The organism is Terrabacter ginsenosidimutans (assembly GCF_039539425.1).
GTDB classification, from domain to species: Bacteria; Actinomycetota; Actinomycetes; order Actinomycetales; family Dermatophilaceae; genus Terrabacter; species Terrabacter ginsenosidimutans.
The window spans coordinates 286459-516016 of sequence record NZ_BAABDC010000002.1; the positions used below are offsets into that span (position 1 = coordinate 286459).

General features: G+C 71.6%; 217 protein-coding genes, 2 tRNA genes and 1 pseudogene (2 of these 220 running past the window's edge). 158 read left to right on the plus strand and 62 right to left on the minus strand.

The window, feature by feature from the left end; genetic code table 11:
* On the minus strand, positions 1–310 hold the 5' portion of the coding sequence (gene glgX / locus ABD831_RS07295; RefSeq protein ID WP_344943727.1) for a glycogen debranching protein GlgX. The gene continues 1835 nt to the left of window position 1, outside the view; the window shows 310 of its 2145 coding nt (coding positions 1–310); the start codon lies at positions 308–310; the stop codon falls past the left edge of the window.
* 78 nt (positions 311–388) lie between these two features.
* Between glgX and ABD831_RS07300 the strand changes: the two genes are divergently transcribed.
* The 3 genes from ABD831_RS07300 to ABD831_RS07310 are packed head-to-tail and all read left to right on the plus strand — an operon-like array spanning position 389 to position 2021.
* Positions 389–913 (plus strand): YbjN domain-containing protein, encoded by a 525-nt coding sequence (locus ABD831_RS07300; protein WP_344943730.1) that lies wholly within the window; start codon positions 389–391, stop codon positions 911–913.
* Entirely contained in the window at positions 913–1692 is a 780-nt protein-coding gene (locus ABD831_RS07305; RefSeq protein WP_344943733.1) for an enoyl-CoA hydratase/isomerase family protein, read from the plus strand. Before ABD831_RS07300 ends, ABD831_RS07305 begins: the two co-directional genes overlap by 1 nt.
* The gene (locus ABD831_RS07310) at positions 1689–2021 is read left to right on the plus strand and encodes a YqfO family protein (RefSeq protein ID WP_344943735.1); all 333 of its coding nucleotides are present in this window, start codon (positions 1689–1691) and stop codon (positions 2019–2021) included. Before ABD831_RS07305 ends, ABD831_RS07310 begins: the two co-directional genes overlap by 4 nt.
* A gap of 35 nt (positions 2022–2056) precedes the next feature.
* On the opposite strand, the gene ABD831_RS07315 is transcribed toward ABD831_RS07310, so the two are convergent.
* Positions 2057–2851: an SDR family oxidoreductase gene (locus ABD831_RS07315; RefSeq protein ID WP_344943738.1), complete on the minus strand. Its 795-nt coding sequence runs from the start codon at positions 2849–2851 to the stop codon at positions 2057–2059.
* A gap of 247 nt (positions 2852–3098) precedes the next feature.
* Here ABD831_RS07315 and ABD831_RS07320 point away from each other — a divergent pair, with 247 nt between their 5' ends.
* Positions 3099–3881, plus strand: a complete 783-nt coding sequence (locus tag ABD831_RS07320) for an electron transfer flavoprotein subunit beta/FixA family protein (RefSeq protein WP_344943741.1) — start codon at positions 3099–3101, stop codon at positions 3879–3881.
* Between the two features lie 42 nt (positions 3882–3923).
* Positions 3924–4880 carry an electron transfer flavoprotein subunit alpha/FixB family protein gene (locus tag ABD831_RS07325; RefSeq protein WP_344943744.1) on the plus strand — a complete coding sequence of 319 codons (957 nt, stop codon included), beginning with the start codon at positions 3924–3926 and terminating at the stop codon, positions 4878–4880.
* Between the two features lie 92 nt (positions 4881–4972).
* On the opposite strand, the gene ABD831_RS07330 is transcribed toward ABD831_RS07325, so the two are convergent.
* Positions 4973–5449, minus strand: coding sequence for a hypothetical protein (locus ABD831_RS07330; RefSeq protein ID WP_344943747.1), 477 nt, complete (start codon positions 5447–5449; stop codon positions 4973–4975).
* A gap of 101 nt (positions 5450–5550) precedes the next feature.
* On the opposite strand from ABD831_RS07330, the gene ABD831_RS07335 reads away from it, so the two are divergent.
* A complete protein-coding gene (locus tag ABD831_RS07335) occupies positions 5551–6741 on the plus strand; it encodes a cysteine desulfurase family protein (RefSeq protein WP_344943750.1) in 1191 nt (396 codons plus the stop codon).
* A complete protein-coding gene (gene mnmA / locus ABD831_RS07340; RefSeq protein ID WP_344943753.1) occupies positions 6738–7862 on the plus strand; it encodes a tRNA 2-thiouridine(34) synthase MnmA in 1125 nt (374 codons plus the stop codon). Before ABD831_RS07335 ends, mnmA begins: the two co-directional genes overlap by 4 nt.
* On the opposite strand, the gene ABD831_RS07345 is transcribed toward mnmA, so the two are convergent.
* Positions 7855–8757, minus strand: a complete 903-nt coding sequence (locus ABD831_RS07345; RefSeq protein WP_344943756.1) for a GNAT family N-acetyltransferase — start codon at positions 8755–8757, stop codon at positions 7855–7857. The genes mnmA and ABD831_RS07345 overlap by 8 nt on opposite strands.
* A 118-nt stretch (positions 8758–8875) precedes the next feature.
* On the opposite strand from ABD831_RS07345, the gene ABD831_RS07350 reads away from it, so the two are divergent.
* Positions 8876–9856 (plus strand): uroporphyrinogen decarboxylase/cobalamine-independent methonine synthase family protein, encoded by a 981-nt coding sequence (locus ABD831_RS07350; protein ID WP_344943759.1) that lies wholly within the window; start codon positions 8876–8878, stop codon positions 9854–9856.
* Positions 9857–9927: 71 nt separating this feature from the next.
* Here the strand turns inward: ABD831_RS07350 and ABD831_RS07355 are convergent, their stop codons facing one another.
* Both ABD831_RS07355 and ABD831_RS07360 read right to left on the minus strand, forming a co-directional pair.
* Positions 9928–11163: a L,D-transpeptidase gene (locus tag ABD831_RS07355; RefSeq protein WP_344943762.1), complete on the minus strand. Its 1236-nt coding sequence runs from the start codon at positions 11161–11163 to the stop codon at positions 9928–9930.
* Between the two features lie 182 nt (positions 11164–11345).
* Positions 11346–12857, minus strand: a complete 1512-nt coding sequence (locus ABD831_RS07360) for a long-chain-fatty-acid--CoA ligase (protein WP_344943765.1) — start codon at positions 12855–12857, stop codon at positions 11346–11348.
* Between the two features lie 188 nt (positions 12858–13045).
* Between ABD831_RS07360 and ligA the strand changes: the two genes are divergently transcribed.
* From ligA to ABD831_RS07390, 6 genes are all read left to right on the plus strand, one after another.
* Complete coding sequence (gene ligA / locus ABD831_RS07365) at positions 13046–15193, plus strand: NAD-dependent DNA ligase LigA (protein WP_344943768.1); 2148 nt, start codon at positions 13046–13048, stop codon at positions 15191–15193.
* 298 nt (positions 15194–15491) lie between these two features.
* Positions 15492–16256, plus strand: coding sequence for an ABC transporter ATP-binding protein (locus ABD831_RS07370; protein ID WP_344943771.1), 765 nt, complete (start codon positions 15492–15494; stop codon positions 16254–16256).
* On the plus strand, positions 16249–17007 hold the full coding sequence (locus ABD831_RS07375) for an ABC transporter ATP-binding protein (RefSeq protein WP_344943773.1): 759 nt from the start codon (positions 16249–16251) through the stop codon (positions 17005–17007). Before ABD831_RS07370 ends, ABD831_RS07375 begins: the two co-directional genes overlap by 8 nt.
* 154 nt (positions 17008–17161) lie before the next feature.
* Entirely contained in the window at positions 17162–18406 is a 1245-nt protein-coding gene (locus ABD831_RS07380) for an ABC transporter substrate-binding protein (RefSeq protein WP_344943776.1), read from the plus strand.
* 140 nt (positions 18407–18546) lie between these two features.
* Positions 18547–19416, plus strand: a complete 870-nt coding sequence (locus ABD831_RS07385; RefSeq protein ID WP_344943778.1) for a branched-chain amino acid ABC transporter permease — start codon at positions 18547–18549, stop codon at positions 19414–19416.
* Positions 19413–20432: a branched-chain amino acid ABC transporter permease gene (locus ABD831_RS07390; protein ID WP_344943781.1), complete on the plus strand. Its 1020-nt coding sequence runs from the start codon at positions 19413–19415 to the stop codon at positions 20430–20432. The genes ABD831_RS07385 and ABD831_RS07390 overlap by 4 nt, the downstream gene beginning before the upstream one ends.
* Positions 20433–20499: 67 nt before the next feature.
* Here ABD831_RS07390 and ABD831_RS07395 read toward each other — a convergent pair whose 3' ends face one another.
* A complete protein-coding gene (locus tag ABD831_RS07395; RefSeq protein WP_344943784.1) occupies positions 20500–21036 on the minus strand; it encodes a hypothetical protein in 537 nt (178 codons plus the stop codon).
* Positions 21037–21183: 147 nt separating this feature from the next.
* Between ABD831_RS07395 and gatC the strand changes: the two genes are divergently transcribed.
* The 4 genes and pseudogenes from gatC to ABD831_RS22230 all read left to right on the plus strand — a co-directional run.
* Positions 21184–21480, plus strand: coding sequence for an Asp-tRNA(Asn)/Glu-tRNA(Gln) amidotransferase subunit GatC (gene gatC / locus ABD831_RS07400; RefSeq protein WP_030195091.1), 297 nt, complete (start codon positions 21184–21186; stop codon positions 21478–21480).
* A gap of 118 nt (positions 21481–21598) precedes the next feature.
* Entirely contained in the window at positions 21599–23128 is a 1530-nt protein-coding gene (gene gatA, locus ABD831_RS07405; protein WP_344945360.1) for an Asp-tRNA(Asn)/Glu-tRNA(Gln) amidotransferase subunit GatA, read from the plus strand.
* A gap of 1 nt (position 23129) precedes the next feature.
* A complete protein-coding gene (gene gatB, locus ABD831_RS07410; RefSeq protein ID WP_344943787.1) occupies positions 23130–24677 on the plus strand; it encodes an Asp-tRNA(Asn)/Glu-tRNA(Gln) amidotransferase subunit GatB in 1548 nt (515 codons plus the stop codon).
* Positions 24678–24925: 248 nt separating this feature from the next.
* Positions 24926–25021: pseudogene (locus ABD831_RS22230) on the plus strand (hypothetical protein); the annotation flags it as partial.
* A gap of 110 nt (positions 25022–25131) precedes the next feature.
* Here the strand turns inward: ABD831_RS22230 and ABD831_RS07420 are convergent.
* From ABD831_RS07420 to ABD831_RS07430, 3 genes are all read right to left on the minus strand, one after another.
* On the minus strand, positions 25132–25821 hold the full coding sequence (locus ABD831_RS07420) for a DUF937 domain-containing protein (protein ID WP_344943793.1): 690 nt from the start codon (positions 25819–25821) through the stop codon (positions 25132–25134).
* Between the two features lie 87 nt (positions 25822–25908).
* Complete coding sequence (locus ABD831_RS07425; RefSeq protein ID WP_344943795.1) at positions 25909–27150, minus strand: PQQ-dependent sugar dehydrogenase; 1242 nt, start codon at positions 27148–27150, stop codon at positions 25909–25911.
* Between the two features lie 40 nt (positions 27151–27190).
* A complete protein-coding gene (locus ABD831_RS07430; protein WP_344943797.1) occupies positions 27191–27853 on the minus strand; it encodes an MOSC domain-containing protein in 663 nt (220 codons plus the stop codon).
* Positions 27854–27923: 70 nt separating this feature from the next.
* Here ABD831_RS07430 and ABD831_RS07435 point away from each other — a divergent pair, with 70 nt between their 5' ends.
* Genes ABD831_RS07435 through ABD831_RS07445 form a run of 3 tightly spaced genes read left to right on the plus strand, consistent with a single transcriptional unit; the run spans position 27924 to position 30291 of the window.
* Positions 27924–28880, plus strand: coding sequence for a 2-hydroxyacid dehydrogenase (locus tag ABD831_RS07435; RefSeq protein ID WP_344943800.1), 957 nt, complete (start codon positions 27924–27926; stop codon positions 28878–28880).
* Between the two features lie 14 nt (positions 28881–28894).
* Positions 28895–29977: a WD40/YVTN/BNR-like repeat-containing protein gene (locus tag ABD831_RS07440; RefSeq protein ID WP_344943803.1), complete on the plus strand. Its 1083-nt coding sequence runs from the start codon at positions 28895–28897 to the stop codon at positions 29975–29977.
* 17 nt (positions 29978–29994) lie between these two features.
* Positions 29995–30291, plus strand: a complete 297-nt coding sequence (locus ABD831_RS07445; RefSeq protein WP_344943807.1) for a MoaD/ThiS family protein — start codon at positions 29995–29997, stop codon at positions 30289–30291.
* Between the two features lie 28 nt (positions 30292–30319).
* Here the strand turns inward: ABD831_RS07445 and ABD831_RS07450 are convergent, their stop codons facing one another.
* Positions 30320–30934 carry a TetR family transcriptional regulator gene (locus ABD831_RS07450; protein ID WP_185744634.1) on the minus strand — a complete coding sequence of 205 codons (615 nt, stop codon included), beginning with the start codon at positions 30932–30934 and terminating at the stop codon, positions 30320–30322.
* A gap of 58 nt (positions 30935–30992) precedes the next feature.
* On the opposite strand from ABD831_RS07450, the gene ABD831_RS07455 reads away from it, so the two are divergent.
* The 4 genes from ABD831_RS07455 (at position 30993) to ilvD (ending at position 36083) form a co-directional block, all read left to right on the plus strand.
* Positions 30993–31643 carry a hypothetical protein gene (locus ABD831_RS07455; RefSeq protein ID WP_344943811.1) on the plus strand — a complete coding sequence of 217 codons (651 nt, stop codon included), beginning with the start codon at positions 30993–30995 and terminating at the stop codon, positions 31641–31643.
* Positions 31640–33703 carry a YhgE/Pip family protein gene (locus ABD831_RS07460; protein WP_344943814.1) on the plus strand — a complete coding sequence of 688 codons (2064 nt, stop codon included), beginning with the start codon at positions 31640–31642 and terminating at the stop codon, positions 33701–33703. Before ABD831_RS07455 ends, ABD831_RS07460 begins: the two co-directional genes overlap by 4 nt.
* A 52-nt stretch (positions 33704–33755) precedes the next feature.
* The gene (locus tag ABD831_RS07465; RefSeq protein ID WP_344943817.1) at positions 33756–34289 is read left to right on the plus strand and encodes a SixA phosphatase family protein; all 534 of its coding nucleotides are present in this window, start codon (positions 33756–33758) and stop codon (positions 34287–34289) included.
* Between the two features lie 93 nt (positions 34290–34382).
* Complete coding sequence (ilvD, locus tag ABD831_RS07470; RefSeq protein WP_142177266.1) at positions 34383–36083, plus strand: dihydroxy-acid dehydratase; 1701 nt, start codon at positions 34383–34385, stop codon at positions 36081–36083.
* A gap of 40 nt (positions 36084–36123) precedes the next feature.
* Here ilvD and ABD831_RS07475 read toward each other — a convergent pair whose 3' ends face one another.
* Positions 36124–36948, minus strand: coding sequence for a helix-turn-helix domain-containing protein (locus ABD831_RS07475; protein ID WP_344943825.1), 825 nt, complete (start codon positions 36946–36948; stop codon positions 36124–36126).
* Positions 36949–37077: 129 nt separating this feature from the next.
* On the opposite strand from ABD831_RS07475, the gene ABD831_RS07480 reads away from it, so the two are divergent.
* Entirely contained in the window at positions 37078–37914 is an 837-nt protein-coding gene (locus ABD831_RS07480) for a phytanoyl-CoA dioxygenase family protein (RefSeq protein WP_344943830.1), read from the plus strand.
* Here ABD831_RS07480 and ABD831_RS07485 read toward each other — a convergent pair.
* Genes ABD831_RS07485 through ABD831_RS07495 form a run of 3 tightly spaced genes read right to left on the minus strand, consistent with a single transcriptional unit; the run spans position 37911 to position 40012 of the window.
* Positions 37911–38357, minus strand: coding sequence for an SRPBCC family protein (locus tag ABD831_RS07485; RefSeq protein ID WP_344943834.1), 447 nt, complete (start codon positions 38355–38357; stop codon positions 37911–37913). The two genes, ABD831_RS07480 and ABD831_RS07485, sit on opposite strands and share 4 nt — an antisense overlap.
* 9 nt (positions 38358–38366) lie before the next feature.
* Positions 38367–39323 carry a GNAT family N-acetyltransferase gene (locus tag ABD831_RS07490; protein ID WP_344943837.1) on the minus strand — a complete coding sequence of 319 codons (957 nt, stop codon included), beginning with the start codon at positions 39321–39323 and terminating at the stop codon, positions 38367–38369.
* Positions 39320–40012 (minus strand): GNAT family N-acetyltransferase, encoded by a 693-nt coding sequence (locus tag ABD831_RS07495; RefSeq protein ID WP_344943840.1) that lies wholly within the window; start codon positions 40010–40012, stop codon positions 39320–39322. Before ABD831_RS07495 ends, ABD831_RS07490 begins: the two co-directional genes overlap by 4 nt.
* Before the next feature lie 372 nt (positions 40013–40384).
* On the opposite strand from ABD831_RS07495, the gene ABD831_RS07500 reads away from it, so the two are divergent.
* The 3 genes from ABD831_RS07500 (at position 40385) to ilvC (ending at position 43879) form a co-directional block, all read left to right on the plus strand.
* Complete coding sequence (locus ABD831_RS07500; protein WP_425582804.1) at positions 40385–42211, plus strand: acetolactate synthase large subunit; 1827 nt, start codon at positions 40385–40387, stop codon at positions 42209–42211.
* 2 nt (positions 42212–42213) lie between these two features.
* The gene (gene ilvN / locus ABD831_RS07505) at positions 42214–42726 is read left to right on the plus strand and encodes an acetolactate synthase small subunit (protein WP_142177272.1); all 513 of its coding nucleotides are present in this window, start codon (positions 42214–42216) and stop codon (positions 42724–42726) included.
* Positions 42727–42850: 124 nt separating this feature from the next.
* Positions 42851–43879: a ketol-acid reductoisomerase gene (gene ilvC / locus ABD831_RS07510; RefSeq protein ID WP_142177273.1), complete on the plus strand. Its 1029-nt coding sequence runs from the start codon at positions 42851–42853 to the stop codon at positions 43877–43879.
* Between the two features lie 65 nt (positions 43880–43944).
* On the opposite strand, the gene ABD831_RS07515 is transcribed toward ilvC, so the two are convergent.
* Positions 43945–45042 carry an SRPBCC family protein gene (locus tag ABD831_RS07515; RefSeq protein ID WP_344943848.1) on the minus strand — a complete coding sequence of 366 codons (1098 nt, stop codon included), beginning with the start codon at positions 45040–45042 and terminating at the stop codon, positions 43945–43947.
* 87 nt (positions 45043–45129) lie between these two features.
* Positions 45130–45894, minus strand: a complete 765-nt coding sequence (locus ABD831_RS07520) for an SDR family oxidoreductase (RefSeq protein WP_344943851.1) — start codon at positions 45892–45894, stop codon at positions 45130–45132.
* Positions 45895–46083: 189 nt separating this feature from the next.
* Between ABD831_RS07520 and serA the strand changes: the two genes are divergently transcribed.
* The 3 genes from serA to ABD831_RS07535 all read left to right on the plus strand — a co-directional run bounded on the left by serA (position 46084) and on the right by ABD831_RS07535 (position 49456).
* Positions 46084–47667, plus strand: coding sequence for a phosphoglycerate dehydrogenase (gene serA, locus ABD831_RS07525; RefSeq protein WP_344943854.1), 1584 nt, complete (start codon positions 46084–46086; stop codon positions 47665–47667).
* An 87-nt stretch (positions 47668–47754) separates the two neighbouring features.
* Positions 47755–48666: an ABC transporter ATP-binding protein gene (locus ABD831_RS07530; protein ID WP_344943856.1), complete on the plus strand. Its 912-nt coding sequence runs from the start codon at positions 47755–47757 to the stop codon at positions 48664–48666.
* Entirely contained in the window at positions 48656–49456 is an 801-nt protein-coding gene (locus tag ABD831_RS07535) for an ABC transporter permease subunit (RefSeq protein WP_142177278.1), read from the plus strand. Before ABD831_RS07530 ends, ABD831_RS07535 begins: the two co-directional genes overlap by 11 nt.
* On the opposite strand, the gene ABD831_RS07540 is transcribed toward ABD831_RS07535, so the two are convergent.
* Positions 49446–50717 (minus strand): AI-2E family transporter, encoded by a 1272-nt coding sequence (locus ABD831_RS07540; RefSeq protein ID WP_344943860.1) that lies wholly within the window; start codon positions 50715–50717, stop codon positions 49446–49448. The two genes, ABD831_RS07535 and ABD831_RS07540, sit on opposite strands and share 11 nt — an antisense overlap.
* Positions 50718–51025: 308 nt before the next feature.
* Here ABD831_RS07540 and ABD831_RS07545 point away from each other — a divergent pair, with 308 nt between their 5' ends.
* The 11 genes from ABD831_RS07545 to cimA all read left to right on the plus strand — a co-directional run bounded on the left by ABD831_RS07545 (position 51026) and on the right by cimA (position 63111).
* Positions 51026–51106 carry a 3-isopropylmalate dehydrogenase gene (locus ABD831_RS07545; RefSeq protein WP_081633825.1) on the plus strand — a complete coding sequence of 27 codons (81 nt, stop codon included), beginning with the start codon at positions 51026–51028 and terminating at the stop codon, positions 51104–51106.
* A gap of 114 nt (positions 51107–51220) precedes the next feature.
* Positions 51221–52285, plus strand: coding sequence for a 3-isopropylmalate dehydrogenase (locus ABD831_RS07550; RefSeq protein WP_344943863.1), 1065 nt, complete (start codon positions 51221–51223; stop codon positions 52283–52285).
* 170 nt (positions 52286–52455) lie between these two features.
* The gene (locus ABD831_RS07555) at positions 52456–53553 is read left to right on the plus strand and encodes a branched-chain amino acid aminotransferase (RefSeq protein ID WP_344943866.1); all 1098 of its coding nucleotides are present in this window, start codon (positions 52456–52458) and stop codon (positions 53551–53553) included.
* 52 nt (positions 53554–53605) lie between these two features.
* Positions 53606–54421 carry an HAD family hydrolase gene (locus ABD831_RS07560; RefSeq protein ID WP_344943869.1) on the plus strand — a complete coding sequence of 272 codons (816 nt, stop codon included), beginning with the start codon at positions 53606–53608 and terminating at the stop codon, positions 54419–54421.
* 108 nt (positions 54422–54529) lie between these two features.
* Positions 54530–56107, plus strand: coding sequence for an amino acid permease (locus ABD831_RS07565; RefSeq protein WP_344943872.1), 1578 nt, complete (start codon positions 54530–54532; stop codon positions 56105–56107).
* A gap of 1 nt (position 56108) precedes the next feature.
* A complete protein-coding gene (locus ABD831_RS07570; RefSeq protein ID WP_344943875.1) occupies positions 56109–56861 on the plus strand; it encodes a FadR/GntR family transcriptional regulator in 753 nt (250 codons plus the stop codon).
* Positions 56862–56870: 9 nt separating this feature from the next.
* Complete coding sequence (locus tag ABD831_RS07575; protein WP_344943878.1) at positions 56871–58238, plus strand: glutamine synthetase family protein; 1368 nt, start codon at positions 56871–56873, stop codon at positions 58236–58238.
* Complete coding sequence (locus tag ABD831_RS07580) at positions 58235–59617, plus strand: aldehyde dehydrogenase family protein (protein ID WP_344943881.1); 1383 nt, start codon at positions 58235–58237, stop codon at positions 59615–59617. Before ABD831_RS07575 ends, ABD831_RS07580 begins: the two co-directional genes overlap by 4 nt.
* A 51-nt stretch (positions 59618–59668) precedes the next feature.
* Positions 59669–60436 carry a 3-oxoacyl-ACP reductase gene (locus ABD831_RS07585; RefSeq protein WP_344943883.1) on the plus strand — a complete coding sequence of 256 codons (768 nt, stop codon included), beginning with the start codon at positions 59669–59671 and terminating at the stop codon, positions 60434–60436.
* A 42-nt stretch (positions 60437–60478) separates the two neighbouring features.
* Complete coding sequence (locus tag ABD831_RS07590) at positions 60479–61216, plus strand: gamma-glutamyl-gamma-aminobutyrate hydrolase family protein (protein WP_344943887.1); 738 nt, start codon at positions 60479–60481, stop codon at positions 61214–61216.
* Positions 61217–61530: 314 nt separating this feature from the next.
* Entirely contained in the window at positions 61531–63111 is a 1581-nt protein-coding gene (cimA, locus tag ABD831_RS07595) for a citramalate synthase (RefSeq protein ID WP_142177289.1), read from the plus strand.
* Here the strand turns inward: cimA and bioD are convergent.
* Genes bioD through bioB form a run of 4 tightly spaced genes read right to left on the minus strand, consistent with a single transcriptional unit; the run spans position 63090 to position 67491 of the window.
* The gene (bioD, locus tag ABD831_RS07600) at positions 63090–63794 is read right to left on the minus strand and encodes a dethiobiotin synthase (RefSeq protein WP_344943891.1); all 705 of its coding nucleotides are present in this window, start codon (positions 63792–63794) and stop codon (positions 63090–63092) included. The genes cimA and bioD overlap by 22 nt on opposite strands.
* The gene (locus tag ABD831_RS07605) at positions 63787–65085 is read right to left on the minus strand and encodes an 8-amino-7-oxononanoate synthase (protein ID WP_344943894.1); all 1299 of its coding nucleotides are present in this window, start codon (positions 65083–65085) and stop codon (positions 63787–63789) included. The genes bioD and ABD831_RS07605 overlap by 8 nt, the downstream gene beginning before the upstream one ends.
* A complete protein-coding gene (bioA, locus tag ABD831_RS07610) occupies positions 65082–66422 on the minus strand; it encodes an adenosylmethionine--8-amino-7-oxononanoate transaminase (RefSeq protein ID WP_344943897.1) in 1341 nt (446 codons plus the stop codon). The genes ABD831_RS07605 and bioA overlap by 4 nt, the downstream gene beginning before the upstream one ends.
* Positions 66415–67491 carry a biotin synthase BioB gene (gene bioB / locus ABD831_RS07615; RefSeq protein WP_344943900.1) on the minus strand — a complete coding sequence of 359 codons (1077 nt, stop codon included), beginning with the start codon at positions 67489–67491 and terminating at the stop codon, positions 66415–66417. Before bioB ends, bioA begins: the two co-directional genes overlap by 8 nt.
* Before the next feature lie 122 nt (positions 67492–67613).
* Here bioB and ABD831_RS07620 point away from each other — a divergent pair, with 122 nt between their 5' ends.
* Both ABD831_RS07620 and ABD831_RS07625 read left to right on the plus strand, forming a co-directional pair.
* Positions 67614–68171 (plus strand): TetR family transcriptional regulator, encoded by a 558-nt coding sequence (locus ABD831_RS07620; protein WP_344943903.1) that lies wholly within the window; start codon positions 67614–67616, stop codon positions 68169–68171.
* A gap of 193 nt (positions 68172–68364) precedes the next feature.
* Positions 68365–68751 (plus strand): VOC family protein, encoded by a 387-nt coding sequence (locus ABD831_RS07625; protein ID WP_344943906.1) that lies wholly within the window; start codon positions 68365–68367, stop codon positions 68749–68751.
* On the opposite strand, the gene ABD831_RS07630 is transcribed toward ABD831_RS07625, so the two are convergent.
* The gene (locus tag ABD831_RS07630) at positions 68733–69674 is read right to left on the minus strand and encodes a 3-methyladenine DNA glycosylase (RefSeq protein WP_344943909.1); all 942 of its coding nucleotides are present in this window, start codon (positions 69672–69674) and stop codon (positions 68733–68735) included. The genes ABD831_RS07625 and ABD831_RS07630 overlap by 19 nt on opposite strands.
* Positions 69675–69765: 91 nt before the next feature.
* Between ABD831_RS07630 and ABD831_RS07635 the strand changes: the two genes are divergently transcribed.
* The 10 genes from ABD831_RS07635 (at position 69766) to ABD831_RS07680 (ending at position 79167) form a co-directional block, all read left to right on the plus strand.
* Positions 69766–71301 (plus strand): phospholipase D-like domain-containing protein, encoded by a 1536-nt coding sequence (locus ABD831_RS07635; RefSeq protein WP_344943912.1) that lies wholly within the window; start codon positions 69766–69768, stop codon positions 71299–71301.
* A 68-nt stretch (positions 71302–71369) separates the two neighbouring features.
* Positions 71370–72842: a nitroreductase family protein gene (locus tag ABD831_RS07640; RefSeq protein WP_344943915.1), complete on the plus strand. Its 1473-nt coding sequence runs from the start codon at positions 71370–71372 to the stop codon at positions 72840–72842.
* 42 nt (positions 72843–72884) lie between these two features.
* Positions 72885–73664 (plus strand): fumarylacetoacetate hydrolase family protein, encoded by a 780-nt coding sequence (locus ABD831_RS07645; protein ID WP_344943919.1) that lies wholly within the window; start codon positions 72885–72887, stop codon positions 73662–73664.
* A 23-nt stretch (positions 73665–73687) separates the two neighbouring features.
* Positions 73688–73867, plus strand: coding sequence for a hypothetical protein (locus tag ABD831_RS07650; protein WP_344943922.1), 180 nt, complete (start codon positions 73688–73690; stop codon positions 73865–73867).
* A 300-nt stretch (positions 73868–74167) separates the two neighbouring features.
* Entirely contained in the window at positions 74168–75607 is a 1440-nt protein-coding gene (gene gltX, locus ABD831_RS07655) for a glutamate--tRNA ligase (RefSeq protein WP_425582805.1), read from the plus strand.
* An 11-nt stretch (positions 75608–75618) separates the two neighbouring features.
* Positions 75619–76263 carry a GNAT family N-acetyltransferase gene (locus ABD831_RS07660; protein WP_344943929.1) on the plus strand — a complete coding sequence of 215 codons (645 nt, stop codon included), beginning with the start codon at positions 75619–75621 and terminating at the stop codon, positions 76261–76263.
* Complete coding sequence (locus tag ABD831_RS07665) at positions 76260–77012, plus strand: HAD family hydrolase (protein WP_344943932.1); 753 nt, start codon at positions 76260–76262, stop codon at positions 77010–77012. Before ABD831_RS07660 ends, ABD831_RS07665 begins: the two co-directional genes overlap by 4 nt.
* Before the next feature lie 57 nt (positions 77013–77069).
* Positions 77070–77141: transfer RNA gene (locus ABD831_RS07670), tRNA-Gln, on the plus strand.
* 91 nt (positions 77142–77232) lie between these two features.
* Positions 77233–77305, plus strand: a tRNA-Glu gene (locus tag ABD831_RS07675).
* Between the two features lie 134 nt (positions 77306–77439).
* A complete protein-coding gene (locus ABD831_RS07680; protein ID WP_344943934.1) occupies positions 77440–79167 on the plus strand; it encodes an alpha/beta hydrolase in 1728 nt (575 codons plus the stop codon).
* Here ABD831_RS07680 and ABD831_RS07685 read toward each other — a convergent pair.
* From ABD831_RS07685 to ABD831_RS07700, 4 genes are all read right to left on the minus strand, one after another.
* Positions 79152–81317: a bifunctional lysylphosphatidylglycerol flippase/synthetase MprF gene (locus tag ABD831_RS07685; protein WP_344943937.1), complete on the minus strand. Its 2166-nt coding sequence runs from the start codon at positions 81315–81317 to the stop codon at positions 79152–79154. The genes ABD831_RS07680 and ABD831_RS07685 overlap by 16 nt on opposite strands.
* 98 nt (positions 81318–81415) lie before the next feature.
* On the minus strand, positions 81416–82423 hold the full coding sequence (gene fgd / locus ABD831_RS07690; RefSeq protein WP_344943940.1) for a glucose-6-phosphate dehydrogenase (coenzyme-F420): 1008 nt from the start codon (positions 82421–82423) through the stop codon (positions 81416–81418).
* A gap of 64 nt (positions 82424–82487) precedes the next feature.
* Positions 82488–83474 (minus strand): L,D-transpeptidase family protein, encoded by a 987-nt coding sequence (locus tag ABD831_RS07695; RefSeq protein WP_344943943.1) that lies wholly within the window; start codon positions 83472–83474, stop codon positions 82488–82490.
* A 210-nt stretch (positions 83475–83684) separates the two neighbouring features.
* Positions 83685–84437, minus strand: coding sequence for an IclR family transcriptional regulator (locus ABD831_RS07700; RefSeq protein WP_020142814.1), 753 nt, complete (start codon positions 84435–84437; stop codon positions 83685–83687).
* A gap of 153 nt (positions 84438–84590) precedes the next feature.
* Here ABD831_RS07700 and leuC point away from each other — a divergent pair, with 153 nt between their 5' ends.
* The 3 genes from leuC to ABD831_RS07715 all read left to right on the plus strand — a co-directional run bounded on the left by leuC (position 84591) and on the right by ABD831_RS07715 (position 87692).
* On the plus strand, positions 84591–86036 hold the full coding sequence (gene leuC, locus ABD831_RS07705) for a 3-isopropylmalate dehydratase large subunit (protein ID WP_344943947.1): 1446 nt from the start codon (positions 84591–84593) through the stop codon (positions 86034–86036).
* 3 nt (positions 86037–86039) lie between these two features.
* Positions 86040–86633, plus strand: coding sequence for a 3-isopropylmalate dehydratase small subunit (gene leuD, locus ABD831_RS07710; protein ID WP_344943950.1), 594 nt, complete (start codon positions 86040–86042; stop codon positions 86631–86633).
* 285 nt (positions 86634–86918) lie between these two features.
* Complete coding sequence (locus ABD831_RS07715; RefSeq protein WP_344943953.1) at positions 86919–87692, plus strand: HU family DNA-binding protein; 774 nt, start codon at positions 86919–86921, stop codon at positions 87690–87692.
* Between the two features lie 88 nt (positions 87693–87780).
* Here the strand turns inward: ABD831_RS07715 and cofC are convergent, their stop codons facing one another.
* The gene (cofC, locus tag ABD831_RS07720) at positions 87781–88650 is read right to left on the minus strand and encodes a 2-phospho-L-lactate guanylyltransferase (RefSeq protein WP_344943956.1); all 870 of its coding nucleotides are present in this window, start codon (positions 88648–88650) and stop codon (positions 87781–87783) included.
* A 114-nt stretch (positions 88651–88764) separates the two neighbouring features.
* On the opposite strand from cofC, the gene ABD831_RS07725 reads away from it, so the two are divergent.
* Complete coding sequence (locus ABD831_RS07725; protein WP_344943959.1) at positions 88765–89565, plus strand: lysophospholipid acyltransferase family protein; 801 nt, start codon at positions 88765–88767, stop codon at positions 89563–89565.
* Positions 89562–90563 carry an NAD(P)H-dependent glycerol-3-phosphate dehydrogenase gene (locus ABD831_RS07730; RefSeq protein ID WP_344943962.1) on the plus strand — a complete coding sequence of 334 codons (1002 nt, stop codon included), beginning with the start codon at positions 89562–89564 and terminating at the stop codon, positions 90561–90563. Before ABD831_RS07725 ends, ABD831_RS07730 begins: the two co-directional genes overlap by 4 nt.
* Positions 90564–90623: 60 nt before the next feature.
* On the opposite strand, the gene ABD831_RS07735 is transcribed toward ABD831_RS07730, so the two are convergent.
* Positions 90624–91229 (minus strand): phosphatase PAP2 family protein, encoded by a 606-nt coding sequence (locus tag ABD831_RS07735; protein WP_344943965.1) that lies wholly within the window; start codon positions 91227–91229, stop codon positions 90624–90626.
* Positions 91230–91328: 99 nt separating this feature from the next.
* A complete protein-coding gene (locus ABD831_RS07740) occupies positions 91329–92387 on the minus strand; it encodes a trans-sulfuration enzyme family protein (protein ID WP_425582806.1) in 1059 nt (352 codons plus the stop codon).
* A gap of 76 nt (positions 92388–92463) precedes the next feature.
* Here ABD831_RS07740 and ABD831_RS07745 point away from each other — a divergent pair, with 76 nt between their 5' ends.
* Entirely contained in the window at positions 92464–93603 is a 1140-nt protein-coding gene (locus ABD831_RS07745) for a D-alanine--D-alanine ligase family protein (RefSeq protein WP_344943971.1), read from the plus strand.
* A gap of 30 nt (positions 93604–93633) precedes the next feature.
* Here ABD831_RS07745 and ABD831_RS07750 read toward each other — a convergent pair whose 3' ends face one another.
* Together ABD831_RS07750 and ABD831_RS07755 are read right to left on the minus strand one after the other, a co-directional pair.
* A complete protein-coding gene (locus tag ABD831_RS07750) occupies positions 93634–94029 on the minus strand; it encodes a hypothetical protein (RefSeq protein WP_344943974.1) in 396 nt (131 codons plus the stop codon).
* Positions 94030–94090: 61 nt separating this feature from the next.
* Complete coding sequence (locus tag ABD831_RS07755) at positions 94091–94324, minus strand: Lrp/AsnC ligand binding domain-containing protein (protein ID WP_142177321.1); 234 nt, start codon at positions 94322–94324, stop codon at positions 94091–94093.
* Positions 94325–94541: 217 nt separating this feature from the next.
* Between ABD831_RS07755 and thiL the strand changes: the two genes are divergently transcribed.
* Positions 94542–95510, plus strand: a complete 969-nt coding sequence (gene thiL, locus ABD831_RS07760; RefSeq protein ID WP_344945365.1) for a thiamine-phosphate kinase — start codon at positions 94542–94544, stop codon at positions 95508–95510.
* Positions 95511–95603: 93 nt separating this feature from the next.
* On the opposite strand, the gene rpmB is transcribed toward thiL, so the two are convergent.
* Both rpmB and ABD831_RS07770 read right to left on the minus strand, forming a co-directional pair.
* A complete protein-coding gene (rpmB, locus tag ABD831_RS07765; RefSeq protein WP_020142801.1) occupies positions 95604–95792 on the minus strand; it encodes a 50S ribosomal protein L28 in 189 nt (62 codons plus the stop codon).
* Between the two features lie 196 nt (positions 95793–95988).
* On the minus strand, positions 95989–96774 hold the full coding sequence (locus ABD831_RS07770) for a fructosamine kinase family protein (protein WP_344943978.1): 786 nt from the start codon (positions 96772–96774) through the stop codon (positions 95989–95991).
* Positions 96775–96918: 144 nt separating this feature from the next.
* Here ABD831_RS07770 and ABD831_RS07775 point away from each other — a divergent pair, with 144 nt between their 5' ends.
* The 8 genes from ABD831_RS07775 (at position 96919) to mutM (ending at position 104731) form a co-directional block, all read left to right on the plus strand.
* Positions 96919–98682 (plus strand): DAK2 domain-containing protein, encoded by a 1764-nt coding sequence (locus tag ABD831_RS07775; protein ID WP_344943980.1) that lies wholly within the window; start codon positions 96919–96921, stop codon positions 98680–98682.
* Between the two features lies 1 nt (position 98683).
* Entirely contained in the window at positions 98684–100945 is a 2262-nt protein-coding gene (locus tag ABD831_RS07780) for an ATP-dependent DNA helicase RecG (protein WP_344943982.1), read from the plus strand.
* A gap of 1 nt (position 100946) precedes the next feature.
* Positions 100947–101528 carry a 16S rRNA (guanine(966)-N(2))-methyltransferase RsmD gene (gene rsmD / locus ABD831_RS07785; protein WP_344943985.1) on the plus strand — a complete coding sequence of 194 codons (582 nt, stop codon included), beginning with the start codon at positions 100947–100949 and terminating at the stop codon, positions 101526–101528.
* Between the two features lie 94 nt (positions 101529–101622).
* A complete protein-coding gene (gene coaD / locus ABD831_RS07790; protein WP_142177326.1) occupies positions 101623–102123 on the plus strand; it encodes a pantetheine-phosphate adenylyltransferase in 501 nt (166 codons plus the stop codon).
* An 89-nt stretch (positions 102124–102212) separates the two neighbouring features.
* The gene (locus ABD831_RS07795) at positions 102213–102788 is read left to right on the plus strand and encodes a YceD family protein (RefSeq protein ID WP_142177327.1); all 576 of its coding nucleotides are present in this window, start codon (positions 102213–102215) and stop codon (positions 102786–102788) included.
* A gap of 1 nt (position 102789) precedes the next feature.
* Positions 102790–102984 carry a 50S ribosomal protein L32 gene (rpmF, locus tag ABD831_RS07800; protein WP_344943990.1) on the plus strand — a complete coding sequence of 65 codons (195 nt, stop codon included), beginning with the start codon at positions 102790–102792 and terminating at the stop codon, positions 102982–102984.
* A 19-nt stretch (positions 102985–103003) separates the two neighbouring features.
* Positions 103004–103831 carry a ribonuclease III gene (gene rnc, locus ABD831_RS07805; protein WP_344943993.1) on the plus strand — a complete coding sequence of 276 codons (828 nt, stop codon included), beginning with the start codon at positions 103004–103006 and terminating at the stop codon, positions 103829–103831.
* A 39-nt stretch (positions 103832–103870) separates the two neighbouring features.
* On the plus strand, positions 103871–104731 hold the full coding sequence (gene mutM / locus ABD831_RS07810; protein WP_344943996.1) for a bifunctional DNA-formamidopyrimidine glycosylase/DNA-(apurinic or apyrimidinic site) lyase: 861 nt from the start codon (positions 103871–103873) through the stop codon (positions 104729–104731).
* A 45-nt stretch (positions 104732–104776) separates the two neighbouring features.
* On the opposite strand, the gene ABD831_RS07815 is transcribed toward mutM, so the two are convergent.
* From ABD831_RS07815 to ABD831_RS07825, 3 genes are read right to left on the minus strand one after another with little or no spacing between them, the layout of a single operon-like run.
* Positions 104777–105109, minus strand: a complete 333-nt coding sequence (locus ABD831_RS07815; RefSeq protein ID WP_142177329.1) for a hypothetical protein — start codon at positions 105107–105109, stop codon at positions 104777–104779.
* A 13-nt stretch (positions 105110–105122) separates the two neighbouring features.
* A complete protein-coding gene (locus ABD831_RS07820; RefSeq protein ID WP_344944001.1) occupies positions 105123–106883 on the minus strand; it encodes a sodium:solute symporter family protein in 1761 nt (586 codons plus the stop codon).
* Positions 106884–106943: 60 nt separating this feature from the next.
* Positions 106944–108218 (minus strand): NAD(P)/FAD-dependent oxidoreductase, encoded by a 1275-nt coding sequence (locus ABD831_RS07825; protein ID WP_344944004.1) that lies wholly within the window; start codon positions 108216–108218, stop codon positions 106944–106946.
* Between the two features lie 24 nt (positions 108219–108242).
* On the opposite strand from ABD831_RS07825, the gene ABD831_RS07830 reads away from it, so the two are divergent.
* The 5 genes from ABD831_RS07830 (at position 108243) to ABD831_RS07850 (ending at position 114602) form a co-directional block, all read left to right on the plus strand.
* The gene (locus tag ABD831_RS07830; protein WP_344944007.1) at positions 108243–109538 is read left to right on the plus strand and encodes a hydroxyacid-oxoacid transhydrogenase; all 1296 of its coding nucleotides are present in this window, start codon (positions 108243–108245) and stop codon (positions 109536–109538) included.
* A 42-nt stretch (positions 109539–109580) separates the two neighbouring features.
* Complete coding sequence (locus tag ABD831_RS07835) at positions 109581–111506, plus strand: M3 family metallopeptidase (RefSeq protein WP_344944010.1); 1926 nt, start codon at positions 109581–109583, stop codon at positions 111504–111506.
* A 6-nt stretch (positions 111507–111512) separates the two neighbouring features.
* Positions 111513–112373: an MOSC domain-containing protein gene (locus ABD831_RS07840; RefSeq protein WP_344944013.1), complete on the plus strand. Its 861-nt coding sequence runs from the start codon at positions 111513–111515 to the stop codon at positions 112371–112373.
* Positions 112374–112438: 65 nt separating this feature from the next.
* Positions 112439–112897, plus strand: coding sequence for a hypothetical protein (locus tag ABD831_RS07845; protein WP_344944016.1), 459 nt, complete (start codon positions 112439–112441; stop codon positions 112895–112897).
* A gap of 1 nt (position 112898) precedes the next feature.
* Positions 112899–114602 (plus strand): DUF5671 domain-containing protein, encoded by a 1704-nt coding sequence (locus tag ABD831_RS07850; RefSeq protein ID WP_344944019.1) that lies wholly within the window; start codon positions 112899–112901, stop codon positions 114600–114602.
* 27 nt (positions 114603–114629) lie between these two features.
* Here the strand turns inward: ABD831_RS07850 and ABD831_RS07855 are convergent, their stop codons facing one another.
* The gene (locus tag ABD831_RS07855) at positions 114630–116639 is read right to left on the minus strand and encodes an acyltransferase family protein (protein WP_344944022.1); all 2010 of its coding nucleotides are present in this window, start codon (positions 116637–116639) and stop codon (positions 114630–114632) included.
* 108 nt (positions 116640–116747) lie between these two features.
* Between ABD831_RS07855 and ABD831_RS07860 the strand changes: the two genes are divergently transcribed.
* Positions 116748–117062, plus strand: a complete 315-nt coding sequence (locus tag ABD831_RS07860; protein WP_344945368.1) for an acylphosphatase — start codon at positions 116748–116750, stop codon at positions 117060–117062.
* 18 nt (positions 117063–117080) lie between these two features.
* Complete coding sequence (locus ABD831_RS07865) at positions 117081–117383, plus strand: chorismate mutase (RefSeq protein ID WP_344944024.1); 303 nt, start codon at positions 117081–117083, stop codon at positions 117381–117383.
* Between the two features lie 3 nt (positions 117384–117386).
* On the opposite strand, the gene ABD831_RS07870 is transcribed toward ABD831_RS07865, so the two are convergent.
* The gene (locus ABD831_RS07870) at positions 117387–118076 is read right to left on the minus strand and encodes an MSMEG_1061 family FMN-dependent PPOX-type flavoprotein (RefSeq protein ID WP_344944029.1); all 690 of its coding nucleotides are present in this window, start codon (positions 118074–118076) and stop codon (positions 117387–117389) included.
* A 128-nt stretch (positions 118077–118204) separates the two neighbouring features.
* On the opposite strand from ABD831_RS07870, the gene smc reads away from it, so the two are divergent.
* From smc to ABD831_RS07900, 6 genes are all read left to right on the plus strand, one after another.
* Positions 118205–121783: a chromosome segregation protein SMC gene (smc, locus tag ABD831_RS07875; RefSeq protein WP_344944032.1), complete on the plus strand. Its 3579-nt coding sequence runs from the start codon at positions 118205–118207 to the stop codon at positions 121781–121783.
* A 147-nt stretch (positions 121784–121930) separates the two neighbouring features.
* Positions 121931–122113, plus strand: coding sequence for a hypothetical protein (locus tag ABD831_RS07880; protein ID WP_142177340.1), 183 nt, complete (start codon positions 121931–121933; stop codon positions 122111–122113).
* Between the two features lie 115 nt (positions 122114–122228).
* Positions 122229–123431, plus strand: coding sequence for a signal recognition particle-docking protein FtsY (ftsY, locus tag ABD831_RS07885; RefSeq protein ID WP_344944037.1), 1203 nt, complete (start codon positions 122229–122231; stop codon positions 123429–123431).
* Positions 123432–123653: 222 nt separating this feature from the next.
* Positions 123654–125114 (plus strand): ammonium transporter, encoded by a 1461-nt coding sequence (locus ABD831_RS07890; protein ID WP_344944040.1) that lies wholly within the window; start codon positions 123654–123656, stop codon positions 125112–125114.
* Entirely contained in the window at positions 125111–125449 is a 339-nt protein-coding gene (locus ABD831_RS07895) for a P-II family nitrogen regulator (protein WP_141819194.1), read from the plus strand. Before ABD831_RS07890 ends, ABD831_RS07895 begins: the two co-directional genes overlap by 4 nt.
* A 72-nt stretch (positions 125450–125521) precedes the next feature.
* Positions 125522–127894, plus strand: coding sequence for a [protein-PII] uridylyltransferase (locus ABD831_RS07900; protein WP_344944045.1), 2373 nt, complete (start codon positions 125522–125524; stop codon positions 127892–127894).
* A gap of 52 nt (positions 127895–127946) precedes the next feature.
* On the opposite strand, the gene ABD831_RS07905 is transcribed toward ABD831_RS07900, so the two are convergent.
* Positions 127947–128348 (minus strand): NUDIX domain-containing protein, encoded by a 402-nt coding sequence (locus ABD831_RS07905; protein ID WP_142177343.1) that lies wholly within the window; start codon positions 128346–128348, stop codon positions 127947–127949.
* A gap of 94 nt (positions 128349–128442) precedes the next feature.
* Between ABD831_RS07905 and ffh the strand changes: the two genes are divergently transcribed.
* From ffh to trmD, 9 genes are all read left to right on the plus strand, one after another.
* On the plus strand, positions 128443–130074 hold the full coding sequence (gene ffh / locus ABD831_RS07910) for a signal recognition particle protein (protein ID WP_344944048.1): 1632 nt from the start codon (positions 128443–128445) through the stop codon (positions 130072–130074).
* Positions 130075–130217: 143 nt separating this feature from the next.
* Positions 130218–131192 carry a S1C family serine protease gene (locus ABD831_RS07915; protein WP_344944051.1) on the plus strand — a complete coding sequence of 325 codons (975 nt, stop codon included), beginning with the start codon at positions 130218–130220 and terminating at the stop codon, positions 131190–131192.
* Between the two features lie 89 nt (positions 131193–131281).
* Positions 131282–132127, plus strand: a complete 846-nt coding sequence (locus ABD831_RS07920) for an alpha/beta fold hydrolase (protein WP_344944054.1) — start codon at positions 131282–131284, stop codon at positions 132125–132127.
* 16 nt (positions 132128–132143) lie between these two features.
* Entirely contained in the window at positions 132144–133232 is a 1089-nt protein-coding gene (locus ABD831_RS07925) for an amidohydrolase family protein (protein ID WP_344944057.1), read from the plus strand.
* On the plus strand, positions 133222–134178 hold the full coding sequence (locus ABD831_RS07930; RefSeq protein WP_344944060.1) for a GNAT family N-acetyltransferase: 957 nt from the start codon (positions 133222–133224) through the stop codon (positions 134176–134178). The genes ABD831_RS07925 and ABD831_RS07930 overlap by 11 nt, the downstream gene beginning before the upstream one ends.
* Positions 134179–134374: 196 nt before the next feature.
* Entirely contained in the window at positions 134375–134830 is a 456-nt protein-coding gene (rpsP, locus tag ABD831_RS07935; RefSeq protein WP_344944063.1) for a 30S ribosomal protein S16, read from the plus strand.
* Between the two features lie 2 nt (positions 134831–134832).
* The gene (locus ABD831_RS07940; RefSeq protein WP_030146663.1) at positions 134833–135075 is read left to right on the plus strand and encodes an RNA-binding protein; all 243 of its coding nucleotides are present in this window, start codon (positions 134833–134835) and stop codon (positions 135073–135075) included.
* 181 nt (positions 135076–135256) lie between these two features.
* Positions 135257–135784 (plus strand): ribosome maturation factor RimM, encoded by a 528-nt coding sequence (gene rimM / locus ABD831_RS07945; RefSeq protein WP_142177349.1) that lies wholly within the window; start codon positions 135257–135259, stop codon positions 135782–135784.
* Positions 135785–135816: 32 nt separating this feature from the next.
* The gene (trmD, locus tag ABD831_RS07950; RefSeq protein WP_344945371.1) at positions 135817–137016 is read left to right on the plus strand and encodes a tRNA (guanosine(37)-N1)-methyltransferase TrmD; all 1200 of its coding nucleotides are present in this window, start codon (positions 135817–135819) and stop codon (positions 137014–137016) included.
* Between the two features lie 12 nt (positions 137017–137028).
* Here trmD and ABD831_RS07955 read toward each other — a convergent pair whose 3' ends face one another.
* Positions 137029–137787 carry an ABC transporter permease gene (locus ABD831_RS07955; protein WP_344944067.1) on the minus strand — a complete coding sequence of 253 codons (759 nt, stop codon included), beginning with the start codon at positions 137785–137787 and terminating at the stop codon, positions 137029–137031.
* 228 nt (positions 137788–138015) lie between these two features.
* Here ABD831_RS07955 and rplS point away from each other — a divergent pair, with 228 nt between their 5' ends.
* The 9 genes from rplS to ABD831_RS08000 all read left to right on the plus strand — a co-directional run bounded on the left by rplS (position 138016) and on the right by ABD831_RS08000 (position 145420).
* Positions 138016–138390, plus strand: coding sequence for a 50S ribosomal protein L19 (rplS, locus tag ABD831_RS07960; protein ID WP_344944069.1), 375 nt, complete (start codon positions 138016–138018; stop codon positions 138388–138390).
* Between the two features lie 42 nt (positions 138391–138432).
* The gene (gene lepB / locus ABD831_RS07965; RefSeq protein WP_344944072.1) at positions 138433–139212 is read left to right on the plus strand and encodes a signal peptidase I; all 780 of its coding nucleotides are present in this window, start codon (positions 138433–138435) and stop codon (positions 139210–139212) included.
* Positions 139212–140096 (plus strand): signal peptidase I, encoded by an 885-nt coding sequence (gene lepB / locus ABD831_RS07970; RefSeq protein ID WP_344944074.1) that lies wholly within the window; start codon positions 139212–139214, stop codon positions 140094–140096. The genes lepB (ABD831_RS07965) and lepB (ABD831_RS07970) overlap by 1 nt, the downstream gene beginning before the upstream one ends.
* A 17-nt stretch (positions 140097–140113) precedes the next feature.
* Entirely contained in the window at positions 140114–140884 is a 771-nt protein-coding gene (locus ABD831_RS07975) for a ribonuclease HII (protein WP_344944077.1), read from the plus strand.
* Entirely contained in the window at positions 140881–141201 is a 321-nt protein-coding gene (locus ABD831_RS07980; protein WP_030146655.1) for a DUF2469 domain-containing protein, read from the plus strand. The genes ABD831_RS07975 and ABD831_RS07980 overlap by 4 nt, the downstream gene beginning before the upstream one ends.
* Before the next feature lie 111 nt (positions 141202–141312).
* The gene (locus tag ABD831_RS07985; protein ID WP_344944080.1) at positions 141313–141678 is read left to right on the plus strand and encodes a YraN family protein; all 366 of its coding nucleotides are present in this window, start codon (positions 141313–141315) and stop codon (positions 141676–141678) included.
* Complete coding sequence (locus ABD831_RS07990) at positions 141678–143234, plus strand: YifB family Mg chelatase-like AAA ATPase (RefSeq protein ID WP_344944082.1); 1557 nt, start codon at positions 141678–141680, stop codon at positions 143232–143234. Before ABD831_RS07985 ends, ABD831_RS07990 begins: the two co-directional genes overlap by 1 nt.
* A gap of 66 nt (positions 143235–143300) precedes the next feature.
* Complete coding sequence (dprA, locus tag ABD831_RS07995; RefSeq protein ID WP_344944085.1) at positions 143301–144407, plus strand: DNA-processing protein DprA; 1107 nt, start codon at positions 143301–143303, stop codon at positions 144405–144407.
* Between the two features lie 86 nt (positions 144408–144493).
* Positions 144494–145420 carry a tyrosine recombinase XerC gene (locus tag ABD831_RS08000; protein ID WP_425582807.1) on the plus strand — a complete coding sequence of 309 codons (927 nt, stop codon included), beginning with the start codon at positions 144494–144496 and terminating at the stop codon, positions 145418–145420.
* Between the two features lie 63 nt (positions 145421–145483).
* Here ABD831_RS08000 and ABD831_RS08005 read toward each other — a convergent pair whose 3' ends face one another.
* The 3 genes from ABD831_RS08005 to ABD831_RS08015 all read right to left on the minus strand — a co-directional run bounded on the left by ABD831_RS08005 (position 145484) and on the right by ABD831_RS08015 (position 149539).
* The gene (locus ABD831_RS08005; protein ID WP_344944091.1) at positions 145484–146026 is read right to left on the minus strand and encodes a M23 family metallopeptidase; all 543 of its coding nucleotides are present in this window, start codon (positions 146024–146026) and stop codon (positions 145484–145486) included.
* Between the two features lie 195 nt (positions 146027–146221).
* The gene (locus tag ABD831_RS08010) at positions 146222–147400 is read right to left on the minus strand and encodes a pyridoxal phosphate-dependent aminotransferase (RefSeq protein ID WP_344944094.1); all 1179 of its coding nucleotides are present in this window, start codon (positions 147398–147400) and stop codon (positions 146222–146224) included.
* A gap of 222 nt (positions 147401–147622) precedes the next feature.
* The gene (locus ABD831_RS08015) at positions 147623–149539 is read right to left on the minus strand and encodes a DUF6541 family protein (protein ID WP_344944097.1); all 1917 of its coding nucleotides are present in this window, start codon (positions 149537–149539) and stop codon (positions 147623–147625) included.
* Positions 149540–149824: 285 nt separating this feature from the next.
* On the opposite strand from ABD831_RS08015, the gene rpsB reads away from it, so the two are divergent.
* The 15 genes from rpsB (at position 149825) to ABD831_RS08090 (ending at position 165266) form a co-directional block, all read left to right on the plus strand.
* Positions 149825–150805 (plus strand): 30S ribosomal protein S2, encoded by a 981-nt coding sequence (gene rpsB, locus ABD831_RS08020; RefSeq protein ID WP_344944100.1) that lies wholly within the window; start codon positions 149825–149827, stop codon positions 150803–150805.
* A 72-nt stretch (positions 150806–150877) separates the two neighbouring features.
* Positions 150878–151708: a translation elongation factor Ts gene (tsf, locus tag ABD831_RS08025; RefSeq protein ID WP_142177361.1), complete on the plus strand. Its 831-nt coding sequence runs from the start codon at positions 150878–150880 to the stop codon at positions 151706–151708.
* A 151-nt stretch (positions 151709–151859) separates the two neighbouring features.
* Positions 151860–152453 (plus strand): antibiotic biosynthesis monooxygenase, encoded by a 594-nt coding sequence (locus tag ABD831_RS08030; protein WP_344944105.1) that lies wholly within the window; start codon positions 151860–151862, stop codon positions 152451–152453.
* Between the two features lie 110 nt (positions 152454–152563).
* Positions 152564–153811: a type III sulfide quinone reductase, selenoprotein subtype gene (gene sqr / locus ABD831_RS08035; RefSeq protein ID WP_344944109.1), complete on the plus strand. Its 1248-nt coding sequence runs from the start codon at positions 152564–152566 to the stop codon at positions 153809–153811.
* Positions 153812–153841: 30 nt separating this feature from the next.
* Positions 153842–154156, plus strand: a complete 315-nt coding sequence (locus tag ABD831_RS08040) for a TusE/DsrC/DsvC family sulfur relay protein (RefSeq protein WP_142177363.1) — start codon at positions 153842–153844, stop codon at positions 154154–154156.
* A complete protein-coding gene (locus ABD831_RS08045; RefSeq protein WP_344944112.1) occupies positions 154156–154674 on the plus strand; it encodes a DsrE/DsrF/DrsH-like family protein in 519 nt (172 codons plus the stop codon). The genes ABD831_RS08040 and ABD831_RS08045 overlap by 1 nt, the downstream gene beginning before the upstream one ends.
* Positions 154675–154785: 111 nt before the next feature.
* The gene (locus tag ABD831_RS08050) at positions 154786–155547 is read left to right on the plus strand and encodes a response regulator (protein WP_344944114.1); all 762 of its coding nucleotides are present in this window, start codon (positions 154786–154788) and stop codon (positions 155545–155547) included.
* Positions 155544–158306, plus strand: coding sequence for a DUF4153 domain-containing protein (locus tag ABD831_RS08055; RefSeq protein WP_344944117.1), 2763 nt, complete (start codon positions 155544–155546; stop codon positions 158304–158306). Before ABD831_RS08050 ends, ABD831_RS08055 begins: the two co-directional genes overlap by 4 nt.
* A gap of 14 nt (positions 158307–158320) precedes the next feature.
* Positions 158321–159448: an aminotransferase class V-fold PLP-dependent enzyme gene (locus tag ABD831_RS08060; RefSeq protein ID WP_344944119.1), complete on the plus strand. Its 1128-nt coding sequence runs from the start codon at positions 158321–158323 to the stop codon at positions 159446–159448.
* An 80-nt stretch (positions 159449–159528) separates the two neighbouring features.
* Positions 159529–160257 (plus strand): UMP kinase, encoded by a 729-nt coding sequence (pyrH, locus tag ABD831_RS08065; RefSeq protein WP_142177368.1) that lies wholly within the window; start codon positions 159529–159531, stop codon positions 160255–160257.
* Positions 160258–160354: 97 nt separating this feature from the next.
* Entirely contained in the window at positions 160355–160912 is a 558-nt protein-coding gene (frr, locus tag ABD831_RS08070; protein WP_142177369.1) for a ribosome recycling factor, read from the plus strand.
* A 17-nt stretch (positions 160913–160929) separates the two neighbouring features.
* Positions 160930–161898 (plus strand): phosphatidate cytidylyltransferase, encoded by a 969-nt coding sequence (locus ABD831_RS08075; RefSeq protein ID WP_344944124.1) that lies wholly within the window; start codon positions 160930–160932, stop codon positions 161896–161898.
* Positions 161899–161941: 43 nt separating this feature from the next.
* A complete protein-coding gene (locus ABD831_RS08080) occupies positions 161942–162736 on the plus strand; it encodes an SDR family NAD(P)-dependent oxidoreductase (protein WP_344944126.1) in 795 nt (264 codons plus the stop codon).
* Between the two features lie 89 nt (positions 162737–162825).
* Entirely contained in the window at positions 162826–164025 is a 1200-nt protein-coding gene (rlmN, locus tag ABD831_RS08085; protein ID WP_344944129.1) for a dual-specificity RNA methyltransferase RlmN, read from the plus strand.
* 92 nt (positions 164026–164117) lie between these two features.
* Positions 164118–165266, plus strand: a complete 1149-nt coding sequence (locus ABD831_RS08090) for a N(5)-(carboxyethyl)ornithine synthase (RefSeq protein ID WP_344944133.1) — start codon at positions 164118–164120, stop codon at positions 165264–165266.
* A 16-nt stretch (positions 165267–165282) separates the two neighbouring features.
* Here the strand turns inward: ABD831_RS08090 and ABD831_RS08095 are convergent, their stop codons facing one another.
* Positions 165283–166287 carry a GlxA family transcriptional regulator gene (locus tag ABD831_RS08095; RefSeq protein ID WP_344944135.1) on the minus strand — a complete coding sequence of 335 codons (1005 nt, stop codon included), beginning with the start codon at positions 166285–166287 and terminating at the stop codon, positions 165283–165285.
* A gap of 71 nt (positions 166288–166358) precedes the next feature.
* Here ABD831_RS08095 and ABD831_RS08100 point away from each other — a divergent pair, with 71 nt between their 5' ends.
* Together ABD831_RS08100 and ABD831_RS08105 are read left to right on the plus strand one after the other, a co-directional pair.
* Positions 166359–167726 (plus strand): MFS transporter, encoded by a 1368-nt coding sequence (locus ABD831_RS08100; protein ID WP_344944138.1) that lies wholly within the window; start codon positions 166359–166361, stop codon positions 167724–167726.
* Positions 167727–167730: 4 nt separating this feature from the next.
* On the plus strand, positions 167731–169644 hold the full coding sequence (locus ABD831_RS08105; protein WP_344944141.1) for a propionyl-CoA synthetase: 1914 nt from the start codon (positions 167731–167733) through the stop codon (positions 169642–169644).
* A 9-nt stretch (positions 169645–169653) separates the two neighbouring features.
* Here ABD831_RS08105 and ABD831_RS08110 read toward each other — a convergent pair whose 3' ends face one another.
* Positions 169654–170766: an LOG family protein gene (locus ABD831_RS08110; protein ID WP_344944143.1), complete on the minus strand. Its 1113-nt coding sequence runs from the start codon at positions 170764–170766 to the stop codon at positions 169654–169656.
* An 82-nt stretch (positions 170767–170848) separates the two neighbouring features.
* Here ABD831_RS08110 and ABD831_RS08115 point away from each other — a divergent pair, with 82 nt between their 5' ends.
* Positions 170849–171787 carry an AEC family transporter gene (locus tag ABD831_RS08115; RefSeq protein ID WP_344944146.1) on the plus strand — a complete coding sequence of 313 codons (939 nt, stop codon included), beginning with the start codon at positions 170849–170851 and terminating at the stop codon, positions 171785–171787.
* A 17-nt stretch (positions 171788–171804) separates the two neighbouring features.
* Here ABD831_RS08115 and ABD831_RS08120 read toward each other — a convergent pair whose 3' ends face one another.
* The 4 genes from ABD831_RS08120 to ABD831_RS08135 form a co-directional block, all read right to left on the minus strand.
* Positions 171805–172176, minus strand: a complete 372-nt coding sequence (locus ABD831_RS08120) for a VOC family protein (RefSeq protein WP_344944149.1) — start codon at positions 172174–172176, stop codon at positions 171805–171807.
* A 185-nt stretch (positions 172177–172361) separates the two neighbouring features.
* Positions 172362–173060 carry a hypothetical protein gene (locus ABD831_RS08125; RefSeq protein ID WP_344944152.1) on the minus strand — a complete coding sequence of 233 codons (699 nt, stop codon included), beginning with the start codon at positions 173058–173060 and terminating at the stop codon, positions 172362–172364.
* Between the two features lie 189 nt (positions 173061–173249).
* On the minus strand, positions 173250–174689 hold the full coding sequence (locus ABD831_RS08130) for an aspartate aminotransferase family protein (protein ID WP_344944155.1): 1440 nt from the start codon (positions 174687–174689) through the stop codon (positions 173250–173252).
* Complete coding sequence (locus tag ABD831_RS08135) at positions 174686–175198, minus strand: Lrp/AsnC ligand binding domain-containing protein (RefSeq protein ID WP_142177381.1); 513 nt, start codon at positions 175196–175198, stop codon at positions 174686–174688. Before ABD831_RS08135 ends, ABD831_RS08130 begins: the two co-directional genes overlap by 4 nt.
* A 113-nt stretch (positions 175199–175311) precedes the next feature.
* Here ABD831_RS08135 and ABD831_RS08140 point away from each other — a divergent pair, with 113 nt between their 5' ends.
* The 8 genes from ABD831_RS08140 to ABD831_RS08175 all read left to right on the plus strand — a co-directional run bounded on the left by ABD831_RS08140 (position 175312) and on the right by ABD831_RS08175 (position 184781).
* Positions 175312–176760, plus strand: a complete 1449-nt coding sequence (locus ABD831_RS08140; RefSeq protein ID WP_344944160.1) for a gamma-aminobutyraldehyde dehydrogenase — start codon at positions 175312–175314, stop codon at positions 176758–176760.
* An 87-nt stretch (positions 176761–176847) separates the two neighbouring features.
* Entirely contained in the window at positions 176848–178095 is a 1248-nt protein-coding gene (locus ABD831_RS08145; RefSeq protein ID WP_344944163.1) for a polyamine ABC transporter substrate-binding protein, read from the plus strand.
* On the plus strand, positions 178095–179213 hold the full coding sequence (locus ABD831_RS08150; RefSeq protein ID WP_344944166.1) for an ABC transporter ATP-binding protein: 1119 nt from the start codon (positions 178095–178097) through the stop codon (positions 179211–179213). The genes ABD831_RS08145 and ABD831_RS08150 overlap by 1 nt, the downstream gene beginning before the upstream one ends.
* Positions 179206–180120 (plus strand): ABC transporter permease, encoded by a 915-nt coding sequence (locus ABD831_RS08155; RefSeq protein ID WP_344944169.1) that lies wholly within the window; start codon positions 179206–179208, stop codon positions 180118–180120. Before ABD831_RS08150 ends, ABD831_RS08155 begins: the two co-directional genes overlap by 8 nt.
* Positions 180120–180914: an ABC transporter permease gene (locus ABD831_RS08160; RefSeq protein ID WP_425582808.1), complete on the plus strand. Its 795-nt coding sequence runs from the start codon at positions 180120–180122 to the stop codon at positions 180912–180914. Before ABD831_RS08155 ends, ABD831_RS08160 begins: the two co-directional genes overlap by 1 nt.
* A gap of 5 nt (positions 180915–180919) precedes the next feature.
* Positions 180920–182167: a saccharopine dehydrogenase family protein gene (locus ABD831_RS08165; protein ID WP_344944175.1), complete on the plus strand. Its 1248-nt coding sequence runs from the start codon at positions 180920–180922 to the stop codon at positions 182165–182167.
* A gap of 69 nt (positions 182168–182236) precedes the next feature.
* Entirely contained in the window at positions 182237–183706 is a 1470-nt protein-coding gene (locus ABD831_RS08170; protein WP_344944178.1) for an NAD-dependent succinate-semialdehyde dehydrogenase, read from the plus strand.
* Positions 183707–183764: 58 nt separating this feature from the next.
* Positions 183765–184781, plus strand: coding sequence for a DnaB-like helicase C-terminal domain-containing protein (locus ABD831_RS08175; protein ID WP_344944185.1), 1017 nt, complete (start codon positions 183765–183767; stop codon positions 184779–184781).
* An 87-nt stretch (positions 184782–184868) separates the two neighbouring features.
* Here ABD831_RS08175 and ABD831_RS08180 read toward each other — a convergent pair whose 3' ends face one another.
* Together ABD831_RS08180 and ABD831_RS08185 are read right to left on the minus strand one after the other, a co-directional pair.
* The gene (locus tag ABD831_RS08180) at positions 184869–185216 is read right to left on the minus strand and encodes a barstar family protein (RefSeq protein ID WP_344944188.1); all 348 of its coding nucleotides are present in this window, start codon (positions 185214–185216) and stop codon (positions 184869–184871) included.
* The gene (locus ABD831_RS08185; RefSeq protein WP_344944193.1) at positions 185213–185677 is read right to left on the minus strand and encodes a guanyl-specific ribonuclease; all 465 of its coding nucleotides are present in this window, start codon (positions 185675–185677) and stop codon (positions 185213–185215) included. Before ABD831_RS08185 ends, ABD831_RS08180 begins: the two co-directional genes overlap by 4 nt.
* A 74-nt stretch (positions 185678–185751) precedes the next feature.
* Between ABD831_RS08185 and ABD831_RS08190 the strand changes: the two genes are divergently transcribed.
* From ABD831_RS08190 to ABD831_RS08225, 8 genes are all read left to right on the plus strand, one after another.
* On the plus strand, positions 185752–187041 hold the full coding sequence (locus tag ABD831_RS08190) for an SRPBCC family protein (protein ID WP_344944197.1): 1290 nt from the start codon (positions 185752–185754) through the stop codon (positions 187039–187041).
* A gap of 65 nt (positions 187042–187106) precedes the next feature.
* Entirely contained in the window at positions 187107–187628 is a 522-nt protein-coding gene (locus tag ABD831_RS08195) for a pyridoxamine 5'-phosphate oxidase family protein (protein WP_344944200.1), read from the plus strand.
* 25 nt (positions 187629–187653) lie between these two features.
* Positions 187654–188868: a 1-deoxy-D-xylulose-5-phosphate reductoisomerase gene (gene dxr, locus ABD831_RS08200; RefSeq protein ID WP_344944203.1), complete on the plus strand. Its 1215-nt coding sequence runs from the start codon at positions 187654–187656 to the stop codon at positions 188866–188868.
* Positions 188869–188944: 76 nt separating this feature from the next.
* Positions 188945–190291: a M50 family metallopeptidase gene (locus ABD831_RS08205; RefSeq protein ID WP_344944206.1), complete on the plus strand. Its 1347-nt coding sequence runs from the start codon at positions 188945–188947 to the stop codon at positions 190289–190291.
* Between the two features lie 78 nt (positions 190292–190369).
* Positions 190370–191530, plus strand: coding sequence for a flavodoxin-dependent (E)-4-hydroxy-3-methylbut-2-enyl-diphosphate synthase (ispG, locus tag ABD831_RS08210; protein ID WP_344944209.1), 1161 nt, complete (start codon positions 190370–190372; stop codon positions 191528–191530).
* Position 191531: 1 nt separating this feature from the next.
* Positions 191532–192209, plus strand: a complete 678-nt coding sequence (locus tag ABD831_RS08215) for a nucleoside/nucleotide kinase family protein (protein WP_344944212.1) — start codon at positions 191532–191534, stop codon at positions 192207–192209.
* A gap of 74 nt (positions 192210–192283) precedes the next feature.
* The gene (locus ABD831_RS08220) at positions 192284–193129 is read left to right on the plus strand and encodes a GNAT family N-acetyltransferase (RefSeq protein WP_344944215.1); all 846 of its coding nucleotides are present in this window, start codon (positions 192284–192286) and stop codon (positions 193127–193129) included.
* A 25-nt stretch (positions 193130–193154) separates the two neighbouring features.
* Complete coding sequence (locus tag ABD831_RS08225) at positions 193155–193565, plus strand: DoxX family protein (protein WP_142177397.1); 411 nt, start codon at positions 193155–193157, stop codon at positions 193563–193565.
* On the opposite strand, the gene ABD831_RS08230 is transcribed toward ABD831_RS08225, so the two are convergent.
* Entirely contained in the window at positions 193555–194403 is an 849-nt protein-coding gene (locus tag ABD831_RS08230; RefSeq protein WP_344944219.1) for a GNAT family N-acetyltransferase, read from the minus strand. The two genes, ABD831_RS08225 and ABD831_RS08230, sit on opposite strands and share 11 nt — an antisense overlap.
* Positions 194404–194542: 139 nt before the next feature.
* On the opposite strand from ABD831_RS08230, the gene ABD831_RS08235 reads away from it, so the two are divergent.
* Positions 194543–195433 carry a DUF4184 family protein gene (locus ABD831_RS08235; RefSeq protein WP_344944222.1) on the plus strand — a complete coding sequence of 297 codons (891 nt, stop codon included), beginning with the start codon at positions 194543–194545 and terminating at the stop codon, positions 195431–195433.
* Here the strand turns inward: ABD831_RS08235 and ABD831_RS08240 are convergent.
* The 4 genes from ABD831_RS08240 to mmsA all read right to left on the minus strand — a co-directional run bounded on the left by ABD831_RS08240 (position 195417) and on the right by mmsA (position 200492).
* Complete coding sequence (locus ABD831_RS08240; protein ID WP_344944225.1) at positions 195417–196220, minus strand: methyltransferase domain-containing protein; 804 nt, start codon at positions 196218–196220, stop codon at positions 195417–195419. The two genes, ABD831_RS08235 and ABD831_RS08240, sit on opposite strands and share 17 nt — an antisense overlap.
* Before the next feature lie 132 nt (positions 196221–196352).
* Entirely contained in the window at positions 196353–197456 is a 1104-nt protein-coding gene (locus tag ABD831_RS08245; protein WP_344944228.1) for a substrate-binding domain-containing protein, read from the minus strand.
* Positions 197457–197586: 130 nt separating this feature from the next.
* Complete coding sequence (gene mmsB, locus ABD831_RS08250; protein WP_344944231.1) at positions 197587–198885, minus strand: multiple monosaccharide ABC transporter permease; 1299 nt, start codon at positions 198883–198885, stop codon at positions 197587–197589.
* A 59-nt stretch (positions 198886–198944) separates the two neighbouring features.
* Positions 198945–200492: a multiple monosaccharide ABC transporter ATP-binding protein gene (gene mmsA, locus ABD831_RS08255; RefSeq protein WP_344945374.1), complete on the minus strand. Its 1548-nt coding sequence runs from the start codon at positions 200490–200492 to the stop codon at positions 198945–198947.
* Positions 200493–200952: 460 nt separating this feature from the next.
* Between mmsA and ABD831_RS08260 the strand changes: the two genes are divergently transcribed.
* The 13 genes from ABD831_RS08260 to ABD831_RS08320 all read left to right on the plus strand — a co-directional run bounded on the left by ABD831_RS08260 (position 200953) and on the right by ABD831_RS08320 (position 213873).
* Positions 200953–202731: a proline--tRNA ligase gene (locus ABD831_RS08260; protein ID WP_344944234.1), complete on the plus strand. Its 1779-nt coding sequence runs from the start codon at positions 200953–200955 to the stop codon at positions 202729–202731.
* Positions 202728–203516 carry an HAD family hydrolase gene (locus tag ABD831_RS08265; protein ID WP_344944237.1) on the plus strand — a complete coding sequence of 263 codons (789 nt, stop codon included), beginning with the start codon at positions 202728–202730 and terminating at the stop codon, positions 203514–203516. The genes ABD831_RS08260 and ABD831_RS08265 overlap by 4 nt, the downstream gene beginning before the upstream one ends.
* Positions 203513–204295 (plus strand): TSUP family transporter, encoded by a 783-nt coding sequence (locus tag ABD831_RS08270; protein ID WP_344944240.1) that lies wholly within the window; start codon positions 203513–203515, stop codon positions 204293–204295. The genes ABD831_RS08265 and ABD831_RS08270 overlap by 4 nt, the downstream gene beginning before the upstream one ends.
* Positions 204296–204455: 160 nt before the next feature.
* Positions 204456–205466 carry a 3-oxoacyl-ACP synthase III family protein gene (locus ABD831_RS08275; RefSeq protein WP_344944243.1) on the plus strand — a complete coding sequence of 337 codons (1011 nt, stop codon included), beginning with the start codon at positions 204456–204458 and terminating at the stop codon, positions 205464–205466.
* Positions 205463–206254 carry a glycosyltransferase family 2 protein gene (locus ABD831_RS08280; protein ID WP_344944246.1) on the plus strand — a complete coding sequence of 264 codons (792 nt, stop codon included), beginning with the start codon at positions 205463–205465 and terminating at the stop codon, positions 206252–206254. The genes ABD831_RS08275 and ABD831_RS08280 overlap by 4 nt, the downstream gene beginning before the upstream one ends.
* Positions 206251–207486 (plus strand): cytochrome P450, encoded by a 1236-nt coding sequence (locus tag ABD831_RS08285; protein WP_344944250.1) that lies wholly within the window; start codon positions 206251–206253, stop codon positions 207484–207486. The genes ABD831_RS08280 and ABD831_RS08285 overlap by 4 nt, the downstream gene beginning before the upstream one ends.
* Positions 207483–209051, plus strand: a complete 1569-nt coding sequence (locus tag ABD831_RS08290) for a class I adenylate-forming enzyme family protein (protein WP_344944256.1) — start codon at positions 207483–207485, stop codon at positions 209049–209051. The genes ABD831_RS08285 and ABD831_RS08290 overlap by 4 nt, the downstream gene beginning before the upstream one ends.
* Positions 209048–210010, plus strand: a complete 963-nt coding sequence (locus tag ABD831_RS08295; protein WP_344944259.1) for an NAD-dependent epimerase/dehydratase family protein — start codon at positions 209048–209050, stop codon at positions 210008–210010. The genes ABD831_RS08290 and ABD831_RS08295 overlap by 4 nt, the downstream gene beginning before the upstream one ends.
* A 50-nt stretch (positions 210011–210060) precedes the next feature.
* Positions 210061–211473: a ferredoxin reductase family protein gene (locus ABD831_RS08300; protein WP_344944262.1), complete on the plus strand. Its 1413-nt coding sequence runs from the start codon at positions 210061–210063 to the stop codon at positions 211471–211473.
* A 57-nt stretch (positions 211474–211530) separates the two neighbouring features.
* Positions 211531–212082 carry an FMN-binding protein gene (locus ABD831_RS08305; RefSeq protein WP_344944266.1) on the plus strand — a complete coding sequence of 184 codons (552 nt, stop codon included), beginning with the start codon at positions 211531–211533 and terminating at the stop codon, positions 212080–212082.
* A gap of 34 nt (positions 212083–212116) precedes the next feature.
* Positions 212117–212968, plus strand: coding sequence for an FAD:protein FMN transferase (locus ABD831_RS08310; protein WP_344944269.1), 852 nt, complete (start codon positions 212117–212119; stop codon positions 212966–212968).
* 220 nt (positions 212969–213188) lie between these two features.
* Complete coding sequence (locus ABD831_RS08315) at positions 213189–213413, plus strand: hypothetical protein (RefSeq protein WP_344944272.1); 225 nt, start codon at positions 213189–213191, stop codon at positions 213411–213413.
* Positions 213414–213429: 16 nt separating this feature from the next.
* Positions 213430–213873 (plus strand): hypothetical protein, encoded by a 444-nt coding sequence (locus ABD831_RS08320; RefSeq protein ID WP_344944275.1) that lies wholly within the window; start codon positions 213430–213432, stop codon positions 213871–213873.
* 40 nt (positions 213874–213913) lie between these two features.
* Here ABD831_RS08320 and ABD831_RS08325 read toward each other — a convergent pair whose 3' ends face one another.
* Positions 213914–214708: a response regulator transcription factor gene (locus tag ABD831_RS08325; protein ID WP_344944281.1), complete on the minus strand. Its 795-nt coding sequence runs from the start codon at positions 214706–214708 to the stop codon at positions 213914–213916.
* Positions 214709–214799: 91 nt separating this feature from the next.
* Positions 214800–216773: a thioredoxin domain-containing protein gene (locus ABD831_RS08330; RefSeq protein WP_344944284.1), complete on the minus strand. Its 1974-nt coding sequence runs from the start codon at positions 216771–216773 to the stop codon at positions 214800–214802.
* A gap of 89 nt (positions 216774–216862) precedes the next feature.
* Here ABD831_RS08330 and ABD831_RS08335 point away from each other — a divergent pair, with 89 nt between their 5' ends.
* Complete coding sequence (locus ABD831_RS08335) at positions 216863–217474, plus strand: sulfocyanin-like copper-binding protein (protein WP_344944289.1); 612 nt, start codon at positions 216863–216865, stop codon at positions 217472–217474.
* On the opposite strand, the gene ABD831_RS08340 is transcribed toward ABD831_RS08335, so the two are convergent.
* From ABD831_RS08340 to ABD831_RS08350, 3 genes are all read right to left on the minus strand, one after another.
* Positions 217450–218898: an MATE family efflux transporter gene (locus ABD831_RS08340; RefSeq protein WP_344944292.1), complete on the minus strand. Its 1449-nt coding sequence runs from the start codon at positions 218896–218898 to the stop codon at positions 217450–217452. The genes ABD831_RS08335 and ABD831_RS08340 overlap by 25 nt on opposite strands.
* A gap of 114 nt (positions 218899–219012) precedes the next feature.
* Positions 219013–219981 carry an aminoglycoside phosphotransferase family protein gene (locus tag ABD831_RS08345; RefSeq protein ID WP_344944295.1) on the minus strand — a complete coding sequence of 323 codons (969 nt, stop codon included), beginning with the start codon at positions 219979–219981 and terminating at the stop codon, positions 219013–219015.
* Positions 219978–220988 carry a hypothetical protein gene (locus tag ABD831_RS08350; RefSeq protein ID WP_344944298.1) on the minus strand — a complete coding sequence of 337 codons (1011 nt, stop codon included), beginning with the start codon at positions 220986–220988 and terminating at the stop codon, positions 219978–219980. The genes ABD831_RS08345 and ABD831_RS08350 overlap by 4 nt, the downstream gene beginning before the upstream one ends.
* A gap of 134 nt (positions 220989–221122) precedes the next feature.
* Between ABD831_RS08350 and ABD831_RS08355 the strand changes: the two genes are divergently transcribed.
* The 8 genes from ABD831_RS08355 to rodA form a co-directional block, all read left to right on the plus strand.
* Positions 221123–221749 (plus strand): ribosome maturation factor RimP, encoded by a 627-nt coding sequence (locus ABD831_RS08355; RefSeq protein WP_344944301.1) that lies wholly within the window; start codon positions 221123–221125, stop codon positions 221747–221749.
* Positions 221749–222804: a transcription termination factor NusA gene (gene nusA / locus ABD831_RS08360; protein WP_344944304.1), complete on the plus strand. Its 1056-nt coding sequence runs from the start codon at positions 221749–221751 to the stop codon at positions 222802–222804. The genes ABD831_RS08355 and nusA overlap by 1 nt, the downstream gene beginning before the upstream one ends.
* Before the next feature lie 118 nt (positions 222805–222922).
* Entirely contained in the window at positions 222923–223168 is a 246-nt protein-coding gene (locus ABD831_RS08365) for a YlxR family protein (protein WP_425582796.1), read from the plus strand.
* Positions 223169–223345: 177 nt separating this feature from the next.
* Positions 223346–226294, plus strand: coding sequence for a translation initiation factor IF-2 (gene infB, locus ABD831_RS08370; protein WP_344944310.1), 2949 nt, complete (start codon positions 223346–223348; stop codon positions 226292–226294).
* A gap of 186 nt (positions 226295–226480) precedes the next feature.
* Complete coding sequence (rbfA, locus tag ABD831_RS08375; protein WP_344944313.1) at positions 226481–226990, plus strand: 30S ribosome-binding factor RbfA; 510 nt, start codon at positions 226481–226483, stop codon at positions 226988–226990.
* Entirely contained in the window at positions 226987–227937 is a 951-nt protein-coding gene (gene truB / locus ABD831_RS08380; protein WP_344944316.1) for a tRNA pseudouridine(55) synthase TruB, read from the plus strand. Before rbfA ends, truB begins: the two co-directional genes overlap by 4 nt.
* Positions 227938–227993: 56 nt before the next feature.
* Positions 227994–228965 carry a bifunctional riboflavin kinase/FAD synthetase gene (locus ABD831_RS08385; protein WP_344944319.1) on the plus strand — a complete coding sequence of 324 codons (972 nt, stop codon included), beginning with the start codon at positions 227994–227996 and terminating at the stop codon, positions 228963–228965.
* Positions 228929–229558: the 5' portion of a rod shape-determining protein RodA gene (gene rodA, locus ABD831_RS08390; RefSeq protein ID WP_344944322.1), read on the plus strand. It continues 591 nt past the right edge of the window; the window shows 630 of its 1221 coding nt (coding positions 1–630); the start codon lies at positions 228929–228931; its stop codon lies off the right edge, out of view. Before ABD831_RS08385 ends, rodA begins: the two co-directional genes overlap by 37 nt.

A 229558-nucleotide genomic window follows, 5' to 3' on the forward strand; every position in this document is an offset into this window, starting at 1 on the left:
CGTAGGGGTCGAGCAGCAGCTTCGCCGGGTTGTGCAGCAGCGACCGGTCGGGGTCCCAGTCGCCGTCGACGCGGAAGGCGTAGCGCTGGCCGGTCCGGACGCCCGGCACGGTGTCGAACCAGGTCCCGTGGGCGCGGTGGCGCAGCGTCACGCGCCGCTCCGTCGTCGTGCCGTCGTCGGCCTCGTCGAACAGGCAGACCTCGACCGAGCGCGCGTGGCCGGCGTAGACGCAGAACTGGGCGCCGTCGGTGGTCAGTCGCACCCCGAGCTCCGGGGGCAGGTCGGGCATCGCGTGCGGCGGCGGACACATGTGTCAGAGCGTAGGGGGTGGCCCACCACACGCCCGGGTCGGATCGACCTCACCGCGCAGGCTCGTTACGGTTGACGCATGACCGATCCGACTTCGCTGCCCAACTTCATGCCGAGCACGCCTGATGCCGGCCCCACCCCGAGCCCCAACGGCGCCCCTGCGGGCGACGCCCCGGTGCGCGACCGCATCCTCGAGGTCCTGAAGGGCCTCGGTATCGAGGCGAGCATCGACGGCGACGGCGACCTCGAGTTCGCCATCGTCGACGACCAGGGCACGAGCACCACCCTCTTCGCCCGGGTCGCCGAGGGCGACCTGGCGCTGGTGCGCTTCTTCGGCCAGTGGCAGCTCGCCGACCCCGTGTCGCCCGACCGCAACGAGCGCCTCGCCCGCTGCAACGACCTGACGATGCAGCTCAACATCGTCAAGCTCTCGCTCGTCCAGGAGAGCCTCGTCGTCTCCGCCGAGCACGTCATCACCCCGAACGCCGACCTCGACATCCTCGTGCCGCTCTCGGTCAACCACATCCTCCAGAGCGTCGGCTTCTTCTTCCAGTCCTGGCTCCCGATCGACGACGCGCCTGCCGGCACCCTCGGCGACGCCTGATGGGCGAGTTCGTCCGGCTCGAGGTCGAGGACGGCATCGCCACGATCCGCCTCGACCGGCCCAAGATGAACGCCCTCAACATCCAGGTCCAGGAGGAGATCCGCGAGGCGGCGACCGAGGCCACCGCGCGCACCGACGTCAAGGCGGTCATCGTCTACGGCGGCGAGCGGGTCTTCGCGGCCGGGGCGGACATCAAGGAGATGCAGGCGATGTCGTACACCGACATGGTCGAGCGCTCCGGCCCGCTCATGAGCTCGATCAGTGCGGTCGCGCGGATCCCCAAGCCGGTGATCGCCGCGATCACGGGCTATGCGCTCGGAGGCGGCTGCGAGCTCGCCCTCGCGTGCGACTTCCGCGTCGTCGCCGACGACGCGAAGCTCGGCCAGCCGGAGATCCTCCTCGGAGTCATCCCCGGCGCCGGTGGCACACAGCGCCTCTCGCGTCTCGTCGGTGCCTCGCGCGCCAAGGAGATCATCTTCAGCGGACGCTTCGTCGACGCCTCGGAGGCCCTCGCCATCGGTCTCGCCGACAAGGTCGTGCCGGCCGCCGACGTCTACACCGCGTCCCGGGAGTGGGCGTCCACCTTCGTCGGTGCCGCGTCGTATGCCGTCCGCGCCGCCAAGGAGGCCATCGACCGTGGTCTCGAGGTCGATCTCGAGACGGGTCTCGAGATCGAGCGGATGCTCTTCGCGTCCCTCTTCGCGACGAGGGACCGAGAGATCGGCATGACCTCGTTCGTCGAGCACGGTCCCGGCAAGGCGCAGTTCGAGGGTCGATGACCCCACCGCTGGACGTCCTCGTGTTCTACTCGCCCGTCGAGTCGACCGAGGACGTCCTCGCGGCGGTGTTCGCCGCGGGCGCGGGAGCGATCGGTGACTACCGCGAGTGTGCCTTCGTCACGCGCGGCACGGGCCGGTTCCGGCCGGTCGGCGACGCCAACCCCACGATCGGTGTCGTCGGTGACCTCGAGAAGGTCGCAGAGGACCGCGTCGAGCTCGTCCTCGACCGTGCGCGGCGGACCGACGTCGTGGCGGCCCTCCGGGCTGCCCACCCCTACGAGGAGCCGGCCTTCCACATCCTCGAGTCCGCCGACCCCGACGCCGGCTGACCGACCCCGGCGGGTCCTGTGCGGTTTCGTGGCGCTCAGGAGGTCTTGAAGCCGCCGTTGCTGTGGAGCAGCTGACCGTTGATCCAGCTCCCGGCGTCGGAGAAGAGGAACCGGACCAGATCTGCCGTGTCGCGCGCGGTTCCAAGGCGGCCGGCCGGGGTGCCGGCCACCCCGAGGGCGCGACTCTCCTCGTCCATCCAGCCAGTGTCGATGGGTCCCGGGTTGATGACGTTGGCCCGGACGCCGCGGTCGGCGAGCTCCACCGCCGCCGCGATGACGATCCGGTCGAGTGCCCCCTTGCTCGAGCCGTAGGGCAGGTTGTGCGCCGTGTGGTCGCTGGTCAGGGCCACGATGCGGGCGGCCGGGTCGCCCGCAGGCCGCTCGGGGAGCCGTTCCGCGACGGCCCGGACGAGCAGCCACGTCGCGCGGGCGTTGACGGCGTAGTGCCGGTCCCAGCTCTCGAGCGACGTGGAGAGGATGCCGCTGTCGACGGACTCGCAGTGCGAGATCACGAGCCCCGTGACGGTACCGAGCCGCTCGGTGGCGGCCCCGACGAGCGCGTCCGGCGTCGACGGGTCGGCGAGGTCGCCCGGCAGCAGCTCGACGCGGCGGCCGAGGGCACGGCACTCCTCGGCGACCGCGGCAGGGTCGTCGGCGCCGCGCTCGTAGCCGAGGCGGTCGTCGTAGGGCTGCCAGTGGCCGAGGGCGAGGTCCCAGCCGTCGGCAGCGAGCCCGAGGGCGAGCTCGGCCCCGATCGAGCGCCGGCGCCCGACGCCGGTGACGAGGGCGACGCGGGCAGCTGCGGGGGAGCCGGGGGAGACGTGCGACATAGGCCCCATCCTCCGCAGCGGATGCGCCTGCGGACAAACGGTTATGCCGCGATCGGCTGCCACCTCCGGAGGCGACCCGGGGTGCGAGAGGCCGCACACGGCATACGCCACGGTGGCTGGTGGTGAGCGTCACGCCAGACGCGTGCGGACTGAGCGGGCGCTCAGTGAGAGGATGGCGGGCAGTGCCGGAGCGACCTCCGGCAGCTCCATGAGCACCACCACCAGCAACGGAAGAGGACGTTCACCCATGAACATCGTCGTCTGTGTCAAGTACGTGCCGGACGCCCAGGCCGAGCGCACGTTCAACGCAACTGACAACACGACCGACCGCGAGAACGTCGACGGCCTGCTGTCGGAGCTCGACGAGTACGCCGTCGAGGAGGCCCTGAAGATCGTCGAGGCCGGCGAGGGTGAGGTGACCGTGCTGACGGTCGGCCCCGACGCCGCTGCCGACGCCATCAAGAAGGCGCTGCAGATGGGCGCCCACAAGGGTGTGCACGTCAGCGACGACGCCATCCACGGCTCGGACGCCATCGCGACCTCGCTCGTGCTCGCCGAGGCCATCAAGAAGATCGGGGACGTCGACCTCGTCGTCACCGGCATGGCCTCGACCGACGGCACCATGGGCGTCGTCCCGGCGATGCTCGCCGAGCGCCTCGGGCTGCCGGCCGTGACGTTCGCGTCCGAGCTGGCCGTCGAGGGCACCACGGCGACGATCCGCCGCGACGGCGACGCCTCCACCCAGACGATCACGGCGACGCTCCCGGCCCTCGTGTCGGTTACCGACCAGATCAACGAGCCGCGCTACCCCTCGTTCAAGGGGATCATGGCGGCCAAGAAGAAGCCCGTCGAGCAGTGGAGCCTCGCCGACCTCGGCGTGGACGCCTCGCAGGTCGGCCTCGACGCCGCGTGGACGAAGGTCGAGTCCTTCGCCGCCCGCCCGCCGCGCACGCAGGGCGAGATCGTCGCCGACGAGGGCGACGGCGGCAGCAAGCTCGCCGCGTTCCTCACCGAGCGCAAGTTCGTCTGACCTTCCTCTTGAACTTCCCAGCCAGCAAAGGAGATCCGCACCATGGCTGAAGTACTCGTGCTCGTCGACCACGTCGACGGCAAGGTTCGCAAGACCACGTCGGAGCTGCTGACGATCGCGCGCCGCCTCGGCGAGCCGTCCGCCGTCTTCGTCGGCAGCGGCTTCGACGCCGCGAAGGAGACCCTCGCCCGCTTCGGCGCCGAGAAGATCTACCGCGTCGAGTCGCCCGAGGTGCTCGAGCACCTCGTCGTGCCCCAGGCCGAGCTGCTCGCCCAGCTCGTCGCGGACAAGGCGCCCGCTGCCGTCCTCGTGCCGTCCTCCCCGGAGGGCAAGGAGATCGCTGCCCGCCTCGCCATCAAGACCGAGTCGGGCCTGATCACCGACGCCGTCGACGTCCAGGCCGCCGACGGTGGCGTCACCACCACGCAGTCGGTCTTCGCCGGCTCCTACACGGTGTCCGCCACGGTCACCAAGGGCACGCCCATCGTCGCCGTCAAGCCCAACTCGGCCACCCCCGAGGAGGCCGCCGGCGCCGCCGCCGACGAGGTGCTTGACTTCGCACCGTCCGAGGCCGCCAAGGGCGCCAAGGTCACCGAGTCCAAGCCGAAGCAGGCCACCGGGCGCCCCGAGCTGACCGAGGCCGCCATCGTGGTCTCCGGCGGCCGCGGCACCGCGGGCGACTTCTCCAAGGTCGAGGACTTCGCCGACTCCCTCGGCGCCGCCGTCGGTGCGAGCCGTGCCGCGGTCGACGCCGGGTGGTACCCCCACACCTCGCAGGTCGGCCAGACCGGCAAGCAGGTGAGCCCGCAGCTCTACGTCGCGTGCGGCATCTCCGGTGCGATCCAGCACCGCGCCGGCATGCAGACGAGCAAGACCATCGTGGCCGTCAACAAGGACAACGAGGCCCCGATCTTCGAGCTCGTCGACTTCGGCGTCGTGGGAGACCTCTTCACCGTCCTCCCGCAGGCCACCGACGCGATCAAGGCCGCCAAGGACTGACCGGACGTTCGTCCACACCGCCGAGAGGCCACGAACCGGGACCCGGTTCGTGGCCTCTCGACGTGTGTGGCTCCGGCGGGTGCTGCCCAGGGTCAGGCGGCCTCGGTGTCGAGGTCGAGGCGGGCCGTCTGGCGGGCCCAGCTCTCGAGGCGCTCACGGTTGAGGGCGTAGGCCGACCGCCCGGTTCCCAGGGTCCACCACGCCCCGCGCAGCGCCTCCGAGGGCAGCCGCACCGGACGGCCGCTGGTGCTGCGTCGCCACTCGAGCCGGCCGCTCGACGACACCCGCCGCACGTCCCGCCGGTCGACCGTGGTCGTGGCCAGGGTGTTGTGCACCCGCAGGCTCCTGGCCCCCAGCTCGATCCGGGCCGACCAGGCGCGCCACCCGAGGGCAAGAGCGACGGCCAGGCACACGGCATACGTGATCGCCGCCGGGAGCGACGGCACGAGGCGCACGAGGAGGCGCGCCACGAAGTAGCCGACGAGCGGGCACGTGAGCCCGGCGACGGCGCGGTGTGCGGCGGGCGCGCGCAGCCGGCTACCGCCGGTGCCCTCATGGCTGCCACCCATGGGGCCGATCATAAACAGGTGGGTGCGCCGATGGGAGGGCTGCGACCGTCACGTCCCGTCACGGTCGGGGCGGGCACTCCCGGCGGCCTAGAATCGGTGGGGTGACTGCCTATCTCGACCATGCGGCGACCACGCCGATGCTCCCCGCCGCCCTCGCGGCGATGACGGAGCAGCTCGCGGTCGTGGGCAACGCCTCCTCCCTGCACCGGACCGGCCGAGCGGCTCGGCGCGCCGTCGAGGAGTCACGCGAGAAGATCGCGCGCTGCCTCGGCGCTCGTCCCTCCGAGGTGGTCTTCACCTCGGGCGGTACGGAGTCCGACAACCTCGCGGTCAAGGGGACCTACTGGGCCCGCCGTGACCGCGACCCGGGGCGGGTGCGCCTGCTCGTGGGCGCGACGGAGCACCACGCCGTCCTGGACTGCGTCGACTTCCTCGTGGCCCACGAGGGCGCCAAGGTGACCTGGCTCGAGTGCACGCCCGAAGGGCTCGTCGAGCCCGCGACGGTGCGCGCCGCCATCGAGTCCGACCCCGAGTCCGTCGCGCTCGTGTCGGTGATGTGGGCCAACAACGAGGTCGGCGCGGTGCAGGACGTCCGGGCGCTCGCCGACGTGGCCCATGAGTTCGGGGTGCCGCTGCACACCGACGCCGTACAGGCGGCCGGGCACCTGCCCGTCGACTTCGCCGCGTGCGGCGCCGACCTCATGTCCGTGACGGCGCACAAGCTCGGCGGACCCATCGGCGTCGGCGCCCTCGTCGTCCGCCGTGGAGCGGATCTCGTCCCGCTCACGCACGGCGGTGGACAGGAGCGCCAGGTGCGCTCCGGCACGCTCGACACGCCGGCCATCGTCGGTTTCGCCGCCGCTCTCGTCGAGGCGACGGAGTCGATGGACGCCGAGGCCGCGCGGCTCGTGGCCCTGCGTGACGACCTCATCGACCGTGCCATGGCGATCTCGCCCGACATCCGGCCGTCCGGCGTGTGGCGGCGCGGCGACGGGGCGAGCCGGCTCCCGGGCAACGTGCACCTGCTCGTGCCCGGCTGCGATGGTGACTCCCTGCTCTACCTCCTCGACGCCGCCGGCGTCTCGTGCTCGACCGGCTCGGCGTGCCAGGCGGGCGTGCCGCAGCCGAGCCACGTGCTGCTCGCCATGGGGGTGGCCGAGAGCGACGCGCGAGGGGCGCTGCGCGTGACCCTGGGGCACACCTCGACCCCCGCCGACGTGGACGCGTTCATCGAGGCGCTGCCCGCCGCCATCGAGCGGGCCCGCCGTGCCCGGGAGGCGACCGCGTCGTGAAGGTCGTGGCTGCGATGAGCGGAGGCGTCGACTCGGCGGTCGCCGCGGCGCGCATGCTCGACGCCGGGCACGACGTCGTGGGCGTCCACCTGGCCCTGAGCCAGAGTGCCGCGACGCTGCGCGAGTCGGCCCGCGGCTGCTGCACCATCGAGGACGCGGGTGACGCGCGGCGCGTGGCCGACGTGCTGGGGATCCCCTTCTACGTCTGGGACATGGCCGCTCGCTTCAAGCGGGACGTCGTCGACGACTTCCGCGCCGAGTACGCCGCGGGCCGCACACCCAACCCGTGCCTGCGCTGCAACGAGAAGATCAAGTTCGCCGCCCTGCTCGACAAGGCGCTCGCGCTCGGCTTCGACGCGGTCGCCACGGGGCACTACGCCCAGGTGGTCGAGGTCGACGACGGGCACGGGGGAGCCCGGCGCGAGCTGCACCGCGCGGTCGACTCGGCCAAGGACCAGAGCTACGTCCTCGGGGTGCTCGACGCCGACCAGCTGGCCCGGTCCTTCTTCCCGCTCGGTGACACGACGAAGCCGCAGATCCGTGAGGAGGCGGCCGAGCGCGGCTTCTACATCGCGCGCAAGCCCGACAGCCATGACGTCTGCTTCATCCCGGACGGTGACACGCGCGGCTGGCTGACGCGCGAGCTCGGCGCAGCGCCCGGCGACATCGTCGACACCAGCGGCGACGTGGTCGGGCACCACGAGGGCGCCTTCGCCTACACCGTCGGCCAGCGCCGCGGACTCGGTCTCTCACGGCCCGCCGCGGACGGCGAACCGCGATACGTCCTCGAGGTGCGCCCGGAGACCAACCAGGTCGTCGTCGGCGCTGCCGACCTGCTCGGCGTCAACGCCATCACCGGCCACCACGCTCGGTGGTGCGGTCCGGCGCCGGAAGGCGTGGTCCGGGTGGGTGCGCAGGTGCGGGCGCACGGCGAGGAGTATGCCGCGAGCGCCTGGGCCGAGGGCGACCGCGTCGAGGTGCGGCTGGAGAGCCGCGTCCGAGGCGTGGCCCCGGGGCAGTCCGTCGTGCTCTACGACGGCACCCGCGTCGTGGGGTCGGCGACCATCGCCACATCCAGGCTCGAGCGCACCGGGCACGGCGCAGCCACCTCCGTCAGGTGAGGGACCGGCTCCACGTGACCGTGCGGGCGCGTGGCCGAAAGCCCATCGAGCGGTAGAGCCGCTGGGGGCCCGGGTAGCCGTCGTCTCCACGCGGGCTGACCTGTGCCACCGTGCCGCCCACCTGCGCCAGCCGGTGCAGGGCAGCCAGAGTGACTGCGCCGCCGAGCCCGCGTCCGCGGTGCCCCGGGACGCAGCCGACCGGCTCGACCAGCCCCGCCCCGTTCACCTCGTCGAGCCAGACGAGGGCGGAGGCCACCATCTCGCCGTCCGCATCGACCGCGACCCAGTCGAGGTCCGGGCGGTAGGGCCACGTCCGCATGAGCTGTGCGTAGGCCTGCTCGTCGACCTTCGACGGCCCGACGTCGGACCAGGAAGCCGCGTGCACCGCGGCACGCTCGCGGGCCTCGTGCGGCCCCACGGGTCGCAGGCGGTAGCCCGGGATGCTCGGAACCGCAGGGAGGGCGGCGAGGTCGAGGGTGTGGTGCGTGAAGAAGGGCTCGTCGGGCTGCGGCTCGAATCCCGCTGCGGCCAGAGCCTGTTCGGTGACGTCACCCTCCATGACCAAGGCGGACTGCGTCTCGGCGTCGCTCACCTCCTCGAACCAGTCGATGACGGCCTCGGCGACGTCGGGCCGAGACGGGTCGACCTGCAGCTCGAGCCAGTCGGGAGCCTCGGCCCACCCGAAGCCCAGCGTCACGCCTCCCTCGCTCCACACGGCGATCGCCTCACCGTCGTCCAGTGCAGCAGGGTCGACGGGGCGGTAGTAGCGGCTCCAGGCCAGCTGTCCCGGATGGAAGCGGCTGGTCGGCGACCACAGGCGCGAGGCGAGGTCCTGCATGGCACGGAGGTCGTCGGGACCACGGAAGGCACGGCGTCGCAGGTCATGGGCTCGCACCGTCGCCACGCTACTGCCCGCCGGATGGGCGCGGACGTCGAGCCGGTGGCCGGCGGATGCCGAGCTGGGCGAGAGGCTCGGTGCCGGGGCACGGTGCAGCGCGGCCTAGGCTGGCGCGGTGACTCTCGCTACCGGCATCGGCTCCTGGCCCGGCACCTCCGTGCGCGACGCCCTGGCACAGGTGCGCGAGCTCCTCGACGGGCAGCTGCCGTATCTGCCCGAGCTGCCGGCACGCGGGCCGGGCGCCGACATGGTCGGCCGCACGGCAGGCCTGCTCGTCGAGCTCCCGGTGGACCTCCAGCCGATCGGTTGGCGGCTCGTCGACCGGCCCGGGCGCGACGCCTCCCGCACCGCCGCACTGCTGCGTGAGGACCTCGACGAGCTCGCGGAGGCCTTCGACGGGCACACCGGGCCGCTCAAGCTCCAGGTCGTCGGGCCGTGGACGTTGGCTGCCAACGTGTGGCTCTCGCGCGGCGAGCGCGTCGTCGTCGACGAGGGCGCCTGCCGCGACCTCGTGGAGTCCCTCGCCGAGGGCGTCCGGCTCCACGTCGCAGCCGTGCGCAGCCTCGTCCCCGGTGCTCAGGTCGTGCTGCAGGTGGACGAACCCAGCCTGCCCACCGTCCTAGCCGGCCGGCTGCCCACGTCCTCGGGATTCGGGCGGCTGCCGAGCCTCGACCCGCAGGTGGCTGCGGCCGGCCTCATGACCGTGCTCGCCGCGCACGACGGCGACACGGTCATCCACTGCTGCGCGGCAGGCCCACCGCTGGCGCTGCTCCGGGCGACGGGGCCCACCGCGCTCTCGCTCGACACCTCGCTGCTGCGGCCCCGCGAGTGGGAGGGCATCGCCGTCGCGGTCGAGGACGGCATACGCCTGCACGCCGGGATGGTGCCCACGGACGGTGGGCGGACGCGGCCTCAGGACCTCTCCGCGTCGCTGGTCGAGGCCTGGACCCGGACCGGCCTGCCGCTGCGGTCGCTCGCCGAGGTCGTCGTCACCCCGGCGTGCGGACTGGCCGCGGCCTCGCCCGACGTGGCTCGCGCCGTGCAGCGGGCCGCGGTCGAGACCGCTCGGGAGCTCGAGGAGCGCAGCGCCGGCTGACTGGACCCGGACGTGTGAGAGGCCGGCCACCCCAAGGGGTGGCCGGCCTCTCACGTGGAGTCAGTGGCGGTTCAGAGGGCGGAGCCTGCCGTCCACTTGGCCCAGCTGAGGTTCCAGTCGGCGTAGCCGTTGCCCATGGTCATGGGCCGGTTGGTCCCGGTGGTCTCCACGACGTCGCCGATCTGCATCTGGCCGTAGAGCCACTTGCCGTTGGCGTCGCTCATGCCGGTGCAGCCGTGGCTGACGTTGCGGTGCCCCTGGTCGGCGACGGACCACGGCGCGGTGTGGAGGAACTCACCGGAGTTGGTGACCCGCATGGCGTACTTGACCGGGGTGTCCGAGTAGTAGCCCGTGTCGCCCTTCTTGAGGCCGATCGTCTCGGCGCGCATGGTGATGTTGGTCTGCTTGTCCATGATGACCTTGACGCCCGAGCGGGTGATGAACCCGTCCCGACCGCCGGTGACCGGGATGCGCTTGACGAACTTGCCGTTGATGATGACGTCCATCTGGTCGGTCTTGAGGTTGACCTTGGCGATGACCGAGCGGCCGATGGTGAAGTCCGAGACCTGGGTCTTCTGGCCGTACCGCCCGCCGCCGGCGGGTACGCCGTTGAGGTTGGCCTCGACGTGCACCTTGGAGCCGGCCTGCCAGTACGTCTTGGGCCGCCAGTGCGCCTCGCGGGAGCTGAGCCAGTACCAGGACCCGGCCTGGGCGGGCGTCGCCGTCACCGTCATGTGCTTCTCGAAGCTCGCCCTGTCGACGACGGGCAGGTCGAAGCGCACGACGACCGGCAGACCGATGCCGACCGTGCCGCCGTCACGCGGCGAGATGGCGACGTCCACCTGGTCGTCGAGCGTGAGGTTCGCCGTGCGGAACGTCTTGGTGCTCTCGGTGAGCTTGCCGTCGGCGTCCTTGGCCTCCATGGCCAGGGTGTACTTGACGCCCGGCTCGAGAAGGTCACCGGCCGTCCACGTGCCGCCCTGGAGCGTGCCGTCGACGGGGATGCGGTTGCCCTTCTTGCTCTTGTAGGAGAGCGAGGCCTTGGTCAGGGTGCCCTTCTGCGCCGAGGCCGTGACGCGCGTGTCGACAGCGACGTCCTCGGCGTTGGCGGCGGGCGTGGTCGTGAAGACGACCGGGTCGGTGGTTGGCGTGGGTGAGGGCGACTCCGACGAGTCACCCGACGCGGCGGCCGACGAGCTCGCCGGCTTGCCGTTGTCTGCCGTGGCGGTCGCGTTGCAGGCCGTGACACCCAGCATGGCCAGGACGGCCAACCCCGAGACTGCGGCGGAACGGATGCTCGACTTCACGCGTGAATACCCTTCGCAGACGTGACGCCGGGCGCCCCAGGGCGGGGTGGGGTGCGGCACGTCGATAGTGACCCAGCACCAGTGTCACCGATTCGTGCCAATACTCCAAAACGTACGGCGAGTCCAAACGTCGTGCGTGTCGCGCCGTTCGCGGACGTGCCCGGGGAGGCCTGACGAGCACCTCAGGAGGCGCCCTGCGGGCGCACCTCGCGGCGCAGGATCTTGCCCGTCGGGCCCTTGGGCAGCTCGTCGAGCCGCCAGATGCGGCGGGGGTACTTGTAGGCGGCGAGGCGTTCCTTCACGTACGTCTGGACGTCCTCGAGCGTCGCCGCCGAACCGGGGCGGAGCACGACCGCGGCGCCGACCTCCTCTCCCATGAGCTCGTCGGGCACCCCCACCACCGCGGCCTCGAGCACGTCGGGGTGGGTGTAGAGCACCTCCTCGACCTCGCGCGGGTAGACGTTCATGCCGCCCCGGATGATCATGTCCTTCTTGCGGTCGACGATCGTGAAGTAGCCCTCGTCGTCGACGGTCGCGAGGTCGCCCGAGCGGAACCACCCGTCGGGGATGGCCTCCTTGGTGGCCTCGGGCCGGTTCCAGTAGCCCTTCATGATGTTCTCGCCGCGGATGGCGATCTCGCCGATCTCGCCCGCAGGGGTGTCCTTGCCGTCGATGTCGACGAGCTTCATCTCGCAGCCGGGGATGGCTCGACCGATGGTGCCCGGCTTGGTCGGCTTGTCGGGCATGTTGAACGACGCGACGGGCGAGGTCTCGGACAGCCCGTAGCCCTCGAGGATCTGGCAGCCGAACTTCGCCTCGAAGGCCTTCATCACCTGGGCCGGCATCGCAGAGCCGCCGGACGCGCAGGTGCGCAGGCTGCTCGTGTCGGCCCGGTCGGCGTTCGGGTGGTTGAGGATGGCGGCATACATGGTCGGGACGCCCTGGAAGATCGTGACGTGGTCACGCCCGAGCACCTCGATGGCCTTGGCCGGGTCGAAGCGGGGGATGAGGGTCAGCGTGCACCCGCGCTGGACCGAGGTGTTGAGCCCGCACGTGAGGCCGAAGACGTGGAAGAGGGGCAGGCACCCCATGATGACGTCGTCCTCGGTGATCTCCATGATGTCCGCGGCCGAGCGCTCGGCGTTGCGGTGCAGGTTGAAGTGCGTCAGCTCGGCGCCCTTGGGCTTGCCGGTGGTGCCACTCGTGTAGAGGATCACGGCCGTGTCGTCGTCGGCACGCTCGACCGGCTCGAGGACGGGGGCGGCCGCCGACTCGGACACGTCGAACTGCCCGTCGGCCGGGCCCATGGGGCCGCACACGACGAGTCGCGTGCCGGTCTCGGCGGCCGCCTTGGCCGCCTCGTCGGCGAAGTCGGGCCACACGAAGCTGAACCGGGCGCCACTGTCCTCGTAGAAGTACTGGATCTCGCCCGACTTGAGGAGCGGGTTCATCGGCACGACGATGCCGCCCGCGAGCAGCGTGCCGTAGAAGGCGACGGGGTAGGCCGGCACGTTGGGGAGGATGAGCGAGACGCGGTCACCGGGCTCGAGGCCCGCCGCCCGCAGCTGTCCGGCCACCGCTGCCGCCGCCCGGTGCAGGGCCGACCACGACACCTCGGCCTGGTCGAGCTTGATGCCGACCTTGTCGGGGACGCGGGCCGCGGTGGCGGCGAGGTTGGCGGCAAGGTTGGTCATCTCTGCTCCTTCGCAGGGGGCGACGCTCGGGCTCGCGCCCATTGTTACCGCTGGGTCGCCCGGTGAACAGACCCGGTGCCGCCGGTCCCACGTGACGTGTGTCATCGCCGTGTTTCCGAGGTGTTCCCGACGTGGGGCCGACGTGTCATCCACCGTGGACCGTCGGGGTCGGCTGGCAGGATGTGCGCGTGAGCGAGAGCACCGGCCCCACGCCTGTCACCGACGACGTCCCGACCGAGGTCCACCAGGAGTGGGCCGAGGTCGCCGAGCAGGCCGCGGCGGCCCAGTTCGCCTACCACGTCAAGGACGCACCGACGATCAGCGACGGCGAGTACGACGAGCTGATCCGGCGCCTCAACGCCCTCGAGGCGGACTTCCCGTCGCTCCGCACGCCCGAGAGCCCGACCCAGAACGTCGGCGGCGCCTCGTTCGCGACCGGCTTCGAGACCGTCGACCACGTCGAGCGCATGCTGAGCCTCGACAACGCGTTCTCGTTCGAGGAGCTGCAGACCTGGGCCGAGCGCGTCGAGCGCGAGGTCGGTGCGGGAGCCCACTACCTCACCGAGCTCAAGATCGACGGGCTCGCCATCAACCTCCTCTACGAGGACGGCCGCCTCGTGCGCGCGCTGACCCGGGGCGACGGGCGCACCGGTGAGGACGTCACCAACAACGTCCGCACCATCGAGGGCATCCCCGAGCGGCTCGCGGGCAATGACGCCCCCGCCCTCGTGGAGGTCCGCGGCGAGGTCTTCTTCCCGACCGCTGCCTTCGCCGACCTCAACGCGAGCCTCGTCGAGGCTGGCAAGGCGCCGTTCGCCAACCCGCGCAACGCGGCCGCGGGGTCGTTGCGCCAGAAGGACCCGAAGGTCACGGCCTCCCGCCCGCTGCGCATGCTCGTGCACGGCATCGGGGCGCGCCGCGGCTTCGACGTCGAGCGCCAGAGCGAGGCGTATGCCGTCCTGCGCGCCTGGGGGCTGCCGACCTCCGACGAGGTGCGGGTGCTCGACGACATCGCAGCCGTCCAGGAGTTCGTGACCTACCACGGCGAGCACCGTCACGACCGGTCGCACGAGATCGACGGCATCGTCGTCAAGGTCGACGAGGTGTCCCTGCAACGCCAGCTCGGGGCGACGTCGCGGGCCCCGCGCTGGGCCATCGCCTTCAAGTACCCGCCCGAGGAGGTCAACACCAGGCTGCTCGACATCCGCGTCAACGTCGGGCGCACCGGGCGGGTCACGCCCTACGGCGTCATGAAGCCGGTCGTCGTGGCGGGGTCGACCGTCGAGCAGGCGACCCTGCACAACGCCTACGAGGTGGAGCGCAAGGGCGTGCTCATCGGCGACACCGTCGTGCTGCGCAAGGCGGGCGACGTCATCCCCGAGATCGTCGGGCCCGTCGTCGACCTGCGCGACGGCACCGAGCGCGCGTTCGTCATGCCGACCGAGTGCCCCGCCTGCGGCACACCGCTCGCCCCCGAGAAGGAGGGCGACAAGGACATCCGGTGCCCCAACAGCCGTTCGTGCCCGAGCCAGCTGCGCGAGCGGGTCTTCGCCCTCGCCGCGCGTGGCGGCCTCGACATCGAGGCCCTCGGCTGGGAGGGCTCCATCGCCCTGCTCGAGTCCGGCATCATCACGGACGAGGGTGACCTCTTCGCGCCGCCGGAGGACAGCCCGCACGCGGGCGAGTACGGCATCACCCGGGAGAAGCTGACGCGGGTCCCGCTCTACACGCGGGCCGCCAGGAAGACCGACCCCGCGGACCGCGTCGTCGACGGCCGGGTCCTGTCGGCCGGTGGCAACACGCTGCTCGCCGAGCTCGAGAAGGCCAAGAGCCAGCCCCTGTGGCGAGTCGTCGTGGCGCTGTCGATCCGGCACGTCGGACCCACCGCCGCGCGGGCGCTCGCGACGCACTTCGGCTCGATGGACGCCATCCGGGCCGCCTCCACCGAGGAGCTCGCCCAGGCCGAGGGGGTCGGGGGCGTCATCGCCGAGGCGGTCACCGCCTGGTTCGCGGTCGACTGGCACCAGGAGATCGTCCGCAAGTGGGCCGACGCCGGAGTCCGGATGGCCGACGAGGTCGACGAGTCCGTCGACCGCACGCTCGAGGGCAAGACGGTCGTCGTGACCGGGTCGCTCGAGGGCTTCTCGCGCGACGAGACGAAGGAGGCCATCATCAGCCGCGGCGGCAAGGCCTCGGGTTCGGTCTCGAAGAAGACCGACTACGTCGTCATCGGCGCCAACGCCGGGTCCAAGGCGGCCAAGGCCGAGGAGCTGGGACTGACGATCCTCGACGAGGCGGGCTTCCGACGCCTGCTCGAGACGGGGTCGCCCGAGTGACCGTTCCCGTCGAGGGGACACGGAGGGTCGTCGCGCGGAAGGGCCACGGTCGCCGGGCGACTGCCGGGACGACCGCGTCCGGGGACTGAGCCGCCCGGCCTGTGGGAGCACGCTCTCATGTGTGCAGGACCCACAGAAGGGACTCAGGTGTGTGCGTCCCCACCGTCCTTTCGCCCTGCCGCCCTCCTAGGCTTTGCCGAAGTTTCCCGCAGTTCCAGCCATGACCCGGAGCTGATGTCCTCGGTGATCCGAGTGGCACGGCCCGACCCCCCGCTCACCGAGCGCGACGCACGAGGAGGTGCAGGTCTTGACGGGTACCCCGTTGCTCGAGACCAGGGCCCTGACCAAGGAGTTCCGCGGTTTTCGCGCCGTCTCGGAGGTCGACCTGACGGTGGCCCGCGGCACGGTCCATGCCCTCGTCGGACCCAATGGAGCGGGCAAGACGACGCTCTTCAACCTGCTCACCGGCTTCCTGTCGCCGACGTCTGGCACCGTCGTCTTCGACGGTCAGGACATCACCGGTAGGGCGCCCGAGCAGATCGCGCCGCTCGGCATCGCCCGCTCCTTCCAGATCACCAGCCTCTTCGAGGCGATGACCCTGCGCGAGCACCTCGAGCTCGCCCTCGCCAGCCCGACGGGCATGGGCAAGCAGTGGTGGCGGTCGGTGGGTCGCATGGCGAGGTTCAAGGACCGCGCCATGGAGCTGCTCGAGGAGGTCGGGCTCGCCGACCGCGCAGGCGCGCCCGCGTCGTCGCTGGCCTACGGGCAGAAGCGGGCGCTCGAGCTCGCCATCGCGATGGCACTCGACCCCAAGCTGCTGCTCCTCGACGAGCCCACCGCCGGGATGGGCATCGAGGACGTCGACCGGACCATCGCGCTCGTCAAGCAGCTCGCGACGGGCCGCACCGTCGTCTTCGTCGACCACAACATGCACGTCGTCGGCTCGCTCGCCGACACGGTCACCGTGCTCCAGTCGGGGCAGGTGCTGGCGGAGGGGCCCTACGACCAGGTCCGCGCCGACGAGCGGGTCATCACGGCATACCTCGGAGCAGCCCATGAGTGACGACATCCGCACGACGACCGCCGAACCCGGTTCCGTTGCGACACAGAGCAGCTCACGCGCGCTGGAGGTCTCCGGGCTATCGGCCTGGTACGGCGAGGCGCGTGCCCTCACCGACGTCAGCATCGACGTCGCTCCCGGCGAGGTGGTCACGCTCGTCGGACGCAACGGCGCCGGCAAGACCACCCTCCTGCGCTCGGTCATGGGCCTGCACCGGCAGACCGAGGGCACCGTCACCTTCGCCGGGTCCGACGTCACGAAGCGTTCGGCCGACGCCCGCGCCCGGGCCGGCATCGGCTGGGTCCCCGACGACCGAGGCATCTACGCGAGCCTCAGCGTCGCCGAGAACCTCCTGCTGCCGCCGGTCGTGCACCCCGACGCATGGCCGCTCGAGAAGGTCTACGAGTTCTTCCCGGTGCTGCACGAGCGGCGCGAGTTCCCCGGCACCAAGCTGTCGGGCGGCGAGCAGCAGATGCTCGCCATGGCCCGGGTCCTGCGGATGGGCTCGCGCCTGCTGCTGCTCGACGAGCCCAGCGAGGGACTGGCCCCCGTCATCGTCCAGCGCATCGGCGAGATCATCCGCGAGATCAAGGCCCAGGGCGTTGCCGTCCTGCTCGTCGAGCAGAACGTCAAGTTCGCCTCCACCGTCGCCGACCGGCACTACCTGCTCGCCCAGGGCAGGGTCGTCGAGCACCTCGGCAACGAGGACTTCAGGGCTCGCGAGGGCGAGCTGCTCACCTATCTCGGCATGTAGCGCGGGCACCCGATCGCGCCACCCCGCCACGCCGCCACGCCCACCACGGCACGGCATACGACCGCATCCGCACCGCACCCGAACCAGCAGCGTCACCGTGTCACCCCGTCATCCCGTCATCCCGTCACATCTCGTCACAACCCCAGGAGCAGACATGCGTAGCAGGACAGTCCAGGGCACCGTCGCCATCGCGGCGACCGCGTCGCTCGCGCTCGCCGCGTGCGGAGGGGCCGGCGGCCCACAGTCCGGCGGCTCGAGCAAGCTCACCGACGACAAGGTCGTCATCGGCCTGCTCAACGACCAGTCGGGCGTCTACAAGGACCTGTCCGGTCCGAACAGCAAGGTCGCCATCGAGATGGCGATCGAGGACTACAAGGCCAAGTACGGCGACAAGGCCGTCGCCAAGGACATCGAGATCGTCACGGCCGACCACCAGAACAAGGCCGACATCGCCAACTCCAAGGCCCAGGAGATGTACGACCGCCAGAAGGCCGACGTCATCCTCGACGTGCCGAACTCGGCCGCCGCGCTCGCCGTCGCCACGCAGGCCAAGAACAAGAAGAAGCTCTACATCAACATCGGCGCGGGCACGACGGCCCTGACGGGTGCGAGCTGCAACAAGTACACCTTCCACTGGGCCTACAACACCGCCGTGCTCGCGCGCGGCACTGCCGGCACGATCACCAAGGAGGGCGGGACGAGCTGGAACATCGTCTACCCCGACTACGCGTTCGGCCAGGACATGAACAAGTCGTTCAGCGCCGAGGTCACGAAGAACGGCGGCACCGTCGGCCAGTCGATCGCCTCGCCGTTCCCGAGCGACAACTTCGCCACCTTCATCACCAAGGCCGGCGAGGGCAGCCCCAAGGTCATCGGCTCGATGCACGCCGGTGGCGACCTCATCAACTTCGTCAAGCAGTTCAACCAGAGCTCGCTCAAGGGCAAGGTCCAGCTCGCGGTCGGCCTGATGTTCATCACCGACATCCACTCTCTCGGCGTCGACCAGTTCGCCGGGACGCAGTTCACCGACGCGTGGTACTGGAACTTCGACGCGCAGAACAAGAAGTGGGCCGACCGCTTCAAGGAGAAGACGAACACCCGTCCGTCCTTCGCCCACGCCGCGAACTACTCGGCCGCGATGAACTACCTCGAGGCCGTCCAGGAGGCCGGAACGGACAACGCTGACGCCATCGTCGGCAAGCTCGAGGGCAAGAAGATCAACGACGTCTTCCTGCGCAACGGCGAGGTCCGCAAGGCCGACCACGCCGTGACCCACGACGTCTACCTCGCCAAGGTCAAGAAGTCTGCTCCGGAGGAGTGGGACTACGAGGACATCGAGAAGACGATCCCGGCCGCCGAGGCGTACGGCGAGGCCAACCCCGCCTGCAAGATGGGCTGACCTCCGAGGCCTGGAGCCGGCGCTCTGCGCCGGAATGCCGTCCGGTCGCGTCCCACGCGGCCGCGCCGGACGGCATACGGCACAGGGTGCCTGCAGGTCAGGCGCCGCACCAGCCGATCGACCGCGAACGAGCGAGAGACATGAGCGAATTCATCCAGTACACCCTCCAGGGGCTCGCCGCCGGCGGCTTCTACGCGCTCTCCGCGCTCGGCCTCGCCGTCATCTTCGGCGTCCTCGGGGTCGTCAACTTCTCCCACGGCGCGTGCTACATGTTCGGAGCCGTCATCTCCGCGGTGCTGCTCGCTGAGCTGAACGTCGGCTTCTGGGTCGCCCTGGTCGTCGTGCCGATCCTCATGTTCGGATTCGGCGTGCTCATGGAGCGGCTCCTCGTGCGCTGGCTCCTCGCGCTCGACCCGCTCTACAACTTCCTGCTCACCTTCGGTCTGACGCTGGTCATGGTCGAGGCCGTCAAGCAGCGCTACGGCGTGTCCGGCCTGCCCTACGAGGTGCCGGCGGGGCTGGGTGGGCAGGTGAGCATCGGCAGCGCCAACCTCTCGACGTACGCGATCTTCGCGTGCCTCTTCTCCGTCGTCGTGTGCGTCGCGGTCGGCCTGCTGCTGACGAAGACGCGGATCGGCATGATCGTGCGCGCCTCGACCGAGGCGCCCGAGCGCACCCGCGCGCTCGGCATCAACGTCGGCCGGTGGGTCACGCCCGTCTTCGGCTTCGGCATCGCCCTCGCCGGTCTCGCAGGCGTCCTCGCCGCGCCCACGCGGGCCATCACGGCCGAGATGGGCAGCAACTTCATCATCATCCTCTTCGCTGTCGTCGTCATCGGCGGCCTCGGATCCATCCTCGGGGCGGTGGTCGCGGGCTTCCTCGTCGGACTCGTCGAGGCCTACGGCATCGCCTACGCCCCCACGTACGCCCAGATCGTCATCTTCGTGCTGATGGCGCTCGTCGTTCTCGTCCGGCCCTCGGGGCTCTTCGGACGGGAGGAGGTCGCATGAGCGAGCAGATGACCGCCAAGGTCGACGTCGACCTGGCCCAGCCCTCGATCCTCTCGCGGCGCAACCCGCTGCGCTACGTGATGCTGCTCGGGGGCCTCGCGGTCCTCGTGATGCTGCCGTACTGGATCTACCCGCCGGTCGCGATGGACATCCTCTGCTGGGGCCTCTTCGCGATCAGCGTCGACCTGCTGCTCGGGTTCACCGGGCTGCTCAGCTTCGGGCACGCCGCGTTCTGGGGCGGCTCGGCCTACTGCACCGGGCTCATCGCGACCCACTGGGGGGTGCCGTTCCCGGTCGCTGTCCTGGGCGGCTCCGTCTTCTCGATGCTCATCGCGTGGCCGATCGGCTACCTGTCCGTGCGGCGCACCGGCATCTACTTCGCGATGGTCACCCTCGCCTTCGCCCAGATGCTCTACTTCATCGCCAACCAGGCGCGCGACCTGACCGGTGGCGAGAACGGGCTGCAGGGCATCCCGCGCAACTTCTTCGGCATCGAGGCGGTCGAGACCGACCCGTTCTACTTCTACTACGTCGGCGCCGTGCTCATCCTGCTCGGCATCCTGCTCGCCTGGCGCGTCGTCAACTCGCCCTTCGGTCGGGTGCTGACCGCCGTGCGCGACAACCCGGCTCGCGCCCGGGCGCTCGGCTACGACGTCGAGCGCTACAAGATCACGGTCTTCGTCATCTCCGCGGGGCTCGCGGGACTCGCCGGCGGCGTCTTCGCCGTCAGCCACCAGTTCGCCTCGCTCCAGGAGCTGATGTGGACGACGTCGGGCAAGGTCGTGCTCGTCACGGTGCTCGGCGGCATCGGCACCCTGTGGGGCGGGCTCGTCGGCGCGGGCGTCGTCGTGACGCTCGAGGACTTCCTCGCCAGCTCCGGCTTCGAGGGCATCGGCCTGATCACCGGCACGATCTTCGTCGTGATCGTGCTGCTCTTCCGCCACGGGATCTGGGGCACGGGGCGCAACGTGCTGCGCCGTTACGTCCTCGAGCGACGCCAGCGGGCGCGCGACTGACGCCTCGGGGCGGTTGGAGGTATTCGGGCGGTGTTCCTGCCGACGCGAATACCTCCAACCGGTCCTCTCAGGGGGTGAGGACGCGGCGCGCGACCCGGCCCACGACGAGCCAGGCCACCGCGCCAAGGCCCCAGTTCGTGATCGCGTTCTTGACGGCGGCGCCGTCTCCGGTGAACTGCTTGACGCCCGCCGTCCGGCTGAAGACGCCCAGGTCGGCCCAGTCGGCGGCCTTGAGGACGGCCTCGACGAGCGCGTTGCGGGTGTTGGCGTCGAGCACGACGAGCACGGCGCCGAGCAGCAGGGCCGACGCGGCCGCGAGGCAGCCGAACCAGACGATCTCGCCGAGCAGCGTCCGCAACCGTCTGATCCCGGCCCCGGTCAGGCTCACGGCCCGCCGGGCACCGGCGCGGACGTCGGGGGAGCGGCGCGCCGCCACGCCCGACTCGGCCTTGGCGGACGCCCGGTCCGCCGGCTCGGGCGCAGGTGCTGTTGCGGGAGCGGGTGCCGGTGGCGGGGTCGACGCGGTCTCCCGCGGCGTGGCGGGCGTCGTGGCCGGGATGGGCTGAGGCGTCGGGGTGGTGGTCGGGCTGGCCGGGCTCGTCATCGAGGGTTCTCCTTGCGCGTTTCGTGGATCCGGCGTGGTCAACGAGCGACCGGGGCCGAAGGACACGCCTGCCCCGACGCGAGCCCGCCGTCGCGCACGCCGGATGCGTGGTCCGGGTGCCCGGGGCCGCCCCATAGACTGGCGCCCATGTCATCCCTGTCCCGCGACGACGTAGCCCACCTGGCCGGCCTCGCCCGCATCGAGCTCTCGAACGCCGAGCTCGACCGCATGGTGGGTGAGCTCGGCGTCATCCTCGAGTCCGTGGCCAAGGTCCAGCAGGCCCCGACCGAGGGTGTCGCCCCGATGTCGCACCCGATGCCGCTGACCAACGTGACCCGGCCCGACGTGGTGCGCCCGAGCCTCGGCGCCGAGGCCGTGCTGGCCGGAGCGCCCGAGGCCGAGCAGCAGCGCTTCTCGGTGCCGCGCATCCTCGACGAGGACTGAGCCCCCCGACCAGCCCGCGTATGCCGTGTCGCCGAGCACCCGGCATACGCCCGCCCGTGACGGGCACCCACGAAACCGCTTGTCGCAGCTACGAACCGAAGGCACCGACGTGACCGACCTGCCAACCGACCTGACGAGGGCCACCGCCGCCGACCTGGCCGACGCCCTCGCGAGCAAGACCATCAGCTCCGTCGAGGTGACCCAGGCGCACCTCGACCGGATCGCGGCCGTCGACGGGCAGGTGCACTCCTACCTCCACGTCGACACGGACGGCGCGCTCGCGCAGGCCCGCGCCGTCGACGAGCGTCGTCAGGCCGGTGAGAGCCTCGGTGCGCTCGCCGGTGTGCCGATCGCCGTCAAGGACGTCATGACGACCAAGGGCGTGCCGACGACGTGCGGCAGCCGCATCCTCGAGGGCTGGATCCCGCCGTACGACGCGACCGTCGTCACGAAGCTGCGCGAGGCAGGCCTGCCGATCCTCGGCAAGACGAACATGGACGAGTTCGCGATGGGCTCCTCCACCGAGCACTCCGCCTACGGCCCGTCGCACAACCCGTGGGACCTGGACCGGATCCCGGGCGGCTCGGGCGGTGGCTCGAGCTCGGTGCTCGCCTCGTTCCAGGCGCCGCTCGCCACCGGCACCGACACCGGCGGCTCGATCCGCCAGCCGGCGGCCGTCACCGCGACGGTCGGCACGAAGCCGACCTACGGCGGCGTCTCGCGCTACGGCCTCGTGGCCCTGGCCAGCTCCCTCGACCAGGCCGGCCCCTGTGGCCGCACGGTGCTCGACACTGCGCTGCTGCACGCGGTCATGGGCGGTCACGACCCGATGGACTCGACGTCGATCGACGCGCCGGTGCCGCCGGTCGTCGAGGCGGCCCGCGCCGCCGACGTGCGCGGCATGAGGATCGGTGTCGTCAAGGAGCTCGGCGGCGAGGGCTACCAGCCCGGTGTGCGGGCCCGCTTCGACGAGTCGGTCGCCCTGCTCGAGGAGCTCGGGGCCGAGGTCGTCGAGGTGAGCTGCCCCAACTTCGGCTACGCACTCGCGGCCTACTACCTCATCCTGCCCAGCGAGGCCTCGAGCAACCTCGCCAAGTTCGACGCCATGCGCTACGGCCTCCGGGTGCTGCCCGAGGGCGTCGACGCGCCGAGCGCGGAGCAGGTCATGGCGGCGACGCGCGACGCCGGCTTCGGCGACGAGGTCAAGCGCCGCATCATCCTCGGGACGTATGCGCTGAGCTCCGGCTACTACGACGCGTACTACGGCTCGGCGCAGAAGGTCCGCGCGCTCATCGCCCAGGACTTCGACGCGGCCTTCGGACGCGTCGACGTGCTGGTCAGCCCGACGGCGCCGACCACGGCGTTCAAGCTCGGCGACAAGCTCGAGGACCCGATGGCGATGTACCTCAACGACATCGCGACGATCCCGGCGAACCTCGCCGGCGTCCCGGGCATGTCGATCCCGTCGGGTCTCGCCGACGAGGACGGCCTGCCGGCCGGCATCCAGATCCTCGCCCCCGCGACGAAGGACGAGCGCCTCTACTCCGTGGGAGCCGCCCTCGAGAAGGCCCTCGTCGACCGCTGGGGCGGCCCGATCCTCGACCGCGCGCCCGAGCTGGGCGTCGCCGCAGCTGCGAAGGGAGCCTGACATGAGCACGGCCACTGCCGACGCCGTCATGGACTACGACGAGGCCATGACGAAGTTCGACCCGGTCATGGGCCTCGAGGTCCACGTCGAGCTGCACACCGCGACGAAGATGTTCTGCGGCTGCCCGACGGAGTTCGGCGCCGAGCCCAACTCGCAGGTCTGCCCGGTGTGCCTGGGCCTGCCCGGCGCTCTGCCCGTCGTCAACGAGAAGGCCGTCGAGTCCGCGATCCGGATCGGCCTCGCGCTCAACTGCGAGATCGCCGAGTGGTGTCGCTTCGCCCGGAAGAACTACTTCTACCCGGACATGCCGAAAAACTTCCAGACCTCGCAGTACGACGAGCCGATCGCCTTCGAGGGCTACCTCGACGTCGAGCTCGAGGACGGCAGCACCTACCGCGTCGAGATCGAGCGCGCCCACATGGAGGAGGACACCGGCAAGTCGCTGCACATCGGCGGCGCGACCGGGCGCATCCACGGCGCCGACCACTCGCTCGTCGACTACAACCGCGCCGGCATCCCGCTCATCGAGATCGTCACCAAGCCGATGGTCGGGGCGGGGGAGCGGGCACCCGAGGTGGCCAAGGCGTACGTCTCGGCGCTGCGCGACCTGCTGCGTGCCCTCGACGTCAGCGACGTCAAGATGGAGCAGGGCTCGATGCGCTGCGACGCCAACGTGTCGCTGCGCCCGCGTGTCGGTGACCCGCTGAGCGAGGAGCAGCTCGCCGTGCGACTCGGCACCCGCACCGAGACGAAGAACGTCAACTCGCTGCGCTCGGTCGAGCGGGCCGTGCGCTACGAGATCTCGCGCCACGCGGCGATCCTCGACGGCGGTGGCTCGATCCTGCAGGAGACCCGCCACTGGCACGAGGACACCGGCATCACGACCGCGGGTCGGGTCAAGTCCGACGCCGAGGACTACCGCTACTTCCCGGAGCCCGACCTCGTGCCGGTCGCGCCGACCCGCGAGACCGTCGAGGCGCTGCGCGGCACGCTGCCGGAGCCTCCCGGGCTGCGCCGCAGGCGGCTCCAGTCCGACTGGGGCTACAGCGATCTCGAGATGCGCGATGTCGTCAACGCAGGTGCGGTCGAGCTCATCGAGGAGACCGTGGCTGCCGGCGCCAGTGCCGCGGCGGCGAAGAAGTGGTGGCTCGGTGAGCCGTCGCGTCGCGCCAACGCCGAGGGTCAGGACATCGTCACGTATGCCGCCGGGCTGGGCCTGACGCCCGCGCACATCGCCGAGCTGGACGGCCTCGTCGTTGCCGGCCGGCTCAACGACTCGATGGCCCGCCAGGTGCTCGACGGCGTCCTCGCAGGCGAGGGCACCCCGACGGCCGTGGCAGATGCGCGCGGGCTCGAGCTCGTGCAGGACGACGGCGCCCTCGAGGCCGCCGTCGACAAGGTCATCTCGGCCAACCCGGATGTCGCGGACAAGATCCGTGACGGCAAGGTGGCGGCCGCCGGCGCGCTCATCGGCCAGGTCATGAAGGAGATGAAGGGCCAGGCCGACGCCGGCAAGGCCCGCGAGCTCATCCTCGCCAAGCTCCAGTAACCGCGCTCCAACCGTCGAGAGGCCACGTTCGGCCCACGGCCGAGGGCCGAACGTGGCCTCTCGACGTGGTCTGAGGGGCCGAACGTGGCCTCTCGACGGTCGAGACGTTTCAGCGCTTGCCGCCGCCGAGCAGTCCGCCGAGCAGACCGCCCAGGACGTCGCCCGCCCCGCCGCTGCCGCCCGACGAGCCCGCGCCGCCCCCGAGCACCTGACCGAGGATGTCCTGGAGCGGGTTGGACCCGCCTGCGGCCGCCGGCGCGCTCATCGGCCAGGTCATGAAGGAGATGAAGGGCCAGGCCGACGCCGGCAAGGCCCGTGAGCTCATCCTCGCCAAGCTCCAGTAACCGCGCTCCAACCGTCGAGAGGCCACGTTTGGCCCACAGCCGAGGGGCCGAACGTGGCCTCTCGACGTGGTCCGAGGGGCCGAACGTGGCCTCTCGACGGTCGAGAGGTTTCAGCGCTTGCCGCCGCCGAGCAGTCCGCCGAGCAGACCGCCCAGGACGTCGCCCGCCCCGCCGCTGCCGCCCGACGAGCCCGCGCCACCCCCGAGCACCTGACCGAGGATGTCCTGGAGCGGGTTGGACCCGCCTGCGGCCGCCCCTGTCGAGGTCGCGCTGCCTGGTGCCTGCACCGGCCCGCTCGTGGCTCCCGCGCCGCCCGGGAAGAGGGGGCCGTCGGTCGACCCGGCGCCCGCGCCTGCGCCCGCAGCATCGGAGGAAGCCGAACCAGCACCACCCCCGAGCATGCCGCCGAGGCCGCCCTGACCCATCTTGTTCGCGAGCCAGGACATGACGATCGGCGCGAGCAGGGGCAGGAGCTTCTGCACGAGACCCCCTGACGTGCCGCCGAGCCCGCCGAGCTGGCTGACCACCTGGTCGGTGCCGCCACCGAAGATGTTGCCGACGATGGCGCGACCATCCTGCTCGTCCACGTCGCCCAGGCTGTTGACCGGGGCCTGGTGGTCTGACAGGGCGGCGAGCAGGGAGTCGGCGCCGGACGAGTCCGAGGCGTTGGCCTGCAGCCCTCCCAGGAGGGCAGGCAGCGCCTGCTCCGACGCCTGTCGGACCTCGTCACTGCCGACTCCGAGCCGCTGTGCCAGCTCGTCGACCGGTACCTGGTCGAGGATCTCGTCGTACGAACCCATCGGGTGCCCTCCTGCTCGTGGACGGCCTGGGCGCCGACCCTGCTCGTCAGGCTAGTCACGACGGGACGCCGACGGCAGGTTCGTCGGTCAGCCGACCCCCACTGCCGAGAGGGGCAGGGAGATGAGCCGGTCGGCGCCGTCGTTGTTGCTCGTCGTGATCCAGACCCGGTCGCCCACGAAGTGGATGTCGCGGACGCGGCCGTAGGTGCCCTGCAGGTGACGGGTCGGGGTGCCTGCGGTTCCGTCGGCCTTGACGGGGACGCGCCACACCGACTGCCCACGCAGGGCCGCCATGTAGACGGCTCCGTCAGGGCCCACGGCGATGCCGCTCGGCGACATCTCCGACGTGGGCCACTGCGCCACGGGATCGACGAAGTCGGGGTTGCCGGCCCGACCCTCGACCTCCGGCCAGCCGTAGTTCTTCCCCGCCTCGATGAGGTTGAGCTCGTCGAACGTGTTCTGTCCGAACTCACTGGCCCACAGTCGCTTTCGGCTGTCCCAGGCGAGACCCTGCACGTTGCGGTGACCGTAGGACCAGATCGGAGACCCGCCGAAGGGGTTGCCGGGTGCGGGGTCGCCGTCGGGAGTGATGCGCAGGATCTTGCCACCGAGCGACCCGAGGTTCTGCGACAGGGACGTGTCGCCGGCCTCGCCCGTGCCGACGTAGAGGAAGCCGTCAGGGCCGAAGGCGATGCGTCCGCCGTTGTGGTACTGGCCGCGGGGGATGCCGGAGAAGATGACCACCGGCTCGCCGATCGTCCCGTCGCGCCACGGCACGGCCGCGATGCGGTTGTCGCTGTCGGTCGAGTAGTAGGCGTAGAAGACGGGATCCGCGTCGAAGTCCTCGGGCACCGCGAGACCGAGCAGTCCACCCTCGCCCTCGGTGCGGGTGATGGGGAGCCGTCCGACGACGGACGGCTTGCCACCGGAGCCCGGCTTGGGCACGTGGTGGATGCGCCCGGTGTTGCGCTCGCTGACCAGGGCGCTCCCGTCGGGCAGCACGGCGACCGACCACGCGATGTCGAGTCCCGACAGCAACGTCACCGGCCCGGTCGCCGCCGTGGTGGGCGTCCTGGCCGGTGCGGTCGGTGTGCGACGGCTCGTCGAGGGCGTCGACGTGCCGCTGCTCGGCGGCGCAGTCGTGGTCCGGGCCGGCTGGGTGCCGGCGTCCGTGCCCGGGCCGACCCCGCTGCCGGTGCTGGAACCGGCACCGACGCCGGTCGTGGTCACGGGCGCGGTCGGTTCGGCCGTCGAGCACGCCCCAGCGACGAGAGCGATGGCGACGCAGCCGGCGAGGGCACGACCGATCGATCGGGGGGAGTGCGGCATACCTCATTGTGTCCCACGCGAAGCGCGGGACCGCGATGGCTCAGCCGCCGCGTCGCGAGAGCGTGTCGACGAGCCCGTCGTGCATGTCGGGGTGGACGACCTCGGCGTCGACGACCTGCCGAGCCGCCGCAAGGTCGCCCGTGAAGGCGCGGAAGAGCAGGAGCAGGTCGATCCCGTGGTCTGGGCGCTCGACCCGGATGTGCGCCCCCGTGCGCACGACCCCCGGGGTGACGACCGACAGGTAGGCCCCGGTCCTGCCCTCCTCGGTGAACCGGCGCACCCAGCGAGGCTCGTCCATGTGCCGCGCGAAGGTGCTGCAGGGGATGCGAGGGACCTCGACCCGCAGCACGACGTCGTCGACCCGCCACAGCTCACCGACGAGGGCGTGCGTCGTGTCGAGGCCGACCGTCGTCAGGTTCTCGCCGAACGAGCCGGGGCGCAGGGGGCGTGCGATCTGCTGCTCCCAGAAGTCGAGGTCCTCCCTGGGGTAGGCGTACACCGCCTGCAGCTCGCCCCCGTGGTGCTGGGGGTTGCCGATCTCGTCGCCGACCACACCGCTGCCGAGCCCACCGTGCTTGGGACCCGGGTCCCGCACCTCGAACGCGTCGACGGTCCGCTTGTCGATGGCGGTCGGCCGGCCGCCCCCCGGCGGGACGGTGCGCCGGCCGGAGCCGAGCGCCAGGATGCGGGGCGGGTTGGTCACCCGGGCGAGCCTAGCCGCGTCGCGCCGGACCGACCCCCGACCGTCACGCCGGTTTCGTTAGCGTGTCGACATGGCTGCCGAACCCCTTGTCGTGTCCGTCCCCGAACCGGAGTACGCCGAGGCCCTCGCCGACGTCGACGGCGTCGAGGCGATCGTCTGGGACATGGAGGCGCCGCACGCACGCGGGGCCGAGATCCGCCTCGCGGTGCTGCCCTACATGACCCGCCTGCGTCTGACGGACGTGACGCCCGGGCTCGACTCCCTCGAGGTCGTCCAGCTGCAGAGCGCCGGCTACGAGCACTTCGTGGACGACCTGCCTGCCAGGGTGACGCTGTGCAACGCGGCCGGGGTGCACGACGCGTCGACGGCCGAGCTGGCGCTCACGCTGACGCTCGCTTCGATCCGGGACATCCCGGAGTTCGTTGCCTCGCAGGCGCATTCGCGTTGGGAACCGCTGCGACTGCGCTCAGCACTCGCTGACCGACGCGTGCTGGTCGTGGGCTACGGCCAGATCGGCCGGGCGATCGCCCGCCGCTTCGCGCCTTTCGAGGTCACCCTGACGGCGGTCGCTTCGCGGGCCCGGGAGGGCGACGACCTGGTGCCGCACGTGCACGCCATCGACGAGCTGCCCGATCTCCTGCCGGAGCACGACGTCGTCGTCGTCATCGTGCCGCTCACCGACGCGACCCGCGGGCTCTTCGACGGACCGATGTTGGGTCGTATGCCGGACGGTGCCCTGCTCGTCAACGTCGCCCGAGGCGCGGTGGTCGACACGGACGCGCTCGTCGCCGAGTGCTCCACCGGCCGGATCCGGGCAGCGGTGGACGTGACCGAGCCGGAGCCGCTGCCGCAGGACCATCCGCTGTGGACGACGCGAGGCGTGCTCGTCACACCGCACGTCGGGGGCGCGACCGAGGCGATGCGGCCACGGGCCATCGCGCTCGTGCGCCGCCAGGTGGAGAGCATGGTGTCCGGGAGTCCGGTCGTCAACGCCGTCGCCGGACCCTTGTCTGCTCCATCGACATAGTGGACACTGTCAACATGACCGAGACCATCGTTGCCATCGGCACGCGCAAGGGGCTCTGGATCGCGCGCAGCACCGACCGCCGCGACTGGGCGCTCGAGGGCCCGCACTTCCTCATGAGCGAGGTGGCGTCCGTCGCGGTCGACACCCGTGAAGGCCGCTCGACCGTCCTGGCAGGGGTCAAGTCCTGGCACTGGGGGCCGACGGTGCAGGTGTCGTCCGACGGGGGCCGCACGTGGACCGAGAGTGCCGAACGCGCCCTGTCCTTCCCGAGCGACACGGACACCGCGCTCGAGCGCGTGTGGCAGCTGACGCCAGACCCCAACGACGCCGACGTCGTGTGGGCCGGGGTCGAGCCGCACGCCCTCTTCCGCAGCGACGACCGGGGCGAGCGCTTCGAGCTCGTGCGTGGGCTGTGGGACCACCCGCACCGTCCGAGCTGGGAGCCGGGCTTCGGCGGGGGAGCCGTCCACACCATCGTCCCCGAGCCCGGGCACCCCGAGAACCTCCTCGTGGCCATGAGTGCGGGTGGTGTCTACCGGTCGGAGGACGGCGGGCAGACGTGGGCCGCGAGCAACCCCGGTATCCGCGCCTACTTCATGCCCGACAACGAGTACCCCGACCACGGCCAGTGCGTGCACAAGGTCGCCCGCGCCGAGACCGACGGTGCCTTGTACGCCCAGAACCACAAGGGCGTCTACCGTTCCGACGACAACGGGCGCACGTGGAGCTCCATCGCGGACGGGCTGCCCACCGACTTCGGCTTCACCATCCTCGCCCACCCCCGCCGCGCCGGCGTCGTGTGGAACATCCCCGTGCAGGACGACGGCGAGCGCATCCCGCCGGGCGCGCAGCTGCAGGTGCAGCGCTCGGACGACGGCGGTGCCCACTGGCGCATGCAGGCCGACGGGCTGCCCGGTGAGAGCTACACGTGCGTCCTGCGCGACGCGGCGTCGCTCGACGAGTCCGACCCCGTCGGCGTCTATCTCGGCACCCGCAACGGTGATGTCTTCGCCTCCGCCGACGAGGGGGAGTCGTTCCAGCGCATCGCCACCCAGCTGCCCGACGTCCTGGTCGTGCGCGCCGCCCAGCTCGCTTGAGACACAGGGGATTCCGTATGCCGTCTGCTCCCGTCCGCGTCATCCTGCCGGGCATGCTCCGCGACCTCGTCGGCGGGGTGGCTGAGATCGAGGTCGAGTCGCCGAGCGACTCACAGACCGTGGCCGAGCTGCTCGACCGGGCCTTCTCCGGGCATCGCGTGCTCGACGGCAAGGTGCGGGACGAGCGAGGACAGATCCGCCGTCACGTCAAGGTGTTCGTCAACGGGGAGGACGCCACGCGCGGCGAGGGCGTGGCGGCGTCCGTGCCGGCCGGTGCGCGGGTCCACATCATCAACGCGGTGTCCGGCGGCTGACTGGCAACGCCCTCGGCGGGACGCGCCGTCAGGTGTCGACGCCGAGCAGGATCGGCAGGACGGTGCGCTCGAGCTGACCGACCGACAACGACCGTGGCTCGACGAGGCGCTGGGTCAGGGTGCCCTGCGCGAGGGCGATGGCGGCGAGCACGAAGAGCTCGGTCGGGAGTGGCAGGGTCAGCCCCTGGCGTGAGACGGCCTCGTCGACGACCGCCACGAGCTCGTCGCGGACCCGCCGCTGCTGGGCTGCCCAGGCGCGGCGGGCAGTGGCGTCCCGGATGGCGTGCAGGGTGAACTCCGTCGTCAGCACGAGCCAGCGTTCCTTGCTCCGGGTGTCGTCGGCCATCGCGGTCAGCACGTCGCGCAGGACGTCCTCGGCGCTGGCGTGCTCGCGCTTGCTGGCGCGGCGGATGCGCTCGACGAGGTCCTCGGCGTGCCGTCGGGACAGCTCGAGGACGAGGTCGTCCTTGGACGAGAAGTTCGAGTAGAAGGCGCCGCGGGTGAAGCCGGCGCGCTCACAGATGTCCTCGACCGTCGCGCCGTGGAACCCCCTCTCCGCGAAGACCTCGCTGGCCGCCTCGAGAACGCGCTCGCGCGTGGCTCGTCGTCGGGCGCTGATCCGGGGCTCGGCCGTCGTGGTCATGCTCACAGGATACGTCCTCGAATTGAATACACAAGTGCATCGGATGCATACTCGTATCGTGAGTACTTCCGAGAAGGACACCAGCCGTGGACCCGACCTGCGGACCGTCGTCGTCGACGACGTCAGCGTCGCCGGCACCCACGAGCCGTTCGTCGAGCACGTCGCCTTCACGGCTCCGCCCGGCGAGGTGACGGTCGTGGCGACCGACCCCGGCATCCCCCAGGTCGCGTTGGCGCTGGCGATCGGCGGCCGGGTCGAGCTGCTCCGTGGGCGGGTCAGCATCGGGGGCGCTGCCGACCTGGCCGACCTCCAGCTGCGCACCCGGCTCGTCGACGTCGCGGACGTCACGGCGCCCGAGGACTCCATCGCCCTGCAGGCCGTCGTCCAGGAGGAGCTCGCCCTCGCCGAGCGGCCGGCCTCGCGCAAGGCCGTCGCCGCCTTCCTCCGGGCCCACGACCTGTCCGACCGCGCCGCCAGGCCGTGGGAGCAGCTGCCGGCCGGGACCCGCACGAGCCTGCTGCTCGAGCTCGGCGCCATGCACCCGCAGGTGCGCGTCCTCGTCCTCGCGGGCCCGGAGCGGCACGGCGGTGACCACGTCAGGTGGCTCGACACGTGTCAGCGCCTCGCCGAGACCGGACTGACCGTCATCGTCCTCACCACCGCCGCCTCGGCGGCCGCCCTCACCACCTCGAAGGAGCACGCCGCGTGAACCCCGTCCGACTCGCCGTTGCCGAGCTGCGACGGCTCACCTCGTCGCGGCTGGCCCGGCTCGCCCTGGCTGCCCTCGTCCTCATCCCCACGCTCTACGGCGGCCTCTACCTCTACGCCAACCACGACCCCTACGGCGCCTTCCCGCAGGTGCCTGCCGCGGTCGTCAGCGACGACACCGGCACGAGCCTGAGCACCGGGGAGAAGCTGCAGGTCGGTGACAAGGTGGCCGACCACCTCGTCGAGTCCAAGTCGTTCGACTGGCACCGGGTCTCGAACGCGGCGGCGATGAGCGGCGTCGAGGACGGCACGTACGCGTTCGCCGTCATCCTTCCGCGGACCTTCTCGGCCGATCTCGCGTCGACCGCAGAGTTCGAGCCGCGCCAGGCCACCGTCGTGCTCGAGACCAACGACGCCAACAACTACATGACCTCGATGATCGGCAACCAGGTCATCAAGCAGGTGACCGCATCCGTCGCCAGCGAGGTCAGCCAGACGGCGGCGAGCAAGCTGCTGCTGGGGTTCAGCCAGGTGCACGACCAGCTCGTCAAGGCGGTCGACGGCTCCGAGAAGCTGCGGGCGGGGGCAGTGAAGGCCGAGTCCGGCGCCGACCAGCTCGCGACCGGGGCGAGGAGCCTCGCCGGCGGCCTGCACGACCTGTCGTCCGGCGCCGAGCGACTCGACACCGGCCTCGGCCGGGCGGCCTCGGGCGCCGACGACCTCGAGGCCGGAGCCTCGCAGCTTGCCTCCGGGCTGGGCACGCTGCAGTCGCGTACCGCGGGTCTGCCGTCGCAGACCGACAAGCTGGCCGACGGTGCCGAGCAGGTCGCGGCGGGCAACCGCACCGTCGCCGGCTACGGCACCAAGGCCGCAGCGGCCTCCAGCGGCCTCCAGAAGCGCGTCACAGCCGAACGATCCACCCTCCTTTCCACCCTGCGCGCCCAAGGACTCACCGACGCACAGATCTCGGTCGTGGAGTCGCGCCTGGACACCATCGGCGGCTACGTCGACCAGGCGGACGCGACGATCCAGTCGGCCTCGGGCGACCTGACCCGGCTGTCGAAGGGCGCCGACCAGGTGGCCACCGGTGCCCGTTCGCTCGCGAACGCCACCCCGAAGCTGACGGACGGCATCGAGCAGGCCCACTCGGGGGCGGTGCGGGTGCGCGACGGTGCCCACACGCTCGCCGGCGGCCTCGACACCCTCGAGTCGGGGGCGGCCCAGCTGTCCAGCGGTGCGGCCAAGGCGGCCGCCGGCGGCGACAGGCTGGCATCCGGGGCAACGTCGCTGTCCTCGGGTCTCGGCTCCCTGGCCACGGGTGCCACCGACCTGCACGCCGGTCTCGTCAAGGGGCGGGACTCCGTGCCCGACCCGAGTGACGCCGAGCGCAAGGCCATGGCGCAGACCATCGGCAACCCCGTCGGGGTGTCCACCGGGTCCCTGTCCTCGGCGGGATCGTACGGTGCGGGTCTCGCACCTCTCTTCATGAGCCTGGCCCTCTGGATCGGTGCCTACGTGCTGTTCCTCTTCGTCCGGCCGCTCTCGCCCCGCGCCCTCGCGACGAGCCAGCGCTCGATCCGCACGGCTCTCGGCGGGTGGCTCGCGCCGGCCCTCGTGGGGCTCGTGCAGGTGGCGTCGCTCGTGCTGGTCGTCGGGCGCGGTGTCGACATCCGGATCGCCCACCCGGTGCTCGCGTTCCTCTTCCTGTGCTTCACCTCGATGACGTTCGTGGCCATCCTGCACGCCCTCGCCGCGCGCCTCGGCGCCGTCGGCAAGTTCCTCGGACTCGTCTTCATGGTCGTCCAGCTCGTCAGCGCCGGCGGCACGTTCCCGTGGCAGACGCTGCCCGCGCCGCTGCAGGCCGTCCACCACGTCGTCCCGATGAGCCACGCCGTCGACGGCCTGCGCCGGCTGCTCTACGGCGCCGACCTGGGGCCGGTCGTCGGCTCGGTGGGAGTGCTCGCCGCCTACCTGTTCGCCGCGCTCGCCGTGTCGACGGTGGCGGCCCGCAGGTCGAGGATGTGGACGCCGAAGCGGATCAAGCCGGCCCTCGAGCTCTGACCCCAGGCGACCCGGGCTGACAAGCGGGCCCGGCCGGAGCATGCTCGGAACCATGAGCAGCGCCTCGAGAGAGAAGACCCTGATCCTGATGCGTCATGCCAAGGCCGAGGAGGGGCACGGCAAGCCCGACCACGACCGCGAGCTGGCGCCCCGCGGTCGCCGGGACGCCAAGGCTGCGGGGGCCTGGCTCCATGCCCAAGGGCTCGTCCCGGACCTCGTCATCTGCTCGACCGCGCAGCGCACGCGCCAGACCTGGGAGGAGGCGTGCCGCGGCGGCGCACAGACCGAGTTCGTCGAGTTCCGGCGCAGCGTCTATCTCGGCGGCTCCGAGCAGACGCTGGAGACGGTGCGTGAGGATGCCGGTGAGACCTCGACGGTGCTCGTCGTCGGCCACAACCCGACCATGGCGCAGCTGACGAGCGAGCTCACCGACGGGGAGGGCTCGCGTGAGGCCCACGAGGCCCTCGGCCAAGGCTTCGTCACCAGTGGCCTCGCGGTCCTGCGGTACGCGGGGGAGTGGGCAGACCTCGACCTCAGCACGTGCGAGCTGACCCGCTTCCACGTCAGTCGTGGTGACCGCGACTGACCGGTCACCGACGACGACACGTGCGGTCGGAAGGCCGGGTTCAGGCTGTGAGATGCGGTGTCCACCCAGCGGACACGGTCCTATGCTGCAGGCATGACGCAGACGCCTGACATCAAGCCCCGCAGCCGCGACGTCACCGACGGTCTCGAGAAGACCGCCGCGCGGGGGATGCTCCGGGCCGTGGGCCTCGGCGACGACGACTGGGTCAAGCCGCAGATCGGTGTCGCGAGCTCGTGGAACGAGATCACGCCGTGCAACCTCTCCCTCGACCGGCTCGCCAAGGCCGTCAAGGACGGTGTCCACGCGGGAGGGGGCTACCCGCTCGAGTTCGGCACGATCTCCGTGTCGGACGGCATCTCGATGGGCCACGAGGGCATGCACTTCAGCCTGGTGTCCCGCGAGATCATCGCCGACTCGGTCGAGACGGTCATGAACGCCGAGCGCCTCGACGGGTCAGTGCTGCTCGCGGGTTGCGACAAGTCGCTTCCGGGCATGCTGATGGCCGCCGCGCGCCTCGACCTCGCCTCGGTCTTCCTGTACGCCGGCACGATCCTCCCGGGTGTCGCCAAGCTCTCCGACGGCACGGAGAAGGAGGTCACGATCATCGATGCCTTCGAGGCCGTCGGGGCGTGCAACGCCGGACTCATGTCCCGCGAGGACGTCGACGCCATCGAGCGGGCGATCTGCCCGGGCGAGGGCGCCTGCGGCGGTTTCTACACCGCCAACACGATGGCCGCTGTCGCCGAGGCGATCGGCATGTCGATCCCCGGCTCGGCCGCGCCGCCCGCGACGGACCGCCGACGTGACATGTATGCCCGCAAGTCCGGTGAGGCCGTCGTCGAGCTGCTCCGTCGCGGCATCACCGCGCGCGACATCATGACCAAGCCGGCCTTCGAGAACGCCATCGCCGTCGTCATGGCCTTCGGCGGGTCGACCAACGCCGTGCTCCACCTGCTCGCCATCGCCCACGAGGCCGAGGTCGACCTGACGATCGAGGACTTCCGCCGCATCGGCGCGAAGGTCCCGCACCTGGCCGACGTCAAGCCGTTCGGCAGCTTCGTCATGAAGGACATCGACCACATCGGCGGCATCCCCGTCGTCATGAAGACGCTGCTCGAGGCGGGTCTGCTCGACGGCGACTGCCTCACGGTGACGGGCAAGACGATGGCCGAGAACCTCGAGGAGATCAACCCGCCCCACATCGACGGCCGAGTCATCCGCGAGATGGCGACACCGATCCACAAGACGGGTGGGCTCACGATCCTCACCGGCTCGCTCGCACCCGAGGGCGCCGTCGTGAAGTCGGCCGGCTTCGACGAGTCGGTCTTCGAGGGCACGGCCCGCGTCTTCGACGGCGAGCGCGCCGCCATGGACGCCGTCGAGGCCGGCTCGCTCCGGAAGAACGACGTCGTGGTCATCCGCTACGAGGGTCCCAAGGGCGGTCCCGGCATGCGCGAGATGCTCGCCGTGACGGGAGCCATCAAGGGCGCCGGGCTCGGCAAGGACGTCCTGCTGCTCACCGACGGTCGCTTCTCCGGCGGCACGACCGGCCTCTGCGTCGGCCACGTCGCCCCGGAGGCCGTCGACGAGGGGCCCATCGCCTTCGTCCACGACGGCGACACGATCCGCCTCGACGTGGCGAGCGGCACGCTCGACGTGCTCGTCGACGAGGACGAGATGGAGCGCCGCCGCTCCGAGGGCGTCACGCACCCAGAGCCGAAGTACACCCGCGGCGTCCTGGCCAAGTACCGCAAGCTCGTCGGCAGCGCGAGCCGGGGCGCCGTCTGCGGCTGACCCCTCCCTCGCAGGAGCTGCCGTATGCCGGGTGGCCGCCTCACTGGCCGCCGTCACGGAAGGCGCGTGGCGTGAGGCCGGTGCGCTCGCGGAAGCGCCGGATGAGGTGCCGTTCGTCGGTGAAGCCGGTGGCGGCGGCGATGTCGCGCACGCTGAGGCCGGTGTGCACCAGCATCCCGGTGGCCGCGTCCAGCCTGCGGGACGCACGGTGCGCATACGGGCTCGTGCCGGTCGCGGCCCGGAAGCGGCGCCGCCACGTCTCGTAGGGGAGCCCCACCTCGGCCGCCACGGCCGGGAGGGGGAGGGGCTCGGTGAGGTCGCCCTCGAGGAGCTCGACCGACCGCGCGAGCCAGGCGGTGCTGCGACCGGGACGGCGCGGGTGCTCACGCAGCTCACACGCCTCGAGCAGGGCTGCGAGCAGGTCGACCGCCTCGGCGTCTCGCGCGCCCGTGCCACGTGGCCTCGGCCTGTCGAACGCGGCGAAGCGGGCCGCCCACCGGCGCACCGGCAGCCCGTGCACCAGGGGTCGGTCGGGGGAGAGGGCGCCGCTGCGGCCGGCCAGGTCGAAGACCGGGCCGTCGAACACGACGAAGTATTCGTCCCACCCCCCGGGATCGGCGCCGTACCAGTGTGGGTGTCCCGGGTGGACGACGACGAGCGTGCCGGCGGTGATCGGCTCGTCGAGGTGTGCGTCGCGGTAGCGACCGCTGCCGGCCGTGAGGAAGGTGAGGCCCCACGTGGGGTGACGCCGCGTCGTTCCCGGCGGCAGGCCGCTCCCGGCGGTGATCCGGGCCGCGACGAGGACCCGACCGAGGCCTGCGCCGCCTGTCGGTCGGGACGCCGGACCCGATGCTGCAGCTGTCACGTGGTCCAGCAAACCAGAACGTACCCCTGCAACCACCGGATCCGGGGTGATGGGCCGCAGATTGCGGTGGGCTTCAAGCCCCCGATGACCATCCGGTCGTTCACGATCCGCTCAGGACGGACCCAATCGATGCCCACTGACACGCTTCCCGACCTCACCACGGCATACCCCGTCACCGACGCGCAGGTAGCGGCGTACCGCTCGAACGGCCATGTGCGCCTGACCCAGGTCGCGACGCAGGAGGAGGCCACGGCGTACCGCCGGCCCGTTGCGTCGACGGTGGAGCGGCTCAGCACCGAGACGCGCCCGCTCGCCGAGCGCGACAGCTACGGCATGGCGTTCCTCCAGGTCATGAACCTCTGGCGCCACGACGAGTCGGTCGCCCGGTTCGTCCTGGCCACGCGCTTCGCCGGCGTCGCAGCCCGGCTGCTCGGGGTGCCGCGCGTGCGGCTCTACCACGACCAGGCGCTCTTCAAGGAGCCCGGCGGTGGCTACACGCCGTGGCACCAGGACGCGATGTACTGGCCCCTCGACGGGTCGCGCTGCCTGACGATGTGGATGCCGCTCGTGGACATCACGCCGGCCCACGGCGGCCTCGCCTTCGCGACCGGCAGCCACGTCGACGGGCCGTTGAGCGACATCGGCATCTCGGACGCGTCGGAGGAGCGCTTCGACCGTCTGGTCGCCGAGCGCGGTCTCGTCGTCGACGGGCCGGTGGCGATGCGCGCCGGCGACGCCTCGTTCCACTCCGGCTGGACGGTGCACAGGGCGCTCGGCAACTCCTCGACGCAGATGCGCGAGGTCATGACGGTGATCTGGTTCGCCGACGGGCTGACGGTCCTGGATCCCGCGAATCCCGCACAGGCCAACGATCTTGCGTCGTGGCTGCCCGGGCTCGCGCCGGGGGCGCTGGCAGTGTCAGCGGCCAACCCGGCACTCGGGGGACCGTCCGGGGGTGGCGTCTAGTCCGAGGCGTCCGAGGCGTCCGGGGCGCCGGACTCGACGAGCGCCTTGAGGCCGGCAGCCTCCATCGCCAGGTAGCGGTCGGTGAGAGACCGGTAGCCGCGCCCCACGACCGCGCCGAGCCAGCCGGACTGCGTGATCGACAGGGTGACCCGACAGCTGCCGGGCCCGACGGGCTCGATGCCGTGACGACCCGTCGTCCGTGTGCCGGGTCCGCTTGCCTCCCAGGTGAACTCGCGTCCCTCGGCGAGGGCGGTGACGGTCCAGACCGTCGTCGGGATGCGCGGCTGGTCGATCCGAGCCCGGGCCCCGACCCGGAGCCCGCCGTCGAGGAGCCTGACCGAACGCACCGACGCGGTCCACTCGGGCCAGCGTTCGACGTCGCGCAGGACCGCCCAGACGCGCTCGACCGGGGCGTCGACGTCGATGCTCGTGTGCTGCTCCACGGCCCCTCCTCAGTCCGGTGCGACCACGTGGTCCGGCGTCACGTCGGCGGCCCAGTGGCGCCACACCGACGTGACCTGCATGCCGACCTTCTGGTAGAGACCGAGCGCGCCGGTGCGGGAGTCGGTGGACAGCTCGGACCGCTCACCGCCATGGTCGCGGGCCACCTCGAAGGCGTCGACGAGGAGTGCTCGGGCCAGGCCCCTGCCGCGCTCGTCGCGGCGCACCGCGAGCTTGTCGACGTAGGCGCACCCGCTCGACACGACGACGAACGCCATGCCGACGACGTCGTCGGTCGGGTCGACCATGAGCCGCAGCTGCCACGGCTCGTAGCCGGGGCGCCGCGATACGGTCGCCGTCCACTCCTCGAAGGTCGAGCGCTCGCGGTCCGACCACTCGAGGAAGGCGTCCTCGTTCACGGTCCACGTCGCTCGCAGGTCGGCCTCGTCGCGCGGTTCGCGGATGGCATAGCCGGCCGGGACGGGCTGGGGGTCGATCGCGCGGCCGGCCGGCATCCCGAGGACCCACGAGGTCCACAACGCCCGGTAGCCCAGGGACTCCAGCAGGCGCTCGCCGGGTGACTCGCCCGGGACGGGCTGGCCCACGAGCGTGCCGCCGTCGCGGGCGGCGAGGGCACGGGTCCACTGCGACAGGGCCGTCCCGATGCCGCGTCCACGGTAGGCCGGGTCGACGGCGGCGTCGGCCCAGCGTCCCTTGTAGACCTCGGCGTACGCGACGAGGCGCTCGCCGTCGAGGACGGCGACCGACTGCGACGCGAGGTCGAAGGCGGGGCGTTGCCAGTCGCCCACGATGTCGGCCTCCTCGATGAGCACCTCACCGACGTCCTGCTGCTCGCACGCCCCCATGAGCGTCGTCACCGCGCCCGCGTCGTCGCGGGTCAGTGGGCGGGTCGTCAGTCCGGCCGCGTTCGCGGGCAGCCGGAGCGGCACTGCGGTGGTGGTCGTCACGGGGTCTCCTCGGAAGCGGTGGCCGGCAGGCCGGGGGAGTCGAGACCGATGGAGCGGCGGAAGGGCGCCGCGCCCTCGACGGTCACGGGGGAGTCGCCGCGGACGAGGGCCTCCGGGCGCAGGACGAGCCGCTGGTTGACGGCGAGCTCGCCCTCGCGACGCCGAAGCCGCTTCTGCCCGTCGGGGCGGTAGCCGACCTTGCGGCTCACGGCGAGCGACGCGGGGTTGTCGGTGAACGCCCCGGACGTGACCTCCTCGGCGTCCAGGTGGTCGAAGACGAAGGCGCACATCGCGCGCCGCATCATCGTGCCGATGCCCTGGCCCTGGTGGGCCGCGCCGAGCCACGAGCCGGTCTCGCCGGTGCGCGTCACGAGGTAGTCGCGTGTCGAGAACCCCTGCGACCCGACGAGCGTCCCCTCGTGCCAGACGCCGAGGTTGAGCTCCCAGGACGTGGGCGAGAAGTCCGCGCGGCAGCGCCAGTGGTACTGCACGAACTGTCGGCGGAGCAGCTCCGGCTCGACGTCGGTCCACGGGTGGTAGAAGGGCATCCGGTCGGCGGGGTGGATGCCCTCGGCCGCGAGGTCCGCCAGCCGGGCGAGGTCGTCGTCGCCGAGGCCGCGCAGCTCGACCGGTCCCGCGGTGACCCGGAGGCCGAGGGCGGGCATGAGGTCGGCCACGGTGCTCGTCATGTCGGCCAGTGTCCCGACCCGGTCGGGCGCTCGACAACCGACTTTCGTCGGCCCCTCCGCGCAGGACGTGGGAGCGTGGGACAGCGACAGTGGGTGAGATCACGAGGCCACATGCTGAGACGCCCCAGAGGGTCGATTGACACCTCGGGGGCTTGGTAGGACGGTTGTCACGTGGCCCGACTCCTCGTACTTCCCTAGCGCGCCGACCAGCCCGAACGGTCAGCGCGCTCCCTTCCGTCCCCCCGCGGGACCGAAGGGTTTTTTTGTGGCTGGAGTCAGCCCGAACCGGCAGGACAACGCAGTGCTCGAGACAAGGAAGAGATCGTGAGCGACACGACGAAGCAGGCGCCCTCGCCCGCCGACGTGGCCTCCATGGCCCGTCCCCGACCAGCGGCGGAGGCGAAGGCCGTCCCGGCCGGCGGCGTCGTCACCCCGGCCCGCGAGGTCACCGGGGCGCAGGCGCTCGTACTCTCCCTCGAGGCCATCGGCTGCGACACCGTCTTCGGCATCCCCGGGGGTGCGATCCTCCCGGCCTACGACCCGATGCTCGACTCGAAGAAGGTGCGCCACATTCTCGTGCGCCACGAGCAGGGCGCCGGGCACGCGGCCGAGGGCTATGCCTCCGCGACCGGCAGGGTCGGCGTCTGCATGGCCACCTCCGGCCCGGGTGCGACGAACCTCGTGACTCCGCTCGCCGACGCGCACATGGACTCCGTCCCCGTCGTCGCCATCACCGGCCAGGTCGCGAGCGCCGCCATCGGCACGGACGCCTTCCAGGAGGCGGACATCCGGGGGATCACGATGCCGATCACCAAGCACAACTACCTCGTGACGGACCCGGCGAAGATCCCGCAGGCCATCGCCGAGGCCTTCCACGTCGCGAGCACCGGGCGCCCCGGCCCCGTCCTCGTCGACATCAGCAAGGACGCCCTGCAGGCGACCACGACGTTCAGCTGGCCGCCTCAGATCGACCTGCCGGGCTACCGTCCGGTCCTGCGTCCACACGGCAAGCAGATCCGCGAGGCGTCCCGCCTCATGGCCGCGGCCAAGCAGCCGATCTTCTACGTCGGCGGCGGTGTCGTCCGGGCCCGCGCCAGCGAAGCCCTGCGCCGCCTCGTCGCGCTGACCGGCATCCCCGTCGTCACGACCCTCATGGCGCGCGGCACGGTGCCGGACAGCGAGCCGCTCAACCTGGGCATGCCCGGCATGCACGGCACCGTCGCCGCAGTCACCGGGCTGCAGAAGTCGGACCTGATCATCGCCCTCGGTGCGCGCTTCGACGACCGCGTGACGGGCCAGCTGTCGACGTTCGCCCCGCACGCCAAGGTGATCCACGCCGACATCGACCCGGCCGAGATCTCCAAGAACCGCATCGCCGACGTGCCGATCGTCGGTGACGTGGGCGAGGTCATCAAGGACCTCATCGAGCAGGTGACGCTCGACCGGGCGACCGCCGACGCGGACGTCGATGCCGACGGCTGGGACTACGCCGCCTGGCGCGAGCGGGTCGCGGACTGGAAGCAGACCTTCCCGCTCGGCTGGACCGACAGCGAGGACGGCACCCTCTCACCGCAGTACGTCATCGAGCGCATCGGCGCGCTGACGGGACCCGAGGCCACCTACGTCGCCGGCGTCGGCCAGCACCAGATGTGGGCCGCCCAGTTCGTCCAGTACGAACGCCCCAACGCGTGGATCAACTCCGGGGGCCTTGGCACGATGGGCTTCTCGGTCCCGGCAGCCATGGGCGCCAAGGTCGCCGAGCCCGAGCGCACCGTCTGGGCCATCGACGGCGACGGCTGCTTCCAGATGACGAACCAGGAGCTCGCGACCTGCGTCATCAACAACATCCCGATCAAGGTCGCGATCATCAACAACAGCTCGCTCGGCATGGTGCGACAGTGGCAGACGCTCTTCTACAACGAGCGCTACTCCAACACGAACCTGCAGCCGACCGAGCAGCGGGTGCCCGACTTCGTCAAGCTCGCGGACGCCTACGGCTGCCTCGGCCTGCGCGCAGAGACGCCCGAGGAGGTCGACGCCGTCATCAAGCAGGCACTCGAGACCAACGACCGTCCGGTCGTCATCGACTTCATCGTGCACCGGGACGCCATGGTCTGGCCGATGGTGCCGGCGGGCGTCAGCAACGACATGATCCAGGCCGCACGCCACGAGGCGCCGGTCTGGGAGCGGGAGGACTGAGCATGAGCAAGCACACCCTGTCGGTCCTCGTGGAGGACAAGCCCGGCGTCCTGACGCGCGTCGCAGCGCTCTTCTCCCGCCGAGGGTTCAACATCAACTCCCTCGCCGTCGGACCGACCGAGCTGCCCGACATCTCGCGCATCACGGTCGTCGTCGAGGTCGAGGGTGCCGCGCTCGAGCAGGTGACCAAGCAGCTCAACAAGCTCATCGAGGTGCTCAAGGTCGTCGAGCTCGACGCGCACGCGTCGGTGCAGCGAGAGATCCTGCTCGTCAAGGTCCGCGCCGACGCGGCGACCCGCAGCCAGGTCATCGACACCATCCAGCTCTTCAAGGCCAAGGTCGTCGACGTGACGACCGACGCGATCGTCATCGAGGCGACCGGGACGTCGGACAAGCTCCGTGCCCTTCTCGACGTGCTCGAGCCGTTCGGCATCAAGGAGCTCGTCCAGTCCGGGATGGTCGCCGTCGGGCGTGGGTCGCGCTCCATCACCGACCGCAGCCTCCGCAGCGCCTGACCCACCCAGCGTCCACCAGAGTCCACCAGAGGGCGTATGCCGTCCGGCCCGGCCACACGGCATACGCCCCCGGGTGCCCCACCCGCACAGACCACCGCACACCGCAACCGAAGGAGAGGCCACCATGGCCGAGATGTTCTACGACGACGACGCCGACCTGTCGATCATCCAGGGCAAGAAGGTCGCCGTCATCGGCTACGGCAGCCAGGGCCACGCCCACGCGCTCAACCTGCGCGACTCCGGCGTCGACGTCCGCGTCGGCCTCGCCGAGGGCAGCAAGAGCAAGGCCAAGGCCGAGGCCGAGGGCCTGTCCGTGACGTCGGTCGCCGACGCCGTCAAGGAGGCCGACCTCGTCGTCATCCTGACGCCCGACCAGGTGCAGCGGACGGTCTACGCGAACGACATCCAGCCGAACCTCAAGGACGGCGCGGCCCTGCTCTTCGGGCACGGCTTCAACATCCGCTTCGGCTACATCAAGCCGGAGGCCGACGCCGACGTGCTCATGGTCGCCCCCAAGGGTCCGGGCCACATCGTGCGCCGCGAGTTCGTCGACGGCCGTGGGGTGCCCGTGCTCCTCGCCGTCGAGCAGGACGCGTCCGGCACGGCCTGGGACCTCGCCAAGGCCTACGGCAAGGCCATCGGCGGCCTGCGGGCCGGCGGCATCAGGACGACCTTCACCGAGGAGACCGAGACCGACCTGTTCGGCGAGCAGGCCGTCCTCTGCGGTGGCGCGAGCCAGCTCGTCATGTACGGCTTCGAGACCCTCGTCGAGGCCGGGTACCAGCCCGAGGTCGCCTACTTCGAGTGCCTCCACGAGCTGAAGCTCATCGTCGACCTCATGATCGAGGGCGGCATCGCCAAGCAGCGCTGGTCCGTCTCCGACACCGCGGAGTACGGCGACTACGTCTCCGGCCCGCGCGTCATCGACCCGCACGTCAAGGAGAACATGAAGGCCGTGCTGGGCGACATCCAGAACGGCACGTTCGCCAAGCGCTTCATCGACGACCAGGACGCCGGCGCGCCCGAGTTCAAGCAGCTCCGCGAGAAGGGCGCCCAGCACCCGATCGAGGCCACCGGGCGGGAGCTGCGGAAGCTCATGGCGTGGGTCAAGCAGACCGACTCGGACTACGTCGAGGGCAGCGCGGCGCGCTGACCCCCGTCGTCGCTCCCGACCCAGCAGAGGCCGGCCACCCGTTCGTGGGGTGGCCGGCCTCGGCGTCAGACGGGCCGGCTCTGCGCATCGTCGCGGAGGTCGGCGAGCCGGTCGAGCAGCCTGGGGCGCAGGCCGGCGTCGACCCACGAGGCCGGGATCGGCAGCCGGCGGCGCAGCGCCAGGGTCTCCCGCTGGTGGAGTCGGCAGCCCGACGGTGTCGGCTCGATCGTGTAGGTGAGATGGCCCTCGCACCAGCCGGCCCAGAAGTCCATGTCGAGCGACACGGGAGGGCTGACCGCGGTGACGGTGCTCTCGACACGCATCCAGATGCCGGGCGCGAGACGCACGCGCTCGTGCCACCGGGTGCCGACGCCGGTGGGTCCGGCCGGCCACTTCGTCATCGTCACACCTGCGGCCCGGGGGAACGGTTCCAGGTCCTGGACGTCGGCGAGGAGCGCGTGGACCCTCCCCGGGGGCAGGTCGATGGGGACGGACAGGTCGTAGGACAGCGGAGTCCCGGGGTCGTCGTCGGTCGGCTCGGTCCCACCCCGTCGGCGGCGGCCCAGGCGCTCGGCGCGCTGTCGTATGCCGAGCAGCATCCGCCGGGTCATGACGAAGTCACCGGCGTCCATCGCCACGGCCCAGGGCAGACCGCTCGCAGGCACGCGGAAACGAATGCGGTGGATGAGCCGGCACCCCCGGGGCCCATGGGGGCGTAGCACGAAGGCAGCGGACACGGCGCCCCCGACCGCGTGGTTGCTCATCACGAGGGACCGCGTCGGGTCGATGGACTCGACGACGAACGCAGCAGACGCGTCGGCCGTCATCGGGAGCCGGTCGCCGACCCGAAGGCCCTGCAGGTCGGCCCGGATCTCGTCGGCGCTGCGGATCCCTGCGTTGTCGACCCAGTCGTAGCTGTACCAACCCGCCCTGGGGTGGGCGCCCATCTGCACGAGCCACGGCCACACGTCGTCGGGGCGGGCGTCGACGACGACCGCCCGCGTCGCCTCCCACTGCGGTCGGGGGACGATCTCGTCGCCGGGGAGGGTGTCGGTGACCTCGGTCCCGGTGGCACCCCAGCTTCGTTGCCACGGCCGGTAGACGAGCAGGTAGGCGGTCGGGACGAGCCAGGTCACGCGGCGCAGCCGGAGGATGGGCCTCATCCACTCACGGTCGCTCGCGTGGCGCCCGTGCGGCAACGGCCGAAGGTCCCGATCGCCCGTCCGTCCTCCTCCGGCTCCGGTGGCGGCTCAGCGACCGGTCAGGCGGGGTGGCTGGGCGGCGAGCCATTCCTCGAAGGTGCGTCCACCGAGGTCTGCCGTGCCGGCGACCGGCACGGTGCGGCTCTCCGAGACGGCGCGCATGAGCCCGCCGACCGGCGGGATCCGGACGACGTGAGGTGCGGAGGCGCCGCGGTGGGCACGCACGAGGGTCGCCAGCTCGCCGATCGTCAGCACGTCGGGGCCGGCCACGTCCGTGGCCCGGGTGCAGCCGGTCGGCGGGGGAGCGAGCGCGAGGTCGACGAGACGCTGCGCCACGAAGTCGGTGTCGACCGGCTGGAGCGCCATGTCGCCGATCGTCGCGGTGAGGGGTCCGAGGGTCAGCGTGCGAGCGAAAAAGGCTGCGAGGGAATGGAACTGGGTCGCTCGAAGGATCGTGGCCGGCCCACCGGCGGCCGCGATGCCCTGCTCGGCGCGCAGCTTGCGTCGGTAGTAGGTCATCGGGTGGTCGTCGATGCCGACGATCGAGATGTGCGCCAGGTGCACACCGAGGTCGGCCGCCGTGTCGGCGAGGCGCCGCGCGGCATAGACCGTCACCGTGTCACCCCGGGACGTGTCGTCAGCGCAGTTGACGACCGCATCGGCGTCGACCAGGGCCGCCTTGAGGCCCTGCCCCGTGGCGATGTCCACGCCGGTTCGCCGGCTCGCCGACACCGCGTCGTGGCCGCGAGTGGTGACGTCCCGGACGACCCGCGACCCGAGATCTCCTGCCCCTCCGACCACGACGATGCGCATGCTCCAGAGTCTCCCGCGCTGCGGCCGCAGTGCAACGCCCGGCCGGTTCCGCCGACACAGCAGGTCGGGCCGCGGTCGGGTCAGGGGCGGGACAGGTCGCAGCCCCTAGACTCGCCGACGGCACACCGCGGTGCCCGACGGCCTGCGTCCCGACGCGCGGCCGCGCCCCCTCCGGAAGGGACCCTCCACGTGAGCAAGCCTGTCGTCCTCATCGCCGAAGAGCTGTCACCGGCAACGATCGAGGCCCTGGGACCCGACTTCGAGGTCCGCCGGGCCGACGGGGCCGACCGCGACGAGCTCCTCCCGGCCCTGGCGGACGTCGATGCCGTCCTCATCCGGTCGGCCACGAGGATGGACGCCGAGGCGATCGCAGCCGCCAAGCGGCTCAAGGTCATCGCCCGCGCCGGTGTGGGTCTCGACAACGTCGACGTCGAGTCCGCCACCCAAGCCGGAATCATGGTCGTCAACGCCCCGACCTCCAACATCACCTCTGCCGCCGAGCTCGCCATCGGCCTGCTCCTCGCGACGGCCCGCAACATCGCGCCGGCCAACCAGGCGCTCAAGGCCGGCGCCTGGAAGCGCAGCCAGTACTCCGGCGTGGAGCTGCTCGACAAGACGGTGGGTGTCCTGGGTCTCGGCCGCATCGGCACGCTCGTCGCCGAGCGTCTCAAGGGCTTCGGCATGAAGATCCTCGCGTACGACCCCTACTCCTCCGCGGCCAAGGCCGGTCAGCTCGGCGCCCAGCTCGTCGGCCTCGACGAGCTGCTCGCCCAGTCGGACTTCATCACCATCCACCTGCCCCGGACGCCCGAGACCGTCGGCCTCATCGGCGAGGAGGCCCTCGCCAAGGTGAAGCCCTCGGTGCGCATCATCAACGCAGCCCGGGGCGGCATCGTCGACGAGGCGGCCCTCGCGCGCGCCATCGCCGAGGGTCGGGTGGCCGGTGCCGGCATCGACGTCTTCGCCACCGAGCCGACGACCGAGTCCCCGCTCTTCGAGCACGAGTCCGTCGTCGTCACGCCCCACCTCGGCGCCTCGACCGAGGAGGCCCAGGAGAAGGCCGGCATCGCGGTCGCGAGGTCCGTGCGCCTCGCCCTCGGCGGTGAGCTCGTCCCCGACGCGGTCAACGTCTCCACCGGCTTCATCGCCGAGGAGGTCCGACCCGGCATCGCGCTCGTCGAGAAGCTCGGCCGCATCTTCACCGCGGTGGCCGGAAGCGTCCCGGCCCAGCTCGACGTCGAGGCCCGCGGTGAGATCACGGCCCACGACGTCAGCGTCTGGAAGCTCGTCGCCCTCAAGGGCCTGTTCACCGACGTCGTCGAGGACGCTGTCACCTACGTCAACGCGCCGGTCCTCGCGGAGCAGCGTGGCTGCGTCGTGCGCCTCGTCACCGACCCCGACTCGGGTGACTTCCGCAACGTCACCACGCTGCGCGGCACGCTGGCCGACGGCTCCGTCGTGTCCGTCTCCGGCACGCTGACCGGTCCGAAGATGGTCGAGAAGCTCGTCGGCGTCAACGGCTACGACCTCGAGGTCCCGCTGTCGGACCACATGCTGGTGTTCGAGTACTCCGACCGCCCCGGCGTCATCGGCGCCGTCGGTCGCATCCTCGGCGACGCCGGCATCAACATCGGCGGCATGCAGGTCTCGCGCCAGGAGGACCGGGCCATCGGCGTGCTCAACGTCGACAGCGCGGTCCCGGCCGCCATGGCGGCCGAGCTCTCCGAGGTCGTCGAGGCCAAGACCTTCTCGGTCGTCGACCTGCACGACTGAACCGCCGGCGCCGGGGCGCCGGCACACGCGGTCCTTTCGGGCCCTTGGACCCTGTCGTGCCACCCACGCCACTGTCACCGTGGGGCTGTGGGCACCCCTGTCATCCGCTGCGACGGCGTCACCAAGCGGTTCGGCGCGACCGAGGCACTGCGTGGCGTCGACCTGGTCGTCGACGAGGGAGAGGTCTTCGGCTACCTCGGGCCCAACGGTGCCGGCAAGACGACGACCCTGCGAATCATCATGGGGCTCACGCGGGCCGGCGACGGGCGCGCCGAGCTCTTCGGTCTCGACGCCTGGGCGCACCGCGACGAGCTGCACCGGCGCGTCGGCTACGTCTCGGGCGATGTGGCGCTCTACCCCCGTCTCAGCGGCCGGGACCACATCGACTACGTCGGTCACCTGCACGGAGTCGGACGGCCACCCGAGGCCGCCGCACTCGCTGAACGACTGGACCTCGACCTCGACAAGCAGGCCCGCCAGCTCTCGCGTGGCAACCGCCAGAAGCTGGCCCTCCTGCTCGCGCTCATGACCCGACCCGAGCTGCTCGTGCTCGACGAGCCGTCGAGCGGGCTCGACCCGCTGGTGCAGCGAGAGTTCCACGTCCTCCTCGCCGAGCACGTGACGCGAGGCGGAACGGTCCTGCTCAGCTCGCACGTCCTCAGCGAGGTGCAACGGGTCGCGACGCGGATCGGGGTGCTGAGCGCCGGCCGGGTGGTCGCGGTCGAGCAGCTGGATGCCTTGCGCGCCAAGTCGTTGCACCACGTCGAGGCTCAGTTCGACGGCGCCGTGCAAGCCGCGCCCTTCGCGTCGGTGCCGGGTGTCCGTGACGTGCGCATGGAGGACGGCGTGCTCCGCTGCGACGCCCCGCAGACCTCGCTCGACCCCCTGCTCAAGCTGATTGCGCGACACCCGGTCGTCGACCTCAACTGCACCGAGGCCGAGCTCGAGGAGACCTTCCTCGCCTACTACTCGACACCGGGAGGTCCCGGTGCTGCGTGACGTCCTGCGCAAGACGCTCTACGACCAGCGGCGGTCCTACCCCGCCTGGTGTCTCGGGGTCCTGCTGCTCGTCGCGATGTACGTCGCCCTGTGGCCCAGCATCAAGGGGCAACCCTCGATGCGGGACTTCCTGGCGCAGATGCCCGAGGCGTTCCGCAACCTCTTCGCCATGGCCGGCGCCGACATGTCCACGCCCGTCGGCTACATCCAGATCGAGCTGCTGTCGTTCATGGGCCCCCTTCTCGTCCTGCTGTATGCCGTGGGGGCCGGCTCCTCGTCGGTGGCGGGGGAGGAGGACCGGCGCACGCTCGACCTGCTGCTCACCACACCGGTCACCCGGTCTCGTGTCGTCGTCGACAAGGCGCTCGCCATGGTCGCCGGGACCCTGGGGCTCGCCACGCTGCTCGGCCTGGCCCTCGTGGCGGAAGGCGCGCTGGTCGGCATGGACCTGCCCGCCGGCAACGTCGCGGCGGCCATGCTGCACCTGGCCCTGCTGGGCCTGGTGTTCGGCGCGCTGTCGCTCGCCATCGGCGCCGGGACCGGCCGCCTCGGGCTGAGCCGCGCCATCCCGGTCTTCGTGGCCGTGCTGGCCTACGTCGTCAACGGTCTCGGCGGGCTCGTCGACTGGCTCACGCCGATGCAGAAGCTCTCACCCTTCTACCAGTACGCGGCCCACGACCCGCTGCGCAACGGCGTCTCCTGGTCGGCGGTCGGCGTCGCCGTCGCAACTGTCGTCGCGCTGGTGCTCGTGGCGGTCGCCGGTTTCGACCGGCGCGACATCACCTCGTGACGTCGGCGTCGTCCTCGGAGGCGGCGTCCTGGTGATCGCCGTCGGCGCCGTTGTCGTCATCGTCGTCATCGTCACCGTTGCCGTTGCCGTTCTCGTCCGTCTCGAGGCTGGCGAGCTCGGGGACGAGCTCGTGGCGCTTGCTGAAGGTGTCGATGATGGCGAGCGCGACGGCGGCGATGGGGATGCCGATGAGGGCTCCGATGGGGCCGAAGAGCGCGGCGCCGGCGATGACCGACCCGAGCGCGACCGCCGGGTGCACGTCCATGGTGCGGCGGCTGATGCGCGGGGTGAAGACGTAGTTCTCGAGCTGCTGGTAGACGGTGGCGAACACCGCGATCCACAGGGCGTTGACCGGCTTGTCGAGCAGGGCGAACAGGGCCGGCAGCGCGACACCGATGTAGGTGCCGATCGTCGGGATGAACTGGCCGACGATGCCGGCGAAGACACCGAGCGGCAGCCAGAACGGCACGTCGATGAACCAGAAGAAGGTGACGTGGAAGACCGCGGACAGGGCGGCGAGCACGAGCTTGGACACGACGTAGCCACCGGTCTTCTCGACCGAGATGGTCCACACCGTCATGAACACGCGCTGGTAGCGCTGCGGCAGCCAGGAGCCGATGGTCTGCCGCAGCCGCGGGCTGTCCGCCGAGAGGTAGTAGGCGAAGACCAGGATCGTCAGGCTGTCGAAGAGGAAGGTGACGAGCGACCCGAAGATGCCGACGATGCCGCCGCCGTACTTTCCCGCGAGCTCACCCAGCTTGTCGGGTGTCAGGCTGAGCGCTGACTGGATCTGTTCGAGGTCGAAGCTCGTGCCGAACGAGGAGTTCACCCAGTTGAGCGCCGAGGTCACGGCGCTCGGCAGCTGCGACCCGAGCTGTGAGAGCTGCGACACGAAGACCTGGCCGAAGAGCTCGGCGAGGCCGGCGAAGAGCAGCAGCATCCCGAGCATGGTCAGGCCGGTGGCGAGGCCGCGCTTCATGCCTCGCCCGCTCAGCCACAGGACCACCGGCTCCATGGCGATCGAGACGAGCCAGGCGAGCAGGAGCAGGAAGAGGAAGCTGCCCATCGCCGAGAACGCCCACGTCGCGATCCACAGCAGCACGATGGCGACCATCACCGTGAACGTGACGCGCCGAGCGTTGCCCGGGGTCACCGCGATCCAGCGGGCCCCTTCGTCGAAGGGCACTCCGGGCACGGCGTGGCTCCGGTGCCGCTGGTGGGAGGCATGGCTCTGGTGGTCCGGGTGGTGGTCGGCGCTCACGCGGCGAGCCTACGGCCACCGTTCCGCCGAACGGGGGACCTGTGTCGTGGCGTGACGTGCCGCACGATCTCCGGACGAATGGCGGACATGGCGTCTCATCTGCTGGAAACCCCCTGTACCCGTGGGTAGCCCGGCGTACCGTGAAACGCATGACGCGGCAGGTCGTACTCATTCTCCGCCGCGGCGAGTCCAGGTAGTCAGCAACCTCGCCGCGGAGATCCCGCGCACCCTCCTGCTGACCGGCTCGCCCACCAGGGCTCGAGCCACCTGAGACCACCAACCGCATCGAATCGAGAGACGTGATCACCATGAGCGAAGACGCCAAGGCAGCCCGTCAGGCACTGCAGGAGTCGATGGACCTGCGCGACCAGGGTCACACCGAGGACTGAGTCGCCGAGCGACCGTCGACGAAGGCCCCCACCCAGCCGGGCGGGGGCCTTCGTCATGCGTTCATTAAATGAGACACGGAGTCCACATCACAAGACGAGTTCTAGGCTGGCGACATGGCACAGACGCAGGTCAAGGACGCGTACTCGATCGCCGTCATCGGCGGTGACGGCATCGGCCCCGAGGTGGTCGCGGAGGGCCTGAAGGTCCTCGACGCCGTGACCGGGGACACCGGCCCGAAGTTCGCCACGACGGACTACGACCTCGGTGCGCGCCGCTGGCACGCCACCGGAGAGACGCTGCCGGACTCGGTCCTCGACGAGCTGCGCGGTCACGACGCGATCCTCCTCGGCGCCATCGGCGACCCGAGCGTCCCGAGCGGTGTGCTCGAGCGGGGCGTCCTGCTGCCCCTGCGCTTCGCCCTCGACCACTACGTCAACCTGCGCCCGGCCAAGCTCTTCCCCGGCGTCTCGAGCCCGCTCGACGTCGCGCGGGTGGCGCCGAACGGCATCGACTTCGTCGTGGTCCGCGAGGGGACCGAGGGTCCCTACACCGGCAACGGCGGCGCCCTGCGCGTCGGCACCCCGGCCGAGATCGCGACCGAGGTCAGCGTCAACACCCGCTACGGCGTCGAGCGCGTCGTCCGCGACGCCTTCGCCCGCGCCCAGTCCCGGCCCCGCAAGCACCTGACGCTCGTGCACAAGCACAACGTCCTGACGTATGCCGGTCACCTCTGGCGCCGCACCGTCGAGGAGGTCGGGGCCGAGTTCCCCGACGTCGAGACCGCCTACCAGCACGTCGACGCGGCGACGATCTTCATGGTGACCGACCCCGGCCGCTTCGACGTCATCGTCACCGACAACCTCTTCGGCGACATCCTCACCGACATCGCCGCGGCCATCGCCGGCGGCATCGGGCTCGCCGCCTCGGGCAACATCAACCCGGCGCGCACGACGCCCAGCATGTTCGAGCCGGTCCACGGGTCGGCGCCCGACATCGCCGGTCAGTCCAAGGCCGACCCGACCGCGGCGATCCTCTCGGTCGGCATGCTGCTCGCCCACCTCGGCCTCGACGCCGAGGCGGCCCGCGTGGACGCGGCCGTCGCGGCCGACCTCGCCGATCGTGGTGACGCCGTGCGCAGCACCACCGCCGTCGGCGACGCGGTGGCCTCCCGGCTCTGAGGGACCGGCACGCAGGTCACCCCGCCGGGCACCCGGGGTGCGTATGCCGGGTGGCTGGGCCACGGCATACGCCCGCGTCCGCGATCGCGGGTCCCCGGGTTCTCCGTCTCACGATGTGGGCGATAGCCTGACAACCGGATCACCGCTGATTTTGCCCCTGGAGGTTTGTCATGACCCAGCTGTCCTTCGAGGTCACGCGCCGCGCCGACGCCACGTCGCCCGAGCGCATCGCCGAGGTCCTCGAGAACCCCGGTTTCGGCAAGACCTTCACCGACCACATGGTCGTCGCGACGTGGACCGCCGACGGCGGCTGGGGTGACGCACAGGTCCGGCCCTACGGCCCCTTCCAGCTCGACCCGGCGGCGGCGGTGCTCCACTACGCCCAGGAGATCTTCGAGGGCATGAAGGCCTACCGTCATGCCGACGGCTCCATCTGGACCTTCCGCCCCGAGGCCAACGCGGCCCGGTTCGCCCGCTCGGCCCGCCGCCTCGCGCTGCCCGTGCTGCCGGAGGTCGACTTCATCGAGTCGCTGCGGCAGCTCGTGTCCGTAGACCAGGCCTGGGTGCCGGGCGCGGACGCGGGGGAGAAGAGCCTCTACCTGCGCCCGTTCATGTTCGCCTCCGAGGCGTTCCTCGGTGTCCGACCGGCCCAGCAGGTCACCTACTCCGTCATCGCGTCCCCAGCCGGCGCCTACTTCTCCGGTGGGCTCAAGCCGGTGACGCTCTGGATCTCCACCGACTACGCCCGCGCCGGCGAGGGTGGCACGGGCGCCGCCAAGTGCGGCGGCAACTACGCCAGCTCGCTCGCCGGTCAGCTCGAGGGCATCGAGCACGGGTGCGACCAGGCCGTCTTCCTCGACTCCTCGACGCACACGTACATCGAGGAGCTCGGTGGGATGAACCTCTTCATCGTCACCAAGGACGGGCGGATCATCACGCCCGAGCTCACCGGCTCCATCCTCGAGGGGGTCACGCGCAGCTCCATCCTCGAGATCGCCAAGGAGCTCGACCTCGAGCCCGAGGAGCGCCGCATCCCCATCGAGGAGTGGAAGGACGGCGCGGCCAGCGGCGAGATCGTCGAGGTCTTCGCGTGCGGCACGGCTGCGGTCGTCACGCCGGTCGGTGAGCTGCGCTGGGCCGGCGGATCCGTCGACCACCGCCGCGAGGGCCACGAGGACCGCTACGCCGAGGCCATCCGCAACAAGCTCCTCGACATCCAGTACGGCCGCGCCGAGGACTCGCACGGCTGGCTGACCCGTCTCGTCTGACGGGGCGTCGCCGATGGGTCCCGGGACGGGCGGGGCGTCGCACGGTCCGACGGTGGGCGACCTCGCCTCACCCCGGCTCGTCGCCTCCGACCTCGACGGCACCCTGCTGCGCACGGACGGCTCGCTGTCCGGGCGGACGGCCACGGCCTGGTCCGCTGCCGCGGCCGCAGGCATCGAGACGGTCCTCGTCACGGCTCGACCGCCGCGCTGGCTGCACGGACTCGAAGGGGTCGTCGGGCCGCGCGGCACCGCGATCTGCGGCAACGGCGCATTCGTCTACGAGGTCGCGTCGCGGCGGGTCCTCGAGACGCACTGCTTCGAGCGTGGGGTCATCGACGAGCTCGTGGCCGACCTGCGGCGAGCCGTACCCTCGGTCACCTTCGCGGCGGAGCGGGCCAGCGGGCCCTTCGTGGCCGACGACTACCCGGACCCGCACCGCGACCGGGGCGCCCAGCGGGCCGTGCACGGGTCCTGGCGCACGATCGGTGAGGAGCCGGTCGGCAAGCTGCTCGCACTCGCGCCGGGAGTGCCCCTCGAGGACTTCCTGGCGACGGTCGAGGACGTGCTCGGCGACCGCGGCCACCTGCACTTCTCAGGGGCGCACGGGCTGGCGGAGATCAACGCCCCGGGAGTGACCAAGGCTGCAGGCCTCGAGCGGTGGGCCGCACGACTCGGCATCGAGGCGTCCCAGGTGTGGGCCTTCGGCGACATGCCCAACGACCTGCCGATGCTGGCGTGGGCCGGGGTGGGGTGGGCCGTCGCGAACGGTCACCGCGAGGTGCGCCTGGCGGCGGATCGCGAGTGTCCGCCCAACGACGACGACGGTGTCGCCCAGGTGCTCGAGGCGCTCCTCGACGGGCAACCGTAAAGGTTTGATCCAGAACCATTGACGCCGGCGTCTACGCCGGTGGAGGATGCCGAGCACCACTGGCAGCGGCGAACAGAGGTTTGCTGCGCGATGTTTGCGAGGTAGTGCATGAGCGTTCCTCCGTCCACATCCGAGAGCGTGCGAGACCGCGCGGTCAGCACCCAGGCCGCCGACGACGAGTCGATGCTCGCCGAGCTCGGGTACAAGCAGGAGCTCCACCGGGGCATGAGCGGCTTCTCCAACTTCGCCGTGTCCTTCTCGATCATCTCGATCCTGGCCGGCTGCATCACGACGTACTACCTGACCATGGACGCCGGCGGTCCGCTGGCGATCAACACCGGCTGGCTCATCTGCGGCGCGTTCGTGCTCTGCGTCGCGCTCGCCATGGCCGAGATCTGCTCCGTCTACCCGACGGCCGGTGGGCTCTACTGGTGGGCGGGCCGGCTGGCGCGCAGCCGCAAGCGCGAGTGGGCGTGGTTCGTCGGCTGGTTCAACTTCCTCGGCGAGGTCGCGGTGACGGCATCCATCGACTACGGCGCCGCCCTGACGTGGTCGGCCGTCTACACCATGGTCACGGGGAACGCGCTCGGCCTGCCCCAGGTCTTCGTCATCTTCGCCGTGCTCCTGCTGCTGCACGCCCTGCTCAACACCTTCGGGGTCGACCTCGTCAAGATCCTCTCGTCGGTCAGTGCGTGGTGGCACGTCGTCGGTGTCGCGATCATCGTCGTGGCCCTCTGGGTCGCGCCGGTCCCGCACCAGTCGCTGTCGTGGACCTTCACGCACTACGTCAACAACACCGGCTTCGAGGGCACGGGCGGCGTGTTCGGACTGCCGATCTACGCCTTCCTCGTCGGTCTGCTCATGGCGCAGTACACCCTCACGGGCTACGACGCGTCGGCCCACGTCGCCGAGGAGACGCGCAACGCCTCCGTCGAGGCTCCGAAGGGCATCGTGCGCAGCGTGTGGGTCTCGATCGTGGCCGGCTCGATCCTGCTCGTCTCCGTGACCGCCGCGATCCAGAACTACGACACCGCGCGCAAGGCGGCCGACGCCAACGGACTGCCGCCCGCCCAGATCTTCCTCGACGCGCTCGGTGAGCGGCTCGGGGTCACGATGGTCGTCATCTGCGGGGTCGCGCAGTTCTTCTGCGGCATGGCGTCCGTGACGGCGAACTCGCGCATGTCGTACGCCTTCTCGCGCGACAACGCCCTGCCAGGCTCGCGGCTGTGGGCCCGGATCAACCCGCGCACCGGCACTCCGACGAACTCCATCTGGCTGTGCGCCGCGCTGTCCTTCGTCCTCACCGTCCCGGCGATCTGGAACACGACCGCCTTCTTCGCGGTCACCTCGGTGGCCGTCATCGGCCTCTACATCGCCTACGCGACGCCGATCCTGCTGCGACGGCTCAACCCCGGCTTCCGCCAGGGCCGGTGGAGCCTCGGCCGGTGGAGTGCCCCGATCGGCTGGATCGCCATCGTCTGGGTGGGCTTCATCGTCATCCTCTTCCTGCTGCCGCAGTACTCGCCCGGCACCTTCGGTGACCCGACGTTCAACTTCGCCCCGGTGACGGTCGTGGTCGTCGCGCTCTTCGCGCTGGGGTCGTGGATCGCCGGCGGTCGCAAGCACTTCATGCGCGACGTCCCCGAGGGGCACGACACCAAGCCCGCCGCGGAGCTCCTGAGCTGACATGTCGACGGTCAGGGGAGAGCGCCACCTCGCACTCACGGCACTGCCGGACGCGGTGCTGCGGCCCACGTCCGGCAACGCGTTCGAGAACACCGTCGAGCAGCTCGCCCGGGCGATCCGCCTCGGCGTGCTCGCCGACGGTGAGCAGCTGCCACCGGAGAGAGACCTGGCCGAGCGCCTCGGCGTCAGCCGCAACACGTTGCGCGAGGCCATCGCCGCGCTCCGTGACTCGGGGCTCGTCACGACGAAGCGCGGCCGGGGCGGTGGCACGACGGTGACGTACTCCGCCGCGACCCCCACCTCGTCCGGTGGCGTCCCCGGGACCTTCGTCCGCAGTGGCGCCGCGATGCTCGACGCCCTGACGTTCCGTCGGGTGGTCGAGCCCGGCGCCGCAGGGCTGGCCGCGACCCAGCCACTGGCCGCCGACCAGCGGGCCTGGCTGACCGAGAGCCTGCGCGAGGTCGAGGAGGCGCCCGACGCGGCCGCCCACCGCGTCGCCGACTCGCGGCTGCACCTCGCGATCGCCACGCTCTCGGGGTCGCCCATGCTCGTCGATGCGGTGACCCGCGCCCAGGCGGCGCTGCACGACATGCTCATGGCGATCCCGGTCCTGCGCCGCAACATCGAGCACTCCGACGCCCAGCACACCCAGATCGTCGAGGCCATCCTCGGCGGCGATCCCGAGCGAGCCCGGGTGGTGATGGAGGAGCACTGCGATGCCACCTCCGCCCTGCTCCGGGGCCTCATCGGATAGGAAGAGGACATGGCGAAACCACCGGCACTGACCGTCGACCAGCTCCGCGCCGAGATCGAGGCGGGTGACATCGACACCGTCGTCGTCGCGTTCACCGACATGCAGGGACGGCTGCAGGGCAAGCGCCTGCACGGGCACTACTTCCTCGACCACGTCCTCGAGGACGGCACGGAGGGCTGCAACTACCTGCTCGCCGTCGACGTCGACATGAACACCGTCGACGGCTACGCCATCTCCTCGTGGGAGCGAGGCTACGGCGACATGTTCTTCGACCTCGACCTGGACACCTTGCGCCGCACCCCGGGCAGCCGACACTCGGCCACCGTGCAGTGCGACCTCACCTGGCTCGACGGGAGCGGCGCCGTCTCCCAGTCGCCGCGCTCGGTGCTCAAGGCACAGGTGGACCGCGCTGCCGGTCTCGGGATGACCGCGCAGTGCGGCACCGAGCTCGAGTTCATCGTCTTCCAGGAGTCCTACGAGCAGGCCTGGGACTCCGGCTACACCGGCCTCACGCCGGCCAACCGCTACAACGTCGACTACTCGATCCTCGGCGGCGACCGCGTGGAGCCCCTGCTCCGCGAGATCCGCAACGAGATGTATGCCGCGGGGGCCGTCGTCGAGAGCGCCAAGGGCGAGTGCAACAACGGCCAGCACGAGATCGGCTTCCTCTTCGACGAGGCCGTGCGCACGTGCGACAACCACGTGGTCTACCGCAACGCCGCCAAGGAGATCGCGGCCCACCACGGCCAGTCGCTGACCTTCATGGCCAAGTTCGACCAGCGGGAGGGCAGCTCCTGCCACATCCACCTGTCGTTGCGCGGCGTGGACGGTGAGACGGTCTTCGTCGACGACGAGCGGGAGCACGGGCACAGCGCGATGTTCGAGCACTTCCTCGCCGGCATCCTGACGACGCAGCGCGAGCTGACCTACTTCTACGCGCCGAACATCAACTCCTACAAGCGATTCGCCTCGGGGAGCTTTGCGCCGACCACGGTCGCGTGGGGTCGTGACAACCGCACCTGCGCCCTCCGCGTCGTCGGTCACGGGGCCGGACTCCGCGTCGAGAACCGCATCGGCGGCGGCGACCTCAACCCCTACCTCGCAGTGGCCGCCATGCTCGCCGGCGGCCTGCACGGCATCGAGCACGAGCTCCCGCTCGAGCCGGCCCTCGACGGCAATGCCTACACCTCCGACAAGCCCCACGTGCCCTCGACGCTGCAGGAGGCCAGGGACCTCCTCGCCGGCTCCGCCGTGGCGCGAGCGGCCTTCGGGGACGAGGTCGTCGACCACTACGTCAACGCCGCCGACGTCGAGATCACGGCCTTCAACGCCGCCGTCACCGACTGGGAGCGCAGGAGAGGATTCGAGCGACTGTGACCACCACCAGCCAGACGCACGAGGTCATCAACCCGGCCACCGAGGAGGTGGTCCGCACCGTCGACCTCGCCTCCCTCGAGCAGACCGACGCCGCGATCGCCCGGGCCTGCGCCGCGGGACCCGCGTGGCGCGCCGTGAGCCCCGCCGACCGGTCGCTGCTGCTGCGCCGGTTCTCCGACCTCGTCGGCGAGCACCAGGAGGAGCTCGCCCTGCTCGAGGTCGAGAACGCCGGGCACACGATCGGCAACGCCCGGTGGGAGGCCGGCAACGTCCGAGACGTCCTCGCCTACTACTCCGGGGCGCCCGAGCGGAACTTCGGTCGCCAGATCCCGGTCGCGGGGGGCATCGACGTGACCTTCCGCGAGCCGCTCGGCGTCGTCGGCATCATCGTTCCGTGGAACTTTCCCATGCCGATCGCCGGCTGGGGCTTCGCCCCTGCGCTGGCTGCCGGCAACGCGGTCGTGCTCAAGCCCGCCGAGCTGACGCCGCTCACGGCCATCCGTCTCGGCGAGCTGGCCCTCGAGGCCGGTGTCCCGGAGGGCGTGTTCACCGTCGTGCCCGGCAAGGGCACCGTCGTGGGGGAGCGGTTCGTCACTCACCCCGACGTGCGCAAGGTCTGTTTCACCGGGTCCACCGCCGTCGGGCAGCGGATCATGAGAGGCGCCGCCGACCAGGTCAAGCGCATCACGCTCGAGCTCGGAGGCAAGAGCGCCAACATCGTCTTCGCCGACTCGGACCTCGAGCTCGCAGCGGCCCGCGCACCCTACGGCGTCTTCGACAACGCCGGTCAGGACTGCTGTGCGCGCAGCCGGATCCTCGTCGAGCGCAGCGTCTTCGACACCTTCATGGAGCACTTCGAGACGGCGGTGCGCGGCGTGGTCGTCACCGACCCGCGCGACGAGGCCGCCGAGATGGGCCCGCTCATCAGTGCGGGCCAGCGCGACACCGTGCGCTCCTTCGTCGAGGACGCCACCGAGGACGTCGACGTCGCCTTCCGCGGGGACGCCCCCGACGGCAGCGGCTACTGGTACCCGGCGACGGTGGTCCTGCCGCGCTCCACGTCCGACCGGGTGTGGCAGGAGGAGGTCTTCGGGCCCGTCGTGGCGGTCATGCCGTTCGACGACGAGGCGGACGCGATCGCCAAGGCCAACGACACGGCATACGGCCTCTCGGGGTCGATCTGGACGCGCGACCTCGGCCGCGGCCTGCGTGTCGCGCGCGGGGTCGAGGCCGGCAACCTGTCGGTCAACTCGCACAGCAGCGTCCGCTACTCGACGCCGTTCGGCGGTTTCAAGCAGAGCGGGATCGGGCGCGAGCTCGGTCCTGACGCCCTCGAAGCCTTCACCGAGGTCAAGAACGTCTTCATCTCGACCGACTGACGGTCACCACCCACTCATCACGCAGACCCACTGGGCTGGAAGGAAGTTCACATGGCAGGCAGGCTCGACGGCAAGGTCGCGGTCATCACCGGCGGGTGCTCGGGCATCGGTCTGGCGACGGTGCGGCGGTTCGCCGAGGAGGGCGCCAAGGTCGTCATCGGCGACCTCGACGAGGTCAACGGTCCGCGCATCGCCGACGAGGTCGGTGGCACCTTCGTCCGCGTCGACGTCGTGAGCAAGGAGGACGTCGACGCCCTGTTCCGCACGGCGAAGGACACCTACGGCTCGGTCGACATCGCCTTCAACAACGCCGGCATCAGCCCGCCCGAGGACGACTCCATCCTCGACACCGAGCTCGACGCCTGGCGCAGGGTGCAGGAGGTCAACCTCACGTCGGTCTACCTCTGCTGCAAGGCCGCGCTGCCCTACATGCTCGAGCAGGGCAAGGGCTCGATCATCAACACGGCCTCGTTCGTCGCCGTCATGGGGGCGGCCACGTCGCAGATCTCCTACAGCGCCAGCAAGGGTGGCGTGCTGTCGATGTCGCGCGAGCTCGGCGTCCAGTTCGCCCGCCAGGGTGTCCGCGTCAACGCGCTGTGCCCGGGACCTGTCAACACCCCCCTGCTGCGGGAGCTCTTCGCCACGGACGAGGAGCGTGCCGCGCGACGGCTCGTCCACGTGCCGCTGGGGCGTTTCGGCGAGCCGGAGGAGATGGCCAACGCCGTGCTCTTCCTCGCCTCGGACGAGTCGAGCTTCATCACGGCCTCGACGTTCCTCGTCGACGGCGGCATCTCGGGCGCGTACGTCACGCCCCTCTGAGACGGGGGTAGGAGACTGGTGGGGGCAGGGCAGGAGGTGCGCATGGGTCGCCCGGTCATCGGGATCACCGCCTACGTCGAGCGAGCGTCGTGGGGCCGCTGGGTCGACGTGCCCGGGGCGCTCGTGCCGCACCGCTACGTCCGCCACGTGGAGGACGCCGGCGCCATCGCAGTGGTCATCCCGCCGCGTCCTGATGCCGACGACGGGACGGCCCTCGAGGTCGTCGAGCGGCTCGACGGCGTCATCCTCGCCGGGGGAGTCGACGTGGCGCCCGAGCTCTACGCCGACGAGCGCCACGCGTCGGTGCAGGCCTCGAGGCCCGACCGGGACTCGTCCGAGCTCGCGATCGCCCGGGCCACCGCCGAGGTCGACCTGCCGCTGCTCGGGATCTGTCGCGGGATGCAGGTCATGGCGGTCGCGGCAGGTGGCCTGCTCGAGCAGCACGTGCCCGACCGGGTCGGCCACCACGACCACTCGCCGGCCCCGGCGACCTACGGCAACCACCCGATCCGGACCGTGGCGGGGACACGGCTGTCGGGCATCCTCGGCGTGGAGGTGGACGTGCCGAGCTACCACCACCAGTCGGTCCTCAGGCACCCCGGGTACGTGGCGTCGGCGTGGGCCGACGACGGGACGCTCGAGGCGATGGAGGATCCCGACGCCTTCTTCCGCCTCGCGGTCCAGTGGCACCCCGAGGTCGGCACCGACCCGCGGCTCTTCCGGGCCTTCGTCGAGGCGGCGGACATCACGCGTCGTCGGCGGTCGTCCGCGTCCTCATGACGGGACTCCGGGTCCACGATCCGGACGAGGTGTTTCGCGGATGTTTCGCGAGCCCTACGGTGAGCGTGTGATGAAGCGACCCGTGCCCACCGGCACCCTCATTATCGAATAGCGCGACGAGCACACCTCGTCGCGCAGACCTCCCAACCCTGGGGGGTCTTTTTGTTTCCCGAACCACCCCGACGGAGACACCGCGAAGGCCACCACCCCGGGCCACCGCGACCACGAGAAGAGACCGGGACGCTCCCACACCAGCGTCGCCCGCCCTGGACTGGCGGTCGGCCGAACCCCCGAGATCGAGGACAATGAAGGCCATGGAAGCGCTGCACGTCTACGACACCACCCTGCGCGACGGCGCCCAGCAGGAGGGGCTCAACCTCTCGGTGTCGGACAAGCTCGCCATCGCCGGGCTGCTCGACGATCTCGGGGTCGACTTCATCGAGGGCGGCTGGCCCGGCGCCAACCCGAAGGACACGGAGTTCTTCGAGCGGGCGCGCACCGAGCTCGACCTGCGCCACGCGACCCTCGCCGCCTTCGGGGCCACCCGTCGTGCCGGCGGGGTCGCGGCGGAGGACCCCCTCGTGCGAGCGCTCCTCGACTCCGAGGCGTCCGTCGTGTGCCTCGTGGCCAAGTCGCACACCGGCCACGTCGAGCGGGCGCTGCGCACCACGCTCGAGGAGAACCTCGAGATGGTGCGCGACACGGTCGGCCACCTCGTCGGCCGGGGACGCCGTGTCTTCCTCGACTGTGAGCACTTCTTCGACGGCTGGCACCTCGACCGCGACTACGCCCTGTCCGTCGTGCGCACCGCGCACGAGGCCGGCGCCGAGGTCGTCGTGCTCTGCGACACCAACGGCGGAATGCTCCCTCACCAGGTCGAGGAGGTCGTTGCCGACGTCATCGCCTCGACCGGCGCCCGGGTCGGCGCCCACTGCCACAACGACACCGGGTGCGCGGCCGCCAACTCCGTCGCCGCCGTCCGCGCAGGCGCGACGCACGTGCAGGGCACCGTGAACGGCTACGGCGAGCGCACCGGCAACGCCGACCTCGTCACCGTCGCGGCCAACCTCCAGTTCAAGCTGGGCCTGCACGCGATGGAGCCCGAGGCGTTCCGTCGGGCCATGCACATCGCGCACGCGATCAGCGAGGTCACCAACGTGCCCGCCTACAGTCGCCAGCCCTACGTCGGCGCGAGCGCCTTCGCGCACAAGGCAGGCCTGCACGCGAGCGCGCTCAAGGTCGACCCCGACCTGTACCAGCACATGGACCCGTCACTCGTCGGCAACGGCATGCGCACGCTGGTCTCCGACATGGCTGGACGGGCGAGCATCGAGCTCAAGGCCCGTGAGGCAGGTCTCGACCTTTCCGACCGTCCCGACGTCGTCGCTGCGGTGCTCGCCGAGGTCAAGGACCTCGAGCTGCGCGGGTGGACGTTCGACGCGGCCGACGCCACCGTGGAGCTGATGCTCCGCGAGGCGCTCGAGCCGGGCTGCACCGACTACTTCGAGGTCGAGTCCTGGCGCGTCATCACCGACTCCACGGGTGAGGGCGACGCCACGTCCGAGGCGACGGTCAAGCTGCGCGCCGACGGCGCCCGCCTCATCGCCACCGGGGAGGGCAACGGACCCGTCAACGCCCTCGACCACGCCCTGCGTGAGGCCCTGGCCCGGGCCTACCCCGAGATCGAGAAGATCGAGCTCATCGACTTCAAGGTCCGCATCCTCGACGCCTCGCACGGCACCGACGCCGTGACGCGCGTGCTCATCGAGACCTCCGACGGAGAGACGTCGTGGGACACGATCGGCGTCGCCGGCTCGATCCTGGCCGCGTCGTGGCGGGCCCTCACCGACGGCATCGTCCACGGCCTGCTGCGTCAGGGCGTGCCGAGGCGCTGAGCCAGACCCGGGAGCCAGCCGGGGGAGGCATCGCGGAAGGTGGCCGGCTCGAGTCGAGGAGCGCCCACCGGAACAGCGCCGAGCAGCCCCTCCGGCAACGCCCGCAGGTGCTCGCGGTTCGTCGTCTCGATGATGTCGGCGTGCGCCGGCCAGGCGCCGAAGACGACTCCGAGCTGGCGAATCTCTCGACGCGACAACGCTTCTCGCGTGAGCATCGTGTGGTTGAGAGTGCCGAGCGCGCTGCGTGCGACGATGATCACGCCACAGTCCGGAAGGGCGAGCGCGAGGTCGGCCAGCGTCTCGCCGGCGTCGGTGAGCTCGACGAGCAGTCCGCCCGCGCCTTCGACGACGACGAGGTCATGGCATACGCGCAGTGACTCCACCCGGGCCACGTGCTCGGCCAGCGCGGGCAGGGTGGCGCCCTCGAGGCGGGCGGCAGGGCGCGGTGCCATCGGTGCCCGCAGACGCACGCCCTCGACCGTCGTCGCGCCGGTGAGCCGTTCGACCTCGGCCATGTCCCCGTGCTCACCGGGGGTCACGCCCGTCTGGGTGGGTTTGTATGCCGTCACGCGCCGTCCCGCTGCCAGCGCAGTCGCGACGACCGCCGCCGTGACGACGGTCTTGCCCACGTCGGTGTCGGTGCCGGTGACCAGGACCACCGGGGGCAGGTGCGAGTCAGTCATCGTCGCCATGGGGTGGGACCGCGCCGAGCGGCGAGGTCGGCACCGGCCCCTGGACTCCCTCGACGGCCGCGACCGACGGGAGACCACGGGCGGGGGAGGGAGCGTCCCCTGCCCGTGGCCCCTCGACGGTATCGGCACCGGACACGGCGCCGTGTGCCGCCGCGGCGTGCGCGACGAGCCGGGCGGCCTGGTAGAGATCCTCGCCCGCGAGGTCGGCGCGGGCGGTGACCCGGAGGCGGGACACGCCGTCGGGCACGCTCGGTGGTCGGAAGCAGCCGACGAGGACGCCCTGCGCGCGCAGGTCCAGTGCCGCGGCGACCGCGCTCTCGGGCGACGACATGGGAAGTGACTGCACCGCCCCGGCTGCCGGCTCGATGCCGCAGATGTCCGCGATGGTGCGGGCGTTGGCGCGCACGGCGGCCGCGAGGGTCGCGTCGCTCGCCACGATGTCCGCGGCGGCACACGCGGCCGCAGCCGAGGCCGGCGCGAGCCCGGTGTCGAAGATGAAGCTGCGCGCCGTGTTGACGAGGTGGTTGCGGACCGCCGTCGACCCGAGCACGGCTCCACCCTGCGATCCGAGGGCTTTCGACAGGGTCAGCGTCACGACGAGGTCGCGCGACCCGACGAGGTCGAGCTCGTGGACCAGGCCTCGCCCGTGCCCCGCGACGCCGATGCCGTGGGCCTCGTCGACGACGAGGAGCGCGCCGTGCCGGTGGCACACGTCGACGAGGGCGCGCAGGGGGGCGGGGTCACCGAGGACGGAGTAGATCGACTCGACGGCGACGACGACCCTCCGGTTCGGCCGGGCCGCGAGCTCCGCGTCCAGGGCCGCGGGGTCGTTGTGGGCGAACGTCGCGTGGGGCACGCGCGACATTCGCGCGGCGTCGTGCAGGGACGCATGGGCGTGGGCGTCGAGGAGGATCTCCGCCCCCCACCCGCTGAGCGCGGTCAGCACGCCGAGGTTGGCGGCATACCCGGTGGAGAAGGCGAGCGCGCTCGGCTGGCCGGTGAGCCGGCAGAGCGCCGCCTCGAGGTCGCGGTGCACGGGCAGGGTCCCCGTGACGAGTCGGCTGGCGGTCGCCGAGGCGCCGTAGCGGTCGAGCGCCGCCTTCCCAGCGGAGACGACGCGCTCGTCGCGGGACAGCCCGAGGTAGTCGTTCGAGGCGAGGTCGAGCGGGTCGCGCGATGCGCGGCCGGGCCCGCTCACGCGCAGCACGGCGTCGAAGCGCTCCGTGCCCCGTTCGGCGCGCAGGTGCGACCGCTCCGCCAGCCAGGCGTCCCACGCGCTCATCCGTGGGCCTCGGCCACGGCACCGACGATGCCCTCGGCGATGAGCCGCACGTCGTCATCGGTGCAGACGTAGGGCGGCATCGTGTAGACGAGGTCACGGAAGGGGCGCACCCAGACGCCCCTCTCCAGCGCTGCGCGGGTGATGCGGGGGACGTCGACCGGGGACGTCAGCTGCACGACACCGACCGCGCCGAGGGTGCGCACGTCGGCGACGTGGGGGAGCGCTGCAGCCGGCTCGAGGTGCTCGCTCAGGAGGCGCCCGACCCGGGGGACGTGGTCCTTCCACGTGCTCTCGACGAGCTCAACAGAGGCGTCGGCGACCGCGCAGGCGAGTGGGTTGGCCATGAAGGTGGGTCCGTGGAGCAGCGCCCGGAACGCCGAGCGCGTGATCGCCTCACCCACGTCACGGGTCATGACCACGGCTGCGAGAGAGAGGTATCCGCCCGTGAGGGCCTTGCCGACACACATGACGTCAGGGGTGACGTCGGCCCACTCCGAGGCGAAGGGACGCCCCGTGCGGCCGAAACCCGTGGCGATCTCGTCGAGGACGAGGAGCAGTCCGTGGTCGTCCGCCACCTCACGGAGCACCCGGAGGCTCTCGGGGTGGTAGACGTGCATGCCGCCGGCGCCCTGCAGGACCGGCTCGACGACGACGGCGGCGAGCTCGTCGCTGTGCGTCGCGGCGAGGGCGCGGACCTCGGTGGTCCACTCCTGCAGCGCCAACCTGTCTGTCTCCCAGCGCTCGTCGCCGGTGGCCGTCACGACGAGGCGTGCCGCGGGAGGGCGCGGAGCGAAGACCTGCCGCGCGAGGGCCCCCGGAAAGGCGGAGTGCATCCCGTCGACGGGGTCGCACACGCTCATCGCGGCGAAGGTGTCACCGTGGTAGCCGCCCCGCACGGTGAGGAACCGCTGCCGCTTCGGGCGTCCACGTGCCGCCTGGTACTGCAGCGAGAGCTTGAGGGCGACCTCGACCGACACCGAGCCCGAGTCGGCGAAGAAGACGTGGGCCATCGGTCCCGGGGCCATCGCGGTGAGACGCTCGGCGAGCCGGACGGCGGGCTCGTGGGTCAGGCCGCCGAACATGACGTGGCTGAAGCGGTCGAGCTGTTCGTGGGCGGCCGCGTCGAGGACGGGGTTGCGATAACCGTGCACGGCGCACCACCAGGAGGCCATCGCGTCGACGACCTCATGGCGTCCGCCGTCGGGGGCCGTGAGGGTGAGGCGGACCCCCGTGGCGCTCTCGACGGCATACGGCTCCGGGCCGTCGAGCGGGGCGTAGGGGTGCCAGACGAGCCCGCGGTCACGCGCGGCGACGGGGGAGCCGAAGGGGTCAGGCATTGGCGGGCAGGCTCGTGCCGGCGCCGCGCCGGCGCTTCGCAGGGTCGTGGGTGGTGCCTCCACCGTGGGCGGGAGCGGTTGCCCGGGGGTCGGCGCCGAGGACGACGAAACCGTTGTCGCGGATCAGCTCGAGGTCGGCCTCGGCGGCCTGGCCCTCGGAGGTGAGGTAGTCGCCGAGGAAGATCGAGTTCGCGACGTGCAGCGCGAGGCCCTGGAGTGAGCGCAGATGCATCTCGCGACCCCCGGCGATGCGGATCTCCTTGTCGGGGCACACGATCCGCGCCATGGCGAGGATGCGCAGGCACCGCCCCGGAGTGAGGTCCCAGGTGCCCTCGAGCGGTGTGCCGTCGAAGGGCATGAGGAAGTTGACGGGGATGGAGTCCGAGCCGAGGTCACGCAGGGCGAGGAGCGCCTCGACGAGCTGCTCGTCGCTCTCACCGAGGCCGGCGATGAGGCCGGAGCACGGCGACAGGCCGGCCTCCTTGGCCTTGGTGACGGTGTCGACCCGGTCGGCGTAGGTGTGGCTCGTGACGATGTCGTCGTGGTGGGACTCGGCGGTGTTGAGGTTGTGGTTGTAGGCGTCGACCCCGGCGGCACGCAGCCGCTCGGCCTGACCCTCCTTGAGCAGGCCGAGGCAGGCGCACACCTCGACGTCGGGGTGCTCCTGCTTGAGGGCGCCGACCATGCCGGCGACGCGGTCGACGTCGCGGTCCGTGGGGCCGCGACCGCTGGAGACCATGCAGATCCGGCTGGCGCCGCCGCGCAGTCCCGCCGCCGCCTGCTCGATCGCCTCGTCCGGCTTGAGCCACGTGTACTTGAGGATGTCTGCCTGCGAGCCGAGCCGCTGCGAGCAGTAGTGGCAGTCCTCGGGGCACAGGCCCGACTTGAGGTTGACGAGGTAGTTGACCTTCACGGTGTTGCCGAAGTGCTTGCGGCGCAGGCGCGCCGCGGCACCGATGACGGACAGGAGCTCCTCGTCGGTCGCGCGCAGGACATCGAGCGCGTCGTCGCTGGTGGCCGGGGTGCCGGCGAGCACGGCGTCGGCGAGGTCGTCGAATCGGCGGGTCATGCTGGCTCCTTGTGCGCGGCGTTGAACGGTGTTCAACTTGAACGGTGTTCAGTATGCCGAGTCGCTAGGCTCGGCTGTCAACGCGGGTCCATCGGGGCTCGTCCGTGGAGGTGGGGGAGCGCGTGGCACTCAGCCGGGACCAGGTCGTCTCGACGGCCGTCGACCTGCTGCGCCGCTACGGCCTCGGGGACCTGTCGATGCGGCGCCTCGCGCGCGAGCTCGGCGTGGCGCCCGGCGCGCTCTACTGGCACGTCGCCAACAAGCAGGAGCTGCTCGTCGAGGTGGCCGACGTGCTGCTGGCCGAGATCGTCTCCCCGCCGGCCGACCAGCCGGCTGCCGACGCGCTCGTCGGCCTCGCCGTGGCCGTGCGCGAGGCTCTCGTCAAGGTCCCGGACGCTGCCGACGTGGTCGGACTCGCGTATGCCGTCGAGCCAGGTGCCGCACGCCCGCTCCGTGACCTGGCCCGCCTCGTCCACGACGCCGGCGCACCCGCGGCAGAGCGGGACGAGGTGGCGGCCCTCGTCGTGCACCACATCCTGGGCTCCGTCGCAGGACAGCAGGACCGGGCTCTGGCGGCTTCGGTCGACGCCGACCTGCCCGCGCCCGACGCCACGACAGAGGCCAAGGCATTCGAGGTCGGCCTCTCGGTCATCGTCCGAGGCCTCGCGCCCTCTCGCTGAGGGTGCGTGGACGTGTAAGTGCTGGGCGGTCCAGGACCCGCCCAGCACCACCCCTGGAGGGTGGAGGTCGCCGGCGCGCGTACCTGGACCTTCGCCGACTCCTTTCAGAGTGACGGTCCTCGCGGGTTGATACACCCGAAACGCAGGTTTTCGTCGACCTCTTCAGGTGGCGTGCTTCCGACACACTGGGCCCATGCCGCTCCGCTCGACGAAACACTGGCTGGGAGTCGTGCTCGACGCTCCCGACGCGTCCGCTCTGGCGCACTTCTACGAGCGCCTCCTCGGCTGGACGGTCTACAAGGACACCCCCGGCTGGGCGACGATCGCGCCGTCGGAGACCGCGGGCTACAACCTGTCGTTCCAGACGGAGCCGAACTACGTGCGGCCGGTCTGGCCCAGCGAGCCCGGGAAGCCCATCATGATGCTGCACCTCGATTTCGAGGTGGACGACCTGGACGACGCCGTCGCGCATGCCGTCGGGGTCGGGGCCGAGCTCGCGGACGTCCAGCCGCAGGAGGACGTCCGAGTCCTGCTCGACCCGGTCGGCCATCCCTTCTGCCTCTACGTCGACGCGGACTGACCCCGTCGCGAGCCGAGCCCTCGACCGGGCGACGAGCCGTCTGCCCAGCTCGTGACGGCGTGGGGGAGCACGGCGTCGATCGCGTCGACGAGGCGGGTGCGCAGCGCCTGGCCACGGACGGAGAAGCTGCGCTGCGCGGCGGCATACTCCGCCTTGCCCTCGGGCGTCTCGATGCGCACGGGCTCGTAGCCGAGCTCCCGCAGGTCGTAGGGCGCGGCCCTCATGTCGAGGGCGCGGATGTCGCGGGCGAGCTCGAAGCAGTCCATGACGAGCTCGCTCGACACCGCGGGCACGAGCTTGTGCGCCCACTTGTAGAGATCCATGCCGGCGTGCAGGCACCCCGGCTGCTCGAGGGCCGGCTGGCTCTCGCGCGTCGGTGTCAGGGCGTTGAGCGGCGCCGCCTCGGGGGTGAAGAAGCGGTACGCGTCGAAGTGGGAGCACGCGACCTGATGGCTCTCGACGACGGCGTCGGTGCCTGACGCGCCGAGACGCAGCGGCCAGCCCGCGTGGCGCACGTCGGAGGGGTCGAGGCGGTAGACCATGGCCCACTCGTGCAGCCCGAAGCAGCCGAAGCGGGCCGGCCGCCCAGCCGTGCGCACGAGCAGGTCGCGCACGAAGCGCAACGTGTCGCCGCGCGCTGCGGTGAAGGCCTCCCCGTCGACGCCGACGACGTCGTCCTCGACCGCGTAGAAGCGCCATTCTCCGTGGGGTGAGCCGGCACCGCCGGAAAGCCCGACCCCGGCGCCGGGATGCCACCGGCGCAGCTGTGCCGGCTTGAAGGAGTAGTACGTGAAGAGGAAGTCCTCGACCGGGTGCTTCCGGTGGTCGCGCCGGCGGGCGAGGTGTGCGGTCGTGGCCGAGTCGACCCGTGCCTCGTGCATGGCCGTCCGCCGCCGCCACTCCGCCTCGTCCAGGACCTGCACCCCACGATCGTAGGCGAGCCGCACGGGCCTCCGCGGACACCGCCCGACCCGACCGTCCCTGCGAACCGGCTCCGGGATCTAGCCTCGGGGCGTGGACCCTGTGGACTGGTTTCTCTCGCCCGGCGAGCGCGGCAACCCCTCGACGCGCCTCGACCGGCGCCATGTCGCCGGACGTGCGTGGACCGAGGGCAATCTGGTGACGCCCCTCGTCCACGGCGCGGCCTACTTCGGCGCCCTCCTCGAGGCGGTCTCGCGCATGGGGCCGGGGGACCTGCTGCTCTTCGTCGACTGGCGCGGTGACCCGGACGAGCGCCTCACCGGCACCGGCGGCAGCGAGGTCGGCACGCTCCTCGCCGACGCGGCCCGACGGGGCGTCGACGTGCGTGGCCTGGTCTGGCGGTCCCACTGGGACCGGCTGTCCTTCTCCGCCGGCGAGAACCGCCACCTCGAGGAGGACGTCAACGCGGCCGGCGGTGAGTGCGTGCTCGACATGCGGGTGCGGACCGGCGGCTCGCACCACCAGAAGTTCGTCGTGCTGCGTCATCCGGACCGGCCTCATCTCGACGTCGCCTTCGTCGGCGGCATCGACCTGTGCCACAGCCGGCGCGACGACGCGGGCCACGCGGGCGACCCCCAGCGCCAGAGCATGGCCGCGGTCTACGGGCCGCGACCGCCCTGGCACGACATCCAGCTCGCGATCCGGGGCCCGGCGGTGGGAGACGTCGAGACGGTGTTCCGGGAGCGGTGGGAGGATCCGCAGGCACTCAGCCGCTCACCCGCGCGCTGGGCCGGCGACACGCTGCGACACGACCGCCCTCACCGTCGCCCGCTCCCGCTGCAGCTGCCGGACCCCCAGCCGTGTGGTCCTCATCCGGTCCAGCTGCTGCGCACCTACGGCCGCCGCCTCGGCGGCTATCCCTTCGCTCCGCGGGGTGAACGAAGCGTGGCGCGGGGCTACGCCAAGGCGCTGGCACGGGCCCGGCGCCTCGTCTACATCGAGGACCAGTACCTCTGGTCGGCCGAGGTGTGCTCACTGCTGTGCGGCGCGCTGCGGCGTTCGCCGGAGCTGCGAGTCGTCGCCGTGCTGCCGCACCAGCCGGACCAGGACGGGCCCGTGAGCCGGCCGCCCAACCTCGTCAGCCGGGCGCGGCTGGTCAAGGAGCTGAACGCCGCAGGCCCGGGACGCGTCGCCGTCTACGGCGTGGAGAACCCGCACGGAACCCCGGTCTACGTCCATGCCAAGGTGTGCGTCATCGACGACGAGTGGGCCAGCGTCGGCTCCGACAACTTCAACCGCCGGTCCTGGACCCACGACTCCGAGCTGTCGGCCGCCGTGGCTCACCCGGGCTACGCCCGAGCACTCCGTCAGCAGCTCGCGCGCGAGCACCTCGACGCCGACGGGGACCTCGCGCTCGACGACCACTTCACGGCCTTCGCGGAGAGCGCGGCAGCCCTCGAGGCTTGGCGGCAGCAGCCGTCGGCGGGCCCACGGCCACCCGGTCGGCTGCGGCCCCTGGACAGCCCTGACCAGAGTCGCCTGACCCGGCTCTGGGCGACGCCGCTCTACCGGGTCGTCTACGACCCCGACGGCAGACCCCTCGACCTGCGCCTGCGCCGTTCGATGTGACAGGAGCACGACACGGCAAGCCGAGGTCTTCCACACGCCACCCGCCCGAGCGGAGCAGGATGTCACCCATGGCACCCGACGCCGAGCGGCCCGAGCGGCCGACCCACCTGCTGCACCGCCTCACCTGCTACACGCCCGAGCGGGAGTGGACCGAGGTCCCCGACGACGACCGGCTCGTCCAGGACCTCGTCCCCAACGACGTCACACGACGACCGCAGCCCTACAAGCGCTACGACGACGACCTCCGACGCGTCCTGCTGCCGCCCGACCTCCCCGCCTCGGCGCCCCCTGCCACAGCCGTGCTCGCCGGCACGGCGGACGTCGACCCGTCCCCGCTGGACCTCCCAGGGCTCGCCCGTCTGCTCTACCTGTCGTCCGGCGTCACCCGCCGCACCACCCGCCCCGACGGCGGGCTCGTGCTCTTCCGTGCAGCCGGGTCCGCAGGGGCGCGCTTCCCGCTCGAGCTCTACGTCGCCGTCCCCAGGGGCGCCGGTGTCGACGGGCTCGAGCCGGGAGTGCACTGGTACGACCCCGAGGCCCACACCCTCGTCGTCATCGGGCCGCCGCCGTCGGGGGAGGCCACGACGCTCGTCGTCACGGGAGTGCCGTGGCGCACGGGTTGGCGCTACCGCGAGCGCGGCTTCCGCCACATCTACTGGGACGCCGGCACCATGCTCGCCCAGACCCTCGCCCTCGCCGACTCCGCCGGACTGGTCGCCCGCCTCTTCACCACCTTCCCCGACGCCGAGGTGTCCGCCCTCGTCGGGGCGGACCGCGTCCACGAGTTCCCCGTCGCGATCGTGGCCCTCGGCGACGGGCGACCCGCCCTCCACCCGACGGGCGACCCCATGTCCGGGCACCACGACACCGACGGGATCGAGTTCCCCCTCGTCACGGCCGCGCAGCGCGCAGGGGAGCAGACCGTCCTCGGGGCGGAGCTGGAGCGCGGACCGGCGGTGCCGGTCCTCTCGCCGGACCCGGGCGTCGGCATCGACGCGGTCATCGCGAGCAAGGGCTCCATCCGCCGCCTGCACCGCGACCGCTCGGTCCCGCGCGTGCTCCTCGTCGACGCGATGGCCGTCGCCACCCGCGGTGTCGACGTGCCGCACTGGGTGGGCGTCAGCGCCGTCGAGGGCGTGCCCACTGGCATCCACCGCTGGCCCGACGTCGCGGAGGCGGTGCGCCCGCTGGACGAGGAGACGGTCCGCGCCGAGCTCTACGCCGCGGCCCTCGAGCAGGGGCTGGCGGGCGACGCGGCGTTCGTCGCCATGAGCGGCGCAGACCTCGCGGCGCTCGACGACCACGACTACCGCGACGCCCAGCTGCTGTCCGGGCTCGTCGAGGGCCGACTGCACCTCATGGCGTATGCGTTGGGCGCGGCGGCGTCCGGGATGACCTTCCGCGACTCCGACCTCGCGAGCCTGCTGGGCTCCGACGTGGCCGGCCTGCTGTGGACGTGCGTCGGTGTGCCCGAGTACCGCACCCGCCCCAGTGGGCAGCCGGGCTCTCCGGCGGACGTCACCATCGTCTGGCCCCGCTGACCGCCTGCGACCGGCCCGGCGACACCGTCGTAGGGTGGGCGCGTGCGCATCGCGAGGTACACGACCGGGGACGACCCGGCATACGGCATCGTCCAGGGCGACCCCGGCAGCGAGGTCATCACGCCGTTGGCGGGTGACCCGCTCTACATCGGGCTCCAGCCGAGCGGCCAGCCGCCCGTCCTGCTCGAGGACGCCCGACTCCTCGCGCCGGTCATCCCGCGCTCCAAGATCGTCGCGATCGGCAAGAACTACGCCGACCACGCCAAGGAGATGGGCGGCGAGGCACCGGCCGAGCCGATGATGTTCTTCAAGCCCAACACGGCCGTCGTCGGGCCCTTCGACCCCGTGGTCCTGCCTGCCGGCAGCGACGAGATCTCCTACGAGGGCGAGCTCGCCGTCGTCATCAAGACGATCACCAAGGGCGTCAAGGCCGAGAACGCCGCGGAGTGCATCTACGGTTACACCATCGCCAACGACGTCACGGCGCGCGACTGGCAGCGCACCGACGGCCAGTGGGCGCGCGCCAAGGGCTTCGACACGAGCTGTCCGCTCGGTCCGTGGGTCGAGACCGAGCTCGACGCGGCCGACCTCTCGATCCGCACGACGCTCGACGGCGAGGTGAAGCAGGACGGTACGACCGCCGACATGATCCACGGCATCGCCACGATCATCGAGTACGCCTCTGCCGCCTTCACGCTGCTGCCCGGCGACGTCATCCTGACCGGCACGCCGGCCGGCGTCGGGCTCGTCGAGGCGGGTCAGCAGGTGACGGTCGAGATCGCCGGTATCGGCTCGCTGACGAACACCTTCGTTCGGCGCTGACCGGACGCTTTAGGGTCTATGTCATGGAAAAGGACGATATGAACCCTGAGTCGCCGACCCGTGCCGGTCAGACGGCCGCCGAAAGCGGCTACATCGGTCGCCACGCGCGCCCCGGCAAGCCGGACCAGGGTCCTGACGAGGACGCCACCTACGACGCTCGTCACGACGACATCGACGGCCCTCCCGGAGCCGTGCAGGCCTGACCATGCCGGTGGCCCTCCTGACTTCGACGACGCCGCCCGACCCCACGGTCGGGCGGCGTCGTCGCGTCTCGGCCGCGCCGACGCGCCCACTAGGCTGATCGCACCATGAGCGACAACAGCACCAGGACAGGTATGCCGTCTTCCCCCGCCAGCGACGTCCCCGACACCACCGACGCTCTCGGGCAGGTCGAGGTCCGCACCGAGCAGCCCCAGCGCGTCTCGACCTCCGACGGCTCCGGGCCCGTCCGCACCCGCGTCGCGCCCTCGCCGACCGGTGACCCGCACGTCGGCACGGCCTACATGTCGCTCTTCAACCTCGCCTTCACCCGGCAGCAGGGCGGCCAGTTCGTCCTCCGCGTCGAGGACACCGATCGCGCGCGCTTCCGCGAGGACAGCGAGGCGCAGCTCTACGACACGCTCGCCTGGCTCGGGCTGCACTGGGACGAGGGGCCCGACCTCGGTGGGCCCTTCGCGCCGTACCGCCAGTCCGAGCGCCTCGACACCTACCGCCCCTACGTCGAGCGCCTCCTCGAGGACGGCCACGCCTACTACTGCTGGTGCTCCACCGAGCGTCTCGCGCAGATGCGCGAGATCCAGCAGAAGACCAAGCAGCCCACCGGCTACGACCGCCTCTGCGTCGGCAAGACCCGCGAGGAGCGCGCTGCGCTGCCCGGCTTCAGCGAGACGCCGGTCGTGCGCATGCTCGTCCCCGACGACGTGCCGCTCGTCTTCGACGACGTCATCCGCGGCAAGGTCTCGGCCCCGCGTCCCGACGACCAGGTGATCCTCAAGGCCGACGGGTTCCCCACGTACCACCTCGCCGTCGTCGTCGACGACCACCTCATGGGCATCACCCACGTCGTGCGTGGCGAGGAGTGGATCAGCTCGACGCCCAAGCACATCCTGCTCTACCGCTGGCTCGGTCTCGAGGCGCCGAAGTTCGCGCACATGCCGCTGCTGCGCAACACCGACAAGTCCAAGATCTCCAAGCGCAAGAACCCCGCCGCGCGGCTGACATGGTTCCGCGAGCAGGGCTACCTCCCTGAGGCGCTCGTGAACTTCCTTGCGCTGCTTGCCTATCCGCCGCAGCAGGACGCCGAGGGGACTGACGTCGAGGTCTTCACCTTCGACGACTTCAGCCGCACCTTCGACTGGGCGAAGGTCAACCCGATCGGCCCGATCTTCGACCTCAAGAAGCTCGACTGGCTCAACGGTGTCTACATCCGCTCGCTCGACGTGGGCGAGTTCGCGAGCCGTCTGCTGCCCTACCTCGTCGCCGACGAGATCCTCGACGAGACGCAGTCGCTCGGTGAGCTGGCCCGTCTCAAGGCGGTCGCCGAGCTCATCCAGACGCGGATGGCCCACCTGACCGAGGCACCCGCGCTCGTGCGCCCGTTCTTCGTCGGCGACGACCAGCTCGTCATCGACGAGGACGCCCGCAGGCAGCTCAAGGACGACGCCCCGGCGGTCCTCGACGCGGCCCTGAAGGTGCTCGGCGACATCGACGAGCACGGCACCGGGGTGCTCGGCACCGGGGGCGCCTGGCACGCCGCCGGCATCGAGGCAGCCCTGCGCGCCGCCATCGTGGACGGGCTCGGCATCAAGCCGCGCTTCGCCTTCGGCCCGCTGCGCACCGCCGTCTCGGGCGCTCGCATCTCGCCGCCGCTCTTCGAGTCGATGGAGATCCTCGGCAAGACCTCGACCCTGAGCCGTCTGCGGTCGCTGCGCGACTCGCTCTGAGGCAGGCGGGCGTGGAGGGCTGGTCCTGGCCGCTGCAGGGCATCCGCCTGCGCACGGCCGACCTCGACCTGCAGGTCATGACCGAGGCGGACCTGCCGACCCTGTGGGAGCTGCTGCCCGACGACGTCCAGATGAACCCTCACGCGACGACGTATGCCGGCCTCGACGAGCGCGCGAACCGTCGTGCGGTCCTTGCCCAGGGCTACTGGCGCGCCCTCGGCCTGTGGTCGCCCGACGACTGGGCGCTGCCCTTCGTCGTCCGCTCGGAAGGGACGGTCGTCGGGGCCCAGTGGCTCGAAGGTCCGGACTGGCGCGCGGACCGCACCGTCGACTCCTCGTCGTGGCTCGTGCCCCCGGCGCGGGGGAGAGGGCTCGGCCAGCAGATGAGAGCCGCGGTGCTCGCCCTCGCCTTCGGTCCGCTGCGGGCCGAGGCGGCGATCAGCTCGGCCGTCATCGGCAACGCGCCGTCCCTCGGGGTCTCCCGGGCTCTCGGCTACCGCGAGACGCACCGGTCGGTGCTCGAGCACTCGGGCGAGACCCTGCAGCACGTGCGTCTCGCGCGGGAGGCGTGGGCCGCGTCGGACGGGGCCCGAGGGGTCGTCATGGACGGCGTGGCGCCCGCCCTCCCGCTCTTCGGGATCGAGGGTGCCCCGTGAGAGCGCGGACGCTCACGGCAGCGGTGGGCGGCGCCCGTGCGCTCCTGCTGGACGTCGACGACACGATCGTCGACACGCAGGAGGCGATGGTCCTCGCCGGCACGCGGGCTGCGGCCGCCATCTGGCCGCACCGGGCAGGGGAGCACCGCGCCATGGCGCAGCGCTACTACGACGATCCCGAGCGGTGGTTCCCGCGCTACGCCTCGGGAGACGTCGCCTTCGAGGCGATGCGGGCGGGCCGGCTGGCCGAGGTTGCCGCGGCCTTCGGCGTCGAGGTCCCCGACGGGGCCCACCTGTCCTACGAGGAGGCCTACGCGCCGGCCTTCCGCAGCGCCCAGCGGCTCCTCCCCGACGTGCCCGGCCTCCTCGCGGCGGCCGAGGGCGAGCGCCTGCCGGTCGCGCTGCTCACCAACTCGGCGCAGGCACCGACGCGCGTCAAGCTGGAGGCCCTCGACCTCGTCGACCGGTTCGACGTCGTCGTGACGACCGACACCCTGGGCTTCGGCAAACCCGACCCGCGCGTCTACCTCGAGGCGTGCCGGCTCCTCGGTGCCGAGCCCGACCGGGTGCTGTGCATCGGCGACAGCATCGAGTGGGACGTCCTCGGGGCCGAGGCCGCCGGTCTCCGTGCCGTCTGGCTCGACCGTGAGGGTCGTGGGACGTCCGAGCCGGTGGTCGCGGTGCGTGGACTGGACGAGGTCACCGCGGCGCTCGACCGCCGATTTGGGCCACCGCGCACGGACCGGTAGTATTCCCATTCGGTTCACCCCGTACCGGTCGCGAGGCCAGCTCGGAGTGAAACCCCTTGGGGTATGGTGTAATTGGCAACACTACGGTTTCTGGTTCCGTCATTCTAGGTTCGAGTCCTGGTACCCCAGCTCTGGTCCACGGCAACGTGGTCCGATTCGGAGAAATCAAGCCTTCACGGTAAGGTTTCTTCCCGTGCCGAGTCCGCTCGGCACCGCTCACGGCCCCGTTGTGTAGCGGCCTAGCACGCCGCCCTCTCAAGGCGGTAGCGCGGGTTCGAATCCCGTCGGGGCTACGTGATGCTCGGTAGAGCAGAGGAAGACCCCGGTCCACACGGACCGGGGTCTTCTTGCATGTCAGGGGCTCCCACGCGGGGGCCGCTCTATGCTGGCGCTCGTCATAGGCCACGCCGAGCAAGGAGCAGACGCCATGACTGCACCGACCACCGCTGCCCCTCCGGCGGTCCGAGCCCGGCGGCGCCGATGGCGACCCTCCCTCGGTGCCCCGCGTCGGATCCTCGACACGACCTTCTCCGGGGTGGGGCTCACCGCAGCCGCGTGGTTCTTCGCCCTGTCCCTGCTGCCGTCGCTGCTGCCACGGGCCGCGATGGTGCAGGGGATCGTCTCGGGCGTCACGGTCATGATCGGCTACGGCCTCGGGGCCGGCGCGCAGGCGATCTGGCGCTACCTCGGGATCCCCAGCGTTCCCGGGCGCGCGCGCAGGGTCCTCGTGGCGATCTTCGTCGGCCTGGGGCTGTGGGCGGCGGTCTTCACCGGGTGGCGACAGGTCGGCTGGCAGAACGAGATCCGGACGCTCTACGGGATGGAGCCGGTGTCGCCGTCGGTGTGGCCCGTCATCATCGGCGTCACAGCGGCTCTCGCCGTGCTCATCCTCGTCGTCTCCCGCAGCCTTCGGCTGCTCTTCCGCACGGTCTTCCAGTGGCTCGGACGGCGCCTGCCACGCAGGGTCGCGCTCGTCGTCGGCTCGGCCGTGCTCCTGGCGCTCATCTGGTCGCTGCTCACCGGCGTCCTCGTCAACGGCTTCTTCACCGTCGCCAACAACATCTTCGCGCCCCGGGACACCCTGATCGCCGAGGACATGAGACGACCCACGGAGCCCGAGCGGTCCGGCAGCCCGCAGTCCCTGTCGAGCTGGGAGCTGCTCGGACGGCAGGGCCGCTACTTCGTGGGTGGTGGGCCCTCGGTGGCCGACCTCGACGCCGCGAGCGGAGGGGGAGCGAAGGAGCCGATCCGCGTCTACGCCGGGCAGCGCTCCGCCGACAGCGTGCAGGGACGCGCCGACCTCGTGCTCGCCGAGCTGAGGCGGACCGGCGCCTTCGACCGGAAGGTCCTCGTCATCGCCACGACGACGGGCACCGGGTTCCTGGACCAGAACGGCACCGACCCGCTCGAGTACCTCTGGAACGGCGACACCGCCATCGCGGGCGTGCAGTACTCCTACCTGCCGTCCTGGATCTCGCTGCTGGCCGACCAGGACGCCGTGCGGGAGACGTCCCGCGTCGTCTTCGCCACGGTGCACCAGTACTGGTCGACGCTGCCCGCGTCGAGCCGGCCGAAGCTCTACCTCTACGGGCTCTCCCTCGGCTCCCTCGGCGTGGAGAGCATCCTCAGCTCGATCAACGTCATCAACGAGCCGATCGACGGCGCGCTCATGTCAGGTCCGCCCTTCGTCAACGAGATGCACGCCCGGCTCACGGCGGGGCGACAACCAGACAGCCCGGCATACCTCCCCGTCTACGAGCAAGGGCGCACGGTGCGTTTCACCGCCGAGCAGAACGGGCTCGACCGCGGGAGCCCGGACTGGGGCCCGACCCGCCTCGTCTACCTGCAGCACGCCAGCGACCCCATCGTCTTCTTCTCCCCGAGCATGGCCTTCACCTCGCCCGAGTGGCTCAAGGACGGGGAGCGCGGACCCGACGTCTCGGCCCGGATGGGATGGTTCCCGCTCGTGACGATGTGGCAGGTCCTGCTCGACCTGCCCGGTGCCGGGAGCATTCCGATGGGCTACGGTCACCTCTACTCGGCCACGTCCAACCTCGAGTCGTGGGTCGCCGTGACGAACCCACCCGGCTGGACGGCCGAGAAGACCGCCACCCTCGCCTCCCTGCTGGAGAAACGGCCCTACAAGAACACCTGATCATCGTCCTTGCGTGCCTGGAGCCCAGCCCGGGCCAGGTCACGCAGGGAGGCTCCCGGCAGGTAGGCGGACGTCAGGGCCAGCCCGATCCGAGGCAGCGCCGCCTCGTCGGGGAAGACGAGGTGGACGGGTTCGTGCCGCGGCCGGAACTTCTGCTTGAAGCTGTCGAGCGAACGGAAGCCGTAGAGCGGCTCCATGGCCTCGCCGATCTGGTCGAGCAGCCGCTCGAGGGCGGCCCGCTCGGCCGTGCCGTCGCCCGAGTGCGCCAGGGGAGCCCCCGAGAGGGACACGAACGACGCGCCCTGGTCGCGGAAGGACAGGCAGGCGCTAGCGATGAGGAACTCGGTCACGGGCCGGAAGCCGTCAGGCAGGCGGCGCATGACGTCCAGGGTCCACCCGCGGACCTGGCCGCCGGCCGAGTAGACGGGCAGCCACGACGTCACGCCGTGCACGGTCATGTCGGCGTCGAGGGCCAGCCCCACCACCGTGTCGGGGTCGAGCGCCTCGTCGACCCCGCCGAGGGTGAAGCCCATCTCCGGCAGGCCCTTGTCCGAGACCCAGAGCTCGGAGATGGCGCGCACCTGCGACAGCAGGCCTCTCGGCATCTCGGCCAGTCGCCCCTCCCGGTAGGCGATCCCCTCCTTGGCGGCGCGGTTGAGGGCGGTGCGCACGCTCTGCCACGACTTGCCCTTGAACTCGAGGTCGGGCAGGTCGATGATCGCCTCCTCCGCGACGAGCACGTCGCGCCGCCCGTGCGCGCGCCCCCAGTCGGCGACCTCCTGCGTCACGGAGAAGAAGCACACCCTGAGGCCGTGCGTCTCCTCGGCGTCGACGAACGCCTGCAGCACGGCGGCGCGCGTCGCGGCGTCTGCAGCCACCGGGTCGCCGAGCGCGATGGCGGTGCCCCGGTGCACCTGGAAGGCGATGTAGCCGAGCGGCGAGCCGTCCGGGCCGCGGTGGATGAACCAGTGGTTGTCGGGCCAGGTGCCCATCCACGACATCGTCGACCCGCCGTGGGTCTTGAGCAGGCGGATCGCGGTGTCGCGGTCGCTCGACCCCGTCGCGAGCTCGGCGCGACGGCGGCGCCCCGAGCGGGCCTGGAACGCGCCCCGGCCCGCGACGAGGACGATGAGCTGCAGGAGCCACAGGACGCTGTCGACGACGAGCTGCGGCACGGACGACACGACGTCGCCCTGCGCATCGAGCTGGTCGGGTGCGAGCACCTCCAGGACGAGGGCGGTGAGGCCGACGAGCACCGAGAGCGTGGCGAGGGCGCCGGCCAGCTGCCACGTCCTTCGAGAGCCCCGTGCGAGCCCCCACGCCAGGGAGAGCGAGATCGCCGCACCCACCAGGACGGTCATGGCGTCGGAGTCGGAGGTGGCAGCGCCGAGCGGGCCGTCCGAGGGGGTGAAGTAGAGCAGGATGCGCACCACCGCCGAGACGACGAAGAGCGTCGAGGCGATGATCCGCCACTCATGGCGCGTGAACGACGGCAGCTCGGGTCTCGGTCGCCTGCCGAGGAGCAGGGGACCCAGGGCGAGCCCGACGAGGATCGCCAGCAGGTGCTCCACGTCCCACAGCAGCCCGACGTAGAGCAGGGCCAGGACCGCATACAGGCTGAGGACGAGCCGCAGCCGTCCGCGCCACGGCGGCAGGAGGGTCGCGCTGGCGGCGGCCACGGCGCCCAGCGCCCCCGCACTGAAACCGACGTCGAGCACGGCGGCGGTCCGGTCGGCCCAGGCCCACGACGTCTGCGACAGCAGGAGCAGCAGGAGCGAGGCGCCGAGCACGCCGACGAGGTGGCCCACGACGGCGGCCAGGGCCGCGTGTGGCGTGCCGAGACGCAGCTCCGACCAGCCGAGCAGCAGCAGGGCCCCGCCGGCGACGGGGAGGTACTGGGCCGGGACGAGCGCGAAGAACGCGCCGCTCACCGGCGTCCACCACCGGCCCGCCTGCAGGGCTGGAAGGCCGTACGCGACCGCGTCCAGCAGCTCACGGTCCTTCAGCGGCGACCACAGCGACTGCGTCACCACGCCGAGGACGAGCATGGTCAGCACGACTGCCAGGGTGAACGGCACCTGCCGGGCCAGTCGGGACAGGTGGGCGGCAGCGGTCCGGCCCGTGGCCTCCCCGGGAACCCCTGCCGGCATCCGAACCGCCCCCTACGCGTCGGTGATCGACCGCACCCCTGACCCTGGATGGTAGTGGCCGGGAGTCCGCCACGGCCGGAGTTGCCGGTGCCGAGGCGTCAGGTCAGCTCGCGCAGGCCGGGCAGCACGTCGGAGGAGAACTGCTCGAGGAACCTGCCCTGGTCGTGACCCGGGGCGTGGAAGACGACGTGGTTGAAGCCCCAGTCGACGTACTGGCGCACCGCGTCCACGGCCTCGGCCGGGTCGCTCGTGACGATCCACCGCTTGGCGATCTCCTCGTCGGACAGCTCGTCGGCGAGACGCTCCATCTCCACCGGGTCGTCGACGCCGTGCTTCTGCTCGGCGCTCAGGGACAACGGTGCCCAGAAGCGCACGTTGTGCAGCGCCTGGGCCGGGTCGCGGTCGTAGGACAGCTTGATCTCGATCATCCGGTCGAGGTCCTCGCGCGTGCGGCCGGACTTGGCGAGCCCCTCGTCGACGGCCGGCAGCAGCTTGTCCTCGTAGAGCTCGCGGCCCTTGCCCGAGGTGCAGATGAACCCGTCACCCGAACGACCGGCATACCTCGCGACGAGGGGGCCGCCCGCGGCGACGTAGACGGGGATGGGCTGCTCGGGCCGGTCGTAGATCGTCGCGGCGTGCGTGCGGTAGTAGTCGCCGTCGAAGTCGACGCGCTCCTCGGTCCAGAGCCTGCGCATCAGCGTGACGGCCTCGCGCAGCCTCGCGAACCGCTCCTTGAACTCCGGCCACGGCGAACCCGCCGCCCCGACGGCGACCTCGTTGAGGGCCTCGCCCGTGCCGATGCCCAGCACGACGCGTCCCGGGTTGAGTGCGCCGAGCGTCCCGAACGCCTGCGCCACGACGGCAGGGTTGTAGCGGAAGGTCGGCGTCATGACCGACGTGCCGAGCTGGATGTGCTCGGTGCGCTCGCCGACGGCGGCGAGCCAGCTCATCGCGAACGGCGCGTGTCCCTGCTGGTGGCGCCAGGGCTGGAAGTGGTCGGAGATGAAGACCGAGTCGAGTCCGAGCTCCTCGGCGCGCGCGGCATACGTGACGAGGTCGCGGGGACCGAACTGCTCCGCGGACGCCTTCCAACCAACCTTGAGCACACCGACTCCTTCGGGCCGTGGGGGAGTGACCTCGCCAGCCTACGTCGGGGTGTCTCGCGGCCCGTCACCAGTGGACGACGACCTTGTCGCCGATGCGGACCTCGTTGTAGAGCTGGATCAGCAGGGGCTTGTTGCGCACGTTGACGCACCCGTGTGAGGCGCCGGCGTAACCGAGCCGTGCGAAGTTGGAGGAGTAGTGCACCGCCTGGCCGCCCGAGAAGAACATCGAGTAGGGCATGGGCGTGTGGTAGAGGTTCGAGATGACGTCGACCTTCTTCTTGTAGACGGAGAAGACGCCCTCGCGCGTGGGCAGCTCGTCGCTGCCGAACCGCACGTCGAAGCCGTACTGGGGCACCCCGTCGACCACCCAGGTGAGGCGCTTGGTCGACTTGCTGATGCACATGACGCGACCGGTCAGGCACCGCTCGTCGACGTCCCAGGAGCCGGCGCCGGGCTTGGGCTCGACGGGGGTGGGCTTGACGTTGGCGAGCTCGTCAGCGGTCGGCCGGTGGGTCATCGAGACGAGCTTGTCCCACGTGCGCTCGTCGAGGACCCCGGTGGCGTCGAACCCGCGCTTGGCCTGGAAGCCGCGGACCGCGGTCGTCGTCTTCACGCCGTAGCGGTCGTTGACGTCACCGTCGAACCAGCTCAGCTGGCGCAGCCGGGCCTGGAGCGAGCGCACCTTGGGGCCGGTGTCGCCGGCTCGGAGCACGACCACGGGTGCCGGCTCGGGCGTCGCCGTCGCCGTGGGGGTCGGTGCGGGCTTGGCGGTGGGAGGCACGGTCGTCGGCGGCGCGGTGCTCGTCGGTGTGTTCGAGGGCTCGCCCGCGGTGGTGGTCGCGGGGGACGAGGGGGTGGTGGGTGCCGAGGACGTGGCCGTCGAGGAGGCGCTGGTTCCCGCGACGCCCGTGCCGCGCGCGCTGCCGCCCAGGTCCGGCGTCTGGTCGGGGGTGCAGGCGGTCGATGCGAAGACCACGGCGACGGCGCCCATGAGCACGAGGGCGCGGCGCACCCCACCCGTGGAACGGACCGGTGAGCTGGCTGCCTGCATCGTGACCCCTTGTCTGAACGCGACCTGCCGTGCGTCGTTGCACTGCACTGAGCGTGACGCGACCGCCCCCCGAATGGTTGTCCGGGCAGGGCCGCTGACACGGATCGTGACCGATCCGTTGTGCAGCAACGACCAGACCGTGCCTTCGGGACCGCCGTCCAGGACGTGTGTTCAGGTCAGGCGTTCAGGTCCTTCGTCAGGCGTGAGAGCTCACGCGTTGTGCTGCTGCTGTTGCTGCTGCTGCATCGCGTGGTGGCGGCGCAGCACCTCGGTGAGCTTGTTGGCGCCGGCGACGACCGTGGCCGCGTGCAGGCGGCCGGGCTGGCGCGACAGGCGCTCGATCGGTCCCGAGATCGACACGGCGGCGACGACGCGGCCCGACGGGCCGCGCACGGGCGCCGACACCGACGCGACTCCGGCCTCGCGCTCGGCGACGCTCTGGGCCCAGCCACGCCGCCGGACCCCGGACAGGGCGGTCGCCGTGAACGCCGCGCCCTGCAGCCCGCGGTGGAGGCGGTCCGGCTCCTCCCAGGCCAGGAGGACCTGCGCGGCGGAGCCCGCGAGCATCGACAGGGTGGCACCGACGGGGATGGAGTCGCGCAGGCCGACGGGGCGCTCGGCCGCCGCCACGCAGATGCGCTGGTCGCCCTGGCGGCGGAAGAGCTGCGCGCTCTCGTTGGTGTGGTCGCGCAGCGCCCCGAGCACCGGACCGGCCGCAGCGAGCAGGCGGTCCTCCCCGGCGGCTGAGGCGAGCTCGCCGAGGCGCGGGCCCAGCACGAACCGGCCCTGCATGTCGCGCGAGACGAGGCGGTGGTGCTCGAGTGCGACCGCCAGACGGTGGGCTGTCGGTCGCGCGAGTCCGGTGGCGCCGACGAGCTGGGCGAGGGTGGCCGGTCCGGCCTCGAGTGCGCCCAGAACCGTCGCGGCCTTGTCGAGAACGCCGACCCCTGAAGAGTTGTCCATGCACTGATATTGACGTCTCAGGCACTGAGACGTCAATCCACCGCACCCATAAAAGGTTCAGTCTTTGCAAAGAGCGATGTCGCGACCAGGTCCTCGATGGCGCGCGCCGCTCGAGCATCGGAACGCCGTCGCGGAGGGAAGTCAGAGGGAGTCATGGCAGGGACACTGGCCGAGAAGGTCTGGGACGCACACGTCGTACGTCGCGCCGAGGGGGAGCCAGATCTCCTCTACATCGACCTCCACCTCCTCCACGAGGTCACGAGCCCGCAGGCGTTCGACGGGCTCCGCCTCGCCGGTCGGCCCGTCCGCCGTCCCGACCTCACGCTCGCGACCGAGGACCACAACGTCCCCACGACGCCCGGACCCATCACCGACCCCGTGTCGAAGGTCCAGGTCGAGACGCTCCGGCGCAACTGTGAGGAGTTCGGCGTCCGCCTCTATCCGATGGGTGATGCCGACCAGGGCATCGTCCACGTCGTCGGCCCGCAGCTCGGCCTGACGCAGCCGGGCATGACCGTCGTCTGCGGCGACAGCCACACCTCGACCCACGGCGCGTTCGGCGCCCTGGCCTTCGGCATCGGCACCTCCGAGGTCGAGCACGTGCTCGCCACGCAGACGCTGCCGCTCAAGCCGTTCCGGACCCTCGCCGTCAACGTGCGCGGCACGCTTCCCGACGGCGTCACGGCCAAGGACGTCGTCCTGGCCGTCATCGCCAAGATCGGCACGGGTGGTGGTCAGGGCTACGTCATCGAGTATCGCGGCGACGCCATCGAGGCACTGTCGATGGAAGCCCGGATGACGGTGTGCAACATGTCGATCGAGGCCGGCGCGCGCGCCGGGATGATCGCTCCCGACCAGGTGACCTTCGACTACCTCCGGGGTCGCCCGCACGCCCCGACGGGCGCGGACTGGGATGCCGCCGTCGCCGAGTGGACCGGGCTGCGCAGCGACGACGACGCCGTCTTCGACGCCGAGGTCGACCTCGACGCGGCCGACCTGGCTCCCTTCGTCACGTGGGGCACCAACCCCGGGCAGGGCCTGCCGCTGTCGGCCTCCGTGCCCGACCCCGAGGAGTTCGCCGACGAGAGCGACCGGCTCGCGGCGGCGAACGCCCTTGCCTACATGGGTCTCGAGCCCGGCACCCCGCTGCGCGACATCAAGGTCGACACGGTCTTCGTCGGTTCGTGCACCAACGGCCGCATCGAGGACCTTCGCGCCGCCGCCGCCGTCGTGCAGGGCCACCGCGTCGCCGACGGGGTGCGCATGCTCGTCGTCCCCGGCTCGGCCAAGGTGCGCCTGCAGGCCGAGTCCGAGGGCCTCGACAAGGTCTTCACCGCCGCCGGTGCCGAGTGGCGCCTGCCCGGCTGCTCGATGTGCCTCGGGATGAACCCCGACACCCTCGCCCCTGGTGAGCGCAGCGCGTCGACGTCCAACCGCAACTTCGAGGGCCGTCAGGGCAAGGGTGGCCGCACGCACCTCGTCAGCCCTCTCGTCGCAGCCGCGACCGCAGTCCGAGGCACCCTGTCGAGCCCCGCCGACCTCGACGACCAAGCCCGGACGCCCGGCGAGCTGGCGTCCGCGACGACCGGAGAGGCCTGAGCCATGGAGAAGTTCGAGACCCACACCGGTGTCGGCGTCCCGCTGCGGCGCAGCAACGTCGACACCGACCAGATCATCCCCGCCGAGTACCTCAAGCGCGTGACGCGCACCGGCTTCGAGGACGGCCTCTTCGCCGCCTGGCGCAAGGACGAGTCCTTCGTCCTCAACAACCCGGTGTATGCCGACGGCTCGGTCCTCGTCGCGGGCCCGGACTTCGGCACGGGGTCGAGTCGCGAGCACGCGGTGTGGGCGCTGATGAACTGGGGTTTCAAGGTCGTCATCAGCTCGCGCTTCGCTGACATCTTCCGCGGGAACAGCGGCAAGCAGGGGCTGCTCACCGCGATCGTCGCGCAGGACGACGTCGAGCTCATCTGGAAGTACCTCGAGAACAACCCCGGCGCCCAGATCGCGGTCGACCTCGTCGCGCGGACCGTCCGTGCGGGCGAGATCGTGGCCCCCTTCGAGATCGACGACTACACCCGCTGGCGGCTGCTCGAGGGCCTCGACGACATCGGACTGACCCTGCGACACGAAGATCTTGTCGCCGATTTCGAGTCGCGCCGCCCGAGCCACAAGCCGGTGACCAGCCCGGCCTGACGGCCCCTCCGGTGCCTTTGCCCTGATCTGGCTTGATGAGTGGATCCCCTTGCCTCGCAAGGGGATCCATTCTCATTGGGTGACCCTCCAGTCGTGGCAGCTCGGCCCCCCGGCCGCATTCAGCCGCCTCCGGAAGCGGTCAAAGTCCTTGCGACACAACGAAAAACCCACCGAGAGGTGATGGACGTGTCCTCCGAGGCGGCCTAACGTCAGGAGGTAGCCGGACCGGTTCCGGACTCACATCGTCGGGTCACGTGACACCGACAGTCCTCTGGAGGGGAAGACGTGAACAAGGCAGAACTGATCGACGCGCTCGAAGTCAAGCTCGGCAGCAAGAAGGTCGCCTCCGACGCGCTCGAGGCATTCCTCGACGTCGTCATCCGCGAGGTCGCGCGAGGGGGCAAGGTCGGCATCACTGGCTTCGGCACGTTCGAGCGGGCCGACCGGGCCGCGCGCACCGGCCGCAACCCGAAGACCGGGGCCACGGTGAAGATCAAGAAGACCCGCGTCCCGAAGTTCCGCTCCGGCACGAACTTCAAGGAGGTCGTGTCCGGGTCCAAGAAGCTCTCGAAGACCGAGTCGGCCGCCTCCCGCGCCTCCGCCGGCTCCTCGGCCGTCGCGGCGCCGGCCAAGAAGGCGACGGCGAAGCGGGCTGCCACCACCACCACCAAGGCGGCTCCCGCCAAGACGGCCGCGAAGCGGACGACGGCCACCTCCAAGGCTGCGGCGACGAAGGCCGCTCCGGCCAAGCGCGCCACGGCGACCAAGGCTGCTCCGGCCAAGGCTGCGGCGAAGAAGACGACGGCGACGAAGGCTGCTCCGGCCAAGCGCGCCACGGCGACCAAGGCCGCTCCGGCCAAGGCTGCGGCGAAGAAGACGACGACGACGACCAGGGCGGCGACGAAGGCTGCTCCGGCCAAGCGCGCCACGGCGACGAAGGCCGCTCCGGCCAAGGCTGCGGCGAAGAAGACGACGACCAGGGTCGCCGCCACCAGGACGACCGCCGCGAAGAAGACGACGGCCCGCAAGGCCGCGACGAAGAAGACCGCCTCCAGGTGACGCGAGGGCGGCGCCCGGCACGGGGCAGCCGCTCGTGCGACGTGGGTCCGGCCGGCGACGGCCGGGCCCACGTGCGTGTCGGGGACGGTCAGCGGATGGGCTGCCCCGGACCGATCCCCACGATGCGCAGCGCGACCACGAGGTCGTCGACCACCTCGACCGTCAGCCGCTGGCCGAGGCGCAGCAGCCGCAGGCCGCTCGAGTCGAAGGCCGACGCCTCGAACGCCAGCTCGACGCCGTCGTCGCGCAGCACGCTCCCGGTGTGGGTCTCGGGGTCGAAGCGATGGACGGTGGCCTGCATGCTCCTGATCCAACCAGATGCACGCTGGCGCAGCACGGCTCGCGTCGCGGGCCCGAGCCCCAGACCCCGCGCCTGCGACAGGCTCCGTGCGTCGTCGACGTCGGTGCGCAGGCGGGGGAGCAGCAGGTCGAGGCGCACGGCCCCGTCGGCCTCGTGACGCGACGCGCTGGCGGCGCCGAAGCGGGGCGTGAAGCCGCGACCGCAGCGCAGCACCGTTCCCGTCCCGTCCGCGTCGGGCACGAACGACTCGTCCTGCCGGCCGGCGGCCTCGAGGGCACCGAGCAGCGAAGGGCCGTCGAGCGCCGGGAGGTCGCCGAGAAGCGCCGCCACGTGCGCACCCGGCCCTGCCCCACGCATACCTGCGCTGATGGCGTCGTTGAGGCCGGTGCCGGGGTCGGGGACGACACGCACACCCTGGGCCCGCCAGGTGCCGGACAGGCCGTCGTCACTCGTGACGAGGACGAGGCGCTCGGGCCCGACCGCCTCGAGCGCTGCCGAGAGCGTGTCGGTGGCGATGGCGGAGCTCAGGGCGGCGCGGTCCGAGCCGACCGCGCGCGCCAGGCGTGACTTGCCGTGTCTCGTGTCCTTGACGGGGACGACGACGTGCCAGCGGGGGAACCGGGCGTCCGTGAGGTGCGCGTGTGAGGAGGTCGTCATGCTGGAGATATCGTCCCACTCGCCGCCCTGCTGCTCGACACCGCGCCGCGAGGTGGACAAGATGAAGCCCAGCCACGTCGACCGGCGTGTGCACGACGAGGAGGACGTGACAACGTGACTGCCGGCGCACGCAAGAGGCGGCTGCCCCTGGCCTACCGGTCAGTGGCGTTCGTGCTCCGGCCCCTGCTGATGAGCGTGACGAAGCGCGACTGGCGCGGTCTCGAGAACATCCCGGCCGAGGGCGGCTTCGTCGTCTCGACCAACCACATCTCCTACGTCGACCCGATCGTCTTCGCGCACTTCATGTTCGACAGCGGCCGCGAGGCGTACTTCCTCGGCAAGGACAGCCTCTTCGCGATCCCGGTCGTCGGCTGGCTGCTCAGGAAGTGCGGCCAGATCCCGGTCTACCGCAACTCCGCCGCGGCGACCGACTCCTACCGCGCCGCGGTCGAGGGCGTGCGGGCCGGCAAGGCGCTGGGCATCTTCCCGGAGGGCACGATCACGCGCGACCCCGACCTGTGGCCGATGCGTGGCAAGACGGGCGCCGCGCGCGTCGCCCTCGAGACGCGGTGCCCGCTGATCCCGGTCGCGCAGTGGGGTGCCCAGGAGATCCTGTCCCCGTACGGGCACCGGCCCTCGCTGTTCCCGCGCAAGACGATGATGATGTATGCCGGTCCGCCCGTCGACCTCTCGGACCTCTACGGGCGTCCCATCGACACCAAGCTCCTCCGCGAGGCGACGGATCGGCTCATGGACCGCATCACCGAGCTGCTCGAGGTGCTGCGTGGCGAGAAGCGGCCCACCGAGCGGTTCGACCCACGCACCCACGGCGTCCCCGAGATCGGCAACCCGTTGAAGCACCACGAGATCGGGCGGCGCAAGCCGTCGACCGACACCGACGGGGACGCGTCGTGACGACGCAGGTCGCGGTCCTGGGGAGCGGCAACTGGGGCACGGCGTTCTCCATGATCCTGGCCGACGCCGGCTGTGACGTGACCATGTGGGCCCGTCGCGCGGAGGTCGCCGAGTCCATCAACGCGGGCCGCAACGAGGCCTACCTCCCGGAGCTCGAGCTGCCGCCCCGGGTCCGCGCCACCGTGGACCCCGGCGAGGCGCTCCAGCGGGCCGACGTCGTCGTCCTCGCCGTGCCCTCGCAGACCCTGCGAGACAACCTGACCCAGTGGGGTGACGCCATCCCCGCTGGGGTGCCGGTCGTCTCGCTGATGAAGGGCGTGGAGCTCGGCACGACGATGCGCATGAGCGAGGTCATCGCCGAGGCCGGGCGCATCGACGACGACCGCGTCGTCGTCGTCTCCGGGCCCAACCTCGCGCCGGAGATCGCCCTCCGCCAGCCGGCCGCCGGAGTCGTCGCGTGCCGCGACATGGCCACGGCGGAGCGCGTGGCGGCCGCCTGCGCCACACGCTGGTTCCGCCCCTACACCGACACCGACGTCACCGGGGCGGAGGTGTGCGGGGCGACCAAGAACGTCGTGGCGCTGGCCTCCGGAATGGCCGAGGGCATGGGTTTCGGAGACAACACCAAGGCCACCATCATCACCCGCGGGCTGGCCGAGACCACGCGCCTGGGTCTCGCGCTCGGCGCGCACCCACAGACGTTCATGGGTCTGGCCGGTGTCGGTGACCTCATCGCCACCTGCATGTCCCCGCTGTCGCGCAACCACAGCTTCGGGGTGCGGCTCGGGCGCGGCATGACCGTCGCCGAGGCGACGGCCGAGCTGCGCACGACGACCGAGGGCGTGAAGTCGTGCGAGTCCATTCTCACCCTCGCCCAGCAGCACGACGTCGACATGCCGATCTGCGAGCAGGTGGTGGCCGTCATCCGCGACGGGCACCCCGCGAGCGAGGTCGGGCCGCGGCTCATGTCGCGTGACCTCAAGGCCGAGAAGCACTGAGGGCGTATGCCGTCCGCCCCGTCGGGCGCGGCGGCGGCCGCCCCGTGCGGGCCCTCGTTCTCAGGCCTCCGCCGCTGCGGGCGCGAGCACGCGGTCGACGACGGGCAGCGAGCGCCCGTGGTGCACGAGCCAGGCGAGCGGTCGGCGCAGGAGGAGCCACCCGAGGGCCGAGACCACCGCACCGAGCGCCAGCCCGGCCATGACGTCGAGGGGGTAGTGCGCGCCGACGTAGACCCGCACTGCCGCCATGAGCACGGCGGCGACGGCGGCGACGGCGCCCAGACGCCGGGACACGAGGAAGAGCCCCATGGCGGCCGCTCCCGCCATGACCGAGTGGTCTGAGGGGAACGACCAGTCCGTGGACCGGTCGACGAGGACGAGGACCGAGGGATGGGCGGCATACGGCCGGGCCTCGGCGACGAGGGCGGCAACCGGCTGGTTGACCGCGACGGCGAGCAGCGTCCCGAGTCCCGCCCAGAGCGCGGCCGCGAGCTCCCGGTCACCCGAGCTCCGTCGGCGCCAGACGCCCACGACCAGCAGCGCTGCGAACACGACGAGGCCGTACTTCGCGTAGGCCACGGCCGGTGCGTGCAGCCAGGTGGAGGTGCGGGCGAAGTCGTTGACGCGCAGGAAAAGGGTGGTGCTGAGGTCGAGCAGGCTGCTCACGAGAGGTCCTTCAGGTGGGGAGGCGGCGGCGGTCGCAGGTCACCTGCGGCGAGTGGCCACCCTCCCGGACGATTCTGAGCGGAATCTCAGAGCCGGGGCTCAGACGGACCCGAGCGCCCGGTCGAGGTCGGCCCACAGGTCGTCGACGTGCTCGATGCCGACCGAGAGGCGCAGCAGGCTGACCGGCACCTGCTGGGACTCCGAGGGGTGACGCCGGCGCCGTTCGATCTGCGACTCCACGCCGCCCAGGCTCGTCGAGTGCAGCCACAGGCGCGCCGCGGCGCAGACCCGCTCCGCCGCGTCGAGGTCACCCGCGACGTCGATGGACAGGATGGCGCCCGCGCCGGGGTAGCGCACGCGCGCGACGGACGGGTGCCCGCCCAGGCGCCGGGCGAGCTCGGCAGCGCTCGCGCTCGCCCGCTCGAAGCGCACCGACAGCGTGCGCAGGCCGCGGAGGGCGAGGTAGACCTCCATGGGCCCGGCGATGGCCCCGTGCAGGGTGCGGTGGCGACGGAGCCGCTCGCCCAGCTCGCGACCCCGCTCGGTGTCGCCGACGACGGTCGCCCCGAGCACGACGTCGCTGTGGCCCGAGAGGTACTTCGTCACGGAGTGCACGACGACGTCGGCGCCGAGGGTCAGCGGACGGCACAGCAGGGGGGTGGACAGCGTGTTGTCGACGACGCTCGTCACCCCGAGCTCACGCGATCGCGCGAGCACGACGTCGAGCTCGGTGACGTCCATGAGCGGGTTGGTCGGGGACTCCAGCCACAGCAGGTCGGCCGACTCGAGGGCGGCGACGAAGCCCGCCGTGTCCGTGGCGTGCACGCGGACGACGGTCCCGCCGGCCGCCTCGTGGGCCGAGAGCAGGTCAGCGGTGCCGTTGTAGGTCGTGTCGGGCGCGACGACCGTGCCGCCTGCAGGCACGAGCGACAGCGCCGCCGAGATGGCGCCCATGCCGGAGGCGTGCACGAGCGCGCGACCGCCCTCGAGGCCGCCGAGGGCCTCCTCGAAGGCGTTCCAGGTCGGGTTGCCCGACCGGGCGTAGTTCACCGCTCCGTCGGCGGCATACGTGGAGGTGAGCTCCACGGGCACGTTCACGGACGCGCCGGGGGAGCGCTCCGGGCGACCGGACGCCACGAGGAACGTCTCCACCTGCATCTGCTGCGCATCCTCTTGCCTGACCACGGCGCCAGCGTACGAGCGGCCCCCACGGGGCGGGATAGAGTCTCGTCTGATGACCACGGACCAGCCCCAGCCCGACCAGCCGAGCCGCCGCCCCCGCGTCGCCATCGTCTTCGGAGGTCGCTCCTCCGAGCACGCCGTCTCCTGCGCCACGGCGGCCGGCGTGCTGCGCGCCATCGACCGGAGCAAGTACGAGATCGTTCCGATCGGCATCTCGCGCGACGGCCAGTGGGTCCTCGCCGCGGACGACCCGAGCCGTTTCGAGCTGACCGCCGGGCGCACCCCGGAGGTCGAGGCGAGCGCCGCCCACGTCGTCCTGCCGCTGTCGACGCGCGAGAACTCCCTCACCGTCCTCGAGAGCGGCCGCCCCCCGCAGGAGCTCGGCCAGGTCGACGTCGTCTTCCCGCTGCTGCACGGCCCGTTCGGTGAGGACGGCACCCTGCAGGGCTTCCTCGAGCTCTCCGACGTCCGCTACGTCGGTTCGGGTGTCCTCGCGTCCGCGGCGGGCATGGACAAGCACTACATGAAGCTCGTCTTCGCGGGGCACGGGCTGCCCGTCGGGCCGTATGCCGTCATCACCGACCGCGCGTGGCGCACGGACCGCTCCGCCGCCATGGACGCATGCGCCGGCCTGCACTACCCCCTCTTCGTCAAGCCGGCCCGGGCCGGCTCGTCGATGGGGATCACCCGCGTCGACGACCCCGCCGACCTCGAGGCCGCCATCGAGGTCGCCCGCGAGCACGACCCGAAGGTGCTCGTCGAGGAGGGCATCGCCGGACGCGAGATCGAGTGCGCGGTGCTCGAGGGCCACGGCACGTCCGGGCCGCGCACCTCGGAGGTCGGCGAGATCGCCATCCACGACAACCACACCTTCTACGACTTCGAGGCGAAGTACCTCGCCGAGGCCGACGTCGACCTGAGCTGCCCGGCCGACGTGCCGGAGGAGGTCTCCAAGGAGGTCCGCCGCCTGGCCGCCGAGGCCTTCGAGTCGCTCGGCTGCGAGGGGCTGGCGCGGGTCGACTGCTTCTACACCGACGACCGCCGAGTCGTCGTCAACGAGATCAACACGATGCCGGGGTTCACCCCGCACTCGATGTACCCACGGATGTGGTCCGCCTCGGGCCTGGAGTACCCCGACCTCATCGACGAGCTCATCTCCCTCGCCCTCGAGCGCCGCACCGGGCTGCGCTGAGGGCGAGGGCGCGCCACACGGCATACGCCCTCAGGAGCAGTGCCGGCCGTTCTCGGGCAGGGACCTGGCGACCGCGGTGAATGCCGGCAGCAGCAACGGCACCGCGCCGTAGGCCCCGGGGGCCAGGACCTCGATGGCCGGGTCGCGGCCGTAGGTCGTGGCCGCCGACCCGTCACTGAGCGGGCGCACCACCCAGTCGACGCCGTCGACGGTGACGCAGTCCCGGGTCGTCGGCGCGAGCGGGTCCAGCCCGCACCTGGCGATGATGGCAGGGTCGCCCCAGGCCGCGACCGACGGGCCTTCGGGCTGGGTGGCCACCTTGGGATGCCCGCTGACGTCCGAGGGCCACGGCACCGCCGCGCAGGCGGGCGCCGCCGCCTGGGGCGCGAGGGCCACCTCGGGGGCACGGCTGCACGCGGACAGCACGACGGCGGCGCCGATGAGCGCCGCCGTCGTGAGGTACGTGCGTCCGGTCAGGGGGCTGGCCTCAGACGTGGACGACCGTGCAGGTCAGGGTCCGGGTGATGCCCGGGACGTCCTGGAGCTTGGCGATGACGAGACGACCGAGGTCGTCGACGTTGGAGGCCTCCACGCGGGCGATGACGTCGTAGGGGCCGGTGACGTCCTCGGCGAGCGTCACGCCCGAGATCCCCGCGATCGCCTCCGCCACGGTCGCGGCCTTGCCGACCTCGGTCTGAATCAGGATGTACGCCTGGACCACGTGTCACCTCACTGTGTGTCGATCGTTGGTCGGTCGGGCGAGGCGCGGTGCGCCGGCACGACCGGTCTGAACGGCAGGCCTCAGTGTGACTGCGACCGTGCCCTGACGCTACCTTGCCATGGGGCTCCACGTCCCATGGAAACCGGGCCCTCCGCGGGCCGTCCACCGAGAGGGTGTGTGATCCGTGCCGAACGTCCAGCGGCTCGAGCGAGGGCCGATGATGACGGGCGGCACGCCACTGCGCTCGCTCGACGAGGACGAGCTGCTGGGACGCATCCTGCCCGGCTTCCCGTCGAGCGACGACCTCGTCGTCGCGCCCGGTGACGACGCCGCGGTGCTGCGCGTCTCGGGGCCTCTCGTCGCCACCACCGACACCGTCGTCCTCGGTCGCGACTGGCTTGACGCCTGGTCGTCCGGCGCCGACATCGGCCACAAGGTCGTGGCGCAGAACCTTGCCGACGTGGCCGCGATGGGCGGCCGGCCCACCGGGGTGCTCGTCACGCTCGTCGCCGACCCCGAGCTGTCGCTCGAGTGGGTGCTCGACCACGTGCGCGGACTGGCCGAGGCGTGTCTCGACGCCGGCGTGGCGGTGCTCGGTGGTGACCTGTCGTCGGCGCCGCCCGGCGTCGTCATGGTCTCGGTCACCGCCCTCGGCCACCTCGACGGCGAGCCGGTGCTGCGCTCGGGCGCTCGGGCGGGCGACGTCCTGGCCGTCCACGGCTCGCTCGGTCTCGCCGACGCGGGCCTGAGACTGCTGCAGGCCGACGCCGTCGACCGGCTCCCGGTCGCGGTCGAGCGCCAGCGCCGTCCCCAGCCACCGCTCGCTGCGGGGCCCGAGGCGGCCGCCGCCGGCGCCACCGCCATGCTCGACCTGAGCGACGGCCTGCTGCGCGACGGTGGTCGCATCGCCCGCGCGAGCCGCGTCGTCATCGACCTCGACCCGCAGGCGCTCGCGGGCGACGTCGCCGCGCTCACCGGGGCGCTCGGGAGTGAGGCGGCCCTCGACTGCGTCCTCGCCGGCGGCGAGGAGCACTCGCTGCTCGCGACCTTCCCCGCCGGTGCCCTTCCGGAGGGCTGGCGGGTGATCGGGTCTGTCCGGGCGCCGTCGGACGGCGAGGCGGCGGGCATCGTCGTCGCGGGCCGCGCCGTCGCCCACACCGGGTGGGACCACTTCCGCACCGTCTGACCGATCGGTCGCGCGTCGGACCGGGAGGGAGCCGGACACGAGAGAGGCCGGCCCCCTTGCGGGGACCGGCCTCTCAACGTTGGTGAGGGACGTTCAGCGAACGACCTTGCCTGCCTTGAGGCAGGAGGTGCAGACGTTGAGTCGCTTCGGCGTCACACCGTCCACCAGCGTCCGAACGCGCTGGATGTTGGGGTTCCAGCGGCGCTTGGTGCGGCGGTGCGAGTGCGAGATGTTGTGACCGAAGCTCGGTCCCTTGCCGCAGACGTCGCAGTTGGCAGCCACGGGTATCTCCTGAAGTTCGATGTTGACGAAATGCTGAGCTCCACCACCGGATCGGGTCGACGCACACGAGGGCGCGCGTCACCCCGCAGTGCACGGGGGGAACCGGTAAAGAGTAGCCGACGAGTCGCTCGGACGACAAAACGGCGTCGCGGGCGGGCGCAGGCCCTCCGACCCGTCTCCCCGCGCTCACCTCACCTCACGTGAACGGTCGGGCGACTGCGACGAGCTGGACGGCATACGCAGGGCCGTGCGACGACGCGTGCACGGCGAGGGGGTGCAGCTGGTGCAGCTCGACGAGACCACGCCAGCCGGACGCGAGTCCCGCGGCCTCCTGGTAGGCGGCGCTGATGCGGTCGAGGCCGGGACAGCCGAAGAGGGCGAGCATCGCGAGGTCGGTGAGACCGTGGCCGCCATGGGCGGCCGGGTCGATGAGGACGGCGCCGTCGGCGGTGAAGACGACGTTGCCCGACCACAGGTCCCCGTGGATCCTGGCGGGTGGCCTCTCGTCGTCGAAGTCCCCGGCCGCCAGACGGTCGCACACGCGGTCGACGACGGCCGCCCCCGCGACGTCGAGGTGTCCGCGGTCGACGGCGCGCCGCACGAACGGGCGCACCCGCTGCTCCGCGTAGAAGAGTCCCCAGGACGCGGTGGGGTCGTTGCTCTGCGGCTGCCGACCGATCCAGGCGTCACCGCTCCAGCCCGCCGGGGGAGACCCGAAGGCCGATGCGCCCATGCCGTGCGTGACAGCGAGCCCCCGCCCGAGCGCCTCAGCTGCCTCGGCCGTCGGGGACGCGGGTCGCAGACGGGCCAGGTCGATGTGATGGGCGCCGACGTCGCGCACGTCGACGACGAGGGCGCCACCGTGCGGCAGGGCCTCCGCGAGCCAGCGCAGGCCTGCCGCCTCCACCTCGAAGAAGCCGGTGGGAGCAGCGGACCACGACTTGCGGTGGTGGGCGGGGGAGGCGCTCGACACGGCGACCACGTTAGCCGCCTCCCTTCGGGACGGAGCGGCGCATGCGACCGTCCGGGTGAGGCGCTAGCCTGCCGGGATCGGCGAGCCCGCCACCCGTCCGATGTCCGGAGCGAAGTCCGGACGCCAGGTCACGCACGATGAGCAGGAGGTCCGATGCCCGGCGCCGCGCCGCCGCCCGACGGGCCCCTCACCCTGCTCGACCTCGTCGCAGTCCGACGGTGGGCGGTGCTGACGCGCTCGCTCTTCGCCGCCCGACGTGCCGAGATCGATGCCCTCAACGTCTTCCCGGTGCCCGACGGCGACACCGGCACCAACCTCTACCTCACCTTCGACGGGGCGGTCGAGCGCACTCTCGCCACCACAGACGTCACGAGCGCCGACGCCCTCCTGTCGGTCTTCGCCAAGCACCTGCTCTGGACCGCCCGCGGCAACTCCGGCGTCATCCTCAGCCAGCTGGCTCGCGGTCTGGCCGAGGGGTGTGCTGGTTCCGTCCTGATCGACGGGCGCGCCCTGGCCGTCGGGCTGCGACAGGCCGAGGTGCGTGCGCGCCAGGCCGTGACGGACCCCAAGGAGGGGACCATCCTCACCGTCGCGAGCGCGATGGCCGAGGCCGCCGAGCGCGCCGCTGCCGACGCGGCCGAGCGCGCCGCCGACACGGCCGACCGCGCTGCCGACGCCGTCGAGGACGATGCCACGGTGGGCGTGCACTCCGTCGCGCTCGCGGCGGTCGAGGCCGCGCGCGAGGCGCTCGCCCGCACTCCCGAGCAGCTCGAGGTCCTGGCCCGGGCCGGAGTCGTCGACGCCGGTGGTGCGGGCCTCGTCGTGCTCCTCGAGTGTCTCGAACGGGTGTGCGCCGGACAGCGGGCCCGCTCGGGTGCCGACGCCTCCGACCGCCGGTCCCGGCGTCGTGCCGACCCGTCGAGCGCGGCCTTCGGCGCCGCCCGACGTGGCCACGTCGAGGCCGAGGGCATCCCGGAGTTCGAGGTGATGTACCTCCTCGCCGACTCCGACGACGCCGCGGTCGAGACACTGCGGGCGAGACTCGTCGAGCTCGGCGACTCGGTGCTCGTCGTCGGAGGGGACGGGGAGTGGAACGTCCATGCGCACGTCGACGACGCCGGCGCGGCGGTCGAGGCCGGCATCGAGGCGGGTCGACCGCACCGCGTCCGCATCTCGCGCCTCACCGACGGTCATGACGCCGGCAACCGGTTCGATCGGCCCCAGGGGCACGACACGACTCCCCGCTCCGGAGCCGCCATCGTCGCGTGTGCCGCGGGCGTCGGTCTCGAGGGCCTCTTCGAGGACGCCGGCGCCGTGGTCGTGCGCTCCGGTCCCGGCCGGAGGGCCTCCACCGGCGGTCTCATCGGCGCGATCCGCGAACAGCACGCCCGTGGGGCGTCGGGGGTCGTCGTGCTGCCCAACGACGGCGACACGCTGCTCGCTGCAGCGGCAGCGGTGCGCGCGGTCGCCGACGACGGCATCGAGGCGCACCTCGTCCATGTCCGCACGGCTGTCCAGGGCATCGCGGCGCTCGCCGTCTTCGAGCCCTCGGCACCGGCCTCGGCCAACGTGCTCGCGATGCAGGCCGCCGCGTCGGCCACCCGGCACGGCGCGGTCACCGTCGCCAACCGGGCCGCCCTCACGAGCGGGGGCCGGTGCGAGGCGGGCGACGTGCTCGGCGTCGTCGACGGCGACGTCGTCATCGTCGGGTCCGACCAGCTCGTGGTGACCCGAGAGGTCGTCCGGCGACTGCTGGCCAGCGGTGGTGAGCTCGTCACCGTCGTCGGGGGCGTCGACGCACCGGAGGGTCTGCTCCAGGCCGTCGCCGACGAGGCCCGCCGCGAGCAGCACGGCATCGAGGTGTCGCTCATCGACGGTGGGCAGGCCGTCTATCCCGTGCTGCTGGGGGTGGAGTGACGTGCCGGTGCTCACCGAGGACTCGCCCCTGACCAAGCTGGTCAAGAAGAACGAGGCCGAGCAGCTCGCGCGTACCAAGGGCCTGCTCAGTGTCGCCGACCTCTTCGAGTTCGTGCCGCGGCGCTACGTGCGGCCCGGTCAGCTGACCGACCTCTCCTCGTTGCACGTCGGTGAGGACGTCCTCGTCGTGGCGGAGGTGAAGACCGCGACGACGCGGTCGATGCGCAACCGCCGCGGCAAGATGCTCACCGTCGTCATCGGCGACGACCTCGGCAACGAGCTCGACGTCACCTTCTTCAGCGCCTACGGCCACGAGGGCAAGCTGAAGCCGGGGGTGCGGGGCTTCTTCGTCGGGCAGATCGGGGCCTACGGCCGGCGCCTGCAGCTGACGCACCCGGAGTACGAGCTCTTCGACGACGAGGAGGCCGGTGAGGCGGCCGTCGAGTGGTACCGGACGCACCGGGTGCCGGTCTACTCCACGACGGGCAAACTCAACTCGTTGCGCCTGCGCAAGCTCGTCCACACCGCCCTCGACACCGTCGACCGCATCCGCGAGCCCGTGCCCGAGGACGTACGCGTGGCGCGCGGTCTCGTCGACCGCGCCGTCGCGCTCGAGCTGGTCCACCGCCCGGCCGTGGACGACCAGCCGACCCGGGGCCTGGACCGGCTCAAGTTCGACGAGGCCTTCGTGCTCCAGACGATCCTCGCCCAGCGTCGCAAGGCCGCCGAGTCCGAGCTCGCGACGCCGCGGCCCCCACGGCCGGGCGGCCTGCTGGCGGCGTTCGACGCGCGGCTGCCCTTCAAGCTCACGGCGGGCCAGCGCGAGATCGGTGAGGTGCTCACGTCCGAGCTGGCGTCCGAGCGCCCGATGCACCGGCTGCTCCAGGGGGAGGTCGGCTCGGGCAAGACCGTCGTCGCCCTGCGGGCCATGCTCGCCGCCATCGACGCGGGCGGTCAGGCCGCCCTGCTCGCACCCACCGAGGTGCTGGCGGCGCAGCACCACAGGTCGATCACGGCGATGCTCGGCGACCTCGCGCAGGGCGGCATGCTCGGAGGCTCGGAGTTCGGCACGACCGTGGCGCTGCTCACCGGCAGCCAGACCGCCGGCACGCGTCGCCGTTCCCTGCTCGACGCGGCCTCGGGCGAGGCGGGCATCGTCGTGGGCACGCATGCCCTCATCCAGAAGCACGTCCAGTTCGCCGACCTCGCCCTCGTCGTCGTCGACGAGCAGCACCGTTTCGGGGTGGAGCAGCGAGACGCGTTGCGCGAGAAAGGGATCCGTCCGCCTCACGTGCTCGTCATGACCGCGACGCCCATCCCGCGCACCGTGGCGATGACGGTCTTCGGCGACATGGAGACCTCGACGCTGCGCGAGCTGCCGCGCGGGCGGTCGCCCATCGCGACCCATGTCGTCGACGCCGACAAGCCCGGCTGGGTCGACAGGACCTGGCAGCGCGTGGCCGAGGAGGTCGCCAAGGGACACCAGGCCTACGTCGTGTGCCCCCGGATCGGCGACGTCGACGACGAACCCGGATCGGGGCCGGCCGTCTCACGGGACACGTCCGACGAGGACGCCGGCTGGGACGCGCACTGGGAGGGTGATGACGGCGAGGGGCCTGACGGTGGGCAGGACGCGCCCGCGAAGGAGCTCACCGGCGTCTACGCGATGCTCAGCACGCTGCGCGCCACCCCGGCCCTCGACGGGGTGCGCATCGACGTGCTGCACGGACGGCTCGACGCGGACGCCAAGGACGCCACGATGCGCGCCTTCGCCGCAGGGGAGATCGACGTGCTCGTGGCGACGACCGTGATCGAGGTCGGGGTCGACGTGCCGAACGCCTCCGTCATGGTCGTCGTCGACGCGGACCGTTTCGGTATCTCCCAGCTGCACCAGCTCCGCGGCCGGGTCGGCCGAGGCGCGGTGCCCGGGCTCTGCCTGCTCATGACCCAGGGTGCGGGGGAGCGCGCCGCCGAGCGGCTCGACCAGGTGGCCGCGACGACCGACGGGTTCGAGCTCGCCCGCGCCGACCTGCTGCTGCGCCGCGAAGGAGACGTGCTCGGGGCGCGGCAGAGCGGCCGTGGAAACTCCGTCCGGCACCTGCGCCTCGGCCGCGTCGAGGACGAGCAGATCATCGCCGACGCCCGGGAGGACGCGTTCGCCCTCGTGGACCGCGACCCGGGACTGCGCGAGCACCCGGCCCTCGCCGCGGCGGTGGCGATGCGCCTCGACGAGGAGCAGGCCGTATGGCTCGAGCGAGGATGAGATGACACGCATCATCAGCGGGGCGGCCGGTGGGCGGCGCCTCCAGACCCCTTCGGGCTCATCGACCCGACCCACCTCGGACCGGGTGAGGGAGGCGCTCTTCAGCCGCCTCGAGCACCGCGGTCTGCTCGATGGGGCCCACGTCCTCGACCTCTACGCGGGCTCCGGGGCCCTGGGCCTCGAGGCCGCGAGCCGGGGAGCCGCGCTCGTGCTGCTCGTCGAGTCGCACAAGGCGGCGGCCAAGGTCATCCGCGGCAACGTCGGGGTCGTGGGACACCCCGGCGTCCGCGTCATCGCCGACACCGTCGAGCGCGCCCTGGCTGCGGGGCCACCTGCGGGCGTCCGCATGGACCTCGTTCTGGTCGACCCGCCCTACGACGTGTCCGAGGACGCTCTCGCCGCCGTGCTCGGGGCCCTCGTCGAGCGGGAGTGGCTCGCGCCCGACGCGTTCGTCGTCGTCGAACGCTCGAGCCGCTCACCGCAGCCCACCTGGCCCGAGGGGCTCGAGCTGTCGGGGGAGAAGCGCTACGGCGAGACGGCGATGTGGTTCGCCGAGCCCCCACCGCGCGAGGTCGTGGCCTGACGTCGTGCCTACGTCGTGCCCGGCATCGTGCCCGGCGTCGTGCCCGGCGTCGTGGCGTCAGCCCCTCGTGCGGGCCGGACGGTAGGTTGGGCGCGTGACGAGCGAAGCGCGCCGCTGTGTCTGCCCCGGCTCCTACGACCCGATCACCAACGGTCACGTCGACGTGGTGACCCGGGCCAGCAGGTTGTTCGACGAGGTCGTCATCGCGATCCTGCACAACCCGAGCAAGCAGGGCACGTTCAGCGTCGACGAGCGCACGGCCCTGATCGAGCAGTCCGTCGGGCACCTGCCCAACGTCCGCATCGGCGCCTGGGCCGCCACGCTGGTCGTCGACGTCTGTCGCGAGGTCGGTGCGGCGACGATGGTCAAGGGGCTGCGCGGTGGCACCGACTTCGCCTACGAGCTGCCCATGGCACACATGAACCATCACCTCACGGGCGTCGAGACGCTCTTCATCGCCGCCGACCCGACGTTGCAGCACGTGTCGAGCTCGCTCATCAAGGAGGTCGTGCGCTACGGCGGCGACGTCAGCGGACTCGTCCCCGACCCCGTCCTGGCAGCGCTGCAGGAGCGCCGGACCGACCGTCTCGCCTGATTTGGGCGCACGGCGCCCCTCTAGTAGCCTTGGAGGTCGGTCCACGTCCGTCTTGGCGCGGACCGAATCCTCTACTGTGCGCAGGAGCCATGGACCGTCCTGATCCCCGTTCTTCTCTGGTGCTCGACACCAGGGAGCTGGTTCGGCGACCGGGCACGATGCTCGAGCTCTCGCGCACGGTGACGTTGCCCGACGACCTCGGAACCGACGTCATCTCGATCCCAGCCGGCCATCCGGTCCAGGTCGAGGTGCGACTCGAGTCCGTCGTCGAAGGTGTCCTCGTGACGGGTTCGGTCAGCGGCACGGCGACCGGCGTGTGCGTGCGGTGCCTGGATCCTCTCGAGCTCGATGTCGAGGGGCCCTTCCAGGAGCTCTACGCCTACGCCGACCGGGCGGCGCACCACCACGAGGTGGGAGCCGACTCGGACGAGGACGAGGTGCACGAGCTGGTCGGTGACCTCATCGACCTCGAGCCCGTGCTCCGGGACGCTGTCGTGCCGACGCTGCCGTTCCAACCGGTGTGCCGGCCTGACTGCCCGGGGTTGTGTTCCGAGTGTGGGATGCACCTCGCGGAGGACCCGGACCATCATCATGAAGTGATCGACCCGAGGTGGTCGTCCCTCAGCGGACTGCTGAGCGACGACCCGCAAGAGAAGAGGAACTGACGTGGCTGTCCCGAAGCGGAAGATGTCGCGCTCCAACACCCGTTCGCGTCGCGCGAACTGGAAGGCAACGCCGACGACGCTGACCACGTGCCCCCAGTGCGGTGCGTCGACCCAGCCGCACATCGCGTGCCCGTCGTGCGGCACGTACAAGGGCCGTCACTACGCCGTTGCCGAGCGCACCGAGCACCAGGCCTGATCACACCGTGAGCAGCCCCATGAGCGACCTTGGCGCTGGGGGTGTTCCGGCGGTGCCGCAGCGGCCCGTCGATGCTCTGATCGCCCACCTCCACGAGGTGGTCGGCCAGGACATCGACGAGCCGCTGCTGCTGCGTGCCCTGACGCACCGGTCGTACGCCTACGAGAACGGCGGCCTGCCCAACAACGAGCGTCTCGAGTTCCTCGGTGACTCCGTGCTGGGTCTCGTCGTCACCGACTCGCTCTACCGCGAGCACCCCGACCTGGCCGAGGGGCAGCTGGCCAAGCTGCGCGCGGCCGTCGTCAACATGCGAGCCCTCGCCGACGTCGCCCGCACCTTCGACCTCGGGCAGTACGTCATGCTCGGCAAGGGCGAGGAGGCCACGGGCGGCCGCGACAAGGCCTCGATCCTGGCGGACACCCTCGAAGCCCTCATCGGCACGGTGTTCCTCTCGACCGACATCGACTTCGCCGGGCGCTTCGTGCACCACCACTTCGACCCCCTCATCGAGGAGGCCGCCACGCTCGGTGCCGGGCTCGACTGGAAGACCAGCCTTCAGGAGATGGCCGCCGGTTCGGCCCTCGGCTCGCCCGAGTACCGGGTCAGCGAGCAGGGACCCGACCACGAGAAGGAGTTCCACGCCCGCGTCGTCGTCGGCGAGGAGGTTCTCGGAGAGGGCCACGGCCGGTCGAAGAAGGAGGCCGAGCAGAAGGCCGCCAAGGAGGCCTGGCACACCCTGGACGTGCGCCGCAGGCCGGTGGGAGCCGTGCCGTCGGCCGAGACCGTGGACCCCCTGGACACCGTGGCCGGCCCGACCGGCGGTGCCCCGGGTCCGTCCCGGGCCTGAGCCGAGCCCGACCCGAGCCTGAAACGAGCCTGACCCAACGTGCCCGAGCTGCCCGAGGTCGAGGTCGTGCGTCGCGGCCTCGAGGACCATGTCGTGGGGCGTCACGTCACCCGCACCCGGATCACCGGCGTCCGGGTGGCGCGCCGTCATGACGCCGGCCCCGACGACCTCGCGGCCCGGCTGCACGACGTGACGGTCACCGCGGCGTCCCGGCGTGGCAAGTACCTCTGGCTCGCCCTCGACGGCGAGGACGCCCTCATCGTCCATCTCGGGATGAGCGGGCAGATGCTCGTCGAGCCTGCCGACGCACCGTTGGAGAAGCACTGCCACGCGCGGTTCGACTTCGCCGACGGTGGTCCCCAGCTGCGCTTCGTCGACCAGCGCACCTTCGGCGGCCTGGCCCTGTCCCCGCTGCGCCCGGACGGCATCCCGGAGTCGGTCGCGCACATCGCGCCCGACCCCTTCGAGCCGGTCTACGACCAGGCCGCGGTGGTGCGGCGCATGAAGCAGCGCGACAGCGCCGTCAAGCGCGCCCTGCTCGACCAGTCCCTCGTCTCGGGGATCGGCAACATCTATGCCGACGAGGCCCTCTGGCGTGCGGAGGTTCACGGCGAGCGGCTCTGCTCGTCGCTGACGAAGCCCACGCTGTCGCGCGTCCTCGACCATGCGCGCGAGGTCATGGCCGAGGCCCTGGGCCAGGGCGGCACGAGCTTCGACGCGCTCTACGTCAACGTCAACGGGGCCAGCGGCTACTTCGACCGCTCGCTCCACGCCTACGGCCGGGCGGGGACGCCGTGCGACCGGTGCGGCACGATCATGCGCCGCGAGCAGTTCATGAACCGCTCGTCGTTCTCGTGCCCTGTCTGCCAGCCACGCCCGCGACGCCGCAGCCCGTCCTGACCGTCAGGGAGGTGGACGGGGCCGCGACGCGGGCGTGGCCGGCTGTCAGTGACCGGACGGGCGCCGCTTCGGCGCCGGACGGGTCGGGTCGTCGTCGGCCGGCTCGACGTGCTCCGGCACGACGATCGGCTTGATCCGAGCCCAGACGAAGAAGAAGGCACTGATGAGGAGCAGGACGATGCCGGCCCACAGGTTGGCGTTGACGCCGCCGGTCTTCTGCAGCGACTGGTCCCCGAAGATCCCCATGCCGAGCAGGATCAGGCCGTAGAGGCCCAGCAGGGCACCGATGAAGTTGCGGATGTCGAAGGCGCCCGCAGTGTGCTTGGGGCCCCGCTTCTCGTCGGGGTCAGGGGCGTCGAGCCTGTGTTGGTCACTCATGTCGAGGCTCCTGTCAGAACAAGAAGTTGAGGATGATGACGAGACCGAGCGAGATTCCCGCGAGGGGCAGCGTGCGTCGGTACCACGGCAGCTTGCGCTCTTCGGGGTCGACGAGGTCCTCTCTCGGCGTCTCGGAGTAGACGAGGCCGCGCAGCTCGGCGGCCGGCTTCGGCTCGGTCACGAGCGACACGACGACGCTGAGCACGATGTCGACGACGAACGCGGCGGACGCTGCGACGAAGGCCGCGCCCTGGCCGCTCAGCGGGATGACCCCGAGGCTCGCTGTCCCGAAGGCGTCCTCGCTGAGGAACGCGACGAGCACGGCCGAGAGCGTACCGGCCGACAGGCCGACCCAGCCGGCAGTCGCGGTCATGCGCTTCCAGAACATGCCGAGGATGAACGTCGCGAAGAGCGGCGCGTTGAAGAAGCCGAACAGCGACTGGAGGTAGTCCATGACGTTGCTGAACGAGCTCGCGATGATGGCGGTGAAGATCGCGATGACCGTCGCCCCGACGGTCGCGAGGCGGCCGATGCGCAGGTAGTAGTCGTCGCTGTGGTCCTTGCGGATGTAGCGCTGCCACAGGTCGTAGCTGAAGACCGTGTTGAACGCCGAGATGTTGGCGGCCATGCCGGCCATGAAGGCGGCGAGCAGGCCGGCGATCGCGACGCCCAGCAGGCCGTTGGGCAGGATGTCGCGCATCAGCAGCAGGAGGGAGTCGTTGTACTTGACGCCCTCTCCCGAGGCTCCACCGGCGGGCGAGCCACCCGCCTTCAGCTCGGCGATCTCCTTGACGAGGACCGCGGCGACCATGCCCGGGATGATGACGATGAAGGGCACGAACATCTTGGCGAACGACCCGATGATCGGCGTCTTGCGCGCGGCCGACATCGAGTTCGAGGCCATGGCGCGCTGCACCTCGACGAAGTTCGTCGTCCAGTAGCCGAACGACAGCACGAAGCCGAGGCCGAAGACGATGCCGACGACCGACCAGAAGGGTGAGTCGAAGCCCGAGAGGGCCTGCCCGGGCCACGAGTGGAGCTGCTGCTCGGCCGACGGGACCGTCGCGGCGGCAGCAGCGGGTGTCGCGGCGAACTCGGTGATCTTGTCCTTGAGCCCCTGGTAGCCACCGACACGGTGCAGACCGATGAGCGTCAGCGGCAGCAGCGCGGCGACGATGACGAAGAACTGGAGCACCTCGTTGTAGATCGCCGCCGAGAGGCCACCGAGCGTGATGTACGACAGCACGATGGCCGCGGCGACGAGCAGCGCGACCCACAGCGGCCAGCCGAGCAGGGCGTGCACGATCGAGCCGAGCAGGTAGAGGTTGACACCGGCGATGAGCAGCTGGGCGACGGCGAAGCTGAGCGCGTTGACCAGGTGGGCCCCGGTGCCGAAGCGACGGAACATGAACTCCGGGACGGAGCGCACCTTCGAGCCGTAGTAGAAGGGCATCATCACGACGCCGAGGAAGAGCATGGCGGGGATGGCGCCGACCCAGAAGTAGTGCACGGTCGAGATGCCGAGCTCGGCGCCGTTGGCCGACATGCCCATGATCTCGACAGCACCGAGGTTCGCGGAGATGAAGGCGAGGCCCGTGACCCAGGCCGGGAGCGAGCGGCCCGAGAGGAAGAAGTCGATCGAGTCGGACACCGCGCGCCTCGCCATGACCCCGATGCCGAGGACGAAGACGAAGTAGAGGGCGATGATGACGTAGTCGACGGGTTTGGCGCTGATGAGGGCGTCTGCGGTGGGCAGGCCCGCCATTGCATGCATGCGTTCAGTCCCTTCGTTGGGCAACGGCTCACGCTAACGCAGCGTCCCGCGCGGGGCGCGTCAGGACGGGTCGGTGTCTCGTGCCCTCGTGATGAGCCGTTTGAGCGGGACGGAGGAGTCCGCCGCGGCGTCGGCCGGGATCGTCATACCCTTCTCGAGCGCTCGTTTCACGGCGAGGTAGTCGGCCGGCGCGCCGACGGACTCGACGGCGATGAGCAGCCCGTCCCGGTAGCTGAGGAGCGAGAATCGCTCGGCCGCGACGTCGCCGCGGACCACGGTCTGGTCGGCTCCCTGGGGGAGGCCGGCCATCTGCAGCCGGAGGTCGGCCTGGTCGCTCCAGAACCACGGCACGCGGTCGTATGCCGTGGGGTGGCCTGCGAGGGTCGCCGCGGCCGCCCTGGCCTGGTCGGTCGCGTGCGGCACGCTCTCGAGCCGCACCGGGCCCGGCAGTCCGCGGGCGAAGGGGTTGGGGCCGATCGTGCAGTCGCCGGCAGCGACGGTGAGCCCGTCCGACGTGCGCGCCTGCCCGTCGACGACGATCCCGCCGGGCTCGACGAGGAGGCCGAGCTGCTCGGCGAGCTCGGTCCGGGGGACGGCTCCGATCCCGACGACGACGACGTCCGCGGGGACGGTCGTGCCGTCGCCCAGCTCCACACCCGTGACGTTGCCATCGTCTCCCAGCACGCGGACAGGATTGGTGGCCAACAGGATCCGCGTGCCGCGGCGCTCGTGGGCATCGTGGACGGCGTCGGACAGCAGGGGGCTGGCGGAGCGGCCGAGGAGGCGGCCGGTCGCCTCGACGACGGTCACCGCGGCACCGAGCGCCCGCGCGCCGGCCGCGATCTCGAGCCCGATGAACCCGCCGCCCACCACGACGACCGCACGTGCGGCGCGCAGCCGAGGTGCGAGCAGGTCGGCGTCGGCCAGGGTGCGCACGGTGTGGACGCCGGCGAGGTCACCGCCCTCCACCGGCAGCGCCCGGTTGACGGCTCCCGTCGTCAGGGCGAGCCGGTCGAAGGCGACCGTGCGTCCCGAGGCCAGGGTGGCGCTCCCGGCGGAGGCCCGGCGCGCGATCGCCACGACGGCGTCACCGGTGACGAGCTCGACACCTCGATCGGCGAACCAGGCAGTGTCGTGGAAGACGAGGGAGTCGCGGTCGTGCTCGCCGCGCAGGTAGCTCTTCGACAGCGGAGGGCGCTCGTAGGGCGGCTCGGGCTCGTCGCCGACGAGCACGACCGGCCGGGTGTCGCCGAGCTCTCGCAGGGCCGTGACCAGCGAGATGCCGGCCTGCCCGGCACCCACGACGAGGGTCCTGGCGCTCTCGTCACGGGGCATGGACCCCAGCCTAGGGTGGGCCCCATGACGTGGTCGCCTGCGAACCCCGAGTCCGTCTTCACCTACGGCGCCCCGCAGCTGAAGTTCGGCGCGGGGGCGGCCGACGAGATCGGGCACGACCTCATCGCACTCGGCGCACGCCGCGTCCTCGTGGTCACCGATGCCGGGGTCCTCGCCACGGGGTGGCCGGACCGGGTCGCCGACGGCATACGCAGGTTCGGGGTCGAGGTGGTCGTCCACGACTCCGCGCACGTCGAGCCCACCGATGCGAGCCTCGAGGCCGCGGTCGAGCGGGCCAGGGCGGACGGCCCCTTCGACGGCTTCGTCGCCGTCGGCGGGGGTTCGGCCATCGACACGGCCAAGGCGGTCGACCTGCTCCTGAGCGCCGGCGGCGACCTCATGGACTACGTCAACGTGCCGGTCGGTGCGGGGCGGGCACCGACCCGTCCGCTCGCGCCGCTCGTGGCGGTGCCGACGACGACGGGGACCGGGGCCGAGAGCACGACGATCTGCGTGCTCGACGTCCTCTCGCTCAAGGTCAAGACGGGCATCAGCCATGTCCGGCTCCGTCCGAGCCTCGCGGTCGTCGACCCGCGCCTGACCGCGACCCAGCCTGCCGGGGTCACGGCCAGCGCGGGCATGGACATCCTGTGCCACGCGCTCGAGAGCTGGACGGCGCGCCCTTTCACGAGCTACGAGCACAAGCAGCCGGGGGAACGCGTGCCCTACTGCGGGAGCAACCCGATCTCGGACATGTGGTCCGAGCGGTCGATGTCGTTGTTGGCCAAGGCGTTTCGCACCGCGGTTCGAGACGGTTCCGATGAGGGCGCCCGCGGTGACATGGCGCTGGCGGCGACCTTCGCAGGGCTCGGTTTCGGCAACGCCGGGGTCCACGTGCCGCATGCCAACGCCTACCCGATCGCGGGCCGGGTGCGCGACTTCCACCCGCAGGACTATCCGAGTGCAGAGCCGATGGTGCCGCACGGCATGGCCGTGGCGCTGACCGCACCCGAGGCCTTCCGGTGGACCTTCGCGTCCGACCCGGCCCGCCACCTGGCGGCCGCCCGGCTGCTCGACCCGGCGCACGGTGCGCGGTGGGAGTCCGACGAGCGGGACGTGCTGCCCGGCGTCCTCGTGGACCTGATGCGTGACATCGGGCTGCCCAACGGGCTCGAGGCGGTCGGCTACGACGAGCACGACGTCGCCGACCTGGTCGACGGCTCCCTCAAGCAGCAGCGGCTCCTGGCGACGAGCCCGCGCCCGGTCCGTGCCGACGACCTCGACGGCATCCTGAGGCGCTCCCTGCGGCTCTGGGACTAGCAGTCCCACGTTCGGCCCGGCACGCGGCATACAGTGCCGTCTGTGACGACCGTGCCCACCCACCTGCCCCTGCCCCTCGAGAGTGACTGGCTCGACTGGGTCGGTGCCCGCGGCGAGCAGCAGCTCGCGCTGGCCCGCTCCCTCGTCGAGGGCCTGCGCAACGACCCGCCCCGGGAGCCCCTCGAGGCCCTGCGCGTCTGGAACGACGCGCAGACGGCGCTGTCCAACGCCGCCTCGGTCGGTTCGCTCTTCTCCGAGGTGCATCCGGACGAGGCGGTGCGCGAGCGGGCGGAGTCGGTGGCGCAGCAGGTGCAGAAGCTCGACACCGACCTCGGTCTCGACACCGGGCTGTATGCCGTCCTCGCCGGTCTCGACACGAGCAGCCTGGACGCCGACGCGGCCCGGGTCCTCGAGCGCACCCTGCGCGACTTCCGTCGTTCGGGTGTCGACCAGGACGAGACGACGCGCGACCGGCTGCGCGAGCTGAGCGAGCGGGCGATCCTGCTCAGCCAGGAGTTCAGCAAGAACATCCGCGAGGACGTCCGCAGCATCCGGCTCACGCCGGACCGGCTGGCCGGGATGCCGAAGGACTGGGTCGACGCCCACCCGGTCGACGACGAGGGGCTCGTCACGGTGACGACCGACTACCCCGACGTGGTCCCGTTCCGCACCTTCGCCCGGGACGCCCGGGCCCGGCGCGACCTCGTCACCGAGTTCCTCACCATCGCCTGGCCCGCGAACGACCGCGTGCTGCAGGAGATCTTCGCGGTCCGCCGCGAGCACGCCGCCCTGCTCGGCTACGCGTCCTGGGCCGACTACGACGCCGAGGTCAAGATGATCGGCAGCGGCAAGGCCATCGGCGAGTTCATCGACCGCATCAGCGAGCTGTCGGCCTCGAGCGCCGAGCGCGACAAGGGGGTGCTGCTCGAGCGCCTGCGCCAGGACCGCCCCGACGCCACCGACATCGACGGCGCGGACGTCTCCTACTACGCCGAGCTCGTCCGCAAGGAGCAGCTGGCCGTCGATGCCCAGCAGGTGCGCACGTACTTCTCCTTCGAGTCGGTGCGCCAGGGTCTGCTCGACGTGACCGGACGCCTCTTCGGCCTCGAGTGGTCGCCGGTCGCACGCGAGGACGCGCGGACGTGGCACGAGGAGGTCGCCACCTACGACGTCTCGTTCCAGGGCGAGCGCATCGGCCGCATCCACCTCGACCTGCACCCGCGGGAGGGCAAGTACAAGCACGCGGCCCAGTTCGACCTCGTCCGGGGCGTCGCCGCCACGCAGCTGGCCGAGGGTGTGCTCGTGTGCAACTTCAACCGCGGTCTCATGGAGCACGACGAGGTCGTGACCCTCTTCCACGAGTTCGGCCACCTCGTGCACCACGTCCTCGCCGGCCGCACCGAGTGGGTGAGGTTCTCCGGAGTCGCGACCGAGTGGGACTTCGTCGAGGCACCGAGCCAGATGCTCGAGGAGTGGGCCTGGGACCCCGACGTCCTCGCCACCTTCGCCCGCAACGCCGACGGCGACACCATCCCGGCCGAGCTCGTCCGCGCCATGCGCCGGGCCGACGACTTCGGGAAGGGCTACGACGCGCGCACCCAGATGTTCTACGCCGCGCTCTCCTACGACTTCCACGTGAACCAGAGCGACGACCTGACGGCGCGCCTGCGCGAGCTGATGGACCGCTACTCCGTCTTCCCGTACCTGTCGGGCACGCACATGCAGTGCCACTTCGGGCACCTCGACGGCTACAGCTCGGCCTACTACACCTACATGTGGTCGCTCGTCATCGCCAAGGACATGTTCTCCGCCTTCGACCAGGGCGACCTCTTCGACCCCGAGGTCGCCGGCGCCTACCGCGACAAGGTGCTCACGCCGGGTGGCCGCCGCGACGCGGCGGACCTCGTCGAGGACTTCCTCGGGCGGCCGTACACCTTCGACGCGTATGCCGCGTGGCTCGCCGAGTGAGCCGGCGTGGCCGAGCCGATGGCGAGTGAGCGCGTGCACGTCACGTCGCTGACGGCATACCCCGTCAAGTCGCTCGGTGGCGTGTCCGTCGACACGGCGGTCGTCGAGGCGCAAGGGCTGCGGGGCGACCGTCGGTGGGCTGTCGTCGACCCGGACGGCACCAAGGTCACCGCACGCGAGGAGCACGCCCTGCTCGGGCTGCGGGCCGAGCCGCTCGACGACGGGGGAGTGCGGCTGCTCGGCCCCGGAGCGGACGCGATCGAGGTCGTGCCGCCCCGCGACGCCGCACCCGTGCCGGTGGGCTTCTCGGGGCAGGACCGGGCTCGACCTGCCGGCTCCGGCGCCGACCACTGGCTGACCGAGCAGGTGGGACGCTCGCTGCGGCTCGTGTGGCAGGACGACGAGACGCACCGCCCGATCCGTCCCGAGCTGGGCGGGGCGCCGGGAGACCGCAACTCGCTCTCGGACGCCGCCCCGCTCCACGTGACGTCGGAGTCGTCCTTGGCCCAGCTCAACGACTGGGTGGTCGAGGCCGCCCTCGAGCGGGGTCAGGAGGCGCCGATTCCCCTGGGGCACGATCGTTTCCGGCCCAACGTCGTCCTGGCCGGCGCCGAGCCGTTCGCCGAGGACGGGTGGTCCGCCGTGCGGATCGGTGACGTGCCGTTCCGGGCGACGATGGTGTGCGACCGGTGCGTCATGACGACGATCGACCGGGACGACCTGCGGACCGGCAAGGAGCCGATCCGCACACTGGCGCGACACCGGAAGTGGGACGGCGCCACGTGGTTCGGCATCCGGCTCACTCCCGTGCTGCCGCTGGCCCCCGGCGCGTCCGTCCGCGTGGGAGACGAGGTCGTACCCGACTGAGCCGGTGAGACCGACGTCACGCCCGAAGGGGTACGGCGCCGCTGCACCAGCGCAAGACTGAAGGCGTGAGGACGAACCGGGTCCTCGGGGGTGTGGTCGCCGTGATCGTCGCGCTGGCCACGCTGTCGGCGGTCATCGCGACGCGCGGGAACGCGCCGGCCGTCACCCCGGGTGGGCCGGTCGCAGCGGTCAAGTCCTACCTCTCGGCCGTCGCCGACGGACGGACCGACGAGGCCGCCCGTTGGCTCGACCCGAGCGGCCCCTGTGGGCCCCAGGACTTCGCCTACGCCGTCTTCGTCCCCGGAGAGGGCGCGCCCGGCGTCCGCGTCGACCTCGTGGGCAGCAGCACCGCAGGCCCGACGGCGACCGTCGAGGTCGAGACCCGGATCGGAGACAGCGGGTTCGACCCGTTCGGCACGTCCGGGTTCTCGGAGCGCCACTCCTTCTCGCTCCGGACGGTCGACGGCGCCTGGCGTCTCACCGGGACACCGTGGCCCCTGGACCACTGCTTCAAGGGAGGCTGAGATGGTCGGTTCACTGGTCCTCGCGCTCGTCGTCATCGCGCTGGTGGCGTGGGGCGGTCGACGCGCCTTGTCCCACAGCGGTCCCCGGGTCTCCGACGGCTCGTCGATCCGTCGTTTCTTCACGTATGCCGTGCTCTTCGCGCTGCTCATGGTGGCGGGGAGCGGGGTCGCCGGTCTGCTCGGCAGGGTCATCGACGTGGGGCAGCCCACCGAGGTCTTCGACGACATGCTGGCCCAGCAGACGGCCTTCGCCGTCGTCGGCGTGCCCCTCTACGTCGTCGTCGCGGCGTGGACCAGGGGTCGGATCCGGAGCGACGTCACCGAGGCGAGGTCGCGCGGCTTCGCCCTCTACCTGACCGCGGCATCGGTGGTCTCGATCGTCCTGACCGTCGAGGCCGTGCAGGCCACCGTCGGTTGGGCGCTCGGCGTGCCGCACGGCAGCGCCCAGTTCGCGGAGCTCGTCGTCTGGGGTGGCGTGTGGCTCGTCCACCGGTGGATCGAGCGTCGGGTCGTCGGACCTGACGTGCTGACGTGGGCCGGGTTCCTGGGGTCGGCCATCGGTCTCGGCGTCGCAGCAGCCGGGGCCGTGATGCTCGTCGGCGACCTCCTCGGCCGGGTTCTCGGGATCCCCACGACCCAGGCCGCGGATGCGCCCTCGATGCTGCAGCTCGGGGTGATGACGCTGGTCGCGGGCCTGCCCGTCTGGGCGGTGTGCTGGGCGGTGCCGGCCCGGCGCTTCCAGCGGGACACGCTGTGGCACGTCCAGGTCCTGCTCGTCGGGGTGGCGGGCGGCCTGCTGACGGCGGTCGTCGGGGCGAGCGTGTTGCTCGACCGTCTGGTGGTGTGGCTGGTGACAGGGACCGAGGAGCGCTCCGCGACACAGCTCGAGGCGCTGCCGTGGGCCATCGGTGCCCTCGTCGTCGGCGGTGCGGTCTGGGCCTACCACCGCGCAGTCCTCCGCGTCACCGACGAGACGGCGCGCACCGAGGTTCGCCGGGCCTACGACTACCTGCTCGCAGGAGTCGGGCTCGTTGCGGCCGCCGTCGGGCTCGTGCTGATGATCGTCGCCGGCATCGAAGGGCTGGCCGGCACGGAGGTCGCGCTCGTGGGAGGGGGCGACCCGCTCGACACCGTGATCGCTGCTGCGACCCTCCTGGCCGTGGGTGGTCCGGTCTGGTGGGTCTTCTGGCGCCGGGTCGAACGCGCGGTCCAGGTCGACCCCGTGGGCGAGCGACGGTCCGGCAGCCGCCGCGTGTACGTGCTGCTCGTCTTCGGCGTCGCCGGCGTGTCGGCCGTCGCTGCCCTGCTGACCGGTGTCGTCACCGCGCTCCAGGACGTCTTCGCCGGCACGCTCGGTCCACAGACGCTCCAGGCCGTCCGCTACCCGCTCGGCATCATCGTGACGTCCGGACTCGTCGCGGCCTACCACTGGACGGTGCTCCGGGCGGATCGCGGTGTGCTGGGTGAGCAGCAGCACGGCCCGCGCTACGTCCTGCTCGTCGGCCCCTCGGACCCGGACGTCGTCCGGGCCGTGCACGGACGCACGGGCGGCTCGGTCCACCTGCTGGCCCGCACCGACACCGAGGCGGAGCCATGGTCGGTCGACGACCTCACCGAGGTCCTGGCCGGGCTGCCCGGCCCTGCCGTGGTGGTGCTCGCGGACGAGAACGGCGAGCTGCACACGATCCCGGTCACGCCCCCGTGAGAGGAGGGCGCGGCTCCTCACACGGCATCAGGGGATCGGGAGCTCCTTGAGCACGACCGTCTTGCCGGTGTTCCTCGCGGAGAGGTCGGCCATCGCCTGCCGGACCGTCTTGGAGAAGAGGTGCGCACCCTTGATGGTCGGGTGCACCCGGTCTGACTGCACCTGCTCGGGGTGGGCCCGGATCGCGTCGGCCCAGTCGGCGACGACGACGTTGCGGCGACCGCGGGCGACGAGCTCGAGTGTGGCGTTGTCGGTGTCGACACGCGCGAAGGGACCCATGATGTTGACGAGGACGACCATGCGGTTCGGGCCCAGGACGTCGAGCACCTGCTTGACCCGGTCCTCGTCGACGCCCGCATTGGTGCCGAAGGCGAGGATGACCGCGCGCCGGTTGCCGTCGCCGCGAGCCGTGACCTCCGCCAGCCCGTCGGACCAGCGGCGGTTGGACTTCGCGTCGATGCGGATGCCGGGGAAGTAGTAGCGCAGCGCCTGGAGGCTGCCGACCATGATCGAGTCGCCGTAGGCGTCGATCTCGGTGCCGGCCGGCATCGAGAACGAGGCGTTCGCGGTGGTCGGAGCACCCGAAGAGGGTGCGCCTGTCGCCGTCGGACGTGGCGTGGCGCTCGCGCGCACCGGCGCCGTGACCCCGGAGGTCGGGGCCGTGGTCGCCATCGCGTCCGCCGCGGCCTCGTTCTCCGCGAGCATCCGGGCCGTCTCGCTCTGGTCGGGCGCGGTCACGACGATGACGCCCGTCCCGAGCGCCAGGACCGCAACGGCTGCGGTCAGTCCACGCCTGCCCCGGAGGGTCAGGATCGACAGGCCTCCGCGGGCGGCGGAGGCCACGCCGCGGAAGCCCAGGGTGCGGAACGGCGTCTCGACGAAACGGAAGGTCAGGTCGGCCAGGGCGAGCGTCACGAGGACGCACCACACGCGGGTCAGCAGGTGCGACATGGTGCCCGGCGCCGACGGGTTGTCGAGGGCGACGAGCAGGATGACCGGCCAGTGCCAGAGGTAGATGGAGTAGGACCGGGCGCCGACCCACCCGGACACCGGGTGCCGCATCACCCGCTGGATCGCCGTGACGCCGCCCGGGCGCCGCTCGACGACGCCCATGACGAGGACGGCCGTCGCGAGGGAGGCCAGCACGATGCCGCCGCGGAAGGTCAGTGGCGACTGCTCGTCGAGGAGGACCATCTCGGCGAGCAGGACGACGAGGGCGAGCGGCACGGCATACGACCCGAACCGTCCCCAGCGGGACGGCGCGACCCTCGTCGCCAGCCCGGGGTTGGTCCACGCGAAGGCGAGCGCGGCGCCGGCCATGAGCCCCATGACGTGGGTGTCGGTGCCGTAGTAGACGCGGGTCGCGTCGGTCCCCGGCGTGAACAGGACTGCCATGAGCACCGACGACGCCAGCCCGACGGAGAGGGCGACACCCACCCGGACCCGGCTCGACACGGTCAGCAGTGCCAGGGTCAGCAGTGGCCAGAGCAGGTAGAACTGCTCCTCGACGGCCAGGGACCAGAAGTTCATGAACAGCTGGGGCGCCGTCTGGTCGAAGTAGCTGGTGCCCGCCGTGATCTCGATCCAGTTCGTCGAGAAGGTGAGGGCGCCCAGCATCTGGCGCCCCACGTCGACGAGGAGGTCCTGGCTGACCGCCCGGGCGATGAGCACGCTCGTGACGACGCAGAGCACGAGGGCCGGCAGCAGGCGCCGCGCCCGGCGCACCCAGAACTGCGAGAGGGCGATGCGGCCGGTGCGCTGGTGCTCGCGCAGCAGCAGCGTGGTGATGAGGAAGCCCGAGACGACGAAGAAGACGTCGACGCCGAGGAAGCCCCCGGGCAGCCACGACGCGTTGAGGTGGTAGACGAGGACACCGACGATGGCCAGGGCCCGGAGGCCGTCCAGCCCCTCGATGCGGGCTCCGCGGCCCGAGGAGGCTCGTCCCGCGGGGGCGCGCCCGGATCGCGGTTCGGCCTCCGTGGCCGTCTCGGCGGTCTGGCTCGAGCCAGCCGCCCGTGAAATCGCCGACGTCGTCACGTCGCTCCTTCCGTGGGCCGCGGGTGAGTGGAGTCACCGGTGTGCCTGTCGTGAGCATAGTGACGCGTGGTGCTGACGCTGCGGCGCCACGCGGCATACCGTGTCGGGGTGGACGAGGGATCGAGTGGCCCGGTGGGCGAGACCGTACGGAGCACGATGTTCGTCAAGGGCTCGGTGCAGGGCGTCGGGTTCCGGTGGTGGACCCGGGCGCGGGCGCTCGAGCTCGGACTCGTCGGACACGCCCGCAACACCGCGGACGGACGCGTCGAGATCGTGGCCCAGGGGAGCGCGGAGGCGGTCGACGCCCTGGAGGCGCTGCTGCGGGAGAGTCCTTCGACGACCCGGCGACCCGGCCACGTCGTGAGCGTCGTCGTGCAGACCGGCGTTCCGAGGGACGGAACCACCGGGTTCGTCGAGCGCTGAGACACCTAGGCTGGCCGCGTGAGCGACGTGCCCGAGGTCCCTGCCGAGCTCGCCCGGCTGCGCAGCAGCATCGACAACATCGATGCCGCTCTCGTGCACCTGCTGGCGGAGCGCTTCAAGTGCACCCAGCAGGTCGGGCAGCTCAAGGCCGAGCAACACCTGCCCGCCGCGGACCCGCAGCGCGAGGAGCGGCAGATCGCGCGCCTGAGGTCGCTCGCCGACAGTGCCGGTCTCGACCCGGTCTTCGCCGAGGCGTTCCTCAACTTCATCATCGCCGAGGTCATCCACCACCACGAGCGCATCGCGAACGGCGACGCGTAGACATCAGTAGAGCGTCGCGTCCTGTCGCTCGGCGAGCGCTGCGTCGTAGGCCGCGGCCTCCTCGTCGGAGTCGAAGCCACCGGCGTCGCGGGTCATCGTCCCGGCGGTCGGCAGGCTCTTCGGGTCGACGCGGGCGTCGTCGTCCCACAGACGACTTCGCCTGACCGCCCGAGCGCACTGGAAGTAGACGCGCTCCACCGTGACGACGAGCACCGACGCCGGCGCGATGCCCCTGACCTCGTGCCGGGCCAGCTCCTGAGGGTCCGTGGAGACGATCGCGGTGCCGCGCACGCGCAGCTCCTCGCCGAGGCCGGGCACGAGGAAGATCAGGCCCACCCGGGGGTCGGCGACGACGTTGCGCAGCGTGTCGAGCCGGTGGTTGCCACGCCGGTCCGGGATGACGACGGTGCGCTCGTCGCGCACGACGACGAAGCCCGGGGCGTCGCCACGCGGCGACTGGTCCAGGCCGCCGTCCCCGATCGTGGCGACGACGACGAACGGCGCGGCCGAGATGATGCGGGCGTGGCTCGCCGTGATCGTGCGCGACTCCTTGGCGAGGCTGTTGGGTGCGGGAGTGCCCGGGTAGACCTCGAGCAGTCGCCCGAGCGTGCTGACCCGGTGCGGGTCGTCCAGCGGATCGTGTGGCTGGTGCGGCTCGCCCGCCTGCTGGTGTCGGTGCTCGTCGGCGTCCACGTGACCACGGTATGCCGTGTGGCGCGCGCGGTCCGCACGCGCGTGGCGCTCACCTCCCCGGTACAACCCCCACCGGCTAGTACGCTGACCGGGATCGCTGGCTGGCTGGACAAAGGATTTCTCGGGTCGTGTACGTCAAGAGCCTCACCCTGAAGGGCTTCAAGTCCTTCGCCTCGGCGACCCACCTGCGTCTCGAGCCCGGCATCACCTGCATCGTCGGGCCCAACGGCTCCGGCAAGAGCAACGTCGTCGACGCCCTCGCCTGGGTGATGGGCGAGCAGGGCGCCAAGTCGCTGCGTGGCGGCAAGATGGAGGACGTCATCTTCGCCGGCACGTCCGGTCGTGCACCGCTCGGCCGCGCCGAGGTCGCCCTGACCATCGACAACACCGACGGCGCGCTCCCGATCGACTACACCGAGGTGACGATCGCGCGCACGATGTTCCGCAACGGCGGTTCCGAGTACGCCATCAACGGCACCCCCTGCCGCCTGCTCGACGTGCAGGAGCTGCTCTCCGACAGCGGTATCGGGCGCGAGATGCACGTCATCGTCGGACAGGGGCAGCTCGACACCGTCCTACGCGCGACGCCCGAGGAGCGACGCGGCTTCATCGAGGAGGCCGCGGGCGTCCTCAAGCACCGCAAGCGCAAGGAACGCGCCCTGCGCAAGCTCGAGTCGATGGAGCTCAACCTCACCCGCGTGCAGGACCTCACGGGCGAGATCCGCCGCCAGCTCGGCCCCCTCGGCCGGCAGGCCGAGACGGCACGCAAGGCGGCCGTCATCCAGGCCGACGCCCGTGACGCCCGCCTGCGGCTGCTCGCCGACGACCTCATCCAGCTGACGTCGACCCTCGAGCAGGAGGTCGCCGACGAGTCGGCCCTCATCGAGCGACGCTCCGAGGTCGAGGAGTCCATCGGCGACCTCGCACACCGGCTGTCCACGCTGGAGGAGGCGGCCGAGGCCGCTCGCCCGGCCCTGACGCGCGCGCAGGACGACTACGTCTCGCTCGGCCGGCTCGTGGAGCGGATGGCCTCGACGCGCTCGCTCGCCGCCGAGCGCGTCCGCCTGCTCAGCGAGGACGACGAGCCCGAGGCCCCCGGCCAGAGCCGCGATCCGGAGCAGCTGCGCGTCCAGGCCGCCGAGGTGCGCGAGCAGGAGGCCTTCCTCCTCGAGGAGATCGCCGAGGCCAAGGCCGCCCTCGAGGAGGCGGTCATGAACCGCACCGACGCCGAGCGCGGCCACGCCGAGGAGACCTCGCGCCTGCAGCGTGAGGCACGGGCTGCCGCAGACCGCCGCGAGGGGCTCGCCAAGCTCGGTGGACAGGTCGGCGCGAGGGCGTCACGCATCGAGGCCCGCGAGGCCGAGGTCGGCCGTCTCCGCACCACCATCGAAGCGGCGCAGGCCCGAGCCGCCGAGGCCGAGCACGAGTTCTCCCGCCTCGAGTCGAGCGTCGCCCAGGATGAGGAGGGCGAGGAGGGGCTCGACACCGCCTACGAGGAGGCCGCCGCACGCCTCGAGGCAGCCGAGGCCGAGCTCGCCCGCTGGAAGGAGGCCGAGGCGACCGCCGAACGCGCCCGCACGACGGCCGCCGCTCGCGTCGAGGCCCTGGGTCTCAGTCTCAGCCGGAAGGACGGCGCCGCCGCGCTGCTCGCCGCCGCCGACGAGGGCCACGAGATCCTCGGTTCGGTCGCCTCGCTCGTCACGGTCGAGGCCGGCCTGGAGAATGCCGTCGCCGCCGCGCTCGGGTCGGCCGCCGAGGCGCTCGCCGTCGGCTCGCTCGATGCAGCAGCCGCAGCCCTCGACGCCCTCCGCGACGGGGACAACGGGCGGGCCAGCCTCCTCGTCGCCGAGTCCGCGACACACGTCGACCGGTCGTCGTGGCCCACCCTTCCGGGCGAGGCCCGCTGGGCCCGCGACGTCGTCGAGTGCCCCGACTCCCTGCGGCCGGCCGTCGAGCAGGTGCTCGAGCGCGTGGCCCTCGTGCCGGACGGCCCGGCTGCCCGAGTCCTCGTCCGCAACCACCCCGGCGTCACCGCCGTCACCCGCGGGGGCGACGTCTACGCACCCGGCGCCGTACGCGGCGGCAGCACGAGCGCGCCGAGCCTGCTCGAGCTGCAGGCAGCCCTCGACGACGCCCAGGACGCCATGGCCCGGGCCACCCGTGAGGGCGAGGAGGCCCGGTTCCGCGTCTCGGGCGCCGAGGCGAGCCGCGCCGAGCTCGCCGACTCCGTCGAGGCCGCGATCGAGCGGCTCAACGAGAGCGACGCGCGGATGGCTGCGATCGCCGAGAAGCTCGGCTCCCTCGGGCAGACCCTGCGGGCCGCTCGGTCCGAGGTCGAGCGCACCGAGAAGGCCATCGCTGACGCCATGTCGGCCCTCGAGGCCGACCAGACCGAACATGCCGCTCTCCTCGAGCGGCTCGAGGCGGCCAGCGGCGAGGGCGACTTCGCCGACGAGCCGTCGACCGAGGAGCGCGACCGCCTCGAGGCCGTGGCCCGTGAGGCGCGCGCCGCCGAGACCGAGCTGCGGCTGGCGCTGCGCACCCGTGAGGAGCGGGCGCGTGCCCTCAAGGACCGCGCCGACGCGCTCGAGCGCAGTGCCCGCCACGAGGAGGAGACCCGTCGGCGTGTTGCCGAGAAGCGCGAGCGCCGGCAGCGTGAGGCTGCGGTCGCCGACGCCGTGCGGATCGCGGCGACGTGGGCCCACGAGCTCCTCGCGGACTCTGCCGAGCAGGCGGGGCGTGCCCGTGCCGCGGGTGAGGCCGAGCGCACCGAGCGGGACGCCGAGCTCGCCGTCGTGCGCCGCGACATCTCGGTGCTGCAGGCCGAGCTGCGTGAGCTGACCGACACGGTGCACCGCGACGAGGTCGCCCGCACCCAGCAGCGCCTCCGCATCGAGCAGCTCGAGACCAAGGCGGTCGAGGAGCTCGGCATCGCGCCGTCCGACCTTGTCGAGGAGTTCGGCCCGCACCAGCTCGTCCCCGCCGTGCCCGACCCCGACGCCGACCCCGACGCGCCGCAGCCGGACCCCGTGCCCTTCGTGCGCGAGGCTCAGGAGAAGCGGCTGCGCCAGGCCGAGCGCAAGCTGGGCGCCCTCGGACGCATCAACCCGCTCGCCCTCGAGGAGTTCACCGCGCTCGAGGAGCGCCACAAGTTCCTCACCGAGCAGCTCGAGGACCTCAAGAACTCCAAGCGGGACCTGCTCGACATCGTCAAGGAGGTCGACGAGCGCGTCGAGCGCGTGTTCGCCGAGGCGTTCGCGGACACCGCTGTCCAGTTCGAGCGCGTGTTCCAGCGGCTCTTCCCCGGCGGTGAGGGCCGGCTCGTCCTCACCGACCCGTCGAACATGCTGACCACGGGCCTCGAGGTCGAGGCACGCCCCCCGGGCAAGAAGATCAAGCGGCTGTCGCTGCTCTCCGGTGGCGAGCGCTCGCTCGTCGCGGTGGCCCTGCTCGTCGCGATCTTCAAGGCCCGCCCCTCGCCGTTCTACATCATGGACGAGGTCGAGGCGGCCCTCGACGACGCCAACCTCGGCCGCCTCATCACGCTCTTCGAGGAGCTGCGCGACAGCTCGCAGCTCATCGTCATCACCCACCAGAAGAAGACGATGGAGATCGCCGACGCCCTCTACGGCGTCAGCATGCGCGGCGACGGGGTCACGACCGTCGTGTCGCAGCGCCTGCGCGACGTGGCTGACCGCCCGGCCTGAGGCACTTTGGCACCCGCCATCGGGCGGGACGTCTCGCGTGCGCCCGGGGCCAACCCTGCCCGACGACGCGTGACGCGACTTTGGAGTTGCCAAATCGTCACTTCATGCTATTTGCGTCACGCCAGTCACATGCGTCACTCTTGTCACATGGTTTTCCTGGTCATCTCGATGCTCGTCGTCACCGTGCTCGGTGTGGCGGTCGTCGGCGTCGTCGCGGTGCCTGCGCACCGGGGCGGCCGAGACCTCCTCACCACCAAGGGGGAAGGGGTCGCGCGCTCGGCACGTCGCCGCGCGGGCACCCTCGGTCGACCGCGCGCCCGCACCCACTAGGCGCGTCCGGCCACCTGCCCGTCACCCTGCGCCACCGGCCGACGCCGGTGGCGCAGGCGCGTCCGGCCCGCGGAGGCGTTCCGGCGGGACGGGACACCACCGGCCCCGTGGTTGGATGGCTGGCGTGGACACGGTCTTCATCTTCATCGTCATCGGCGCCATCATCGTGCTGGGAGCGCTCGCCTACGGAGTCAGTCTCGTGGGCAGCGGGCGCAACCGCGGCATCGAGCGTCAGGCCCCGCCGGCCCACGAGGGTCTTCCCGGGGAGGACCTGGACCGCGAGCCGCCCGCCCACGCGACCGACATCGTCGCGCCACCCGAGACGCCGGGGGCCCCCGCCGAGATCGAGGTCGAGGAGCCGACCGCGCCGACCGCGCCGACGCTCGAGCGTCCGGAGTCGGCCCGTGGCCGGCTGCAGCGCCTCCGCGCACGCCTGGCCCGGTCCAACTCCTCCATCGGCCAGGGCCTGCTGGCCCTGCTGTCGCGCGGCAAGCTCGACGAGGAGGCGTGGGAGGAGGTCGAGGACACCCTCATCTCCTCCGACCTCGGGGTCGAGGCCACGATGGAGCTCGTCGACTCCCTGCGCACGCGCGTCAAGATCGACGGCACGACCGACGAGGCCACCGTCCGCGGCTGGCTCCGGGAGGACCTGCTCGCCCTCGTCCAGCCCGACATGGACCGCCGGATCGCGAGCAGCCGCGTCGGCGACCGGCCCGCCGTCATCCTGGTCGTCGGCGTCAACGGCACCGGCAAGACGACGACCGTCGGCAAGCTGGCCCGTGTCCTCGTCGCCGAGGACCGCGAGGTCCTGCTCGGTGCGGCCGACACCTTCCGCGCCGCTGCCGCCGACCAGCTCGAGACGTGGGGCGCCCGGGTCGGCGTCGCCACCGTGCGCTCCGACAAGGACAACGCCGACCCCGCAGCCGTGGCCTTCGACGCGGTCAAGGCCGGCATCGAGGAGGAGGTCGACGTCGTCATCATCGACACCGCCGGCCGCCTCCACAACAAGGTCGGCCTCATGGACGAGCTGGGCAAGGTCAAGCGCGTCATCGAGAAGCAGAGCGAGATCGACGAGGTCCTCCTCGTCCTCGACGCCACCACCGGCCAGAACGGCCTCCAGCAGGCCAAGGTGTTCTCCGAGGCCGTCGACGTCACGGGCATCGTCCTGACCAAGCTCGACGGCACGGCCAAGGGCGGCATCGTCGTCGCGGTCCAGCGCCAGCTCGGCGTCCCCGTCAAGCTCGTCGGTCTCGGTGAGGGTCCCGACGACCTCGCGCCCTTCGACCCCGAGGCCTTCGTCGACGCCATCGTCATGTAGCCCGCCACACGTGACGCACGTATGCCGCCAGGCCCAGCCGGGCGGCACGTGCGTCCGACGGTGGTCGGGCGACGCTGACCGGTCCGCTGGGCGGGCAGGGGAGTCCACGATCCGGACGGCCCCCGTGGCGGAAACCAGCCGCTTACACCGCCCTCGCGTTGTTGACACGGCTGTAACAAACGGTGTGATCGACCGACATCCCGCCCGTCCACTGTTCTCGTCATGAGCGCACTTACCTACGTGACGGCAGACGCGCCGTTCACCGACAGCGGGAACACCGCGTGGGTCCTGGCAGCGGCCGCCCTGGTCCTGTTCATGACTCCCGGTCTCGCCCTCTTCTACGGCGGCATGGTCCGCACCAAGAGCGTCCTCAACATGATGATGATGTCGTTCATCACGATGGGAACGGTCGGCACGGTGTGGATCCTCTGGGGCTACAGCCAGACCTTCGGACCGGACATCGGCGGCGGTCTGATGGGCAACCCCTTCACGCACTTCGGCCTCAGCGGGGTCATCGACCAGATCTACGGCTACGTCCCGGCCGACGCAGCGGCAGGCACGGCAGCGGCCGGTGGCATCCCCGCCACCGCGTTCGTCGCCTTCCAGGTCGTCTTCGCGATCATCGCGGTGGCCCTCGTGTCCGGCGCCATCGCCGACCGTGCCAAGTTCAGCACCTGGACGATCTTCACCGTCGTCTGGGCCACCCTCGTCTACTTCCCCGCGGCACACTGGGTGTTCGCGTTCAGCGGCTACGCGGCCGAGACCGGCGGTTGGATCGCCAACAAGGCCGATGGCCTCTTCCTCGGCGGTGCCGGCGCCTACGACTTCGCCGGCGGCACGGCCATCCACATCAACGCGGGCGCCGCGGGCCTGGCTCTCGCGCTCGTCCTCGGCAAGCGCGTCGGCTTCAAGCGTGACCCGATGCGCCCGCACAACCTGACGCTCGTCATGATCGGTGCCGGCATCCTGTGGTTCGGCTGGTTCGGCTTCAACGCCGGCTCGGCGCTCGGCGCCGGGGTCCAGGCCGCCGGTGTCTGGGTCAACACCCTCGCCGCGACAGCCACGGCCATGCTCGGCTGGCTCGTCACGGAGAAGCTGCGCGACGGCCACGCCACCTCCCTCGGTGCTGCGTCCGGTGTCGTCGCCGGCCTCGTCGCCATCACGCCGGCCTGCGCCACGGTCTCGCCCATCGGCGCCCTCCTCGTCGGCCTCGTCGCCGGTGTCGGCTGCGCCCTGGCCGTCGGCCTGAAGTTCAAGCTCGGCTTCGACGACAGCCTCGACGTCGTGGGTGTCCACCTCGTCGGCGGACTCATCGGCACCCTGCTCATCGGCTTCCTCGCCACCAAGGGCAGCCCGACCGGCGCCGCCGGCCTCGACGTCAACGAGGGCCTCTTCTACGGCGGTGGCGGATCACAGCTGGTCGCCCAGCTCGAGGGCGCACTCGTCGTCATGGTGTTCTCCTTCGTCGTCACCTACCTCATCGGGCTCGCGCTCCACAAGACGATCGGGTTCCGGGTGTCGCCGGAGGACGAGGTCAGCGGCATCGACCTTGCCCAGCACGCTGAGACCGGGTACGACTTCGGTTCATTCGGTGGGTCCCGCACGGGCGTGGTCGCCGGCCACACCGCCACCGCACCCGCCCCGTCCGCCGACAAGGCGCCCAAGGAAGAGGCCTCCGCATGAAGCTCATCACCGCCATCATCAAGCCCCACCAGCTCGACGAGGTGAAGGAGGCCCTGGAGGCCTTCGGGGTGGCCGGCATGACCATCAGCGAGGCCAGCGGCTACGGCCGTCAGCGCGGCCACAGCGAGGTCTACCGCGGCGCCGAGTACACCGTCGACTTCGTGCCCAAGGTGCGACTCGAGGTCCTCGTCGACGACGTCGATTCCTCGGACGTCCTCGAGGTCATCCTCAAGGCCGCCCAGACCGGTCGCATCGGTGACGGCAAGATCTGGTCCGTCCCCGTCGACGAAGTGGTGCGGGTCCGCACCGGCGAGCGCGGCGTCGACGCTCTCTGAGCGCCGGCGAAGCGCTCGAGAGCACCACGAAACCCACCACACACGCACCACAAGGGGACGGCGAGACCTGACATGACGGATGTGACCTCACGACGTCTCGACCTCGCCGGCACCCGCACCTTCGCAACGCCCGGCGCCGGCCAGACCCGGCGCCGGGCGCTTGCGGAGTTCGGGTTCGGGTGGCTCCAGGAGCTGTGGCGCGAGGCGTGCGCCGGGCGCCGGCACGAAGGTGTCGCGCTCGCCGCCGTCGGCTCCCTCGCCCGCGGTGACAGCGGGCCGCTCAGTGACTACGACCTCGTGCTCGTGCACCACCCCCGCGGGCTGTCGGGCAAGGAGGTCGGCGCCTTCGCGGACAAGCTCTGGTACCCGATCTGGGACGCCGGGGTCCGGCTCGACCACAGCGTCCGCACCGTCGCCGACTGCCGGGCCGTCGCCTCCGACGACCTGTCGGCGGCGGTCGGGCTGCTCGACCTGACCCACGTGGCCGGGGACGCCGACGTCGTCAACGCGGCCCGCTCCACGGTGGCGCACGACTGGCGGGCCAACGCGCGCACCCGGCTCGGTGAGATGCAGGACTCCGTCATCCAGCGGCACGCCCGCCAGGGAGACCTCGCCCACCTCATCGAGCCGGACCTCAAGGAGGCCCACGGCGGCCTCCGGGACATGTCGGTCCTGCGGGCCCTGACGGCCGCCTGGCTGACCGACCGGCCGCACGGCGAGGTCGACGAGGCCTACGAACGCATCCTCGACGTGCGTGACGCGATCCACGTCGTGACCGGACGCGGCCGCGACCGGCTCACCCGGGACGACCAGGACGCGTGCGCCGCCCTGCTCGGCTACACCGACTCGGACGACCTCCTCACGGACCTGTCGACCTCCGCCCGCACCATCGCGTATGCCGTCGACGGCACCCTGCGTCGCGCCATGCAGTCCCAGCGCGCCAGGACGCTGCGCGTCGGCCCGCGTCGGCCCCAGCTGGCTCCGCTCGGCTACGGCCTCTACCGGCACGACGGCGAGGCGGTCCTCGGACCGTCGGCCGACCTGTCCTCCGACCCGATCATCCCGCTGCGCGCTGCCGTCGTGGCGGCACGCGGCGGCATCCCGCTCTCGCCGACGACGCTGAAGAACCTCGCCGCCACCGCGCCGGTCCTGCAGGAGCCGTGGCCCGAGGTGGCCCGCAACCTGTTCGCCGACCTGCTGGCGTCGGGACCCGGGCTCGTCACCGTGTGGGAGGGCCTCGACCTCGCGGGCGTCGTCGAGCGCTGGATCCCCGAGTGGAAGGCGGTGCGCAGCCGCCCGCAGCGCAACGCCGTCCACCGGCACACCGTCGACCGACACCTCATCGAGACCGTCGTGGCAGCGAGCGGCATGGTCCGCGACGTCGCCCGACCCGACCTGCTCATGCTCGCGGCAGTGCTCCACGACATCGGCAAGGTGCCGGGGAGCCAGGACCACTCCGTGACCGGGGCCGAGCTCGCCGACACGGTGCTCGAGAGGATGGGGGTCAACGACGCCGACCGCAGGACCGTCGTGCGCCTCGTGCGCGAACACCTGACGCTCGTGGAGCTCGCCACCCGCCGCGACCCCGAGGACCCGGCGACCATCGCCGCCCTGTCCGAGGCCGTCGACGGCTCGGCCACGACCCTCGACCTGCTGCGCGCCCTCACCGAGGCCGACGCGTCCGCCGCCGGCCCCAAGGCGTGGAGCGACTGGCGGGCCGGTCTCGTCCAGCGCCTCTACCAGGCCTGCCGCACGGCGCTCACCGCCCAGCCCACCCAGACAGAAGGAGAGGGGCCTCTCGTGGTCGAACCCATCGAGACCCTGCCGCTCTCCGACGACGCGCTCGACCGCATCGCGTCCGGAGAGCCCTACATCACCGTGTCGTCCCTCGGGGGCGCCCACCGCATCGACATCATCGACCGCGACCGCGCGGGGCTGTTCGCCGACACCGCAGGCCTGCTCGCCGCGCACGGGTTCGTCGTGCGCTCGGCGATCGTGCGCACGGTCGACGGTCTCGCGGTCAACGAGTGGTGGGTCGACTCGCCCGGTAGCGAGACGCCGCTGCCCCAGGTCATCGCCCGCGACCTCGTCCGGGTCGCCAAGGGCGACCGCGCGCCCCTGGGCAAGCTGCAGCGACGCAAGTCCACCGGCGTGCGCAGCCCCGGCTCGGGATCGGTCGACTCCACCCGCGCCATGGTCATCTGCAGCGCCTCGGACAGTGCGACCGTCATCGAGGTGCGTGCGACCGACCGCCCCGGGCTGCTCCAGGACATCGGCATCACGCTCGCCCGCGCGTCGCTGTCGGTGCGGTCGGCCCACATCGCGACCTATGCCGGCCAGACGCTCGACACGTTCTACGTCACCGAGTTCGGCGGGGGACAGCTCGCGCCGGCGCGGGCCGCGCAGGCCGTTGCGATGATCATCGACACCTGCGACGGCGACTGACGCGCGGACACCTCGCCGCTCCGCCCGTTCGACGTGTCCGCGGGCAGGACGGTCAGTCGATGAGGTCGGCGTCGTGGAGGTGGGCGAGGACGAGCCGGTCGACGGCGGACACCCGGTCGCCCTCGCCTGCCGTCAGCCACGCGATCTCCTCGATCTCGCGCGACGGCACGAACGAGCCAGTGTGGATGGCGGTGTAGCAGGTGAGGCGCACGAGCAGACCGTCCGTGCGCGCGTCTGCGAGCGCCTCGAACGTGCCGACGTGCATGGCGGTCGTCGCCTCGACCGTGACGGCCAGCTCCTCGTCGAGCTCGCGGACCAGCGTCTGGACGTCGGTCTCACCCGGCTCGCGCTTGCCGCCGGGCAGGTAGAAGCGCTCGCGGCCGGCGTTGCGGGCCACGAGCAGGCGCCGGTCCTCCAGGTGGATCCACGCGATCTTGTCGATGAGGTCAGCCATCGGACCAACGTAACCCGGTGCGCGACGGCGGCTGACGGCACACCTCATCGGGCGTCGGGTCGGACCCACGCGCCGGAGCGGATAACCTTGGCCGGTGTTTGCATCCCTGTCTGACCGCCTGACCGCGACGTTCAAGAACCTGCGTGGCAAGGGCCGGCTCTCGGAGTCCGACGTCAACGCGACGATCCGCGACATCCGCCTCGCCCTGCTCGACGCCGACGTCGCCCTGCCCGTCGTCAAGCGGTTCACCGGCTCGGTGCGCGAGCGTGCCCTCGGCGCCGAGGTCAGCCAGGCGCTCAACCCCGCCCAGCAGGTCGTCAAGATCGTGCAGGAGGAGCTCGTCGGCATCCTCGGCGGGCAGACGCGCACCATCCGTTTCGCCAAGCAGCCACCGACCGTCATCATGCTCGCGGGTCTGCAGGGCTCGGGCAAGACGACCTTCGCCGGCAAGCTCGGCAAGTGGCTCAAGGACCAGGGCCACACCCCGCTCCTCGTCGCGGCCGACCTCCAGCGCCCCAACGCCGTCACCCAGCTCGAGGTCGTCGGCGAGCGCGCCGGCATCCCCGTCTTCGCTCCCGAGCGCGGCAACATGGGCGGCCACGACGCCGTCCTCGACTCGGGCGAGGGCACGCGGTCGTTCGGTGACCCCGTCTCCGTGTCGCGGATGGGCATCGAGCAGGCCCGTGCCAAGCAGTACGACGTCGTCATCGTCGACACCGCTGGTCGACTCGCCGTCGACGCCAACCTCATGCAGCAGGCCGGTGACATCCGCGCGGCGATCTCGCCCGACGAGGTCCTCTTCGTCCTCGACGCGATGATCGGCCAGGCTGCCGTCGAGACGGCTCAGGCCTTCCACGAGGGCGTCGCCTTCACCGGTGTCGTCCTCTCCAAGCTCGACGGTGACGCCCGCGGTGGTGCGGCGCTGTCCGTCGCCGAGCTCACCGGCGAGCCGATCATGTTCGCCTCGACCGGTGAGAAGGTCACCGACTTCGAGGTCTTCCACCCCGACCGCATGGCGAGCCGCATCCTCGACATGGGTGACGTGCTGACGCTCATCGAGCAGGCCGAGAAGGCGTTCGACAAGCGCCACGCCGACGAGATGGCGCGCAAGTTCCTCGCCGAGGAGGACTTCACCTTCGAGGACTTCCTCCAGCAGATGAACGCCATCAAGAAGATGGGCTCGCTGAAGTCGATGCTCAAGATGATGCCGGGCATGCAGGGGATGCGTGAGCAGCTCGACGCCTTCGACGACCGCGAGTTCGACCGCGTCGAGGCGATGGTCCGCTCGATGACGCCCTTCGAGCGCACCCACCCCAAGCAGATCAACGGCTCGCGCCGCGCCCGCATCGCCAAGGGCTCCGGTGTCACCGTCACCGACGTCAACCAGCTGCTCGAGCGCTTCGGCCAGGCCCAGAAGATGATGAAGTCGATGGCGCGCGGCGGTGGCGGCGGCCTCCCGGGCATGCCCGGGATCCCCGGCGCCGGCAAGCGCGGCAAGCAGGCCCCGCAGCGCAAGAAGAGCAAGAGCGGCAACCCCGCCAAGCGTGCCGCGGAGGAGCGGGCGGCCGCGGAGAAGGCCGCGTCCGGCCGTGCCGCGTCGGCGGCCGGCGCGTTCGGGGCACCCGGGGCGAACGGCGCCGGAGCGTCCGAGGACGCCGACCCGTTGGCCGGCTTCGACCCGTCGAACCTGCCCAAGGGCTTCGAGAAGTTCCTCGGCAAGGGCTGAGCAGGCATCCTCGCGAGCGCCGGCCCCGGCCGGACGTTCGCCGTCGGCGAACCCGGTGCGATCCGCGGAATGCACGGGACAGCCGCGTCGCTGTCCGTGACATGGCCGTGCAGGTCGCGCGGCCGAGGACGCCGGGAGGGGACATGCCCCCGTTCGAGATGCCGTCGGCTCCTGAGCCGAGCGACGAGGAGCTGCTCGACGCCTACTCGCACACGGTGAGCACCGTGGCGCGGCGTCTGGCCCCGGTCGTCGCGAGCCTGCGGGTCAGCAGACCGGCGCGCGGCGGCACGGTCGAGGGTGGCGGCTCTGCCGTCGTGCTCACCGAGGACGGCCTGCTCCTGACCAACGCCCACGTCGTCGAGGGCGTCGACCGCGGCACCGCCCACTTCTCCGACGGCATGTCGGTGCGCGTCCACCTGGTCGGAGCCGACCCGCTGTCGGACCTCGCAGTCGTGCGCTCGGAGAGCTCGCTGCCGACGCCACCGGCATACGGCGACGCCGACCGGCTGGAGGTGGGGCACGTCGTCGTCGCCATCGGCAACCCGTTGGGTCTCGAGGGCAGCGTCACGGCAGGTGTCGTCAGCGCTCTCGGCCGTTCGCTGCCGACGAGGTCCGGAGCCGCGTCGCGCCTCGTCGAGGACGTCATCCAGACCGACGCCGCGCTCAACCCCGGCAACTCCGGGGGCGCCCTCGCCGACTCCCGCTCCCGGGTCGTCGGCGTCAACACGGCCGTGGCCGGCGTCGGGCTCGGACTTGCCGTCCCGATCAACGCCACGACCCGGCGGATCATCGAGGCCCTCGTCGAGGACGGCCACGTGCGCCGTGCCTACCTCGGCCTCGTCACCGCCCCCGTTCCCGTCTCCGACGACGTCGCGGCGCGCCTCGGACGGCGCACCGCCCTGCGGATCGCGCAGGTCGTGCCCGGCAGCCCGGCCGACCGGGCCGGGCTGATGCGCGGCGACGTCGTCGTCGCCGCGGACGGCCGCGCGCTCTTCGACGCCCAGTCGCTCCAGCGCATCCTGCTCGACGAGGCGATCGACCGGTCGATGGAGATCACCGTGCTGCGGGGGTCCGCGCTCGTGGACGTCGTCGCCGTGCCCCGGCTCCTGCGCGGCTGACCGACCCACGGTCGCGCTCCGCGTCGAAACGCGGGGCGACGCCCCGAGGACACCTGTCCGGCACGACAGCGGCGGCCTAGGCTCGGAGCGTGGTCACCACCGACGGACGGTCGCGGGTGCAGCTGCCCGACGGGCGGCGTCTAGACGTGTGGCAGGGCGGCGACCCGCGCGGCACCCCGCTCGTCTTCTTCCACGGCACGCCCGGTGGGCGCCTGCAGGCCGCCCTCGGCGACGGCGCGGCGTCGCGCGCCGGCGTGCGGTTGCTCGCGTTCTCGCGGCCCGGCTACGGCGGGTCGACCGACGCCCCCACGACGCTGTCGTCCGTCGGGAGGGACGCCGGCGCCTTCGCGGATGCGCTCGGGCTCGACGCCTTCGCCGTGCTCGGAGTCTCCGGGGGAGGGCCGTATGCCGTCGCGGCGGCTGCCGCCCTGCCCGACCGGGTGCGCGTGGTCGGGGTCGTCGCCGGGGTCGGACCACTGCTCGAGCTCGACCCCGTCGCGGCCGACGACCACGCGGTCCGCGCGGCCTTCGCAGGGGACCTCGACACGGCGATCCGCCTCCGGGACGACGCGGCGACCCGGAGGCCCCGGGGGAGCGGGCCGGGCCCTGGCGCGACGGTCCGCGCGGGCGGCTTCGTCTCGCCCGAGATCCTCGAGCCGTGGACGGGCAGCGGCCGACCCGGCGTACCGCCCTTCCGTGGCGTCTCACGGGACGCGCTCGCCTTCACCACGGGCTGGGACCTCGTGCTCGCCGACGTCCGCGCCCCCGTGCACCTCTGGTACGGCGACCGTGACCGCACGGTCGGGCTCGAGCACGGGCGGTGGCTGCATGCCCACCTGCCGACGTCGCGGCTGGTCGTCCGCGAGGGTGCCGGACACCTCGGGACGCTCATGGCGCACTGGGCCGACACCCTCACGGATCTGGCGAACACCTGAGGTTAGGGTCGGTGCCATGAGTGCACCGGTGCTCCACGTCCGCGGTCGGGTGCTCGTCGGTCCCGACGACGTCGTCGACGAGCTGTGGGTCGTCGGCGGCCGCCTGTCGTTCACGCCGCCCGCCGACCGCAGCGACGAGCAGACGCTCGAGGGATGGGTGCTGCCGGGCCTCGTCGACGCCCACTGCCACGTCGGTCTGGGTCCCCACGGGGCCGTGCCGCGCGAGGAGGCCGAGCAGCAGGCGCTCACCGACCGCGACCGCGGCACGCTGCTCATCCGTGACGCCGGGCAGCCGGGCGACACCCGATGGGTCGACGAACGCGAGGACCTGCCGAAGATCATCCGGGCAGGACGCCACATCGCGCGCACCCGGCGCTACATCCGCAACTACGCCCACGAGGTGGAGGAGCACGAGCTGTCCCGCCACGTCCGGCTCGAGGCGCACCGCGGCGACGGCTGGGTCAAGCTCGTCGGCGACTGGATCGACCGCGACGTCGGCGACCTGGCCCCGAGCTGGTCGCGCGAGGCCGTCGCCGACGCGATCGCCGCCGCGCACGAGGAGGGGGTGCGGGTCACCGCGCACTGCTTCGGCGAGGAGTCCCTGCGCGACCTGGCCGCGGCGGGCATCGACTGCATCGAGCACGCGACGGGCCTGCGTGAGGACTCCATCGAGACCTTCGCCGCCCAGGGCATCGCCATCGTCCCGACGCTCGTCAACATCGCCCAGTTCCCCGACCTCGCGGCGCCGGCGAAGGACAGGTTCCCCGACTACCACCGCCACATGCTCGACCTGCACGAACGGCGCTACGCCACCGTCGGCGCGGCGCACGAGGCGGGCGTGCCCATCTACGTCGGCACGGACGCCGGCGGCAGCCTGCCGCACGGGCTCGTCGCGCAGGAGATGCTCGAGCTGACGAAGGCGGGGCTCACCAACGCCGAGGTCGTCTCCGCTGCGACGTGGGGTGCCCGCGACTGGCTCGGTCGACCCGGCCTCGTCGAGGGCGAGGACGCCGACCTCGTCGTCTACGCGTCCGACCCGCTCGCCGACGTCACCGTGGTCGGCGACCCGATCGGTGTCGTCCTGCGAGGCCGCGTTGTCGTCTGACCAGCCCTCCGGACACCCGGCCGAGCCCGCCGCCCACGAGGCACCCTTCACCGCGACGGGGGAGCGGGTCGAGGTGCGTCCGCCCTCGGCTGCCGACATCGAGGCGTACGCCGCCGCCGTCACCCTCTCGGAGCGGCGGCTCTCCGACTTCGCGGTGCCCGACCCGCACAACCTGCCGGTCGTCCTGGACAACCAGTCGCCGACCTACCGGACCTTCATGGTCCATGCGCTGGACCCGGAGGGATCGCACGGCCTCGTCGGCCGCATCAACGTCGCCAACGTCGTCGGTGGCGCGTTCCGCAGCGCGAGCATCGGCTACGACTCCTACGACCCGTATGCCGGCCGGGGCCTCTTCGTCGAGGGACTGCGGCTCACGCTCGACCTCGTCTTCGCCGACCCTCCCCACGGGATGGGCCTGCACCGGGTGGAGGCCAACATCCAGCCGGCCAACCACAGGTCCGCCGGGCTCGTGCGCTCGGTGGGCTTCGTGCACGAGGGCTTCTCCCGCCACTTCCTGCACCTGCCAGGGATCGACGGCCGCCGCGACTGGCGCGACCACGACCGGTTCGCGATGCTCGCCAGCGACTGGCCGTGCGTGCCCTACCGACCGCACGGCCACCGGCGCATCGCCTGCGTGGTCCGCGGAGCCGGCAGCTCCGGCTACGGCTACGGCGGCACGAGCCTGGGGGCCGCCGTGGCCGCCGAGCTCGGCATCCCGCTCTACTCGTCGACGGTCGTCGAGAGCACCGCTGCGCTCTTCGAGCTGCTCCGGTCCTCGCCCGTGGGTGGCGTCGTCGAGTGCCGCCTGACCGGTCCGGAGCTGCGGATGGGCCTCGCCCGGGCTGGCTTCGAGCCCTCCGGCGTGCCCGTCCTCGACCACGCCGTCGACGTGCCGAAGCGCGAGGTCGTGCAGCACGCCCTCGCGGTCCGGGCCGCCTACGCCTGACGCAGTGACGGCATACGCCTCCCGGTGGGGTGCAGGGGTGCGTGTCCGGAGCACCCCTCCGGGTCTGGCAGAATGGAGGGCTGTACCCGTCCGGCCCCCTCTCGGCTGGACCGGACGCCTACACACCGAGCGTCGGCTCCCCGTCTGAACCCAGTCGGTCTCGCCGCGCTCACTACTGGTTGAGGAGACCGCCACCATGGCAGTCAAGATCCGTCTGAAGCGCATGGGCAAGATCCGTGCACCGTTCTACCGCGTCGTCGTCATGGACTCGCGCACCAAGCGTGACGGCCGTGCGATCGAGGAGATCGGCAAGTACCACCCCACCGAGCAGCCGTCGCTCATCGACATCGACATCGAGCGCGCGCACTACTGGCTGAGCCAGGGCGCCCAGCCGACCGAGGCCGTCGCGGCGCTCATCAAGATCGTGGACGAGGGCAAGCTCCAGACCAAGGAGCCGAAGACCCCGAAGAAGGACCTCTACGAGGCTGCTGTCGCCGCTGCCGGTGGCAAGAAGGACGCCGGCACCGACGGTCCGACGCCGCGCAAGAAGGCCGCCAAGAAGGCCGAGCCCAAGGCTGACGAGAAGGCCGACGAGAAGGCCGAGGCTCCGGCCGAGGCCGCTGCCGACGAGTCCGCGAAGGCCGAGGCCTGAGCATGCTCGAGGAGGCGCTCGAGCACCTCGTCAAGGGCATCGTCGACCACGACGAGGACGTCGTCGTGCGCCGCAAGGAGCTGCGCCGCGGTGAGCTGCTCGAGGTCCGGGTCCACCCCGACGACCTCGGCCGCGTCATCGGTCGCTCCGGCCGCACGGCGAGCGCGCTGCGCACCGTCGTCGGAGCCCTGGCGGGCAACAACAACGTGCGCGTCGACATCGTCGACACCGACCGCGCACGCTGAGCGCCGACGACTCGAGCCCGAGCTCTGGAGTCACGCAGCTCCAGAGCTCCAGGGCTCCGGACTCACCGATGCACCGAGAGGGGCGTCCCGGTTCTGCCGGGGCGCCCCTCTCGTCGTCAGCGGGTCACCACCTCTCGACGAGTGGTCTCCTGCGCCCGCCAGAACTGAGAGGATTCGGCCCATGAACGTCGTGCTCGCCCGCATCGGCAAACCCCACGGACTGCTGGGAGAGGTGACCGTCCAGCTGCACACGGACGACCCCGAGACCCGCTTCGCCGTCGGCACCGTCATCGCGACCGAGTCCGAGCCGGGGTCCGGGGTGCCGACCACGCTCACCGTGGCCTCGACCCGGGTGCACCGCGGCATCTGGCTGCTCACGTTCGAGGAGATCCCCGACCGCTCCGGCGCCGAGAGCCTGCGAGGCACCCGTCTCGTGCTGCCCGAGTCCGACCCGCAGGCGGAGGACGACGCCTTCTACGAGGAGGACCTCGTCGGCCTCGAGGTGCGTGACACGACGGGCGAGAAGGTCGGCACCGTGAGCGGCCTCGAGATCGGCCCCGCCCAGGACCGCCTCGTCGTCACGCTCACCGACGGCGTCACGGCCTACGTCCCGTTCGTGCGGCGCATCGTCCCCACCGTCGCCGCCGACCACGTCGTCGTCGACCCGCCACCCGGACTCTTCGACCTCTACCGCGAGGGCACCGAGTGACGGTGCCCGAGCAGCAGGCGGCTCGGCCCTCCATGCGCGTCGACGTCGTCACGATCTTCCCCGAGTACCTCGCCCCGCTCGACCTGTCGCTCATCGGCAAGGCGCGCGAGGACGGGCTGCTCGACGTCCGCGTCCACGACCTGCGCGACTTCACCCACGACCGCCACCGCACCGTCGACGACACCCCGTACGGCGGCGGAGCCGGCATGGTCATGAAGCCGCAGCCCTGGGCCGAGGCGCTCGACCACGTGCTCGCGCAGGACAACCCGTCCGGCGCGAAGCCGCGACTCATCGTGCCCGGTCCCGGCGGGCAGCCGTTCACGCAGGCGCTGGCGCGCGAGCTCGCGCAGGAGCCGTGGCTTGCGTTCGCCTGCGGGCGTTACGAGGGCATCGACGAGCGCGTGTACGACCACGCCCGCGAGGACCTCGGTCTCGAGGTCTCCGTCGTCAGCCTCGGCGACTACGTCCTCAACGGCGGCGAGGTGGCCGTGCTCGCCATGGTCGAGGCCGTCGGACGGCTCGTCCCGGGGGTCATCGGCAACGCCGAGTCGCTCGTCGAGGAGTCCCACGAGGACGGTCTGCTCGAGTACCCCATCTACACCAAGCCCAGCTCGTGGAATGGCCGCGAGGTCCCACCGGTCCTGCTGTCCGGCAACCACGGCGCCATCGCCGACTGGCGCCACGCCCAGCGGCTCGCCCGCACGGCCGCCCGTCGACCCGACCTGCTCCACGCCTCGCACGGGACCGATGGCAGCGACGTCGAGATCACCGCGGCGACCCCCGGCGACGTGCCGGAGCTCGCCGTCCTGATGCGCGCCTGCTGGGTGCAGGAGGCCGTCGCGAACGGCACCCTCGACATCCCCGCGCTGCACGAGAGCCTCGACGACGTCCGGTCCGACCTCGACACCACGCAGACGTGGGTGGCTCGCAGCGGGGGGCGGCTCGTCGGTGCGGTGCGGACGTCGCGCACCTCGACCGAGTCGTCGTCCGGGGACGACTGGTTCATCGGACGCCTCTGCGTCGTGCCCGACCTGCAGGGTCGTGGACTCGGCCGGCGCCTGCTCGAGCACGCCGAGGCCACGGCACCGGACGGCATACGCACGTTCACCCTCGTGACCGGCGCACGCAGCGCCGACAACCTCCGGATGTACAAGAAGGCCGGGTACCGCCTCGTCGAGACGCCCGCGCCGGTCCCCGGCGCGGTCACGCTCGTCAAGCGCCGTCGCGGCTGACGGTCGGGTCGCTCACGACACCAGGGCCAGGCCGAGGTCGTCCGGCAGCAGGAGGCGCCGGCGGATCAGGGCGGCCTGCACCCCCGCCGTGATCGACTGCGTGGCCATGATCGCGAAGAGCACGAGGACCTGCGCCGTCGCCGCCTGGACGGCACTGCCGCCACCGAGCATGACGCCGATGAAGGCGCCGGGGAGCGTCACGATGCCCGACGTGCGCACCTGGTCCAGGCTCGGGACGATGCCCTCGGGCACGCGCCGGGCGATGATCTCGTCGATGGCCTGGCTCGAGGTGAGTCCGAGCGACAGCGATGCCTCGTACTGTCCGTGCTCCTCGCGCAGCGCCGCGAAGGTGCGCCGACCGACGAGGGTGTGCACCGTCATCGTGTTGCCGATGACGATGCCCGCGACGGGGATGACGGCGATCCCCGTCAGCGGCACGGAGCCTGTGGCCAGCACGATCCCGACGACCGGGACTATGCCGCACGCCATCGCTGCGGCGGCCCACGGCCAGGTCCCCGGGGCGCCGACGCGCTTGGACGTCGTGGCGACGGCCGTCGCGAACATCGCGCCCACGGCGACGAACGACCACCACAGGGAGCCGACCACCGCGGTGATGACGAGGGCCACGAGCGAGAGCTGCACGACCGCCCGCGCGCCCGCGATCGCCGACTGGCGTCCCAGGCCGACGCCGCTGACCCGGTTGGCGACCACCGTCACGAGCATGAGGATGGCGAGACAGACGTACACGGGCCAGCCGGGGGAGACACTCACGGCCCCACGCTAGGGCACGGCCGGCCGGTGCAACGGTCCCCGATTTCTGCTCAGCCGTCTGCTCTGGCAGACTTGCTCCTTGCGTCCGGCACACGACGGCCCCTGCCACAGGGGGAGTCGGGTCACCACCCAGCACGACGAGCAGCACCGGTGACTCGACGCGGCCCGACGGACGCGTCCACACCTTTGTGACGAGGTGGCCTGTGGCACCCAGGAAAGCGAAGCATCATGCACACGTTTGACGACATCAACGCCGCATCGCTGCGCTCGGACGTTCCCGAGTTCCGCGCCGGCGACACCCTCAAGGTCCACGTCAAGGTCATCGAGGGCACGCGCTCGCGTGTCCAGGTGTTCCAGGGCATCGTCATCCGTCGTCACGGCGGCGGCATCGGCGAGACCTTCACCGTTCGCAAGATCTCCTTCGGTGTCGGCGTCGAGCGCACCTTCCCGCTGCACACCCCGGTCATCGACAAGATCGAGGTCGTGACCCGCGGTGACGTCCGTCGCGCGAAGCTCTACTACCTGCGTGGTCTGCGCGGCAAGGCCGCCAAGATCCGCGAGAAGCGCGACAGCATCCCGGCCAAGGCCGGCGCGAAGAGCTGACGACCTGCTGACGCAGTCGTCCGTCCAGTAACGCGAGGCGCGGTGGACCCCGAGCGGGCCGTCCCGGAGACATCCGAGACGCCCTTAGAGCCGGGGTCCACCGCGCCTCCGTCGCGTTCGGGGGAGCCCGCCGCGTCCGGTGGTCGCGAGGACCGGGTCGCGCACAGCCGGGTGTATGCCGCCGCGCGCCGTCACCGGTGGCTGCTCGGTCCCGCCCTGCTGCTCATCGCGATCGTCGTCGTCCGCGCCTTCCTCGTGACGCCCTTCGGCATCCCGAGCGAGTCGATGCAGGACACGCTGCTCATCGGCGACCGCATCCTCGTCAGCCGCACGACGGCGACGGCCGACCTCCGTCGCGGGGACATCGTCGTCTTCGACGCGTCCCAGGCGTTCAACCTGCGGGTGCCCGAGCGGGGCATCGCGCAGACACTGGTCGAGGCCGTCGAGAGCCTGGCCGGGAAGGGCCAGCCGACCGACTACGTCAAACGGGTCATCGGCCTGCCGGGCGACCACGTTCGGTGCTGCGCGGCCGACGGACGACTCGAGATCAACGGGGTCGCCGTCACCGAGCCCTACGTCGCCGCGGGCCAGAGACCGAGCAACCTGACCTTCGACGTGACGGTCCCTCCCGACCGTTTCTGGGTCATGGGCGACAACCGCGGCTCGTCCGCCGACTCCCGCGCGCACCTCGGCGATCCGGGTGGCGGCATGGTGCCGGGGGACGACATGATCGGCAAGGTTTGGGTGCGATACTGGCCGCTCGATCGGCTCGGACCGGTCGACCAAGGACAAATTGCCTCCGTCCCACGAAATGGTGAGTGATGTCGCAGTACACCGGACGCCCCGAAGACCCGACGCGCGGGCGCACTGCTGACGACACCGACGACATCGACGACGACCTCGACGACTACGACGACGACGAGCCCCGCAGCTTCGGCGCGACCATCCTGGCCGGCATCAAGGAGCTCGTCATCGTCGTCGTCCTCGCGATGGCGCTCTCCTTCGTGGTCAAGACGTGGCTCTTCCAGGCCTTCTACATCCCGTCGGGCTCGATGGAGAACACCCTCGTCAAGGACGACCGCGTCATCGTCAGCAAGCTGACGCCCGGACCCTTCGACCTCAAGAGGGGCGACGTCGTCGTCTTCGAGGACCCGGGCGTGCCCACCCCCTGGCTCGGCGACCTCAGCGGCCAGCGCAGCAACGTCGGCGGGCCCTTCCACGACGCCCTCGTGTTCGTCGGGCTGCTGCCCGAGGACTCGGAGAACCACCTCATCAAGCGCGTCATCGGGCTACCCGGCGACCACGTCCAGGCTGACGGCGACACCGGCAAGATCAAGGTCAACGGCGTCGAGATCACCGAGCCTTACGTCAAGCCGGGCGACTACCCGAGCGAGGGCAAGAAGTTCGACATCACCGTGCCGGCCGGCCGTATCTGGGTCATGGGCGACCACCGCAGCGACTCCTCCGACAGCCGGTGGCACGACGACGGCACCGGAGCCACCGGTTCCGTGCCGATGGACAAGATCGTGGGCCGCGCCCTGTTCGTCGTGTGGCCCATCGACCACGTGACGTGGCTCGGCGTGCCCGAGCGCACCTTCTCGCAGGTGCCGACGGCCACGACGCCGTCGACCAAGCCGACGGGCAAGGCCACGACCAACCCGCGCCCCACCGGCACGCCGGCCGCGTCGACGACGAAGGCCGGCTGATCGGCAGCCCCGGCACCATGGCACGACCTGCATCGTCCACGAAACCCTCACTGCGGGTCGAGCGCGCCCTGCAGCGCTCCGGCCACCGTCTGCTCGCCGGCATGGACGAGGTCGGCCGCGGAGCGCTCGCCGGCCCGGTCAGCGTCGGGGTCGTCGTCATCGACGAGACCGTCCGGTCGGCGCCGATCGGGGTCAAGGACTCCAAGCTGCTCACCGAGAAGGCCCGCACGGTGCTCGTGCCCCGCATCCAGCGGTGGGCCGTGGCCTATGCAGTCGGTCACGCGAGCGCCGACGAGATCGACGAGATCGGCATCATGCGGGCGCTGCGGCTGGCCGGTACACGGGCCCTGGGCGCCCTCGGGGTCGTGCCTGACCTCGTCATCCTCGACGGCAACCACGACTGGCTCACGGCGCCGGCGGAGGTCGGGCTCTTCGCCTTCGCCGACGACGCCGGCCCGACGACCCCGCCGGTGACCACGATGGTCAAGGCCGACCTGAAGTGCTCGTCAGTAGCGGCGGCCAGCGTGCTCGCGAAGGTCGAGCGGGACCAGATGATGGTGGCCCTCTCGGCGGACCACCCGGCCTACGGTTGGTCGCTCAACAAGGGCTACTCCGCGCCCGAGCACATGGACGCCCTCGCCCGCCTCGGCCCGTGCGAGCTGCACCGTCGCTCGTGGCGCCTGCCCGGCGTCTACGTGGAGGAGCCCGACGAGGTGTTGAATGAGGGCACGGAGAACCTCGCTCCGGTGCCCACCACGGCAGAGCAGACAGGGACGGCGATCAGGTGAGTTCGGAAGATCTCGAGAAGTACGAGACCGAGATGGAGCTCCAGCTCTACAAGGAGTACCGCGACGTCGTCGGCCTCTTCACGCACGTCGTCGAGACCGAGCGCCGTTTCTACCTCGCCAACTCCGTCGACGTGAAGGTGCGCAGCGACGGCGGGGAGGTGTTCTTCGACGTGACGATGGCCGACGCCTGGGTGTGGGACATCTACCGGCCGGCGCGGTTCGTCAAGAACGTCCGGGTCGTGACGTTCAAGGACGTCAACGTCGAGGAGCTGCCCAAGCCCGACATCAAGCTCCCGGAGAGCGGCGACTTCAGCTGACGCCCGGCCGCGAGGCCGCGTCGTCCACACCCCCTCACCGATGGCGTATGCCGTCCACAGCCTCGCGCGGACGGGTGTCCGCGGTGACCCGGCGGCGCGAGAGTGGCCGCCATGGACCTCTCCACCCGCGCCCTCGGCGACTACGGCGAACGACTCGCGTGCCGCTACATGCTCGCGCAGGGACTCACGGTCATCGACCGCAACTGGCGGTGCGTGCGCGGTGAGATCGACGTCGTCGCCCGCGACGGCCGCGAGCTCGTGGTCTGCGAGGTCAAGACCCGCACGACCGAGGCCTACGGGGCGCCGTTCGAGGCGGTGACGTGGAGCAAGCAGCGGCGCCTGCGACGGCTCGCCGGGCTGTGGCGCGACGACCACGTCGACCTGGCGCGGGGTCTCTCGTTGCGCATCGACGTCATCTCCATCCTGCGGCCGCGCGCAGGTCGGGCGCGCCTCGAGCACCTCAGGGCGGTGTGCTGATGGGACTCGGTCGCACCCGGTCGGTCGGGCTGCGGGGCGTGCACGGGTTCGTCGTCGACGTCGAGGCCCACGTGACCCAGGGCCTGCCCGGTTTTGCGATCAGCGGCCTGGGCGACTCGGCCGTCAAGCAGTCCTCGGACCGGATCAAGGCCGCGGCCGCGCTCATCGAGAAGATGCCGGTGAGCCAGCGTCGGGTCACCGTCAACCTGTCACCGGCGGGGGAGCGCAAGGTCGGGACGGGCTTCGACCTCGGCATCTTCATCGCCGTCGCTGCGGCGATGGAGCTCGTCAAGGTCGGCGTCGTGCGCGATGTCGTCCACATCGGCGAGGTCGGCCTCGACGGGACGGTGCGCCCGGTCCCCGGGGTGCTGCCCCTCGTGCGCGCGGCCTCCCTCGTCGGCGTCCGGCACGTCGTCGTCCCGGTCGCCAACGCCGGGGAGGCCCGCCTCGTCTCCGGGGTGCACGTGCACCCGGTGGCCGACGTCACGGAGCTGGTCCGACGCTACGACGCGCTCGGGAAGGGACGCGGTGTCGAGGAGGTGCCGGTGCCCCCGGTCGCTCCGCCACCGCCGGACCCGGTGCGCGACCTCAGCGAGGTCGTCGGTCAGGCCGACGCCAAGCTCGCGCTCGAGATCGCTGCGGCCGGAGGCCATCACCTGCTGTTCGCCGGTCCGCCCGGGGCGGGCAAGACGATGCTGGCCGAGCGGCTGCCGGGACTGCTGCCTGCGCTCGGCGAGGCCGAGTCGATGGAGGTCACGGCGATCCACTCGGTGCTCGGCACCCTCGGGTCCGGGCAGGACGCCCGACTCATCTCCAGGCCCCCGTTCGTGGCACCCCACCACGGGGCGTCGCAGGCGGCCGTCATCGGTGGCGGCTCCGGACGCATCCGCCCCGGCGCGATCACCCAGGCCCACCACGGAGTCCTCTTCCTCGACGAGACGCCGGAGTTCGACAAGAGCGTCCTCCAGTCGTTGCGCACGCCGCTCGAGCGCGGGTCGGTCTCCATCGCACGGGCACAGGAGACGGTCACCTTCCCGGCTCGGTTCCAGCTCGTCCTGGCCGCCAACCCCTGCCCGTGCGGCAACGGGTGGGGGAAGGGCCTGGACTGCACGTGCACCCCGCTCATGCGCCGCTCCTACTTCGGCAAGCTCAGCGGGCCGCTGCTCGACCGCGTCGACCTCCAGGTGCACGTGCAGCCCCCGGGGCTGTCGATGGCGGGAGCGCAGGCGGGGGAGTCCACGGCCTCGGTGGCGGCGCGGGTCACCGCCGCCCGAACAGCACAGGGGGAGCGCTGGCGGGAGGTCCTCGAGCGCCGCCGCGGGGTCAACGCCGACGTGCCGGGCTCGGTGCTGCGGGGCCGGCCGTGGCGCCTTCCCAGCACGGCGACCTCCACGCTCGACCGTGCGCTCGAGCGGGGAGCGCTCAGCCTGCGCGGCTACGACCGTACGCTGCGGTGCGCGTGGACCATCGCCGACGTCATGGGTCTCCAACGGCCCGGGCTTGAGCAGGTCGACCTCGCACTGTCCCTGCGTCACCGGGCCGGGGTCGCCGCATGAGGACGAGGAGGCCCCGCCGGCGCGTGGCCGCAGGCCACCCCACGAACGACACGCAGGAGGTGTCCGATGGACGCTGACCGGTTTGCCCGGGCGGCACTGTCGCGGCTCGCGGAGCCGTGCGACAGGGAGGTTCCCGGCCTCGTGGCGCAGCTGGGCTCCGTGGAGACACTCGAGCGCATCCGGGCCGGTCGGGGGACCCTGGCCCGTTTCGCGGCGCGGCTCGCCGTGCTCGACACCGAGCGCGACCTCGACATCGCAGCCAAGGTCGGGGCGCGGGTCGTCGTGCCCGGCGACGACGAGTGGCCCGAGCGGCTCGGCCAGATCTCCATCCCGCCCTACTGCCTGTGGGTGCGCGGTCCGCTCGACCTCGCGGAGACCGTCGAGCGATCCGTCGCCGTCGTCGGCTCGCGTACTGCCACCGCCTACGGTGAGCAAGTGGCCGCCGACATCGCCGCCGGTCTGTGCCAGCGGGGATGGGCCGTCGTGTCCGGGGCGGCCTTCGGCATCGACGGCAGCGCCCACCGCGGGGCCCTGGCCGTCGACGGCGCCACGGTCGCGGTGCTGGCCGGTGGGGTCGAGCGGCCCTACCCGTCAGGGCACGCCGCCCTCATCTCGCGGATCGCGCGGGACGGGCTGGTGGTCGCCGAGGTGGCGCCGGGGTCGGCCCCCATGAAGTCACGGTTCCTGGCGCGCAACCGGCTCATCGCCGGCATGACGCGCGGCACGGTCGTCGTCGAGGCCGACCTCCGGTCGGGCTCGCGCAACACCGTCAAGCACGCGATCGAGGCCGGGCGCCACGTCGGTGCCGTTCCCGGCCCCGTCACGTCGATGACCTCGTCCGGATGCCACCAGGAGATCCGTGACGCGAGAGCCGTGCTCGTCACCAGCGCCGAGGAGGTCATCGACCTCGTGGGCGACCTCGGCGACGACGCCCACGAGCCGGCCCGTGGCCCGGTGCTGCCCGGCGACGATCTCCCGCAGCTCGACGCCCTCGTCCTCGAGGCCGTGCCCTTCCGCTCCGGCCTGACGCTCGATGCCATCGTCCGGCAGGTGGCGCAGGCGCCACTCGTCGTCAGGGCGGCACTGGGCCGCCTCGAGCGGCTCGACCTCGTCGGCGAGTCCGCGGGCACGTGGCGCAAACGACCGCAACGTCGTCAGCTCCCGCTCGGATGAGCACTCGATCCCTCGGTGAGGGCGGGCGTCGCGGCGCGGCGCTTGCCAGGGGGCGGCCGGTTTGCGATGGTGCGGGAGTGACGGATGTGGTGGAGGGCTCCGACGTGCTCGAGCGGCACGCCGAGCTGCTGCACGCCTACTCCCGCCACCTCGGGGCCGAGCGGGGACGGTCCGTGCACACCCGACGCGCCTACCTCGGTGATGTCCGGCACCTGCTTTCCTTCGCGGCTGCACGGGGCATCGACGAGATCGGCGACCTGCGCATCGGTGACCTCCGATCCTGGCTGGGCAGCCAGGCCGACGCGGGCGCCGCGCGTGCGACCATCGCCCGCCGGGCCGCCTCGGCGCGGACGTTCCTGCGGTGGGCCGAGCACACCGGCCGGATCGCGACCGATCCCTCTCTGCGCCTCGTCGCACCGAAGCGCCACGCGAGCCTGCCGGGGGTCCTGCGCCAGGGGGAGGCGACCGAGCTGCTCGACCTCGCCGCCGTCCGTGCCGACGACGAGGACCCGATCCACGTGCGCGACCGGGCGGTGCTCGAGCTGCTCTATGCCAGCGGCATCCGCGTGGGCGAGCTCGCGGCCCTCGACATCGACGACGTGGACCTGGCGCAGGGCGTCGTGCGCGTGATGGGCAAGGGGGCCAAGGAGCGGATCGTGCCCTTCGGCGCCCCGGCCGGACGCGCGATCGAGAGCTGGCTCGCGGTGCGCTCCCGCCTCGTCGGTGAGCACTCCGGGCCGGCGCTCTTCCTCGGCCGGCGCGGTCGCCGCGTCGACGCACGACAGGTGCGATCGGCTGTCCACGAGCTGCTCTCGCACCTGCCCGACGCCCCCGACCTCGGTCCGCACGGCCTGCGCCACAGCGCCGCCACGCACCTGCTCGAAGGCGGGGCGGACCTGCGCATGGTCCAGGAGATCCTCGGGCACGCCAGTCTCGCGACGACCCAGATCTACACCCACGTCTCGGTCGAGCGGCTGAGGCGCAGCTACGAGCAGGCCCACCCCCGGGCCTGAAGCGGCACCCCCGGCTCCGTGGACGGATGTGCGCCTTCGCCATGGTCGACGAGATCCGGACGGTCAGGGGAGGGGTAGCAGGATGACTCTCGCGCGGCCCACGAACGACAGCGGGTCGAGGTAGGTCTCACCGCGCAGCACGCCCCAGTGCACGCAGGTCTTCGGGGCACAGTGGCCGGCAGTGGAGGTGACCTCGCCGATCCGACCACCTCGCGCCACTGCAGTTCCCACGGCAGGTGCTCCAGCCACGGGCTCGAAGGTGCTGCGCAGTCCGCCCTCGTGGGTCACGACCACCACGGCGCGACCCGCGACCACCCCGGACCAGGACACGCGTCCGGCGGTCGGTGCGGTGACGAGCTGCCCGACGGAGGCGGAGAGGTCCACGCCGCGGTGACCGGGCAGCCAGGGCTGGTCGGGCGGGTCGAACCGCCGCACCACCTCGGGGTCCGGTTCCAGCGGCCAGACCCACCCGTCGCTGGCCGCCTGGCGGACGACCCGCGAACCACCCGCGGTGCCGGGGACGAGGGGAGCGGACGGAAGGGCGCCCGCACTCGTCACCGATGCGGCGGCGAGGACGGCACCCAGGAGGGTTGACCCGATCGACATGACGCCATGCTCGTCTGCGTCCGGACCCGTCGGCACCGTCCCCGGACGACCTGTGGAGAAGAGACGGTCCGGGCGGGGACCTGTGGAGAAGAGACGGTCCGGGCGGGGACCTGTGGACGGCAGCCGGCGTGGAACAGCTGGGGCGGTGGGCACCCGACCTGGGGTGGTGGGGCCGCTCGAGCTGGTCGGCGGTGCTCAGCCGCCGGAGGACGGGCGCGCGCCGGCGGCGGCGAGGCGGCGGCTCGCCTCGAGCAGGACCTCGTCCCGCTTGCAGAACGCGAAGCGCACCAACGTGCGCGCCGCGTCCTGGTCGTCGTGGAAGACCGACACGGGAACCCCCACCACCCCGGCGACCTGCGGCAGCCGGCGCGCGAACTCCAGGCCGTCGACCGCGCCGAGGGGCGCCGCGTCGGCGATGACGAAGTACGTGCCGGACGGGCGGGCGACCTGCAGTCCGGATGCCTCGAGCGCGGTGCACAGCAGGTCACGCTTGCCCTGCAGCGAGTCGCGCAGGCCGGCATACACCTCGTCGCCGAGCCCGAGGGCGAGGGCCACGGCAGGCTGGAACGGCCCCGATGCGACGTACGTGAGGAACTGCTTGACAGTGCGGGCCGCCGCGACGGCTTCGGCCGGCCCGGACAGCCAGCCGACCTTCCACCCCGTGGCCGAGAACGTCTTGCCTCCCGAGCTGATCGTGATCGTCCGGTCGGACATCCCCGGCAGCGTCGCCATCGGCACGTGCACCGCGTCGTCGAAGACGAGGTGCTCGTAGACCTCGTCGGTGACGACCCAGGCGTCGTGCTCGCGGGCCAGGGCCGCGATGAGCTCGAGCTCGGCACGCGTGAAGACCTTGCCGGTCGGGTTGTGGGGCGTGTTGAGGAGCACGAGACGGGTGCGCGAGCTGAAGGCTGCCCGCAGCGAAGCCTCGTCGACGGCGAAGTCCGGGAAACGCAGCACCGACGTACGGCGAGTGGCGCCGGCGAGGGCGATCGTGGCGGCATACGAGTCGTAGTAGGGCTCGAAGGTGACGACCTCGTCGCCGGGCTCGCAGAGCGCGAGGACGACCGACGCGATGGCTTCCGTCGCACCCGCGGTGACGAGCACCTGCGAGGAGGGGGCGAGCGCGATCCCGTAGAAGCGCTCCTGGTGGTTGGCGACCGCCTCGAGCAGCTCGGGGACGCCGGGGCCGGGCGGGTACTGGTTGCGACCGCCGTCGATGGCGGCCTTGGCCGCCTCGAGCATCTCGCGGGGGCCGTCGGTGTCGGGGAAGCCCTGCCCGAGGTTGATCGCGCCGGTCCGGGTCGCGAGCGCCGACATCTCGGCGAAGATCGTGGTCCCGAAGGGCTGCATGCGCGAGATCAGCGGCGAGCTCATGGCCACGAGCGTAGTCACGTGCCAGAGCCCCCGCCGGGGCACGTGGCGGGGGCTCCGACGTCTCGCGGTGGCTGTGGAGGGGTCAGTGCCGCGGGACGTGAGTGGAGATCCCACCCGGTCAGGGGGTCCGTGTGGGATCTCCACCCACACCATCGCGGTTCGGGCGAAAGCGTTACGCCCTGGGCAGGATCAGACGAAGAGGGCGTATGCCGCAGCGCCGGCTCAGGAGCCGGCAGCCGCACCCAGCCCGCAACCGGTGACGCGGTAGAGCGTGTAGTCCCCGTCGGTGCGGACGGGCTCGACGCCCTCGACGTGCGCGAGGTCGGCGAGGCCGGACGACCGCTCGGGCCGGTCGAGCCAGTAGACGTGGGTGGAGTCGACGGCCCAACGGATGTCGTGCCGCGCCATGGCCTCGCACACGTCGGGGCGGTTCGCCATGTCGTCGAAGCCGGTGCCGATGACGATCTCGTCGCCCGTCGTCGGGATCGGGATGGACCGGTAGAGGGTGTTGGTCCCGAAGAGCGCCCACATGAGCGGCGACCCGTTCTCGGGGCGGCCCACCACGCCCTGGCCGGCCGGGACGAGCGACGCGAGGCGACGCAACGAGTCCTGACCCTCGAACGAGAGGATGACCCGTTCGGGGGCGGTGGGGCGGAAGAAGCCGCTGAGCATGCGGCTTCGGGTGGCACCGTTGAGCCCGAGCGTGAGGAGCGGGATCACGAGCACCGCGACCAGCCCGACGGCGACCGGACGTGACCCGAGCGCCGGCACCTTGCGCAGCAGCTCGCGCAGGGCGGGGGCGGCTGCTGCCACGAGGACGACGCCGGGGACCGCCGCGAGCGAGGCCAGGCGGACCTTGTCGTTGTACCAGTAGCCGGTGACGAGCGAGGTCCACGAGAACGTCGACGACGCCGCCATGACGAACAGCAGCACGCACGCACCCCACATGGCCACGACCGGCAGGGCGGCTCGGGCGCGCAGGGCGATCCAGCCGATCCCGAGGGCGATGAGCAGCATGAGGCCCCACAGCACGTCGGGGACCTGCAGCCGTCCGCCGACGACCTCGACGAGCGCGGTCCAGACGGGGACGCGGTCCTTCCACTCGTACGACTGGGTCGAGGCGAGCTGGGCCGAGACGACGGGAGCGGCCACGAGGCCGACGACGCCGACGACCGCGACGATCGCGAGGTCCCGCGCGACGACCAGCCAGGGGAGGTGGCCGAGCCAGCCGGCGCGCAGGCGTGCGGTCACGAACCACACGAGCGCGAACACGACGAGGGCCACGAGGGCGTTGGGCTGGATGAGCGCGAGACCCGGCATCGCGGCGACGAAGCCGAGCCACTGCCCGATCCGCTTCGAGCGTGCGGCCTGGAGCATGAGGGCGAGGGCGCCCGGCGTCAGGGCCGTGGCCATGAGGTTGGGCCACAGGACGCCCCAGCCGAGGAGGATCGTCGGGAAGGCGATGAAGGCGGCGGAGGCGAACCCCGCGGCATACGTCACGAGGCGCGAGGTGCCGAGCGCGTGCCGCACGAGCGCCACGCAGCCGATGGGCCAGACGAGCGCCGCGAGCACGATGGTCGCGACGTTCGTGCCGGGGAGCACGTCGGCGAGCCCGGGCAGCAGGCCGGTCGCGACCCACGAGTGGAAGCCGTTCGGGTAGAACGTCGGGTTGGCGATCGAGAAGTTGCCGGTCTCGAGGAAGGTCTTGATCCGGCTGAGGTGGTAGACGGCGTCGGGCGAGTCGACGAGCTCGTCCGGGCGCCCCATGGCCGGCAGGATCGTCGCGAGCGCGAGCACCGCGCCGATGACGACGGCCACGACGGCGTCGGGACGTGGACGGCCCAGGAGGCGACGGGTGGCGCCGAGGTCGGGGTCGTGCCGGCCGAAGAGGCGCATCCCCACCCACGCGACGGCCACCGTCACCGTCGTCACCACGAGCAGTGGCAGCAGCCCCCAGCGCACACCGGCCCGCTGGGCGACCGTCGCGGACGCGGCGATGAGACCGGTCGAGACGGCGGGGGAGACGGCCAGTGCCTCGAGGCCACGGGCACCCAGCGCCCGCACGACGAGCCAGCCGGGCAGGAACAGCACGACCGAGAGGACGACGAAGGTCGGGACCGTCTCAACCCAGTGCGCCATGCGGGCCATTGTGTCGGGTCGCCACGATTTCTCCACCACCAGGGTCAGGACGTACGATGGTCGGCGGTCACGTGTGCTTGTCGCACGGGACCGTAATTCGCGCGTCTTCTGCCGGTCCGCCGGACCGGGTCGCACCACGGCAGTCCCCATCGTTCGCGGTGGGGCGGGGTGCGTCAGGCGCCAGGAGTGAGGTCGTATGCCGCCCGCCGGGTCACGTGCTCCACGTGACCGCAGGGCGACGGCGCCCACGCACAACTGACAACACGACACAAGGGAGAACACGGCATGGCCGTCGTCACCATGCGCCAGCTCCTCGAGAGCGGCGTCCACTTCGGGCACCAGACCCGTCGCTGGAACCCCAAGATGAAGCGCTTCATCATGACCGAGCGCAATGGCATCTACATCATCGACCTGCAGCAGTCGCTGACGTACATCAACAACGCCTACGAGTTCGTCAAGGAGACCGTCGCCCACGGCGGCAGCATCCTCTTCGTCGGCACGAAGAAGCAGGCCCAGGAGCCCATCGCCGAGCAGGCGACGCGCGTCGGCATGCCGTACGTCAACCACCGCTGGCTCGGTGGCATGCTCACCAACTTCCAGACGATCTCCAAGCGCCTCACGCGCCTCAAGGAGCTCGAGGAGCTGAACTTCGACGACGTGGCCGGCTCGGGCTACACGAAGAAGGAGCTGCTCATCCTCAAGCGCGAGATGATCAAGCTCGAGAAGACCCTCGGCGGCATCCGCACGATGGCCAAGGTCCCCTCGGCCGTCTGGATCGTCGACACGAAGAAGGAGCACCTCGCGGTCGACGAGGCCCGCAAGCTTGGCCTGCCGGTCATCGCGATCCTCGACACGAACTGCGACCCCGACGAGGTCGACTACAAGATCCCCGGCAACGACGACGCGATCCGCTCCGTCACGCTGCTGACCCGGGTCATCGCCGACGCCGTCGCCGACGGTCTCGTCCAGCGTTCCTCCGGCAAGTCCGGTGGCGACGCGCAGGCCGAGGAGCCCCTGGCCGAGTGGGAGCGCGAGCTCTACGCCGACGCGGCTGCGACGACCGAGGCTCCGGCCGGTGCCGCCGAGATCGACGCCGCCGAGGCCGCTGCCGAGGCGCCGGTCGAGACCCCCGTCGAGACGCCGGCCCCCGAGGTCGCCGCCGAGATCGCGGTCGACGCCCCCGTCGAGGCCCCCGTCGAGGCCCCCGTCGAGGCTGCTGCCGAGACCCCTGCCGCTGACGCGACGGCCGGTGCCGAGAAGGCCTGACGGCCTTCCGCACCTGCCCGACCCAGCTGACACACGAGTCAATCTCCACTGACGAAAAGAGCGATACAGAGCATGGCGAACTACACCGCCGCTGACATCAAGGCGCTGCGCGAGCAGACGGGCGCCGGCATGATGGACGTCAAGAAGGCGCTCGACGAGGCCGACGGCGACCGCGCCAAGGCCATCGAGATCCTTCGCGTCAAGGGCCTCAAGGGCGTCACGAAGCGTGAGGGCCGCTCGGCCTCCAACGGTCTCGTGGCGGCCTCGGCCACCGACGGCGTCGGCACCCTCGTCGAGGTCAACTGCGAGACCGACTTCGTCGCGAAGGGCGAGAAGTTCATCGCCCTGGCCGACCAGGTCCTCACGCAGGCCGTCGCCGCCGGCGCCACCGACGCCGACTCGCTCCTCGCGAGCACGCTCGATGACGGCAAGACCGTCAAGGAGCTGCTCGACGAGGCCAACGCCACCATCGGCGAGAAGATCGAGGTCCGTCGCGTGGCGCGCCTCGAGGGCGACAAGGTCGTGTCCTACCTCCACAAGACGAGCCCCGACCTGCCTGCGCAGATCGGCGTCCTCGTCGCGCTCCAGGGTGGCGACGAGTCCGTGGGCCGCGACGTCGCGATGCACATCGCGGCGTTCAGCCCGACCGTCCTGACGCGTGACGAGGTCCCGGCCGAGACGGTCGAGAACGAGCGTCGCGTCGCCGAGGCCACGGCCAAGGAGGAGGGCAAGCCGGAGGCCGCCCTTCCCCGCATCATCGAGGGTCGCGTCAACGGCTTCTTCAAGGAGAACGTCCTGCTCGAGCAGGCGTTCGCCAAGGACGCCAAGAAGACCGTCGGCAAGGTGCTCGAGGAGGGCGGCGCCACGGCGACGTCCTTCGCGCGCTTCCGCGTCGGCCAGTGAGGTCCTGACCTCCCTCGTAGCGCAGCAGCACGCGTAGCGCAGAACCCGCGCATCACGACGACGTATGCCGGTCGCCCCCTCGGGCGGCCGGCATCGTCGCGTCCCGGGGCCCTTTCGGGCCCGTCCCGGACGCGTCCCGAAGAGGAGCACCATGAGCACCCACACCGACATCGACCTCGAAGGCGCCGTCGCGGCCGTCGACGACGGCCCGCTGACCGTCTCGATCACGCGCCGGGTGGCGCCGCAGGACGAGCTGCTCATGCAGGCCTGGGTGCACGCCGGCACCTCGATGGCCGAGCGGTTCGAGGGCTTCCTCGGCGCCGGCTGGGTGCGTTCCGGCAGCGAGGACTGGCACATGCTCTACCGCTTCGACTCGCGCGAGCACCTCGACGCGTGGGAGCGCTCGCCCGAGCGGATCCGCTGGTTGCGCTCGGCGGCCGACCTCGTCGAGCACCGTCGGACGGAGTACCGCACCGGCATCGAGGGCTGGTTCGACGAACCCGCGTCGTCGGCGGTGCACGAGCCGGGCCCGGCCACGCCGCCGAGGTGGAAGCAGGCGAGCGTCATCTGGGTCGCGTTCTTCCCGACGAGCCTCGCCCTGACCTACCTGCTCTCGCCCTTCAGCGCCGGGTGGCCGGTGGTCCTGCGCGTCCTTGTGACAACCGTGCTCGCGACGCCGTGGATGACCTATGTCCTCTTGCCTTTCGTGACGCGGCTGTTCGGCCGGTGGCTGAAGGGCAGCTGACGCCTGTTCGTCCGGATTTCCTTGTGAGGCAAGCCTTTGTCTCGCACGTCACACGCTCGTTGTCTGGTGGCTCACAGCGCTCCTGATACCCATGGGGGTACCTTCGGAGCATGACCACCACCATGAGGTCACTCGTGGTTCTGGGAGCGGGCACGGCCGGCACCATGGTCGTGAACAAGCTGAGGCACCGCCTCCCCACCACCGAGTGGCGTATCACCGTCGTCGACAAGGACGACGTCCACGACTACCAGCCGGGCTACCTCTTCCTGCCGTTCGGGCTCATCGAGCCGGAGCAGGTCAGACGCAGCAGGCACGCCCTCATCGCGGACGGCGTCGAGCTCGTGCTCGGCGACGTCGACCGCGTCGACCCGCAGGCCCGCGAGGTCTCGCTCGTCGACGGGCGCACGCTGGGCTACGACGAGCTCGTCATCGCCAGCGGCACCTCGGCCCGTCCCGACCAGACGCCGGGGATGCTCGGACCGGAGTGGCACCGGAGCGTCGGCGAGTTCTACACCTACGAGGGTGCCCTGGCGCTGCGCGACTCCCTCGCCGGCTTCTCGGGAGGCCGTCTCGTCGTCCACGTCACCGAGATGCCGATCAAGTGCCCCGTGGCGCCGCTCGAGTTCACCTTCCTGGCCGATGACCACCTGCGCCGCCGGGGCCTGCGCGACCGCACCGAGATCGTCTTCGTCACGCCCCTGGACGGCGCCTTCACCAAGCCGGTCGCGAGCCGCGAGCTCGGGCACCTGCTCGCCGACAAGGGGATCACGGTCGAGACCGACTTCATGGTCGAGCACGTCGACCAGGAGCGCCGGGTCCTCGTGTCCTACGACGAGCGGGAAGTCGCCTACGACCAGCTCGTGACGATCCCGCTCAACATGGGCGCCGACTTCGTGGCGCGGTCGGGCCTCGGGGACGAGCTGAACTACGTGCCCGTCGACAAGCACACGATGCTCTCCAGCGTGCACCCGTCGATCTTCGTCCTCGGCGACGCGAGCAACATCCCGACGTCGAAGGCCGGGTCGGTCGCCCACTTCTCGGTCGAGGTGTTCGTGGAGAACTTCCTCGAGCACATCCAGGGCAAGCCCATGACGCACTCGTTCGACGGGCACGCGAACTGCTTCGTCGAGTCCGGCGGCGGCAAGGCGATGCTCCTCGACTTCAACTACGACACCGAGCCCCTGACCGGCACGTTCCCGCTGCCGCGCCTCGGCCCGATGACGCTGCTCAAGGAGTCGCGCGCCAACCACATCGGCAAGCTCGCGTTCCGCCACATCTACTGGAACCTCCTGCTCCCCGGACGACCCCTCGGCCTGCCCGCGCAGATGTCGATGGCGGGGAAGGTCCCTGCCGCCTGAGCTGGAACAGATACAGACAAGGAGCGCACCATGCCCACCACGACGATCGCCGGCCATGCCGTCGAGGTCAACGACGAGGGCTTCCTGACCCACCCGGACCAGTGGTCCGACGAGCTCGGCACCGAGCTCGCGCGGCTCATCGGCATCGAGCTGACCGACGACCACTGGAAGCTCGTCCACTTCCTCCGTGACGACTTCGCACACCAGGGCGAGACCGCCACCCTCCGCAGGGTGAGCACCCAGACCGGCACCCCCATCAAGTCCCTCTTCGACCTCTTCCCCGGCAAGCCGGCCAAGAAGATGGCCTACGTCGCGGGGCTCCCCAAGCCGAAGGGATGTGTGTGATGACCAGCCAGACCACCGAGACCGCACCGTTCGTGCCGTCGTTCGACGCGCCGGAGTCGCAGGGTCGCAAGCTCGCGATCATCTGCAGCAAGGGCAACCTCGACATGGCCTACCCGGGTCTCATCCTCGCCAACGCCGCTCTGGGGGAAGGGGTCGAGACGCACCTGTTCTTCACCTTCTGGGGCTTCGACATGATCAACAAGAAGACCTCGGGCGAGCTGAAGTTCACGATGCTCGGCAACACCGCCACGCACATGCCCCAGGGCCTGGGTGGCATCCCCGGGATGACGCACCTCGCCACCTCGCAGATGAAGAAGGCCATCGCCGACCTCGATGTCCCCGAGGTCCCCGAGTTCCTCGACCAGATCGTCGCCTCGGGCGGTCACCTGTGGGCCTGTCGGATGTCGGCGGACATGCAGCACCTGTCGGAGAAGGACCTGCGTGACGACGTCGAGGGCATCATCTCGGCCTCGGACTTCATCGAGCTGACGGAGGGCGCGCAGCTGCTCTTCATCTGAGCCGCCGTGGGGTGGCGAGTCGGCCGGGCCGGTGTGGGCCCGGTCGACCTTCACACGATCTCCACACGTCGCACCCTCGCCGCCCGCGTGGCCGCTCCTAGGCTCGGGGGCATGAACCAGGGGTATGCCGTACCGTCGTCGAGCGCCGCCGCTCAGACCCTCCTCGTCGTCGAGGACGATCCGACGATCAACCAGGCGGTCACCGATCGCCTTGTGGCCGAAGGCTTTCGAGTGATCCAGGCCTTCGACGGACCGGGCGCGGTCGCCGCTCACGGCGAGTACGCACCCGACCTCGTGGTCCTCGACCTCATGCTGCCCGGCTTCGACGGCCTCGAGGTGTGCCGTCGCATCCAGGGCGAGCGACCTGTGCCGGTCCTGATGCTCACCGCACGCGCCGACGAGACCGACCTGCTCGTGGGTCTCGGTGTCGGCGCCGACGACTACGTGACCAAGCCGTTCCGGATGCGTGAGGTCGTCGCGCGCATCCGGGCGCTGCTGCGCCGGGTCGACCGCGCTCGTGAGCTCGCCGCGGAGCAGCCCCCGGTGCTGTCCGTGGGCGACCTCACGGTCGACCGGGGGTCACGCCGCGTCACGGCGCGGGGGAGCGAGGTGCACCTGACACCGCTCGAGTTCGACCTGCTCCTGGCCCTCGCCGCCGAGCCCGGCGCGGTGCGTGAGCGGGACGAGCTGATGCGTGAGGTGTGGGGCTGGGCCGACTCCGGGGGCACCCGCACCCTGGACAGCCACGTGAAGTCCCTGCGCGCCAAGGTCGGTGCCGCGCGCGTGCGGACCGTCCACGGCGTCGGCTACGCGCTCGAGACGGGCCATGTGCCGGCGACCCCGGACGACCTCGACGGCACGGACGGGCTGTGAACACCGACCGGCCCCTGGACGGCATCCGCTCGATCAAGGCCAAGCTCGGGCTCCTCGTCGCCGCCAGCATCGTGGCAGCCTCCCTCGTGTCGGTCATCGGCGACCGAGCAGGCGTGCCGGGCTGGTTCACGCTGCCCGTGACGATCGCCGCCGCGCTCGGGGTCACGCAGTGGCTGTCCCGCGGGATGACGTCCCCGCTGCGCGAGATGACCGCCGCGGCGTCGCGGATGGCGACCGGCGACTACTCGCGTCGCGTGACGGCGACGTCGGCCGACGAGGTGGGGGTCCTCGCCGACGCCCTCAACACCATGGCGGCCGACCTCGCCGGCGCGGACCAGCAGCGCCGCCAGCTCGTCGCGACGGTCTCGCACGAGCTGCGGACCCCGCTCGCAGCCCAGCAGGCGCTGCTCGAGAACCTCGTCGACGGCGTCGTCCGTCCCGACGACGCCGTGCTGCGGACCGCCCTGGCGCAGGCCGAACGGCTCGGGACCCTCGTCGGTGACCTGCTCGACCTCAGCCGGGTCGACGGCGGCCGCACGCCTCTCGCCCTCGCCGCGGTCGACGTCCGAGCCCTCGTGGACGGCGCCGTCGCGGAGGCCGGGGTGTCGCGGCGCGGCACGGTCCACGTCGTCGACGTGCCCGACGACCTGATCGTCACGGCGGACGCGGCTCGTCTCGAGCAGGTGCTCGCCAACCTGCTCGACAACGCCGCCCGGCACAGCCCGTCCGGCGGGCGCGTCACCGTGAGTGCGGGCCCCGACGGTCCGGACCGCTGGTGGCTCGTGGTCGCCGACGAGGGCAGCGGCATCCCGCCCGAGCACGTCCACCGCATCTTCGACCGCTTCGGGTCGGGCGACGACGCCGGCGGCGGGACCGGCATCGGGCTCGCCATCGCGAGCTGGGTGTGCGAGCTGCACGGCGGGTCCCTCGCGGCCGTCAGCCCGCCCACGGGGCAGGTGGGCGCGCGCCTCCGCGCCGTCCTCCCGCGGTCCCCGGTCAGCACGCAGGCGTATGCCGTCGAGCGCCCCACCGACGGCGCGGTCCCCACCCGGGTACCGGGCCAGACGACCACCGAGGCACCAGCCGAGACCCCGGCCGAGACACCGGCCGAGACAGCAACCGAGACAGCGACGCCGACAGGCGGCCCGACCGAGGAGACCACCGTGCCTGCACCCGTCCCTGCCGCCGCCGGACCCGACCCTGCCGCGACGACCGGAGGGCCCGGCGCGGCACCGGGCCACACGGCATACGCCCCCGTCCCCGTCGGGGCACCCAAGCCGGTCATCGACTCCATCTTCGGTGACCTGTGGCCCGAGACGGGGCTCGCACCGCAGGTGCGGCTGCTGCTCGTCTGCCTGGGCGTCGGGGTCCTCTCCGCGGTGGTGCTCCCGTACCGCGGGATCGGGGTCGCGCTGTTCGGCGTCCTCGTCGTGGGCGGTGTCGTCCTGTGGCGGACCGCGCGACGTCACTCGGCGCGGTGGACGGTCCTCAGCAGCATCCTCTGCGTCAGCCTCGCCTCCCTCTGCGTGCTGCGGGCCGCGGAGTGGCTCACGGTGGTCGCCGTCATGCTCGGCGTCGTCGTGCTGACGACGGCCCTCACCGACGCCAAGGGACTGCTCTCGCTCTGTGCGGGACTCGCGTCCTGGCCCCTCGCGGCCGTGCGCGGGCTGCCCCTGCTCGGGCGCACCATGTCCGCCACGAGCCGGATCCACGTCGTCTGGCCCATCGTGCGCACCGCGGCCATCTCGCTCGTGGCGCTCGTCGTCTTCGGGGGCCTCTTCGCGTCGGGCGACGCCGTCTTCGGGTCGTGGGCGCAGGCGCTCGTCCCCCACTTCGCGTGGGACGGCCTCACCTTCCGGTTCTTCGTCGGCTTCGTCATGGGCGGCGCCCTCCTCGCCGCCGGCTACGTCGCCCTGAACCCGCCGCGCGTCGAGCGGGTGACCCTGCCCCAGGGGCGCCCTGTCGAGCGGCCCTGGGAGTGGGTCGTGCCGGTCGGGCTCGTCGTCGCGCTGTTCGTCGCGTTCGTCGTGGCCCAGGCTGCCGCCCTCTTCGGAGGTCACGACTACGTCCAGCGGACCACCGGCCTGACGTACGCCGAGTACGTCCACCAGGGCTTCGGCCAGCTGACCGCCGCCACCGTGCTCACCCTCGCCACCGTCGCCCTCGCCGTGCGCAAGGCGCCGCGGTCGACCGCACGGGACCGGCTCGTGCTCCGGGTGGCGCTGGGGGCGCTCTGCGGCCTGACGCTGGTCGTCGTCGCGTCGGCCCTGCACCGCATGGACCTCTACCAGCAGGCCTACGGGTTCACCCTCCTCCGGGTGCTCGTCGACGGGTTCGAGCTCTGGCTGGGCCTGCTCGTCGTGCTCGTCCTCGTGGCCGGGGTCCGGCTCTCCGGGTGGTGGCTGCCGCGGGCCGCGCTCGTGTCTGCCGCGGCCTTCGTGCTCGTCGGCGGCCTGGCCAACCCGGAGGCGTGGGTGGCCCAGCGCAACATCGACCGCTACCAGGCCACCGGCATGCTCGACGGCTCCTACCTCAGGACGCTGGGACCGGACGCGACGCCGACCATCGTGTCGGGTCTGCCCCGCGAGCTCTCGGCCTGCATCGACCTGCCGTCCGCGATCGCTGTCCGCGCCGAGCGCGAGGACCTGCTCTCGTGGAACCTGGGCCGCTCCCGGGAGGCGGGCCTCGACGTCGCCCCGCTCACCCAGCAGGAAGCCAGCCGCTGTCCGGAGCTCATGTCGTCGGTGTCGACGCGCTGAGGCAGGATGGCCGGGTGCGTCGTGACATCGCCGAGCTGTTCGAGCTCGACCCGGCCCTGACCCACCTCAACCACGGCGCGTTCGGGGCCGTGCCCCGGTCGGTCCGTGAGGCCCAGGACCGCGCCCGGACCCGCATCGAGCGGGCGCCCATGCGGGCGTTCCGGGACGACCTGCCCGCGGCCCTGGCGGCCGCACGGGAGTCGGCGGCGGCCTTCCTCGGGGTGCAGCCCGACGGGGCCGCGCTCGTGCGCAACGTCACCGAGGCGGTCGGTGTCGTGCTCCAGGGGCTCGACATCGGTCCGGGGGACGACGTCGTGGTCAGCGACCACGGCTACCTCACGGCAGGGTGGTCTGCCGAGGCGCGGGGAGCGAGGTTGCGCACCGCACGCTTCCCCGTCGACGCGGACCCGGCTGACGTCGTCGCCGCCTTCGCCGCCGCCGTCACCGACCGCACCCGGCTCGTCGTTCTCGACCAGATCACGTCACCGACGGCCCTCGTGCTGCCCGTTGCGGCAGTCGCAGCCGCGGTGGCCCCGGTCCCGGTCCTCGTCGACGCCGCCCACGTGCCGGGGGCACTGCCGGGGCTCGACGTCGAGGCGCTCGGCGTGGCCTTCTGGGCCGGCAACCTGCACAAGTGGGCCTACACGCCACGCGCCGCCGCGACGCTGTGGGTCGCGCCCGAGCACCGTGAGGCCATGCGCCCGCTCGTCACCTCGTGGAGCCATGGTCTGCCCTACCCCGAGCGCTTCGACCTGCAGGGCACCGTCGACCACTCGTCGTGGGTCGCGGTCCCCGACGGCCTCGCCGCCTGGCGCGACCTCGGCGGGTGGGAGCAGGTGGCGCGCAACGCCGACCTCCTCCTCCGCGGAGCCGAGCTCGTGCGAGCCGCGCTCGGCACCCGCGCCGCGCACGGCGGCATACCCTCCGCCCCGTGCCTGCGGCTCGTCGCGCTGCCGCAGGGGGTGGCCGACACGACGGACGCCGCCGAGGCGCTCTGGCAGCAGCTGTATGCCGCCGGCATCGTCGTCCCGCCGGTGGCCTTCGCGGGTCGCGGCTACCTGCGGCTGGCTGCCGCGCCGTACAACGACGAGGACGACTACGCGCGCCTCGCCGCGGCGCTGCCCGGGATCCTCGGCGCCTGACGCCCGATGCGGCCGATGGCCGCGGGGTGTGGAAAGATCGACCGACCGCCGGAACGCTGCCCACGAGGAGGCCCTGCGCCATGACCGATGCCCAGTCGACCCCCTTCCACCGGGTCCTTCTCAAGCTCTCCGGCGAGGTGTTCGGGGGTGGCCGCATCGGCCTCGACCCGGCCGTCGTGGCCGGGATCGCCAAGCAGATCGCCGACGCGGTGCGCGGGGGCGTCGAGGTCGCCGTCGTCATCGGTGGCGGCAACTTCTTCCGGGGCGCCGAGCTCCAGCAGCGCGGCATGGACCGCACGCGCGCCGACTACATGGGCATGCTCGGCACCGTCATGAACTGCCTCGCGCTGCAGGACTTCCTCGAGAAGGAGGGCGTCGAGACCCGGGTCCAGTCCGCTATCGCCATGCAGCAGGTGGCCGAGCCCTACATCCCGCGCCGCGCCATCCGCCACCTCGAGAAGAACCGCGTCGTCATCTTCGGCGCCGGTGCCGGCATGCCGTTCTTCTCCACCGACACCGTCAGCGCGCAGCGTGCCCTCGAGATCAAGTGCGACGCCGTGCTCATCGCCAAGAACGGCGTCGACGGCGTCTACGACTCCGACCCCCGCACCAACCCCGACGCGAAGAAGCTCGAGACGGTCACCTTCCAGGACGCCATCGTCGAGGGCCTCAAGGTCGTCGACGCAGCGGCGTTCAGCCTCTGCATGGAGAACAAGCTGCCCATGGTCGTCTTCGGCATGGAGGGCGCGGGAAACATCACGCGCGCCCTGCTCGGTGAGAAGATCGGCACGCTGGTCACCAACGCCTGAGCCCGGTCGCTGCGCCCGCTGGGCAGCGGCGGCCCGACCGAGAGCACCAGACCCACCACGCAGCACCCCACGACGAGGGACGAGGAATCCAAGAGCCATGATCGAAGAGACGATGTTCGAGGCCGAGGAGAAGATGGACAAGGCCGTCGAGGTCCTCAAGGAGGACTTCGCGGGCATCCGCACCGGCCGCGCCAACCCGGGACTGTTCAACAAGCTGACGGTCGAGTACTACGGGGCCCCCACCCCGCTGCAGCAGCTCGCCTCGTTCCAGAACCCCGAGCCGCGCACCATCCTCGTCATCCCGTTCGACAAGTCGGCGATGCACGAGATCGAGCGCGCCATCCGCGACTCCGACCTCGGTGTCAACCCGAGCAGCGACGGCAACCAGATCCGGTGCGTCATGCCCGAGCTGACCGAGGAGCGCCGCCGCGAGTACATCAAGCTCGCCAACCACAAGGCCGAGGAGGCGCGCGTCTCGGTGCGCAACATCCGTCGCAAGGCCAAGACCGACCTCGACAAGCTCGTCAAGGACGGCGAGGTCGGCGAGGACGACGGAACACGCGCCGAGAAGGAGCTCGACGGGCTCACGAAGAAGCACACCGACCTCGTCGACGTGCTCGTCAAGGCCAAGGAGTCCGAGCTGCTCGAGGTGTGACCTCGATGCTCGACCCGATGATGACGACTGACTCCCCGTCGGACCCCGTGGACCCGGTGCCCACCGAACCGGCCGACGCAGGCGGGGGCGGGCCGCTCGAGCCCGTCCCCTACGACCCGACGCTCGACGACCTCGTCGGCCTCCCCGCCGAGGAGGTCCTGGAGAAGAAGCAGAGCCGGGCCGGGCGCAACCTGCCTGCGGCCATCGGCGTGGGTGTCGGCCTCGGTGTCCTCATCATCGCGACCCTGCTGATCCGCAAGGAGTCGTTCGTCGTCCTCGTGGCGCTCGCCGTCGCCGTCGGCATCTGGGAGCTGCGGGCGGCGCTGCGCAACGCGGGCGTCCACGCACCGCTGGCCCCACCGGTCCTCGGCATGGTCGGCATGCTGTGGGCCGCCTACGTCCACGGGCCGGCCGGTCTGGTCGTGGCCTGGTGCCTGACGTGCCTCGCCGTGGTCCTCTGGCGGGGCACCGGACGGCTCGACGGCGCCGGTCGCGACGTGCTCGGCGGTGTCTTCATCTCGACCTACCCGACGTTCCTCGTCGGCTTCGCGGCGCTGCTCCTCGCCCCGGAGGACGGCGTGGGTCGCGTCTTCGTCTTCCTCATCACGACCGTGTGCAGCGACGTCGGCGGGTATGCGGCGGGCGTCCTCTTCGGCAAGCACCCGATGGCGCCGACCATCAGTCCCAAGAAGTCGTGGGAGGGCTTCGCGGGCTCGGTGCTGCTCTGCGTCGTGGGCGGGTCGCTCACGGTGCACCTGCTGCTCGACCACTCGTGGGTCATCGGGGTGGCTCTCGGCGTGGGTGTCGCCGTCGCCGCGACCGTGGGTGACCTCATGGAGTCCCTCATCAAGCGCGACCTCGGCATCAAGGACATGTCCAACGTCCTGCCCGGCCACGGCGGCGTCATGGACCGCCTCGACTCGCTCGTCGTCGTCGCCCCGATCGTCTGGGCCGTGCTGACGCTCCTGGCCGCCAAGCCGGCCTGACGATGGACCGGGCGCGGCCGGGTCTCGTCACCGGCAGGGTCGCATGAGCAGTCCCTTCTCGCAGGACGGCCGCGTCGCCATCGTGACGGGCGCCGGCAGCCCCAGCGGGATCGGTTTCGCCACCGCACGCCTGCTCGGGCGGCTGGGCGCCCGCGTCGTCGTCGCCGCCACGAGCGACCGCGCACACGCCCGGGCCGCGCAGCTCCGGCGGGATGGCGTCACCGCGAGCGGCCACGTCGGTGACCTCACGGACGAGGCCGCGGCCCAGGACCTGGTCGAGGCCTGCATCGACGAGCACGGCCGGCTCGACGTCGTGGTCGCCAACGCCGGCATGACGAGCACTGCAGACCCCGACACGCTCGGTGGGGACCTCTCCCGCACCGACCCTGACCGCTGGCACCGGTCGCTCGCCCGCAACCTCGACACCGCCTACCTCGTCAGCAGGGCTGCCCTGCCCCACCTGCGGGCCTCCGCTGCCGGCCGTCTCGTCCTCGTCAGCAGCGTGACCGGGGGTGTCATGGCGATGCGCGGTGAGGTCGCCTACGCCACCGCGAAGGCCGGCCTGCTCGGGCTGGCGCGGGCCCTGGCGGTCGACGAGGGTCCGCACGGCATCACGGTCAACGCCGTCGCGCCGGGCTGGGTCGCCACAGGCTCCCAGACCGACGACGAGGCCCGCGACGGGCGAGCGACCCCTCTCGGGCGCTCCGGCACCGCCGACGAGGTCGCTGCCGCCATCGCGTTCCTCGCCAGCCCCGGGTCCTCCTACGTCACGGGCCAGGTGCTCGTCGTCGACGGCGGCAACGGCATCGCAGAGCAACGGTCCCGCCGGCAGGACTGAGCCACGGGCGCCCGGGTCGGGCGGGCGGCATACGCCCCCGGTCCGCGTGGTCGTCGCGTTTTGACTCCACCTGAGAGAATGGTCGGGAGATGACCGATACCCCAGCCCCCGCCTCCCAGGGCGCGCCCGTCGCGCTGCCCGAGCCGACGACCGACCGCCCAGTGCCCGGCCAGCTGACCTTCCAGGCGCCCCGGCGCGGCAAGCCGCCGCGGCACCTCGCGGACTTCTCACCAGCAGAGCGCAAGGAGGCCGTCGAGTCGTTGGGACACCAGGGCTTCCGGGCCAAGCAGCTGTCGACGCACTACTTCGAGCGGCTCGAGGACGACCCCGAGCAGATGACCGACCTGCCCAAGGCCGTGCGGTCCGAGCTCGTCGCCGACCTGCTGCCGACGCTGCTGACGCCCATCGTGCAGCGCGTCGCCGACGACGGCCAGACGATGAAGTACGCGTGGCGCCTGCACGACGGGGCCATCGTCGAGTCCGTGCTCATGCGCTACCCGAAGCGCGTCACCATCTGCATCTCCAGCCAGGCCGGGTGCGGCATGAATTGCCCGTTCTGTGCCACCGGCCAGGCCGGACTCACCCGCAACATGTCGGCGGGCGAGATCGTCGAGCAGGTCGTCTGGGCCGCCCGCGCCCTGCGACGTGGTGAGCTGGCCGGCGGCGGCGACGAGGACCGTGACGAGCCCCTGCGCGTCAGCAACGTCGTCTTCATGGGCATGGGGGAGGCCCTCGCCAACTACAAGGCCTCGATCGGCGCGATCCGGCGCCTCACCGACCCGACCCCCGACGGCCTGGGCATGTCGGCGCGCGGCATCACGATGTCGACGGTGGGGCTCGTCCCCGGCATCGACAAGCTCACGGCCGAGGGCATCCCGGTGACGCTCGCGCTGTCGCTGCACGCCCCGGACGACGAGCTGCGCAACGAGCTCGTGCCGATCAACACCCGCTGGTCGGTCGACGAGGCGCTCGACGCGGCCTACCGCTACTTCGAGGCGACCGGACGTCGCGTGTCGATCGAGTACGCCCTGATCCGCGACATCAACGACCAGGGCTGGCGCGCGGACCTGCTCGGCGAGAAGCTCAACCGGCGGGGGCGTGGCTGGGTCCACGTCAACCCCATCCCGCTCAACCCCACGCCCGGCTCCAAGTGGACCGCGTCACGGCCCGGCGTCGAGCAGAACTTCGTCGAGCGGCTGCGGGCCCACGGCATCCCGACGACGATCCGCGACACCCGGGGCCAGGACATCGACGGGGCCTGCGGCCAGCTCGCCGCCTCGACCGCCTGACACGCGTACGCTGGCGTCGTCGGGTCCCGCCCGGGCTGCGGCGATGTCGTCGGGGCGGCCGGGCGTGGGCCGGCCCACCAGGAGGTTCGTGCATGGTCCAGCTCACTGTCGGTGTCATGGCTCAGTCGCTCAAGGAGAACGAGCATCGACTGCCGTTGCATCCCAGGCACATCCACCGCATCCCTGAGCAGCTGAGACCGGGGATCCTGCTCGAGCGCGGCTACGGCCAGCGGTTCGGCGTGGCCGACGACCAGCTCGAAAGGTTCGTGGGTGGGTTCCGCACCCGTGCGGAGCTGGTGGAGGAGTGCGACGTCATCCTTGCCCCCAAACCCCTGCTCGACGACATCTCCGCCCTACGGGTCGGGCAGGTGCTGTGGGGCTGGCCGCACTGCGTGCAGGACGCCGAGCTGACGCAGGTGGCCATCGACCGGCAGCTGACGCTCATCGCGTTCGAGGCGATGAACCACTGGAACAAGGACGGCTCGTTCAACCTGCACGTCTTCCACAAGAACAACGAGCTCGCGGGCTACGCCTCGGTGCTGCACGCGTTCCAGCTCGCGGGGATCTCCGGCGACTACGGTCCGCACCGTCGTGCGGTCGTCATCGGCTTCGGCGCCACGGCGCGAGGCGCCGTCACCGCCCTCAACGCGCTGGGCGTCGGTGAGGTCGACGTGCTGACGCATCGGCAGAAGGCGGCCGTGGCCTCGCCCATCCACTCCGCCACGATCGTGCACTTCGACACCGACGACACCAAGGCCCGGGCGAGCCATGCGGTGACCGACGACGGCCCGGTGGCGCTGGGGGAGTTCCTGACCGAGCACGACATCGTCGTCAACTGCGTGCTCCAGGACACCGATGCACCGCTGACGTTCATGACCGAGGACGACCTCAAGCGGATGACGCCCGGCAGCCTGGTCATCGACGTGTCGTGCGACGAGGGCATGGGGTTCTCGTGGGCACGGCCCACCACCTTCGACGACCCGACGTTCGTCGTCGGGGACCACGTGCTCTACTACGCGGTCGACCACAGCCCGTCCTACCTGTGGGACGCCGCGACGTGGGAGATCAGCGAGGCGTTGCTGCCCTTCCTGCCGGTTGTCATGGCCGGGCCGGAGGCGTGGGAAGCCACGCCGACGATCCGTCGCGCCATCGAGATCCGCGACGGCGTGGTCCAGAATCCCGCCATCCTGTCGTTCCAGGGCCGTTCACCTCTGCACCCCCACCTGCCGCTGGCCACGTGAGGGGCCGGAGACCGGCTCAGGCCGGCTCGGACCGGTAGGTGCGGCGGTAGGCGAGCGGTGACACGCCGACGGCGGCCGCGAGGTGCTGGCGCAGGGACGCGCTGGTCCCGAAGCCGGCTGCGGCTGCGACCCGGTCGACAGGCAGGTCGGTCGTCTCGAGCAGGTGCCGTGCGCGGTCGACGCGGGCGCGGGCGAGCCAGGTGCCCGCCGTCTCGCCCGTCTCCTCGCGGAAGCGTCGGGTGAAGGTGCGAACGCTCGTCCCGGCGTGGCGGGCCATGTCCGACAAGCCGATCGGCTCGTCGAGGTGCTCGAGCACCCACACCCTGGTCGCCCCGGTGCCGGTGTCGGACTCGTCGGGCACGGGTCGGTCGATGAACTGGGCCTGTCCGCCGGCTCGCCACGGCGCGACGACTGCGCCACGGGCGACGCGGTTGGCTGCCTCGGTGCCGAGGTCAGACCGGAGCACGTGGAGGAGCAGATCGATGCCAGCGGCGTTGCCGGCGGAGGTGAGCACGTCGCCGTGGTCGACGTAGAGCACGTCGGGATCGAGCAGCACCTGCGGGAAGTGGCGGCGGAAGGCGTCGACGTGGCACCAGTGCGTCGTGGCCTCGCGCCCGTCGAGCTTGCCGAGGGCCGCGAGGACGAAGGCGCCGGTGCAGATGGAGAGCCAGCGGGCGTCCGGGCGGGCCGTCGCGGCGAGGGCGTGCAGCTCCTCGGGCAGTGTCCCGGTCTCGACGATGGCGCCGTTGATGCCCGGCACGACGATGGTGTCCGCCTCGGCGAGCGCGGTGTTCGGGTGGGTCGGCAGGACCGCATACCCCGCCGACGTCGTCACGGGCCCGTCGTCGAGCGTCACGAGGCGCACGTCGTAGGGCGGCGCCGCGCTGGTGGGCGGTCCGGGCCAGCCAGGCTCGAGCGCGCCGGCGCGCAGGAACCGGTGGGGGAGCCCGATCTCGAAGGCGATGGCGGTGTCGAGGGCGAGGACCACGACGAGGTGGGGGCGCCCTTCAACGTGTCGCATGGCCAGATTCTTGCACATGATGTCCGTCTGGCCACTCGTTCGACGGCTGACGTATGCCGCAGTCTTGACCGGTGAGCCTCACCGACCGACACTCCGCCTCCGACGAGACCGTCCCGGCCGTCCCGTTGCCCACCGCCGCCCGGCGCCGCATCCACCCGGCGTGGTGGGTGGCGGTCGTCACCTTCCTGACGATCATCGGTGCGGCCGGATTCCGCTCGACCCCGGGCGTGCTCATGACGCCGCTGCACGACGAGTTCGGCTGGCCCATGGGCGTCATCGGCGGTGCCGTCTCCGTCAACCTCGTCCTGTTCGGGCTCGCCGCGCCCTTCTCCGCGGCCCTCATGGAGCGGCTCGGCATCCAGCGCGTCATCGCCGTGGCCCTCGTCCTCGTCAGTGTCGGGTCGCTGTTGCCGGTCTGGATGACGCAGTCGTGGCAGCTCGTGCTGTGCTGGGGCGTCGTCGTCGGGATGGGCACCGGTGCCATGTCGATGGGGCTGGTGGCGACCGTCACGGGCCGGTGGTTCGTCGAACGGCGGGGCCTCGTGACCGGCATCCTCACCGCGGCAGGCGCCACCGGACAGCTCGTCTTCCTGCCGTTCCTCGCCTGGCTCGCTGCCCACCACGGGTGGCGCAGTGCGGCGATCGCCACGTCAGCCGCCGCGCTGACCGTCGTCCCGCTCGTGCTGTGGAAGCTGCACGACCACCCGAGCGTCCTGGGCATCACGGCCTACGGCGCGCCCGCCGGCACGCCCGTGACGCGTCCTCCGCGGCCGACCGGCCACCCCGCCCGACTGGCCGTGGACACGCTGCGCCACGCCGCCCGGACGCGTGTCTTCTGGCTCCTCGCCGGCAGCTTCGCCGTCTGCGGCGCGTCGACCAACGGTCTCGTCGGCACCCACTTCATCCCCGCCGCCCACGACCACGGCATGCCGACGACGACGGCCGCCGGCCTGCTCGCTCTCGTCGGGGTCTTCGACGTCGTCGGCACCATCTTCTCCGGCTGGCTGACCGACCGGGTCGACCCGAGGATCCTGCTCGCCGCCTACTACACCTTCCGCGGTGGCTCCCTCTTCCTGCTGCCGTCGCTCTTCAGCGACGAGATGCACGTCAACATGCTCGCCTTCGTCCTCTTCTACGGCCTCGACTGGGTCGCCACGGTGCCCCCGACGATCGCCCTGTGCCGCAGCGCCTACGGCGAGCGGGCACCGATCGTCTTCGGCTGGGTCTTCGCCTCGCACCAGCTGGGGGCCGCCGCCGCGGCTCTCGGCGCCGGGCTCGTGCGAGACCACCTCGGCGCCTACACGCTCGCGTGGTACGTCGCCGGAGCCCTCTGTCTCACCGCCGCCGTGATGTGCGTCGCGATCACGACCGCTCGTCTGTCAGATGCGTCACCTCGGCGCACGGAGTCTGGCGCGGAGGCGGCCCCGGCGGCACAGTGAGCCCATGAGCGACGGCGCTGCGACGGCATACCAGAGCATCTACGACGCGAGCCTGCGCGACCCGGAGGGGTTCTGGCGCACGGCTGCCGAGGGCATCGACTGGGTGACTCCGCCGTCGCGGATCCTCGACGACTCACGGCCGCCGTTCTACCGGTGGTACCCCGACGCCGAGCTCAACGTGTGCTTCAACGCCGTCGACCGCCACGTCGCCGCGGGGCGGGGTGAGCAGGCGGCCATCCACTACGACTCGCCGGTGACCGGCACCAAGAGCACGATGACGTATGCCGTCCTGCTGGAGCGGGTGCGCGCCGTGGCCGGAGGCCTGCGCGGGCTCGGCGTCACCAAGGGCGACCGCGTCGTCATCTACATGCCGATGGTGCCGGAGGCCGTCATCGCCATGCTCGCCTGCGCCCGTATCGGCGCCATCCACTCTGTGGTGTTCGGCGGCTTCGCGCCCCAGGAGCTCGCCGCCCGCATCGACGACGCCGCCCCGAAGGTCGTGCTGTCGGCGTCGTGCGGCGTCGAGCCGAGCCGGGTCGTGCCGTACAAGCCGTTCCTCGACGAGGCGATCAGGCGCTCGGAGCACCAGCCCGAGCACTGCGTGGTGCTCCAGCGCGAGCAACAGCGAGCCGAGCTCGGGGCCCGCGACATCGACTGGGTGGACTTCGAGTCGGGGGACGCCGCACGGGAGGGCAGCGAGTGCGTCACGGTCGCAGCCACCGACCCGCTCTACATCCTCTACACGTCCGGCACGACGGGGAAGCCGAAGGGCATCTACCGCGACAGCGGGGGCTACGCTGTGGCGCTGCGCTGGTCGATGGCCAACATCTACGACGTCGCGCCCGGCGAGACGATGTTCACCGCGAGCGACGTCGGCTGGGTCGTGGGCCACTCCTACATCGTCTACGCGCCCCTGCTCACCGGGGCGACGACGGTCCTCTACGAGGGCAAGCCCGTCGGCACACCCGACGCCGGCGCCTTCTGGCGCGTCATCGCCGAGTACGGCGCCGTCTGCCTCTTCACGGCGCCGACCGCCTTCCGCGCGATCAAGAAGGAGGACTCGACGGCCTCCAAGGTCGCCGACCACGACCTGTCACGCTTCCGGGCGCTCTTCCTCGCGGGGGAGCGGCTCGACCCCGACACCTACGAGTGGGCGTCCGCCGCCCTCGGCAAGCCGGTCATCGACAACTGGTGGCAGACCGAGACCGGGTGGCCGATCGCCTCCAACCCCAAGGGGATCGGGCTGCTGCCGATCAAGGCGGGTTCGCCCACGGTCGCCGTCCCGGGCTACGACGTGCAGGTCCTGGACGGCACGGGCGAGCCGGTGGCGCCGGGCGTCGAGGGGGCGATCTGCATCAGGCTGCCGATGCCGCCCGGCACGCTGCCGACCCTCTGGGGCGACGACGACCGCTATGTCAGCTCCTACCTCTCGGCCTACCCCGGCTACTACCTGACCGGCGACGGGGGCTACCTCGACGAGGAGGGCTACCTCTACGTCATGGGCCGCACCGACGACGTGCTCAACGTCGCCGGGCACCGCCTCTCGACCGGCTCGCTCGAGGCGGCGCTCGCCGGCCACGAGTCCGTCGCGGAGTGTGCGGTCATCGGCGTGCACGACGACCTCAAGGGCCAGGTGCCGCGCGCGCTCGTCGTGCTGAAGTCCGGTGTCGACGCCGAGGCCGACGGCGAACGCATCAGGCGCGAGCTCGTCGCCCGGGTCCGGGCGGAGGTCGGCGCGGTCGCAGCCCTGCACCAGGTGGACATCGTCGCCGGGCTGCCCAAGACCCGCTCGGGCAAGATCCTGCGCAAGACGATGCGCGAGCTCGCCGACGGCAAGACCCCTGCGGTCCCGGCGACGATCGAGGACGCCTCGGTCCTCGAGGCCCTGACGCCGGTCCTCCGCACCCCGCCTCCCTGACCCGGTCGGTCAGGGACGGGGCGCGAGGAGGGGGAGGACCTCCTCTATCGAGTCGACCAGGTGGAGCGCCTTCGACATGGGCCTGCCGAGGGCAAGGGCCTGCAGGGCCGCCCAGACGGGGACGCGCTCGGTCCAGTGGTCGCGGCCGACGAGGACGAGCGGCGGCAGCGCGGTGTCGTCCGGCGCGTAGAAGAGCGGTGTGGCGGCCTGGAAGATCTCCTGCACCGTTCCGGCCGCGCCGTCGAGCACGACGATCCCCGCGTTTGACCGCGCCAGCAGCCCCTCCTCGCGGATCGCGTTGGAGAAGTACTTCGCGATGACGTCGCAGAAGACGTTCGGCGGCTCGTGGCCGTAGAACCAGGTCGGGATGCCGAGCGAGCGCGCCGACGGGCCGAGGGTCTCTGAGGGAGCCTGGGGCTCGTCGCCGACGACGGCGTCGCGCGCCACGAGCGCGGTGGAGGCCCATGACGTGACGTCGGGGCGGAAGCCGGGCACGTCGGCGATGCGACCCATGGTCTCCTCGACGGCGGCCGCGCTCCGGCACAGGGCACCGAGGTTGGCCGCCTCCATCGCTCCCGGACCGCCGCCCGTCGCGACGAGGTGTCCCTCCTCGGCAAGTGCGTGGCCCAGGCCGGCAGCGCGAGCATAGGCCGCGGAGCCGCGTTGCAGCGCATGGCCGCCCATGATCCCCACGACCGACCGACCCTGCACGAACTCGTCGAGCTCGTCGGTGACGGAGTCGTCGTGGATGGCGCGCACCAGGGTGCAGTACGCGTCGGTGCGCAGCCGGGCGTCGATGAACCACGCGTACGCCCGAGCGTCCGGGGTCGCGGCGTAGCCGCCCTCGAGGCCGGCGTAGAGGTCGGACGGGAAGTAGAGACCCCGCCACGGGTCGACCGGCGCGTCGGCGACGCCGGGGAAGAGGATGGCGCCGCGGGTCAGGAGCAGCTCGGCGACAGCGACGGGAACGGTGCCGCCGAGGACGACCAGCCCGGTGAGGTCCCCGTGGGCGGCGAGACGGTCGCCGTAGGAGGTGAGATCGAGGTCCTGGAGGCGCAGCCCGCGCAGCGGTCCGTCGGAGTCGAGGTGGTCGTCCAGCTCGTCCAGCGTCTCGATCTCCATGGGCCCCATCCTGCCTCGCCCCGATGGTCGAGGAGCGGACCCGCGCAACGCCACGTGCGGCGCCGCTGACAGGATCAGCGGCATGGTCGGCGTGCTCGAGGGTTTCGCGACGATCGCGATCATCGTCGCGGTCGGGTGGCTGCTCGCCGACCGCCGGGTCCTCGACGACTCGGCGCAGGTCAACCTGTCACGGCTCGCCTTCCACGTCGCCTCGCCCGCGCTGCTCCTCACCGTCATGCAACGCACCTCGCTCGACGCGGTCCTCTCGGCCAACCTCGTCACGTCGCTCATCAGCTTCGCGATCGTCGTGTGCATCTACCTGCTCGTCGCCCGGTTCCGTTGGGCGGGAGGCACGCTCGGGTCTCGGCTCATCGGCAGCCTCTCGGCGGCCTACGTCAACGCGGGCAACCTCGGCATCCCCATCGCGCTCTACGTCCTCGGCGACGTCGCATGGGTGGCGCCGACCCTTCTCATGCAGCTGCTCATCATCACGCCCATCTACATGGCGCTCTTCGACAGCGACGCGCGCGGCGAGCGCCCGACCCTGGGCCGCAGCCTGCGACGGATGTTCAGCAACCCGATCACCCTGGGCGCCGTCGCGGGACTGCTCATCGCGGTCTTCGACATCGACCTGCCGCGCGTCCTCGCGGCGCCCATCGACCTGCTCGGTGCGATGGCCGTGCCGTCGATGCTCGTCGCGTTCGGCATCTCGCTGCGACGTGGGCCGCGCCCGGCGACGGGCCGCGCCGCCGAGCACGTGTGGACGATCGTCGTCCTCAAGACCGTGCTGATGCCGGCCATCGCGCTGGGCGTCGGCCTCGCGCTCGGGCTGCGCGGCGAGGCGCTCTTCGCCGTCGTCGTGACCGCGGCCCTCCCGACGGCGCAGAACATCTTCACGTATGCCGTCCGCTACCGCCGCGAGGTCAACCTGGCCCGCGACGTCATCTTCGTGAGCACCTTCGCATCCGTGCCGGTGATCCTCGCGATCGCCGCGCTCTTCCACTGGCTCGCGGGCGTCTGAGCTCGACGGAGGCCGGCTCAGCCCCAGTTGGCCGCCTGCGTGAGGCAGAACGGGTGACCGCTCGGGTCGAGCAGCACCCGCCACGTCTCGCCGGGCTGCTCCTCAGGCAGGGTCGCGCCGGCCGCCACGCACTCGGCGGCCGCTGCGTCGAGGTCGTCGACGGCGAGGTCGAGATGGAACTGCTTGGTGCCGTGCGGGTTCGGCCAGGCCGGGGGCTCGTGGTCCTCGACGAGGCCGAGCCCCAGCGCCGGGCCGTCAGGGCCGTTGAGCATCGCGTACTCGTCCTGGACGTGCGCGACCTCCCACCCGAGCACCGTCGCCCAGAAGGCGGCGTCGCGGCGCGGGTCGGAGCTGTCGAGCGTGAGCATCTTGAGGGCTGCGATGGCCATCGAACGTGCCTTTCGTCGGGGTCGCGGAGACCCCAGCATGGGCCACGGGGCAGCGTCGCGTCTTGGACGAAACCGACAGCCGTGGCGGCGCGGACGGACAGGCGCGACGCCCGATTCCGTCGTCCCGCTCGGGTCGGGGACCACCGGAACCGAACGTCGCGCCGGACACGGCGCTTCGGACTCGGTCAGAAACCGCCGAAGTCGCCGCCCCCGAAGTCGCCGCCGAAGTCTCCCCCGCCACCGAAGTCACCGAAGTCGGACCCGCCGGCGTCTCCACCAGCATCCCCACCGGCGTCCCCACCGGTGTCTCCGCTGTCTCCACCGGCGTCGCCAGTGTCCTGACTGGCGTCCGCGTTCGCGTCGCCGGCCTCCTGGGCCTCGGGGGAGGAGTCGTAGCCGCCGAGCATCATGTCGGCGAGGGCAGAGCCGACGACGACTCCGGCGATCGTGCCGAGCATCGAGCCGGCGATCATGCCGCCCATCCCCATACCGCCCATGCCGCCGCGTCCACCGCCGAAGGCGCCCTGGAGGTAGCCGGGGCGGCTCATCTCGGCGCGGGTCGCGCTGCGGGCGAGGTCGGCGGGCTGGTCGCTGCGCGGGCGCTCGCCCTCGGGGAGGTCCTCGTTGAGGCGCTGGAGCACCATCTGGCGCTGCTCGGGCGAGAGCTTGGCGAAGGCCTCGGTGTGCACCTTCTCGATGTCCTCCGGCGGCGCGGTGCGCAGCAGGTACTTGTAGCGGGCGATGGCCCGCTCGTCCTCGGACGAGGCACCGCCTCGCGGTGCGGGCACGGCATACGGCTGACCGGTCGGGGGCTGAGGCACCTGCTGGGGGCGCTGCTGGTGTGAGAGGGGCTCGCGGCCCAGCAGCTTGTCGAGGAATCCCATGTCTTCTCCTAGCGTCGGCGGTGCGTCGGCGTCGCACTCGTCGGATACCTACCCCAACGAACGGCTCCGGCCAGCGTTCCGAGGGCTGGCTGCCCGCTCCCAGCGGAAACGCACGAAGCCACCCGCGAACGGGTGGCTTCGTGGCCGGCGACACCCCCACGGCATACGCACGGATTCGGGAAGAGCGGGTCAGAGGTGGTTCTCGGCCTCCGTCAGCACCGAGCGCAGGCGGGACTCGATGTCGTCGAATTGCTCCGGCCCCATGATGAGCGGCGGCGCGAGCTGGATGACGGGGTCGCCGCGGTCGTCGGCACGGCAGTAGAGCCCGGCGTCGAAGAGCGCCTTGGACAGGAAGCCGCGCAGCAGCCGCTCGGACTCGGCGTCGTTGAACGTCTCGCGGGTGGCCTTGTCCTTGACGAGCTCGATGCCGTAGAAGTAGCCGGCGCCACGGACGTCGCCGACGAGCGGCAGGTCGAGCAGCTTGTCGAGCGTCGCCTTGAAGATCGGGGCGTTGGTCCTGACGCGGTCGTTGAGGCCCTCGCGCTCGAAGATGTCGAGGTTGGCCATGGCGACGGCCGCCGAGACCGGGTGCCCGCCGAAGGTGTAGCCGTGCGGGAAGTACGTCGTGCCCGACTTGAACGGCTCGAAGAGGCGGTCGCTCGCGATCATCGCGCCGATGGGGGAGTAGCCGCTCGTCATGCCCTTGGCACACGTGATGATGTCGGGCACGTAGCCGAAGTCGTCGCACGCGAACATCGAGCCGATGCGGCCGAAGCTGCAGATGACCTCGTCGGACACGAGGAGCACGTCGTATTCGTCGCAGATCTCACGCACGCGCTCGAAGTAGCCGGCGGGCGGCGGGAAACAGCCACCGGAGTTCTGCACCGGCTCGAGGAAGACGGCCGCGACGGTGTCCGGACCCTCGAACTCGATGGCCTCGGCGATGCGGTCGGCGGCCCAGCGGCCAAAGGCCTTCTCGTCGTCGCGCAGGTGGTCGGGGGCGCGGTACATGTTCGTGTTGGGAACCTTGTGAGCTCCCGGGACGAGCGGCTCGAACATCTCCTTGGCCGCCGGGATGCCGGTGATCGACAGGGCGCCCTGGGGGGTGCCGTGGTAGGCGACGGCGCGAGAGATGACCTTGTGCTTGGTCGGCTTGCCGGTCAGCTTGAAGTACTGCTTCGCCAGCTTCCAGGCGGTCTCGACGGCCTCGCCGCCACCGGTGGTGAAGAAGACCCGGTTGAGGTCGCCGGGGGCGTGGCTCGCGAGACGCTCGGCGAGCTCGATGGCCTTGGGGTGCGCATAGCTCCACAGCGGGAAGAACGCGAGCTCCTTGGCCTGTTTGGCCGCCGCCTCGGCGAGCTCCTCGCGCCCGTGGCCCACCTGGACGACGAAGAGGCCCGAGAGCCCGTCGATGTACTCGTTGCCGCGGTCGTCCCAGATCTTCCAGCCCTGGCCCTTGCTGATGATGGGGACCGTGTGGCCCAGCCCGCCCTCGCTGCGGTCCTCGAAGACCGAGTGGCGCGTGAAGTGCATCCACAGGTGGTCGCGGGCGGCCTCCGAGTGGAGGGTGCCCGCGGGCGTGCGGTGGTCCGAGGTGGGTTCCCAGACCTCATTCGGGTTGATGCTCATCGTGTACCCCAGTTGTAGAGCTGTTTGTTGAGTTTCAGGTAGACGAACGTCTCGGTGGCCGTGACGCCCGGCAACGGGCGGATGCGGCTGGTGAGCAGCTCGAGCAGGTGGGCGTCGTTCTCGCAGACGACCTCGGCGAGCACGTCGAAGCTCCCGGCCGTCGTGACGACGTAGGAGACCTCCTCCATCTCGGTCAGCGCGTCGGCGACGGAGGTCATGTCCCCCGACACCCGCAGGCCGACCATCGCCTGGCGCTGGAACCCGACCTGCAGCGGGTCCGTGACCGCGACGATCTGCATGACGTCGGCGTCGAGGAGGCGCTGCACGCGCTGGCGCACGGCTGCCTCGGAGAGGCCGACCTCCTGCGCGATGGACGCGTAGGACTTGCGCCCGTCGTGCTGCAGGAGCTCGATGATGGTCTTGCTCACGTCGTCGAGGTTGACCGAGGGTTTCTTGGCACCGTTGCCCCCGGAGGCGGCCGCATTGGCCACGCCGCGGATGGTCGTCATGCGCCGATACTGACCTGTGGAACACGCTGTTGGCAAGTCTTGGCGCAACTGATTCCGAAGTTTTATCTCGACAAGTCTTCACGATTGCGAAGGTCTGCGTCTAGCATTCCGGCATGACTTCCCAGCCGCGCCAGCTCCGCAACTTCATCGGTGGCCAGTACGTCGACCCCGAGGGCGATGCGACGACCGACATCGTCGACCCGTCGACCGCCCGGGTCGTGGCCAAGGCCCCCGTGAGCAGCCAGTCCGACGTCGACCGGGCGTATGCCGCAGCCTCGACCGCCTTCGAGACGTGGGGCGACACGACCCCCGGCGAGCGTCAGGCCGCCCTGCTGAAGTTCGCCGACGCCATCGAGGCTCGCGCCGAGGACCTCATCCGCCTCGAGGGCGAGAACACCGGCAAGCCGCACGCCCTGACGCGGAGCGAGGAGGTGCCGCCCATGGTCGACCAGCTGCGCTTCTTCGCCGGGGCCGCACGTGTGCTCGAGGGCAAGTCCGCGGGGGAGTACATGAAGGGCCACACCTCCTTCGTGCGCCGCGAGCCCATCGGTGTCGTCGGCCAGGTGACGCCGTGGAACTACCCGATGATGATGGCGATGTGGAAGATCGCCCCGGCGCTCGCCGCGGGCAACACCATCGTGCTCAAGCCGTCCGACACGACGCCAGAGACCACGCTGCTCATGGCCGAGCTCGCGTCGGAGTTCCTGCCCGAGGGGACCTTCAACGTCATCACGGGTGACCGCGAGACGGGCCGCATGCTCGTCGAGCACCCGACGCCGGCGCTCGTCGCGATCACCGGCTCGGTCCGGGCCGGCATCCAGGTCGCCGAGAGCGCGTCACGCGACCTCAAGCGGGTCCACCTCGAGCTCGGCGGCAAGGCCCCGGTCATCGTCTTCGACGACGCCGACATCGAGGCCGCCGTCGAGGGCATCGCCGGGGCGGGCTACTTCAACGCAGGCCAGGACTGCACGGCCGCGACGCGCGTGCTCGTGGGGCCGCGGGTGCACGACGACTTCGTCGCCGCGCTCGCGGACTACGCCCGCAGCTCGGTCAAGGTCGGTATGCCGACCGACGAGGACGCCAGCCTCGGCCCGGTCAACAACGCCAACCAGATGGCGCACGTGTCGGGGTTCATGGACCGGCTGCCCGACCACGCCCGCGTGGCCGCCGGCGGGTCGCGCATCAACACGCTCGGCGACGGCTTCTTCTTCGAGCCGACCGTGCTCGCGGGACTGCGCCAGGACGACGAGCACATCCAGAGCGAGATCTTCGGTCCCGTCATCACCGTGCAGCAGTTCACCGACGAGGCCGAGGCGCTCGCCTGGGCCAACGGCGTGCAGTACGGCCTCGCCTCGAGCGTGTGGACCAAGGACTTCGGCAAGGCCATGCGCATGAGCAAGAAGCTCGACTTCGGCTGTGTGTGGATCAACACGCACATCCCGATCGTTGCAGAGATGCCGCACGGGGGTTTCAAGCACAGCGGCTACGGCAAGGACCTGTCGATGTACGGCCTGGAGGACTACACCCGCATCAAGCACGTCATGGCCAACATCGACTCGTGACATCGGGCGACGCCCACCAGCACCACCGGGTCACCGTCGATCCCTCCGCACCATCGACCCACACTCAAAACCCCTGGAGTCAATGACATGAACGACAAGAGCTTCGACACCGAGAACCCGCACCTGCGCGCCGCGCTGATGCGTGGTCTCGTGTCACGCCGGTCCGCGATGATGGGCGCCGCCGGCGTCAGCGCCGCGGCCTTCCTCGCGGCCTGCGGTTCCGCCGGCAAGAACCCCACGACCGGCGCGGGCGGCTCCGGCACGGCAGGAGCCAAGACGGCAGCGGCCGCGCAGGACATGTCCGACACGGAGAAGATCATCAACTGGTCCAACTGGACCGAGTACATCGACGTCAACGACAAGACCAAGGCGCGCCCCACGCTCGACGCGTTCACCAAGGCCACCGGCATCAAGGTCAACTACACGGAGGACTACCTCGACAACGACGAGTTCTACGCCAAGGTGCGCCCACTGCTGCAGGGCGGCAAGGACACCGGGCGCGACGTGTGGTGCAGCACCGACTGGATGGTCGCGCGCCTCATCCGCCAGGGCTACGTCCAGAAGCTCGACCTCGCCAACATCCCCAACTCGGCGAACCTCGAGGACTCCCTCAGGAACGTCGAGTTCGACCCGGGCCGGCTCTACTCGCTGCCGTGGCAGAGCGGCTTCGCCGGCATCGGCTACAACCTCAAGGCCACCGGCGGCAAGAAGATCGAGACGATGACCCAGCTCCTGACGGACCCGGCGCTCAAGGGCAAGGTGACGCTGCTGACGGAGATGCGTGACACGGTCGGCCTCGTCATGATGGAGCAGGGCAAGGACATCTCGAAGTTCACCGAGGCCGACTTCCAGGCGGCCATCGACGTGATCCAGCAGGCCAAGGACGCCGGTCAGATCAAGGGCTTCACCGGCAACGAGTACACCGACGGCCTCGCCAAGGGCGACATCGCGGCCTGCACCGCGTGGACGGGCGACGTCGTCCAGCTGCAGTTCGCGGACCAGAACATCCAGTACACCCTTCCCCAGAAGGGCTTCACGCTCTGGTCCGACAACTTCGTCATCCCGGCGCTCGCCAAGCACAAGAAGAACGCCGAGAAGCTCATCGACTACTACTACGACCCCAAGGTCATGGCCCAGGTCGAGGCCTACGTCAACTACATCGCACCGGTGAAGGGCACCAAGGACGAGCTCGTCAAGATCGACAAGAGCCTCGCCGACAACCCGCTCATCGTGCCGCCGGCCGACGTGCTCGCGAGGGCCCAGGTCTTCCGTGGCCTGACCCCCGCGGAGGAGACGAAGTTCTCCAAGCTCTACGCCTCGATCACCGCGGGCTGATGGCAGGCGCTGGCAAGGGCGACCTGTCACTGGTCGCACTGACGAAGACGTTCGCGACGTTCACGGCCGTCCACCCCCTCGACCTGACGATCGAGCAGGGCTCGTTCTTCGCGCTGCTCGGTCCGTCCGGCTGCGGCAAGACGACCACGCTGCGGATGATCGCAGGCCTCGAGGAGCCGACAGCCGGGCGCATCACCATCGGCGACGAGGACATCACCGACACCAAGGCCTACCAGCGAAACGTCAACACCGTCTTCCAGTCCTACGCGCTGTTCCCGCACATGTCGGTCATCGACAACGTGATGTTCGGGCTCAAGCGCCGCGGCGACAAGAACGCGAAGGCCAAGGCCCACGAGATCCTCGAGCTCGTCCAGCTCGACCAGGTCGCCACGAAGCGACCCACACAGCTCTCGGGCGGCATGCAGCAGCGCGTCGCGCTCGCCAGGGCCCTCGTCAACCGACCCGACGTGCTCCTGCTCGACGAGCCCCTCGGAGCGCTGGACCTCAAGCTGCGCCGGCAGATGCAGATCGAGCTCAAGCGGATCCAGCAGGAGGTCGGCCTGACGTTCATCCACGTCACGCACGACCAGGAGGAGGCCATGACGATGGCCGACCGGATCGCGGTGATGAACGCGGGACGCCTGGAGCAGCTCGGCGACCCGGCCACGCTCTACGAACAGCCGCACTCGACCTTCGTGGCCAACTTCCTCGGTCAGTCGAACCTGCTGCGCGCCCAGGTCGGCGCCGGAGCGAGCGACGGGATCGTCACGGTGCGTGCGCACGGGGCCGACCTCGAGGTCTCCCGCGAGCACCTGCCCGACGGGGCGTCCGAGGTCTGGCTCGGCGTGCGGCCGGAGAAGCTGCGCCTGGGCGAGTCCGGTGGACCCAACCGCCTCCACGGCCTCGTGCGCGACGTGTCCTTCACCGGTGTCGCGACGCAGTACATCGTCGAGATGCCGTGGGGTCAGGAGCTGACCGTGGTCCAGCAGAACGACGGATCGGCCCGCCCCAACCTCGGTGAGAACGTCACGGTCTCGTGGGCGGCCCAGCACGGCTTCGCGCTCGACGCCTCCCAGGACGCGGAGGCCGGCGCCGAGCTGGAGGACGACCGTGGCTGAGACCGCCGTCCTCTCCTCGGGCGTCGCTGCCCCGGAGAGCCGACGGCGCCGCAACTGGGTCCCGTACGCGCTGCTGCTCCCGGGCCTGCTGTGGCTCGTGGTCTTCTTCGTCCTGCCGATGCTGACCCTCGCGTCGCAGTCGCTCCAGGAAGGCAACGTCGACGACGGCTACACCTTCACGGGCAACATCAGCATCTACGCCGACGCGTTCTCGCAGTACTGGCCGCAGATGCTGCGGTCACTGCTCTACGCCGGAGCCGCCACGCTGCTCACGCTCCTGCTCGGCTACCCGCTCGCGTACTTCATCGCGCAGAAGGCCGGGCGGTGGAAGAACCTGGTCCTGGTGCTCGTCATCGCGCCGTTCTTCACGAGCTTCCTCATCCGCACGCTCGCCTGGCGCACGATCCTCGCCGACGACTGGCCTGTCACGCAGTGGGCCCGCAAGCTCCACATCACCGACCTGCTCCAGGCTGTCGGCCTGACCAACAACGACTCGCTGCTCTACTCGCAGTTCGGCGTCATCATGGGCCTGACGTACAACTTCCTGCCCTTCATGATCCTGCCGCTCTACACCTCGCTGGAGCGGCTCGACCCCCGCCTCCTCGAGGCCGCGGGCGACCTCTACGCCTCGCCGTGGCAGACCTTCCGGCGCGTCACCTGGCCGCTGTCGCTGCCCGGCGTCGTCGCCGGCACGCTGCTGACGTTCATCCCTGCAGCGGGCGACTTCGTCAACGCGAAGCTGCTCGGCAACACCCAGACCACGATGCTCGGGACCGTCATCGACGCGCAGTTCCTGCGTGTCCTCGACTACCCGCTCGCTGCCGCACTGTCATTCATCATGCTCATCACGATCGTGACCATGGTGACGATCTACGTGCGCCGCGCCGGAACGGAGGACCTGCTGTGATCGCCTGGATCCGACGGCACCTCATCGCCTTCGCCGCTCTCGCGGTGCTCGTCTACATGCTCGTGCCCAACATCGTCGTCGCGGTCTTCTCCTTCAACGACCCCAAGGGCAAGTTCAACTACACGTTCAACGAGTTCTCGACCGCGGCCTGGACCAACCCGTGCGGGGCGCAGGGCATCTGCGAGTCCCTCGGGCTGAGCCTGCAGATCGGGGTCACCGCCTCGCTCGTCGCGACCGTGCTCGGCACGATGATCGCCTTCGCGCTCGGCCGCTACCGCTTCAAGGGGCGCTCGGGGACGAACCTGCTCATCTTCATGCCGATGGCCACGCCAGAGGTCGTCATGGGTTCGAGCCTGCTCACCCTCTTCCTCGCGCTGGGCGTCCCGTCGGGGCAGGGCGCCATCCTGATCGCCCACATCATGTTCTGCGTCTCGTTCGTCGTGGTGGCGGTCAAGGCCCGCGTGGCCACCCTCGACCCGCGCCTCGAGGAGGCCGCCGCCGACCTGGGAGCCAACGCGACCCAGACGTTCCTGCGGGTGACGCTCCCGCTCGCCGCCCCCGGGATCGCCGCCGGTGCGCTCCTGGCGTTCTCGCTGAGCTTCGACGACTACATCATCACCAACTTCAACGCCAGCCCGAGCTCGATCACGTTCCCGATGTTCGTCTGGGGTGCGTCGGCGCGTGGTGTGCCCGTGCAGGTCTACGTCGTGGGCACCCTGATGTTCCTGCTCGCACTCGTCGTCGTCATGGGCGGCCAGATCGTCTCCAAGCGTCGCAACCGACAGGTGGCCTGACCCTCATGCGTGTCCTCATGATCGGCTCCGGCGGAGTCGGTGACGCCGCCGCGCGCATCGCGTCCGAGCGGGACTTCTTCGAGCGCTGGGTCGTCGCCGACTACGACGTGACCCGGGCCGAGCGCACTGTGTCCGCCGTGACCGCCAGGCGACCGGGGGAGACCCGCTTCGTCGCCTCACAGGTCGACGCCTCCTCGGCCGAGGCCGTCGAGGCGCTGGCCCGCGAGCACGGGGCGACGCACGTCTTCAACGCCGTCGACCCGAAGTTCACCATGTCGATCTTCCACGGGGCCAAGGCATCCGGTGCCGACTACCTCGACATGGCGATGAGCCTGTCGCAGCGTCACCCGGAGCAGCCGTATGCCGTCACGGGCGTCAAGCTCGGCGACGAGCAGTTCGCCGTCGCGGGGGAGTGGGAGGCAGACGGGCGCCTCGCGCTCGTCGGCATCGGCGTCGAGCCGGGGCTCTCGGACGTCTTCGCCCGCTATGCCGCCGACCACCTCTTCTCCGAGATCGACGAGCTCGGCACCCGCGACGGCGCCAACCTCGTCGTGCACGACGAGCTCGGCAACGAGATCTTCGCCCCGAGCTTCTCGATGTGGACGACGATCGAGGAGTGCCTCAACCCTCCCGTCGTCTGGGAGAAGGACCGCGGCTGGTTCACGACAGCGCCCTTCAGCGAGCCGGAGGTCTTCGACTTCCCGGAGGGCATCGGGCCCGTCGAGTGCGTCAACGTCGAGCACGAGGAGGTGCTCCTCATGCCGCGCTGGGTCGACGCGAAGCGCGTGACCTTCAAGTACGGCCTCGGTGACGAGTTCATCGGCATCCTCAAGGTCCTGCGCACCCTGGGCCTCGACCGCACGGAACCGATCACGGTCAAGGGCGTGCGGGTCTCGCCACGCGACGTCGTGGCCGCGGCGCTGCCGGACCCAGCGACCATCGGCCCGCGGATGACCGGCAAGACGTGCGCCGGGCTCTTCGTCACCGGCACGGGCAAGGACGGCCGGCCGCGTCGCACCTACCTCTACCACGTCGTCGACAACGCCCGGACGATGGCGGACTACGACGCCCAGTGCGTCGTCTGGCAGACGGCGGTCAACCCCGTCGTCGCCCTCGAGCTGCTCGCACAGGGCACCTGGAAGGGCGCGGGCGTCCTCGGCCCCGAGGCCTTCGACGCCGTGCCGTTCCTCGACCTGCTCGCTGCACCCAAGCCCGAGGGATACGGCTCCCCGTGGGGCATCGACGAACGCTGAGCAGGTTCGTCCCGTCGCGACCACAGGGCCAGCGACGACCACCATCACGACAGGAATAGGGTTTCAGGCATGGCAGCGGTGACACAGAAGTCAGTGATCGACGCGGTGCCCAAGGGCCTGCTCATCGGCGGGCAGTGGCGCGACGGGAGCGATGGTCAGACCATCGCCGTCGACGACCCGTCCAACGGCCGGGTGCTGACCCATGTCGCCGCGGCCTCGGTCGCGGACGGTCGGGCGGCGCTCGACGCCGCCGTGGCGGCGCAGGCCGACTGGGCCCGCACGGCACCGCGCGACCGCGGCGAGCTGCTGCGCACGGCATACGAGAAGATCACCGAGCGCGCGGAGGAGTTCGCGATGCTCATGACGCTCGAGATGGGCAAGACGCTCGCCGAGAGCCGCGGCGAGGTCGCCTACGGCGCCGAGTTCTTCCGGTGGTTCTCCGAGGAGGCCGTACGCATCTCGGGCCGCTGGTCGACGGCGCCCAACGGCGCGACGCGCCTCATGACGATGAAGCAGCCCGTAGGCCCCACGCTCATGATCACCCCGTGGAACTTCCCGCTCGCGATGGGCACCCGCAAGATCGGACCCGCCATCGCGGCCGGCTGCACCATGGTGGTCAAGCCGGCGAGTCAGACGCCGCTGACGATGCTCGCCCTCGCCGAGCTGCTGCGCGAGTGCGGCCTGCCGGACGGCGTGCTCAACGTCGTCATGACGACCCACTCGACGACGGGTGACGTCATGGAGCCGCTCATCCGCGACCCGCGCCTGCGCAAGCTCACCTTCACCGGTTCGACCCCCGTGGGCCGCTCGCTCATGGAGCAGGCCTCGCAGGGCATCCTGCGCGTCTCGATGGAGCTCGGCGGCAACGCCCCGTTCCTCGTCTTCGAGGACGCCGATGTCGACCAGGCCGTCGAGGGCGCGATGCTCGCCAAGATGCGCAACATGGGTGAGGCGTGCACCGCGGCCAACCGTTTCTACGTCCACGAGTCGCTCGCCGACGAGTTCAGTGCCAAGCTCGCCCGCCGGATGGGCGCGCTCACCCTCGGCAAGGGCACGAAGGACGGCGTCGACGTCGGCCCGCTCGTCGACGAGAAGGCCCGTGACAAGGTCTCCGCGCTCGTCGACGACGCCGTCGCCAAGGGCGCCAAGGTCCTCGTCGGCGGGTCGGCGCCCGACGGTGCCGGCTGGTTCTACACGCCGACCGTGCTCGCCGACGTCCCGACCAACGCCGACATGGCCCGCGAGGAGATCTTCGGCCCCGTCGCTCCCGTCACGACGTTCCGTACCGACGCCGAGGCGATCCGGCTCGCCAACGACACCGAGTACGGCCTCGTGGCCTACCTCTTCACCAAGGACCTCTCGCGCGCCATCACGATGAGCGAGGCGCTCGAGTACGGCATGGTCGGGGTCAACCAGGGCATCGTCTCCAACCCCGCGGCTCCCTTCGGTGGCGTCAAGTCCTCGGGTGTGGGCCGCGAGGGCGGGTTCGAGGGCATCGACGAGTACCTCGAGACGAAGTACGTCGGTATCGCCCTCTGACGTCTGGACATTCGCCGAACCGCTCCGTCGCCCGGGCGCCCTGTGGTGCAATCTGCGCATGGTGACACCAGCCGGTCCGCGTGACGCCGGATCCTTGCGACCGCTCGATGCCCTGCTCAGCGAGACGGACGACGTCCTGCGGCGCGGGTCCCCGGCCGGGGCGCGCGTGTGGGCCACCGGGTTCCCGGCGCTCGACACCGTCCTGACGGGGGGCTTCCGCTCCGGGGAGCTCGTCCTGCTCGGTGGCCCTGCCGGGCACGGCAAGACGACGATCGGGCTCCAGGTCGCCCGCAACGTCGTCGCAGCCGGGTCGAGCGCCCTCGTCTTCTCCTACGAGCACGAGAGCCACACCCTGCTCGAGCGGCTCATCTCGATGGAGGCCGCCGAGGGTGACCCCGGTGAGGTGGCGGGGGTCATCGACGTGCGCCGCGCCCTCGAGACGGCGGACCACGGCGGCTCGCTCGACGAGGTACTCGGGAGCCTGCCCGGCGGAGCGCGTGCCCACGCGGCGCTCGTCGGCTACGGCGACCGGCTGCAGATCCACGAGTCGTCCGGTGTGACGACGACGCTCGAGCAGATCCGCGCAGCGGTCGACCGCGTCACGGAGACGACAGGCCAGTCACCCTTCGTGCTGCTCGACTACATCCAGAAGCTGCCCGCAGACCGCCCCGGCGAGGACGAGCGCATCACCGCGGCGGCCGAGGGCCTCAAGGACCTCGCCCTGTCCGCGCGCATTCCGGTCGTGGCGATCTCGGCGGCCGACAAGGACGCCCTGGCTGCCGGTCACCGGATGCGCACCCACGACCTGCGCGGGTCCTCGGCGCTGGCCTTCGAGGCCGATGTCGTCCTCATCGTCAACGACAAGGTCGACGTCGTCTCGCGCGAGCACCTCGTCTACAACCTCGGCAACATCCAGCGCTTCCGCGACTGGTCCGTGGTCAGTGTCGAGAAGAACCGCCACGGCAAGGCCCACGTCGAGCTCGAGTTCGCCAAGGACTTCGAGCACGGGCGTTTCCACACCGAGGGCCAGGAGGTCACCGAGCGGCTCATCGACGACCGGGTCTTCGTCTCCTGACCTCGGGACGGCGTATGCCGTCAGCCCGGCGTGAGCGTGCCCGAGCAGTCGCGCGGTGGTGGCGTGACGGCATACGCAGGCGGTGACCTAGCGGGTGACGATCGTGACGTTGAGGTCGTCGCGCTCGTCGGCGACCTGCTCGAGGATCTCGACGACGGTGTCATAGGCATGGCGGTCCTGCTCGCGCAGGGTCGCGGCGTGGTCCCAGACGAGCTCGATCGGCACCCCGTGGCGGGCGTCCAGGTCGCGGAGGGCGTCGACGAGGGCGTCCCAGTTGCGGCCGAACCAGTCGGGGAGCTCGAGACCGGTCGCGAAGGCGTCGAGCACGCCCTCCTTGTCGTGACCACCGGAGACGACGCGCACGTCATGACCCAGCCAGCGCAGCTGCGCGATGTGGTCGTCGGCCTCGCTGTGCTTGCCCAGGAACGTCGTCACGTGCCCTCCCTGATCCGGCTGAACGACGCGTAGTGGTCGTCGGTCCAGTACTTCTCACCGCCGCTGCCGACGATGATGCGGCGCGCACCACGATCAGCGGATCCCGGTGTGATGACAGTGAACTCGCGGTAGTAGCCGCGGGTCTGCCCTGGTAGCAGGCGTTCTCGGTTGTCGAAGGTCTGGTTGTCGCTGCGCGGGTAGGGGAAGGGTCCGCCGGCACGGATCAGGGCGAGCGTCTCGTGGGCCTGTGCGGGCAGCGCCGACTCGGCGACCCACGGCAGGCCGGAGACCGGGTCGGTGCCCAGCGGGCCGGGCACGTACGTGGCGGACGCCGCCGCGCCGCGCCCGTCGGTCGTGGACGTGGTCGGGCCCTGCGCGGCGCGGACGACGACCCACGCGAGCACGACGACCGCCACGGCGAGCACGCCGAGCAGGACCTGACGCGAGCCGAGCGTCTTCACGCCCTCATCATGCCCGAGCATCGAATGCCGTGAATCTCCTGACGCGACCGGCGCGCCGGGGGAGACTTCCGGGCGTGAGCCTTCTGCGCGGCCTCTTCGGGGAGCGGGGCGGTCGTCGTGACGAGCCGACCCCGGCCGTCGTGGTGCGCGACGTCGGCCACCGGGTCTTCATCGAGCGTCCGCCCGTGGACGTCTGGCCGCATCTCGTCGCGCCCGGCCCGGGCGCGGAGCTCGGCGTCGACTGCGTCCGGGTGCTCCCCCTGCCGAGCCCCGGACCGGGACGGTTGCCGGAGTTCGCCGGGGTCTGGCGGCGGTCGAACGGCCGGCTCTGGGCGGGGCTGAGCACCGTCGTCGACGTCGAGCACGGGGTGCGCGTCGTGTCCCGCTCGGCCGACGGCGCGGTCGCGCTCGTCCTGACGACGACGCTCGAGTCCCTCGACGGCGGGTGCGTCGTCGCCCAGCAGCTCGAGGGAGTCGCGCCGGCGGACCCCGTGGCGGAGTTCGCCCGGGCCTGGATGGCGCGAGCCCTGCTCGGCCTCAAGGCGGACGTCGAAGGCACCACACGCAGCGCGACCCGCGACGTCGCGTCCGGCCAGCCCGTCGACGAGGCCATGGCCGCCGGGTTCATCGGTCACGGCGTGGCGACGGCGGCCGGGCCCGGGGTCCTGCCGGTGCACGAGACGGCCTCCATCGACATCGCCGTCGCCCCAGAGGCGCTCTGGGAGCTGCTCGCCCAGCCCTCGTCGGAGCAGCTCCTCAAGCCCTCTCTGGAACGCGTGGTGCGCACCGGTCTCGCCGACGACCCCGGGCGCGAGCACGTGCTCGCCGTCCACCGTCACGACGACGGACGACGGGCCGCCTCGGTGTCCCTGCTCGTCGAGGCAACCCCGCCGGTGCGCGTCGTCGAGCGGGACCTGACGTCGTCGCACGAGGCCGACGTCGTCACGACGATCGAGCCGTGCGAGGTCGGCGCCCGGCTCACGGAGACCTTCACCGGCTGGCTGCCCGCCGGTCCCAGCCGCGTCGTCGACTCGTCGGGGATCGCCGCCCTCATGCAGACCCGCCTCGCGATCGTCAAGAACCTCGCCGAGGCCGGGGTCGAGCCGCAACGCGACCCCCGGACCGGCTTCCTGCCCCCGGGCACGGTCCCGGACCTGCCGCCCCCGACGGGGGACCCGGTGCCCCTGCCCCAGGACGGTACGGCGGAGGCCGGTGCAGCCCTCCCCACACCGGCGTCCGTGCCGTCGAGCGTCCTCCTCCCTCCGCCGCACGTCGCGGCGCCGGCTGCCGGCTACGACGTCGGCTCGTGGCTGGTGTGGGGCGAGGAGGGTTTCTCGACCGCGCTCGAGGCGAGCTGGTGGTGAGCCCTCCCGTCGATCGACCCGGGCTGACCAGACGTGGCGTCGGTGCTCGGCGCTAGCGTCGGAGGATGCTGGAGACACCGCACGAGACAGCAGCCCTGCAGGACCTGCTCGACGCGTCCCACGCGAGGGCGACCGATCACCTGCGCAGCATCATCGACGACGACCGCACCCTCAGCGCCGAGCAGCTCGTCGCCCTGCTCACCGGCATGAAGGTGCTCGCGGTGGCCACCGTCACCGCAGCGGGGGAGCCGCGCATCAGTGCCCTCGACGGCCACTTCCTCCACGGCACGTGGACCTTCGGCACGTCGGGCACCTCGGCCAAGGCCCGCCACCTCGCTGCCAGGCCCGCGGTCAGCGTCGCCCACATCGACGGCGAGGAGCTGGCCCTGTTCAGCCACGGCCGCGCCGAGCGGCTGGGGCCGGGGCCCGAGCTCGACGAGGTCGACGCGCACTGGACCACCCACTACGGCAGCAGTCCCTTCTCGTGGGGCGACGACATCCGGATGTACCGCCTGCGCATGACGTGGGCCGTCGCCTACGCCTTCAAGCGCGACGAGCTGCTCCGGGCGAGGGGAGTGCCCACCTGAGAGGCGCCTGCGCGAGAATGCCGGGGTGACTGACACCCCGGCACGTCCCCGCCGCATCGTCCTGCTCGGCTCGACCGGCTCGATCGGCACGCAGGCGCTCGACCTCGTGCACCGCAACCGCGACCGCTTCGAGGTCGTCGGGCTGTCGGCCGGCACCAACCTCGACCTCGTGGCCGAGCAGGCTGTCGCCCTGCGCGTCCCCGTCGTCGCCGTCGCAGCCGGGACGCAGGACGACCTCGCCCGGGCGGTGGCCCGCGCGGCCGACGCAGCCGGCGTCACGGCATACGACCCCGAGCTGCTTGTCGGTCCCGACGCGAGCGCGACGCTCGCCGCGCGCGAGGCCGACGTCGTCGTCAACGGCATCACCGGCGCCATCGGGCTCGAGCCGACCCTCGCGGCGCTCCGGGCGGGAACCACGCTCGCGCTCGCCAACAAGGAGTCGCTCATCATCGGCGGCCCGCTCGTCAAGGCGCTCGCCGCGCCCGGCCAGATCGTGCCCGTCGACAGCGAGCACTCGGCCATCGCCCAGTGCCTGCGGGGCGGTCGCGCGGAGGAGGTGCGCCGGCTCGTCGTCACCGCCAGCGGGGGTCCGTTCCGCGGTCGTTCCCGCGCCGAGCTCGCCGGTGTGACGCCGGAGCAGGCGCTGGCGCACCCCAACTTCTCGATGGGCCGCGTCATCACGACGAACTCCGCCACCCTCGTCAACAAGGGCCTCGAGGTCATCGAGGCGCACCTGCTCTTCGACATCCCGTTCGAGCGCATCGACGTCGTCGTGCACCCGCAGCAGATGATCCACTCGATGGTCGAGTTCGTCGACGGCTCGACGATCGCGCAGGCGGGGCCTCCGCGCATGCTCGTGCCGATCGCCCTCGGCATGAGCTGGCCCGAACGGATCGCCGACGCCGACGTGCCCGTCGACTGGACGCGGGCGCAGTCCTGGGACTTCGAGCCCCTCGACGACGAGGCCTTCCCGGCCGTGGCGCTCGCGCGCCGGGTGGGGGAGGCCGGCGGCACGTGGCCTGCCGTCTACAACGCCGCCAACGAGGTCGCCGTCGACGCCTTCCACGACGGGCGCATCGGCTTCGTCGACATCGTCGACACCGTCGCCCGGGTCGTCGACGCGTATGCCGCCGAGCCGGCCTCGCAGGTCCGCGACCTCACGCTCGACGATGTCCTCGCTGCCGACACCTGGGCCCGGGACGCCGCCGCGGGCCTCATCGCAGCCCCCGACCCCGTTTGACGCACGCGCGCCGTCACCGGGTGCGGCATGGATGCATCGAGTCGGATTCACAGGAGGCGGGTGTGACAATGGACAGGTGCTGTTCTTCCTAGGGGTCCTGGTCGTCGTCGTCGGCGTCGCGCTGAGCATCGCGCTGCACGAGATCGGACACCTCGTGCCGGCCAAGAAGTTCGGGGTCAAGGTGACCCAGTACATGGTCGGTTTCGGACCGACGGTCTGGTCACGCCGGCGCGGTGAGACCGAGTACGGCATCAAGGCGATCCCGCTCGGCGGCTACGTCCGCATGATCGGCATGCTGCCGCCGCGGCCCGGCGACAAGCCGGGGGAGCTGCGCACCCTCTCGACCGGCCGCTTCAGCCAGATGGTCGACCAGGCCCGGGCCGACTCCATGGAGGAGGTCAAGCCCGGCGACGAGGACCGCGTCTTCTACAAGCTGAGCCCCGGCAAGAAGATCGTCATCATGCTCGGCGGTCCGGTCATGAACCTGATCATCGGCTTCGTGCTCATCACCGGCGTCATCACCCTCTACGGGCTGCCGCAGGTCGCGCCCAAGGTCGGGGCCCTCTCCGCGTGCGTGCCCACGACGGCCCCGACCGTGCAGGTGCCCCAGCCCCAGTGCAAGCCCGGCGACCCGGTCGCACCGGCCAAGGCCGCGGGACTGCAGGAGCGCGACCGCATCGTCTCCGTCGACGGCAAGGCCGTCAGCACGTGGGACCAGGTCACCGCGGCCATCCGCGACAGCAAGGGCCGGACCATGACCTGGGTCGTCCAGCGCGGCGACCAGAAGGTGTCGATCTCGATCACGCCCGCCGTTCTCGAGCGGGCCACCTACGACGACCAGGGCAACCCGATCGCCAAGGACGGCAAGCCCGTCCTCGCGTCCATGGGCTTCGCCGGCATCACCCCGGGCCAGGAGCTCGTGCGCACGCCGATCACGCAGGCACCCGGCTTCGTGTGGGCCCGCGTCGTCGACACCGCCTCGATCATCGTCAAGATCCCCGAGAAGATGACGGGCGTCGTGCAGGCCGCCTTCGGGTCCGAGGCTCGCGACCCCAACGGGCCGATCTCCGTCGTCGGTGTCGGCCGCATCGGCGGTGAGGTCGCTGCGCTCGACATCCCGGCCGACGAGGGCGGCAACTGGGTCAAGCTCGCCCAGCTGATCCTGCTCATCGCCTCGCTCAACCTGGCGCTCTTCGTCTTCAACCTCGTGCCGCTGCTCCCGCTCGACGGCGGACACGTCGCGGGCGCGATCTGGGAGTCGGTCAAGAAGGGGTGGGCGCGTCTGCGCCACCGTCCCGACCCCGGCTTCGTCGACGTCGCCAAGGGCCTGCCGATCGCCTACGGCATGAGCCTCGTGCTCATCACCATGTCGGTGCTGCTCATCTACGCCGACATCGTCAAGCCGATCAAGCTCTTCGGCTGAGCCCGCTGCGAGACGGGCCGAGCGGGCTTTCCGGGGGCGCTCGGGGGCGGAGGTCCGCAGGGCGGTCATAATGGCGGGATGAGCGTCTCCCTCGGTATGCCGCCCCTGCCCCCGCCGGTCCTCGCCCCGCGGCGCCAGACCCGTCAGATCCAGGTCGGCAAGGTCGGGGTCGGGAGCGACTTCCCCGTGTCGGTGCAGTCGATGACGACGACGCCCACGACCGACATCAACGCGACCCTCCAGCAGATCGCCGAGCTGACGGCCTCCGGCTGCGACATCGTGCGCGTGGCCTGCCCGAGCCAGGACGACGCCGACGCGCTGCCCGCCATCGCGCGCAAGAGCCAGATCCCGGTCATCGCCGACATCCACTTCCAGCCGAAGTACGTCTACGCGGCCATCGACGCCGGCTGCGCGGCGGTACGCGTCAACCCGGGCAACATCCGCCAGTTCGACGACCAGGTCAAGGAGATCGCCAAGGCGGCCAAGGACGCCGGGGTCTCGATCCGCATCGGCGTCAACGCCGGCAGCCTCGACAAGCGGATCATGGAGAAGTACGGCAAGGCGACGCCCGAGGCGCTCGTCGAGTCGGCGGTCTGGGAGGCGGGCCTCTTCGAGGAGCACGACTTCCACGACTTCAAGATCTCGGTCAAGCACAACGACCCGGTCATCATGGTGCGCGCCTACGAGCTGCTCGCCGAGCGCGGCGACTGGCCCCTGCACCTCGGCGTCACCGAGGCGGGTCCCGCGTTCCAGGGCACGATCAAGTCGGCGACGGCCTTCGGCGCGCTGCTCTCGCGCGGCATCGGCGACACGATTCGCGTCTCCCTCTCCGCCCCGCCCGTCGAGGAGGTCAAGGTCGGCATCCAGATCCTCCAGAGCCTCAACCTGCGCCCGCGCAAGCTCGAGATCGTCTCGTGCCCGTCGTGCGGCCGCGCGCAGGTCGACGTCTACACCCTCGCCGACCAGGTCACGGCCGGTCTCGAGGGCATGACGGTGCCGCTGCGCGTCGCGGTCATGGGTTGCGTCGTCAACGGTCCGGGCGAGGCCCGCGAGGCAGACCTCGGCGTCGCGTCCGGCAACGGCAAGGGCCAGATCTTCGTCAAGGGCGAGGTCATCAAGACGGTGCCCGAGGCACAGATCGTCGAGACGCTCATCGAGGAGGCCATGCGTCTGGCCGAGGAGATGGGCGAGCCGGTCGACGAGGAGTCGGCCGGGGCACCCAGCGTCACCGTCAGCTGACGTGCGTCCTCCCGTCCGCTCGACCGAGCGGTATGCCGTCCTGCGCGACCTCGCCGAGCGTGTCGTCGCGCTCCGGCCGGGTGAGCGGGTGGCCGTGGCGGTCGACGGGTTCGACGGCGCCGGCAAGACGGTGCTCGCGGACGAGCTCGCCGAGGTCATCGGTGCGCTCGACGGGGCTCGCGACGTGCTGCGCATCTCGATCGACGGCTTCCACAGGCCGAAGGCCCAGCGCGTGGCCCGCGGCCGCGGTCCCGGGACCTTCTACGAGGACTCCTACGACTACGCCGCGTTCCGCCGGGTCGTGATCGACCCCTTCCGTGGGGGCGAGCCCGTGACCCCCGCCGTCAACGACGTGGACGCCGACCGGCCGGTGCACCCGGACCCCGTCGCCGTCGCGCGGGACACGGTCCTGCTCGTCGACGGGATCTTCCTCCAACGGCCGGAGCTCGCCGACGTGTGGGACGCGACCCTGTGGGTGGACGTGCCCTTCGCCGTCTCCGTCCCGCGGGGGAATGCCCGGTTCGGCGACGCTCACGACTCCGACCCGAGCGCGGAGCCGAACCGGCGCTACGTCGGGGGCCAGCGCCTCTACCTCGCCGCCGTCGACCCGCGGTCCCGCGCCACGTGGGTGCTCGACAACACCGACCTCGACCTCCCGGTCCTGCACCCGGCGCGCTGAGCGTGCGCGCGGTGTGACGGGTTCGTGAGGCGCGCCGGGGTGACACCCGGCCCGTGGGCAGGCACTCTTGGGTGGTGCTGCGACAACGCCTCCCCGTGCGACCCCTGTCGGCGGCCGATCACGATGCCGCGCTCGAGGTCTGCGCGCGTGACCGCGTCGCCAACGCCTTCGTGGCCGCGCGCATCGTCGAGGGCTCCCTCCGCACGTCTCCCGGGTCGCTCCTCGGCCACTGGGTGGACGGAGAGCTGCGCGGTCTGGCCTGGGTCAGCGCGAACGTCGTGCCGGTCGGGCTCGACGACGACGGGGTGGCCGCCGTCGCCTCGCGGATCACCCGCATGCGCCGGCAGTGCGCCTCGATCTTCGGCCCGAGCGAGCAGGTCATGGGTCTCTGGGAGCGACTGGGGCCGACGTGGGGACCGGTCCGTGCCATCCGCACGCACCAGCCGTTGCTGACGACCCGGGTGCTGCCCTCGAGCCTCGGCCTCCCGCTCGACCCCGACGTGCGCCAGGCACGCCTCGACGAGGTGGACCTCGTGCTGCCTGCGGCCTCGGCCATGTTCACCGAGGAGATCGGCTACCCCCCGTACTTCGGCTCCGACCGCAGCTACCGGGCGAGCATCGCCTCCCTGGTCCGCGCGGGCCACACGTTCGTCAAGGTCGAGGACGGCGAGGTCGTGTTCAAGGCGGATGTCGGTTCGCTCGCCCTCGGCTGCGCGCAGGTGCAGGGGGTCTGGCTGCATCCACGGTTCCGGGGCCGGGGCCTCTCGGTGCCGGCCATGGCGAGCGTCGTCGAGCAGGTGCTGTCCGGCCTGGGCGACGAGGTGTCCCTCTACGTCAACGACTTCAACGTCGCGGCCCGGGCGACCTACGCCCGCTGCGGGTTCCACGAGGTCGGGGCCTTCACCACCGTCCTGCTCTAGCTCCCGATGAGCCTAGGGTGAGGTCATGAAGACCGCGACCAACGCCCCTCTCGGCAAGGACGTCATCGGCCTCGCCGGTCTCTTCCTGACCTCGGGCACGATGCACTTCGTCAAGCCCGAGCCGTTCGAGGCGATGGTGCCGAAGCAGCTCCCGTCGCGCAGGGCGTTGGTGTATGCGTCCGGCGTCGCCGAGCTCGCCTGCGCGGTGGGTCTTCTCGTCCCTCGCACCCGCCGTGTCGCGGGCATCGTGTCGGCCGTCCTGCTCGTGGCAGTGTTCCCCGCCAACGTCACGATGACGAGCACGGCCAAGCGTCGGCTCGACCGCGACCCCGACGACCACAGGAGGCAGGGCTACCTCGCCGCGACCGTGGTGCGGCTGCCGCTGCAGTGGCCGATGATCCGCACGGCGCTGCGCGCCGGGGGAGTCATGCGCTGAACGTGATGCTGATGCTGTCGCCGACCCTCCGGTATCCCAGGGCCTGGTAGATCGCGTTCGAGGTGGGGTTCGCGAGGTCGGTGTAGAGCATGCACGCCTCGCCCTGGTCGAGCCGTGCAGCGCTGAGGGCTGCGACGACACCGCTCGCGTAGCCGTGCCCGCGCAGCTCCGGTGGGGTCCAGACCCCGGAGATGCGGGTGACACCGCCGTTGGCAGGGGAGGCGTAGGCCATCGAGACGGTACGGCCATCGTCGTCCCACAGTCCGACGCGACCGTCGGCGACCTGCTGCTCCAGGCTGGGTGCGGTGCGCCCGGCGCCCTCGATGGCGTCGACGAACTGCTGGTTCCACTCGTCGACGAGTGGCGTGTCGACGCCCGTGGCGACGCGGAAGGCTCCTGGCACCTCGAAGGGGACCCGAGGACGGGTCGTCAGGGCGAAGCGCCCCACCTCCATCGACACCGTCGCCGTGCCACCCGCCAGCGAGGTCCACTCCTGCGCGAACGCCTCCGCCGACGCCCTGAGACCACCCACCCCCGGCAGCCGGTCGCCCGCCGCCGCGAGCACCGCCGCGAGCCCCCGCGCCTGCTCGGGCGTCGCGAGGGCGATGTGCAGCGGGTGCGGCGGCGTGTGCATGAAGGCGGCGACGACCTCACCCGAGGCGTCCCGACCTGCCCACCAGCGAGGTCCGACGTAGCGTCCCGGGTCCTCGACCAGCGACCCGGTGACACTCGCGAGCACGCTCAGTGCTTCGGGCTCGGACGCGACGAGGCCTGCGAAGCGGGCCTGTGCCTGCGCGGCGTCGGTGACCAGCTCGAACGTGCAGGTGGCAGGCGGCATACGCCCACTCTGGCAAAGAAGCCCGTCCCTGGGCGACCGGATTGCGGGTGCCGGGCGGCCTTCTGGGGATCGTGTGGAGGTCCCGTGGTCCTTCGGCGTCTTGCCCGTGCCCCGGCCGCTGAGGTGCGACGATCGACAGGTGCCCTTCACCCCGAGCCACGCGGTCGTCGCGATCCCGCTGAGGCGGCTCGGGCTGCCGCTCGGGGCCCTGGCCGTGGGAGCCATGTCCCCGGACACCGCGGTGTTCCTCCCGCGGCTCTTCGACTACGGGCACACCCACTCGCTGCAGGGCGTCGTCACGACCGACCTCGCGGTCGGGTGGTGCGTGGTGGTGGTGTGGTGGCTCTGGGTGCGTGCTCCGGTCGTCGACGTGATGCCCGACGGTGTGCGGCGCCGGCTGCGGCTCGAACCGCCCCGGTGGCACAGCGTCCGGTGGTGGGTGGCCGTCGTCGGCGCCCTGACGCTCGGCGCCCTGACGCACATCGTCTGGGACGGCTTCACGCACACGGCCGCCTGGGGAGCCGACCTCGTGCCCGCGCTGCGCGACCCCGTCGGCCCGCTGCCGGTCACCTCGTGGCTGCAGTACGCGTCGGGTCTGGGTGGCCTCGTCGGGATCGCGCTGTGGTGGCGCGCGGTCCAGCTGCGGCGCTCGCCCGATGACTCCGCACCCCGTGCCGGGCGCCTGCGTGGACCACTGCGCCTCCTGCCCGTCGGCGGCACCGCCCTCGGGATGCTGCTGGGCGTGGCGTGGGTGTCGGTCTCGTCCGACGCCCAGCCGACCCGCGTCCTCGTCACGGCCGTGAAGTTCGGCGGTCTCGGCGGCCTCGCCGGCGTGCTCGCCCTCACGCTGGTCTGGCACCTCGCCGTCCTCGCCGGCGGACCCGACGCGCGGGGTCGCTCCGGCACACCCGCGCCCCGGAGCGTGACCGAGCCGGTCGCTGCCCGGCCCGATCCCCGACCTGTTCCCGACCCCGTTCCCGGGCCCGTGCCCGGGCCCGTTCCCAGACGCGGACTCAGGCGTGGGCGATGACCTCGGCGTGCGTCATCGCGAACCACGCGTCGGGGTGCGTCGACCACGCCCGCCAGGCGGCGCTGATGTCGGCCAGCTCGTCAGCCGTCACGAGGCCGCGGTCGATGGCCTGCGTCGCGAAGGTCGACTCGAGCGCTCGGCGGGCCCAGGTGCCGCCCCACCACGCACACTGCTCCGGCGTCGCATAGGTCCACAGGGACGCGGACGGGGTGAGCCGGGTGAGCCCGGCGGCGTGCGTCCAGGCGACCAGGTGGCGTCCGGCGTCCGGCTCGGCGTGGTTGAGGCGAGCGAGGTGTCGGTAGACCCCGAGCCACCGGGTCATGCCCTCGGACGCCGGGTGCCACACCATCGAGGCGTAGTCGACGTCGCGCACCGCGACCAGCCCTCCGGGTCGAGTCACCCGGGCCATCTCGCGGAGGGCACCGACGGGGTCGGTGAGGTGCTGGAGCACCTGGTGCGCATGGACGACGTCGAAGGACGCGTCGGCATACGGCAGCCCCATGACGTCGGCGAGCTCGAAGCGCGTGCGCGCGTCGCCTCGCTCGGCGGCGGTGCGGCGGGCGTGCTCGAGCGGGGCGGCGACGTTCTCGATGCCGGTGACCTCGCCCGACGGGCCGACGGCCTCGGCGAGGTCGAGGGTGATCGTGCCCGGACCGCACCCCACGTCGAGGACCCGCAGTCCGTCGCGAAGGTGGGGCAGCAGGTACGCGGCCGAGTCGGCGGCGGTGCGCGCGCCGTGGGACGCGAGGACGCTGCGATGGTGCCCGTGGAGGTAGACGTCCGCCATGGCGCGACGCTACGCCGCGCCGTGACCCGAGGTGGCGGGTGTCCACCGGTGTGCCGGGAGACCCGGCGATGACGAAGGCCCGCCCCGGACGGGGCGGGCCTTCACCGAGTGCGGTGACGCTGTGGTCTCAGCTCACTTGGTGAGCGGGGCCAGCGTCGGGTCGTTCGCGTAGGCCTCGGCCGCGTTCTCCTTGGTCACGATGACCGGGGGGAGCAGGTTGGCCGGGACGACCTTGACACCGTTGTTGTAGGACTTGGTGTCGTTGACGGTCGGCTTCTGGCCCTTCTGGAGGGCCGTGACCATGGCGATGGTCTCCTTGACGAGGTTGCGCGTGTCCTTGTTGATCGTGGAGTACTGCTCACCAGCCATGATCGACTTGACCGACTCGACCTCGGAGTCCTGACCCGTGACGATCGGAACCGGCTTGCCGGCCGCCTTGACCGACGTGATGATCGCGCGGGCCAGCGTGTCGTTGGGCGACAGGACGCCGTCGAGGGCGGCGCTCTGGTAGTTGGCCGACAGGAGCGTGTCCATGCGCTTCTGGGCGTTCTCGGCCTTCCAGCCCTGCGTGACGACCTGGTTGAAGTCCTTCTGGCCGGAGACGACCTTGAGGGTGCCGTCGTCGATCTTCGGCTTGAGCACCTTCATGGCGCCGTCGAAGAAGACCTGGGCGTTCGCGTCGTCGGGCGAGCCGGCGAAGAGCTCGATGTTGTACGGGCCGTTCGGCTTCTTCTTGGCCATGCCGTCGAGCAGGGCCTGGCCCTGCAGCTCGCCGACCTTGAAGTTGTCGTAGGCCACGTAGTAGTCGACGGCAGCCGTGTTCTTCACGAGGCGGTCGTAGGCGATGACCGTGGCGCCGGCGTCCTTGGCGGCCTTGAGCTGGGTGCCCAGCTGCGAGCCGTCGATGGCGCCGACGACGATGACCTTGGCGCCCTTGGTGACCATGGCCGAGATCTGGTTCTGCTGCTCGGACACGCCGCCGTTGGCGAACTGCACGTCGCCCTTGAAGCCGGCCGCGGAGAGGCCGTCCTTGAACAGCTGCTCGGCGAGCACCCAGTTCTCGGACGTCTTCTGCGGCAGCGCGACGCCGATGACCGAGTCAGCGGGGAAGCCCGCTGCTGCGGCGCCCCCGTTGGATGCGGCCGGCGTCGTGCCGGTGTCGCTGTTCCGACCGCAACCGGTCAGAACAAGGGCAGCCACAGCCGTGACGCCCAGCACCTTGGTGAAGGTACGCATGTGCTCTCTTTCCTCTCATCGCGTCCGGGCGGAACGCGGATACTTCTCGGTCACGAGCGGCGCCCTGACCGGGTCCTGGTTGGTTGGCAGATGGGTCTGGTGGTTGGGGGGCTTGTCACCCCGTCGCTCGTCAGCTGGACTGGCGGATCGTCTCGCTGACGGGCTCCGTCTCCGTCGCCGCGGACGGGGGCGGCGGTGCCTCCGTGTCCTCGTCGGTGCCGCCGCGACGGAAGTTCTTCATCATCATCCCGATGAGCGAGGCCCGGCCGGCCGACTTGTTGTAGACGTCGAAGGCGACGGCGACGAGGAGCACGAGGCCCTTGATCATCTGGGTCGCGTCGGCGCCGATGCCCTGCAGCTGAAGGCCGTTGTTGAGCACGGCCATGACGAGGCCTCCGACGATCGAGCCGACCACGGTGCCGACACCGCCGGTGACGGCCGCGCCGCCGATGAAGACGGCCGCGATGGCGTCCAGCTCCCAGCCGACGCCGTCGGACGGGCCCGACGCGGTCGAGCGGGCGACGAAGATCATGCCGGCGAGCGCCGCCAGGATCGACATGTTCATCATGACGAGGAAGTTGACCTTCTTGCTCTTCACACCCGACAGCTCGGCCGCGTGCCGGTTGCCGCCGACGGCGTAGATGTGCCGACCGATGACGGTGCGGTTGGAGATGAAGCCGTAGAGCAGGACGAGCACCGCCAGGATGATCCCGGAGATCGGGAACGAGGTGCCGGGACGGCCCGAGCCGAAGAGCAGCGTCGCGCCGATGATGGCGGCGCAGATGAGCCCGAGGCGCACCCACATGATCCACGCGTCCTCGACCTCGGCGCCGAGCTTGACGAGCGCTCGGCGGCTGCGCACCGCGCCGACGACGATGCCGATGGCGAGCAGGAGCCCGATGAGCACCGTCAGGTTGTTGTAGCCGGTGTTGGGGCCGACCTCGGGGAGGTAGCCGCCGCCGATGACCTGGAAGTCCTCGGACACGGGGACCGAGTTCGACTTGCCGACGTACTGGTTGGCGCCGCGGAAGAGCAGCATGCCCGACAGCGTCACGATGAAGGCGGGGATGCCGACGTAGGCCGTCCACATGCCCTGCCACGCGCCGACGAGCGCGCCGATGGCCAGCCCGAGCAGGATGCCCATCCACCAGCTCAGGTTCCAGTCACGCATCGCGATGGCCACACAGATGCCGACGAACGCCGCCACGGAGCCGACGGAGAGGTCGATGTGGCCGGCAATGATGACGAGCACCATGCCGATGGCGAGCACGAGGATGTAGGAGTTCTGCTGGAAGATGTTGATGACGTTGTCCGGTGTGAGCGTGAGCCCGCCGGTCCAGATCTGGAAGAAGATGATCAACGCCACGAGGGCGAAGATCATGCCGAGCTGACGGGTGTCGCCACCGAAGATCTTCTTGACCTTGTCCATGGGTGCAGTCCTGGCTGTGATGGGTGTGGATGGGGGAGTGGTCGGGGCGGCCGCGCCGCTCACGCGCTCTCGCGCGTGGGCGTGGTCTCGGCGGAGCCGCCGTGGGTGCTTCGCGTCATGAGGCGCATCAGCGACTCCTGGTCCGCCTCCTCGTGGGAGAGCACGCCGGTGATCGCGCCCTCGGCGATGGTGTAGATGCGGTCGGACAGGCCGATCAGCTCGGGGAGCTCGGAGGAGACGAGGATGACGCCCTTGCCCTCCGCGGCCATGCGCTGGATGATCCCGTAGATCTCGAACTTGGCACCGACGTCGATGCCGCGCGTCGGCTCGTCCAGGATGAGCAGGTCAGGCTCGGTGAAGAGCCACTTGGCAAGCACGACCTTCTGCTGGTTGCCTCCGGAGAGCTTGGAAACGCCCTCGTCGACGTTGGGGGCCTTGGTCCGCAGGGACTTGCGGTAGGACTCGGCGTAGTTGTACTCCTCACGCTCGTCGACGACGAAGCCGCGCGTGATGCGGTTGAGCCGGGCAGAGACCGTCGTGCGCTTGATGTCGTCGAGGAGGTTGAGACCGAGGGTCTTGCGGTCCTCGGTGACGTAGGCCAGGCCGGCGTCGATGGCGTCGGCGACGGTCCGCAGCCGGAGCTCCTTGCCGTCCTTGACGATCGTGCCGTCGACGTAGGTGCCGTAGGAGCGACCGAAGAGGCTTCGCATCAGCTCGGTGCGCCCGGCGCCCATGAGGCCGGCGAAGCCGACGATCTCGCCGCGCCGGACGAAGAAGTCGCTGTGCTTGGCCACGAGACGGTCCGGGACGCTCGGGTGGCGGACCGTCCAGTTCTTCACCTCGAAGAAGACCTCACCGATCTCGGGCGTGTGGTCGGGGAAGCGCGACTCGAGGTCGCGCCCGACCATGCCCCGGATGATGCGGTTCTCGTCGACGCCGTCCTCCTTGACGCGCAGGGTCTCGATGGACCGGCCGTCGCGGATGATGGTGATGGAGTCGGCGATCTGCTCGATCTCGTTGAGCTTGTGGCTGATCATGATGCAGGTCACGCCCTTGGAGCGCAGGCCCGCGATGAGGTCGAGCAGGTGCTGCGAGTCGCCCTCGTTGAGGGCGGCGGTCGGCTCGTCGAGGATGAGGAGCTTGACGTCCTTGGACAGCGCCTTGGCGATCTCGACGAGCTGCTGCTTGCCGACGCCGATGTCGCGGATCTTGGTGTCCGGCTCCTCCTCCAGGCCGACCCGCGCGAGCAGCTCGCGCGCCTTGACGCGCGTGGCGAGCCAGTTGATGACGCCGCCCGAGGCCGTCTCGTTGCCGAGGAAGATGTTCTCGGCGATCGACATCTCCGGGATGAGCGCGAGCTCCTGGTGGATGATGACGATGCCGGCGTGCTCGCTGTCGCGGATGTTGTGGAACTCGCACAGCTGGCCCTCGAAGTGGATCTCGCCCTCGTACGTGCCGGCGGGGTGGACCCCTGACAGCACCTTCATCAGGGTCGACTTGCCGGCGCCGTTCTCCCCGCAGATGGCATGGACCTCACCGCGACGGACGGCCATCGAGACGTTGGAGAGGGCCTTGACCCCGGGGAACTCCTTGGTGATGTCCCGCATCTCGAGGATGACGCTGCCCGGCGGGTCGGCAGGACCCGCGGCGGCAGCGGCCGTGTCGGCACTCGAGGGCCCAGGAGCCGGGATGGAGGGGTTGCTCATCTGGTCGTCAACACTCCTTTGTGGTGTTCGTGAGGCGCACGCGCCCAACCTGATTCTTCCGCAAGGTTCGTGCTCAGGTGTCCGAACATCGCGTCGTGTTGTCACAAGGACGTCACGATCTCCGGACGAGGTCCCACTTCGGCGCCGGCAGGGTCACTGAACCCGTGGTCCGGCACGTCGTCAAGTACATGACCACTTCCTGTCCGGTCGGGACAGGGCCGGACAGGACGGCGCCCGACAGCGGCCCTGACCGGCAGGCCCCAGTCGGCCGATATCCTGCCAAGGTTCCGCACAGGCGCAGCCGCGCTCCCTCGCGCCGATCCGGCCGTGCCCTGTACCCAGCACCTCCTGAGGAGACCCGGTGGCCCTGCACATGTCGTCCCTGTTCCTGCGAACCCTTCGCGAGGACCCGGCGGACGCAGAGGTCCCGAGCCACCGCCTGCTCGTCCGGGCGGGCTACGTCCGCCGGGTCAGCCCCGGTGTCTACACGTGGCTGCCCCTCGGCCTGCGCGTGCTGCGCAACGTCGAGCGGATCGTCCGCGACGAGATGGACGCCATCGGCGCGCAGGAGCTGCTCTTCCCTGCGCTGCTCCCCAAGGAGCCCTTCGAGGCGAGCGGCCGCTGGACCGAGTACGGCGACAACATCTTCCGGCTGCAGGACCGCAAGGGAGCCGACCACCTGCTCGGCCCGACCCACGAGGAGATGTTCACCCTCACGGTCAAGGACCTCTACAGCTCCTACAAGGACCTGCCGCTGTCGATCTACCAGATCCAGACGAAGTACCGCGACGAGGCGCGTCCGCGCGCCGGGGTGCTCCGTGGCCGCGAGTTCGTCATGAAGGACAGCTACTCCTTCGACGTCGACGCCGCGGGCCTGGACAAGAGCTACCAGCTGCACCGCGAGGCCTATGTCCGCATCTTCGACCGCCTCGGCTTCCACTACGTCATCGTCGAGGCGATGGCCGGGGCCATGGGCGGCAGCAAGAGCGAGGAGTTCCTCGCCACGGCCGAGGTCGGGGAGGACACCTACGTCCACTGCACGAGCTGCGGGTATGCCGCCAACGTCGAAGCGGTGCGGGTGCCGGCCCCCGACCCCGTCGGCTGGGAGGGCCTGCCGGCTGCGCACGCCGAGGACACCCCCGACACCCCGACCATCGACACGCTCGTCGCACACCTCAACGAGCGCTTCCCCCGCACGGACCGTCCCTGGGCTGCCGGCGACACGCTCAAGAACGTCGTCGTGATCCTGGTCAACCCCGACGGCACGCGCGAGCCGCTCGCCATCGGCGTGCCCGGTGACCGCGAGGTCGACGAGAAGCGTCTGGGCGCCCAGGTCGAGCCTGCCGAGGTCGAGCCCTTCACCGAGTCGGACTTCGCCGCCAACGCTGCGCTGGTCAAGGGCTACATCGGGCCCGGCGCCCTGGGGCTCGACGGCAGCTCCGGCATCCGTTACCTGCTCGACCCGCGCGTGGCGGATGGCACCCGCTGGGTCACAGGCGCGAACGTCGCCGGCCAGCACGTCATCGACCTCGTCGCGGGCCGGGACTTCACCGCCGACGGCACCATCGAGGCCGCCGAGGTGCGCCCCGGCGACCCCTGCCCCAACTGCGACCACACCCTCTCCGCCGCCCGCGGCATCGAGATGGGCCACGTCTTCCAGCTCGGCACGAAGTACGCCGAGGCCCTCGACCTCAAGGTGCTCGACCAGAACGGCAAGCTCGTCACCGTCGTCATGGGCTCCTACGGCGTCGGGGTCTCGCGCGCCGTGGCCTGCGTCGTCGAGGGAAACCACGACGAGTCGGGCATCATCTGGCCGCGTGAGCTGGCCCCGGCCGACGTGCACATCGTCGCCGCAGGCAAGGACGAGGCGCTCTTCGTCAAGGCCGAGGAGATCGCCCGCGAGCTCGAGGTGCAGGGCCTCACCGTCCTCGTCGACGACCGCAAGGGCGTCAGCCCCGGCGTGAAGTTCAAGGACTCCGAGCTCATCGGCGTCCCGACGATCCTCGTCATCGGTCGGGGCCTCGCCGACGGCAAGGTCGAGATCAAGGACCGCCGCACCGGTGAGCGCCGTGAGGTCGCCGTCGACGACGCCGTCGCGGCCCTGACCGCCGAGGTCACCGCCGAGGTCGAGCGGTCGTGACCGCGGCCGACCGGCCCGTCCGGCCCGACCGGCCCGTCCGGGCGGTCCTCTTCGACTGGGGCGGCACCATCACGCCCTGGCACGAGGTGGACTTCCACGCGACGTGGGGGGCGTATGCCGCGGCCCTGGGTCACTCGGGCGAGGCGCACGCCGCGTTCGTCGCGGCCATCTGCGCAGCCGAGGACGCGGCGTGGAAGCGCGGCCGAGGCGGTGGCGGGAGCGCGCGCCTGCACGAGCTGCTCGAGTCGGTCGGCGTCACGGACCGACACCCGGGCGCGCAGGAGGCGCTGACGGCATACCGCGAGCTGTGGGAGCCCCACACGATCACGGCGCCGGAGATCCGAGTGGTGTGGGAGGGCCTGCGCGACAGGGGTATTCGCGTGGGTGTCCTGTCCAACACCATCTGGGACCGTGACTACCACCGGTCGATCTTCGAACGCGACGGGGTGCTCCACCTCATCGACGTGGACGTCTACTCCAGCGAGACGCCCTGGGTGAAGCCGCAGCCGGAGATCTTCGCCCACGCCGCGCGCGAGGTGGGTCTCGAGCCCGCGGACTGCGCCTACGTCGGGGACCGGTCCTACGAGGACGTGCACGGGCCGCAGCAGGTCGGGATGCGGGCGATCTGGGTGCCGCACTCGACGATCCCACTCGACCAGCAGGTGTCCCACGACGCGACGCCCGACGCCGTCGCCCACGAGATCACCGACGTGCTCGCCATCGTCGAGTCCTGGAACGACTCGCCGGACTCGCCGGACGCCCGCGCCGACGGTGTGGACGCGTGAGCGACCCGACGCTCACGACCCTCGCCTTCCTCGCAGCCGCCGCGTTCGTCGCCGGCTGGATCGACGCCGTCGTCGGCGGCGGCGGCCTCGTCCAGCTGCCCGCCCTGCTCATCGGTCTGCCCGGGGCATCGCCCGCGCAGCTGCTCGCGACGAACAAGTTCGGCTCGATCTTCGGCACCGCGACGAGCTCGGTCACCTTCTACCGTCGGGTCCGGCCCGACCTGCGCACGGCTCTGCCCATGGCGGCCGTCGCCTACGTCGGGTCCCTCGGCGGCGCGCTCATCGGGTTGCACATCCCGAAGTCAGCCTTCAACCCGATCATCCTCGTGCTGCTCGTGCTCGTCGGCGCCTACACGCTCTTCAAGCCCGACCTCGGCTCCGAGTCGATCCGGCGGTTCCACGGAGCCCGCCACGCCGTCCTCGCCATGCTGACCGGCTTCGTCATCGGGGCCTACGACGGTGCGCTCGGACCCGGCACCGGCAGCTTTCTCGTCTTCGCGCTCGTCGGGTTGCTGGGCTACAACTTCCTCGAGGCCAGCGCCAAGGCCAAGATCGCCAACTTCGCGACGAACCTCGGCGCGCTGACCATCTTCGCGCCGATGGGTCTCGTCATCGTCAAGGTGGGCCTCGTCATCGCGGGCGCCAACCTGCTCGGCGGCTATGTCGGGGCCCGGACGGCCGTCGCGAAGGGCAGCGGCTTCGTCCGGGCGGTCTTCGTCGTCGTCGTCAGCGCCTTCATCGTCAAGATCGGTGGCAGCCTCCTCGGCTGGTGGCCCTGAGGGCATCCGCCCGGCGTGGCCGAGGGCTCCCAGCACGGCCCGCAGCTCGGCACGGGCCCGGTGAGTACGTCGGCTCAGCACAGGCTCCTTGGGCTCACCGTAAACTGCCCGCACGGCTCCGGAGGGGCCTCGTCGCCGAGCCAGGGAGGGTCACGCGCGCATGTCCACTCGCATCGCCGGCGTCAGCGCCCACGTCGCCGAGCACGCCATGAGCGTCGAGGAGGTCGAGGCCCGCATCGTCGGATCGAGCGACGGGTTCACGCCTCCCTCCGGGGTGCTGGGACGCCTCACTGGCGTCCGGCGGATTCACCACGCCGGCCGCGACACCCAGGCCTCCGACCTCGCCGCGGCCGCCGCTCGCACGTCCCTCGCCCTGCTCGACCTCGAGATCGCCGACGTCGATCTGCTCGTGTTCGCCTCGGCGTCGCAGGACCTCGTCGAGCCCGCCACGTCGCACATCGTCGCCGACCTGCTCGGTGCCCGGTGTCCGGTCATGGACGTCAAGAACGCCTGCAACTCCTGGCTGAACGGCGTGCAGGTCGCCGAGGCGCTCATCGCCATGGGGCAGTACGACCGCGTCCTCGTCGTGACGGGGGAGATGCCGTCCCGTGCGGCCCGGTGGTGTGTCCGCGACGCGGCGCAGTTCGTCGAGTCGGTGCCGGGCTACACGATGAGCGATGCGGGGGCCGCCGGGCTCGTCGAGCGGGCGGCACCCGGCGCTCGCGGCGAGATCCTGCACCGCTGGTTCGCCGCGGAGTCGCGGCACTGGTCGGTCGGGCAGCTGCCAGCCGGCGGCACCCGTCACCCCCGTGACGCCGACAAGGGCTACTTCGTCATGGACGGGGCGCGCCTGCGCCAGGCCTTCGACAGCGTCGACGTCGAGGAGATCCACCGCGCCCTCAAGTCCGACGGCCTCGGCGTCGAGGACTTCGTGGCGGTCGCCGTCCACCAGGTCGCGATGCCCTACCTCGACGTCTTCGCCGCGCGGCTCGGCCTGCGCCGCGACCTCGTCGTCGAGACGCTGCCCGACCACGGCAACTGCGCGTCGGCCACGCTGCCGCTCCAGTGGCAGCAGGTCGAGCGGCTCGGCCTCGCCGCACCGGGGCAGCCGGTGCTGCTCGTGGGGCTCGCGGGCGGGATCAGCGTCGGCACGATGGCGGTGCGCTGGTGACTGGTCCCGCGTCCCTCGGGATGTGCGGCGTGCGCCTCTGGGTCGTCGTCCCCGCCTTCGACGAGCAGGCCGGCATCGCCCGAACGATCGCCGCCCTCGCCGCACAGCGCGACCGCGACTTCGACCTCGTCGTCGTCGACAACGCCAGCACCGACGGCACGGCGCGCGAGACCGAAAGGGCCTGCACGGCATACGACCTCGGCGTCACGATCGTCACCGAGACGCGCAAGGGCACCGGGGCGGCGGCCGACACCGGCGTGCGTCACGCCATCGCGCACGGGGCGACGCACGTGCTGCGCACCGACGCCGACACGCTCCCCACCCCCGAGTGGACCGCGGTGGGTCGCCGCGCCTTCAGCGCCGGCGCCGACCTCGTGACCGGGCCGATGCGGGCGCGCACCGACGAGGTGCGGCTGCGCCCCTGGGAGCGCCTCGTGCTGCCCGGCGTCATCGGTCTCTGCCAGACGTTCGGGCGCTTCCGTCCGAGCAACCGGGCGCCCGAGCTCCAGGGTCCCTACCGGATGAGCCCGGGCTGCAACATCGGCGTCAGCGCTCGCGCCTACGAGGCGAGCGGAGGCTTCCCGCGGACCGCGATCGAGGAGGTCCACGAGGACCGCGAGCTCGTCAACCGGGTCCGGCGGGTCAGCTCGCGCGTCGAGTACCACCGTGACCTCGTCGTGCACGCCTCGGTGCGCCGGCTGCGCGCCTACGGCCTGCGCAACACCCTGCGGTGGTACCTCGACCACGGCCACCGTCCCGACGTCGTCGACGTCCGGGGCGTCGCGTGAAAGCGCTCACCCGCCACGACCCCGGGAGTCGCTGGGAGGCCCGACTCGTCCGCTCGGCGCACCCCGTGGTCGCCCGTGTCGTCGACGCCGCCGTGTCGCGTCGCGGTGTCGTACGCCTGCCCGGCGTCGGCGTGCTGGTGGCGGACCCCGAGGTGGCGCGTCTCGTGCTCACCGACGCGGACACCTTCGCCAAGAACGGGCCCGGCTCGTCAGGGGCGCTCTGGACCCCGGTGCTCGGGGAGCGGGTGCTGCTCAACATGGAGGGACCCGACCACCGCGTCCTGCGGCGCTCCCTATCCGACCTGTTCTCACCCCGTGCCGTGCGCGAGGTCTGTGACGCCGCGACAGGGCCGCTCGTGTCCGCTGCAGCGTCGAGGCTCAAGGAGGGCAAGGACCTCGACGTCGTGCGGCTGGCGCGTGAGGTGGCGGCTGCCGCCATCGGAGTCGTCGTCGGACTCGACCCGGACACCCCACCGTCGGTCCTCCTCGAGGCGAGCGACGCCATCGAGTCGATGGTCGGCTGGCGCACCCGCACCTTCGACGACGCGGCCGTGGCCCGGGCCCGAGCGGCTCTGGCCGTCGTGCAGGACGCCGCCGAGTCCGCCCACGCCGCAAGGGCTTCCGACACCGTGATGGGTCGACTGGCGCTCCAGGGTGCCTCGCTCGACGATGCCCGGTCCCTGGCAGCTGCGCTCTTCCTCACCGGCACCGGCACCGTCAGCAGCGCCTTCCCCCGGATAGCCGGACAGCTCGCGGACGCCGGTCTCCTCGGGACCGCAGGCGCGGCCTCGTGCGACGTCGACGACGTCGTCGCCGAGGGTCTGCGCATGACGACGCCGAGTCTGGCGACGCTGAGACGGTGCGTCCGCCCCACCCAGCTCGGCGGGGTCCGGCTGGGCGCGGACGACCGGGTCGTCGTGCTGCTCTGGTGGGCGACCAGGCGTGACGGCGGCTTCGAGCCCGGACGCCCTGCGACGGGCGACCTGCGCCACCTGTGTTTCGGGGCCGGCTCGCACTTCTGCCTCGGGGCTCCGCTCGCCCTTGCCGAGCTGCGGATGATGACCGCGATGCTGCTCGAGGTCGCCAGCGAGCGGGGGCTCGTCGTGACCTCGCGTAGCGCGGCACGCCGCGTGCTCGTGCCGCGCTACGCGGAGCTGACCGTCCGGGTCGAGCACCCACGACCGGCAGCGCAGGTGGCGGGCTCGGCGGGCGCAGCGGGCGCGGCGGCGTGACTCCCACCCCCGACCTCGTCACGACGATCCTCACGAGGGCTGCCGACGAGCCCCGTCGCGTCGCCATCCGTGACCACCGCGGTCGCTCGGTGACGTTCGGCGCGCTGGGCGCCGGCATCACGGGCGTCGCCGCCCACCTGTCCTCGCGGGGTCTCGTTCCCGGGGACGGGGTGCTGCTCGCCGTCCGCCCGTCCCCCCGGGCCGTGGCGGCCGCGCTCGGAGTCGTCCTCGCCGGGGGTGTCGTCGTGGTGGCCGACCCCGGGGCCGGCGAGGCCCTCCTCCACGTGCGCCGCCGGACCGTGCCGGTGCGAGCCGCGATCGCCGACACCCTCGTGCACGCGGCCACCCGCCGGCCGTTCTCCTCCCTGCTCTCGCGTCTGCCGGCGACGTCCGGGCTCCAGCTGCCCGACCTCGGCGGGCCCGGCCTCGTCCACGTCGTCACGGGCCCCCGACTACCGGGCGTGCCGCGGGGGGCCACGCGCTGGGAGCACCTGCCGCGCTCCGTGGCGTCGCCGGTGCCGGGCACTCCCACACGCGACGCGCTCGTCGTGTTCACCTCCGGCTCGACCGCGTCGCCACGGGCCGTCGTCCACACCCTGAGCTCGCTCACGGCGGGCGTCGGGGCGGCCGTCGCGGCGCTCGAACTCGACGACCGGGTCGTCATGCACACCGACCAGCTCATGATCGGCCTGCCGACGCTCGCCGCCGGAGGCGTGTGGTCGCTGCCGCCCGTCACGGCGACGACCGGGACGTGGCTGCGCCAGGCCGCCCGCGAGAGTGCCACCCACGCGTATGCCGTCCCGACCAAGGTGCTCGCCGCGGCCTCGCGTGGCCTGCCGTCGACCCTCCGGCACCTCGCCATGGGAGGCGCGCCGGTCCTGCCTGCCACCGTCGGCCGACTCCGCTCGCTCGCACCCGACGTGGCCGTGCGAGCGGTCTACGGCTTGACGGAGGCACTGCCTGTCGCCGTCGCCACAGGCGACCAGGTGCTCGCGTCGCCGCCGGGACGCACCTGCCTGGGCCCGGCCCTCCCGGGGGTCTCGGTCCGCATCGACGCCCCGGACGCCACCGGCGTCGGCGAGATCGTCGTCCGTGCGCCGCAGGCGCGCCACCGGCTGGCGGGCGAGGCTCCCAGCGTCGAGGTCCGCACCGGTGACCTGGGGGAGCTGCGCAGCGACGGCATGCTCCTGCTCGCAGGGCGTGCCAAGAACATGGTCATCCGGGGCCAGGCCAACATCTACCCGGAGCTCGTCGAGCCCCTTCTCCTCGAGCAGCTCGGCGACGCCATCGCGGACTGCGCCCTCATCGGGGTGCCGGACTCGGTGACGGGAGACGAGCGAGTCGTCCTGGCGGTGGTCCCCGCAGCCGGTCCTCGGTCGGTGACGGACGATGCCGCGCTCTCGCGCCTCGTCCACCGGACGTGGCCGAGCCTCGCGGACGAAGCCTGGCGCCCCGACGAGGTCGTCGTGGTCGAGGCGGTGCCGCGCCGAGGACGCTCGGCCGCCGTCGACCCGGAGGCCCTGCGTCTGGTCCTCTCCGGGCGGCGCACAGGAGCCTCCGGGTGAGGGTCGCCGTCACGGGCGCCAGCGGCTTCGTCGGAGGAGCGGTCCTCGACCTGCTGCTCGCACGAGGCCATGACGTCGTCTCCTTCAGCCGCCGACCGGTCGCGCCGCGTCCGGGACTGGAGCACCGCAGGTGGGACGTCACGAGCGGACCGCTGACAGACCCTCCGACGGTCGACGTCGTCGTCCACGCAGCTGCCCACGTCGACGAGTGGGACGGGTGGGCGGTGCACCGGGCCGTCACCGTCGCGGGGACGCGGGCCGTGCTCTCGACGTGGCCGGCAGCCCGGGTCGTGCTCATCTCGTCGTGCAGCGTCTACCCCCTCCGGGCTCCGAGACCTCCCCGGCAGCTCCTCAGCGAGGACGTCCCGGTGACCAGCCACCACCTGTCCGCCTACTCCCGCGCGAAGGCTGCCCAGGAGCGACTCGTGCTCGGCCGCCGCAGCAGCGTCGTCCTGCGTCCCCACGCGGTGCACGGCCTCGGGGACCCGACCCTCCTGCCGAGGCTCGAGCGGGCCCGCCGTCGCGGGCGACTTGTCTGCCCCGGGGGTGCCGACACCCTCATCCACCTCACGGACGTCCGGCTCGTCGCGAAGGCAGCGGTGGCGGCCTGCGAGATCCCTTGCGGCACAACGATCCTCAATGTCGCGGACGCCCAGCCCCTCCGATTGTCGGCCGTCGCGGCCGGTGTGGTCGATGCGAACGGATGGGACGTCAGGCCGCTGTTCACCGGGTCGCTCGCCGCCTGGGCCGCGGCACTCGCTCTTGAGGGACCCGCCCGCCTCGCCCGCGCGTCGACGCCTCCGCTGCTGACGGCATACGCAGTCTCCCACCTCGCGGTCAGCCGGGTGTTCGACACGACCCTGCTGCGTCAGCGGCTCGGCGTCGAGCCAGACCCGACGGACCTCTCCCGGTGGCACCGGGAGGACGCGGCGGGGAGGGCCGACGCTTCACACCCGTGACATCCGTGTGACACAGCACACGCACAGGGTCGAGCACGAATGTCAGTGACATGACCTCACTCGCCCTCCCCGAGAGCCCCGACCTCTCGGTGCCGGCCGCGTCGCGGCGCGGACCCACACCACTCTGGTGGCGGGATGCCTCCGCCGTGTTCGCCTGGGGCGTCACACTCTTCGTCGTCGCCCTCTGGGTGGCGGGCGGCGGGCTGACCGCGTTCGGGACGCTCGGTGAGAGCCTCATCAACATCGGTCGCCTCACCGGCCTCGTGGCCTCGGTGCTCATGCTCCTGCAGGTGCTGCTCATGGCCCGCATCCCGTTCGTCGAGCAGGCCTGGGGCCAGGACGAGCTCGCCCGGGTGCACCGGCTCGTCGGCTTCACCTCGTTCAACCTCATGGTCGTGCACATCGTCCTCACCACCATCGGCTACAGCGCGGGCACCGACCTGGGCGTCGTCGCCACCTTCGTCGACCAGGTCCTGCACTCGCCGGGCATGCTCCTCGCCCTCGCCGGCACCATCGCGCTCGTCATGGTCGTCGTCACGTCGGTGATGAAGGCCCGCGCGAAGCTGAGGTACGAGTCCTGGCACCTGCTTCACCTCTACGCCTACCTCGGCGCCGGCCTGGCCCTGCCGCACCAGCTCTGGACGGGCCAGGACTTCAAGGCGAGCGTCGTGGCGACCGTCTTCTGGTGGGGGCTGTATGCCTTCGCGCTCGTCGCCGTCCTCGTCTACCGGGTGGGGCTGCCGCTCATCCGCTCCCAGCGCCACCGTCTCGTCGTCTCCGAGGTCGTCGCCGAGTCGCCCACCGTCACGTCGGTCGTCATGACGGGGCGCCGGCTCGACCGCCTGCCCGTCCGTGCCGGCCAGTTCTTCCAGTGGCGCTTCCTCGACGGCGCGGGCTGGACCAGGGGCAACCCGTACTCCCTCTCCGCCGCCCCCGACGGCCGGTCGCTCCGGATCACGGCCGAGGCCGTCGGAGCCTCCAGCGCCCGCCTCGCGACGTTGCGTCCCGGCACCAAGGTGCTCGTCGAGGGCCCTTACGGACGCCTCCACGCCGGCGTCCGCACCAGCGACAAGGCCGTGCTCATCGGTGCCGGCATCGGCATCACGCCGCTCCGGGCCATCCTCGAGGAGCTGCCCTCCTCACCCGACGGTGTCGTCGTCATCTACCGGGTCGGCAGCCAGTCGGACATCGTCCTCGCCGACGAGCTGCTCGACCTCGCCCGCGCCAAGGGGGGCCGGGTCGTCGCCGTCGTCGGCCACCGCAACCGGGAGCGCGCCAGCTGGCTGCCCGTCGAGTCGCGGCACCTCACCGACGCCGAGGCCCTGACCCGGATCGTGCCCGACATCGCCGAACGCGACGTCTACGTGTGCGGCAACCCCGCCTGGATGGACGCCGTCATCGCCGCCGCCCACGAGGCCGGCGTGCCCGACGAGGCGGTCCACCACGAACGCTTCAGCTACTGACCCACGCGAACCGCGAGCGAACGCACCGCATCCACGCCGAACGAAACGAGCCCCACCATGCGACGCATCGTCCTCTGGGCCATGAGCACCCTGACCGTGCTCGTGCTCCTCTTCAGCTACAGCACCTCCCGCAGCTCGTCCGCCCTCGTGGCCGCCGAGACCCGCACCGTGACGACGACGAGCAAGAGCTCCGAGAGCACCGGGTCCACGTCGGGGTCCTCGTCCGCCTCCGCGACCGACTCCTCGGGCCAGCAGCCGACCGACAGCACGACCGGCAGCACGACGTCCTCCGGATCCTCCGGATCCTCCGGCTCGACGAGCACGTCGGCGGCCGCGAAGACGTATGCCGGTGACGCGGTCATGACCCGCTACGGCAACGTCCAGGTCCAGATCACCGTCAAGAACGGCAAGATCACCGCGGCAGAGGTGCTGCAGGTCCCGTGGAACGACCGCCACGACCAGATGATCAACTCCGCTGCCGTCCCGGTCTACAACCAGGAGGCCGTCAGTGCGCAGTCGGCCCAGATCGACGTCGTCTCCGGCGCGACGTACACGTGGGACGGCTACACCCAGTCCCTGCAGTCCGCCATCGACCAGGCCAACCTGTGAGGCACTCTTGAGACAGGCGACCGAGGAGCCCACCATGAGCCGACCCGCGATCCCAGGCCAGCCCGTCCAGCCCGTTCAGGCGGGGAAGCCCGTTCTGCCGGTCGGGCCCGACCTGCCGGTCAGGCCCGAGACGGCGCCGGCTCCGGCACGGCGCGCCTGGGTCGAGCAGATCATGGGCATGCCGATCTCCATCCACCTGCGCGGCGAGGACGTCGACCGGCCCGAGGCGCAGGCGGCCGTGGCCGAGGCCTACCGGATCCTGCGCGAGATGGACTCGATCTTCTCGACCTACCGGGACGACTCCGACCTGATGCGGCTGCGCCGCGAGGAGATCGAGGTGTCGCAGTGCAGCCCCCTGGTCGAGGAGGCGCTGCACATCGGGCAGGAGGCCGAGGTCCTCACCCGCGGAGCGTTCACGACGCTCCTGCCCACCGGCGACGGTGACCTGGCTTTCGACCCGACCGGCCTCGTGAAGGGGTGGGCCGTCGACCGCGCCTCCGTGCCACTGCTGGCGCTCGAGCGAATCTCGTTCTGCATCAACGCCGGTGGTGACATCCTCATCGGAGCGCACCCGGACATGCCGACCGCCGGCCCGGGCGCGATCCTGTGGCGCGTCGGCGTCGAGGACCCGCTCGACCGGCAGCGGATCGCCAACACCCTGACGCTGGCGCGAGGTGCGGTGGCGACCTCCGGGACGTCGGCGCGAGGAGCGCACCTCTACGACCCCGAGGCCCGTGAGCTCGTGGGGCGCCCGGGTTCGGTGACCGTGACGGGTCCCACCCTGCTCTGGGCCGACATCTGGGCGACGGCGCTCTTCGTCGGCTCCGAGCGCACGAGCGAGGCGTTCGCGGCGAGCGCGACCGACTACCTCTCGACGGCGCTCTGACGGACGACGACGGCGCGCAGGGGAGGCGCAAGGAGCAAAAGCCGCAAGGCATCCCGAACCAGGACCTGCTTGCGAGTTTCTTGCGCAAACCATGCGCGGCTCGGGCTTCGGCGCTTGCAGTTGCCCCGGCAGAGTCGTCCTCATCAGCAGGAACGGTCGGGGGACCGCCGGCTGACAGAGACCTTCGGGCGAGTGCCCGCCGATCCGGGAGGGGAGCGCCATGACCGCCAGCACCAGCACTGACCCTGCAGTGACGGAGCTCGGACGTGGCGCCCTCCCCGGACGGCGGGCCCACTCGAGGACTCCCGTGGGGGGAGGGGACCGGATCGGGGCGGGCAGCCTGGTGGGAGGCTGGGCCGCCCCGATCCAACCGTCACCCGTCGGCCAGTGCGCCGGCGTGAGCGGCCTGGCCAACGGCATCATCGGCGCCGGCCGTGGCCGCTGAGGCGTCGGTGGGCCCGGTGTCTCCCGGACCCGCGGCCGACGAGCTCGACCCTCGCGCGTTGACGCTCCTGGCCTGCGAGCTCGAGAGCGACGAGCTGGCCCGGTCCATCGCACAGACCTACCTGCGGATGCTCGACGCGCGGCTCACGCGCGCAGCCTCCGCCCTCGAACGCCGCGACGAGGTCGCAGCCATGGACGTGCTGCTCAGCCTGCGGGTCTCGTCCGCCACCGTGGGGCTGGTGCGCCTCGAGTCGGCCGTACGCTGCGTCATCGACGCCGTGCGTCGTGGGGAGCCCGAGCTCGCCAGGGAGAGGGGTGCCTCGTTGGTCGGTCTCGCAGCCGTCGCGCGCCATGCGCTCCGTGCCCACCTCGAGCTGACTCACCTCGAGCTGACTCACCCCGAGCTGACTCACCCCGAGCCTGCACCCTTCGAGCCCGCACCCTTCCACCACGTGGTCTGACGGGCCGTCCGGTCAGTCGTCGACGCGCACGAGCCCTCGGTCAGAACGCCTCGGGCTCCTCCATGCGGTAGCCCACGCCCCGCACGGTGCGGATCGGGGCACGCAGGCCGTCGGGACCGAGTCGGCTGAGCTTGCGGCGGAGGTTGCCGACGTGCACCTCGACGAGGTGCTCCTCGGACCAGCCCGGCCCCCACAGGCTGTCGAGGAGCACGGCGCGGGACCACACCCGACGCGGCGCGCTGAGCAAGGTGGTGAGCAGGTCGAACTCCGTGCGGGTCAGGTCGACCTCCTGCTCGTCGACCGTGACGACGCGACCCTCCGGGTCGACCGCGATGCGGCCGTGTCGCACGAGGGAGTGAGCGACCTCGACGCGCGCCCCCTCTGCCGCTGACGGGTCCGCGGTGGGCGGCGACGCCTTGGCGCCGGGGCCCGGGGTCTCGGTGACGCCGTTCGAGCCACCGGTCCGGGGTCGTCGGAACATCGCGTTGACGCGAGCCTGCAGCTCGCGAGGGCTGAACGGCTTGGTGAGGTAGTCGTCGGCGCCGATCTCGAGCCCCATCAGGCGGTCGATCTCGTCGGTCCGTGCACTGATCATGACGACGTAGGCCTGGCTGACGTCGCGCACCCGGCGGCACACCTCGATGCCGTCGAGGTCCGGCAGTCCGAGGTCGAGCGTGACGAGGTCGGGATCGTTGGCGACGACGAGCTCGATGCCTGCCTGGCCCGAGGATGCGGCCGCCACTGCGAAGCCCTGCATGGTCAGGCTGTGCGTGATGAGCTCACGGATGTCGTCGTCGTCCTCGACGACGACTGCGGTGCGTGCGGAGCCCATCATGCGGTGATTCTTGCAGAATGCGAGGGTTTGGCCGGACAGATCCGTTTGATGGGCGGTTCGCGCCTCGGTCGAGGCTCTCGACGCACCGCGACTAGCGACCCCCCAGATGCTCGACGAGCGTCTCCGGGCTCGTCGTCGGAAGCTCGCACACCATGTGTCGGCAGACGTATGCCGCCGGGGCGCCGTCCACGAGCGGGCGTCCGGCGAGCAGCGCCAGCCCCGACGCATCGGGCTCGCCCCGGACGACGACGAGCCCGGGGCTCGGGGAGCGCCGCGCCGCCCGTTCCAGCGCGTCGGCCGCCGGCCCCGACCCTACGACCGCGACCTGGTGCGGCCCGGCGACCAGAGCCTCGGCGACGGCGAGCGACCAGCCGCCGAAACGCGGCTCGCGGACGGCCAGCCCGAGCCCGGCGGCGGTTGCCCGGGCACCGGACTCGAGGGCGTCCGGGTCTCCGGTCACCGCGCCGAGCGCCACGAGGGCTCCTGCAAGAGCCGATTGCCCAGCCGGCTCCGCATTGTCGGCGGCACTGCGCGGGCGCAGGTAGAGCGGCTCGGCGTCGCCGGCCGTGTCGTGGAAGCCTCCGTCGTCGGCAGCGAAGTCCTGGGCCGAACGCAGCAGGCTGCGGGCCGCCTCCAGCCAGCGGAGCTCACCGGTGACCTGGTGGAGCAGCAGCAGCCCTTCGGCGAGGTTGCCGTGGTCGTCGGCGACGGCACGGGCCGTGCCTGCGTCGCCGAGTCGTGAGGCCCGCCTCAGCTCGCCGCCGACCACGTGGACGTCGAGGACGTGGGCGGCGCACCGGGCCGCCGCCTCGACCCAGTCCCGACGCTCGAACGTCGCGCCCGCATCGGAGAGCGCAGCGATGACGAGGCCGTTCCACGACGTGACGACCTTGTCGTCGCGTCCCGGTTGGGGGCGGTCGGCCCGGGCGGCCAGGAGGCGTGAGCGCACCCCCTCGAACCAGTCGAGGTCCTCCGGGTCGACCGGCAGCTGGAGCGTCGACGCGCCGTGCTCGAAGGTCCCCTCCGGGGTGACGACGAGGAGCTCCGCTGCCTTCTCTGCGTCGTCGCCGAGGACGTCGCCCAGCTGCTGCGGAGTCCATGCGTAGGTCAGGCCTTCTACGCCGTCCGCGTCGGCGTCGAGCGAGGAGGCGAACCCGCCCTCCGGGGTGACGAGGTCCCGCAGGAGGAAGGTTGCGGTCTCCCGCACGATCCTTTCGGCGAGTGGATCCCGGGTCACCTTCCACCACGTCGTGCACACCCGGAGCAGCAGGGCGTTGTCGTAGAGCATCTTCTCGAAGTGCGGCACCACCCACCGGGCGTCGACGGCGTAGCGCGCGAACCCACCGGCGAGCTGGTCGTACAGGCCGCTGCGGGCCATCGCCTCCAGCGTCCGCGTCGCCATCTCGAGGGAGGACGCCTCGCCGGTCCGGGCGTGGTGGCGCAGCAGGAACTCGAGCACCATCGACGGCGGAAACTTCGGCGCGCCCCCGAAACCGCCTGCGACGCGGTCGAACTGACCAGCCAGGATGTCCACGGCAGCGGACAGCGCGCCGGGCTCGACGGCATACGGCGTCGGCGACCGGAGGGCGCTGGCGAGGCTGGAAGCGATGTGGGAGCCCGAGGCCCGCACCTCGTCCTCGCGGGTGCGCCACGCCTCGTCGAGCGCGTCGAGCACGCGCAGGAAATGGTCACGCGGGAAGTACGTGCCGCAGAAGAAGGGCTCGCCCTCGGGGGTGAGGAAGACCGTCATGGGCCACCCGCCGTGCCCAGTCGTCGCGGTGACGGCGGACATGTAGACGGCATCGATGTCGGGTCGCTCCTCGCGGTCGACCTTGACGGAGACGAAACGCTCGTTGAGCACCGCGGCGACGGCCTCGTCCTCGAACGACTCGTGCGCCATGACGTGGCACCAGTGGCACGCGGCATACCCGACCGACAGCAGGACGGGCACGTTGCGCTCGCGCGCCTCGGCGAACGCCTCCTCGCCCCACTCCTGCCAGTGCACCGGGTTGTCCCGGTGCTGCAACAGGTAGGGGCTCGTGGCGGCATGCAGGCGGTTGGGCATGGCTCCACTCTCGCGCACCGGCCGCGGGACTGGGGACTGGTGCGTCACACCACACCGCCACTGATACCCCCTGGGGTTACGGTCGAGATATGGCACGACGCGTCTCCCCACGGTCCTGGCTCGCGGCAGCGGCTGCGGGCGCCGTCCTCGCCGGCTGTTCCACGACCAACGTCACCCTGGGTCCCGGTGGCGGCATGAGCGGCGGCAGGAGCGGTCTCCGCGCGGCCTCGACCCCGGCTGCCCACATGGCGGCGCCGTTGTCGTGCAACGCCCCGGCCGACCTGCCCGGAGAGCGGGTGACCGTGACGCTGGTCGACATGGGGATGTCACGGATGATGGGTGGCGTCGCTCCGATGGGGGCCCGGATGCTCCTGACTGCCGAGCCGGCGACCGTGCACAGCGGCCAGGTCAGCCTCGTCGTCGACAACACCGGGTGGCGCACCCACGAGCTCGTCGTCCTCCCGCTGGCTGCCGGCGCGGGGGCCGGTCAGCGCGTCGTCGGGTCGGACGGGAAGGTGGACGAGACGGGCAGCCTCGGTGAGGCCTCGCGCTCGTGCGCTGCCGGCGCGGGCGACGGCATCGTCTCGGGTGCCGTCGGCTGGGTCACGGTGACCTTGTCGCCGGGGCACTACGAGCTGGTCTGCAACCTGCAGAACCACTATGCGAACGGGATGCGTCAGGCGCTCGTGGTCACCGGCTGAACCGGCTGAACCTGCTGAGCGGGCCGTGACGCCGCCGACGCGGCTGTGGCGACGAGCACGTCCCAGCGCACGCGCCGAGCCCTCCACGAGAAGATCGCGAGCTTGGCCAGCTCCTCGACGATGCGCGCCACGAAGATGCCGACGTAGCCGAGGGGGGTGTGCAGCCCGAGGAGCACCGCGAGCGGCAGCCCGATGGCGAAGGCGCCCACGACGTCGCCCATGATGACGCCGCGGACGTCGTTGGCGCTGGGCAGGACTCCGGCGCCGACGATCATGTTGCGCACCTTGACGACCTGGAAGGCGGCGTTGATGAGGATGCCCACGCCGGCCATCGTGCGCACCTCGTCGCCGGCCTCGCCGAACAGGGCGTCGAGGAGCAGGACCGAGGCCGCGAAGAGGACGCCGAACGCCGCCGCCGTCCCGATCCCGGCACGGGTGAGTCGCCGCACCCAGGCCATCGCGTCGTCGACGTCGCCGCGTCCGACCGAGCGGCCGACGAGAGTCGTCGTCGCGCTCATCAGGCCGATGCTGCCGACGATGAAGACACCTTCGAGCGTCGTGACGATCTGGGCTGCGGCCAGCGCCTCGTCGCCCAGCTTCTGGAAGACGACGTTGTAGAGGAACGTCCCGACGGTCCAGAAGAGCTCGGTGACGCCGAGGGGGAGTGCCAGCACGAAGAGCGGCACGATGACCGCACGCCACTGGCGCACGCCGTCGGGCAGGCTCCAGCCGACGACACCGCGTCGGCCGTAGGTCATCCACAGCAGGATGAGCGCCTTGACGACCGCCGTCACGAGAGTGGCCCAGCCGGCACCGGCGACACCGAGCGACGGGAGCGGACCCACGCCGACGACGAGGGAGTACGCGATCACCGAGTTCGCCACGACCGTGACCATCGTCGCGATCATCGGGCTCGTCGGACGACCAGCCGAGCGGAGCACGCCGGAGAGGATCGCGCTGAGCATGACGGGCAGCGTCGCGAGCACGGTGAGGCGGAAGTAGTCGGTCCCGGCGGCCGCGACCGAGGGGGAGGCACCGACGAGCGACATGAGGTGGTCGGCGAAGAACCACGGCACGAGGGAGACGACGATCCCGAGTCCGAGCGCGACGAGGAGCGCTGCCGTGACGGTGTGGTCGAGGTCGTCGCGCCGGCCGGCTCCGTGTGCCCGGGCGACGAGGATGCTCACCGACGTGCCGAGGCACCCCAGGGTGACGGCCAGGATGAAGGTCAGGCTGTTGGAGAAACCGACGGCGGCGATCGCCGTCGCGCCCAGACCGCCGACGACGATCTGGTTGACGAAGTTCAGGACCAGCATCAGGACGAACTCCATGCTCACCGGCACGGCGATGCGCGCGATCTCACGCGCCGGCGTCGGCGGGGCCGAGCGACGGTCGCGGGAGGTGGGCATGGCAGGGCGAGGCATGCGAGTGCCTTTCGACAACGAGGTGGGGGAGCGCGACAAGGTTACGGCGTCACCGCCCACGAGTCGAAACGATTTGATCCGGCGCGTCAGGATGGGCGGCGACGGCCCGACCGGTCAGTCGTTCATGGCCTTGATGACCGTCACCGCGAGGCTGATCCGGTCGTGCGCCCACGCGTCCTCGGCGGGCCCGTTGGCAAGTCCCTCGGCGGCATCGAGGGCGTTGTCCGCCTCGCGCACGATCGTCCAGGCGCGGGCGCGCCCCTCGTCGAGGCCGGCGCGCTCGCAGATGATCTCGAGGCGTCGGCGCAGCGACCACCGCACCTCCGAGCCGGTCCCCAGCTCGTCGGCCCGGTTCCAGAGTGCGGGTGCCACCTCGAAGGCGGGGTCACCCGCCATCGGCTTGGGGTCGATGGCGAGCCAGGGGGAGCGGTAGGCGGCGAGCACGTTCGTGTAGTGCAGGTCGGTGTGCAGCAGCCGGTCCTCGGACGCCGGCCGGTCCGTCAGCTCTCGGGCGAGCGCGGCCGCCTGGTCGAGGTAGCGCCGTGGCAGCACCGCCGGAGCCGCCCGCAGCTCGTCGGCCTGTCGGAGGGCGTATGCCGTGAGGCTGGGCAGGCGCGGGTGCGGCGGTCGGCGCAGCACCGAGAGCAGGTCGCCGATGACCCCGCACGCCTCGTCGATGTCCACACGGCTGAGGTCGCGGGTGTGCAGGCGTTCGAGCAGGAGGGCGAAGCGGGAGGGGTCGGCCCGCACGAGGCGGACCGCGCCGTGGCCGTTCCACGTCTGCAGCGCCAGGTGCTCGGTGGCAGCCTCCGGGTGCGGCCAGGTGATCTTGAGGATGCCCTCGCCGCTCACGCCGACGACGTCGCGCCCGGCCCCGAGCAGGCGGACCGGGATGGCGACGGCGCAGACGCCGCTCGAGCTTCGGCCGATGGGCTCGAGCTCCCACTCGGCGAGCAGGTCGCGGATGAGGCCGGGCAGCGCGTCGATCCAGTCGTCACCCGAGACGTGGCCGTCGGGCTCGTAGGCACTGACGGCATGGGCGAAGTGCGCCGGGATGAGGTCATACATCGGGTCGTAGCTCATGACGAGGCTCCCGGGAAGGCGGTCAGGGGCACGCGCCAGTCGACGGCGAGGGCCTGGACGTTGGCGCTCCAGCGAGCGACGTCCTCGAGGGTGGCCGCGCCGGGGCTGGTCCCCGCGAGCTCGGTCGCCGCGTCCACCGCTGACGCGAGCGTCTGGGTCGCGAGCCGGCGCGCTGCGTCCGGGGTGGTCACCGGATAGGGCAGGGCCCATCCAGCGGGCGTCGTCGAGCTCGTGCCGGAGACGGAGAGCTCGAGGCGCACCAGCGCCTCGAGCGTGTCCTGGGCAGCCTGACGCTGGGCGCCGGTGCTCTGCGCGGCCACCACCTCGAAGGCATACACCAGAGGCTGGGTGCGCCCGACGATCGCCGGCCGCGCGGGACTCGGCGACGACACCGCGACATCTCGACCCAGCAGCACGGCCGCTGCGAGACGCTGCGACCAGGCCGCGGCCAGCAGCTCGCGCGTGCCGGCGGTGGCCGCGCCGAGGGCGGCCCAGTCGTCGGGTCCGAGCGAGTCGAGCCGTGCCGCGAGCGCCTTCCGCGTCCGGATCGGCGCCTCTGGCGTGTCCGTGGTGGTGGAGCCCGCGGTAGTGGGTGTGCCCGTCGTGGAGGGGGCCGAGGGCGTGTCGGGGCCCTGAGCGACCGCGGCGTCGATGACCGCGACCGGGACGCCGGCGTTCGTCAGCCGACCACGAAGCACGCGCAGCTGGTCCCGGTTGACGGTGCGCAGCCCTCGGACCAGCGCGTCACCCTCCTTGCCCGCGAGGACGGACGTCTCGGCGTCGACGACCTGGGTGAGGTCCGCCACGGCCGAGAGCAGCAGGGCCTCGTCGGGGGCGGGCCGTCGGGTGGGCGCCGGCACGGGAGGTGGCGGGACGTCGAGGCGAAGTCCCCGGTCGACGAGCACTGCGAGCACGGCGGCGCCCGCCCCGAGCGCGAAGAGACGGCGCGGCGGACGACCCATGCCGTCCATCACCCGTGACCCGAGCCCCCGGGTGTCGCCGTCCATGCCGAGATCTTCGCACGCGGGCAGCGGTCGGCGACGACGCCCCGGCGCCGATAGAGTGGAGGGCACGCGGCGCTCGACCCACCCCTCGGGGGTGTCGGCGCCGGACATTCGAGAAGAGCAGGAGGCGTCGACTGATGAGCACGGCCCAGGAGATCAGAGCGACGCTCGAGCCGGTGCTCGCGCCCCTCGGGCTCGTCGTCGAGGACGTCTCCGTGTCGCCCGCCGGCAAGCGACGGCTCGTCCGCGTGCTCGTCGACTCCGACATCAGCAGGCTCGACGTCGCCGACACCTCGAGTGCCGTGCCGCCGCTCTCGCTCGACGCCGTGGCCGATGCCACGCGTGCCGTGAGCGACGAGCTCGACGCGAGCGACGTCATGGGACAGGCCCCCTACGTCCTGGAGGTGTCGTCCCCGGGAGTGGGCCGGCCACTGGCCTCCCGTGACCAGCTCCGCCGGCAGGTGGGCCGCCTCGTCGAGGTCGTCCACCAGGGCGGCACCGACACCGGACGCCTGACCGGCGTCGGCTCCGACGCCCTCGTCCTCGAGGTGGCCGCCACGAAGAAGACCCCGGCGCAGACCCTGACCCTCGACCTCGACGACGTCCAGCGCGCGACGGTCCAGGTCGAGTTCACGCGGGCCGGGACCGCCGGAGACGGCGCCGACGCCCAGACCCACGCCGACACTGACGTCGACTCCGCCGCCGACATTGACGCCGACACCGACGACTCGGACGACCCGTCCGCCCTGGAAGGGGACCACTGATGGACATCGACCTCGCAGCCCTGCGCGCTCTCGAACGAGAACGCGACATCAGCCTCGACGTGCTCATCCCGGCCATCGAGCAGGCCCTGCTCGTGGCCTACCACCGCACCGACGGGAGCCAGCGCATCGCCCGCGTCGAGCTCGACCGCAAGACCGGTCACGTCATCGTGTGGGCGCGCGAGGAGGGCGACCTGCTCCCCGTGACCGAGGAGGGCGAGCGCCCCCAGCGCGGCGAGCCCGGACCCGAGTTCGACGACACGCCCGTCGGGTTCGGCCGCATCGCGGCATCGACGGCCCGCCAGGTCATCGTGCAGCGGCTGCGCGACCTCGAGGACGAGGCGATCCTCGGTGACTTCAAGGGCCGTGAGGGCGATGTCATCTCCGGCATCATCCAGCAGAGCCAGGACCCGCGGAACGTCCTCGTCGACTTCGGCACGGTCGAGGGCATCCTGCCCCTCGCCGAGCAGGTGCCGGGCGAGCGCTACGTGCACGGGGAGCGCCTGCGGTGCTTCGTCGTCAGCGTCAAGCGCGGGCCCAAGGGCCCGCAGGTCGGCCTCAGCCGCACCCACCCCAACCTCGTGCGCACCCTGTTCAAGTTCGAGGTGCCCGAGATCGCCGACGGCACCGTCGAGATCGCGGCCCTGGCCCGCGAGGCCGGTCACCGGACCAAGATCGCGGTCCACAGCAAGGTGGCCGGCGTCAACGCCAAGGGCGCCTGCATCGGCCCGATGGGCGCTCGCGTGCGCGCGGTCATGACCGAGCTGCGCGGCGAGAAGATCGACATCGTCGACTACGCCGACGACCCGGCCACCTTCGTCGCGGCAGCCCTGTCCCCGGCGCGGGTGCAGTCGGTCGAGATCGTCGACGCGGCGGCCCGCACGGCCCGGGTCGTCGTGCCCGACTACCAGCTGAGCCTGGCCATCGGCAAGGAGGGCCAGAACGCTCGCCTCGCCGCCAAGCTCACCGGTTGGCGCATCGACATCCGGCCCGACACCGAGGCTGCGACCGCATCGGGCCCTCGTGCCGGCGCCGAGTCCGGCCCTGACGACGCCTGAGCGGGCGGCAGGCGGCCCCGGTGGAGCGGGTGGCCGCCTGGACGCGGTAGACTTGTCTGTGGCCGACCGGACTGGACTCCGTGCTGAGCCGTCCCGCACCTGTGTGGGATGTCGAGGAATGGATAGCTGGTCGGCCCTGCTGCGAGTGGTCGCGGCGACGGACGGAGACGCCGGGGGCAACCCCCCGGTCAGGCTCCGCCCCGACCCTCGGCACCGGATGCCGGGACGCGGTGCATGGTTGCACCCGACACCCGACTGTTTCGAGCTGGCAGTGCGCCGCAAGGCGTTCGGACGTGCCCTGCACCTGCAGGCTGCGGTCGACGTGAGCGCGGTCGCACGACACCTCGGAGTCCAGCACGAGTAGCACGCACCGGTCTGCCCCACGCGGGGTTGCGCCGGATCAGTCAGAGATCAGTCAACGAACCACAAGGCGGGTTGAAACGCTATGAGCACCCGATGAGTACTCAGCGATGAGCAAGCCCCAGCAATAACCCACGGTTCGGCCACTTCCTGTTCAGGCCGGACCAGGAACAGGAGAGATGTGGCTAAGGTCCGGGTCTACGAGCTCGCAAAAGAGCTCGGAGTCGAGAGCAAGACACTGCTCGCACACTTGAAGAGCCAGGGAGAGTTCGTCCGGTCGGCATCGTCGACCATCGAGCCCCCCGTCGTCCGCAAGATCATCGAGACCTTCCCTCGGGAAGGCTCCTCCGGCGGCGACAACAAGCCGGCGGCCCCCAAGGCCGCCCCCACGAGCGCGACTCCCACCGCGCCCCAGAAGGCTGCTCCGGCGGCCCCAGCGCCGTCGGCCCCCGCGCCGGCTGCTCCCGCCGCTGCAGCGCCGTCGGCCCCCGCGCCGGCCGCTCCCGCGGCACCTGCGGCACCTGCGGCCCGTGCGGCCGCTCCGGCGCCCGCCAAGGCTGCTCCCGCACCCTCGGCACCGGCACCCAAGGCCCCCGCTCCGGCGGCCCCGGCCCCGGCTGCTCCTGCAGCGCCGGCCGCCTCGGCTCCGGCCCGGGTGCAGTCCAGCCGTGACGGTGGTCAGCAGACCTCCGGCGTCCCGGCCTCCCCGCGTCCGGCTCCCCGTCCGGGGCAGCCGCGTCCGGGCAACAACCCGTTCGCCCCGAGCCAGGGCATGGGCCAGACCCGTGCGCCTCGTCCCGGTGGCGACGCAGAGCCGCGTCCGGGCAACAACCCGTTCGCCCCCAGCCAGGGCATGCCGCGTCCGCAGCAGCGCCCCGGTGGCCAGGGTGGCCCCGGCGGTCAGCGCCCCGGTGCTCCCGGCGGCGCTCCGCGTCCCGGTGCGGCCGGTGGTGGTCGTCCCGGTGCTCCCGGCGGCGCCCCGCGTCCCGGTGGTGCGCGTCCGAGCCCCGGCATGATGCCGGAGCGCAGCACCGTCGGCCGTCCGGGCCAGCGCCCGGCCGGTGGCCCGGGCCGTGGTGGCCCGGGTGGCGGCGCCGGCCGAGGCGGCCTCGTCGGTGGCCCCGGTGGCGCCCCCGGCGGTCCCGGTCGTGGCGGCTTCGGCGGTCCCCGCGGTGGCGGCGGCGGTCGTGGCTCGACGGCAGGTGCCTTCGGTCGCGGTGGCGGTCGTCCGGTGCGAGGCCGCAAGTCCAAGCGCGCGAAGCGCCAGGAGTTCGAGCAGATGCAGGCCCCGAGCCTGGGTGGCGTCAGCGTCCCCCGGGGCGACGGCAGGACGACCATCCGCGTCCGTCGCGGGTCCTCGCTGACCGACTTCGCCGACAAGATCAACGCCAACCCGGCGTCGCTCGTCACGGTGCTCTTCCACCTCGGCGAGATGGCGACTGCCACGCAGTCCCTCGACGAGGAGACCTTCAAGGTGCTCGGCGCCGAGCTCGGCTACGAGATCGAGGTCGTGTCGCCCGAGGACGAGGAGCGCGAGCTGCTCGGCTCGTTCAACATCGACCTCGACGCAGAGCTCGAGGCCGAGGAGGACGAGGACCTCGAGGCGCGTCCGCCGGTCGTGACCGTCATGGGTCACGTCGACCACGGCAAGACCAAGCTCCTCGACGCGATCCGCTCCGAGGAGGTCGCCGAGGGCGAGGCCGGTGGCATCACCCAGCACATCGGTGCCTACCAGGTCGCCACGACGCACGAGGGCGAGAAGCGCTCCATCACCTTCATCGACACCCCGGGTCACGAGGCCTTCACGGCCATGCGTGCCCGTGGCGCGAAGGTGACGGACATCGCGATCCTCGTCGTCGCTGCCGACGACGGCGTCATGCCGCAGACCATCGAGGCGCTCAACCACGCCCAGGCGGCCAACGTGCCGATCGTCGTGGCCGTCAACAAGGTCGACAAGCCGGACGCCAACCCGGCGAAGATCCGCCAGCAGCTGACCGAGTACAACCTCATCGCGGAGGAGTACGGCGGCGACACGATGTTCGTCGACGTCTCGGCCAAGAACGGCACGAACATCGACGGGCTCCTCGAGGCCGTCCTGCTCACCGCCGATGCGGCGCTCGACCTGCGCGCCAACCCGGACAAGGACGCTCGTGGTGTCGCCATCGAGGCGCACCTCGACAAGGGTCGCGGCCCGGTCGCGACCGTCCTCGTCCAGTCGGGAACGCTGAGCGTCGGCGACTCGATCGTCGCCGGCAGCGGCCACGGCCGTGTGCGTGCCATGCTCGACGAGCACGGCAACAACGTCGAGCAGGCCGGTCCGTCGCGTCCGGTCATGGTCCTCGGCCTGACGTCGGTCCCCGGCGCCGGTGACACGTTCCTCGTGGCGCCGGACGACCGCACGGCCCGCCAGATCGCCGAGCGTCGTGAGGCGGCAACCCGTGCCGCGAGCCTGGCCAAGCGTCGCAAGCGCATCTCGCTCGAGGACCTCAACGAGGCTCTCGCCGCGGGCAAGGTCGACACCCTCAACCTCATCCTCAAGGGTGACGTGTCCGGTTCGGTCGAGGCTCTCGAGGACGCGCTCCTCAAGATCGACGTGGGCGACGAGGTCGACCTGCGGATCATCCACCGCGGTGTCGGTGCGATCACGCAGAACGACGTCAACCTCGCGACGGTCGACAACGCGATCATCATCGGCTTCAACGTCCGCCCTGCGGAGCGTGTGGCCGAGCTGGCCGACCGGGAGGGCGTCGACATGCGCTTCTACTCGGTCATCTACCAGGCGATCGACGACGTCGAGGCAGCGCTCAAGGGCATGCTCAAGCCGGAGTACGAAGAGGTCCAGCTGGGCACGGCCGAGGTCCGCGAGGTCTTCAAGTCGAGCAAGTTCGGCAACGTCGCGGGTTCGCTCGTGCGCTCCGGCGAGATCAAGCGCGGGACCCGTGCGCGGATCATCCGCGACGGCACCGTCATCGGCGAGGGCATCGAGATCACCGGTCTGCGTCGCTTCAAGGACGACGTCACCGAGGTCCGCGAGGGCTTCGAGTGCGGTATCAACCTCGGCAGCTTCAACAACATCGAGATCGACGACGTCATCGAGACGTTCGAGATGCGCGAGAAGCCGCGCGCCTGAGCGAGGCACGATCGGCGGCGCCGGCTCCCACGGGGGTCGGCGCCGTCGCCGTCCGCGGGGTCCCACCCGGCCCGCGGACGAACCGGGCGGGGAATGCAGCGCGCCCCCGGCCCGCTACTAGGGTTAACACCACGTCGTCCCGGCTCGACCGGTCCGACCGCACGTCTCACGAAAGCAGAGGTAGCCATGGCTGACCCCGCCCGCGCCCGCAAGATCGCCGACCGGATCAAGGTCATCGTCGCCGAGTACCTCGAGTTCAGGCTCAAGGACGAACGCCTCGGGTTCGTCACCATCACCGACGCCCGCGTCACGGGCGACCTGCAGCAGGCGTCCGTCTTCTACACCGTCTTCGGCAGCAACGAGGACCGCCAGGCCACGGCCGACGTGCTCGAGGCCAACAAGGGCCGCATCCGCTCGGCCGTCGGCAAGGGCATCGGCATCCGCCTCACGCCCTCGATCGAGTTCATCGCCGATGCCCTCCCAGAGGGTGCCGCCCACCTCGAGGACCTCGTGGCCCAGACCCGCGCCCGCGACGAGGAGCTCGCCCGTGCTGCGGCGAACGCCAAGCCCGCCGGCGACGCCGACCCGTACCGCAAGCCGGTAGACCGCTCCGAGGACGACGACACCGACGACACCGGCGACAGTGACGACGACACCGTGGACGCCGAGGTGGACGCGGACGTCGACGCCCGATGACCGACCGCTCGGGAGGCCTGCTCGTCGTCGACAAGCCGGCCGGATGGACGAGCCATGACGTCGTCGCGCGCGCCCGCCGGCTCTGTGGCACCCGCCGTGTCGGGCACGCCGGCACGCTCGACCCCATGGCCACCGGCGTGCTGGTGCTCGGCGTCGAGCGCGGCACGAAGCTGCTGACCTTCCTCGTCGGCTGCGACAAGTCGTATGCCGCGACGATCCGTCTCGGGATGGCGACCCTCACCGACGACGCCGAGGGTGAGACCACCCAGGCGCTCGGCGTGGACGACGTCCCAGCCCTCGAGGCTGCGCTGCCGGCGGCGGTCGCTGCCCTGACCGGCGAGATCCAGCAGGTGCCGAGCGCCGTGAGCGCCATCAAGGTCAAGGGTGTGCGCAGCTACACCCGCGTGCGCCAGGGCGACACGGTCGAGCTCCCGGCGCGCCCGGTCACGGTGAGCCGGTTCGACGTGCTCTCGGTGCGTCCGGCGACCGCGACGCCCGAGGTCGGTCCCGCCATCGGGGTCGTCGACGTCGACGTCGAGGTCGACGTGTCCTCGGGAACCTACGTCCGCGCGCTCGCGCGCGACCTGGGCGCGGCACTGGGCGTCGGGGGGCACCTGACGGCGCTCCGGCGCACGCGCGTGGGCCGTTTCGGGCTCGACGCCGCGCTCTCGCTCGACGACCTGACGGCCACGTCCGAGGCGGACGGGCCGGACGGCATACCCCTGCTCCCGATCGCCGAGGCGGCCCGCGCGCAGCTGCCCGTGCACGACGTCTCGGCCGAGGAGGCCACGGCGCTCGGCTACGGCCAGCGCATCCCGAGCGCGGTGCGAGGCGCCGACGCGGTCGCGGCGATCGACCCCGACGGCCGCCTCGTCGCCGTGCTCGACGAGACCCGGACCACGGCGCGCGCCAAGGTGGTCTTCGCGCCCTCCGGAGCCGGCGCCTGATGCCCGTGCGCGAGCCCGCAGACCCCCGCTCCGGCGTGGCCACTACAGTGGGCGCCGTGCAGCGCTGGTACGGACTCGACGACATCCCGGCCGACCTCGGGCCCACCGTCGTCACCCTCGGGAACTTCGACGGGGTGCACCGCGGGCACCGTGAGGTGCTGACGCGCGTCGTGCGCGAGGCCGCCGACCGCGGTGCCCTCCCGGTGGCCGTGACCTTCGAGCCGCACCCGATCGCCGTGCTCTACCCCGATCGTGCACCGGCCGCGGTGATGTCGTTGGAGCAGCGTCTCGACGCCCTCGAGTCGGTGGGCCTCGCAGCCGTCCTCGTCATCGAGTTCACGCGCGAGTTCGCCCAGCAGACACCGGAGGAGTTCGTCCGCAGCACCTTCGTCGACGCCCTGGGCGCGTGCGCGGTCGTCGTCGGCAAGGACACCCGTTTCGGCGTGCGCAACTCCGGTGACGTCGACACCCTGCGCGAGCTCGGGGCAGCGCACGGCTTCGGGGTGGTAGCGCTCGACGACATCGGCGAGGGCGCCACCGAGGGTGCCCGCTGGAGCTCGACCCAGCTGCGCGCGGAGCTGCTCGCCGGCAACGTCGGTCACGCGGGCCAGATCCTCGGACGCCCCCACCGGGTCACGGGCGCCGTGGTGCACGGTGACCACCGCGGCCGCGAGCTCGGCTACCCGACGGCGAACCTCTCGCAGGACCACGAGGGTCTCGTCCCCGCGGACGGGGTGTATGCCGGGTGGCTCGTCCGTCTGGATCTCGACGAGAGCGCCCCGGACCGCACGCTCCCGGCCGCCGTGTCGGTCGGCACCAACCCGACGTTCGACGGCCACCAGCGCCGGGTCGAGGCCTACGTCCTCGACCGCACCGACCTCGACCTCTACGGCGAGCGGGTCGCGGTCGAGTTCGTCTCGCACCTGCGACCCACCCTGAAGTTCGACTCGATCGACACCCTCGTCGAGCAGATGGCGCAGGACGTGACGCGGTGTCGCGAGATCCTCTCGGCGATCGTCCCGTCCTAGCCCGGACGCCGCCGCGCTCCGCTCGTGGCGGGCCGGCCGCAGTCGCCGGCGGCAGGGCGCGGAGCGTCAGGTCGACGTGGCGGCAGATCGACCTCGGCCTGCTCATCGGAGCGTTCGGGCTCTCCGTCGTCGGTGTCGTGCTCGTCTGGTCCGCGACCCGGGCGTCGGCAGGCGGCACCGCGGCGCTCAAGCAGCTCGTCGCGCTCGGCGTCGGCGTGGCCTGCGCCGCTGCGGTGACCCGGCGCGACGTGCGCACGGTTCGTGCCGTGGCTCCGGTGGTCTACGTGCTCGCCGTCCTCGGGCTCGCCGCCGTGGTCTCACCGCTCGGCTCGACCGTCAACGGTTCGCGCTCCTGGATTGGGCTGCCGGGCGGGTTGAGCCTGCAGCCGTCGGAGTTCATGAAGGTCGCCCTGGCCGTCGGTCTCGCCATGCTGCTCGCGGAGCGTGCCGAACGGCGGCTGCGTCAGCGGCACCGGGACGTCGCGCTCGCGTGGGTGGTGGCCGGCATACCCGTCCTCCTCGTCCTCGCCCAGCCCGACCTCGGCTCGGCGCTCGTGCTCGTGGCGATGTCCGTCGTCGTCATCGCCGCGGCC

Bases quoted from the DNA above. Each gene is read 5' to 3' on its own strand.
- ABD831_RS07520 (WP_344943851.1), bottom strand. From the start codon at position 45,894: ATGCGCATCGTCGTGGTCGGAGGGGCAGGAGATCTCGGGTCGCGGGTC.
- rnc (WP_344943993.1), top strand. From the start codon at position 103,004: ATGAGCGACCTTGGCGCTGGGGGTGTTCCGGCGGTGCCGCAGCGGCCC.
- ABD831_RS07445 (WP_344943807.1), top strand. From the start codon at position 29,995: ATGCCGTCTGCTCCCGTCCGCGTCATCCTGCCGGGCATGCTCCGCGAC.
- ABD831_RS07375 (WP_344943773.1), top strand. From the start codon at position 16,249: ATGAGTGACGACATCCGCACGACGACCGCCGAACCCGGTTCCGTTGCG.
- ABD831_RS08310 (WP_344944269.1), top strand. From the start codon at position 212,117: ATGAGCCGACCCGCGATCCCAGGCCAGCCCGTCCAGCCCGTTCAGGCG.
- ABD831_RS07305 (WP_344943733.1), top strand. From the start codon at position 913: ATGGGCGAGTTCGTCCGGCTCGAGGTCGAGGACGGCATCGCCACGATC.
- ABD831_RS07590 (WP_344943887.1), top strand. From the start codon at position 60,479: ATGGGTCGCCCGGTCATCGGGATCACCGCCTACGTCGAGCGAGCGTCG.
- ABD831_RS07815 (WP_142177329.1), bottom strand. From the start codon at position 105,109: ATGAGTGACCAACACAGGCTCGACGCCCCTGACCCCGACGAGAAGCGG.
- ABD831_RS07555 (WP_344943866.1), top strand. From the start codon at position 52,456: ATGACCCAGCTGTCCTTCGAGGTCACGCGCCGCGCCGACGCCACGTCG.
- ABD831_RS07925 (WP_344944057.1), top strand. From the start codon at position 132,144: ATGAGTGCACCGGTGCTCCACGTCCGCGGTCGGGTGCTCGTCGGTCCC.
- cimA (WP_142177289.1), top strand. From the start codon at position 61,531: ATGGAAGCGCTGCACGTCTACGACACCACCCTGCGCGACGGCGCCCAG.
- ABD831_RS07330 (WP_344943747.1), bottom strand. From the start codon at position 5,449: ATGGGTGGCAGCCATGAGGGCACCGGCGGTAGCCGGCTGCGCGCGCCC.
- mmsB (WP_344944231.1), bottom strand. From the start codon at position 198,885: ATGGACAAGGTCAAGAAGATCTTCGGTGGCGACACCCGTCAGCTCGGC.
- ABD831_RS07990 (WP_344944082.1), top strand. From the start codon at position 141,678: ATGGGACTCGGTCGCACCCGGTCGGTCGGGCTGCGGGGCGTGCACGGG.
- ABD831_RS08345 (WP_344944295.1), bottom strand. From the start codon at position 219,981: ATGAGCTACGACCCGATGTATGACCTCATCCCGGCGCACTTCGCCCAT.
- ABD831_RS07465 (WP_344943817.1), top strand. From the start codon at position 33,756: ATGAGCAGCGCCTCGAGAGAGAAGACCCTGATCCTGATGCGTCATGCC.
- ABD831_RS07390 (WP_344943781.1), top strand. From the start codon at position 19,413: ATGAGCGAGCAGATGACCGCCAAGGTCGACGTCGACCTGGCCCAGCCC.
- ABD831_RS07850 (WP_344944019.1), top strand. From the start codon at position 112,899: ATGGTCGGTTCACTGGTCCTCGCGCTCGTCGTCATCGCGCTGGTGGCG.
- ftsY (WP_344944037.1), top strand. From the start codon at position 122,229: ATGGCTGGCGTGGACACGGTCTTCATCTTCATCGTCATCGGCGCCATC.
- ABD831_RS07315 (WP_344943738.1), bottom strand. From the start codon at position 2,851: ATGTCGCACGTCTCCCCCGGCTCCCCCGCAGCTGCCCGCGTCGCCCTC.
- ABD831_RS08115 (WP_344944146.1), top strand. From the start codon at position 170,849: ATGGTCGGCGTGCTCGAGGGTTTCGCGACGATCGCGATCATCGTCGCG.
- ABD831_RS07650 (WP_344943922.1), top strand. From the start codon at position 73,688: ATGGAAAAGGACGATATGAACCCTGAGTCGCCGACCCGTGCCGGTCAG.
- ABD831_RS08325 (WP_344944281.1), bottom strand. From the start codon at position 214,708: ATGATGGGCTCCGCACGCACCGCAGTCGTCGTCGAGGACGACGACGAC.
- mmsA (WP_344945374.1), bottom strand. From the start codon at position 200,492: ATGCGGGACATCACCAAGGAGTTCCCCGGGGTCAAGGCCCTCTCCAAC.
- rimM (WP_142177349.1), top strand. From the start codon at position 135,257: ATGAACGTCGTGCTCGCCCGCATCGGCAAACCCCACGGACTGCTGGGA.
- ABD831_RS08340 (WP_344944292.1), bottom strand. From the start codon at position 218,898: ATGCCTCGCCCTGCCATGCCCACCTCCCGCGACCGTCGCTCGGCCCCG.
- ABD831_RS07435 (WP_344943800.1), top strand. From the start codon at position 27,924: ATGGCTGCCGAACCCCTTGTCGTGTCCGTCCCCGAACCGGAGTACGCC.
- rbfA (WP_344944313.1), top strand. From the start codon at position 226,481: ATGGCTGACCCCGCCCGCGCCCGCAAGATCGCCGACCGGATCAAGGTC.
- nusA (WP_344944304.1), top strand. From the start codon at position 221,749: ATGGACATCGACCTCGCAGCCCTGCGCGCTCTCGAACGAGAACGCGAC.
- ABD831_RS08015 (WP_344944097.1), bottom strand. From the start codon at position 149,539: ATGGCGCACTGGGTTGAGACGGTCCCGACCTTCGTCGTCCTCTCGGTC.
- ABD831_RS08040 (WP_142177363.1), top strand. From the start codon at position 153,842: ATGCCCACCACGACGATCGCCGGCCATGCCGTCGAGGTCAACGACGAG.
- ABD831_RS07695 (WP_344943943.1), bottom strand. From the start codon at position 83,474: ATGCAGGCAGCCAGCTCACCGGTCCGTTCCACGGGTGGGGTGCGCCGC.
- leuC (WP_344943947.1), top strand. From the start codon at position 84,591: ATGGCAGGGACACTGGCCGAGAAGGTCTGGGACGCACACGTCGTACGT.
- rplS (WP_344944069.1), top strand. From the start codon at position 138,016: ATGCACACGTTTGACGACATCAACGCCGCATCGCTGCGCTCGGACGTT.
- ABD831_RS08315 (WP_344944272.1), top strand. From the start codon at position 213,189: ATGACCGCCAGCACCAGCACTGACCCTGCAGTGACGGAGCTCGGACGT.
- ABD831_RS08050 (WP_344944114.1), top strand. From the start codon at position 154,786: ATGAACCAGGGGTATGCCGTACCGTCGTCGAGCGCCGCCGCTCAGACC.
- rsmD (WP_344943985.1), top strand. From the start codon at position 100,947: ATGACACGCATCATCAGCGGGGCGGCCGGTGGGCGGCGCCTCCAGACC.
- ABD831_RS07915 (WP_344944051.1), top strand. From the start codon at position 130,218: ATGCCCCCGTTCGAGATGCCGTCGGCTCCTGAGCCGAGCGACGAGGAG.
- bioA (WP_344943897.1), bottom strand. From the start codon at position 66,422: ATGCCTGACCCCTTCGGCTCCCCCGTCGCCGCGCGTGACCGCGGGCTC.
- ABD831_RS07880 (WP_142177340.1), top strand. From the start codon at position 121,931: ATGGTTTTCCTGGTCATCTCGATGCTCGTCGTCACCGTGCTCGGTGTG.
- ABD831_RS07385 (WP_344943778.1), top strand. From the start codon at position 18,547: ATGAGCGAATTCATCCAGTACACCCTCCAGGGGCTCGCCGCCGGCGGC.
- ABD831_RS07975 (WP_344944077.1), top strand. From the start codon at position 140,114: ATGGCACGACCTGCATCGTCCACGAAACCCTCACTGCGGGTCGAGCGC.
- ABD831_RS07575 (WP_344943878.1), top strand. From the start codon at position 56,871: ATGGCGAAACCACCGGCACTGACCGTCGACCAGCTCCGCGCCGAGATC.
- ABD831_RS08140 (WP_344944160.1), top strand. From the start codon at position 175,312: ATGACTTCCCAGCCGCGCCAGCTCCGCAACTTCATCGGTGGCCAGTAC.
- ABD831_RS08150 (WP_344944166.1), top strand. From the start codon at position 178,095: ATGGCAGGCGCTGGCAAGGGCGACCTGTCACTGGTCGCACTGACGAAG.
- ABD831_RS07900 (WP_344944045.1), top strand. From the start codon at position 125,522: ATGACGGATGTGACCTCACGACGTCTCGACCTCGCCGGCACCCGCACC.
- ABD831_RS07585 (WP_344943883.1), top strand. From the start codon at position 59,669: ATGGCAGGCAGGCTCGACGGCAAGGTCGCGGTCATCACCGGCGGGTGC.
- ABD831_RS07640 (WP_344943915.1), top strand. From the start codon at position 71,370: ATGGCACCCGACGCCGAGCGGCCCGAGCGGCCGACCCACCTGCTGCAC.
- gatB (WP_344943787.1), top strand. From the start codon at position 23,130: ATGAGCACGGCCACTGCCGACGCCGTCATGGACTACGACGAGGCCATG.
- ilvN (WP_142177272.1), top strand. From the start codon at position 42,214: ATGAGCAAGCACACCCTGTCGGTCCTCGTGGAGGACAAGCCCGGCGTC.
- bioD (WP_344943891.1), bottom strand. From the start codon at position 63,794: ATGACTGACTCGCACCTGCCCCCGGTGGTCCTGGTCACCGGCACCGAC.
- ABD831_RS08330 (WP_344944284.1), bottom strand. From the start codon at position 216,773: ATGCCCAACCGCCTGCATGCCGCCACGAGCCCCTACCTGTTGCAGCAC.
- leuD (WP_344943950.1), top strand. From the start codon at position 86,040: ATGGAGAAGTTCGAGACCCACACCGGTGTCGGCGTCCCGCTGCGGCGC.
- lepB (WP_344944074.1), top strand. From the start codon at position 139,212: ATGTCGCAGTACACCGGACGCCCCGAAGACCCGACGCGCGGGCGCACT.
- ABD831_RS07680 (WP_344943934.1), top strand. From the start codon at position 77,440: ATGACTGCACCGACCACCGCTGCCCCTCCGGCGGTCCGAGCCCGGCGG.
- ilvD (WP_142177266.1), top strand. From the start codon at position 34,383: ATGACGCAGACGCCTGACATCAAGCCCCGCAGCCGCGACGTCACCGAC.
- ABD831_RS08110 (WP_344944143.1), bottom strand. From the start codon at position 170,766: ATGGAGATCGAGACGCTGGACGAGCTGGACGACCACCTCGACTCCGAC.
- ABD831_RS08300 (WP_344944262.1), top strand. From the start codon at position 210,061: ATGACCTCACTCGCCCTCCCCGAGAGCCCCGACCTCTCGGTGCCGGCC.
- ABD831_RS08355 (WP_344944301.1), top strand. From the start codon at position 221,123: ATGAGCACGGCCCAGGAGATCAGAGCGACGCTCGAGCCGGTGCTCGCG.
- ABD831_RS07700 (WP_020142814.1), bottom strand. From the start codon at position 84,437: ATGGACAACTCTTCAGGGGTCGGCGTTCTCGACAAGGCCGCGACGGTT.
- ABD831_RS07360 (WP_344943765.1), bottom strand. From the start codon at position 12,857: ATGACCAACCTTGCCGCCAACCTCGCCGCCACCGCGGCCCGCGTCCCC.
- ABD831_RS07450 (WP_185744634.1), bottom strand. From the start codon at position 30,934: ATGACCACGACGGCCGAGCCCCGGATCAGCGCCCGACGACGAGCCACG.
- ABD831_RS08195 (WP_344944200.1), top strand. From the start codon at position 187,107: ATGCTGGAGACACCGCACGAGACAGCAGCCCTGCAGGACCTGCTCGAC.
- ispG (WP_344944209.1), top strand. From the start codon at position 190,370: ATGAGCGTCTCCCTCGGTATGCCGCCCCTGCCCCCGCCGGTCCTCGCC.
- ABD831_RS08005 (WP_344944091.1), bottom strand. From the start codon at position 146,026: ATGTCGATCGGGTCAACCCTCCTGGGTGCCGTCCTCGCCGCCGCATCG.
- ABD831_RS07545 (WP_081633825.1), top strand. From the start codon at position 51,026: ATGAGCGAAGACGCCAAGGCAGCCCGTCAGGCACTGCAGGAGTCGATG.
- rpsP (WP_344944063.1), top strand. From the start codon at position 134,375: ATGGCAGTCAAGATCCGTCTGAAGCGCATGGGCAAGATCCGTGCACCG.
- ABD831_RS07310 (WP_344943735.1), top strand. From the start codon at position 1,689: ATGACCCCACCGCTGGACGTCCTCGTGTTCTACTCGCCCGTCGAGTCG.
- frr (WP_142177369.1), top strand. From the start codon at position 160,355: ATGATCGAAGAGACGATGTTCGAGGCCGAGGAGAAGATGGACAAGGCC.
- ABD831_RS08095 (WP_344944135.1), bottom strand. From the start codon at position 166,287: ATGCGACACGTTGAAGGGCGCCCCCACCTCGTCGTGGTCCTCGCCCTC.
- ABD831_RS08170 (WP_344944178.1), top strand. From the start codon at position 182,237: ATGGCAGCGGTGACACAGAAGTCAGTGATCGACGCGGTGCCCAAGGGC.
- ABD831_RS08125 (WP_344944152.1), bottom strand. From the start codon at position 173,060: ATGGGATTCCTCGACAAGCTGCTGGGCCGCGAGCCCCTCTCACACCAG.
- ABD831_RS07775 (WP_344943980.1), top strand. From the start codon at position 96,919: ATGCCCGGCGCCGCGCCGCCGCCCGACGGGCCCCTCACCCTGCTCGAC.
- ABD831_RS07625 (WP_344943906.1), top strand. From the start codon at position 68,365: ATGCCGCTCCGCTCGACGAAACACTGGCTGGGAGTCGTGCTCGACGCT.
- cofC (WP_344943956.1), bottom strand. From the start codon at position 88,650: ATGACGACCTCCTCACACGCGCACCTCACGGACGCCCGGTTCCCCCGC.
- ABD831_RS08090 (WP_344944133.1), top strand. From the start codon at position 164,118: ATGGTCCAGCTCACTGTCGGTGTCATGGCTCAGTCGCTCAAGGAGAAC.
- ABD831_RS08030 (WP_344944105.1), top strand. From the start codon at position 151,860: ATGAGCACCCACACCGACATCGACCTCGAAGGCGCCGTCGCGGCCGTC.
- ABD831_RS08135 (WP_142177381.1), bottom strand. From the start codon at position 175,198: ATGACGACCATCCGCGGCGTGGCCAATGCGGCCGCCTCCGGGGGCAAC.
- ABD831_RS08120 (WP_344944149.1), bottom strand. From the start codon at position 172,176: ATGGCCATCGCAGCCCTCAAGATGCTCACGCTCGACAGCTCCGACCCG.
- ABD831_RS07550 (WP_344943863.1), top strand. From the start codon at position 51,221: ATGGCACAGACGCAGGTCAAGGACGCGTACTCGATCGCCGTCATCGGC.
- ABD831_RS08305 (WP_344944266.1), top strand. From the start codon at position 211,531: ATGCGACGCATCGTCCTCTGGGCCATGAGCACCCTGACCGTGCTCGTG.
- ABD831_RS07985 (WP_344944080.1), top strand. From the start codon at position 141,313: ATGGACCTCTCCACCCGCGCCCTCGGCGACTACGGCGAACGACTCGCG.
- ABD831_RS07420 (WP_344943793.1), bottom strand. From the start codon at position 25,821: ATGGGTTCGTACGACGAGATCCTCGACCAGGTACCGGTCGACGAGCTG.
- ABD831_RS08350 (WP_344944298.1), bottom strand. From the start codon at position 220,988: ATGGACGGCGACACCCGGGGGCTCGGGTCACGGGTGATGGACGGCATG.
- ABD831_RS08010 (WP_344944094.1), bottom strand. From the start codon at position 147,400: ATGAGCTCGCCGCTGATCTCGCGCATGCAGCCCTTCGGGACCACGATC.
- ABD831_RS07500 (WP_425582804.1), top strand. From the start codon at position 40,385: ATGGCCCGTCCCCGACCAGCGGCGGAGGCGAAGGCCGTCCCGGCCGGC.
- ABD831_RS07480 (WP_344943830.1), top strand. From the start codon at position 37,078: ATGCCCACTGACACGCTTCCCGACCTCACCACGGCATACCCCGTCACC.
- ABD831_RS07940 (WP_030146663.1), top strand. From the start codon at position 134,833: ATGCTCGAGGAGGCGCTCGAGCACCTCGTCAAGGGCATCGTCGACCAC.
- rpsB (WP_344944100.1), top strand. From the start codon at position 149,825: ATGGCCGTCGTCACCATGCGCCAGCTCCTCGAGAGCGGCGTCCACTTC.
- ABD831_RS07825 (WP_344944004.1), bottom strand. From the start codon at position 108,218: ATGCCCCGTGACGAGAGCGCCAGGACCCTCGTCGTGGGTGCCGGGCAG.
- ABD831_RS07820 (WP_344944001.1), bottom strand. From the start codon at position 106,883: ATGCATGCAATGGCGGGCCTGCCCACCGCAGACGCCCTCATCAGCGCC.
- ABD831_RS07325 (WP_344943744.1), top strand. From the start codon at position 3,924: ATGGCTGAAGTACTCGTGCTCGTCGACCACGTCGACGGCAAGGTTCGC.
- sqr (WP_344944109.1), top strand. From the start codon at position 152,564: ATGACCACCACCATGAGGTCACTCGTGGTTCTGGGAGCGGGCACGGCC.
- ABD831_RS07515 (WP_344943848.1), bottom strand. From the start codon at position 45,042: ATGAGGCCCATCCTCCGGCTGCGCCGCGTGACCTGGCTCGTCCCGACC.
- ABD831_RS07395 (WP_344943784.1), bottom strand. From the start codon at position 21,036: ATGACGAGCCCGGCCAGCCCGACCACCACCCCGACGCCTCAGCCCATC.
- ilvC (WP_142177273.1), top strand. From the start codon at position 42,851: ATGGCCGAGATGTTCTACGACGACGACGCCGACCTGTCGATCATCCAG.
- ABD831_RS08335 (WP_344944289.1), top strand. From the start codon at position 216,863: ATGGCACGACGCGTCTCCCCACGGTCCTGGCTCGCGGCAGCGGCTGCG.
- ABD831_RS07830 (WP_344944007.1), top strand. From the start codon at position 108,243: ATGACGTGGTCGCCTGCGAACCCCGAGTCCGTCTTCACCTACGGCGCC.
- ABD831_RS08230 (WP_344944219.1), bottom strand. From the start codon at position 194,403: ATGCCGCCTGCCACCTGCACGTTCGAGCTGGTCACCGACGCCGCGCAG.
- ABD831_RS07570 (WP_344943875.1), top strand. From the start codon at position 56,109: ATGTCGACGGTCAGGGGAGAGCGCCACCTCGCACTCACGGCACTGCCG.
- ABD831_RS08245 (WP_344944228.1), bottom strand. From the start codon at position 197,456: ATGCGTACCTTCACCAAGGTGCTGGGCGTCACGGCTGTGGCTGCCCTT.
- ABD831_RS07300 (WP_344943730.1), top strand. From the start codon at position 389: ATGACCGATCCGACTTCGCTGCCCAACTTCATGCCGAGCACGCCTGAT.
- ABD831_RS07425 (WP_344943795.1), bottom strand. From the start codon at position 27,150: ATGCCGCACTCCCCCCGATCGATCGGTCGTGCCCTCGCCGGCTGCGTC.
- bioB (WP_344943900.1), bottom strand. From the start codon at position 67,491: ATGACCCGCCGATTCGACGACCTCGCCGACGCCGTGCTCGCCGGCACC.
- ABD831_RS08145 (WP_344944163.1), top strand. From the start codon at position 176,848: ATGAACGACAAGAGCTTCGACACCGAGAACCCGCACCTGCGCGCCGCG.
- pyrH (WP_142177368.1), top strand. From the start codon at position 159,529: ATGACCGATGCCCAGTCGACCCCCTTCCACCGGGTCCTTCTCAAGCTC.
- ABD831_RS08075 (WP_344944124.1), top strand. From the start codon at position 160,930: ATGATGACGACTGACTCCCCGTCGGACCCCGTGGACCCGGTGCCCACC.
- truB (WP_344944316.1), top strand. From the start codon at position 226,987: ATGACCGACCGCTCGGGAGGCCTGCTCGTCGTCGACAAGCCGGCCGGA.
- gatC (WP_030195091.1), top strand. From the start codon at position 21,184: ATGTCATCCCTGTCCCGCGACGACGTAGCCCACCTGGCCGGCCTCGCC.
- gltX (WP_425582805.1), top strand. From the start codon at position 74,168: ATGTCGCTCTTCAACCTCGCCTTCACCCGGCAGCAGGGCGGCCAGTTC.
- ABD831_RS07890 (WP_344944040.1), top strand. From the start codon at position 123,654: ATGAGCGCACTTACCTACGTGACGGCAGACGCGCCGTTCACCGACAGC.
- ABD831_RS08240 (WP_344944225.1), bottom strand. From the start codon at position 196,220: ATGGCGGACGTCTACCTCCACGGGCACCATCGCAGCGTCCTCGCGTCC.
- ABD831_RS08365 (WP_425582796.1), top strand. From the start codon at position 222,923: ATGGATAGCTGGTCGGCCCTGCTGCGAGTGGTCGCGGCGACGGACGGA.
- tsf (WP_142177361.1), top strand. From the start codon at position 150,878: ATGGCGAACTACACCGCCGCTGACATCAAGGCGCTGCGCGAGCAGACG.
- ABD831_RS07380 (WP_344943776.1), top strand. From the start codon at position 17,162: ATGCGTAGCAGGACAGTCCAGGGCACCGTCGCCATCGCGGCGACCGCG.
- ABD831_RS07495 (WP_344943840.1), bottom strand. From the start codon at position 40,012: ATGACGAGCACCGTGGCCGACCTCATGCCCGCCCTCGGCCTCCGGGTC.
- ABD831_RS07895 (WP_141819194.1), top strand. From the start codon at position 125,111: ATGAAGCTCATCACCGCCATCATCAAGCCCCACCAGCTCGACGAGGTG.
- ABD831_RS07320 (WP_344943741.1), top strand. From the start codon at position 3,099: ATGAACATCGTCGTCTGTGTCAAGTACGTGCCGGACGCCCAGGCCGAG.
- ABD831_RS07565 (WP_344943872.1), top strand. From the start codon at position 54,530: ATGAGCGTTCCTCCGTCCACATCCGAGAGCGTGCGAGACCGCGCGGTC.
- ABD831_RS08105 (WP_344944141.1), top strand. From the start codon at position 167,731: ATGAGCGACGGCGCTGCGACGGCATACCAGAGCATCTACGACGCGAGC.
- ABD831_RS07795 (WP_142177327.1), top strand. From the start codon at position 102,213: ATGGACCGTCCTGATCCCCGTTCTTCTCTGGTGCTCGACACCAGGGAG.
- dprA (WP_344944085.1), top strand. From the start codon at position 143,301: ATGGACGCTGACCGGTTTGCCCGGGCGGCACTGTCGCGGCTCGCGGAG.
- ABD831_RS08165 (WP_344944175.1), top strand. From the start codon at position 180,920: ATGCGTGTCCTCATGATCGGCTCCGGCGGAGTCGGTGACGCCGCCGCG.
- ABD831_RS08080 (WP_344944126.1), top strand. From the start codon at position 161,942: ATGAGCAGTCCCTTCTCGCAGGACGGCCGCGTCGCCATCGTGACGGGC.
- ABD831_RS08225 (WP_142177397.1), top strand. From the start codon at position 193,155: ATGAAGACCGCGACCAACGCCCCTCTCGGCAAGGACGTCATCGGCCTC.
- ABD831_RS07745 (WP_344943971.1), top strand. From the start codon at position 92,464: ATGACCACGGACCAGCCCCAGCCCGACCAGCCGAGCCGCCGCCCCCGC.
- ABD831_RS07605 (WP_344943894.1), bottom strand. From the start codon at position 65,085: ATGAGCGCGTGGGACGCCTGGCTGGCGGAGCGGTCGCACCTGCGCGCC.
- thiL (WP_344945365.1), top strand. From the start codon at position 94,542: ATGATGACGGGCGGCACGCCACTGCGCTCGCTCGACGAGGACGAGCTG.
- ABD831_RS08045 (WP_344944112.1), top strand. From the start codon at position 154,156: ATGACCAGCCAGACCACCGAGACCGCACCGTTCGTGCCGTCGTTCGAC.
- ABD831_RS07905 (WP_142177343.1), bottom strand. From the start codon at position 128,348: ATGGCTGACCTCATCGACAAGATCGCGTGGATCCACCTGGAGGACCGG.
- ABD831_RS07685 (WP_344943937.1), bottom strand. From the start codon at position 81,317: ATGCCGGCAGGGGTTCCCGGGGAGGCCACGGGCCGGACCGCTGCCGCC.
- ABD831_RS07740 (WP_425582806.1), bottom strand. From the start codon at position 92,387: ATGCAGGTGGAGACGTTCCTCGTGGCGTCCGGTCGCCCGGAGCGCTCC.
- trmD (WP_344945371.1), top strand. From the start codon at position 135,817: ATGCGCGTCGACGTCGTCACGATCTTCCCCGAGTACCTCGCCCCGCTC.
- rlmN (WP_344944129.1), top strand. From the start codon at position 162,826: ATGACCGATACCCCAGCCCCCGCCTCCCAGGGCGCGCCCGTCGCGCTG.
- ABD831_RS08130 (WP_344944155.1), bottom strand. From the start codon at position 174,689: ATGAGCATCAACCCGAATGAGGTCTGGGAACCCACCTCGGACCACCGC.
- ABD831_RS08275 (WP_344944243.1), top strand. From the start codon at position 204,456: ATGTCCACTCGCATCGCCGGCGTCAGCGCCCACGTCGCCGAGCACGCC.
- ABD831_RS07440 (WP_344943803.1), top strand. From the start codon at position 28,895: ATGACCGAGACCATCGTTGCCATCGGCACGCGCAAGGGGCTCTGGATC.
- ABD831_RS08175 (WP_344944185.1), top strand. From the start codon at position 183,765: ATGGTGACACCAGCCGGTCCGCGTGACGCCGGATCCTTGCGACCGCTC.